Source organism: Hydrogenophaga sp. Root209 (assembly GCF_001428625.1).
In the GTDB taxonomy this organism is placed as follows: Bacteria; Pseudomonadota; Gammaproteobacteria; order Burkholderiales; family Burkholderiaceae_C; genus Hydrogenophaga.
Window position 1 is genome coordinate 252,106 of the sequence record NZ_LMIE01000022.1, and the last position, 163,819, is coordinate 415,924.

Here is a 163,819-nt window from a genome sequence, read left to right on the forward strand (position 1 = left end):
TTTGCGCTGCGGCGAGTCGCTGGGCCGGGTCTTCACTGGCGAGCAACACAGCCGCCTGCGCCAGTTCCAGGCTCTGGCGGGCCTGCGCGTCGAGCTCACCGGCCAGCGCCTTGTCGATCAACGCAAGCTGGCTGATGTCGGGTTCTTCAAACGCGCTGCGCTGCAGGGTGCGCGCGGCTTCGCGCTGGCGCTCTGGCCCTGCGCCCACCAGCTCCATGCCGGCCAGGGCGCTCTCCATGGCGCTGCGCAGGCGGTTGTTGATCATCACGTCGCCCGCGTCGTCGGGCAGGGGCAGCTTCTCGCCAGTCACAGCGTCCACGGCAGCGTCGTCCACCACGATGAACACGCGTTCGCCCTGCACGCGCACGGCTTCTGCTGCCATGGCCTTGATGAGAGCAGATGCCTTCTCGTCGGGTTCGGCGGCGAGCTTGTTCAGGGTGTCGATGCGCACATCGGTGTCACCGTCCACCAGGGCCAGGGCGTCGGCGGATGTGAGGGCGTGGGCTGCGCTTGCGCATGCCAAGGCCACAACGAGCAAACAACGAAGAGCGAGAAGACGGCCCATCAAGACACTTTCCATTTTTTCCAACCAGCCGCAGCAGCCCGGCCACTGTGCAGGCTCCCAGCTACCCTGACCGTTCGCCCTGAGCCTGTCGAAGGGCTCACCCACACGTGGGCATGGCTTCGGCAGGCTCAGCCCGAACGGGCGTTTGCTCAGCGCGCAAAGGCGCGTTGGGCGTGCTTCTTACTTCTTCATTTCGGGGACGTTCTTCTTGCCTTTGTTTTCTGCGATGTAGTCGCTCCACGGATCGGCGACCACGGGGCCAGGCGTCTTCCACACCACGTTGAACTGGCCGTCGGCCTTGATCTCGCCGATGAACACCGGCTTGTGCAGGTGGTGGTTTTCCTTGTCCATGGTGCTGGTGAAGCCACCCGGTGCCTTGAAGGTCTGGCCGGCCATGGCGGCGATCACCTTGTCGGTGTCGGTGGACTTGGCCTTGGTCACGGCCTGTGCCCACATGTTCACGCCGATGTAGGTGGCTTCCATCGGGTCGTTGGTCAGCGGCTTGTCCTTGTGGCCGGGGATGTTCTTGGCCTTGGCGTAGGCGGCCCACTTCTTGGTGAACTCGGTGTTGGCCGGGCTCTTCACGCTCATGAAGTAGTTCCAGGCGGCCAGGTGGCCCACCAGCGGCTTGGTGTCCACACCGCGCAGCTCTTCTTCGCCCACAGAGAAGGCCACCACAGGCACGTCCTTGGCGGACAGGCCGGCGTTGCCCAGTTCCTTGTAGAACGGCACGTTGGAGTCACCGTTGATGGTGGAAACCACGGCCGTCTTCTTGCCTTCAGACGAGAACTTCTTGATCTTGGCAATGATGGTCTGGTAGTCAGAGTGACCGAAGGGGGTGTACTCCTCCATGATGTCGGCATCGGCCACGCCCTTGGCCTTCAGGAAGGCGCGCAGGATCTTGTTGGTCGTGCGGGGGTACACGTAGTCGGTGCCCAGCAGCACCCAGCGCTTGGCCGAGCCGCCGTCCTTGCTCATCAGGTATTCCACCGCGGGGATGGCCTGCTGGTTGGGCGCGGCACCGGTGTAGAACACGTTCTTGCTCAGCTCTTCGCCTTCGTATTGCACGGGGTAGAACAGCAGGCCGTTGGCCTCTTCCACCACCGGCAGCACCGACTTGCGCGAGACCGAGGTCCAGCAGCCGAAGATCACGGCGGCCTTGTCCTGCGTGAGCAACTGCTTGGTTTTTTCGGCGAACAGCGGCCAGTTGGAGGCCGGGTCAACAACGACGGGCTCGAGCTTCTTGCCCAGCAGGCCGCCTTTGGCGTTGATCTCGTCAATGGCCATCAGCACCGTGTCCTTGAGCACGGTTTCCGAAATGGCCATGGTGCCCGAGAGGCTGTGCAGCACGCCGACCTTGATGGTCTCCTGGGCGTGGGCCGGCAGGGCCGAGAGGCCGCCGAGCGTGACGGCCACGGCAGCAGCCGAGAGGGTCTTGAGGGTGAAACGGCGTGAGTTGTGGTGATTGGACATGGCGCTTCTCCAGTGTTTCCGAGGTCCCGTGAGGGGTTGGTGTTGGCGCCGCCGGCTGCCCTCTTCGGGCGTGGCTCAGCGGACAACTGGATGCTAGGGAGGAGCGCCGGGAGCGTATGTACGCCGGGTGGCGTACGTCGAGTGCGGGTCGCGGCCTTCGCTATCATGACCAGCAACCACCCCCGCCATGAACAACAACAAACTCATCCGAAACAGCACCGCCGAATTTCTGATCTTCACCGGCCAAGCCGGCGAGCAGAGCATTGAAGCCCGCTACGAAGATGAAACCGTCTGGCTGACGCAAAAACTGATGGCTGAGCTGTTTGCGGTGTCAGTGCCAACTGTCAACGAACATCTGAAAAATATCTTTGCCAGCGGGGAGCTGCCGGAGGATTCAGTTATTCGGAAATTCCGAACAACTGCGGCCGACGGCAAGAGCTACGCCACCAACCACTACCACCTGGACGCGATCATCTCAGTGGGCTATCGGGTCAACTCGGTGCGGGCCACCCAGTTTCGCCAGTGGGCCACAGGCGTGCTGCGTGAATTCGCCATCAAGGGCTTTGTGCTCGACAAGAAGCGTCTGGAGAACGGTAGCTTTCTGAGTGTGGACTACTTTGAGCAATTGCTGGCCGAGATACGCGAGATCCGACTCTCGGAGCGAAAGTTTTACCAAAAGGTGACGGACATCTACGCCACGGCGGTGGACTACAACCGCGATGCGCCGACCACTCAGGCTTTTTTTGCCAAAGTTCAGAACAAGCTGCACTTTGCCATTCACGGCCGCACCGCGGCTGAACTGATCGTGCAGCGCGCCGATGCCGACAAGCCACACATGGGGCTGACCAGTTGGGAGAAGGCACCTGACGGCAAGATTGTCAGAACCGATGTGGTGGTGGCCAAGAACTACCTGGATCAGGACGAGCTGGCATCGCTGGGCCGTTTGGTCAACAGCTACCTGGACATCGCCGAAGACCGCGCTCTTCGCAAGATTCCGATGACGATGGAAGACTGGGCTCAGCGGTTGGATGCATTTCTGGAGTTGACCGATCGCGACATTTTGCGGGATGGGGGCAAGGTGTCGACGGACATGGCCAAGGCGCATGCGGAAACCGAGTTCGAACGCTATCGCATCGTTCAGGACCGGTTGTTCGAAAGCGACTTTGACCTGATGATCAAACAGATTGAGCGAGGCGACAAACCCGATCGAGGTTCAGAGGACTCGGGCAAGCCTCAATGACAAAGGCCAGCACGAAGCTGGCCTTTTCCATTGCGGCCTGCGCCTTTCAGCCCGCCGGCACCAGAAAGTCCTGGCTGATGCGCCCGCCCAGCTCGTTCACCCGGTCCAGGAACTGCGTGAGGAAGGCATGCAGACCGGTGGAGAGGATCTCGTCGATGCGGGCGTACTGCAGGTCGGCCTTGAGCTTGCCGGCGCGGCGCAGGGTTTCGGCCGACAGGTCGTTGGAGACCACGGTGAGGTTGTTGACCACTTCGTTGAGGCTGGCGGCCAGGCTGCGCGGCATGTCGGCGCGCAAGATCAGCAGCTCGGCCACGCGCTCGGGCGAGATCACGTCGCGGTAGACCTTGCGGTAGACCTCGAAACCGCTCACGCTGCGCAGGATGGCGCTCCAGTGGTAGAAGTCGTATTCCTGATCGAGCTCGCTGGCGTTGCCGAAGAAGTCGCTGTGCACGGCGTGGAACTTCACGTCGAGCAGGCGCGCGGTGTTGTCGGCGCGCTCCAGAAAGGTGCCCATGCGGTAGAAGTGAAACGCTTCGTCTTGCAGCATGGTGCCGATGGCCACGCCGCGCGAGAGGTGCGAGCGGAACTTGACCCATTCGAAGAATTCGCTGGGGTCGCGCTCGAAGTTCTTGCTCTTGAGCATGCGGCCGAGTTCCAGCCAGGTCTGGTTTTGTGTTTCCCACAGCTCGGTGGTGAGCGCGCCACGCACGGCGCGGGCGTTTTCACGCGCGGCCTTCAGGCAGGTGGCGATGCTCGACGGGTTGGACTCGTCGCGCACCATGAAGTCGAGCACGTTGCGCGGCGTGATTTCCTGGCCGTATTTTTTGTTGTAGGCGGGCATGAGCTCGCTGATGACCAGCAGGCCTTCCCAGCCCACCTGGGCCACGGCGGCGGACTGCGGCAGCAACGAGGTCTGGTAATTCACGTCGAGCATGCGGGCGGTGTTCTCCGCGCGCTCGGTGTAGCGGGACATCCAGAAGAGGTGGTCGGCGGTGCGTGACAGCATTTCAGTAACTCCAGCAAACACACTGCAAGAGCAGCGCAAGAAAGGGTCCAACCGAGTGGCACCGAGGAACCGGCTTTGCCGGGCCTCAGGTGCCGCCCTCTTGAGGGGGTGACGCGAAGCGGCGCGGGGGTGGGCTAATCCTCCAGGACCCAGGTGTCTTTGGTCCCGCCGCCTTGCGACGAGTTGACGACCAGAGAGCCGTCCTTCAGCGCCACCCGCGTGAGGCCACCAGGCACCATCTGCACCTCCTTGCCACTGAGCACAAAAGGGCGCAGGTCGATGTGGCGCGGCGCCACGCCGCTTTGCACATAGGTGGGGCAGGTGGACAGTGAGAGCGTGGGCTGGGCGATGTAGCCGCCGGGGTTGGCCGCCACGGCCTTGCGGAAGTCCTCGATCTCGGCCTTGGTGGAGGCCGGGCCAACGAGCATGCCGTAGCCGCCGGCGCCGTGCACCTCCTTGACCACCAGGTCCTTCATGTTGGCCATCATGTACTTGAGGTCTTCGGGTTCGCGGCCCATGAAGGTGGGCACGTTGCTCAGGATGGGCTTCTGCCCGAGGTAGAACTCGATCATCTTGGGCACATAGGGGTAGATCGACTTGTCGTCGGCCACACCGGTGCCCACCGCGTTGCAGATCGCCACGTTGCCGCTGCGGTACACGCCCAGCAGCCCTTCGCAGCCCAGGGTAGAGGTGGGGCGGAACACCGAGGGGTCGAGGAAGTCGTCGTCGACCCGGCGGTAGATCACGTCCACGCGCTTGGGGCCGCGCGTGGTGCGCATGTAGACGAAGTTGTCCTTCACGAAGAGGTCCTGCCCTTCCACCAGCTCGATGCCCATCTGCTGCGCGAGGAAAGCGTGTTCGAAGTAGGCGCTGTTGTACATGCCGGGTGTGAGCACCACCACCGTGGGTTCGGCCGTGGTGGCCGGGCTCACCGCGCGCAGGGTTTCCAGCAGCAGGTCGGGGTAATGGGCCACGGGGGCCACGCGGTTGGAGCCGAAAAGTTCGGGGAACAGCCGCATCATCATCTTGCGGTCTTCGAGCATGTAGCTCACACCGCTGGGCACGCGCAGGTTGTCCTCGAGCACGTAGTACTCGCCCACGCCGTCGGCGTTGGGGGCTCGCACGATGTCGACGCCCGAGATGTGCGAGTAGATGTTGTGGGGCACGTCCACGCCCATCATTTCGGGGCGGAATTGCGCGTTCTGGAAGATCTGCTCGGCCGGCACGATGCCCGCCTTGATGATTTCCTGATCGTGGTAAACGTCGTGGATGAAGCGGTTGAGCGCGGTCACGCGCTGCACCAGGCCTTCTTCCATGCTGTGCCATTCGTGCGCCGGAATGATGCGTGGAATCAGATCAAAGGGAATCAGCCGCTCGGTGCCGGAGCCGTCTTCGTCCTTGGCGCCGTACACCGCAAAGGTGATGCCGACGCGACGGAAGATCATTTCCGCCTCTTCGCGCCGCGCTGCCATGACGTCGTCGGGCTGCTGCGCCAGCCAGCGAGCGTAGTTCTCGTAATGGGCCCGGACCTCGCTGGGCGAGGCATTCATTTCGTCAAACATGGGTCTGCTCATGGGCTTTTTTCTCCTGACCACAGCATAGCAAGGAGTGGGCCAACAAATCGAAAATCAGGGTTCTTCGGCCGAAGACGGAAGAGGTGCAGGGTCCGCGTGGTGCCAGTAACGACGCGCGTATTCGCGATGGCAGTCGACCGTTTCGGGCTCGGCACTGCGCCAGGTGGCCGCGCCGCAGTCGGGCGAATTCACCCAGGAAATGTCGCGCTGCTGGTAGCGCTCCAGCACAGCCGGCGCGGGGTGGCCGAAGCGGTTGCGGTAGCCCGACTGCACCAGCACCCAGCGTGGCTGCAAGGTGTTGAGCAGCACCGGGCTGCTTGACGTGAGGCTGCCGTGGTGCGGCGCCAGCATCACGGTGGCGCGGTCATCGGGCCGCGCCAGCGCGAGTTGCACCTCGCGCGTGGCGTCGATGTCGCCACCGAGCCAGGCGCTGTGCTGCGCGCTGGCAATCCGCAGCACGCACGACATGGCGTTGCTGCTCAGCAGGCCCTGGCCATCGGCGGCAAAGTCTTGCGGCCATGGGCGCAGCACCTCGAAAGTCACTCCGTCCCAGGCCCAGCGTTGGCCCGCCATGCAGCGCTCTGGCGCGTCGGCGCTGAACGATGACAGCCACCGTGCCTGCGGGTGCGCCGCGCGCACCGCCTCGGCGCCACCGGCGTGGTCGCTGTCGCGGTGGCTCACCACCACCGCGTCCAGTTGTTCGCCCAGCGAGCGCAGCAGCGGCAGCACCACGCGCTCGCCGGCATCGCTCTCCGGGCCGAAGCGCGGACCGGTGTCGAACAGCAGGCTGTGGTCGGCGGTGCGCACCAGCACCGCGCTGCCCTGCCCCACGTCCAGTGCGATCAGCTCGAACTGTCCCGGTGCCGGGCGCGGCGGCGCGTACAGCAGCGCGGGCGCCAGCAACAGCAGCCCCGCCGAGCGCACCACCCACGGCAGACGCAACACCAGCAAGGCGCCACCGGCCACCGCCGCCAGCGCCATCGGCCAGGGGGCTGCGGGGCGGAACACCGCCGCCCAGGACCACTGGCCCAGCCACTGCAGTCCCACCGACATGCCATGCACCACCCAGGCTGCTGCATCCCACAGCGGCGGCAGCGCCACACCGAGCAGGGCCAGTGGCGTGATCAGCAACGTCACCAGCGGAATGGCCGCCAGGTTGGCCAGCAACCCCACCACCGAGAACTGCCCGAACAACAGCAGCGTGAGCGGCGCCAGGGCCAGCGTGACCACGCCCTGTTCGCGCAGCAGATGCTGCAGCGCCCGCCCCCCTCGCCGGTGCAGCGGCCCGCCGGGCGCCGCGCCCTGTGAGCGCCCGGGGTCGGTGGCAAACAGGATCCCCACCGCCACGAAACTGAGCCAGAAGCCCGGCTGCATCAGCGCCCAGGGATCGAGCAGCAACACCGCCGACATCGCCAGCAGCCACACCACCGGCCATGGCCAGTGCCGCACGCCCAGGCGCAGACCCACCACCACCGCCAGCATGATCACCGTGCGCTGCGCCGGCACGCCCCAGCCGGAAAACAAGGCGTACGCCGCCGCCAGCACCACGCCGCCCAGACCCGCCACCACTGGCGTGGGCACCGCCAGCAGCGCCTGCGGCCAGACCCGGGCCAGGCGCCGCCAGCCCCAGGCCAGCAGCGCGGTGGCCAGCCAGGCGAACATGGTCACGTGCAAGCCCGAGATGCTCATGAGGTGGGCCACACCGGTGGTGCGGAACAGCGTCCAGTCGGCCCGGTCGATGGCGGACTGGTCACCCACCACCAGGGCCGCCAACACACCCGCGTTGCGTGGATCGCTCACGCGCTCGTCGATGCGCTCGCTCACGCTCTGGCGCAGGGCGTCCAGCGGGTGCCGCCCGCTCGCGCCCAGCCGCTGTGGCGCCGGGTCGCGCGGCCCGCTCTTCACGTGGCCGGTGGCCTGGATGCCTTGCTCCCACAGCCAGCGTTCGCGGTCGAAGCCGTGCGGGTTGGACAGCCCGTGGGGACTGCGCAGGCGCACCGTGAAACGCCAGCGGTCGCCGGCGTGCACGGCCGGACCTTGGCGGGCGAGTTCCCACAGCGGCGCCTCTGCGGCGGGGGCAAAGCCGCTGTACCAGCCGAGCTGGATGCGCTCAGGCACGGACACCGGCTTGCCCGCGCGCATGGCCGCCTCCACGATGAATTCGAACCGCTCACCTTGCGCCATGCGCTGCGGCAACGAGGCCACACGCCCGGTCAGTTCGATGTCGGTCCCCTGCAGGGCCGGGTCCAGCGCGTGGCTGGCGAAATGCGTGGCGCGCGCACCGGTGAGGCCAAAGCCGATCAACGCACCCGCCAGCACGGCACCCGGCAGCGCGAAGCGCAGCCGCCGCGAGCCAGCGGCCCAGGCCACACCCGCGCACAGCAGCAGGGCATACACCTGCAGCGGCCACAGCACCGGCTGCTGCAACTGCAGCGCCACGCCCAGCACCCAGCCGGGCAACCCCGCCAACCAGCCCCACCGCATGATCAGTGAAGCGCGCGCAGCGCCCACACGAAAGCGGTGCCTGCGGTGGCGTCATCGTTCTTTGGCGCAAGTCTTGCTAGGATGAGTCCCAGCGCCCACGGCCCAGCATTTGCCTGACGATTCATTGTTTCCTCCCCGTTGAAAGCCCCACATGGCCATTCATGTCGCTCTGAGCCACATCACGCATTATCGATACGACCGGCTGGTCAAACTCGGCCCCCAGGTGGTCCGTCTTCGGCCCGCGCCGCACAGCCGCACCAAGGTGCTGTCGTACTCCCAGCGCATCGAACCCGAAGGGCATTTCATCAACTGGCAGCAGGATCCGTTTGCCAACTACCAGGCCCGCCTGGTCTTCCCCGAGCCCACCACCGAGTTCAAGGTCACGATCGACCTGGTGGTGGAAATGGCGGTCTACAACCCATTCGACTTTTTCCTGGAGCCGCGCGCCGAGAACTTCCCGTTCACCTACGACGAGGAACAGAAAAAGGAACTCGCGCCCTACCTGGTCACCGCGCCGGTGACACCGTTGCTCAAGGCGTATCTCGCCGCGGTGGACCGCACCGAGCGCCGCACGATCGACTTTCTGGTCGACGTGAACCAGAAGCTGCAGCACGCCATTGCCTACACCATCCGCATGGAGCCGGGTGTGCAGGCACCCGAGGAAACGCTCAAGCTGGGCAGCGGCTCCTGCCGCGACACCGGCTGGCTGCTGGTGCAGATCCTGCGCCACATGGGCCTGGCCGCGCGCTTTGTCTCGGGCTACCTGATCCAGCTCAAGTCCGACGTGAAATCGGTCGATGGTCCCAACGGCCCCGAACAGGATTTCACCGACCTGCACGCCTGGTGCGAGGTGTTCCTGCCCGGCGCGGGCTGGATCGGCCTGGACCCGACCTCGGGCCTGCTCGCCGGTGAGGGCCATATCCCGCTGGCCTGCACGCCACAGCCCTCGAGCGCCGCGCCGGTGGAAGGCGCCATGGACAAGTGCGAGGTGGAGTTCAGCCACCACATGGGTGTGACCCGGGTCTACGAATCCCCCCGCGTGACCCTGCCCTACACCGACGAGCAGTGGGCCGGCGTGGTGGCGCTGGGTGAGAAGGTCGACGTCGATCTGCAAAAACACGACGTGCGCCTGACCATGGGCGGCGAGCCCACTTTTGTGGCCACCAGCGACCGCGACGCGGCCGAATGGAACATCGACGCGCTCGGCCCCACCAAGCGCGGTTACGCCACCGAATTGCTGGACCGCCTTCGCGCGGAGTACGGCGCGGGCGGCTTCGTGCACATGGGCCAGGGCAAGTGGTACCCGGGCGAACAACTGCCGCGCTGGGCACTCTCCATGTTCTGGCGCGCCGACGGCGAAACCATCTGGAGCAACCCCGCCCTGCTGGCCGACGAGCGCGACGAGAAGCACTACACCAGCGACGACGCACGCCGCTTCACCCAGGCGCTGGCTCGCAAGCTCGGCCTGTCCACGCAGTACATCACCCCCGGCTTCGAGGACACCTGGTACTACCTCTGGCGCGAGCGCCGTCTGCCGGTCAACGTGGACCCGTTCGACGCCAAACTTGACGACGAGCTGGAGCGCGCGCGCCTGCGCCGCGTGTTCACCCAGGGCCTGGAGGCCACGGTGGGCTATGTGCTGCCGCTGCAGGCTTCGGGCCCCAACGGCGCGCTCTCCAACAACGGCAAGAGCAACTACGCGCGCATCTCGGGCACGGTGTGGTCCACCGGCCCCTGGTTCTTCCGCGACGAACGCATGTACCTCGTGCCGGGCGACTCGCCCATGGGCTACCGCCTGCCGCTGGACTCGCTCCCCTGGGTCTCGGCCGGCGACTACCCGTACCACATCGAACAGGACCCGCACACCGCGCGCGACCCGCTGCCGCGCGGCGGCGCGGTGAAGCACCAGGTCTCGCCGCACCTGGTGGGCGGCGGCTTTGCCGAAGGCGGCACGGTGTCGATGCAGGGCATGGACTTCGACCCCGACGCCGAAACCATGGAAGGCCTGCTCCCTGGCCAACCCGGCCCCGGTGCCGCACCGGCACAAGCCTTGTCGACTCGCTTTCCGCAGCGCGCCGAATCGGCCGCCTGGCTCACGCGCACCGCGCTGTGCGTGGAAGCCCGCGACCCGCACCGCGCCAGCGGCCCCAAGGCCGAGAAGGCCGGCGGCGGCAAGATCCAGCACCTGTATGTCTTCATGCCACCGATGGCGCACCTGGAGGACTACCTCGATCTGCTGGCCGCGGTGGAAGCCACGGCCGAGCGCCTGGGCGTGACCGTCGTGCTGGAAGGCTACCCGCCACCGCGCGACCCGCGCCTGAAGATGCTGCAGATCACACCCGACCCGGGTGTGGTGGAAGTCAACATCCACCCGGCCCACACCTGGGGCAAACTGGTGGAGCACACCGAGTTCCTGTACGAGGCCGCGCACCAGACCAAGATGTGCGCCGAGAAGTTCATGACCGATGGCCGCCACACCGGCACGGGTGGCGGCAACCACTTCGTGATGGGCGGCGCCACCCCGGCCGACTCCCCCTTCCTGCGCAAGCCCGAGCTGCTCGGCAGTCTCATTGCCTACTGGCACAACCACCCCTCGCTGTCGTATCTCTTCAGCGGCCTCTTCATCGGCCCGACCAGCCAGGCACCGCGCGTGGACGAAGCGCGCAACGACCAGCTGTACGAGCTGGAAATTGCGCTCGCGCAGATCGAGAAAAACCGCACCACCTACGGCGACCACATGCCGCCGTGGATGGTCGACCGCACGCTGCGCAACATCCTGATCGACGTGACCGGCAACACGCACCGCAGCGAGTTCTGCATCGACAAGCTCTACTCGCCCGACACGCCCACCGGCCGCCTGGGCCTGCTGGAGCTGCGCGCGTTTGAAATGCCGCCGCACGCGCGCATGAGCATCGCCCAGCAACTGCTGCTGCGCGCCCTCGTCTCGCGCTTCTGGCAGCAGCCCTGGCACGGCCGCCTCACCCGCTGGGGCACCGAGCTGCACGACCGCTACCTGCTGCCCACCTATGTGCGCATGGACTTCGAGGATGTGCTCACCGACCTGGCCGACTTTGGCTACCCGTTCGACATGGCGTGGTTCGACCCGCACTTCGAGTTCCGCTTCCCCATGGTGGGCCAGGTGGCAACGCGTGGCATCGAGCTCACGCTGCGCAGCGCCCTGGAACCCTGGCACGTGATGGGCGAAGAAGGCGCTCCGGGCGGCACCGTGCGCTACGTGGACTCGTCGCTGGAGCGCATCGAGGTGCGCGTGAGCGGCTGGAACGACAGCCGCCACGTGATCACCTGCAATGGCCGCGCCCTCCCGCTGCAGACCACCGGCACCGCTGGCGAGTACGTGGCCGGGGTGCGCTACAAGGCGTGGAGCCCACCGTCGGCCCTGCACCCGTCGATTCCGTCGCATGCGCCACTCACCTTCGACATCGTCGACACCTGGATGAAGCGCTCGATGGGCGGATGCCAGTACCACGTGGCACACCCGGGCGGTCGCAACTACGACACCTTCCCGATCAACGCCTACGAGGCCGAGAGCCGTCGCATGTCGCGCTTCTTCCAGATGGGGCACACCCCCGGCCACATGGACGTGAAACCGGCCAGCAGCAGCCGCGAATTCCCCACCACGCTGGACCTGCGCTACTGATCACCCGGCAGGTGGCCCGCCTTGTGCGACGGAAGCAACAAGGCGGGCACACCGGAAGGGCATGGCCTGCAGGCCAGCGGGCATACTCGGGTCCAGTGAACAACGACGCCTCCGACTCCCTGTTTGACGAGCTCAGTCCCGAGAACCCTGGCGACTGGGCTTTGTCGTTGTCGATCCCTGCCGATGCCGGCCACCGCGACGAATTGCGTGCGGACGGCAAGTCCACCGGCGACGCGCTGTCATCCAACTGGGGCAGCTTCTTCGAGCACATCGGCACCGACGGTTTCAAGGAACTGAACCGCCGAAGCGACAACCTGCAGCGCCAGATCCGCGACAACGGCGTCACCTACAACGTCTATGCCGACGCCTCGGCCGGTTTGCAGCGGCCCTGGGCGCTGGACCTCTTCCCCATGCTGGTCGGCCCGCAAGACTGGGCACAGATCGAAACCGGCGTCTTGCAGCGCGCCCGCCTGCTCAACGCCATCATGGGCGACCTGTACGGCGAGCGCGAACTGCTCAAGCGCGCGCTGCTGCCCGCCGCCCTCGTGCAGGGGCATCCGGGCTATCTGCGCTCCATGCAGGGCGTGAAACCCCTGGGCGACACCTGGCTGCACATCGTGGGTTTTGATCTGGCCCACGGCCCCGACGGACGCTGGTGGGTGGTGGGGCAACGCACGCAGGCGCCTTCGGGTCTGGGCTACCTGCTGGAAAACCGCATCGCCATCGCGCGCCAGTTCCCCAAAGCCTTCACCGGCATGAAGGTGCAGCGCCTGGCCGCGAGCTACCGCGCGCTCATGGACGGCATCAAGCGCGTGTGCCCCCAAGGCGAGAACGCGCGCATCGCGCTGCTCACGCCCGGCCCGTACAACGAAACCTATTTCGAGCACGCCTACCTCGCGCGCTACCTCGGCCTCACGCTGGTCGAGGGCAATGACCTCACCGTGCGCGACCAGCGCCTGTTCCTCAAGACGCTCAGCGGCCTGGAGCCGGTGCACGCGCTCATCAAGCGGCTGGACGACGAATGGCTCGACCCGCTGGAACTGCGTTCCGACTCGCGCCTGGGCGTGCCCGGTCTGCTGCAGGTGCTGCGCGCGGGCAACCTGCTGCTGGCCAACGCGCCCGGCTCGGCGCCACTCGAATCCAGTGCGATGCTGGGTTTCCTGCCCGCCATCAGCCGTCACCTGCTCGGTGAAGAACTGGCCCTGCCCTCACTGGCCACCTGGTGGTGCGGTGAAGACGCCGCGCTGCGCGAGGTGCTGCCACTGCTCAAGGGCAGCGTGATCAAACCCACCTACCCGCGCTCGGGCCTGGACACGGCCATGGGCCAGAGCCTGAGCGAGCGCGAACTCAACGAGTGGTCCGGCCGCATGGCCCGCCACCCCGATCACTACACCGTGCAGTCGTGGCTTCCCCTCTCCCAGACGCCCACCTGGTCGGGCGAGCGGCTCATGCCGCGTTCGGCCATGCTGCGCGTGTTTGCGCTGGCCGACGGCGCCGGCTCCTGGCGCGTGTTGCCCGGCGGCCTGGTGCGCCTGGCACCTCGCGGCGAGCTCATTGCCGCCATGCAGCGTGGTGGCAGCAGCGCCGACTGCTGGGTGCTCACCGAAGGCCCGGTTGACCACACCAGCCTGCTGCAGACGGCGCCCAGCACACTGGCGCTGGCGCAACAGAAGCGCCCTGTGACCAGCCGCGCCGCGGAAAACCTGTTCTGGCTGGGCCGCTACACCGAACGCGCCGAAAACAGCGTGCGCCTCGCGCAGATCGTGCTCAACCACCTCGGCGGCGAAGAACCCAACTCACGCCCGCTGATGGCCTGGCTCACGGCCACCGCTTCCGAAAACTCGCTGGTGCTCGCCGGCGCCCCGGCCGCCACCGCTTCCCCGCGCGTGTTCGCGCGCAGCCTCATTGCCGCTCTCTCGCCCAAGGCCTCCGACCAGATGGCCGCGAAGTCGCACAGCGTGGGCTTCAACCTGCGTGCGCTCAAGGCCGCCGCCTCGCAGGTGCGCGAACGCCTGTCGCAAGAACACTGGCACCTGATCGAGCGCACCGAAACCGGCTTTGCGCGCGACTGCGCGGCCCTCTCGGCCGAGGCCGAGTACACGACCGCCGAAGCCATGACGGCATTGCAGAACGCCAGCGAGCTGCTGGCCGCCATCACCGGCTCACAAACCGACCGCATGGTGCACGACGACGGATGGCGCCTGCTCTCCATGGGCCGGCACATCGAACGCCTCGTCACACTCTCGCGTGCGCTCTCGCTGGCGCTCGAACACGGCTGCGTACACGACCAGGCCGGCTTCGAGGCCGTGATCGCGCTGTTCGACAGCACCATCACCTTTCACGCGCAGTACCAGCAACGGCGCGACATGGTCGCCTTGATCGATCTTCTCGTGATGGACCGCGACAACCCGCGCTCGCTGACCTGGGTGGTGCAAACGCTGCGCTCGCGCCTGGCCAAGCTGGCCGGCAGCGCCACCCCACAAGATGCCGTGCTCGCCCAGGGACTGCCCAACCCGGACAGCTGGGTGCTGCAAGACCTGAGCAACTGGCAACGCAGCCCCGAAGGCCTGCGCACCTGGAGCGATCTCGCCGAGCTGCTGGATGCCTGCGAGATAGCGGCGGTCGAACTCTCCAACGAGCTCAGTCGTTTGCATTTCAGCCATGCCGACTTGAGCAATCAATCGCTCGGAGTCTGAAACATGAGCCTCCACGCTCCGCACTTCGTGTCGTCACTGCCCCCCGAGGGGGCGCTGGCCCTCCTTGGGACTGCCCGGCGGAGGTCCTGACGACATGAGCCCCCACGCTCCGCACTTCGTGTCGTCGCTGCCCCCCGAGGGGGCGCTGGCCCTCCTTGGGACGGCCCGGCGGAGGTCCTGACATGCTCTTACGCATCCTGCACCGCACGCGCTACCGCTACCACGGCTCGATCGACCTCGCGCAGCACATGGTGCACCTGTGCCCGCTGAGCACGCCGCATCAGCGTGTGCTCGAAAACGAGCTGCGCATCGACCCGATGCCGGCTGCGCGCAGCCAGACCACCGATGTGTTCGGCAACCAGCGCACCTTCTTTTCGCTGCAGGCAACACACAGCGTGCTCACGGTCGAGGCCGACAGCCTGGTCGAGACCAGCAAACACCAGCCCCTGCCCCAGGGCCCGCCGTGGCGCGGCATGACCTGGGAGCGCGTGCGCGAGCACTTCCGCTACCGCGCCAACGCACCGTTCGACCCGGCCAGTGAATTTCTGTTCGCTTCGCCCTACGTGCCGCGCGACGATGCCTTTGCCGCCTTCGCCCGTCCTGCATTCCAGCCCGGCCTGCCCGCTCTGGCCGCAGCGCAGGCGCTGATGGAGCGGATTCACACCGCGTTGATCTACGAGACGGCCAGCACCGAGGTGAACACACCCGCGCTCGAAGCGCTCGAACAAGGCAAGGGCGTGTGCCAGGACTTCGCCCACATCATGCTGGGTTGCCTGCGCACCCTGGGCTTGCCGGCGCGCTACGTGAGCGGCTACCTGCTCACACGCCCGGCACCGGGCAAGGTACGCCTGATCGGAGCCGATGCCTCACACGCCTGGGTGTCGGTCTACGTGCCAGTGGTGAGCGAGTCGGATGAAGAAACGCAACCCCAGGGCGCGTGGTTCGACTTCGACCCCACCAACAACCGCTGCGGCTGGGGCAGTCCAGGCGAAGACTATGTGACGCTGGCCACCGGCCGCGATTTTGGCGACGTCTCACCCATGCGCGGTGTGATCCAGAGCGGCGCCGATCACACGCTGCAAGTGGCCGTGACCGTCGCACCGCCCGACGAGCTCAAGGCGCTCGAAACCCTGACGAACGGCCCCAAGGCCTGAGGCTCGCGCAGCCCGTCCCGCAGCGGGGCGGTCATTAGAATGGGCCGCTCATTCTTCAGGAGCCATCCCATGAGCATTTACGACAAGCTGTCCGAACTGGGCATCGCCCTGCCCCCCGTCTCGGTGCCCGCCGCGGCATACGTTCCCTTCGTGCAGACCGGCAACCTCATCTTTCTGAGCGGCCACATCGCCAAGCGGGATGGCAAACCTTGGGTCGGCCAGCTCGGCCTGACCACGACGACCGACGAGGGCAAGGCAGCCGCACGCGCCGTGGCCATCGACCTGCTCGGCACCCTGGCTGCGGGCTGCCTGGCCGCCGGCAAAGATCTCAACAGCGTCAAGCGCATCGTCAAGGTCCTCAGCCTGGTCAACTCCACCGCCACCTACACCGAACAGCACCTGGTCACCAACGGCTGCAGCGAACTGATCGGCCAGGTCTTCGGACCGGTGGGCGCACATGCGCGCAGTGCGTTCGGCGTGGCGCAGTTGCCCATGGGCGCTTGCGTGGAAATCGAGTTGATCGCAGAGCTCGGTTGACCCCCGCGCGCCTCACGGCGCTCCCCCCTGGGAGAGGGGCGGCATCTGGGGCCGGCGGAGCCGGACCCTTGATGCCCCTGGTGGGGGCTGTCTCGCTCGAAGGGAATTACCGCTTCCTGCGTTCGCTCGCTCGCCGCACCTGGCGGCTCTGGGTGGTTTGTGCGGCCACCTGATCTTTGGCGGCGCGGCGCCTTGCGAAGTGGCGCACCGCAAAGCGGGTGATGCCGAACGCCAGCACGGCGAGCACCGCCGCAATCACCACCCCGGTCCATTCGCCGTTTTCCATGTTCACTCCCGTTGCGTCTTGCGCGCCAGCTTGTCGTGGTCTGGCGCGGTGTCCTGACCCAGAAAGACCTTGAACCGCGCCAGTTCCTCGTCCAGCGCACGTTGAAAGCCGACATCGCGGGGTCGCGCAGTTGCAAACCCCAGTTCATGCCGAAGCGTCCCGCGCTCCAGGCGCAGGTTGGCCCAGCCCACCGTCTGCTCGCCCCACAGCACGGGCAGCGCGTAATGGCCCATGGTGCGCTTCGGCGCAGGCACGTAAGCCTCGAACCTGTACGCCCAACCCCACAGCATCTCGAAACGGCGGCGGTCCCACACCACGGGATCGAAGGGCGCCAGCAGCCGCACATTCTGGTCTGGCTGGTGGCGGCGCGAGGCCGGGTTTTCGTCCACGGGCCAGAACCAGGTCGTGCCATCCACCACCGCGTGGCCGTAGCGCAATCGTGCGGCCTTGGCCACCGCGCGCGCCTCGACCGCCAGGTGGGGCGCGCCGTAGCGCAGCAGCGTGACGAGGTAGCCCAGGCTGGGCGCGGGCAGTGGCGCATACAGCGCCACGATGGCATCGACCAGGGCCTCGGCGCGCGCCCGGCGCGCCGGCGGGCTCTCGTCCTGCTCCACATGGGTCATCGGCGCGTACACCCGCGTGCCCGACTCACGGCGGCACACCCGCAACCAGCCGTGGTGGTGCATGTCGTCCAGCAGGCGGGTGCTCGCGTTGAGTTCCCCTCCCCAGTAGCCAGCCACACGGCCGTGGTGCGCAAAGGCCTCGCTCACCTCACGCGGGTGCACCACGCCCCGCTCCTGCACGAAGGCCAACACCTCGTGCGCCCGGCGGGTGGTGGCCGCGTCCCACGGCCGGCGCGGCGTGCGCGGGTGCAGCAGCGCCAGCATGTCGCGCGACACGAAGCCGTAGTTGACGAAGGCGTCTTCCTCGATGCCCAGCCGTTCGTAGCGGCGCTCCAGATCGCCCGCGCGGTAGTCGCGCACCCGCGTGCGCAGGATCAGGTCCTGGGCCCGCGCCGGTGCCCGCATCGGATCGGCCTGCACAAAGCCGAGCCGGCGGATCGCGGCCGGCAGCGTCAGCGGTTTGAACAGGCTGCGCGCGATCGCGTGGCGGCGCAGCTCGGCCAGCGTGGGCGAGCGCGCCATGGCCTTACTCCACCCTGGTAACGCGGCTGGGCTTGAAGCCCAGATCGGCCGCCTTGCCCTTGCGGGCCCGTGCCGCGCGTGCGTTGTTCAGGCTGCGGATCTCCAGCGTTTCCTCGCGTTCCTTGCCACCGCGACCGATGCCTTCGATCTTCACGCTGCGCGTGTAGGCCGCCGCGCCGGCCAGGGTGTCCTTGGGCTCGAGGTCGATCAACATCAGACCGCGACCACCTTTCTCCATCAGCTTGAGTTCGCCGATTTCAAAGGTCAGGATGCGCCCGCCGGTGGACGCGCAGCACACGTGCGTGGCTGCGTTCAGGGGCTGGCCGCCGGAGGTGAATGCCGCATGCGAGGGCGCGCAAGGCGTCTCGCCTTCGCCCAGGTTCAGGAAGGTCTTGCCGCCACGCTGGCGCGAGACCATGTTCTCCACCGTCGCGAGAAAACCGTAGCCCCCCGAACTGGAGAGCAGCAGCGCGGCGTTGGCCGGGCCGGCGAAGTAGTGCAGCGGCTGGGTGCCGCTTTCGAGTTCGATCAACGATGGTGTCCACCGTGCGGCATTCGAAGGTGCGGTACAAACCGTCGCCGGCCTTGAATGCGAAGCTGCCGGCCTCGTGGCCGTGGCCGGTGCGCGCACGCACCCAGCCCTTGCTGGACACCACCACCGTCACCGGCTCGTCCACCACCTTGATCTCGGCCACGGCTTTCTTCTCGGTCTGGATCAGCGTGCGGCGCGCATCGGCGAAGGTCTTCGCATCGGCCTCGATCTCTTTCACCATCAGACGCTTGAGGCTGCCGGTATTGCCCAGGATGTCTTCGAGCTTGCCCTGCTCTTCCTTCAGCGACTTGAGCTCCTGCTCGATCTTGATGGCCTCCAGGCGCGCGAGCTGGCGCAGGCGGATTTCAAGAATGTCCTCGGCCTGCCGGTCGCTTAAGCGGAAGCGCTCGATCAGCGCGGCCTTGGGCTCGTCGCTGTGGCGGATGATGCGGATCACTTCGTCGATGTTGAGCAGCACGAGCTGCCGGCCTTCGAGGATGTGGATGCGGTCCAGCACCTTGGTGAGGCGGTGCTGCGAGCGGCGCGTGATGGTGCTCTGGCGAAATTCGATCCATTCGTTGAGCATCTGCCGCAGCGACTTCTGCGTCGGCCGGCCATCAAGCCCGATCATGGTGAGGTTGATCGGTGTCGAGCTTTCCAGGCTGGTGTGCGCGAGCAGCGCCGTGATGAGCTCCTGTTGCCCGATGCGGCTGCTCTTGGGCTCGAACAAGAGGCGCACCGGTGCGTCCTTGCTCGATTCGTCGCGCACGCCGTCGAGCACCATCAGGATGCTGGCCTTGAGCTGCGTCTGCTCCTGCGTCAGCGCCTTCTTGCCGGCCTTCACCTTGGGGTTGGTGAGCTCCTCGATTTCTTCCAGCACACGCTGCGTGCTCACGCCGGGCGGCAGCTCGGTCACCACCAGTTGCCACTGGCCGCGCGCGAGCTCTTCAATCTTCCAGCGTGCGCGCACCTTGAGGCTGCCGCGGCCCGTGCGGTAGGCGTCGACGATGTCACTCGCCGGGCTGATGATCTGGCCGCCGCCCGGGTAATCCGGGCCAGGCAGGATGGCGAAGAGTTCGTCGTCGGTGAGCTTCGGGCTCTTGATCAGCGCCACACAGGCGTCGGCCACCTCGCGCAGGTTGTGGCTGGGGATCTCGGTGGCCAGGCCCACGGCGATGCCGGATGCGCCGTTGAGCAGGTTGAACGGCAGGCGTGCGGGCAGTTGCTTGGGCTCCACGGTGGAGCCGTCGTAGTTGGGCACGAAGTCCACCGTGCCCTCGTCGATCTCGTCGAGCAGCAGCGTGGTGATCTTGGCCAGCCGAGCCTCGGTGTAGCGCATGGCCGCGGCGCCGTCGCCGTCGCGCGAACCGAAGTTGCCCTGGCCGTCGATCAGCGGGTAGCGCTGCGCGAAGTCCTGCGCCATGCGCACCAGCGCGTCGTAGGCGGCCTGGTCACCGTGCGGGTGGAAGCGGCCCAGCACATCGCCCACCACACGCGCGCTTTTCACCGGGCGCGCGGCCGTGTTGTTGTTGGGTCCGCTGAAGCCCAGACCCATGCGGTCCATGCTGTAGAGGATGCGCCGCTGCACCGGTTTCTGGCCGTCGCAGACGTCGGGCAGCGCGCGGCCTTTCACGACGGAGAGCGCGTACTCGAGGTAGGCGCGCTGCGCGTAGTTCGCGAGGTTCAGGCCGTCGTCCGGTTCGGACAAGGGCAATTCTGGATTCAGGATGTCGGACATGTGTCAGTGCAAAAGTGAGAGGGCGATCAGATGTCGATCTCGACCGAGTCGCCGTGCAACTCCATGAGCTCGCGGCGCGAGGCGGCTTCGCCCTTGCCCATGAGCTTGGTGATGAGGGCTTCGGTGTCCGCGAAGTTGATCGCACCGAGCACCACCGGCATGAGGCGGCGCGTGTCGGGGTTGAGGGTGGTGTCCCACAGCTGTTCGGCGTTCATCTCGCCCAGGCCCTTGAAGCGGCTGATCTGGCACTTCTCGGGCGGCACGCCGTCCTTGGCGCATTTGTCGAGGATGGCGTGCAGTTCACCGTCGTCCAGCGCGTACTGCTTGGCCGCGGGCTTCTTGCCGCGCGCGGGGATGTCCACGCGAAACAGCGGCGGACGTGCCACGAACACGTGGCCGGCGTCGATGAGCTTGGGGAAATGGCGGAAGAACAGCGTGAGCAGCAGCACCTGGATGTGCGAGCCGTCGACGTCGGCGTCGGACAGGATGCAGACCTTGCCGTAGCGCAGGCCGCTGAGGTCGGGTGTGTCGTTCGGGCCGTGCGGATCGACACCGATGGCCACGGCGATGTCGTGGATCTCGTTGTTGGCGAACAGCCGGTCGCGCTCGACTTCCCAGGTGTTGAGCACCTTGCCGCGCAGCGGCAGGACGGCCTGGCATTCCTTGTCGCGGCCCATCTTGGCGCTGCCGCCGGCCGAATCGCCCTCGACCAGAAACACCTCGTTGTGCGCCAGGTCCTTGCTTTCGCAATCGGTGAGTTTGCCGGGCAACACGGCCACGCCCGAGCCCTTGCGCTTCTCGACCTTCTGCCCCGCCTTCTGGCGAAACTGAGCGGCCTTGATGGCGAGTTCGGCCAGCTTCTTGCCGTAGTCCACGTGCTGGTTGAGCCAGAGTTCGAGCGCAGGGCGCACGAAGCTGCCGACCAAGCGCACGGCGTCGCGCGAGTTCAGGCGCTCCTTGATCTGGCCCTGGAACTGCGGGTCGAGCACCTTGGCGCTGAGCACATACGAAGCGCGTGCAAACACGTCTTCGGGCAGCAGCTTCACACCCTTGGGCAACAGTGCGTGCAGTTCGATGAAGCCTTTGACCGCCTGGAACAAGCCGTCGCGCAAACCGCTCTCGTGCGTGCCCCCCGCGCTGGTGGGGATCAGGTTCACATAGCTCTCGCGCACTGGCTGGCCGTCTTCGGTGAAGGCCACGCACCAGGCGGCGCCCTCACCTTCGGCAAAGCTGTCGTGCCCGCTGTCGGCAAAACCTTCGCCCTCGAACAACGGGATCACCGGGTCGCCGTTGAGCGTCTGCTGCAGGTAGTCGCGCAGGCCGCCCTTGTAGAGCCAGGTCTGGACGTCCTTGGTCTTTTCATTCACCAGCGTGACCGTCACGCCCGGCATCAGCACCGCCTTGCTGCGCAGCAGGTGGGTGAGCTCGGCCATGGGCAGCGCGGCGGATTCGAAATACTTCGGGTCCGGCCAGGCACGCACCGTGGTGCCCTGCTTGCGGTCGCCCTCGCCCTTGGAGCTCAGCACCAGCGGCTCGATCACGTCACCGGCGGAAAATGCCAGCTTCGCCACCTGGCCTTCGCGGTAGCTGATGACCTCCAACCGGGTCGAGAGGGCGTTGGTGACGCTCACGCCCACGCCGTGCAGGCCGCCCGAGAAGCTGTAGGCGCCGCCCTTGCCCTTGTCGAACTTGCCACCGGCGTGCAGCCGGGTGAACACGAGTTCGACCACGGGGGCTTTTTCTTCGGGGTGCAGGCCGAACGGGATGCCGCGGCCGTCGTCTTCCACGCTCACCGAGCTGTCGGTGTGCAGCGTGACCTTGATCTTCTTGCCGTGCCCCGCCAGGGCCTCGTCGGCGGCGTTGTCGAGCACCTCTTGAATGATGTGCAGTGGGTTGTCGGTCCGGGTGTACATGCCCGGCCGCTGTTTGACCGGCTCCAGGCCCTTGAGGACGCGGATGGAGCCTTCGGAATATGCGGGGGGGGTTTGGGTTGCCATGGGGGCGGATTGTAAGCACGGCAGCCCGGAAAGACTGTACAAAAATACAGATACCCGTTGCCGGTATGGCCAGCGATGCCCAACCGGCATCAATCGGGCGGACCAATATCAAGAGCGAGCGCCGCGGATGACAGGCGAACCGGGAGCTTCTTCGCTACAGTCGCCGGATGTCCTCTGCCACCGCATCCCCCACCCGCGTCCCACTCTCGACTTTCCAGGTCCTGGCGTGTGGCGCCCTGATCGTCACCCTGTCCATGGGCATCCGCCACGGCTTCGGTCTGTGGCTGCAGCCCATCACCCAGGCACAAGACTGGACGCGGGAGAACTTTGCCTTCGCGCTGGCCATTCAAAACCTCTCCTGGGGCCTGTTCGGTATCTTCGCCGGCATGGCGGCCGACCGCTTCGGCGCGTTTCGAGTGCTGATCGGCGGGGCAGTGCTCTATGGCCTGGGTCTCACCGGCATGGCCCTGACCACCACGCCCATGACGTTTGCCCTGACCGCCGGTGTGCTGATCGGCGCCGCGCAAGCCGGTACCACCTATGCGGTGATCTACGGCGTGATCGGGCGGCAGATCTCGGCCGAGAAGCGCTCCTGGGCCATGGGCGTGGCCGCGGCGGCCGGCTCGTTCGGTCAGTTCCTCATGGTGCCGGTGGAGGGCTGGCTCATCAGCAGCTTCGGCTGGCAGGAAGCGCTGCTGTTCCTGAGCGCCGCGGTGCTGCTGATCGTGCCGCTGGCCTGGGGGCTGCGCGAGCCCGGCTTTGCCGGCGGCAGCGCGCCAGCGCGCGAGCAGACCATCCTGCAGGCGCTGCGCGAGGCTTTCCGCTACCGCAGCTTTCAGTTGCTCATGGCGGGCTATTTCGTGTGTGGCTTCCAGGTCGTTTTCATCGGCGTGCACATGCCGAGCTATTTGAAAGACAACGGCCTCTCGCCTCAAGTGGCGAGCTACGCGCTGGCGCTCATCGGGCTGTTCAATGTGTTCGGCACGTATGCGGCCGGCGCGCTCGGCCAGCGCATGGCCAAGCGGCACATCCTGTCGTTCATCTATTTCGCGCGGGCTGTGGTCATTGCCATCTTCCTCATCGTGCCGCTCTCGCCCATGAGCGTGTACGTGTTCGCCAGTGTCATGGGCCTGCTGTGGCTCTCCACCATCCCACCCACCAACGCGGTGGTGGCGCAGATCTTCGGCGTGGCACACATGTCCATGCTCGGCGGCTTCGTGTTCTTCAGCCACCAGATCGGCAGCTTCATGGGCGTGTGGCTGGGCGGTGTGCTCTACGACCGCACCGGCAGCTACGACATCGTCTGGTACATCTCGATCGCGCTGGGTGTCTTCGCCGGTCTGATCAACCTGCCGGTGCGCGAAACCCCCATCGCGCGCGCACCGCAGCCCCAGGGAGCGCTGGCGTGAAACCGCTGGCTGTTCGCGCCCTGGTATGGACCGGCGTCATTGCCGTCCTGCTCGGAACGCTCGCGCTCTACAACCAGCCCGGCTTTCTGGTGAACCTGGCCGATCAGCTCTGGAGCTGTTTCTGATGCACGGCACGGAAGCACCATCCGCATGGGTGCAGCGCTGGGCACACCTGGTTGCCTCTCAGGGCACGGTGCTTGATGTGGCCTGCGGCCACGGCCGCCATCTGAAGTGGTTCGCGCAGCGCGGTCACACCGTCACCGGGGTCGACCGATCGGCCGAGGCGATCGAGGCGGTGAAACCCCTTGGGCGCGCCGTGTTGGCCGATATCGAGAACGGGCCCTGGCCGCTGGAGGGCGAAACCTTCGACGCGGTGGTGGTGACCAATTACCTCTGGCGAGCGTTGCTGCCCGTGATCACGCGCAGCGTGGCGCCGGGCGGCGTGCTGATCTATGAGACCTTTGCCGCGGGCAACGAGACTGTGGGCAAGCCCTCGCGACCCGACTTCCTGCTGCAACCCGGCGAACTGCTGAGGGCGTGCGAGGGTCTTCATGTGGTGGCATTTGAAGACGGCTTCTGCGACCGTCCCGAGCGCTTCGTGCAGCGCATCGCGGCGGTGCGAAAACACCCGGGAACACCCGACTCGCCGCCCCGGTATCCGCTGGATGCCACTGGGTAGAATGCACGATTCGCGCGAGAGGCCGCGCCCCACCGGGCGGCTCCCAAAACGCGCCCCCATTTGAGCCTGCAGCAATGAACACCATCACCGGCAGCATCGTGGCCCTGGCCACCCCCCTGCATGAAGACGGCAGCGTGGACTACCCCACACTGCGCAAACTCATCGATTGGCACATCACCGAAGGCACCGACTGCATCGGCGTGGTCGGCACCACGGGCGAGTCGCCCACCGTCACGGTCGAGGAGCACTGCGAGATCATCCGCGTCTCGGTCGAACAGGCCAAGACGCACGGCGACAAGCGCGTGCCCATCATGGCCGGCTGCGGCGCCAACTCCACCCGCGAGGCCATCGAGCTCGCGCGCTTCGCGCAGAGCGTGGGTGCCGACTGCCAGCTGCAGGTCGTGCCCTACTACAACAAGCCCACGCAAGAAGGCCAGTACCAGCACTTCAAAGCAATTGCCGAAGCCGTGGGTGACCTGCCCACCGTGCTCTACAACGTGCCCGGCCGCAGCGTGGCCGACATGCACCATGAGACCGTGTTGCGCCTGGCCCAGGTGCCCGGCATCGTCGGTATCAAGGAAGCCACCGGCAACATCGAGCGCGCGCAATGGCTGATCCGCGAAGCGCCCAAGGGTTTTGCCATCTACTCGGGCGACGACCCGACCGCCGTCGCCCTCATGCTGTGCGGCGGCCAGGGCAACGTGAGCGTGACGGCCAATATCGCGCCGCGCCTGATGCATGAACTCTGCGTGGCGGCCATCGCGGGCGACGTGAAACGCGCCATGGACATCCAGTTCCGCCTGATGCCGGTGCACAAGCAACTGTTCTGCGAAGCCAACCCGATTCCGCTGAAATGGGCCATGGCCCGCATGGGTCTGTGCCGTGAGACCATGCGCCTGCCGCTCACCCCCATGTCGCGCCACCTGGTGCCGTTGGTTGAAGGCGCGCTGCAACAAAGCGGCCTGATCTGACTCCAATCCCCTCTTCTGTCCATCCCACACTCCCGGTTCCCACCGCGCTGCCCATGTCCACTCCCACTCTGAATCAGACCTCCCGCCTCAAGACCTGGGCCGGTGCTGCCGCGTGGTCCCGCCTGGGCCTGGTGGCCGCGGCCGCCCTCATCGCCTCGGGCTGCACCATGCTCCAGGAAGACAAGATCGACTACAAGAGCGCCCAGCGCGGCAGCACGCTGGACGTGCCACCCGATCTGACCCAGCTCAACCGCGATTCGCGCTACAACGTGCCGGGCACCACCGTGACGGCCAGCGGCTACCAGGCCGCCCTGCCGGCCCAGGCCACCGCAGCCACCACCGCCATGGCCAAGGTGGGAGACGTGCGTATCGAGCGCGCAGGCAATCAGCGCTGGCTGGTGGTGGACCGCCCGGCCGACAAGCTCTGGAGCCCCGTGCGCGACTTCTGGCAGGAGAACGGCTTCCTGCTCGACATCGACCAGGAAACACTGGGCATCATGGAAACCGACTGGGCCGAGAACCGGGCCAAGCTGCCGCAGGACTTCATCCGCTCCACCATCGGCAAGGTATTCGAGAGCCTGTACTCCACCGGTGAGCGCGACCGATTCCGCACCCGCCTGGAGCGCACGGCCAACGGCGGCACCGAGATCTACATCAGCCATCGCGGCATGGTCGAGGTGTACTCCACCACGGAAAAGGACCAGACCGTCTGGCAGCCCCGGCCGGCCGACGTGGAACTTGAAACTGAATTCCTGCGACGCCTCATGGTCAAGCTCGGCGTGACCGAGGCACAGGCTCAGGCCGTCACGGCCTCTGCGCCGGTGCAAGCCGCGGCCAAGGTGGTCATGGTGAACAACTCGCCCGTGGTCCAGTTCGAAGACAACTTCGACCGCGCCTGGCGCCGCGTCGGCCTCTCGCTGGACCGCACCGGTTTCACAGTGGAAGACCGCGACCGTTCCAAAGGCATCTACTTCGTGCGCTATGTGGAGCCGGTGACCAACGCCAAGGAACCCGGTTTCTTCAGCAAGCTGTTCGGCGGCTCCAAGAAAGAGGCGGCCACCGAGCGTTACCAGGTCGTGGTGCGCAGCGCCGGCACGGCCACCACCGTCTCGGTGCTTGGCGCCCAAGGCCAGCCAGACGGCTCGGCCAATGCCCAGCGCATCACGCAGTTGCTGGCCAACGACCTGAAGTAAAGGTCCACCGCGCCATCAGAAAAGGCCGCCCGAGGGCGGCTTTTTCTTTGATCGCGAAGATGGCTATAGCCCCAGTTGGCTGGCGGGAAAAGCCGGCACGCTCTTGAGCCAGCACTCGTTCACGCGCTCCCGCAGCGCCACACGCCGCTCGGCGTCCCTGCTTGCCACCAGCGTGTTGCGCAATGTGTCGAGCCTCTCCAGTGTCCAGACCGGGGAACCCATGGCGCTGGGCAGCTCGGTGCCCGACGCACCGGGGCAGGCGTGCGCCTCGATCAGGTGGGACCAGGTGACACGCCACTGCACGAAACGCGGATGCAGCAAGCGCAACTGATCGTAGTTGTGGGCCAGCATCTTCAGCGTGCGCCCTCGGTGCGCCCAGCGGTTGAGCGCATCCACCACGGCGCGTTCTCCCAGGGGCCAATCGGCGAAGTCGGGGTCGCTCAGGGTGATGTGGTTCCAGCCTTGTTCGGCCGCCACCTCGAACGCCTGGCGCACCGTATCCACAAAGACCTGGCGGCCCTGCAAGCGCCCCGTGGGCAAGAAAGGCAACGGCAAGGTGTCTGAGGCTTGGGGATCGGGCATGACGAGCTCCTGGGTGAGTGATCAGCAAGAACCCGGTGGCTTCACACGCGGTGCAGCCAGCCGGCCGCGAACCAGTCCTGCAGCAGCGACTGTGCCCCATCGCTGGCGCGTCGCACCTGCCGCTCGTCCAGGCCGCGTTGATCGGCCAGCCGCTGCATCAGGCGTGCATCGGCACCCCCGGCCCGAAAGCTCTCGCCGTTGATGAAGACATGGTGCGGGTCGTACATCATGCGGGTGCGGCGGTCCAGCCGCACAGCGCCCGCCACCCAATCATCTCGCGCTTCTTCGAACCAGATGCGCGGCTTGGGCTCGGTCATGACCTCGCCCAGCGCGCAGGCCAGGGACTGCCGCTCGGCCAGCAACCGCTGCAGCGCGTCCGCTGCAAAAGCCTCCAGCCCCGCGGGCATGGCACCCGGGTGAGCCGTGGCCACTTGCCCGGGGTCACGGTAGAGCGTCTCGTCGTCGAGTTCGTCGGCCATGCGCTGCAGCAGTTCACCCGCCAGACCACCCCGCTGAGGCGCGCGAAAGCCGATCGAGTACGTCATGCAGTCCTCGCCCATCGCATCGCCGTCGTGTGCCCAGCGCGGCGGCAGGTACAGCATGTCGCCCGCATTGAGCACGTGCTCCTCCTCGGGTTCGAAGTTCTGCAGGATCTTCAGCGGTACGTCGGGCTGCAATGTCAGGTCTTTCTGGCGACCGATGCGCCAGCGCCGTTGGCCGCTGGCCTGCAGCAGAAACACGTCGTAGCTGTCGAAGTGCGGGCCCACGCCACCGCCCTCACTGGCCCAGGAAATCATCAGGTCGTCCAGGCGCGCATCGGGCACGAAACGAAAACGTTGCAAGAGTTCGTGCACGGCATCGTCGTGTTGATCCACACCTTGCACCAGCAGGGTCCAGCCGGGCTGCTTCAGCGGCGGCAGACCGCTGCGCTTGAACGGACCTTGCCTGAGCGTCCAGCCTTGAGGCTTGCGCACGATCAGGCGCGACTCGACGGCTTCCTGGCTGGCCAGATCAAACAGTTGCGCGCGGCTCAGAAGCGGTTCGAAGGCAGGGATGGCCTGGCGGATCAGCAAGGGTTTTTTCTGCCAGTGGCGGCGCATGAACTGCGCCGGCGACAAACCGCCCAACAGGCTCACAGGGATTTGCGTGACGGCGGCCGTGGTCTGCGGCCCAGTGGTTTCGGTTTTGAACATGGGACAATTGTCGGATGAAAATCACCCAACAATGCGTCGTGGCGCTGACCTGGACCCTGAAGGACACGCTGGGCGAAGCGCTTGATGTGCTCGAAGAACCCGTGGAGTTTCTCGTGGGCGGCAGCGACCTGCTGGCCAAGATCGAAGAAGGCCTGCTCAACCACTCGGTGGGCGACACGATCGAGCTGCACCTGGAGCCGGTGGACGGCTTCGGCGACTACGACGACACACTGCTCTTTCTGGAGCCGCGCCACCTGTTTCCCGCCGAACTCGAGGAGGGCATGGGCTTCGAAGGCCTGCCACCGGGCTGCAACCCGGCCGCCCCCCGCGACCGCCTGTACTTCGTGAGCGACATCTACCCCGAGCACGTGGTGCTCGATGGCAACCATCCGCTGGCGGGCATTGCGCTGCGCATCTCGATGAAGGTGCATGCGGTGCGAGAAGCGACCGAGGCCGAAGTGGGCAAAGGTTCGCTGGGCACGGGCTTTTTCCGCATGCAGGTGGACGAGCCCGACGAGCTGCAGGGACCGGGCATCACGCCACCCGGCCCCCGGACTCTTCACTAGCACCCCCGCCGCGGTTCGCGCGACCCACTCAAAGGGGCGGTGCCTGCGGCCCGGCAGAGCCGGTTCCGCGGCACCTCTGGGTTGAGGCATCTCGCTCGTTGCGTAGCGAGCTCAGGAGGTTCAACCCCGCCCGGTGGAACCGTAGCCGCCAGCGCCTCGCTCGCTCGCGGCTGCGAAGTCTTCGACCACGTTGAAACGCGCCTGCACCACCGGCACGATCACCATCTGGGCAATGCGCTCCATGGGCTCGATGGTGAATGGCACGCCGCTGCGGTTCCAGGCGCTCACCATGAGCTGGCCCTGGTAGTCGCTGTCGATCAGGCCCACCAGGTTGCCGAGCACGATGCCGTGCTTGTGGCCCAGCCCCGAGCGCGGCAGGATCATGGCGGCGAAGCCAGGGTCGGCCAGGTGGATGGCCAGGCCTGTGGGCACCAGTTGCCAGGCGTTGGGAGCCAGCGTCAAGGGTGCATCAAGGCAGGCCCGCAGATCCAGCCCTGCGCTGCCCTCAGTGGCGTAAGCGGGCAGTTGATCCGCCATGCGCGGATCCAGCACTTTCACATCGATGCGCATTCAGCAGGCTCCGGACGGGCTTCTCATTTGGGTTTTTTCAGCGCTTCTTCCATCGCCTTCATGGGGTCAGGGTCCGCCTCCTCGGCAGCAGGCTCCGGCTTCATGTCGCCTTCGGGGGCCGGCTCTGCATCCGGCTCTTCGGCGACTTCAGGCTCTTCCTCCATGCCCGGCATGTTGCGCAGCATGTCGGTGACCGCGGCGTCATCGACTTCGACCTTCGCTCCCAGGCTGCCCGTGACCAGTGTGGGGTAGGCAATGACCACCGCCACCATGATCAACTGCAGGATGATGAAGGCGATCGAGCCCTTGTAGATCTGGGCCGTGGTCACGGCCGGGATGCGCTGCTTGGTGACGTGGTCGGTGTAATCACTGCGCGCGGCCACGCTGCGCAGGTAGAACAGCGCAAAGCCGAACGGTGGCGTGAGAAACGAGGTCTGCAGGTTCATGGCCAGGATGACGCCGAACCAGATCAGGTCGATGCCCAGCTTGTCGGCCACCGGCGCGAGCAACGGGATCACGATGAACGCGATCTCGAAGAAGTCGATGAACATGCCCAGCACGAACACCAGCAGGTTCACAACCAGCAGGAAACCCATCTGGCCGCCCGGCATCTTGTCGAACAGGTGCTCGACCCAGATGTGACCGTCGGCTGCGTTGAAGGTGAAGCTGAAGACGGTGGAACCGATCAGGATGAACATCACGAAGATGGCAAGCTTGGTGGTGCTCTCCAGCGCCTGTTTCATCAGGTCAAACGTCAGACTGCGGCGCGCACCGGCCATGATCATGGCGCCCAGAGCGCCCATCGCACCGCCTTCGGTGGGCGTTGCGATGCCCAGGAAGATGGTGCCCAGCACGAGGAAGATCAGCACAAGCGGCGGGATCAACACGAAGGTGACCTGTTCGGCCAGGCGGGACAGCAGGCCCAGGCGGAACAGGCGGTTGAGCAGCGCCAAGGCCAGCGCCAGCACCGAACCGACCGTGATGGACAGGATGACCACTTCGTCGCCTGCCGGGCTGATCTCGCGTTCGATCAACGGGTTGATCACCGATTCGTGCACCTGGGACCACGCCACGCTGACCGCCGCGCACAGCACCATCAGCACCAACAGGGAGCGGTGACCGCTTGAGCCGTTTGGCTCGTTGTAGATGCGCGCCTCGGCGGGCAGCGCCGGGACCCAGTCGGGCTTGAAGATAGCCACCGCTGCGACAAACGCCAGGTACACACCCACCAGCATCAGGCCAGGCACCAGCGCGCCGGCATACATGTCACCCACCGAACGACCCAGCTGGTCGGCCAGCACGATCAGCACCAGCGACGGCGGGATGGCCTGCGCCAGCGTGCCCGACGCGGTGATGGTGCCGGTGGCGATGGTCCGGTTGTAGCCGTAGCGCAGCATGATGGGCAGCGAGATCAGACCCATGGAAATCACGGCGGCTGCGACCACGCCGGTGGTGGCCGCCAGCAGGGCACCCACCAGAATCACCGCGACGGCCAGACCACCTCGCACCGGGCCAAACACCTGCGCCACGGTGGACAACAGGTCTTCGGCCATGCGGCTTCGCTCCAGGATGATGCCCATGAGCGTGAAGAAGGGGATGGCCAGCAGCGTATCGTTCTGCATGATGCCGAACACCCGCAGCGGCAAGGCCTGGAACAGGTTGGAGGGGAACAGGCCGGCTTCCATGCCGACGAAGCCGAAGAACAGGCCGGTGGCGGCGAGCGCGAAGGCCACCGGGAAACCCGACAGCAGGAAGACCAGCAGCCCGCCGAACATCAGCGGGACAAAATTGGCGGCAATGAATTCGATCATGATCAGTTGGCTCCCTTGAGGCGCTGCTCGGCCTCTTCTTTGAGGCGCTGCTCGGCTTCTTCGAGCAGTTGCTGTGCCAGCAGCTCCTCATCGCTGGGGCCTTCATGCGCCAGGACATCGGGCCCGTTGCCGGTGAGAAAGGCAATGCGCTTGATGAGTTCACTCACGCCTTGCAGGAACAGGATGGCAAAGCCCAGGGGAATCAGGCCGTACACCGGCCAGCGGATGAGCCCACCCGAGTTGGACGACATTTCGCCGGTGGTCCAGGCGCGCTCAAACAGGGGCCAGCCGAGCGTGGCCATCATGTAGCACAGCGGAAACAGGAAGACGAGGATACCCACCACGTCGACCCAGTTGCGGCCGCGTGCGCTGAACTTCGAAGAAATGAAATCGATGCGCACATGAGCGTTGCGCAGGAAAGCGAAACCGCTGCCCAGCATGAAGACGGCGGCAAACAGGTACCACTGGATTTCCAACAACGCGTTGGAGCTGGTGTCGAAGAGCTTGCGAACGATGGCGTTGCCCGCGCTGATGAGCGTGGTGGCCAGGATGAACCACATCACGAGCTTGCCGATCAGATCGCTCATGGCGTCGATCAGGCGAGAGATTTTCAACAGAATTGACATGAGATTTCCCCTTGGGGGAGTGAACGCAAAAAACAACAGCAGAGTCTACAGAACCGTCATCGACGACATCCGGGCGCGGCGGACATGGCGTCGGCGAACCCGGTGGGCATTGAGCGATCCGTGCAAAAAACCCCGCCGAGGCGGGGCTTCTTGCCGGATCGCAAGACCGATTACAGCTTGGCCGCCTGCATGTAGCGGTCGAACTGCGCTTCGGTGAAGCGGAACCAAAGGTTCTGGTCCTTGCGGAAGGCCGAATAGTCCGTGTAGATCTTCTTCCACTTCGGGTTCTTGGCGCTGATGTCGGCGTAGAGCGCCATGGAGTTCTTGAACGCAGCGTCCATCACAGCCTTGGGGAAAGGCAGAACCTTGGTGCCCGCGGCCACCAGTTGCTTGAGTGCAGCCGGGTTCAGCGCGTCGTACTTGGCCTGCATGGTCGTGTGGGCAATGGCCGCGGCGCATTCCACGATGGCCTTGTTCTCGGACGACAGCGCGGCAAAGGCCTTGTTGTTGACGTACAGCGAGAGCTGTGGACCACCTTCCCACCAGCCGGGGTAGTAGTAGTACGGCGCCACCTTGTTGAAGCCGAGCTTCTGGTCATCGTACGGGCCGACCCATTCGGTCGCGTCGATGGTGCCCTTTTCCAGCGCCTGGTAGATCTCGCCGCCAGGGATGTTCTGCGGTACGCCACCCATGGTGGTCAGCACTTTGCCGGCGAAGCCGCCAATGCGCATCTTCATACCCTTGATGTCGTTGAGGGTCTTGATCTCCTTGCGGTACCAGCCTCCCATTTGTGCACCGGTGTTGCCCATGGGGAAGTTGACGATGTTGTAGCCCTCGTAGAACTCGCGGAACAACTTCATGCCGTTGCCTTCGTACATCCACGCGGTCATCTGGCGGCTGTTGAGGCCAAAGGGAATGGCGCAGTCCAGGGCGAAGGTGTCGTCCTTGCCGAAGAAGTAGTAGGGCGCGGTGTGTGCGCACTCCACGGTGCCTTCCTGCACGCCATCGACCACGCCGAACGCGGGCATGAGTTCACCGCCCGGGTGCGTCGTGATCGAGAACTTGCCCCCTGACATTTCGCCCACTTTCTTGGCGAAGACTTCGGCTGCGCCGTAGATGGTGTCGAGCGCCTTGGGGAAGCTGGAGGCCAGACGCCAGCGTATGGCGGCCTGCGCATGCACAGCGGGCGCGGCGCCTGCGGCCAGAACGCCGGCGATGCCTGCGTTCTTGATGAGTGAACGACGATCCATATCGATTGACTCCGTGGTTGCTATGGGTAGACCCTGCCAGGCAAGCCGGGCTGGAGACTTGTAAATTAAGTCAGTCGCGATTGTAGGAACGCCCCCCTTGTGGGGCTCAGGGGTTTTCCCTCGAAATACGAGGTTTTGCAAAAAGTGCTAGGCCTCATGCAAGTTTCGTCACGCGTGACGACAAGCATCTCGTATGACGGAGCAGGACCAGCTCAGCCCACCACCTTCAGGCCGGGCGCTGCGTGCAGCAGCGATTCAAACCGGGCACGGATGGACGCCTCGATGCCGGCAGCATCCAGGCCCAGCGCGCTGAGCAGTTTGGCGTGATCGCCATGCTCGGAAAATTCGTCGGGCAGGCCGAGTGAGAGCACCGGCAGGTTGAAGCCTTCGGTCTGCAAGGCCTCAAGCACCGCGCTGCCGGCGCCACCGGGCAGGCAGCCCTCTTCCACCGTGACCAACGCCTCGTGCGTGCCGGCCAGCTCGCGCAACAGCTCGACATCGAGGGGCTTGGCCCAGCGCATGTTGGCCACACTGGCGCCCAGCTTTTCGCCAGCGGCCAGCGCGGGGTGGAGCAGCGTGCCGAAGGCGAGGATCGCGATGCCCTTGCCCTGGCGCCGAAGCTCACCCTTGCCGAACGGCAGCCCGTCCAGGCTGGCCGGGACGGCAGCACCCACACCCGCACCGCGCGGGTAGCGCACGGCCACCGGCTGGTTCTGGGCATGTGCCGTCGACAGGAGCTGGCGGCATTCGGCCTCGTCGGCCGGGCATGCTATGGCCATGTTGGGAATGCAGCGCAGGAAAGCGATGTCGTAGGCACCAGCATGGGTGGCGCCGTCGGCTCCCACCAGGCCCGCACGGTCGAGTGCGAACACCATGGGCAGGTTCTGCAGCGCCACATCGTGGATCAGCTGGTCGTAGCCGCGCTGCAGGAACGTGGAGTAGATCGCGACAACCGGCTTGAGGCCTTCGCAAGCCAGGCCCGCAGCGAAGGTCACTGCGTGCTGCTCTGCAATGCCGACATCGAAATAGCGCTTGGGAAAACGGCGCTCGAACTCGACCATGCCCGAGCCCTCACGCATGGCGGGCGTGATGCCCACCAGGCGTTCATCGGCCGCGGCCATGTCGCACAGCCACTGGCCAAACACCTGGGTGAAGGTGGTCTTGGGAGCCGAGGCGGACTTCACGATGCCGACGGCCGGGTCGAAGGTGCCCGGGCCGTGGTAGGCGATCGGGTCGTTTTCGGCCAGCTTGTAGCCCTGCCCCTTCTTCGTGACCACGTGCAGGAACTGCGGCCCGCTGTCGGTCTCGAGCAGATGGCGGATGTTCTCCAGCGTCGGGATCAGCGAGTTCAGATCGTGCCCGTCGATGGGGCCGATGTAGTTGAAGCCAAACTTCTCGAACAGCGTGGCCGGCACCACCATGCCCTTGGCCTGCTCCTCAAGACGCTTGGCGAGTTCGAACAGGGGTGGAGCCCCCTTGAGCACCTGCTTGCCCACGTTCTTCGCGGCGGCGTAGAACTGCCCGCTCATGAGCTGGGCCAGGTAGCGGTTGAGCGCGCCCACCGGCGGCGAGATCGACATATCGTTGTCGTTGAGCACCACGAGCAGGCGGCCTTCGGCCACACCAGCGTTGTTGAGCGCCTCAAAGGCCATGCCGGCAGTCATGGCGCCGTCGCCGATGATGGCCACGGCGTTGCGGTGTTCACCCTTGATCTTCGCGCCCATGGCCATGCCCAGCGCCGCTGAAATGCTGGTGGACGAGTGGGCCGTGCCGAATGTGTCGTACTCGCTCTCGGAGCGGCGCGGGAAACCGCTGATGCCACCCAACTGGCGCAGCGTGCTCATGCGGTCGCGCCGACCGGTCAGTATCTTGTGTGGGTAGGTCTGATGACCCACGTCCCAGACCAGGCGGTCTTCGGGCGTGTTGAACACGTAGTGCAGCGCCAGCGTGAGTTCAACAGTGCCGAGGTTGGAGCTCAGGTGACCACCGGTGCGCGCCACGCTTTGCAGCAGGTAGGAGCGCAACTCATCGGCCAGCGGCAGAAGCTGGGCGCGGGTGAGGCGACGCACATCGGCCGGAGACTCGATGGATGAGAGCAATGAACTCATGGGCAGGGTCGATCGGGTCATGAATGAATGGGCGGGGCCGGCGGCCCTCAGGAATCGCGGCGCCCGACCCAGTCGGCCAGGGCATGCAAGGTGTCGGGCCTTGCGATGCCGCTGCATCGCAAGGCCTCGTGGGCCTGATCAAGCACACGGTCCGCATAGGCTTGTGCGGAGGTCAATCCCATCAGGGAGACGAAAGTGGGCTTGTCCGCCGCAGCATCCTTGCCCGCTGTCTTGCCCAGGGTAGCCGAATCGGCGGTCACGTCAAGGATGTCGTCCACCACCTGGAACGCCAGGCCTACGCAGGCACCGTACTCGGCCAAGTGCGCTTCGGTGGCTGGAGACACCTGCGCGGTGGCCGCACCCATCATCACGCTGGCCTGCAGCAGGGCACCGGTCTTTTGCCGGTGCATGGCTTCCAGCGCAGGCTGGTCCAGGGCATGACCCACGCTGGCCAGATCGATCGCCTGACCACCGGCCATGCCGCCGGCTCCCGCCGCCAGCGCCAGCAGCCTGCACAGCCGGGCGGCCATGACGGGCTGCACGGTGCCGTCGTCGGGCACCAGCAGCTCGAAGGCAAGCGCCTGCAGCGCATCGCCTGCGAGCAGGGCCTGGGCCTCACCAAACTGCACATGCACCGTGGGCTTGCCACGGCGCAGCACGTCGTTGTCCATGCAGGGCATGTCGTCATGCACCAGCGAATAGGCGTGGATCAGCTCCACCGCACAGGCCGCGCGCATGGCCGCCAGCGGCTGACCGCCCAGGGTCTCGCTCGTGGCGAGCACCAGCAGCGGGCGCAACCGCTTGCCGCCGTCGAGCACGGCGTAACGCATGGCATCGCCCAGGCCGGCGGGCGCCTCGCTCGGCACCCCATCGCAGAGGGCTTGCTCGACGGCAGCTTGCCGCGCTTCGCGCCAGGCCATGAAGTCCGTGGACCGGAGGGTGGACAGCACGGCGCTCACGCGGCGTCCCAGGGTTTGAGCTCACCGCCTTCGAGCACCTTGATCTGGTTTTCCACCGCTTCCAGCCGGGCGCGGCAGAAGGCCAGCAACTCTGCGCCGCGCTGATAGCGGGTGAGCAACTGGTCCAGCGGCAACTGGCCCGCGTCGAGTTGGGACACGAGCTGTTCCAGCTCTTGCAGCGCCGCTTCGTAACTCGCGGCGATGGGAGGGGTGTCGGTCGGAGAAGCGGCCGATGCAGTCTTGGGGGAGCGGGGCACGGTGGGGATTGGGTCGTTCACGTGGTTCATTCTAAAGTGGGCACGCTTTGACATACCGGCGCTGGCCAGTGGGTACTGCCCTGGGGGGTAGAATTCGCCCCTTTTCATCACTGACGGGCCACAACAGCCCGGAGGGACGCACCACTCCACCCATCCCGCGCGAATTCGTCTCACGAGCACAGCGCTTACCCTGCCCCTTCATAGGGGGAGTCTCTAGGTCAGGACCACGATGTCTGATTTAAGTCTTCAACTGCAGCAGGCCGCAAGCCAACTTCAGGTTTCCAGTTACTTCGACGAAGCGCTGTTCCAGCGCGAAAAGGAAGTCCTCTTCCAGCGCGGGCCCCGGTATGTGGGGCACCAACTCGCCGTCCCCAACCCAGGGGACTACCACGCACTGCCGCAGGAAGCGGGCGGACGTGCTCTGGTGCGCACCGCCAGCGGCGTCGAGCTGGTCTCCAACGTCTGCCGCCACCGGCAGGCCATCATCCTCAAGGGACGGGGCAACCTGCTGGAGACCCGCAGCGGCAGCGCGGGTGGCAACATCGTGTGCCCCTTGCACCGTTGGACCTACAGCGGCATCCAGGGCGAACAGGCGGGCCAGTTGCTGGGCGCGCCCCACTTTGACAAAGACCCCTGCCTGAACCTCAACAACTACCCGCTGCGCGAGTGGAATGGTTTGCTGTTCGAGGACAACGGCCGCGACGTGCAGTCCGATCTGGCCCACATGGGACCGCGCGCCGCGCTCGATTTCGAGGGCATGGTGCTGGACCACGTGGAGCTGCATGAGTGCAACTACAACTGGAAGACCTTCATCGAGGTCTATCTGGAGGACTACCATGTGGCGCCCTTCCACCCGGGTTTGGGTGGCTTCGTCACCTGCGAAGACCTGCGCTGGGAATTCAAGCCCGAGTATTCGGTGCAGACGGTGGGGCCTGCCAACCTGCTGGGCAAGGCCGGCAGCCCGGTCTACCAACGCTGGCACGAACAGCTCATGCAGTACCGGCAGGGCCAGATGCCCGAGCACGGTGCGATCTGGTTGACCTACTACCCGCACATCATGGTGGAGTGGTACCCGCATGTGCTCACGGTCTCCACCCTGCACCCGGTGAGCGTGGACAAGACCATCAACATGGTCGAGTTCTATTACCCCGAAGAAATTGCCGCCTTCGAGCGCGAGTTCGTCGAAGCCCAGCGCGCCGCCTACATGGAGACGTGTCTGGAAGACGACGAGATCGCCGAGCGCATGGACGCCGGTCGCAAGGCGCTGCTGGCCCGTGGCGACGACGAGATCGGCCCCTACCAGAGCCCGATGGAAGACGGCATGCAGCACTTCCACGAGTGGTACCGCCGCCGGATGGCGGCGGCTCTCGCGGGCTGACGGGTGCACGCCATCCGCCCCCAAAACACCCCGGGAGCCTGATCCGTGCAGGCTCTCTGGATGCTGCTCGCCTCGCTGTTCTTCGCCACCATGGGCGTGTGCATCAAGTTCGCGGCTGCGCACTTCAACAGCTTCGAGATCGTCTTCTACCGCGGCCTCGTGGGCATGGCCTTCCTGGTCGGCATGACGCGCATCAACGGCGTCTCGCTGCGCACCAGCCTGCCGATGATGCATGTCTGGCGCAGCATCGTCGGCACGATCTCGCTCACCGCCTGGTTCTTCGCCATTGCCGCCCTGCCCCTGGCCACGGCCATGACGCTGAACTACATGAGCAGCGTGTGGATTGCCACCTTCCTGCTCGGCGGCGCACTGCTGATGCAGGGGCGCAATGCGCCGATCCGCCAGCAGGGGCCGCTGTTCCTCACTGTGCTCGCAGGCTTTGCCGGCGTGGCCATGATGCTGCGCCCCACGCTCGCCGACAACCAGGTCATGGGCGCGCTGGTGGGTTTGCTCTCGGGCATCTTCGCGGCCTTCGCCTACCTGCAGGTGGCCGCGCTCTCGCGAGCCGGCGAGCCCGAGAGCCGCACCGTGTTCTATTTCTCCGTCGGCGCCGTGCTCGCGGGCGCGCTGGGCATGCTGTTCGTGGGGGTGAGCCCTTTGCACTGGCCCAGCGCCCTCTGGCTGCTGCCCATTGGCCTGCTGGCCCTGTTCGGACAACTCTGCATGACGCGCGCCTACTCGCGCGGCGCGACCATGGTGGTGGCCAACCTGCAGTACTCGGGCATCGTGATCGCGGGCATCTACGGCGTGGTCATCTTCGGCGACCAGCTTTCCCTGATCGGATGGCTGGGCATGGGCCTGATCATCGTCAGCGGCATCATCGCCACGGTGCTGCGCACACGGGCCGTGCCAAACGCGCCCGCCGAGGATCACTGACGTCCCTGGGACCTGAAGCACAATGCGCGCATGTTCACCACGCTGATCTCTGCCCGCGAACTGCAGCAACTCATGTCCTCCGGCGCGCCCCTGCGCGTGTTTGACTGCAGCTTCGAACTCACGAAACCCGACGCAGGCGCCGCGCAGTTCGCCGAGGAGCACATCCCCGGCTCGTTGTACGTGCACCTGGACCACCACCTCAGCGACAAGACGGGCGCCGACCGCACCAGCGGCGGGCGCCATCCCCTGCCATCGCGCGAGACGTTTGCCAAGCGCATGGCGGCACTGGGACTGTCGGACGACATGCAGGTGGTGGTGCTCGATCGCCAGGGTGCCAACTACTGCGGGCGCCTGTGGTGGATGCTCAAGTGGTGCGGACATGAGCCCGTGGCCGTGCTGGATGGTGGGCTGGCGGCCTGGAAAGCGGCTGGTGGCGCACTTGGCAGCGGGCCATCACCTCAGGTCGGGCCCGGGCACTTCACCCTCAAGCCGACCGCAGCAGCCACCGCCTCCACCAGCGCCATCCTGCAATCGCTCGGCCGCCCCGCACAGACGCTGATCGATGCAAGGGCTGCTGCGCGCTTTCGCGGCGAGGTCGAACCGCTGGACCCGGTGGCCGGACACATTCCGGGCGCATTGAACCGGCCTTTCGCCGAGAACATCGGACCGGATGGTCGCTTCAAACCGGCAGCGCAGTTGCGCGCCGAGTTTGAACACCTGCTGGCCGGACGCGACCCTGCCAGCGTGGTTCATCACTGTGGCAGCGGTGTGAGCGCCGTTCCCAACCTGCTGGCCATGGAAATTGCTGGCCTGGGCCGCACTGCGCTCTATCCCGGCAGCTGGAGCGAATGGTGCAACACGCCCGATGCGCCTTGCGCCGCAGGCTGACGGCGACCGCGACCCTGCGCCCATGTCCTTCACGTCCTCCATGCAGTCCTACGACGACGCCGCACTGAACATTCTCGGAGACCAGGACCGCACTTCCGCGCTGGCCTTGATGTCGCTCGTGATCGGGATCGCTGGCCTGCTGGTGCTCACGCTGGAGCTGGTGCTCGCGGCGCCGGGCAAGCACGAAGGCTGGGTGGCTGGCGGGCTCACGGTCGTGGCCTGGTTCTGCTACGGCCTCACGCGCACCGGCCGCACGCGCTATGTGGCACACCTCATCGTGGCCGCCGTGCTGGCCTCCGCCATCTTCTCCGCCCTCACCTACGGATCGGTGCGCACTGCCGTGGGTTTCCTGTTCATGGGCGCGGTCCTGGGCGCCGGCATATTCCTCGGGCGCACGGCGCTCATCATCACCACGGCTGCCAGCATCGGCTCGCTGGGCGCCCTGACCTGGGCCGAAGCCAACGGTCTGATGACGGCCACACCAGATTTCAACGTCAGTCTGCGGGTGTGGATCACGCACTCGGCCACCATCCTGGTGTCCGCGCTGATGGTGCACCACAGTCGGGTGAGGACCAACCGGGCGATCCGGCTGAAGACCCAGGAATTCGAGCGGCGCAAAGCCACCGAACAGGAGCGTGACCGCAGCCTGGAGCGTTTTGCCCGCATCTTCCGCACCAGCCCGAGCCCCATGGTGGCCCAGTCGGCGCGCACCGGCTCCATCCTCGATGTGAACCCGGCGTTCGAGCGCAGCTACGGCTACGCCCGCGACCAGGTGCTCGGCCGCCAGGAAAGCTTCCTCTGGAACGACCCGGCCCAGCGCGACACCTACTTGCAACAGCTCTATGCCGAGCGCCACATGGACCAGTTCCCCTGCCTGGGCCGGCGTGCCGATGGCACCGTCTTCCAGGCGCTCATCTCCAGCGAGATGGGCACCGACCGTGAAGACAAGCTCATCATCACCACCATCACCGATGTGAGTGCGCAGGCCGAAGCCATGGACCGGCTCAGGCGCTCTGAAGAGCGGTTTGCCAAGGCCTTCAACTTCAGTCCGCTGAACCTCACCATCACCCGGCTTTCCGACGGAAGCTTCGTGGAAATCAATGAAGCCACCGACTCCGTGCAGGGATTGCGGCTTGAGGAACAGCTGGGCAAGACATCGGTCGATACCGGCGTCTGGCTCACGCCAGCTGACCGGGAGCGCTTCGTGGCCCAGCTCCTGCGCGACGGCCGCATCGACAACTACGACACCCGGATGCGCCACAAGGACGGCAGCCTGATCGATACCCGGCTGTGGGCAGAACTCATCGAGATCGACGGGGAGGCCTGCATCCTGTCCTGCACGATCAACACCACCGCCGAAAAGAGGCGGGAGTCCTTGTTGCTCAATGTGGCCAAGGGCGTTGCGGCGGAAACCGGAGAGGCGTTCTTCGGCGCGCTGACACGGCACCTCTGTGAAGCCATCAGATGCGACATGGTGGTGATCGGCGAATGCAGGGATCCGCAACAAGTGCATATCCTCTCCATCTGGAAGGATGCATTGCCCATGCCCACCTTCAGCTTCGACACAGTCAACACACCGTGCGCTGAAACCCTCCAGCAAAAAGACGTGTTCGTGTGCGCCCAAGGCCTGCCGCTGGAATTTCCGCAGGCCAGAGGCATCAACCGCGAAGGTTTCCAGGCCTACCTCGGACAGGCCTTGCGCGATGCCGACGGAACGCCCATCGGCATCCTGTTTGCGATGTGGCGCAAGCCATTGACCCTGCGCGAAGACCTTCAGGCGCTGGTCTCCATTTTTGCCAGCCGCGCCAACGCCGAGCTGGTGCGCTTGCACCGCGACCGCGAGATCCAGCGCCTGACCGAGACGCTGGAGCAGCGGGTGCGCGAGCGCACCGCCGATCTGCAAAAGCTCAACGCGGAACTCGACTCCTTCGCCTACACGGTCTCACACGACCTGAAGTCACCCCTGCGCGCCATCGACGGCTTCACCCGTCTGCTCGACGAACAGCTCGGTGAGCGCATGAGTGCCGACGAGCGCGAGATGTTCGACCGGGTGCTGTCGTCCACCGCACGCATGGGCTCGCTCATCTCCGCGCTGCTGGCGCTGGCCCGCGTGAGTCAGGCACCGCTGGAGCGCCAGAGCGTCGACTTGAGCGAGCTGGTGCGCAGCATCCTGGCCGAACAGCTGGACAAACACCCGCAGCGCCAGGTGCGGTGCCACATCGCGCAAGGGCTGGCGGCGGGGTGCGACCCGCAGCTCGCGCGCATCGCGCTGGAAAACCTGCTGGGCAACGCCTTGAAATACAGCCGCGACCAGCCACAGACGGTGATCGAGTTCGGGCGTTCCGAGCACGAGGGTGACAGTGCGCCCCGGTATTTCGTGCGGGACAACGGCGTGGGCTTCAACATGGCCTACGCCGCCAAACTGTTCAAACCATTTCAGCGTCTGCACATGGCCAACGAGTTTGAAGGCACGGGCATCGGCCTGGCCACCGTGCGCCGCATCATCGAGCGCCACGGCGGTGACATCACGGCCATCAGTGCGCCCGGCGAAGGCGCCACGTTCAGCTTTTCGCTCGGCGACGCACCCGCCGCTTGATGGGGGTCAGTGGGCCAGGCTGCTCACCAGAGTCACGAGAGCGATGCCCGCCAGCAACCAGGCCACCTGCGCCACCGTGTCCCGAAAGCCCAGTTGTTTCTGCAGTTGCGGAATGAGATCGGCCAGCGCCACATAGACAAAGCTGCTGGACGCGGCCACCAGGAAGAACGGCAGGTAGTCCTGCAACTGCGTCACGAGGAAATAGCCCACCACCCCACCCAGGGCGGTGACCGTGCCCGCCATGGAGACCTTGACCAGCGCAGCGCGCGAGGTGCCCGAGGTGAGGCGCAGCACCACCAGGTCGCCGATGTGGTGCGGCACTTCGTGGGCCAGCACCGCCAGCGAGGTGATCACGCCCAGGCGCATGTCGGCCAGGAAAGCCGAAGCGATCAGGATGCCATCGCCAAACGCATGCACGCTGTCGCCGGCCAGCACGGCCCAGCCGCCCGAACGTGGACCGTGGTTGTGGTGCGCATGGTCGTGGTGATGGTGGGCGTGATCCCCATGAGCTTCTTCCTGCGCCGGCCCGTGGTTGTGCTCGTGCCCGTGGTGCCACAGCTCGGCCTTGTCGAGCAGGAAGAAAAACACCAGCCCGCCCAGCAACATGGCAAACAACTCGTGCGCGCCGGCCTCGCTCTCGAACGCCTCGGGCAGCAGGTGCATGAAGGCTGTGGCCATGAGTGCACCGGCGGCCAGGCTGAGCATGTGTTGTGTGTAGCGCGCCAGCATCGCAAGCGCCATCAGCGCTGCCAGCCAGACGCTGCCCACACCGGCCGCCACGGTACCCACCAAGATCGCCAGCAAGGTCATGTTGTTTTGTTCAGTTTGTCCATGAAAAAGGCCGCTTTTCAGCGGCCTCGGGTCCCCGGCGCAACGCGGCTCAGGCCATGCCGTGCTGCTTGAACCAGGCCAGTGCACGGTTCCAGCCATCTTCGGCCGGCTCCTTGCGGAAACTCGGGCGGTAGTCGGCATGGAAAGCGTGGGGTGCTTCGGGGTAGACCACAAAAGTCGATGCTTTGGCGGCCCGACTGCCCACCGCCAGAGCAGCCTTCATCTTATCAACCGTGTCAAGGGGGATGCCGGAGTCGGCGCCGCCATAAAGACCCAGCACGGGGCCCTTGAGCTGGGCGGCCACGTCCACCGGGTGCTTGGGATTGAGGGGCGTCGCATCGCCCACCAGACGGCCGTACCAGGCCACGCCGGCCTTCACCGCCGGGTTGTGGGCCGCGTACAGCCACACGTGGCGTCCGCCCCAGCAAAAGCCGGTGACGCCCACCTTGGAAACATCGCCGCCGTTGGCACCGGCCCACTTCACCGAGGCATCCAGGTCGGCCATCACCTGCGCATCCGGCACCTTGGACACCACCTCGGCGATCAGCTTGGCCAACTCGCCATAGCTCTGCGCATCGCCTTGGCGCACGAACAGCTCGGGTGCAATGGCCAGATAACCGGCCTTGGCGAATCGGCGCGCGGTGTCGGCAATGTACTCGTGCACGCCGAAGATCTCGGAGAGCACCAGCACCACCGGCAGGCCGGTCTTGCCGGCCGGCGCGGCGCGGTAGGCCGGCATCCTGTAACCATTGACGTCGATCATGACCTCGCCCACGGTGAGGCCGTCGGACGGCGTCCTGATCGCCGTCTGCGCCATCAGGGGCAAGACCGACGCGGCGTAACCCACGCCCAGCGCCGCCTTCAGTGCGGTGCGGCGGGTGGTGCCATGTTCATTCGACTGGCCCGGCAGCAGGGCACCGAGGTCCTGGGCATGTTGGTCGTGTGAGTCCTTGAGCATGTGGAAGTCTCCTGATCTGGGTTGGGACGGGCCAGTCTGCCACGACCATCAAACCCGCGTGGCGGCGTCAAACATGTCCTGCAGCTCCGGCTCCCAAAGACCCTGCTGGTCGACCGCCGTCTGCACGAGCACGGTGCGCGTGGGCATGTCGATCAACACGCGCTGGCCGTGGTGGCCGTGCATGGCGGGTCGCGACCCGTCGGCGCGCCCATGCCAGAACAAGGCCTTGTAACCCAGCGCCAACCGGGCCCGGCCGTGGCGCACCGGGGCATCACGCTCGCTCCATGAAGTGCACTCCTTGATCCACGCCTCGCTGACGATGGCCTGGCCCTCAGGGCCGCGGCCGCGTTGGGCGACCAGTTGGCCCAGCCGCGCCCAGTCGCGCAGCCGCGCGGCGAAACCGATGCTGTTGAACTCGGCCCCGCGCGCATCGGTGAACCAGGTGGCCGGCGCCTCGGCGCCCATGGGCTGCCACAGCACCTGTTCGGCAAAGGCCGACAGCGAGCCCCCGGTGACGCGGCGCATCACCATGCCCAGCGTCAGCGGACACAGCTCGTTGTAGTTGAAGCGCGTACCGGCGGGATCGCTGCGCCGGTTCCAGTCCTTCACGGTGCGCGCGATGTCGGGGTCCCGGCCCAGCAACGCACCGGGGTAAAGAACTGCGTTGTCGCGCGCGTGCACCACATCGGCGCCGCTGCACATGTTGGCCAGGTGGCGCAACGTGGTCTCACCGTGCAGGGTACCGTCGAGTTCGGGCACGTATCGGGCGGCCGGCTCGTCCAGCGAGGCAATGAGCCCGCGGTCCAGGCAGATGCCCAGCAACAGCGAGGTGATGCTCTTGGCCATGGACCAGCTCTGCAAGCGCATGGACGGTTGGCGCGCGAAGCCGTAGCGCTCGACCAGGATGTTGCCGTCGCGCGCGATCAGCAGGCCCGTGACGGGCCACTGCGCCAGGTATTCGTCGGGCGTCTTGCGCAACCCTGCCCACCGGTAGTGGAAATCGTTCACTGGCGCCTCGTTCCAGGCAGCCATTCTGCCGCCGGCCCGGATCACGTGGTGGCGGATCGAACGCTCGTGGCCCCCCGAATAATTGCCCACGCGGAACTCTGGAACGCGCTCGAAGCTGGAGCGACTCTGCGGGTACCCGCGCTGCGCGCCCCACTTGTCGTCGGTCTGCGCCCACGCCGGCCAGCCCGCCACAGACAGGCCGGCGCACAGAAACGCGCGGCGATTCTGCATGTCAGTGTCCGGGCCGCGTGTCCCACCCGGGGGCGCCGCGGAACCGGCTCCGCCGGGCCGCAGGCGCCGCCCCCTGGAGGGGGTCGCACGAAGTGCGGCGGGGGTGTTTCATGTCAATGGGCTTTGTCCCAGTTGGGTCCCACGCCCACTTCCGCGAGCAGCGGCACCTTGAGCTCAGCCACGCCCGCCATCAGGCGCGGAATCTCGGTCTTGAGCCAGTCCACCTCGCCCTCGGGCACCTCGAACACCAGTTCGTCGTGCACCTGCATGATCATCTTCGTGCCGCGCTGTTGCTCGTCCAGCGCCTTCTGCACCGCCACCATGCTGAGCTTGATGAGGTCGGCCGCCGTGCCCTGCATGGGTGCGTTGATGGCGGCGCGCTCAGCGCCACTGCGCCTCGGCCCGTTGGGGCTGTTGATCTCGGGGAGGTACAGGCGGCGACCGAACACGGTTTCCACATAACCCCGGGCTTTGGCACTCTGGCGCGTGTCGTCCATGTAGCGCTTCACGCCCTCGAAGCGTTCGAAGTAGCGCTGGATGTAATTTTTGGCCGCGGTGTTGTCGATGGCCAGGGCCTTGGCCAGGCCAAAGGCACTCATGCCGTAGATCAGGCCGAAGTTGATCACCTTGGCGTAGCGCCGCTGCTCGCTGCTCACCTGCGCCGCCTCCACGCCGAACACCTCGGCTGCGGTGGCGCGGTGCACGTCGATGCCTTCGTGAAAGGCGCGCAGCAGAGCCTCGTCGCCGCTGATGTGGGCCATGATGCGCAGTTCGATCTGCGAGTAATCGGCGCTGGCGATCACATGACCGGCCGGCGCCACGAAGGCCTCGCGCACGCGCCGGCCTTCCGGCGTGCGGATGGGGATGTTCTGCAGGTTGGGGTCGTTGCTGGACAGCCGCCCCGTCACCGCCACGGCCTGCGCGTAGTGCGTGTGCACCCGCCCCGTGCGCGGCAGCGCGAGCTGGGCGAGCTTGTCGGTGTAGGTGCCCTTGAGCTTGGACAGACCCCGGTGCTCCAGGATCTTGGCGGGCAGTGGGTAGTCTTCGGCGAGTTTTTCCAGCACCTCCTCGTCGGTGCTGCGCGCGCCGGTCGCGGTTTTTTTGATCACCGGCAGGCCCAGCTTGTCGAAGAAGATTTCGCCGAGCTGCTTGGGGCTGCTGAGGTTGAACGGCTGTCCCGCGATCTCGTAAGCCTCCTGCTCCAGCGCGTGGATGCGCGACCCCAGTTCGTGGCTCTGCCTGGCGAGTGTGGGCGCGTCGATCAGCACGCCGTTGCGCTCGATGCGGTAAAGCGCTTCGCTGCTGGCGATCTCAAGCTCGTAGACAAAGCGCAAGTTCACGTTCGCCTGCAGTTGCGGCCACAGCGCCAGGTGCACGTCCAGCGTCTGGTCACTGTCCTCGCACGAATATTCGGCCGCCTTGGCCACGTCGACCTGTGCAAACGGAATCTGGTGGGCACCCTTGCCGCACAGGTCTTCGTAGTTGATGCCCTGGCGGCCCAGGTGGCGCTCGGCCAGGCTGGCCAGACCGTGCGGCTTGTGCACTTCCAGCACATAGCTCTGCAGCATGGTGTCGTGCACGTAGCCCTGCACCTCGATGCCGTGGTTGGCGAACACGTGGCGGTCGTACTTCACGTGCTGGCCGAGCTTGGCGTGCTTCGGGTCTTCCAGCCAGGGCTTGAGCTTGGCCAGCACCTCGTCGAACGGCAACTGCTCGGGCGCGTCGGGTCCACTGTGGCGCAGCGGGATGTAGGCCGCCGCGCCGGGCGTCACACTGAAGCTGATGCCCACGATCTCGGCGCGCATCTCGTCGAGCGAGGTGGTTTCGGTGTCCACCGCCACCAGGTCGGCCGCGAGCACGCGCTGCAGCCAGGTGTCGAACAGATCCCAGGACAGGATGGTGTCGTAGGCCAGGTTGGTGGCGCGCTCGGCGCTGCCGCTCAGGTCGGGCTCGTCGAACAGGCCTGGCGAGCCATCGCCGGCCTTGCCCTTGGTCTTGGCCTTGTGTTCCTCGAGCATTTCCGGTGGCACGTCGTGCTGCGCCAGCGTGCGCACCAGGCCCTTGAAGCCGTACTTTTCGCTGAACGCCATGAGCGCCTCGGAATCCTGCCCGCCGATCGTGATGGCCTCCAGCGAGGGCAAGCCTTCGATGTGGTCCTTGAGATCGCAGTCGGTCTTGATGGTGAGCAACTCGCGCCCCTTGGGCAGCCAATCGAGCGCGTTGCGCAGGTTCTCGCCCGCCACACCCTTGATTTCGCCCGCGCGCGCCACCAGCGCTTCCAGCGAGCCGTATTCGAGCAGCCATTTCACGGCGGTCTTGGGACCGACCTTGGGCACACCCGGCACGTTGTCCACCTGATCACCCACCAGGGTCTGGTAGTCCAGCATCAGACTGGGCGGCACGCCGAATTCGGCCGTCACGCCGGCGATGTCGCGCCGTCGGTCGTTCATCGTGTCGATCACCGTGATGTGCTCGTTGACCAACTGGCTCAGGTCCTTGTCACCGCTGGAGATGATGCAGGTGATGCCCTGCTGCGCCGCCACGTGCGCGAGCGTGCCGATCACGTCGTCGGCCTCCACGCCGGGCACATCCAGCACCTTCCAGCCCAGCAGCTTCACCACCTCGTGGATGGGGCCGATCTGCGCGCGCAGGTCGTCGGGCATGGGTGAGCGGTTGGCCTTGTACTCGGGGTAGAGCGCATCGCGGAAGGTCGGCCCCTTGGCGTCGAACACGCAGGCGGCGAAGTCGGCTCGCACGTCCTTGCGCAGCTTCTGCATCATGTTGATCATGCCGCGGATGGCCCCCGTGGCCGGGCTGGCCGGGTCGCCTGGCACGGCTCGCAGGTCCGGCATGGCGTGGAAGGCGCGGTAGAGGTAGCTGGAGCCGTCGACCAGCAACAGGGTGGGGGCGGGGGATGTAAGGTCGGACATGCGAGCATTGTCGGGGAGATCGAGCCCGCTTCGCAGGCCGGGCGCTTGGCCCTTCACGTGCGCCGCAGGCCCCCGCCTGCCTACAATGAGGCATGAACGCCCACACCCCACGCCTGCTCTCCGCCCTCGCCCTGGTGGCGGGCATCACCCTGGCCTCGGCCGCCCAGGCCCAGACGGCCCCGGTGGAGCAGCCGCCCCAGCCCGCCTCGCCGCGCGATCGCATCGAACGCATCACCAACGAAGACGCGCTCACCCGCATCGACGAGGTGCGTGTGGGCGGCGAGACAAAGAGCATCGACGTGCAACCCAAGAACGGCGCACCGGCCTACCAGATCAACCCCGACACGAACGGATCAGGCACCGGCGAAGTCGGCGGCAAGCGCACCGGCAATGCCGGTCGAAGCAGTTGGCGCATCCTGAACTTCTGATTGCGCGTTTCATGGCCGTTTACACCGAAGTCGCGTTCGCGGAAGCCGCTGCCCTGCTGCACACCCTGGATCTGGGAGACCTCACCGAATTGCGGGGCATCCAGGGCGGCATTGAAAACACCAACTACTTCGTGACCAGCGAGCGCGATGGCGCCACGCTGGAGCATGTGCTCACCGTGTTCGAACGACTGGGCTTCGAGCAACTGCCGTTCTACCTGCACCTCATGAAGTTTCTGGCGGGCAAAGGCATCCCGGTGCCCGACCCGGCCGCCACCGCGAAAGGCGAGATCCTGCACACCGTGCAAGGCAAACCCGCCGCCGTGGTGGACAAGCTGCGCGGCAGGAGCGAACTGGCCCCCGGTGTGGCGCACTGCGAAGCGGTGGGCGGCATGCTGGCGCGCATGCACCTGGCCGGACGTGATTTCCCCCTGAACCAGCCCAACCTGCGCGGTCTGGCGTGGTGGAACGAGACCGTGCCGGTGGTGCTGCCCTTTCTGAGCGCACCGCAGGCCGACCTGATCCGCACCGAGCTGGCTTACCAGAACCACGTGGCCGCCAGCCCGGCCTACACCGCCCTGCCCCGCGGCCCGATCCACGCCGACCTGTTCCGCGACAACGTGATGTTCGAAGCCGGCGAGCTCACCGGCTTCTTTGATTTCTATTTCGCCGGCTGCGACACCTTCCTGTTCGACATTGCGGTCTGCCTCAACGACTGGTGCGTGCACCACAGCCAGGACGCCACCGACGGCAGCTTTGATGCCGCACGCTCCCGGGCCCTGCTGGCGGCCTACCAGGCAGTGCGCCCGCTGAGCACGGCCGAACGAAGCCTGCTGCCGGCCATGCTGCGCGCCGGCGCCCTGCGCTTCTGGATTTCCCGCCTGTGGGACCTGCACCTGCCGCGCGAAGCCGCCATGCTGCAGGCCCACGACCCCACCCATTTCGAACGCGTGCTGCGCGAGCGCGCCACCCACGCGCGCGACCTGTCGGTGCAGCTGCTCGATACCGCTGCTCCCGCGACAGCGCCCCAACCCGTGACCGCATGAAACTCCACCTCGTTCCCGCCCGCACCGGCCTGCAGTGGGTCAAGCTGGGCATGAAGACCTTCTTCCGCCAGCCGCTGGCCATGTCTGGCCTGTTCTTCATGTTCATGGCCACCGTTTCGGTGCTCTCGCTCATCCCGCTGCTGGGCACGGTGATCTCGCTGGCACTGGTGCCGGCGGCCACGCTGGGCCTGATGGCGGCCACGCGCGAAGCCGTGCAGGGCCGCTTTCCCATGCCCTCCACGCTGGTCTCGGGCCTGCGGGGAACACCGGTGCAGACCCGCAACATGCTCGTCCTCGGTGCGCTGTATGCCGCCGGCCTGCTGCTGGTGCTGGGCGTGGCCACGCTGTTTGCAGGCGAGGCCATACCACCACCAGACGCGAACGCCGAAGTCACGGCCGAAGTGGTGCGCGCCTCGCTGGCCAACCAGGGCCTGCTCGCCGGTCTGGTGGTCTACCTGCCGGTGCTGATGGCCTTCTGGCATGCACCGGCCCTGGTGCACTGGCACGGCGTGAGCCCGGGCAAGAGCCTGTTCTTCAGCTTCATGGCCTGCTGGGGCAACAAGGGCGCGATGCTCATGTACTCGCTGGGCTGGATCGGCGTGTTCATGCTGGTTGGCCTGTTCATGAGCCTGCTGGGCGCCTTTCTGGGCGGCGCGGCCGCGCTCAACATCGTCTTGTACCCGGCTGTCCTGTTCATGGCCTCGATGTTTCACACCTCGATATATTTCACTTTTGTTGACAGTTTCGAGTCGACCGAGCAACCCGTGCCCACAACCACCGGAGAAGATGCATGAGCCAACACACCCTGCAGGGCCGCGTCGAGAGCGAAGTGACCTGGTTCCAGCGCCGCGACACCCTCAAGGCGGCCGCCGCCTGGGTGGCCATGGGTGGGCTGCCTGCGGCCATGGCGCAGCAGCGCAGCAATGTGGTGGAGCTGTTGGGCGACGTGCTCCTCAACGGGCGGCGCATGCTGCCCCAGCAAACCGTCCAGACCGGTGACGAGATCGCCACCGGCCCGGCCTCGCGGCTGATCTTCGTGCTGGGCAATGCGTCCTTCAACGTGCGGCAAAACTCGCGCATGACGGTGGAGCGTGGTGCCACCCTGCACACCGTGAGCCTGCTGCGCCTGCTCAGCGGTGCGGTGGTCAGCGCCTTCGGCAGCGGCCCCAGCCGATCCATCGTCACCCCCACGCTGACCGCCGGCATCCGGGGCACCGGCGTGTACACCGAGGTGTTTGCCGACCAGGCCAACCGCAGCTATTTCTGCAACTGCTACGGCACGGTGGAGATGCAGGCCGGGGGCAACCGGGCGCTGTCGGTGTCGAGCTACCACCAGTCGTTCTGGGGCGAGGTCGAACCCAAGGCCGGGCGTTTCCTCACCCCCGCCCCGGCCTTGAACCACACCGACGAAGAGCTGGAGTTCCTGGCCCGCCTGATCGACCAGCGCACCGCCTGGCAGATCGCCGGGCGCACCGGTGTGAAAGACGGACGCGGCTACATGGAGCAGCGCCCCGCCGATGCGCACCCGGCCGCGACGCGTTGAGGCACCCCCCCAAAGACAAAACCCGGCTGAGCCGGGTTTTGTCTTTGGGGAGCAGGTGACTCAGAGACCGATCACACCACCATCGTTGCGGGTGATGACGATCGTCGCCGAGCGCGGGCGGCTCCCGGCGCCGTAGCCTTTGTTGCTGGGCCACTGGCTCTGGAAGCTGAACGGGCCACCAGGCGCCGACGCTGGCCATGCACCAACGAGATGGCCACGCCGTCCTCATCCAAGTCGTGCAGTGGCAGCCAGGTCACGCGGCCGCTGGGCAACAAACGCTGCTGCATCACGCGGTCGTAGTAGGCGCAGATCTCGGCGCCACTGGCCAGCTCGTTAAGGCCCGCATTCAGGCCCACCTCGTCGATGCGGCCACTGCCCAGCGGCATCGAATTGACGCCGTAGGTGACCGAGGGGCCATGCAGGCGCACGAAGGGGTAGGCTTCGTTCCAATGGCCGCCGGGCTTGGCGCGGCGGTCCACGATGACCACCTTGGCCGTCGTCTCCGCCGTCAGCGTGTCGGCCATGGCCATGCCCACGGCGCCCGCACCGACGATCACGTAGTCGGCTTCCAGGATGTGTTCGCTCATGTTGGTCTCCTGGATGTGAATCATTGTTCCGCCGCTACGCTGCGCTGCAGTGCCCATTCGCCGATGCGCTGACCCATGGCCATGCCCACCTCGGTGGATTTGCGGTAGTGAACGCCGCCGTAGATGCGGGCCTGCGCCACCTCGTGCATGAAGTCGTCGGGGCTGTTCCAGCGGCGCACGACGCCAGGCAGCGTGGCGCTGGTGGTGCTGAGCACGGGCAGCGGCCCCTTGCGCCCTTCGGCGTTCAGCACCGTGGCCACGGTGCCCGCCAGGATGCAGTGCGCGCAGGGGTACTCCGGATGCATCGGTGTGTCGATCAGCGGTGCCCAGCTGGCGTCACGTTCGGTGCCGTCGTGGCCGTCGAGATCGCCGTTGCGGATCGCCGTGACCGGGCGCCAGAAGTTGTGGTGGTACTTGGCGTCCATTACCGCGATCAGGGCGTCGTCCATGGACTGCGCGACCACCGCGAAGAGCCGTGCGTTGGCCAGCACATCGCGGCCAGGCTGCAGCGCCACCGAGCGCACCACGCCGTGGTAGATCGCCGGCAGCGAGTGGTCCCAGAAGCGCCCGACGTCTGTCTGTTCCGCGCTGCGCTGCTTGCTGTCGCGGCCACCCACGGATTTCATCTCGTTGTAGTCGGCGGCCCAGCGCGCGCTGTTCAGCGCAGGCGGCGGGCCGGGGCGGAACTGGTCGGCGCGCTGCAGCAGCCACGGCCTGCGCTGCGGCCACTGGAGCGCAGCCAGCGTCGTGGTCGGCACATACGCGCCCGGGGTGGTGTGCGGGCGGTAGGTATCGGCACCGCCCGGCATCTCGCCGGTGCGCGAGGCCAGCACACGCTGCGCGGCGCGCTCGCCGGCCGCCAGGTGTTCCGCCCTCGGTGCGTCGTCCGGCATGGCCGCCAGGGCGGCCTGCACGGCGGCGTCGATGGCCGCGCGCTGCGCCGGGAGCAGTTGCGTCAGCGCGGCGCGGTGGGCGCCCGCCACCGCCGCGTCCACCGCATGGGGTGGTGCCGACGGGGCGCGCCGGGCTTCACGCGCCGCCTCGTAGGCGGCGGTCTGCACCAGCGCCATCACGCGCACAGCGGGCGGCGTACCGATGCGCGCCTCGCCGACGATCTGCGCGGAGCGCTGGTTCCAGTCGGTGATGACATCGGCCCGCACGTGCGAGGCCAGGGTGGTGAACAAGGCGCTGGTGAGTGGCACCGCCAAGTGGGCTATCAAGCTGCGGGTCTTCATGGTGATCTCCTTCAAATGGGTGGAGCGCTTCAGTGTTTGGTGATCACGATCTCGAGGTATTCGCCGGGCACCACCAGCGAGTCGGTACCGGCCACGTTCAACTCGTCGAGCAGTGCGGTGATGGCGCGCTCGAGCGACTGCGCACCGGCGGCGTCGAGCGCGGCGAAGGCCTTGTGGGTGGGGCCGTAGAACTCGCGAAACACCGCCACGAAGTGCGCCGCCGAGTGGTAGCGGAAGTTGAAGTGCCGGCGCTGGCATTTGATCTGCGCGGCCTGGGCGCCAAACAACTCGACGATGTGCGGCTCGGTGCCCCACAGCGCGGGCGACTGCACACCCGCTGGCGGGGGCACATGGGCGCCGATCACCTTGAACAGGCGACCGATGAAGCCAGCGGGCGTCCAGTTCGCCAGGGCGATGCGGCCACCCGGGCGCAGCACGCGCAGCATCTCGCTGGCGGCGCGGTGGTGGTCGGGCGTGAACATGACGCCGAAGGTGGACAGCACGGTGTCGAAGCTGGCGTTGCCAAAGGGCAAGGCTTCGGCATCGGCGAGCTGAAACTGCACCGGCAGGTGTTCGGCCTCTGCACGGGCGCGCCCCTTGTCCAGCAGTGCCTGCACGTAGTCGGTGGATGTGACCTTCGCGTAGCGGCGCGCGGCAGCCAGCGAGGCGTTGCCGTTGCCGGCGGCCACGTCGAGCACGGCCTGGCCGGCACGCACGTCGGCGGCTTCGACCAGCGTCTCGCCGACGATCTGCAAGGTGGTGCCGATGGCGGCGTAGTCGCCACTGGCCCAGGTGGCCTGCTGGCGCTGCTTGATGGCGGTGAAATCCGGGGCGGGTTTGTCGATGACGGTGTTCATGGTGTCTCCTGAGGATGGGTGTTCGAGGTGCATCGACGCAGGTGGCGCCGACGAATCCATTCTCAAAAACGGTGGCCGTTGACGCTTCACCTTCCGTTGGGCATATTTGCTCGTGCGTCCGCCGTTGAGGGTGCGCAACTTCGCGCCTCCACCGTGTGTCCGCGCGACTTGATCCAGACTCCACACGGCCGGGAACTTGCGATGAGCCACGATCCCTTGTCCGATGTGTTGCGCAGCGTGCGCTTGCGGGGCGCCATCTTTTATTACGTGAGCTTCGACGGCGAGTGGGCGGCCGAGACACCACCGTCACCGATGCTGGCCGGGGCTCTCATGCCGGGCGCCGACCACGTGCTGGCCTACCACCTGGTGGTCAAAGGAGATGGTTGGGCTGCCTCGGACGGCCAGGCTCCGGTGCGTCTGGCCGCCGGCGACATCATCATGTTTCCACGCGGTGACGGCCACGTGATTTCGAGCGCCCCCGGCCTGCATGCGTCGGAGGATCAGAGCAACTGGCGCTACGAGACACGCAACGACCCCAAGCCGATCGCCGTGGCCTACCACCGGGGCGTGCTGCGGCCCGGCCTGCCCGGCCCCGCTGACGATGCGCGCACGGTGGTGGTGTGCGGATTCGTGGCCTGCGACATGAAGCCGTTCAACCCGCTGATCAACGCCCTGCCACCGCAGCTGCACCTGCGCGCCGGGGCCTTGGGGGCATGGACGACGCAACTGCTGGACCAGGCAGTGGCGGAATCGCGCGAGCGCCGCGCCGGCAGCGCCGCCATCCTGGAGCGCGCCAGCGAGTTCGTGTTTGTCGATGCCGCGCGGCGCTACCTCGAATCGCTGCCGCCGGGTTCAGCGGGATGGCTGGGCGCCCTGCGCGACCGGCATGTGGGGCAGGCCATTGCCCTGATGCACGAACGTCCGTCAGAACCCTGGAGCGTGGAGGAACTGGGCCGTCAGGTCGGGCTGTCGCGCTCGGCCCTGCACGAGCGCTTTGTTGACCTGACCGGGCAGGCGCCGATGCAATACCTGACGAACTGGCGCATGCAGCTGGGCGCGGGGCTGCTGCGCCAGGGGCATGCCAAGGTGGCCGCTGTGGCGCTGGAGGTGGGCTACGACTCAGAAGCCGCCTTCGCGCGCGCCTTCAAACGCCTGGTCGGTCTGCCGCCGGCGGCGTGGCGGCGTGCGCAGACCAGGTGACTTCCTGTCACCAGACTTTCACATGACTTGCACATGATCCGCGGTGATTCATTCACCCAAGGCCATCAGCATGTCCCACGACAACATCCGCCCAAGCACCCAATTCAACGACGAAGACTCCAACCGCAGCGGCAACCCCGCTTTTGACGAAGTGCTCGCCACCCGCCTGAGCCGCCGCGGCCTGCTGCGTGGCGGCATGGGGATGGCGGGCGCTGCGGCCCTCGGCGGAGCGGCCACGCTGGCCGGCTGCGCCACGGCCTCCCAGGCGCCCTTGCCGGCGGCTGTCAACACCCTGGGCTTCACGCCCGTGGCCAAGAGCCTTGCCGATGTGGTGATGATCCCCCCGGGCTACTCCGCCCAAGTGATCTACGCGCTGGGCGATCCGCTCACCGCCGCCACGCCGGCTTACAAGAATGACGGCACCGACGCCGACTTCGGCAACCGCGCAGGCGATCACCACGACGGCATGGAATGGTTCGGCCTGGACGCGCAGGGCAAGCCATCCGACAGCGCCACCGCGCGCGGCCTGCTGGCCATGAACCACGAGGCCACCACCGACGAGAAGCTCAGCTCCTTCTTCATCCATCCCACGGGCGGCGCGTCCACCCTGCCGCGCCCCGCGGCCGAGATCGACAAGGAACTCATGATCCACGGCCTCGCGGTGGTCGAGGTCGAGGGCCGTGGCAAGCAATGGGGCTACAAGCAGACCTCGCCGTTCAACCGGCGCGTCACCACCATGACCGAGGCCGCCCTCCACGGCCCGGCGCGCGGCAGCGAGCATCTGGTGACGAAGTACAGCGCAGACGCCACGAAATGCCGTGGCACGCTGAACAACTGCGGCACCGGCAAGACGCCGTGGGGCACCTTCGTGTCGGGCGAAGAAAACTGGTACGGCTACTTCTTCCGCGACGCCAAGGACGACGATGCGCGCAAGAAGGACAAGCAGGTGCAGGCGCTCAACCGCTACGGCCGCAAGGCTGGCGCGGCCAGCCGCCACGGCTGGGAAACCGGCGGCACTGCCGACATGTACGCGCGCTGGAACAACGGCGCCACCGCCGCCAGCGCCCGGGACGACTACCGCAACGAGATGAACACCTTCGGTTATGTGGTCGAGCTCGATCCTTACGATGCGCGTTCGGTCCTGCGCAAGCGCACCGGCCTGGGCCGCTTCGCGCACGAGAGCGTGTCGTTCGCGAAGCCGGTGGCGGGCCAGCCCGTCGTGGCCTACATGGGCGACGACGCGCGCGGCGAGTACATGTACAAGTTCGTCTCGGCCGCGAAGTGGGACCCGGCCGATGCCAAGCCCGCGAACCGTCTGGCCGCCGGCGACAAGTACCTCGACAAGGGCACGCTGTACGCCGCGCGCTTCAAGGGCGACGGCAGCGGCGAGTGGCTGGAGCTCTCGGTGAACAACCCGGTGATCGCCAACAGCTCGTACTTCGAGTTCAAGAGCGACGCCGACGTGGCCATCTTCACCCGACTGGCCGCCGACGCCGTGGGCGCCACGCGCATGGACCGCCCCGAGTGGGGCGGCATCAACCCCCGCACCGGCGAGATCTACATGACGCTGACCAACAACAGCGCACGCACCTCAAGTGCTGCCGACGCGGTCAACCCGCGCGTGTACACCGACATGAAGGGCAGCAAGGAGCAAAAGGGCAACGTGCACGGCCACATCGTGCGTCTGGCCGATGCCTCGCCCGCGGGCAGTTCGTTCAAGTGGGACATCTACCTGTTCGGCGCCGAGGCGGATGCCGACAAGTCCTCGATCAACCTCTCCAGCCTGACCGACGAGAACGACATGTCGGCCCCCGACGGTCTGGTGTTCAGCCCCACCACCGGCATCTGCTGGATCCAGACCGACGACGGTGCCTACACCGACAAGACCAACTGCATGATGCTGGCCGCCGTGCCCGGCCGCGTCGGCGACGGAGGCCCCAAGGCCGTGATGCACAAGATGGCCGACGGCAGCAGCAAGACAGTGGAGACCCGCATGGGCAAGGCGCCCACGCCCGCCACGCTCAAGCGCTTCCTGGTCGGCCCCAAGGGCTGCGAGATCACCGGTTGGTGCGAAACCCCCGACGGCAAGACCATCTTCGTGAACATCCAGCACCCGGGCGAAGGCACCCGCATGGCCGACGTCATGGACCCGTCGAAGTTTGAAAGCCAGTGGCCGACCAACGTCGGCTACGGCGCCGGCAAGCGCCCGCGCTCGGCCACCATCGTGATCACGAAAAATGACGGTGGCGTCATAGGGACTTGATGTTCAAGTGATCGGGGTTAGCTTCGCGACACTGAGCGCAAGCCACTTCGTTCCATGGCGGCTGAAGTTCACCTGCGCGCGGGCGTCATCGCCCGCGCCTTCGATGGACAAGACCTTGCCCTCGCCGAACTTGTTGTGGAACACGGCCATGCCGGCCTTGATGTCGGTGCCGCGGTCGGGTTCGGGCGCGTTCTGGCCCAGACCTTTGGGGTCGCCTTTGTCGTTGAAGCCGGGTGACCACGATGGTTGCAGCGCGGGCGCTGCGCCAAAGCGCCGCCCGTTCTGCCACTGGCCACCGCCGCCGCCCGCGCCACCCGGTGCGCCCCAGGCCGGCTGCTGTGGCGTGAGCCATTTCAGGCAGGCTTCGGGCAGCTCGTCGAAGAAGCGGCTCTTCATGTTGTAGCGCGTCTGGCCGTGCAGCATGCGCGTCTGAGAGTGGCTGAGATACAGCCGCTTCCTCGCGCGTGTGATCGCCACGTACATCAGACGGCGCTCTTCTTCCAGCCCATCGCGGTCGCTCATCGAATTCTCGTGCGGGAACAGGCCCTCTTCCATGCCGGTGATGAACACCACATCGAACTCCAGTCCCTTGGCAGCGTGCACCGTCATGAGCTGCACCGCGTCCTGCCCGGCCTGCGCCTGGTTGTCGCCCGATTCGAGTGCGGCGTGGGTGAGGAAGGCCGCGAGCGGGCTCATGGTCTCGCCGGTTTCCGGCTCGACAACATCCGTTCGGTCTGAGCTTGTCGAAGACCCCGCGAGCCCTTCGACAGGCTCAGGGCGAACGGACATCTCGGGATCCAGCCCCTGGCTGGCCGGGCTCTGCGTCAGCGCCGGCCCGTCCACCGTGCGTGCCACCGCATCCCGGCCGAAACCCTCGATACCGACAAAGCTCTTGGCAGCACTCACCAGTTCTTCCAGGTTCTCCACCCGGTCCTGCCCTTCGCGTTCGGCGCGGTAGTGCTCCACCAGGCCGCTGTGCTCGAGCACCAACTCGATGATCTCGGACAGCGTCATGCCTTCGGAGCGTTCGCGCAGCACATCGAGCTTGGCCACGAAGGCGCCGATGGCCACGCCGGCGCGGCCAGTCACCGCGCTCACCGCGTCGTGCAGCGAGCAGCCCGAGCTGCGCGCCACGTCCTGCAGTTGTTCGATGCTGCGCGCACCGATGCCGCGCGGCGGGAAGTTCACCACGCGCAGGAAGCTGGTGTCGTCGTTGGCGTTTTCCAGCAAACGCAGATAGGCCAGCGCGTGCTTGATCTCGGCGCGCTCGAAAAACCGCAGGCCGCCGTACACGCGGTAGGGCATGGCGGCGTTGAACAGCGCCGTCTCCACCACGCGGCTTTGCGCATTGCTGCGGTAGAGCACGGCCATCTCCACCTTGGGCACGTCTTCGCGCGCGAGCTGCTTCATCTCGTCGACCATCCACTGCGCTTCGGCGAAGTCGCTCGTGGCTTCATGCACGCGCACCGGCTCGCCGGCCCCGGCGTCGGTGCGCAGGTTCTTGCCCAGGCGGTTCGTGTTGTGGCTGATGAGTTCGTTGGCGGAGTCGAGGATGTTGCTGCAACTGCGGTAGTTCTGCTCCAGCTTGATCTGGTGGCGCACGTTGAATTCGCGCACGAAGTCGGCCATGTTGCCCACGCGCGCACCGCGAAAGGCGTAGATGCTCTGGTCGTCGTCGCCCACCGCGAACACCGCGTTGCCCGAACCCGGCAGGCCTTCGAGTGGCGGCGCGCTGAACATCTTGATCCACGCGTACTGCAGGCGGTTGGTGTCCTGGAACTCGTCGATCAGGATGTGGCGGAAGCGCCGCTGGTAGTGCTCGCGCACCGGGTCGTTGTCGCGCAGCACCTCGTAGGAGCGCAGCATGAGTTCGCCGAAGTCCACCACGCCCTCGCGCTGGCACTGCTCTTCGTAGAGCCCGTAAAGCTCGACCTTCTTGCGCGTCTCCTCGTCGCGCGCCACCACGTCGCGCGGGCGCTGGCCATCTTCCTTGCAGCCGCTGATGAAGTACTGGATCTGCTTCGGGGGATAACGCTCGTCGTCCACGTTGAACTGTTTGCACAGGCGCTTGATGGCCGAGAGCTGGTCCTGTGTATCCAGGATCTGGAACGTGGCCGGGAGGTTGGCCAGCTTGTGGTGCGCACGCAAGAAGCGGTTGCACAGGCCGTGGAAGGTGCCGATCCACATGCCCCGCACGTTCACAGGCAGCATGCTGGACAGCCGCGTCATCATTTCCTTGGCGGCCTTGTTGGTGAAAGTGACCGCGAGCACACCGCCGGGCGTGACCTGCCCGGTCTGCAAGAGCCAGGCGATGCGGGTGGTGAGCACGCGCGTCTTGCCCGAGCCCGCCCCGGCCAGGATGAGCGAATGCTCGGCCGGGAGCATGACGGCGGCGGCCTGTTCGGCGTTGAGACCCGCGAGCAGCGGGGACGGGGCGACGGATTCTTCAAACAACATGGTCTGATTGTAGGAAGCGCCCTGCACCGCGGGCGGTATACGGTCATGCGTATGCAGGCCATATGGGATCGGGGGCATGCAAAGTCGCCCGCGAGCAGCTCAAGGCGCCTAGAATCAGTCACCGGGCCCAAGATTCTTGCGCCCGGTTTCTTTTTGGGTCATCCAGAAAGACCGGCCAAGCCAAGCGCTCTCCCTGTTCAACAACAGTTTTCTGGAGCCTGGTTTTCTCATGGAAATTTTTGACTACGACAACATCCTGCTGCTGCCGCGCAAGTGCCGCGTGGAGAGCCGGTCAGAATGCGACGCCGGCGTGGAGCTGGGTGGTCGCAAGTTCCGACTGCCGGTGGTGCCGGCCAACATGAAGACGGTGGTGGACGAGTCCATCTGCGTCTGGCTGGCCAAGCACGGTTACTTCTACGTGATGCACCGCTTCGACCTGGACAACCTCCAGTTCGTGCGCGACATGCGCGCCCACAATGTGTACGCCTCGATCTCGCTGGGCGTGAAAGCGCCCGACTACGCCACGGTGGACCAGCTGGTGGCCGAGGGCCTGGCGCCCGAATACATCACGATCGACATCGCGCACGGCCACGCCGACAGCGTGAAGAACATGATCGCTTACCTCAAGGAGAAGCTGCCGTCGTCGTTCGTGATCGCGGGCAACGTGGCCACACCGGAGGCGGTGATCGACCTGGAGACCTGGGGCGCGGACGCAACCAAGGTGGGCGTGGGTCCGGGCAAGGTCTGCATCACCAAGCTCAAGACCGGGTTTGGCACCGGCGGCTGGCAGCTCAGTGCGCTGAAATGGTGTGCACGCGTGGCGACCAAACCCATCATTGCCGACGGCGGCATTCGCAGCCATGGCGACATCGCCAAGAGCGTGCGATTCGGTGCCTCGATGGTGATGATCGGCTCGCTGTTCGCGGGCCACGAAGAGTCACCGGGCCAGACGGTGGAGGTGGATGGTGTGCTCTACAAGGAGTACTACGGCTCGGCCAGCGACTTCAACAAGGGCGAGTACAAGCACGTGGAAGGCAAACGCATTCTGGAACCCATCAAGGGCAAGCTGGCCGACACGCTTGTGGAGATGGAGCAGGACGTGCAAAGCTCCATCAGCTATTCGGGTGGGACGAAGCTGATGGACGTGCGCAAGGTGAACTACGTGATCCTGGGTGGGGACAATGCGGGAGAGCATTTGTTGATGTGACGGGGTTGGGAGACCTTTCGCTCAACCACCTCGCGTGGCTCGCGGACGCATGGCGCTCTGCTCCGCGAATGTCCTCCGGACCGGCTGCGCCGGTCCTCCCCCTTGATTTCGCTGCGCAGAACGCCATGCGCCCGCGAGCCTGAAGTGATGCTTGCGCGCCCATGTGACGAGCGCCAACGAGGTCATCGGCGGCCATGGGGCACGGCGCAGCGGCATCAAGGAGGAGACCCGGCAACCGTCAAACCGCCAGCAGCTCCCGAGCCAACAGATGCAGCCGATGCCCGGGCTGAGCCAAGGCCTCGACAATGCTGAAGTGGTTGAGCCCCGGCAGGGCCTCGCACACCGGCACAACCTCCGATCCCCAGGCCTGCTGGATGAGGCGGTTGTGGCGCAGGAACTCGCTGCTCTCATCGCCGCCAGCGGCCGCGTACAGCTGACCCCGGCCTTCGCGCAGCAATGGCGCAGGCAACAGCGCCGGGCTGGCCTTCTTCACCTGCGCAGGCGTCAACTTCAAGGACGACTGCACGAACGGTGTGAGCCGCACCGGCTCCAGGTCGTACAAGCCCGAGATCGAGAGCGCGTTCTTCACCAGCGCCTCGGGCAGATCGTCACCCACGCGCTGCCATTCGCAGGCCAGCATCATGGCGGCGAGATGCCCGCCCGCCGAGTGGCCCGCCACCGAGATGCGGTGCGGATCACCACCGTGCGCGGCGATGTGGCGGAACGTCCAGGCCAGGGCATGCACCATCTGCATCACGATGTCCGGAATGGTGACCGCGGGGCACAGCGCGTAGTTGGGCACCACCACACAGGCTCCGTGCTTCGTGAACGCGGGCGCGATGAAAGAGTGGTCGGACTTGTCCAGGCTGCGCCAGTAGCCGCCGTGGATGAACAGCATCACCGGCGCCAACGGCGCTCCCGCCTTGCGCGGTGCGGGAAAGATGTCCAGTGTCTCTCCGGGGCCGTGGCCATAGCTCACATCCAGCAGTGGGCGGCTGCTCTGTCGGGTTTGTGCCGAGCTTTCAGCCCAACGCTTGAAATACTCGGCGTGCTCGGGCACCAGCGCCCGGTTGTTGTACTCACTGTCCAGCCAGACGGGGTCGGTCGAAGGTGTTTTTTCCATGGTCGCGCATTGTGTCATGGGGGGTCGTTGTCAGCATGTCCTGACGGGCTCAGCAAACACCATTATTCTGTACACGGAATCCCCCTCAATGCTTCTCCAGGCGCTCAGTGAACACCACCTCTTCCACCCCACCTTCCCCCGCCTTGCAAGTGGCCGTGCTCGGCATCGGCCTGATGGGCTTTCCCATGGCCCGTCGCCTGTGTGAAGCCGGCTGCACCGTCAGCGCGTGGAACCGCTCGCGCGGCAAGGCCGAGCGCCTGGAAACCTTTGGTGCCCGCGTGACCGACACACCCGCTGAGGCCGTGGCCCAGGCCGACATCGTCATCACCCTGCTTGAAAACGGCGACATCGTGGAAGACGTGCTGTTCACCCAGGGCACCGTGGACGGCTTGCGTCGGGGCAGTGTGGTGGTCGACATGTCGTCCATCCTGCCGCGCCAGGCGCGTGACCACGCCGCGCGCCTCGAGGCTGCCGGCATGCACCACCTGGACGCACCCGTCTCGGGCGGCACGGTGGGCGCCGAGGCCGGCACGCTGGCCATTATGGTGGGCGGTGAGCCTGCCGTGTTCGAGCGCTTGCGTCACTTGTTCGATCTGCTGGGCCGCCCGGTGCATGTGGGTCCGCACGGCGCCGGCCAACTGGCCAAGCTCGCCAACCAGATGATCGTGGGCATCACCATTGGCGCGGTGGCCGAGGCACTGCTGCTGTGCGAGAAGGGCGGCGCCGACATGGGCAAGGTCAAGCAGGCCATCACCGGCGGCTTTGCCGACAGCCGCATCCTGCAGGTGCACGGCCAGCGCATGGTTGAACGCGATTTCACCAAACGCGCCGCGGTGGCCGTGCAACTGAAAGACATGCGCAACGCGCTGACCACGGCCAGCGAAATCGGGTTCGATGCGCCCATCACCAACCTGTTCGAACAGCTCTACGCCCAGTCGGTCGACCACGGCCTGGCCGATCTGGACCACTCGGCCCTGTTTGTCGAACTCGCCAGCCGCAACGGCATGGCCTGAATCCAGGGTGGGGTGTTCAACCCGGCACGCGTCCCTCGACACCTTTCACGTAAAAGTTCATTTGGCGCAGGAAGGCGTCGTCGGCAACCTGGCCCCGGGGCAGAACTTCCTTGCCACTGTTGTCCATCAACGCACCGCGCCAGATCGCGAAGCTGCCGTCGCTCAGGCCGCCGCGCACGGCGGCCACCCGGGCATTGACCGCAGTGGGCACGTCGGCGGGTACGCCCACGAGATCGACCGCCCCCTCCTTCATGCCCCACCAGGCATGGCCCGTGACCCAACGGTCATCGAGCGCCTCGCCCACGGCCCTGATGCAATACGGTGCCCAGTTGTTGACGATGGAGCCGAGGTGCGCCTTCGGCGCAAAGCGGCCCATGTCGCTGGACAGGCCAAAGCCATGCCGGCCCAGTCGCTCGGCCGTCTGCAGGGCTGCCGGGGAATCCGTGGTCAGCATCAGCACATCGGCCCCCTGGTTCAACAAACTCAGCGCGGCCTCGGTCTCGCGAGGCGGGTCATACCACGCGTTGACCCAAACGACGCGCACGCGCGTCGCGACGTCCATCGCCTGCGCACCCAGGGTGAAGGCGTTGATCCCGTTCAGAACCGCCGGCGCGGGCAGCGCACCCACCACGCCGAGCAGGCCGCTGCGTGTCGTGCCTCCAGCGATCAGACCGGCCAGATACGCAGGCTCGTAGGAGCGCGTGTCGTAGGTGCGCACGTTCGCTGCGTTCCTGAAGCCGGTGGCGTGCTCGAACTTCACGTCCGGATGGTCGGCGGCCACCCGGAGCACGGCCTCCATGTAGCCGAACGATGTGGCGAAGATCAATCCATGGCCCAGCGCCACCAGATCGCGCAGCACGCGTTCGGCATCGGCGCCTTCGCGCACGGCCGGCACCACCGTCACGACAACCTGCGGACCGAAGCGGTCCTCGACCGCCCGGCGAGCAGCGTCGTGCGCGAAGGTCCACCCCGCATCTCCCACTGGCCCGGGGTAGATGAAGCCCACCTTCAGCGGGCGCAACGCCGCCGACAAGGGGGCGCACACGCTGCTGCCCAGTGCGGCCAGCAGGAGGCGGCGGGTGATGGCGGTGGGTGGTGCGTTCATGGCGCCTCCTCGGCCACCGTGTACTCCAAAATGCCCCCATCCGCAAGCATGCGGGGCTGCGCGATCCGATGCGCCGACTACCATGTGCCCTCGTCCGTTCAACCTCCCACACAAGGCACACCCCATGGCATCTGCTCCCTCTCCCCGTGTTGCGCTGGTCACCGGCGCCGGCAGCGGCATCGGCCGCGCCGTGGCGCTCGGTTTGCTCAAGGACGGTTTTCACGTGGTGCTCACCGGGCGCCGGCCCGAGCCGCTGGCCGCCGTGGCCGAAGCGGCCCAGGCCGCCGGCCAGCATGCATGGGCCATACCGGCCGACGTGCGCGACGAACACAGCGTGCAGGCCCTGTTCGACCAGATCGAGAAACGCCATGGCCGCCTGGACGTGCTGTTCAACAACGCGGGCGTCAACGCCCCGGCCGTGCCGATCGACGAGCTGCCCCTGGAGCGCTGGAAGGACGTGATCGACACCAACATCACGGGCGTGTTCCTGTGCGCGCGCGCCGCCTTCGGTCTGATGCGCCGACAGACGCCGCAGGGCGGGCGCATCATCAACAACGGCTCCATCTCGGCCCACGCGCCGCGCCCTTTCAGCAGCCCCTACACCGCGAGCAAACACGCGGTGCTGGGCCTGACCAAGACCATCGCCCTGGACGGGCGCGACTTCAACATCGTGTGCAGCCAGATCGACATCGGCAACGCGCTGACCGAACTCTCGGCGCGCATGACCCAGGGCGTGCGCCAGGCCAACGGCACGATGGCCACCGAGCCCATGATGGACGTGCAGCACGTGGCCGAGGCCGTGCGCTACATGGCGGGCCTGCCGCTGTCCACCAACGTGCTGAACATGACCGTGATGGCCAGTCAGATGCCTTTCGTGGGCAGGGGCTGAGCGGCCGCAGTGCGCGGCCGCGCCGCGGCTTCGCTCCATGCGTAGGCCGGCAGAGCCAGCACCAGCGGCAGCAGATAGTAGGCGGCGCGGTAGGCCAGCACCGTGGCCAGCACCTCGGTGGCGGGCAGGCGGCCGCCCAGCGTGGCGACGAACACCGCCTCCAGCACACCCAGGCCGGCCGGCACGTGCGTGAGCACGCCGGCCACCGCTGCCAGCAGGAGCGCGCCAAGCACGGCGGGGTAGTCGATGCGCCCACCGAACAGGCTCCAGACGATGGCGCCGATCAGCAGCCAGCTGGCGCCCCCCAGCAACGCCTGCAGCGCGGCCAGGCGGGCGCCGGGCAAGGCCAGGGTGTGCCCGCGCCAGCTCAGTTCGCGCTGGCGCGACCAGGTGCTCAGCGCCAGGTAGCCCAGCGCCAGCGCCAACATCGCCGCGCCCATGGCGCGCAAGCCCAGATCGCCCGGCACCCACGACTCGGGGAGTCGCGGCGGGGCGAACAACAGCACGGCACCACCCACCCACAGATAACCCAGCCAGTTCGTCACCATGCTGTGCGCAATGACCTTGGCCACCGTCGGCGCCGACAGGCCACCGCGCATGTAGAGCCGCAGGCGCAGACCGAAGCCGCCGACCAGGGCGCCGAAGTTGAGGTTGAACGCATAACTGATGGCGGCGGTGGCGAGCGTGCGCGGGATCGAGAGCGTGTGGCCGGTGAGGCGGCGCCCGATCAGGTCGAAGCTGGCATACAGGCCGTAGCTCAACAGCGCCAGGCCCGCTGCCGTGAACCCCTGGGCCAGCGTGAGCGCCTGCAGCGCCCGCCACACCTCGGGCCACGCCACCGTGCGAGCCTGCCGCACCACCAGCGCCAGCACCAGCGCGGCCAGTGCCCACGGCGCGATGCGCTTGAACCATCGCCAGGCCCGCTGCGCCGCCGGACTCATGGCGCGTCGACGTGCATCGGCACGACCTTCGGTTCGCGCACCGACCATTTCGATGCCCATACGGGAAAACGCCGCAGCACATGAAACACCACCATGCTGCGCACGGCGATCCAGGCCGAGCGCAAGCGCCCCGTGGCAGGCCGCTGCACGCTGTCGCAACTCTGCGTCATCAGGTGGTCGATGCGCTCGCGCAGGTGCCGGGAGAAGACTGCGTCGCGCACCACCACGTTGGCCTCCAGATTCAAGCTCAGGCTGGTCGGGTCGAGGTTGCTGGAGCCCACGGTGGCCCAGATGTCGTCCACCACCGCCACCTTGCCGTGCAGCGGCCGCTCGTTGTACTCGTACACGCGAACGCCAGCGCGCAGCAGGTGCCGGTAGAGCAGCTCGGTGGCGCGTTTCACCCAGGGCTGGTCCGGGTGGCCCTGCAGCACCAGGTCGACCTGCACACCCCGCCGCGCCGCCTGTCGCAGGTCGCGCAGCAGGCGGTAGCCGGGGAAGAAATAGGCGTTGGCAATCAGGATGCGCTGGCGCGCGCTGCGCACCGCGACGCGGTAGTGGCGCTCGATGTCGGTGCGGTGCTCGTTGTTGTCACGCGTGACGAACGCGGCCACCGCGCCGTCTTCATGAACGTCAGCAACACCGCCGCGCGCCAGGCCGGCACGCCAGCGTTGGAGCCACTGCCTGCGTGCCGGCTGCGGCGCGTCCACGTTGGCGCGGCAGAAGGCCTGAATCTGCCCCACCAGCGGACCCTCGATCTCGACCGCGTAATCCTGCTTGGCCTGAGGCCCGAATTCATGGAGGTGGTCGATCGAATAGTTGATGCCTCCCACGAATGCGCTCAGGCCATCGACCACCACCAGCTTGTGGTGCATGCGCCGCAGCAGGTTGATGCGCGCACCGAACAGGCGCTGCGCCGGCTCGAAACTGCGCAGACGCACGCCGGCATCGAGCAAGGGCTGCGTGAACGAGGCCGGGAGGTCGGGCGATCCCCAGCCGTCGATCAGCACGTGCACTTGGGCGCCACGCCGGGCCGCGGCCATCAAGGCCTGCTGAAGTTCGCGCCCGACCTTGTCGTCAAACAGGATGAAGGTCTCCAGCAGCACTTCTTGCTCGGCTGCGGCGATGACCTCGAACACGCGCGGATAGTAGCCTTCGCCGTTCTCCAGGAGGGTGATGCGGTTGCCCGGTACCCAGCGCGAGTTCATGGTGCCTCCGACACTTCGATCTCGGCCGCCACCGGCGCATGGTCGGACAGCTGCGCCCAGGGCCGCCGAGGCATGGGCAGTGGCTGGGCGGCGGCGACACCTCGCACATAGATGCGGTCCAGCCGCAGCAGCGGCCAGCGTGCGGGGAAGCTGCGCACGTGATGACCATGTGCCTCCCTGAACACCTCGCGCAGGCCGCTGGGCGCGAGCAGCGCATCGGCGCGCGAGCGCCAGTCGTTGAAATCGCCGGCCACCACCAGCGGTGCATCGGCGGGCACCTCTGCCTGCACGGTCTCGCACAGCCGCGCGAGCTGGTGGCGCCGGTGCGATTCGCGCAGCCCCAGGTGCACGCACATCACGTGCAGCGCGGGCAGGCCATCGGGCAGGGTCACTTCGCAGTGCAGCAAGCCGCGCGGCTCCACCCCCGGCAGCGACATGTCGTGGTTGTGGCTGCGCACCACGGGAAAGTGCGACAGCACCGCGTTGCCGTGGTCCAGGCCCTCGGCCACCGCGTTGCGCCCATAGGCGTGATCGGGCCAGATCTCGTCGGCCAGGAACTCGTATTGCGCGCCCACCGAGGTCGCGCTGCGCCCCTCGGTGCCGCCCTGCACCTCCTGCAGGAACACCAGGTCGCTCTGCACGGCGCGCACGGCTTCGCGCAATTCGTGCAGCACGAAGCGGCTGTTGAAGACGTCGTAGCCTTTGTGGATGTTGACGGTGAGCACGCGCAACGACCTTGAAAGCGGAAGCGCGCTCATGCCCTGGAATGGCGCGCACGCGCTGGGAACAGCATAAGCATCCCTCCATCCTGCATCGGGATCGCGCAGTTGTCCGTGTGATGGCGCACAGACCAGGTGCGCCGCGGCGCGAGCACCCACTCCCATCCTGCAGGATGACGCGGCGCTTGTCGACCCGCAACCAGCCTTTTCGGGACCAGCTCAGTGTTGCGGATCGAGCGTGAGCTCGGCCACCGTGCCCACACCGCGCTGACGGCGCGCACCGCCTGCCACGCCCCGGTCGGCGGCGCGCAGCAGGAAGCCGCGGTTGACAGGGCTGTGCGGCCGCAACGCCAGGCGTTCGTTGGCCAGCGCCTCGGCCAGACCGATGCGGCGCCCGCGCAGCGCGGCCTCGGTCAGGGTCCAGTCGATCACGTCGCGCTGTGCGTGGCTGCCGCCAAAGCTGTTGGCAATGAAGCGTGCGCGGTGGAGGTGTTGCACAGCCGAGTCGTGGTCGCCCTGCCAGAAGGCGGCGAAGCCGGCCACCAGATCGGCCCCCGTGTCGGCCGCCCAGCGCGAGGCTTCCCGATCACGAGGGGCGCCACGCAGCGCCGCTTGCAGACGCTCCACGTCGCACGTGCGGCCCGCGCCCAGCCAGGCCATCGCCGCGTGCCAGTCGTTGAACGGGTAGAGCGCGCCATCGGCGTGCGCGTCCCAGGCGGTGGCGAGCTCTTTCCAGCGATCGCCCACGTCCACGCCGCTCATCGTCAGGCGCCAGAGCAGGGCGGAGGCGTCGACCATGTCCACCGCCACCGCGCTGCGCCCACTGCGGATCGGGCCGTCGTACAGTGCGAGCGCCTGATCGGCCTGGCCGAGTTCCAGGTGGCACAGCGCGCGGTGCCACCAGTTGTGCACCTGGAAGAAGTTGTCGTCACCCGACCAGTGCGGCTCGCGCGCGATCATCCAGCCGATGCCGTCCTGGTGGCGCGCCTGCATCTCCATCACGTGGGCCACGGCGTGGTGGGCCCAACAGTCCAGCGGCTGCGCATCGAGCGCGCTGCGCCCCACGTCTTCGGCCTGCGCGTACTGACCCGACTCTTCCAGGCCAAAGGCATGCATGCCGAGCAGGATGGAGTGGCCCGGCATCTCGGCGCTCCAGTGCGGCAGGGTGCGCGCGATGCGGTCGCGCAGGCTGCGCGCGTTGGCGCGGAAGAAGTCGCACAGGTGGCCCACCTGCAGCGCCACGATGTCGAACGGGTGGCTTGTGTGGTGGTGGTCCAGCGCGATGGCCGCAGCCGACCACTCGCCCTGCAGGATCAACTCGATGGCGACGCGGTGCGAACGCTCGCGCTCGTTCATGGGCAGATCGGCTGTGGCCTGCAGCAGCTCGCGCGCGCCGGCAGCGGCAGCGGGCTCCGTGGCGATGGCCATCAGGTGGGCCTTGAGCAGGTAGGCCATGACAAAACCGGGCGCGGCTTCGGTGGCGCGCTCCAGCGCGGCCATCGGGTCGCCGCGGTACAGGTTGAAGGCGGTGACGGCCTGTTCAAAGTGGGTGGCGGCCTCTGCGGTGGCGCCGGTGAGGGTGTGACCCTGTGCGTCGGTGATCATTGAAAAATACTCCTTGGTTGCGTGGCCGGTGCTCGGTAATGGACGGAGGGCATTGCCTCGCTGGCACCGGTGGGATTAATCTATGCCCCTCTGCCCGCCGGGGCCATGCCCGCGGCGCCGGCTTTTCTTGCCGAAACGCCTGCCATGACCGCCCCTTACCCCATCGATGCATTGACCGACGTGCTGCACGCGCTGCGCCTGCGCGGCGGCGTCTTCGTCGAGGCCGAGATCGGCGCACCCTGGAGCGTGTTCTCCAAAGTCGGGCCGGAGGACTGCGTGGAATTCAACCCCGCACCGCGCGAGGTGATCGCCTACCACTACGTGTGCGAGGGCGAAATGACCCTGCGCGTGGAGGGCGAGGCGGGCGCCGTGCGGGTGCGCGCGGGCGAGCTGGTGATCCTGCCGCGCAACGACCGCCATCTGGTGGGCAGCGACCTGGCCGTGCCACCCATGGCGGTGGAACAACTGGAACACCAGCCGGGCGACAGCGGACTGCTGCGCCTCACACACAGGGGCCAGGGACCGATCACACGGTTCTTCTGCGGCTACCTGGGGCACGACAACGTCAACGATCCGCTCATCAACGCCCTGCCCCGGGTGTTGCACCTGAGCCTGCGCGACCCGGCCGCCGCCCAGTGGTTCGAGAGCTCGTTGCGATTCGCCTCACAGCCCATGGGCGTGGTGCACGGCGTCTCGCCCAACCTGCTCGGTCGGCTGGCCGAGCTGCTGTTCGCCGAAGCCGTGCGCCAGTACCTCGCGCAACAACCCGAGGGCAGCACCGGCTGGCTGGCGGGCCTGGGCGACGCCAAGGTGGGCCGCGCCCTGGCCCTGCTGCATGGAGACCGACAGCGCGGCTGGACCACCGAAGAGCTGGCGCGCGAGGTGGGTTTGTCGCGTTCGGCCTTCGCCGAGCGCTTCAATGCCCTGATGGACGAACCCCCCATGCGCTACCTGGCACGCCAGCGCATGCGGTATGCCGCACAGCGGCTGCTGGAGAGCAACGAGCCGATCGCGCGCATCGCCGAAGCCACAGGCTACGAGTCGGAGCCGGCCTTTCACCGGGCGTTCAAGCGCGCGCACCAGATGGCGCCCGCGGCCTGGCGCAAGCAGCACGCGTCAAGGCCGCCTGACCCCAGGCTTTGAGCGCAGGGGGCCCGGCCGATCAGACCACCGGGTCGAGCGTGAACTCGGCGACCGTGCCCACGCCGGGCTGGCTGCGCACGCGCACCTCACCACCGTGGTGGCGCACGATGCGCTGCACCATGCTCAGGCCGATGCCGCTGCCTTCGAACTGCGATGTCGAGTGCATGCGCCGAAACGGCTGGAACAGGTGGCGGGCGTGCGCCATGTCGAAACCGGCACCGTTGTCGGTCACGCGGTACCAGGTGCGACCATCTTCCTGAAAGCTGTCGACCCGAATGCGCGCCACCGGCACGCGTGCGGTGTACTTCCAGGCGTTGTGCAGCAGGTTCTGCCAGACCTGCGCCACCAGATCCGAGCTGCCCTGTGCGTGCGGCAGCGAATCGAACCGGATCTCGATGGCCCGATCGGTCTCGCCACCGCGCACCAGAGCCCAGGTGTCCCCGGCCAGGGTGCGCATGTCGATGTCCTGACGCCGCAAGACCTCCTCGTCAATTTGCGCCAGCTTGCACAGCGCATCGATCATCGAGTTCATGCGCCGCGTGGCCTTGTCCACCTGCTCGCTGTATTCCAGCGCCTCGTCGGTGTGCCCTTGCTCCATGCGTTCGCGCATCAGACCCATGAAGCCCTGGATGGCCAGCAACGGCGCCCGCAGGTCGTGCGCCACGGCCCGGGTGAACTCGCGCACGCGATCCTCGCCGGGGTCCAACGGCGGCAGCGTGTCTGGCGCGTCGAGGCTGGCCTGCTCGCTCATCGCCTGCAAGGCTTGGTAACCCTGGCGAAACACCGCGTCCTGTGCCATGCGCTCGGTCACGTCGCGCACGATGCACAACACGATGGTGAGCGCGCCAACGCGCATCTTGTCGGCGCTGATCAGGCAGGCGCGCTGCTGGCCATCGCGGCGGGTCACGGTCACGGGCAGCGCGTCCAGCAGGCCGCCCAGATCGATCGCGCGCGCCATGCTTTTCAGGTTGTCCATGCCGATGTGGTGTGCCAGGGCACGCAACGGCTGCCCCACCACCTCGCCTTCGGGCAAACCCAGCAGGGTCGCCACCGCCGGGTTGGCATCCTGCACAACGCCGCTGTCATGGTCGACCACCAGCATCGGCTCGGGATTGCGCTGGAAGGTGCGATCCAGCAGTTCTTCGGATCGTCGCAACGAACGCTCGGCCTCGCTGCGCCGTGCACGCTCGGTGGCCACCGAGCGCCCACGCTGGCGCAACAGGTACGCAGCCAGCAACAGCAGCAGCGTCCCACCCACGGCGACCAGCCAGGTCCAGCGGCGCTGCTGCGCCATGTCCCGCTCCATCGCCTGTCTCTCGGCGTTCGCGGGCTTGTCGTTGAGCCAGCGCTCGCGCAGCGCGGGCAAGCTGCCGTTGGCCTCCAGCCGATCCATCACCTCTTGCAGGCGCTGGCGCAACTCGTCGTTGCCCCGCACCACCGCCAACGAATACGTTTGCAAGCTCAGGTTGCTCAAACCAGCGACCAGGCCCGGCACCTCACCCGAGGCCATCACCGGATCGGCGTAGGCGCGGGGCAGCAAAGCCATGTCGGCGAACCCGAGCTTCACCGCCCGCAAGGCCGACTGCGCGTCGGTCGCGCGCACGTAAGTGGCGTCGATACCGGAGAGCCACTTGCTCAGGCTCTCGCGCATGGGTTCGTGGTCCAGCACGGCAATGCGCAACCCCTGCAGATCCTGCAGGGCACGCGGCGCTGGCAACCCCACCGGCAGGTACACCGCAAAGGCCGGCGCCGCGTGGCCTTTGAGAAAGTGCGCGTAGGCGCGTCGCTCGGTGGTCTCCACCATCGCGATCACGTCCACCCGCCCCGCCTTGAACGCCTCCACCGTGGCCGGCCAGGCTTGCAGACTGGTGGACACCTCCACACCCAGTTCGCGGCCGACGGCCTGCATCAGGTCGATCTGAAAGCCTTCGGCTTGACCCTGGGCATTGAGGGACTCGAAAGGCGGGAACGCGGCGTCACCGCCATAGCGCAAAGTGGTCTGCGCCTGCACCACAGGACAGACGGCCGCCCATGCCAGGACCACGGCACACAGCCAACGCCCGGCGAGGCCCCCAAGCCATGCGTCATCTCCCGTCTGATTTCGTTTCGCGTGTGTGGATCGCGGCATGCTGGATGGCACAAGGTGGGTGCCCCGTCCCCCACGGACGGCACCTTTGCCGACAGTGCCACAAATCCGCGCCTGGCAGGTGTCAGGAGCGCAGCAATTCACCCGATTTGTCGGATACCCCCCACACCAGTGCAGCGCGTGCGGGGAATCAGCCCTTCAGCGCAAAGCCCGCGATCTGCTTGTAGTTGTCCGAGATGGCGCGCAGCTCGTCCTGGCTGATCAGATCGTCGATGTTGTCGAAGGGCCGTCCGCCGCTCAATTCGTCGGCTTTCATGATGATGAAGTCCGGTGGCAGGGTGCGGTTGGTTTCCACCACGCGGGCGGTGGCCAGCAGGCGGGCGTCCTGGTAGCGCTGCAGGGCGGCGCGCAGATCGCCCCCCGCGGCCTGTTCGTTGGCGATTTCGTCGGCCAGCGTGCGGGCATCGATCAGCGCCTGCGCCGATCCGTTGGAGCCGCGCGGGTACATGGGGTGGGCGGCGTCGCCCATCAGGGTGACGCGCTCGAAGCTCCAGCGCGCCAGCGCGTCCTTGTCGACCATGGGGTACTCGAACACGTGTTCGGCTGCGGTGATGAGCGCGGGCACGTCGAGCCAGTCGAACGTCCAGTCGGCGAAGGTGGGCAGGAAGTCCTCGGCCCGGCCCGGGCGGTTCCAGTCGTTCATGCGGGCTTCGCTGTCGCGAATCTCGGCCACCCAGTTGATGAGCTGATTGCCCCGCCCGTCCACGTTGTCGACGATGGGGTAGATCACCATCTTGCCGGTGTCGATGGAGCCGACGCGGATGTAGCTCTTTCCGCCCAGGATGGGCTTGTGCACCGTGGTGCCGCGCCAGGTGTTGATGCCGGCGTAGCAGATCTGGTCGTCCGGGTAGAAGTGCTTGCGGATGGCCGAGTTCACACCGTCGCAGGCCACCACCCACTGCGCGCGCACCGGCGCCACCGGGCCCTGGGCGTTGTCGGAAAACGAGAGCGTGACGCCCTCACTGTCCTGCGCCAGGCTGGTGCAGCGGTAACCCGTGTGCAAATGCTCCGCGCCCAGGCGTTTGAGCGCCGCGTCAAACAAGATGCGGTGCAGCTTGCCGCGGTGGATGCCGAGCTCGGGCAGTTCGTAGCCCGCATGCCGCCCGCGCGCCTCGCCGTATACGCGCTGGCCGAACCGGTTGAAGAACACGCTCTCGCGGTTTTCGATGCCCGCAGCTTCCAGCGGCGACAGCAAGCCCAGCGCGGTGAGCTCCTCCATGGCGTGCGGCAGCAGCGTGATGCCCACGCCCAGCTCCTTGACCTCGGCCACACCCTCGTACACATCGCAGGCAATGCCGCGCTGGTGCAGCGCCAGGGCAAACGCCAGCCCGGCGATGCCGCCGCCCACCACCGCGATCGCGGTCTGCTCTGCCATCGTCATTCAGCCTTGATGTTCTGGGCCTTGATGAGAGCCGCCCAACGCTCCGCGTCTTTCTGGACCAGCTCGCCAAACGCCTCGGGCGTGCTGGTGCTCGGGTCCATGCCCTGGGATGAAAACGCCTTCTTCACCTCCTCGCTGGCCAGAATGCCGTTGATCTCGCGGTTGAGCGTGGCCACCATGGCCGGGGCCATGCCTTTGGGCGCAAACACGCCGTACCACATGTCCACATTCACGTCGGCGGTGCGCGACTCGGTGAGCGTGGGCACGTCGGGCAGCAAGGCGTGACGCTTGTCGCTGCCGATGGCCAGAGCCACCAGGCGACCACTGCGGATCTGCGGCAGCGCCACATGGATCGGCAGGAACATCGCGTCCACCTGGCCACCCAGCAGGTCGGTGAGCGCCGGGCCGGTGCCGCGGTAGGGGATGTGGGTGATGAAGCTCTTGCTGGTGTTCTTGAACAGCTCCATCGACAAGTGGTGCGGCGTGCCCACGCCGGGCGAGGCGTAGTTGAGCTTGCCGGGCGCCCGGCGGGCGGCTTCCACCAGGTCACTGGCGGTCTTGAAACCGGTCTTGGGGTGGGTCACCAGCATCAACTGGCCCCAGCTGGTCAGACTCACCGGCGTGAGGTCGCGCAGCGGGTCGAACGGCGCTGCGGGGTAGAGGCTGCGGTTCATCACCAGAGTGTTCACGCTGACCAACAAGGTGTTGCCATCGGGCGCGGCGCGCACCACGGCCTCGGTGCCGATGTTGCCGGAGGCCCCGGCCCGGTTGTCCACCACCACCGGACGCTTCAGGCGCTCGGACAACCGGGGTCCGATGGTGCGGGCGATGAGATCGATGCCAGTGCCGGGGGTGAACGGGACGATCAGGCGCAGCGGCGCATCGGTCGTCTGGGCGTGGGCCAGACCCGTGCTGGCGAGCACCGCCAACGCCAGCAGGCCGCGGCGGGCGCAAGATGCCAGGGGCTGCCATGAAACAGCAGCAAGGGTTTTCGAGCCTGTCATTTGATGTCTCCTATCGTTAGCATGCGAACCATTATGAAAGTCAACGCCGGTTGACCGCCATTCGTAGAATCCCGAGTTTTCACTTCATGACCCTGAAAGACCTGTACCAGCGCCCGGGCTTCCTGCTGCGCCGCACCCACCAGATTTCGGCGGCGGTGTTCGAAACCGCCTGTGCCAGCGTGGGCCTCACCCCGGCCCAGTACGGCGTGCTCACCGTGCTGGCCAACGAACCGGGCCTGGACCAGACCCGGTTGGCGCGTGCGCTGGCGTTCGACAAGGTCACCGTGATGCGGGTGTGCAAGGGGCTGGAGGAGCGCGGCATGATCGAGCGGCGCATGTCCGAACACAGCAAGCGCCAGATGGCGGTGGTGCTCACGCCGGCCGGCAAGAAGCTGCTGCAGCGGGCGCGCGACCCGGCCGAGCAGGCCTACCAGCGTCTGCTCTCGCCCTTGACGCTCACGCAGCGACAGCAACTGATCGAGATTCTGGAAACCCTCACCCGAGGCCTGGCCGCCGATGCGCGCGCACCCTTCGTGCCCCTGCTGCCGCCGGATCTGGTCGAGACCCCGGGCGAAACAGCGAGCGAGCCCCAGGTCCGGGCTGCGCGCAAGCCCCGCACCAACACGGGGCGCAGTGCGCCGGCCAAGCGCGGCTGAGACGCCCGCTGCCATCTGCTTTTGGTGCAAAACCGGCGCCCGCGCGGCGCAAAAACGCGCTTGCCTTCGGCAAACGGCTGGCACGCTTTCTGCTGATACCACGCTTGCAAGAAGAGCCATCTGGGGTCCGCCCCCGAGACAGCTCGGCACTCAGGTGCACTAGGGTTCCGACCGCTTCCGCGGTGTCTGGTCCGAGAGTGTGCCGGCCTCATCGCAGGCTCCACGGAGGGACAAAAGCCCGGGAGAACGATCACAGATCGGTTCTTCCTGCGCGTCCTTTCAACCCATGGAGCCTCAATGATGAAATCCTCTGCCCCCACCCACTCGAGTCGGCGCAACCACTTCCTCAAGCCGGCCCTGGGCCTGGCGCTGTCGCTGGCAACGCTCACCTCGTTCGCCCAGACCCCCGCCTCCATGAAGATCGCCACCGTGGTGTGGATCGGTTATGGCCCGTTCTACGTGGCTGAGGCGCTGGACCTCTACAAGAAATACAACCTCAAGGTCTCGCTGCAGGTCTTCAACGACCCCGCACTGATTCCCGCGGCCATCGCCTCCGGCGCGGTCGACGGCGGCATGTTGACCTACGACCAGGTGGTGGGCCAGGTGGCGGCGGGACGCAACATGAAGGTGGTCATGCCCATCGATTACTCCAACGGTGGCGACGCGATCGTGGCCGACGGCGGCATCATCAAGGTGGCCGATTTCAAGGGCAAGAAGATCGGCTACAACCCGCTCTCGCCGAGCGACTTCCTGCTGTCTTACGCGCTCAAGACGGTGAACCTGACCGAGAAGGACATCACCCCGGTGAGCATGACACCCGAGGCCGTGCCGGCCGCCATGGCTTCCGGCCAGTTGCCAATCGGCGTGACCTACGAGCCCAGCCTGTCGCAGATCCTCGGCCAGGGCGGCGGCAAGAAATTCAAGGTGGTGTTCTCCTCGAAGAACGCACCCGGCCTGATCGCCGACGTGCTGGTGTTCGACGACAAGGTGATCAAGGCCAAGCCCGCCGAGATCACCAACATCATGAAGGCCTACCTCGACGGCATGGCCTACATGAAGGCCAAGCCCGCCGAGGCGCACAAGATCATCGGCAAGTTCATGGGCGTGTCGGCCGCCGAGGTGAAGGAACAGCTCACCGGTGTCTACAACATCCCGCTGGCCGAGATGCCCAAGGCCTTCGCGCCCGCGAAGGAAACCACCTCGTACTACGCCAGCGGTGAAATCATCGGCCAGCTGCTCAAGGCCAAGGGCCAGATCACCGCCGTCCCCGCCACCGAAGCCACCTTCGACGCCAGTCTCGTGAAGGCGCTGAAGTAACTCCCGGGGCACCTGCACCAGTGCCCGCCAGGGCATCGGTGCGGTGACGACTGCGATCTCCACCGAAGGCATTTCCATGAAACCGGTTTTCCGATACGAGGACGGCGTGTGGCCGAACGTTTCCGCCATGGGCTTCACCGTGCTGGGCTGGCCCGCGGGCATCGCGCTGCTGGGACAAACGAGCTGGCTGCTGAACGCACTGGGCGTGCTGCTGGTGGCGCAGACGCTCATCTGGTCGGCCTACTTCATCCACGAGTTCGCGCACAACGCCATCTTTCGCACGCCACAGGCCAACGAACGCTGGGGCACGCTCATGAGCTGGATCAACGGCAGCTGCTACGCCAGCTTCGCCGACATGCGCCGCAAGCACATGCGCCACCACGTGGAGCGCGCCGACGTCATCACCTTCGATTCGCAGGCCTTCCTGCGCGCCCACCCGCTGGTGCGCCGTGTGGTGCTGGCGTTGGAATGGGCCTGGATCCCGGCGGTGGAGTTCGTCATGCGCGGCTTCGTGATCGCCATGCCCTTCATGGGCGACAAGAAGAAGGAAGCGCGCGGCCGCGTCATCGGCGTGGTCGTGGTGCGACTTGTCGCGCTGGCGCTGCTGGGCTGGTGGTCGCTCAAGGCGCTGCTGCTGTACGCGTTCGCCTTCCTCATCTTCGTGACCGTGCTGCGTTTCGCCGACTGCTTCCAGCACACCTACGACGCCTACCCCATCCTGGACGACACGCCGATCCCGGCCGACAAGCTGCGCGACCGTGCCTATGAACAGGCCAACACGTACAGCGACGTGGTGAGCCTGGACGCGAAATGGCTCAACCTGGTCTGGCTCAACTTCGGCTTTCACAACGCGCACCACGAGCGCCCCACCGCGCCCTGGTACCGCCTGCCCGCGTTCCACCGCGAGCTCTACCCCGACAGCTACCCGCAGGTGATCACCGTGGGTGAATTGCTGAAGAGCTTCCACATCAACCGCGTCAAGCGTGTGCTGGCGAGCAACTACGGCGCCGTGCAGCCGCCCGGCACGTCGGGCCGTGCCGATGGCTTCCTGGGCGCGGTCGGGGTGTCCTTTTTGACCGCAGTCTGACATGGCCGTCGACCACGGCCTGCAGGGCAAGAGCGTGCTCATCACCGGCGCGGCCGGCGGCATCGGCCAGGCGCTGGCGCGGGCCTTTGCGGCGCAGGGTGTGCGGTTGATGCTGCTGGACCGGGTCGATTCAACGCTCACCCTGGATCTGATCCGGCAAGACCAAGCCAGCTCCGTTCGTGCTGAGCCCACCTCCGTTCGAGCTGAGCCCACCTCCGTTCAGGCTGAGCTTGTCGAAACCCCGTCCACAGGGTTGGTGAGCCCTTCCACAGGCTCAGGGCGAACGGAAGTGTTTGACGCTCGGGCTGAGCCCACCCCCGTTCGGGCTGAGCTTGTCGAAGCCCTCTGCATCATGTGCGACCTCGGCGACGCCCAACAAGTGGCCGCCGTTGCAGACCAGGTGCGTGAACGCTGGGGAACCCTGGACGTGCTGGTGAACAACGCCGGCACCGAGTACCCCACACCCATAGACGACCCGGCGCCCGACTCCATGAACCGCTGGGCCGGCCTGCTCGACAACAACGTCACCTCCATGGTGCGGCTCACGCAGGCGCTGCTGCCCTTGCTGCCGCGCGGCGCCAGCGTCATCAACCAAAGCTCCATCTGGGGCCGCATCGGCGTGGCCGGCTTCTCGGCCTACGCGGCGAGCAAACACGCAGTGGTCGGCCTCACTCGCTCGCTGGCGCTCGAACTGGGTGCCCGCGGCATCCGCGTGAACGCGGTCTGCCCCGGCTGGATTCGCACCGAGGCCGCGATGCGCTCGCTCACCGCCATGGCGCAAGAGCAAGGCCGCAGCGAGGCCGAGGTGGAGCGCGAGATCCTGGCGCGCCAGGCGGTACCCGAGATGCTGACGCCAGCCGACATCACCGGCGTGTTCCTGTTTCTCGCCAGCGGCGAATCCCGTTCGCTCACCGGCCAATGCCTGGTGGCAAGCCACGGCGAGGTGATGGCATGAGCGCGCAGGGTAGTCCAATGAGCGTCTCGCTTTCGCTCGCCGGCCGGACCGCGCTGATCACGGGCGCGGCCACCGGCATCGGCCGCGCGATCGCCATCCTGTTTGCTCAGGCCGGTGCGCGCGTGGTGGTCAACCACCTGAACCGGCCCCAGGAGGCCTCCATGGTGGTGAAGATCATCAAGACCGCGGGTGGGCAGGCCTTTGCGATCAGTGCCGACGTGAGCGACGGCACAGCCGTGCAGCGTCTCGTGGGCGAGGTGCTGCACACCGTGGGCGATCTCCACATCCTCGTCAACAACGCCGGCATCATTCAGGAAAAGCCCTTCCTCGACACCAGCGAAGACGACTGGGACCGCATGCTCGGCGTCGATCTGAAGTCGGTGTTTCTGATGTCACGCGCCGTGCTGCCCGGCATGGTGGCGAGCGGCAGCGGCGTCATCGTCAACCTCGCGTCCGACCTCGGCATCCTGGGCCGCGAGAACTGCGCGCCCTACTGCGCGGCCAAGGCCGGCGTGATCGGTCTGACCAAGTCGCTGGCGCGCGAATTCGCGCCGCACGGCATCCGCGTCAACGCCATCGCGCCCGGCCCGGTGAACACGGCCATGGTCTCGCTGGAGCACATGGGCCCCGAGTGGATGGAGAAGGAACTCGCGATCCCGCAGCACCGCGTGGCCGAGCCCGAGGAAATCGCAGCCACCGCGCTGTTTCTCGCGTCCGACCTGTCGCGCTTCTACTGCGGCCAGGTGCTGGGGCCCAACGGCGGTTCGACCATGCCCTGAGTGCTTTCGATGTCCGTGCTCACCCACCCGTCCAACCGCGTCGCCACCGGCGTGCTGCTGTTTTCTGCCTCGCTGTGGGGCCTGTCGTGGATGCCACTGAAGTGGTTCATCGCGCAGGGGCTCACCGGTCCCATGGTGTCGCTGCTGTCCTACGGCCTGGTGGGTCTGGCCAGCGGCATCTTCATCTGGCGCCAGCGCGCCGCCTGGCGCCCCCAGTGGGGCCTGCTGCTGGCGCTGGCCGTGGTCGGTGGCTGGGCCAACACCGCGTTCGTCAACGCGCTGATGCTGGGCGATGTGGTGCGGGTGATGTTCCTGTTCTACCTCTCGCCGGTGTGGTCGGTGCTGGGCGGCTGGCTGTTCCTGAAAGAGCGCATTCCGCCGCTGCGTTGGGCGGCCGTGGTGGTGGCGCTGGTGGGGCTGTGGCTGTTCCTGGGCGGCCCGGGCGGGATCGACCTGGCCTTCACCTTCGTGGACTTCCTCGCGCTCTCGGCCGGCTTCTGCTTCACGGCCAACAACGTGATCGCGCGCGCCGCGCAGCAGGTGCCCATGGTGAGCAAGACCTTCGCGGTGTTCGCTGGCTGCGGTGTGATCTCGCTGATGGCCACCAGCGCGCTGGGCCACAGCGCGCCCACGAACATGGGCCTGGGTGTGTGGCTGGCCGTGCTGGCCTACGGCTTCGTCTGGCTGCTGCTGGCCACCGCCACCTGGCAGTTCGGCGTGACCCACATCGAGAGCAGCAAGGCCGGCGTGATCCTGCTGGCCGAGCTGGTGGTGGCGGTGATGAGCGCGCTGTGGTTCGGCAACGAGTCCATGACCGGCCTGGAGTGGGCCGGGGGCGCGCTGATCGCCTTGGCCGCGCTGGCCGAGGCCACCGACACCTCACCTGTTCCCAAAACCCAACCCCAAGGAACCTGAATGAACCCCACCGTGTGGATGAACGAACTCTCCTGGGTCGACTACCAGTCGCGCGTGCAGCGCGACCAGCCGCCCGTGCTGCTGCCCGTGGGCGCGCTCGAACAGCACGGCCCGCACCTGCCGCTGGGCACCGACGGCCTGCTCGCCAGCGCCGTGTCGGCCGACTCCGCCGCCTTGGTGGGCGGGCTGGTCGCGCCCACGCTGTCGTACGGCTACAAGTCGCAGCCCAAGTGCGGCGGCGGTCAGCACTTCTGCGGCACCACCAGCGTGGACGCGGCCACGCTGGTGGGCCAGGTGCGCGACGCGGTGCGCGAGTTCGCGCGGCACGGTTTGACCCAGCTCGTGATCGTCAACGGCCACTACGAGAACCAGTGGTTCCTGATCGAGGGCATCGACCTCGGCCTGCGCGACGCCAGAGCCGCCGACCCGGCGAACCCGTTGCAGGTCATGCGCCTGGAGTACTGGGATTTCATGACACCCGAAACCCTGGGTGATGTGTTCCCCGATGGTTTCCCCGGCTTCGCGCTGGAGCATGCGGCCGTGCTGGAGACGTCCATGATGTTGCACTACCACCCCCACCTCGTGCGCATGGACCTGCTGCCCGACGACGGCCCGGCCGACTTTCCGCCCTACGACATGTACCCACCGCGCACCGACTGGGTGCCGGCCTCGGGCGTGCTCTCGTCCGCGAAAGGGTCTGATGCCGCCAAGGGCCGGTTGCTGGCCACCGAGGTGGCACGCCGCATGGCCGAGGCCATCACCACCGGCTTCACCCGGCCCGCCGGCGTCTGAACATGGACACCGCACTCGACCCCAACCGCACCGCGCTGGTCGTGATCGACCTGCAGCGCGATTTCTGCAGCCCCGGCGGCTACGCCGACAAAGCCGGCATCGACATCGGCCCCCTGCAGGCGGTGGTGGCCAACGCCGTGCGGCTCTTGCAGGCCGCGCGCGCCGCCGACCTGCTGGTGGTGCACACGCGCGAAGGCCACCTGAGCGACCTGAGCGACTGCCCCGCCTCCAAGCTGCACCGCAGCGTGGACGCGGGCGCACCCATTGGCAGCCAGGGGCCGCTGGGTCGCCTGCTGGTGCGCGGTGAACAAGGCCATGACTTCGTGGACGCCGTACGACCGGTGGCGGGCGAAGAAGTGATCGACAAACCCGGCTACGGCGCCTTCCACCACACGCGGCTGGCGCAGTTGCTGGCCGCGCGCGACATCGAGCGGCTCATCGTCTGCGGCGTGACCACCGAGGTGTGTGTGCACTCCACGCTGCGCGAAGCGGTGGACCGGGGTTTCCTCTGCACGACCGTGGGTGACGCCACGGCCGCCAGCAACCCAGCGCTGCAGGCGAGCGCGCTGGCCATGATCGGGGTGGAGGGCGGCATCTTCGGGCGCGTGTGCAGCACCGACGAGGTGGTGGCTTCGTTGCAGGGTCTGACCAACACCGCACCCGACGAACTGAACGCCCGCGTGAGCACCTGGGCACAAGCCTTCACCGGACCCTGACGCAAACTCCGTTCGAGCGGAGCCCATATCCGTTCGGGCGGAGCCCATATCCGTTCGGGCTGAGCCCATATCCGTTCGGGCTGAGCTTGTCGAAGCCCTCACCCACACCCATGAACGCTAACGATCTCATCCCCGACCGCTACCACGGCGTGTGGCAACGCACCTTGCTGCAAACCCCCGCCACACACGACACCACCACCTGGGTGCGCTGGCTGCAAACCGGCCTGTGGCACGGGGACCTGCGTGTGCCGCCCGAAGCCGACCGCACCACCCCCGCCGGCCGCGCCGAACAGCAGGGCTTCGGTGGCACCACGCTGATCACCCACCCCGATGCCGGCCAGCCCGAGGTCTGCACCTGGCAACGCCAGATCGACCTGCAGCCCCCGCGCAGCACACCCGACGCCGGCCACATGGTGTTCGAGGCACCCGACTGCGTGCACGAGACCGGCATCCACGGGCAGTACTTCGAAGTGTGGGAACGCCTGCCCGGCTCGCTGGGCACGCGCATCGCGCTGGCCGCGCTCGACGCCACCGGCGCACCCACGGCCGAGCGGCTGCTGGTGGCCGGGCGCTACCTCATGCACCTGCGCCCGCGCAGCGCCGCCTGGCCCGCCGGCACGGCGCCCGACGACTCGCTGGCCGAGGTGGTGGCGCGCCATCCGCAGCGGGCCGAGGACCTGCTGGACTTTGACATCAGCTTCGGCACGCTGGAACACGGTGTGTGGACCATCGAGCGCGCCTCCGTGCCAGCGCTCGAAGGGCGGGTCGACAGCGTCACCGTGCAGCGCAAGGATCAGCACACCGCCTGGGTCGGCAGCGCGCGCCTCCCTCAGCGCTGGCAAGTGCTGGAGTGGCACGCGGTGGACGCACCGGACTGAAGCGGTCGCACCGCACCGCCGAAGTGCGAGCGATGTCCCATGCACCGGGCTTGCGGCCGGTGGCGCCGCCGTGTCCCGCACCCGCCACTTTCACGGCGTTTTTCAAGCGCTTCACCGGGCACGCTCCTTGCGCTTTGCAAGCAGCGTTCTTCACCTGTCTTCCCACCTCTTCACGAAACCAACCATGCCCAAGAACCTTGCTCCCTCCACCCGCCGCGGCGTGCTCGCCGCCCTGCTGCTGGCCCCCGCTCTGTGGGGTGCTGCGGGTACCGCACACGCCGCCAACCTCGACGAGATCAAGAAGCGCGGCTACATGACCGTCGTCACCGAAGACGACTTCCGGCCGTTTGAGTTTGTGAAAGACGGCAAGCCCACTGGCTTCAACAACGAGATGGTCGATGCCCTGCGCAAGTACGCACCGTTCGAGATCCGCCAGGAGATCCTGCCCTGGCCCGGCATCCTCGCGGGCGTGGCAACCGGCAAATACGACATCGCCATCACCGCCGTGCTCATGACCAAGGAGCGCACGCAGTCGCTGGACTTCACCAGCCCGATTGCCGACGCCACGCACTACTACGTCAAGCGCAAGGAAGACACCAGCATCAAGAGCATCAAGGACCTGAACGGCAAGACCGTGGGTGTGCAGACCGGAAGCGCGTTCCTGAGCCGCCTGCCCGAGCTGCAGGCCATGTTGGCCAAGGAAGGCGGCAAGCTGGGCAAGGTCGTGGAGTACGCGTCGTACCCCGAGGCCTACCAGGACCTCGCGCTCAAGCGCACCGACTTCGTGATCAACACCGTGATCAACCTCAAGGCGCTGGTGGCCGAGAAGCCCGCGGTGTTCGAACTCGGCCAACCGGTCTCGGGCAACTCGTACCCGGCCTGGGCGGTGAAAAAGGGGAACACCGAGCTGCAGAAGTTCATGAACGACTTCATCGCCGCACAAAAGGCCAACGGCGTGATGCCGGCACTGCAGAAGAAGTGGTTCGGCGAATCCTTCAACCTGCCGGTGAGCTACACGCCCGAGCAGTGACGCACACATGAGCCCTGCCGATGTCCTGTCGATCTTCAGTGGCGCGCTGACCACGCTGCTGCTCTCGGCTGCCGGCATCGCGCTGGGCCTGCCGCTGGGCTTGGGTCTGGCGCTGACGCGCTGGGCCCGGGTGCCCTTGCTCAACCCCGTGGTGACGATCTACGTGAGCCTGCTGCGCGCCACGCCGCTCATCACGCTGGTGCTGCTGATCTTCTTTGCCCTGCCCACGGCGGGCGTGTCGGTGGGCCCGGTCACCGCCGGGCTGATCGCGCTGGTGCTCAACACCGCCGCGTTCAACTGCGAGGTCTGGCGCGCCGCCCTGCTCGATCTGCCGAAAGACCAGATCGAAGCCGCGCAATCGGTGGGCATGGGGCAGACCCTGCGCTTTCGCCGCATCGTGCTGCCACAGGTCTGGCGCACCGCCCTGCCCGGCCTCATCAACGAGATGTCGCAACTCGTCAAGCTCACACCGGTGCTCGCGGTGGTGGGCGTGGTCGACATCACGCGCGCTGCCGTGCGCATCGGCGCGCAGACCTACGAGCCGCTGCCGCCTTTCCTGGTGGCGCTGGCCATCTACATCCCCATCGTCTATGCGCTGGTGAGCGTGCAGCGCTGGGTGGAGCGGCGCGCGCTGCTGCGCGGGGCCGCCGCATGATGCGCGACTTCGCCACCGTGTGGTCGGAGCGCGGCTTGCTGCTCTCGGGCCTGGGCAACACCGTGCTGCTGTCGGTGCTGGCGGGTCTGGTCGCGCTGCTGCTCGGCGCCCTGCTGTCCATGCTGCTGATGTCACCGAAGCGATCGCGGTCGCTGCCGGCCAAGGCGCTCGTGGACCTGGCTCGCTGCACGCCCTTTCTGCTGTTCGCCTACATCGTCTACTACGGCCTGCCGTCGCTGGGCCTGCAGTTCGATGCGTGGAGCGCGGGCCTCTTTGCGCTCACCGCCTACCACGCGGCCTACATGGCCGAAATCCTGCGCGCGGCCTGGGTCAGCCAGCCGCGCGCACCCATCGAAGCCGGCGTGGCGTTCGGCTACAGCGGCCTGGGCCTGTTCCGGCGCATCGTGCTGCCGCCGCTGGCGCTGTCCAGCGCGCCGGTGCTGGGCAACCAGCTGATCCAGATCATCAAGGACAGTGCCTTCCTCACCATCATCACGCTGCCCGAGCTCACCCATGCGGTGAGCTCCATCCAGTCGCGCCACTTCATCCCGTTCGCCGCCTTCCTCACCGCCGTGCTGCTCTATTGGGCGCTGTGCCTGGTGGTGGAGGCCGGCGTGGCCGCCGTGGGCCGCATGGCCGAGGCGCGGCGCTGAGTTCGCTTCACACACCACAGCGCACCACCATGCCCACGCTCATCCCCCTCCTCAGTGTCCAGTCGCTCAGCAAGAGCTACGGCAGCCTGCGCGTGCTCGACAACATGTCGTTCACCGTGGCGCCGGGCGAAACCGTCTGCCTGCTCGGCCCCTCGGGGTCGGGCAAGTCCACCCTGCTGCGCTGCATCAACTGGCTGGAGCGCCCCGACAGCGGGCGCATCCTCATCGACAGCCAGCCCATCGGCATCACCTCGGGTGGCGTGGTGATGAACGACCGACAGCTTGCGCAGGTGCGCACGCGCATCGGCATGGTGTTCCAGCAGTTCGCGCTGTGGCCGCACCTCACGGTGCTGCAGAACGTGATGGAGGCGCCCGTGCATGTGCAGCGCCGGCCGAAAGACGAAGTGCGTGCCGAGGCCGAGGTGCTGCTCAAGCGCGTGGGCCTGTTCGACAAACGCGACGTGTTCCCGGCGCGCCTGTCCGGCGGGCAGAAACAGCGCGTGGGCATTGCACGCGCGCTGGCCATGAAGCCCGCACTGATGTTGTTCGACGAGCCCACCAGCGCACTCGACCCCGAACTGGTCGGTGAGGTGCTGGCGGTGATGCGCGATCTGGCTGCCGAGGGCATGACCATGCTGGTGGTGACGCACGAGATGGCGTTTGCCCGCGAGGCGGCTCACCGCGTGGTCTTCATGGACCGCGGCGTGGTGGTGGAGACCGGCCATCCCGAGGCGTTTTTTGCGGAGCCCAGCACAGAGCGCGGGCGCCAGTTCCTGCAGCGCTTTTCGCAAGGGCGGACGGCGCCCGTGGGGTGAAGGCCGGCGGCGGGCGGCAATTGACCGCGCATTGACGTGGATCAAGCCCTTGGCCTTGCAGGGGTCTAAGGTGCAACCTTGCACTTGACCGAGGGCGTCGCATGGATCTTCTCGACTGGGCTAGAGGCCCCCTGTTGGTGGCGTCCCTCGCCATCTGTGGTGCGGGCATCGGGTGGCGCCTTCTGTGGTTGTGGCGCATGCCGGCAGGTGGCCGTGGAGGCGCCCCTGCGCGGGTGGACTACGGCAAGGCAGCGGCGTTTCGCGCGGCCCTCACCCGGACCTTGCCGCCGGGCGGCTTCCATCCGAGCGCCACCCTCGTCACCGCCAACCCCTATGTGTTTCACATCGGCCTGCTGGTGGTTTTCCTGGGCTATGCGCCGCACATCGCCTTCATCCACCGGTGGACAGGGCTCACGTGGCCGGCATTGCCCGATCTGGTGATGTACATCGCGGCCGCCGGCACCATCGTCTCGCTGTTGATGGCTTTGCTTTTCCGGATCACAGATCCGGTGCTCAAGCAGATCTCCAATGCCGACGACTGGATCACCTGGACCGTCACCTTCCTGCCGGTCCTCACCGGCATGGCCCTCATCGGCGACCCGTCGGACACCATCCTGTCGCGCGACCATGTGATCTACCGCGCGCCCCTGGCCGTTCACCTCCTGAGTCTCGAACTGCTCCTGATCTGGTTTCCGTTCGGCAAGCTCATGCACGCCTTCCTGGTGTGGCCAGGGCGCATGCAGCTGGCCACGTTCTTCGGTCGTCGCGGGGTGCGGTCATGATCAACATGGATGTCTTTCACGGCTTCCTGCAGGCCATCAGTCACTTGCCGGAGATGGCCCAGCCAGACGCGCTCACCGACGGGCAACGCGTCTCGCGTGCCAAAGCCGTGATGAAGGCCAAGACCGACCGCGGCCTGGCCCTGGATCTGGAGTCTTGCGTGAACTGCGGCTACTGCTCGGAGGCCTGCCATTTTTTCCAGAGCACCCAGGATCCGCAGTACAGCCCCAGCCGCAAGCTCGACCTGCTGCGCCGTGTGCACGCGCGGGAGACCTCGGCCTTTGCGCCGATCCGGCGGCTGTTCACGCCCGACATCACGGCGGACGACCTGCGGGCGTGGCAGCCATTGGTGTACGACAGCTGCACCGAATGTGGCCGTTGCAGCCTGGTCTGCCCCATGGGCATCAACACGGCGCGCGGCGTCAATGTGATGCGTGAAGCCTTGTTCGAGGCCGGCCTGGCGCCGCTGGAGTTGACGGCGGTGGCGCAGGAACAGGCGGGCCGGGGCACGGTCTTTGGCGTGGGACCGGCCGAGTTGCTGAACACGGTTGAGCTGCTGCGTGCGCAGGGCATTGTGGTACCGCTGGACGAGCCACGAGCTGACGTGATGCTGGTGTCCACCGTGATCGACGTGCTGCTTTATCAAGACGCTCTGGCGGCCACCGCGCGCATCCTCAACCACCTGGGTGTGAGCTGGACCTTGCGAAGCGCCGGGTTCGAGGCGGCCAACTTCGGACTCCTGGCGGGCGACGAAAAACTGCAGCGCGCGGCCACCGCCAAGCTGGTGGACGAAGCCCTGGCGATCCAGGCGAAGGTGGTCATCCTGCCCGAGTGTGGTCACGCCTATCCGGCGCTGCGTTGGGAAGGCCGCATGCCCGATGGCAGCCCGCTGCCGTTCGAGGCGCTGGCGGTGTCCGAGTATGTGGGGCGGGAAATCCAGGCCGGACGCCTGAAGCTGTTGCCCGGCGACGCGAGCCGCACCGTCACCTACCACGACGCCTGCAAGCTGGCCCGACACGGCGGCGTGATCGATGAGCCCCGCGCGGCGCTCAATGCCCTGGGTGTCACCGTCATCGAGACCGTGCCCACGGCGGAACAGAACTGGTGTTGCGGCGGTGGCGCGGGCGCCTTCCTCATCAACCGGGCGTCGGAACTGCGCCACAAGGCCTGGGGCATCAAGCGCGAACAGATCGACGCCACGGGCGCGCACACGGTGGCGGTGTCGTGTGCGAGTTGCCGGCTCAACTTCATGGCGGGCGCCGAGCAAGATGCCTGGCCCACCCAAATCGCCAGCGTGGTCGAACTGGTGGCCGCGCAGCTGCCTGATCAACCCGCCTGAAAGTCCAGCGGCCTCCACCGCCCAGGGCTGGGCTGCCTCGCCGACCTCCTCGCTTCGCAACGTCGGTACCATCGGCCTGTCCCACCGACCTGGAGCCCCCATGGCCTCACCGCAGCCCCACACCCGCGAAGCCGGCGCCGGCCCTGCCGTTGTGTGCCTGCACTCCAACGCGAGCCATGGCGGCCAGTGGCGTGCCTTGATGGCCCGGCTGGCCAACAGCCACCATGTGCTCGCGCCCGACTCCTACGGATCGGGGTCGAGCCCGGACTGGCCGTCGGACCGCACGATCACCCTGTCCGACGAGGCGGCCTTCCTGGAACCGGTGTTCGCCCGGGCCGGTGATGGCTTCAGCCTCGTGGGCCATTCGTTCGGTGCTGCCGTGGCGCTGATCACCGCACTGCAGCAGCCGCAGCGCGTGCGCGCCCTCGTGCTGTACGAGCCCACGCTGTTCTCGTTGATCGAAGCCGACGGGCCCGCGCCCAACGAAGCTGACGGCATCCGCAACGCAGTGACCGCCGCGGCCGAGGCGCTGGACGCGGGAAACAAGTCCCTGGCCGCGAAGTGCTTCATCGACTACTGGATGGGCAGCGGCAGCTGGGACGCCACGCCGCCTGAGCGCCAGACGGCGATCGCCAACGCCACGGTCAATGTGCGCCGCTGGGCCCACGCGCTCATGACCGAGCCCACGCCGCTGGCCCGCTTCGCCAGCCTGAACATCCCCGTGCTGTGCATGACGGGCGGCCGCTCCACCGCCTCGGCCCACGGCGTGACCCGGCGTTTGCTGAGTGCGTTGCCCAGGGCCGAACACCAGGTGTTCGAGCAGCTCGGCCACATGGGGCCGATCACACACCCGGAGCCGGTGAACGAAGCGATCGAAGCGTTCCTGCAACGGCACCCCTGAGCACGCCGCGCAAGGCGGCATACCCCCAGCCCCCGCGCTCCGGGGCTCGGCCATACTTCGGCACCTCCGGCCAGCCCCCTCCCATTTCCCATGCCCCTCTTCGCCACCACGGTCTTCCTCTCCGCCTTCCTGCTGTTCCAGATCCAGCCCATCGTGGCCAAGATGATCCTGCCGTGGTTCGGCGGCTCGTCCTCGGTGTGGACGCTGTGCATGGTGTTCTTCCAGGTGGAGCTGCTGCTGGGCTATGCCTACGTGCATGTGATGCACGAAAAGATCAGCGCCCGGCGCCAGCCCTGGGTGCACGGCGCGCTGCTGCTGCTCAGCCTGACCACCCTGCCGGTGGTGGCCGACCCCTCGTGGAAGCTCGACGCCCAGGCCTACCCCACCTGGAGCGTGCTCGGCGTGCTGGCCACCACCGTGGGTGTGCCCTACCTGCTGCTCTCCACCACCGGCCCGCTGATGCAGGCCTGGTACGCGCGCACCTTCGTGAGCCAGGGCGTGCAGCCCTACCGCCTGTACGCCCTGTCCAACCTGGCGTCCATGCTGGCGCTGCTGTCTTACCCGGTGCTGGTCGAGCCGCTGCTGGCGGTGAAGCCGCAGGCCTGGGTCTGGTCGGCCGGATACGCGCTGTTCGTGCTGGTGTGTGTGGCCACCGCGGCCTACACCGTGCGCCGTCACATCGGTTCATCGGCCGCCCACGCCCCTCAGCTGGAAGACGCGCCCCGCCCTGGCTGGCGCGAATGCCTGATGTGGGTGGGCCTGGCGGCCACCGCGTCCATGCTGCTGCTGGCCATCACGCGCCACCTCACGCAGGACGTGGCGCCTGTGCCCTTTCTCTGGGTGCTGCCGCTGGCGCTGTACCTGCTGAGCTTCATCCTGTGTTTCGACGCACCACGCTACTACGTGCGCCCGTTCTTCCTGATGGTGGCCTTGCCGCTGGCCTTCGTGGCGCTGGACTTCGCGATGAACGAGGGCCTGGACGTGCCGGTGCTGGTGGGTCTGCTGTGCGCGGCGGTGTTCGTGTTCTGCATGGTCTGCCACGGCGAGCTGGTGCGCCAGCGCCCGCCGCTGCGCCACCTCACGCTGTTCTATCTCATGCTCTCGGTGGGCGGTGCGCTGGGCGGCCTGTTCGTGGGGCTGGTGGCGCCGGTGGTGTTCAACGCGTACTTCGAGCTGCCGCTGGGCCTGTTTCTCTGCGCGCTGCTGATGGTGCTGGTGCTCTGGCCCGAGCTGCGCGGCAGATGGTTGCGCGGCGCCCTGCTGCTGGCGCTGCTGCTCTACGGCGTGCGCCTGTCCAGCATTTCACTGGACTACGTGCAAGGCTACACCGAGGTGGTGCGCAACTTCTACAGCCAGACCCGCATTGAAGAGAGCGTGGACGAAGACGGCCTGGGCCCCGTGCGCAGCATGGTGCACGGCAGCATCACCCACGGCGAGCAGTACCTGAACCACCCCAAGCGCGCCACCGCCTACTACTGCGAGCGCACCGGCATCGGCCGCGCGCTGCAGAGCCTGCCCACCGACCGTGCGCGCAAGCTCGGCGTGGTGGGCCTGGGCGCGGGCACGCTCGCGGTGTACGGGCGCGCGGGCGACGAGATGCGCATGTACGAGATCAACGACCAAGTGCTCGACCTGGCGCGCAAGCACTTCAGCTACCTGGCCGCCAGCGCGGCGAGCATCGTGCCGGTGCTGGGCGACGGCCGCCTGATGCTGGAGCGCGAATCACCGCAGGCCTTTGATCTGCTGGCCATGGACGCGTTCTCGGGCGACTCCATTCCCACCCACCTGCTCACGCTGGAAGCGTTCGACGCCTACATGCGCCACATGCGCCCTGATGGTCTGCTGGCAGTGCACATCACCAACACCTACCTGGATTTGCGCCCGGTCATGGCCTCGGCCGCGCAGCACGTGGGCAAGGTGGCGCTGCTGCTGGAATTGCCGGGCGGCCACGGTGACCCGTTCTGCCGGCGATCCACCTGGGTGGTGTTCGTGAGCGCCGCCCAGGCCGCCGCGCTGCCGCCCCAGCTGCAGGGTGCTCAGGTGCTGGAGCCACGGCCCGGGTTCCGGCCCTGGACGGACACGTTCTCGAATTTGTTCGACATCCTGATCTGAGCGAGGCAGCTTTCAAGATCTTTTATCTGCCAAAAGTTGTTTCTCTGGTTTATCGTTTTTGGCCTATATTGCGTATTTATAGCTTGCGAGCTATATTTCACAAACACAACACATAGGCTATGAACTCACCATGGCGGCCACATCCTCTCCGCTGCACATCGCAGACCAGCTCAAGCCGATGCTTCGCTCACTGCGCAAGAAGCGTGGTCTGACCCAAGCCCAGTTGGGGCAGCTGCTGGGCGTGAGCCAGGCGAGGGTGGCTGAGATCGAGGCCAATCCGGGTGTGGTCGGCATTGCCGCCATGCTCAAGGTGCTCTCCACCTTGGGCGCAGGTCTGCAACTGCAGGTGCACGACTCCTTTGGCTCCGGCTTGATGGCCCCGATGCGCGGGCAGGCGCCGACGCAGAACGATCCCAAGCCAGGCACCACGCTCGCGCGCAAACCCAAGCGCGGGACTTGGTGATGAAGACGCTGTGCGTGTGGATGAACGGCCAGCGCGTGGGCACCTGGCACACGCGTGACGCCTCGCACTGGCTGACCTACGACGACAGCTGGATCGCATCCGACCGCGCACGCTCGCTCTCGCTCTCCCTGCCCTTGGGAGCAACGGAGATCAAGGGCGAGGCCGTGCGCAACTACTTCGACAACCTGTTGCCCGACAGCGAGCAGATCAGGCAGCGCCTTCGCCGGCGCTACAAAACCGCCTCGACCGATGTGGTGGACCTGCTGGAGGCGATCGGGCGCGATTGCGTGGGCGCTGTGCAGTTGTTGCCAGAAGGGGTGACACCGCAGGGATGGGACTCCATTGCATGCCGGCCGCTGTCGGATCACGACGTCGCGCAAATCCTCGAAGGTGTGACCTCGGACGACTCACCCGATCAGAAGGATGCAGCTGGTTTTGACCATCGCCCGTTTCGCATTTCCATTGCCGGCGCGCAAGAGAAGACAGCGCTGCTGCAGCGCGATGGGAATTGGTTTCTGCCTTTGGGGGCCACACCCACGACCCACATCTTCAAGCTACCACTGGGGCTCATCGGCGGCTCCCGGCGCGTGGATGCCAGCGACTCGGTACAAAACGAGTGGCTGTGCTCTCGCATCCTGAACGCATTGGGCCTGCCCGTGGCCACCACCACCATGGCCGAGTTCGAGGGGCAGAGGGTGTTGGTGGTCGAGCGCTTTGACCGCCAATGGGATGCGTCGCGGCAGTGGATTGCGCGCATCCCCCAAGAGGACTTCTGCCAGGCTCTGGGTCTGCCACCGGACAAGAAATACGAGCAGGACGGCGGGCCCGGCATCGAGCGCTGCCTGAGCGTGTTACGCCAGAGTCGCACCCCGGAGGACGTGGGCATCTTCCTGCTCGCCCAGCTTGCCTTCTACTTGTTGGCCGCAACCGACGGGCATGCGAAGAACTTCTCCATTTTCCTGGACGCTGGTGACTCCTACGAGATGACCCCGCTGTACGACGTGATATCGATGTGGCCGTACTACGGCGATGGCCATGGCCGCCTGCGGTACCGCGATGCCGTCCTTGCAATGGCGCTGCGTTCGAAGAACGCGCACTACCACCTCTACACCATCCAGGCGCGGCACTGGAGGACGCTGGCCCTGAGCAACGGCGGCGCACAAATGTGGGAGGCGATGCAGGCGTTTGTTGAATCGGTGGAGGCGGCTCTGCACAGGGTGCAAGCCGAATTGACGCCCGATTTCCCCCAGCGCACGTGGGAACACGTCACCGACGGCATGCGGCAGCACGCCTCCCTCTTCAGCCGGCAAGCTGCTCTACTCAAGCCGTAAGGCAACGCTGCAATGGCACAGCTCTGTCGAAGGGCTGCTGAGCGGCACAGGTCGATTCCGCCCACATCGGACCGCATACACTCACTGCTGCTCCGGGGTGCACCGATCTGAAAAGGTTGGGCGCTGAGACGGCCTAACCGCCGAACCCGTGAACTTGATCCGGTTAGTACCGGCGAAAGAAGAGCGCATGCCCCACGCGGCATGTGGGTGTGGCCCTCCCTCCGTTGTCACGGCGGCGATGCCTCACCCGCCGTCGCGGTCCATGGGGCGGTCCTCCGGAGCATTCACTGCCCATCCACCGGAACCGGAGACCGCCACCATGAATGCACCCGACCAACTCCCCGTCCAGTCCCCCGCTGCCTCGCTGGCCCTCAGCCGCGAGCCCTTCCCCGCTTCCCGCAAGCTCTACGTGCCAGGCCAGCAGCCCGGCGTGCACGTGCCCATGCGCGAGATCGCGCTCACCAATGGCGAACGTGTCGTGGTGTACGACACCTCGGGCCCGTACTCGGAGCCCTCGACCACGATCGACGTGACGCGCGGCCTGCCCGATGTGCGCGGCGCGTGGATCGAAGCGCGCGGGGACACCGAGACCTACGCCGGCCGCGCCCGCCAGGTGTTGGACGACGGCGTGAAGAACGAGGCCCGCCAGAACGACACCACCATCGAACGCATCGAGGCGCTGCGTGCCCAGGCCGCAGGCCTGCAGCGCACGCCGCGCCGCGCCAGGAGCGGCATGAACGTGACGCAGATGCACTACGCGCGCCGCGGCATCGTGACACCCGAAATGGAATACGTGGCCGTGCGCGAGAACGGCCAACGCGAATGGATGGCCGAGTACCTGGGCGACGCCGCCCGCGAGTCGCGCCTGCGCGGCAACCCCATGGGCGCGCGCATCCCGGACATCATCACGCCCGAGTTCGTGCGCGACGAGGTGGCGCGCGGCCGCGCCATCATCCCGGCCAACATCAACCACCCCGAGGTGGAACCGATGGCCATTGGCCGCAACTTCCTCGTCAAGGTCAATGCCAACATCGGCAACTCGGCCGTCACCTCGAGCATCGAGGAAGAGGTGGACAAACTGGTCTGGGCGATCCGCTGGGGCGCGGACAACGTGATGGACCTCTCCACCGGCCGCAACATCCACACCACGCGCGACTGGATCGTGCGCAACTCGCCGGTGCCCATCGGCACGGTGCCGATCTACCAGGCGCTGGAGAAGGTGGGCGGCGTGGCCGAGGACCTGACCTGGGCGATCTTCCGCGACACGCTGATCGAGCAGGCCGAACAAGGCGTGGACTACTTCACCATCCACGCCGGCGTGCGACTGCCCTTCATCCACCTCACGGCGAACCGGCGCACGGGCATCGTCTCGCGCGGTGGTTCCATCATGGCCAAATGGTGCATCACGCACCACCGCGAGAGTTTTCTCTACGAGAACTTCGACGAGATCTGCGAGATCATGAAGGCCTACGACGTGAGCTTCTCGCTCGGCGACGGCTTGCGTCCAGGCAGCGCGGCGGACGCGAACGACGAGGCGCAGTTCGCCGAACTCAAGACGCTCGGCGAGCTGACGCAGACCGCGTGGAAGCACGACGTGCAAACGATGATCGAAGGGCCGGGCCACGTGCCCATGCACCTGATCCAGGCCAACATGGACGAGCAGTTGAAGCACTGCCACGAGGCGCCCTTCTACACACTGGGCCCGCTCACCATCGACATCGCGCCCGGCTACGACCACATTGCCTCGGCCATCGGCGCGGCCATGATCGGCTGGATGGGCACGGCCATGCTCTGCTACGTGACGCCCAAGGAACACCTGGGCCTGCCCGACCGCGACGACGTGAAGCAGGGCCTGATCGCCTACAAGATCGCCGCGCACGCGGCCGACATCGCCAAGGGCCACCCGGGCGCCCGCTCGCGCGACGATGCCATGAGCAAGGCGCGTTTCGAGTTCCGCTGGCACGACCAGTTCAACCTCGGTCTGGACCCGGACACCGCGCGCGAATTCCACGACGAAACGCTGCCCAAGGACAGCAGCAAGGAGGCGCACTTCTGCAGCATGTGCGGGCCGAAGTTCTGCTCGATGAAGATCACGCAGGACGTGCGGGACTACGCGGCAAAACAGGGCTTGAGCGAGACCGACGCGCTCGCTCGGGGCATGGCCGCGAAGTCGGCCGAGTTCAAGGCCGCGGGCGGCGAGTTCTATGTGCCGGTGGACACCTTGACCCGCAAGGTCTGAGGCCTTGTGGTCAGGGCGCTTCGGGCGCCACCCGTGCCAGTGCCTCGCGCTTGCCCAGGGCCAGCAGCTCCAGGATCTTGGGCACACGGGAGGCGCGCGGCACGGCGCCGCCCGACTCCCATTTCCAGATCGAGAGCGAGGAGACGCCCAGCAGCCTGGCCATCTGTTCCTGCGTGAGGCCCAACCGGGCGCGCTGGGTTTTCAGGCGCTCCGCCGTGAACACCACCTTGCGCCCGGGCTTGCCCCGAGTAGCCGCCACGCTCGCAGCGCTGGCGGTGGTGGGCGCTGCCCGTGCAGGCTCGGTCCTCATCTTGCCCAGGCGGTTCAGTTCGGACTGCATGGCCTTGACCTGCTTCTTCAAGGCCGCGATCTCGGAGCGTTGAACCAAGGAAGCTTTGCGCACTGCGCCAATCTCCTCGCGCAGCTCCTTGCGTGCCACGCGAGCGATCTCTCTCTTAAGGGAATCGGCAAAAGTAGTCATACCGCCCATGGTACGGCATCGGACATACCACAAACCAAGGCTCGCTGATCGCTTCCTCCAGTAGCATCCCTCACATGCCCACCCCCTCCGACCTTGAACGCCTGACCCCCGAAGCAGTGACCGCCATCGCGCAGGCGCACACCGCACCCGCCCCCTGCCCCACCTGTCGGCCCTACGCCAGCCCGGGCTGGGAATCGTTCCCCGCCTCGCAGGACGGCGCCGCGCTGCATCCGCTCGGTGCGCTGTGGTTGCCGGGCGACGACGAACCCACGCTGGAAGAGCACCGCCCCACCGGCGTGGACGTGTGGTCGGTCGACGCACCTATTTCGCTGGCCCACCACCCGTACAACCGCTGCGAAGTCTGGGCCTGCAAGGCCTGCGGCTTCCCATTCCTGCGCTACACCGAGTACGGTGGTTACTACATCGACCAACGCATCCGCGAGCTGCGGGCCGGGCTGATCGTGCAGTCCTGAGCGCCTGAATCCCACTAGGGTTATCGATCTGACGATGCCATCGTGTGCATGCTTACCATCGGGTTCATGACCAACCGACGGAGACAAGCATGTTGAAAAATCTGGTGGTGGGCGCCCTGGTGTCCACGGTGATGGCGACCTCGGCCTCGGTGGCCTTTGCACAGGAATGGCCCGCGGCCAAACCGATCCGCGTGATTGCGGTCTTTCCACCGGGCGGCTCGGTCGATCAGGTCTCGCGCATCCTGGCCGAGGCCCTGCGCGTGCAGCTCAACCAGTCGGTGATCGTGGAGAACATCGGCGGCGCCTCGGGCGTGATCGGCACCGCGGCGGTGGCCAAGGCCGCTCCCGACGGCTACACCATCGGCGTGGTGTTCGACACCCACGCGGTGAACCCGGCGCTCAAGCCCGGCATGGCCTTCGACACCATGAAGGACCTGGAGCACATCACCCTGATCGGCACTGCGCCCATGGTGCTGGCCGCCACCAAGGGTTCGCCCATCACCAGCTTTGCCCAGCTGGTGACCGAAGCCAAGGCGAAAAAATCCACCAGCTACGGCACCATCGGCACCGGCAGCCTGGGGCATCTGGCGATTGCGCAGATGGCGAAGAACGCCGGCTTCGACTGGACCCACGTGCCCTACAAGGGCGGCGGCCCGCTGATGAACGATGCGATCGCCGGCCACGTGCCGCTGGCCGTGGGTTCGCTGTTCCTGGTCAAGCCGCATGCCGACTCGGGCAACGTGAAGCCGCTGGCGGTGAGCACGAGCAAGCGCTCCAAGGACATGCCCAACGTGCCGACCATCGCCGAGAGCGGCTTCCCGGGTTTTGACGCGCCTGCCTGGTGGGGTGTGATCGGCCCGGCCAGGATGCCGCCGGCCATCACCAGCCGCATCCACGCCGCCGTGGCCGCCGCGCTGAAGAACCCCGACGTGGCCAAGAAGCTCGAAGCCCAGGGCATCGAGCTGGTGGGCGGTGGCCCCGAGGTGTTCAAGCCGTTTGTGGAAAAGCAGATGACGACCTGGTCGGCCTTCATCAAGGCGAACAACATCACGGAATGAGTTGGGGAACGGCGGGCGATGGGAGGGAACGGAGGGCTTGGTTCAGGCCGTCCCGCACTTGGTAGTGGTACGGCCCCCACCAACTTGGGCGCCCCCTCTCGACCCAGTGCAGTTGGTCGTACTGGAGCAGTGGAGGACAGCAGTGCGTGCCCGTCTTGTCTCTGCAGAATACCGTGGTGGCGCCCAGCGTCTCGATGACATTGATGCGCCGGGTGGCGACCCAACGGGAACGAACCGCATTCTTGTTGCGCAGCATCAATGTGTCGGCGATTGGAACGGCCAGAATGGCTTGCGGCATAACCGCGATCGCCTGGCCCCGGCTGACGTGATGTGTGGTGAAGGAGTTTCTTGGTGTGCATGTCATGTAACTCGCGGGTGACAACCTTGCTCGTCGCTGTGGCACTGGCAGCCCCTGCTGCTGCCCAGAGTCGCGGTGAGTTGCTGTACACCACTCATTGCAGCGCCTGCCATTCGGAACAGATCCACTGGCGCTCCGCGAAGGCCGTTACGGACTGGACAAGTCTCAAGGCCGAGGTCCTCAAGTGGCAAGGCATGGCAAGGCTGGCGTGGAGCGAAGACGATGTGACCGACGTTGCACGCTTCCTGAACGAGCGCATCTACCGTTTCGAGACACCCCTCGCAGCGGCGTCGAAAGTTCCTCCGAGCCTGCGGGCGCCTCTTGCGGGTGATTCAATCCGTCACACCGATCACCCGGATCTCAGGTGACCTGCCCACGAATCGACCGCTCGGAGAGCTCACACCATGCCCAAACGCCGAACCCTCACCCCGTCCCAGGCCAACCGTGCGCCGAAGGCAAGCACCAATGTCCTGCCAGACACTTCGGCCAGGGAGAACCCGGTCGAGCAGCGCGAGGCGTTCAGCGACATCGAGCGCGCGGTGCAACACGCGTCCACCTCGGTCGAAACCGGCGCCCACGGCACCCGCGGCGAGCCGGACGCTGCGGGTTTTCTTGAACCCCGTGCGCGCGGTGCAGGTGCTCCGTAGCCATCAGGTTGCACTTTCCATGGTTCTCACAACCCGCCCAACGGCGACCGATCGGACATGAGCATGAGATCCCTGCGCAGCCACACCGAACGTCACCGAACGGACCGCATCGGCTGGTTGCGCGCTTCGGTGCTGGGTGCCAACGATGGCATCGTGTCCACCGCGAGCCTCGTGGTCGGCGTGGCCGCTGCGGGATCGAGTCACAGCAATGTTCTGCTCACCGGTGTGGCGGGGCTGGTGGCGGGGGCGATGTCGATGGCCGCAGGCGAATACGTGTCGGTTCATTCACAGGCGGACACCGAGGCCGCCGACCTGCTGCGCGAGAAAGGGGAACTGGAGGCGGACCCGGCTGCGGAGCAACGCGAGTTGACGGCGATCTACGTGGGCCGGGGGCTGGGACCCGACCTGGCGCGGCAGGTGGCCGCACAGCTGATGACGCATGACGCGATAGGCGCCCATGGGCGCGACGAACTCGGCATCTTCGACTCCCACCTGGCCCGACCGATTCAAGCGGCTCTGGCCTCTGCCGCGAGCTTCGCGCTGGGCGCCCTGCTTCCGTTGGCCGTGACCGCCCTGGCCCCCGAGCGGGGAGTGATTGCCTGGGTCACCGGGCTTTCGCTCGCCTTCCTGGCCCTGCTGGGTGCTGTTGCCGCCCAGGTGGGCGGTGCCCGGGTCCTTGCCGGTGCCTGGCGCGTGTTTTTCTGGGGCGCCCTGGCCATGGGCATCACCGCAGCAGTGGGGTCCATGTTTGGTACGGTCGTGTGATCGGCACGCCCCGAAATTTCGCCATCGGCTGACGCGTTGGCCGGGTGTGGGGCAGCAGTCGGTCGAACTCGTTCCGCACCACCCCATAGCACTCGCAAACCTGCTTCTCGAGGCCTGCGCGGTCGAGCACCTCAATGTGCCTGCGCCAATAGCTGATCAGGCCCTGTGACTGCGAACGCAACGCTTCCTCATGGACCGGCGCCGGCCATCTCGTCTTGCAGCAGCCCTGCCGGCAGACGCAGCGCCCCGCCGGGGCTCACCACCGAGGCCCGGTTGGGCATGGAGCCACCCCCCAGCCGCAGCTCGATACCCACCATGCCTTCATTGCCGATGTCCGCGAGTTCTCCAGTCGCTCCGGGAGCCGGACCTCCTCCAGATGCGCTGCCCGGCGCCGTCGCACATTGGGCGGCGGGCTGTCGATGACAAGGTTTGATGGTGGTGAACATGAGATGCACATGCCGCGCACCCTCACCTGTCTTCGCGTTTCGCGAAGAGCGACTCGGTCGGCGTTTCACCCCTTCGTGAACCAGGAGTCGGTCGCCTTGCGCTCCCAGGCGGCCAGTTGCTTTTCGGCGTCTTCCTTGGCAATGCCATAGCGCTCCTGGATCTTGCCGGCGAGTTGGTCGCGGTGCCCGGCAACGACGTCCAGATCGTCATCGGTCAGCTTGCCCCACTCCGCCTTGACCTTGCCAGTGACCTGTTTCCAGTTGCCCTTGATGCGATCCCAGTTCATGTCGGTTCTCCTTCAGTGGTTGGAAAAAGAGCGGCGGCAGGTGCGATGCACCCGCTCAAGGCCGCACAGCAATTTCGTTGCGGACAGCCTTCACGCCGTTGACCTGCCGGGCGAGGGATTCGGCAGTGGTCTTTTCGGCGACGCTTTTTGCGAAACCCGACAACATGACGGTCCCGTTGAGGGTTTCGACACGGATGCTGGTCGCGTCAACCGTCTTGTTTTCGGCAAAGCTGCTCTTCACCCGGGTGGTGATGACCGTGTCGTCGACATAGGCGCCCACGGATTCCTGGCCGCGCGTCACGGCACAGCCGGACGCGGAGAGCAACAGCAGGGCAGAAAAACCAGCGGCAAGCGCGTGACGGGTGTTCATGGCGGGACTCCTGTGGTGGTGTTCAAACGATGGATGGAGGATCAACTCCAGCGCATTCCATCTTGAGCGGGCAGACGGACCCGGCGTTGATTCAACTCAACGCCAGCGCAAGCAAACTCTCGCGTTACCCAAGGCATTGACACAGATCAAGGCTCAGGAGGTATACCGGTGGCGCAGCTGGTCGACGGGACCTGCATCGGCGTGGAAGCCGTGATCGACAAGGACCAGTCCAGCGGCCTGCTGGCGCCAGGCCATTGGACTGGATGAAGTCCAACAGACCTGAGACACTCGGCGGTTCATCTGATCAGGCGCGGCGCACGCCGCAGTGATCCATCGTTGCAAGCGGTGACTGGACCTCCCAGTCCACCGAACGTGGTGGAACGACTGGTATGGGGGGACCTGCGGCCGTTCGGGCTCTGGTTGTTGCAATAAACGGAAGGCACCTTCGATGCTGGCTCGAATGTCCGCCCTGAAGAGGAAAGTCACTTCAGTCGACGAACAGAGGCACGCGGCTTGCGTTCCAACAAACAATCGACGAATGCTTCCAGTGCGGGCGATGGGTGGCGCCTGTTCGAGTAGTACAGAAACAGCCCTGGCCGTGCAATCGACCAATCATCGAGGACCTGCACCAGACGTCCCCTGGCGAGATGTTCGTCGACGTGCTCGCGATCGAACGCATAGGCAACACCAAGACCTTGCACAGCGGCGGCAACGCCGATGTCCGAGTGGTTGGTGATCAGCGGACCCTCCGCTGCGATCTCCAGTCGCGTTCCCTTTTTCTCGAACGTCCAATGCCACGCCCGGCCGTCTTCCTGCAGTCGCCAGTTGATGCAGGCGTGGGTGTGCAGATCCGTGGGTACATGCGGGGTGCCCCGATCCTCCAGGTATTTCGGGGAAGCCACGGCGATCATTTTCAGATCGGGTGTCAAGCGCACGGCGATCATGTCTTTCTCCAGCCGCGCGCCCACGCGAATGCCAGCATCAAAGCGGCCGGCGACGATGTCGGTGAGCCTGTCGTCCACCACGATGTCCAGTACCACGTCGGGGTGCGCACGGTGAAACTGGCCCAGCCGTGGCGCGATGACTTGCCGCGCCGCCATGCCCAGTGTGTTGATGCGAAGCGTTCCACTCGTCTGGCCTGCCGCCGCGCTGGCCCCGGCCACGGCGTCGGCCATGTCCCGGAACAAGGGCGCGATGCGCGAGTACAGCTGCTCTCCTGTGGTGGTTGGCGCCACGCTGCGCGTGGTGCGGTTGAGCAGCCGCGCGCCAAGCCGATCCTCCAGCTGCCGAATGGTCTGACTGAGTGCTGAGGGCGAAAGACCCAGGTGCTCTGCGGCGCGCGCAAAGCTCGACCTCTCAACCACAGCGACAAAGGCCTTCAGTTCAGCAAACTCCGAGCCACGCATTCTGCATCCGTTTCTAAACAAGCCATTCAAATTCTAGGCCATTCACTTATCCTGCGCGCAGCCGCATCCTTTGGTCTCCACCACCCAGGAGTACCGACCATGACCCACTTGACGCTCCCCGAACCGATTGCCGCCTACTTTGAAGCCGACAAACGAAACTCCGAAGCGCTGGCGCGATGCTTCACCCCACAAGCCACCGTGAAAGACGAAGGCCGAACGCACCAAGGGCTCGACGCCATCAAGGCGTGGAAGGCAGCGGCATCCAGGCAGTACACGTACACCACCGAGCCATTCGCCCTGCAGCAGCAGAACGGACTTCACATTGTCTGCAGCCACGTGGCGGGCAACTTTCCCGGCAGCCCGGTCGATCTTCAGTACCGCTTTCGCCTGGAACGCGGGCTGATCTCCAGTCTGGAGATTTCCGCATGAGCTTCGACCTCCAACTCCACGGACGGCGGGCACTCGTCACGGGCGGCACCAAAGGCGTGGGCGCCTCCGTCGTTCAAGGTCTGCGCGATGCCGGTGTGCAGGTGATGGCCACGGCGCGCTCCGTGCCCCCACATTCTCCCGAAGGCGTGTTCCACATCGCCGCAGACCTCTCGACAGCCGAGGGTGCCGCCGCCGTGGCGCACCTGGTGCTCGAGCGTTGGGGCGGCGTTGACATCCTGGTCAACGTGCTGGGCGGCTCCAGCGCGCCGGGCGGTGGCTTCGCGGCGCTGGATGATGCGCAGTGGTTTGCCGAACTGAACCAGAACCTCATGCCCGCTGTGCGTCTGGACCGCGCACTGCTGCCGGCCATGCTGGCACAGGGCTCGGGCGTCATCGTCCACGTCAGCTCCATCCAGCGCCTGCTGCCGCTGCCGGAGTCGACGACCGCCTACGCGGCGGCCAAGGCCGCCTTGTCCACCTACAGCAAAGCCTTGTCAAAAGAGGTGACGCCCCAGGGCGTTCGCGTGCTGAGCGTGGCGCCCGGCTGGGTGGAAACAGACGCTGCTAAGGCGCTGATCGAGCGCGTGGCCGCCCAGGCCGGCACAGACCACGAGGGCGGCCAGCAGATCATCATGCAGTCGCTGGGTGGCATTCCGCTGGGACGGCCGGCGAAGCCGCAGGAAGTGGCCGATCTCATCGTTTTTCTGGTGTCACCCAGGGCGAGTTCGATCACGGGCACGGAGTACGTGATCGACGGGGGCACCGTCCCCACCGTCTAGAGGCACTCCGCTGCAGCCGGCAAGCACGGCAGCCTTACCCCCCATGCTGCGGCTGCAGCAGCGGCACGCGGTTGATGGCCATCGCGGCAGCGGCCGTGCGCGTTTCCACCCCGAGCTTGGCGTAGATGCGCTCCAGGTGTTTCTTCACCGTGGCGGGGCTGGCGCCCAGGATGTCGCCGATGTCTCGGTTGATCTTGCCCTTGACCACCCAGTACAAGACCTCGGCCTCGCGCGCGGTGAGGCCAAACGCGCCGGCCACGCTGGAGAGCACGCTGGCGTCCGACGTTTCCTGCATCACGATGAGCCAGTCGCCACCGGCGTCGGCCTCGCCGTCTTCGTCACCCACCCGCTGGTGCAGCCGGAAGGTGAGGCGGCGCGGGCCGTTCTCCAGCGTGAGGCGCGGCGGCTCGCGCTGCTCGCTGGCCTCACCGAGGTGGCGGCGCAGCCACTGCAGCACGGCCGGTGGTGTGGTGGGCGATTCGCTGCCGCAGTAGTTGCGCAACAGGTCGCGCGCCAGCGGCGTCTGCCACATCAGGCGGCCGTCGCTCTCGCGCACGGTGATGGTGGCGTAGCCAAATGCGTCCAGCGCGTTGCGCGCCTGGCTGCGCTCCACCGCGCCTTGGCGCACATGGCGCGCAGTGCGCAGGTGCACACCCATGCGCGCCATCACCTCGCGCGGCTTGATGGGCTTGGTCACGTAGTCGGCGCCGCCCGCGTCCAGCGCGGCCACCAGGTGTTCGGTCTCGGTCAGGCCGGTCATGAAGATGATGGGGATGTGCGCGGTGGCCGCCTGCGCCTTGAGCCGGCGCGCCACCTCGAAGCCGTCGATGCCCGGCATCACCGCGTCCAGCAACACCACGTCGGGCAGGGCCTGGGTGGCGCGGCGAATGGCGCTCTCGCCGTCGAGCGCCACCAGCACGGTGTAGCCCGCATCGTCCAGCGCGTCGTGCAGCGGCGCCACGTTGTCGGGCACATCGTCCACGATCAGCACGATGAGCTGGTCGGTCTGTTGCAACATGAACTCAGACATGGCGCTGCAGCAGTTGCTGTTCGATGGCGTCAAAGCGGAATTCGCGCGCGAGCGTGCGCAGCTGCTGCGCAAACGCCGCCTGCTCGGGGTGGTCCTGCACCCACTCGTCGAGCCACTGCACGATGCCCTTGTAGTAGCCCAGGCGCACGAGTTCCAGCAAGGGTTCAAATTCGCGGCCACTGGTGACCTCGTGACCCGGCCGCGCGTGCGGCAACGGTGCTGAGAGCGCGGCGATTTCCGCCGGGGGCAGTTCGATCCACGCGAGCTGCAGCCGCTGGCCCAGCCAGCCGAGCAGGTCGTCGCGGCGCACCGGCTTCACGAAGAAGTCCTGCGGACGGTGGCCCAGGTCGTTGTCCAATCCTTTGTCGAATGCATTGGCCGACACAATGGCCAGTGGCACTGCGCTCCAACCACGGGCGCGCAGCCGGCGCATGGTCTCCCAGCCGTCGATGCCGGGCATGGCCAGGTCCATGAACACGGCATCGGGCGCGCCGGCTTCTCCGGGCTGCAAACCCTCCAGCAGCGCCAGCGCATCCAGGCCGCTGGTGGCCAGCATCACCTCGAAGCCCAGCGGCTCCAGCCAGCGCTGGATCAGCTCGCGGTCGGCCTCTTCGTTGTCCACCACCAGCACGCGCCGACGCGCGCCCTCGAAGCCGATGTGGTTGGGCAGCGCCAGCGGACGCGGCAGCACCGCGCCGTGCACTTCGGGCAGGAACAGCCGCACGGTGAACACCGAGCCCTCGCCCGGCGCGCTGCGCACGGTCATTTCGCCGCCCATGAGGTCGGTGAGCATCTTGGCAATCGTCAGGCCCAGACCGGTGCCGGTGGACGGTCCGGGTGCGGCAGCCTCGTTCTGCCCGCGCGCAAACGGCTCGAACACGCGTTCGAGGTCTTGCGCGCGCATGCCGGGGCCGGTGTCGTGCACCTCGAACTGCGCCATTTCGCGCGCATGGGTCACGCGCAGCCGAACCTGCCCGGTGTGGGTGAACTTCACCGCATTGCCCAGCAGGTTGATGAGGATCTGGCGCAGGCGCTTCTCGTCCGCGCGCACCGTGTCGGGCAGGCGGCTGCCAGTCTCGAACACGAAGTGCAGGCCCTTGGCGCTGGCCTGCAGCTCGAACATGCCGGCCACCTCGTGCATGGCACCGGCAAAGGCCATGGGCCGAACGTCGAGCGCGAGCTTGCCGGACTCGATGCGCGCGATGTCCAGCGTGCCCTCGATCAGCGAGAGCAGGTGTTCGCCGCCGCGGTTGATCACGCGGATGGCCTGCGCGCGGTGCGGCGCCATGCCGGTGTCTTCCTGCAGCAGTTGCGCATAGCCCAGGATGCTGTTGAGCGGTGTGCGCAGCTCGTGGCTGATGGTGCTGATGTAGCGTGTCTTGGCCTGGTTGGCCTGCTCGGCGGCCAGGCGCGCCTGCTGCAGGGCCTCGTCGGTGAGGCGGTGCGACTCGATCTCCTGCATGAGCAGGCGGGTCTGCCGGTTCGACTCTTCCTGCGCCACCTCGCGGCTCTTGTGCGCCAGCACCAGCCACCAGGCCACCGTGGCCGTGATCAGCAGCAGCACGGCGTAGACCCGCACAAAGCCCGAGCGCAGCGCCGCGTCAAGCAGGCCGGCGTTGGCCGACAAGCCCATGCGCAGCGCGAGGGCCTGCACTTCCTGCCGGTAGAGCAGGCCGAGCACCGCGGCCAGCACCGGCGCCATCACCAGCATGAGCAACAGGTAATGGGCAAGTCCGGCCTCCAGGTACGGCCAGATGGAGCGCGGCAACACACGCCGCAATGCGCCCATCCACTGCTCGGACAATTTGGCGTGCGGTTTGCAGAGATCACCACAGCGCGCATCGAGCGTGCAGCAGAGTGAACAAATGTGGCCTTGGTACGCGGGACAGTGCGACATGTCCGGCGCTTCGTATTCACGCTCACAGATGACACATTTGTGGACACCCCCCGCGCCGCCTGCGGCGTCACCCCCCTGAAGGGGGGCAACACCAGCGGCCTGTCCTGAGCCTGTCGAAGGGCAGTTCCGCGGTGTTTCTGGGACGGGACCTCCTTGCACGCCACCACTCCTGGCTATGTAGTAGCGGCCCTTTGTGGCCCAGGCAATCAGCGGCGCTGTGACCAGCGCAGTGACCATCGCGATCACCGCCGAGAACGCCTGCGCACCGGGCCCCATGAGCCCCATGTGGGCCCCGATGGACAAGGCCGAAGCCAGGCCCATGGCGCCCACGCCCACGGGGTTGATGTCGTACAGATACGCCCGCTTGAACTCGATGCCCTTGGGGCTCCAGCCCAGCGGCTTGTTGATCACCAGATCGGCCACCACCGCCATGATCCAGGCGATGGCGATGTTGCTGTAGACGCCGAGCACCTGACCCAGCGCCTGGAACACGTTCATCTCCATCAGCATGAAGGCGATGAAGGTGTTGAACACCACCCACACCACGCGCCCGGGGTGGCTGTGGGTGATGCGCGAGAAGAAGTTGCTCCAGGCCAGCGACCCGGCGTAGGCGTTGGTCACGTTGATCTTGAGCTGCGAGACCACCACGAACAGCGCCGTGGCGGCCACCGCCCAGCCGTAGTCGGAGAACACGTACTCGTAGGCCGCGAGGTACATCTGGTTGGGGTCCACCGCACGGTCGGGCGACACCATGTGGCTGATGGCCAGGTACGCCAGCAAGGCACCACCAAGCATCTTCACCACCCCCAGCAAGACCCAGCCCGGGCCTCCGGCCAGCACCCCGGCCCACCAGCGCAAACCCTTGCCCGGCTCCTTGGCGGGCATGAAGCGCAGGTAGTCGGCCTGCTCGCCCATCTGGGTGATGAGCGCGATGCCCACGGTGAGCGCCGCACCAAACAGGTGCCAGTCAAACTGCGAACCCGCACCGGTTTCGCCCCCATACCGCACCACGTTGGTGAATGTTTCCGGTGCCATGACAGCCACCGCCCCAAAAGGGACCACCATCATCACCAGCCACAGCGGCTGGGTCCAGACCTGAAAGCGGCTGATCACGGAGACCCCGTGCGTGACCAACGGGATGACCACCACCGCGCAGATCAGGTAGCCCCAGGCGGGCGGGATGTCGAGCGCGAGCTCCAGCGCATAGGCCATCACGGCGGCTTCGAGCGCGAAGAAGATGAAGGTGAAGGTGGCGTAGATCAGCGAGGTGATGGTCGAGCCGATGTACCCAAAGCCCGCGCCCCGCGTGAGCAGGTCCATGTCGACGCCGTAGCGCGCGGCGTACACGCTGATGGGCAGACCCGCGAGAAAGATGATCAGACCGGTGCACAGGATGGCCAGCGCGGCGTTCACGAAGCCGTACTGCACCAGCAGCGTGGCGCCCACGGCCTCCAGGATCAGGAAGGAAGCCGCGCCGAACGCGGTGTTGGCCACGCGCCATTCGCTCCACTTGCGAAAGCGCTGCGGGGTGTAGCGCAGCGCGTAGTCCTCCATGGTCTCGCTGCCCACCCAGTTGTTGTAGTCGCGGCGCACGCGGGTGATGCGCTGGGGCGCGTCCTGCCCGGGCCCCGGCACTGCGGTGGGTGCGGGAGCGCTGCGGATGGGAACAATGGGTATGGTCGTCACACCGCATTTGTGCAGCTTTCGTGCCACATGGGAGAGCCGGTTCCTTCGGGGCACGGGAATTGCTGACCAGATCACCCAAGCACCACCGAAAACGCACGCACCACCATGGAACTCACGCCCAGAGAAAAAGACAAGCTGCTGATCTTCACCGCCGCCATGCTGGCCGAGCGGCGCCAGGCGCGTGGACTCAAGCTCAACTACCCCGAAGCCGTGGCACTGATCAGCGCGGCCGTGATGGAGGGCGCGCGCGACGGCAAGACCGTGGCCCAGCTCATGAGCGAGGGGCGCAACGTGCTCACCCGCGCCGACGTGATGGAGGGCATCGCCGAGATGATCCCGGACATCCAGGTCGAAGCCACCTTCCCCGACGGCACCAAGCTCGTGACCGTGCACCAACCCATTCCCTGATCCCTTCACCGAAAGCTCCCATGCGCCTCGCCACCGCCCTCCTCGCTGCCGCCGCCTTCTGCGCGCCCGCCCTCGCCCACGAAGGCCACGGCCTGTTCGGCTCCCACTGGCATTCCACCGACACGCTGGGTTTTGTCGGCGTGGTGGTGGCCATTGCCGTGGCGCTGTGGTGGTCCAGCGGCAAGCACTGAAAGGTAAGCCCATGATTCCCGGCGAACTCTTCACCGACGAGGGCGAGCACGCCCTCAACCCCGGCCGGCGCACGCTCACCCTGGTGGTGAAGAACGGCGCCGACCGGCCGATCCAGGTCGGATCGCACTACCACTTCGCGGAAGTCAATGGCGCGCTCGACCTTGACCGCACGGCTGCGCGCGGCATGCGGCTGAACATCGCGTCGGGTACGGCCGTGCGTTTCGAGCCCGGCCAGCAGCGCACGGTGGAGCTGGTGGACTACGCGGGCGAGCGCATCGTGTTCGGCTTTCGTGGCCTTGTTCAAGGAAAGCTCGAATGAGCACGATTTCAAGAAGCGCCTACGCCAACATGTTCGGCCCAACCGTGGGCGACCGCCTGCGTCTGGCCGACACCGGGCTGATGATCGAGATCGAAAAGGACTTCACCCTGGCCGCTGGTGGCTACGGCGAAGAGGTCAAGTTCGGCGGCGGCAAGACCATCCGCGACGGCATGGCGCAATCGCAAAGAACGCGCGCTGAAGGCGCCGTGGACACCGTGATGACCAACGCGGTGATCGTCGACCACTGGGGCATCGTCAAGGCCGACATCGGCCTGAAGGACGGTCGCATCGTGGCCATCGGCAAGGCCGGCAACCCCGACACCATGCCCGGCGTGGACATCGTCATCGGCCCGGGCACCGAAGTGATCAGCTGCGAAGGCAACATCGTCACAGCCGGTGGCATCGACAGCCACATCCACTTCATCTGCCCGCAGCAGGTGGACGAGGCCCTCAGCTCCGGCATCACCACCATGCTGGGTGGCGGCACCGGCCCGGCCACCGGCACCTTCGCCACCACCTGCACGCCCGGCCCCTGGCACATCGAACGCATGTTGCAGGCCGCGGACGGCCTGCCGATGAACCTGGGCTTTCTGGGCAAGGGCAACGCCAGCCTGCCCGCCGCGCTGCACGAGCAGGTGAACGCCGGTGTGATCGGCCTGAAGCTGCACGAAGACTGGGGCACCACGCCGAGCGCCATCAGCAACTGCCTTGACGTCGCCGAAGAAGCCGACGTGCAGGTCGCCATCCACAGCGACACGCTCAATGAATCGGGCTTCGTGGAGAACACCATCGCGGCCACCAAGGGCCGCAGCCTCTGCGCGTTCCATACCGAGGGTGCCGGAGGCGGTCACGCGCCCGACATCCTGCGCGTGGTGGGCGAGGCCAACTTCCTGCCCTCGTCCACCAACCCGACCATGCCCTACACGGTCAACACGCTCGACGAACACGTGGACATGCTGATGGTGTGCCACCACCTGGACGCCGGCATCCCCGAAGACCTGGCCTTCGCAGAAAGCCGCATCCGCCGCGAGACCATCGCGGCCGAAGACATCCTGCACGACATGGGCGCCATCAGCATGATGAGCAGCGACAGCCAGGCCATGGGCCGCGTGGGCGAGGTGATCATCCGCACCTGGCAGGCGGCCGACAAGATGAAGTCTCAACGAGGCTGGCTCGCACCTGAACCGTTCGCCCTGAGCCTGTCGAAGGGTCGGGCTGAGCCTGTCGAAGCCCTCACGCGCAACGACAACGTCCGCGTCAAACGCTACATCGCGAAGTACACGATCAACCCGGCCATCGCGCACGGCATCTCGCACATCGTCGGTTCGCTCGAAGTCGGCAAGTGGGCCGACCTGGTGGTGTGGAAACCGGCCTTCTTCGGCGTGAAGCCCGCGCTCATCCTCAAGGGCGGCAGCATCGCGCTGGCCGCCATGGGCGACCCGAACGCCTCCATCCCCACACCCCAACCCGTGCACTACCGCCCCATGTTCGGCAGCTTCGGCGGCGCCATGGCCAAAAGCAGCCTCACCTTCGTCTCGCAGGCCGCGCTGGCTGCCGGCGTGGGCGAACGCTACGGCCTGCGCAAGACGCTGGACGCCGTGCGCGGCTGCCGCGGCGTGACCAAGGCCAGCATGGTGCACAACAGCCTGCTGCCGAAGATGGAGATCGACCCGCAGACCTATGCCGTGCGCGCCGACGGCGTGTTGCTCACCTGCGAGCCCGCCACCCGCCTGCCGATGGCGCAGCGCTACTTCCTGTTCTGACGCCCGATCCCATGCTGCAAGTCTCCAAACTCATTCCACAAGGCCAGGGCCTGGCCGCCTCACTGGTGCAGCGCGCCGCGCACCTGGAGCTGGACTGGGACATCCGCCAGAAGAGCCGCTTCGACACCGTGGCTTCCGACGAGCGCCACGTGGGCGTGTTCCTGCCGCGCGGCACGGTTGTGCGCGGTGGCGACGTGCTGCTCACCCAGGACGGCTCGCTGTTGCGCGTGGTGGCCGCAGCCCAGCCGGTGCTGCGCATCACCGCCTGCCCCGACCACCCGGCCCACGAGCAGGCCTTCGACCTCATGCGCGCGGCCTACCACCTGGGCAACCGGCACGTGCCGATCGAACTGCAGCCGGACCACCTGAAGATCGAGCCCGACCACGTGCTGGCCGAGATGCTGCGTGCCATGCACCTCACGGTGATGGAGGCGCGCGAGCCCTTTGAGCCCGAGGCCGGCGCGTATGGGGCCCACCACGCCGCCACCCCGGGCCACGGGCACGCCCACCACCATGACCACGGCTGACGTGGTGGAGGCGCCGCCGCGCTCGGCTGCCAGCCTGCTGCAGATCCTCTGGCTCGCCTCACCGGCGCTGCCGGTGGGCGGCTTCTCGTATTCCGAAGGGCTTGAATCAGCGGTGGACGCGGGACTGGTGCACGACGAAACGAGCGCTGCCGCCTGGCTCACCGACCAGTTGCACCTGGGTCTTGCGCGCAGCGATCTGGCCGTGGTGGCGCAGGCCATTCCCGCCTGGCGCGCCAACGACCTGGCGCGCATCAACACACTCAACCACTGGGTGCTGCAGACCCGCGAGACGTTCGAATTCCGCCTGCAAAGCGAGCAGATGGGCCGCTCCCTGCTGGAGTGGGCGCGCCAGCTCGGCAAGCTGGGCACGGGCGTGTTCGAGCAGTTGCACAGCGCACGCCTGGAGCCGCCCACCTACCCGGTGGCCTGCGCCTGCGCGGCGGCCAGCACCGGCGCCAGCGTTCACGACAGTCTGGTCGGCTACGCCTTCGGCTGGTGCGAAAACATGGTGCAGGCGTCCATCAAGTCGGTGCCGCTGGGCCAGAGCGCCGGCCAGCGCATGCTCGCGCGCCTGGCGCAGCAGATACCGGCCGCGGTGGACCACGCCATCGCCCTGCACGACAATGACCGCCAGGCCTTCACGCCCTTGCTGGCCATCCACTCCGCCCGCCACGAAACCCAGTACTCACGCCTGTTCCGCTCATGACCCCGCTGCACCACATCCCCCGCCGCACCAAGCACCTGCCCCCGCTGCGCGTGGGCATCGGCGGCCCGGTTGGTTCGGGCAAGACCACGCTGCTGGAGATGCTCTGCAAGGCCATGCGCGATCGCTACGACCTGATCGCCATCACCAACGACATCTACACCAAGGAAGACCAGCGCATCCTCACCGTGAGCGGCGCGCTGCCGGCCGAACGCATCATGGGCGTGGAGACCGGCGGCTGCCCGCACACCGCGATCCGCGAAGACGCCTCGATCAACCTGGAAGCCATCGACCGCATGCTCGGTGAGTTCCCCGACGCCGACGTGGTGTTCATCGAGAGCGGCGGCGACAACCTCGCCGCCACCTTCAGCCCCGAGCTCAGCGACCTCACCATCTATGTGATCGACGTGGCTGCGGGCGAGAAAATCCCGCGCAAAGGCGGTCCGGGCATCACCAAGAGCGACCTCTTCGTCATCAACAAGACCGACCTGGCCCCCCACGTGGGCGCCGACCTGGAGGTGATGAAAGCCGACACCGCGCGCATGCGCCCCGACAGCGTGCGCAGGCCCTGGGTGATGACCAACCTCAAGACGCTGGCCGGTGTGGACGAGGTGGTGCGCTTCATCGAGACGCGCGGCATGCTGCCCCAGCTGCAAGCCGAGCCAGCCGTCGTCGCAGGCTAAAATCGCCGCATTGCCGACGCATCCGGAGACTTGGGTGAGCGGTTTAAACCAGCAGTCTTGAAAACTGCCGACCCGCAAGGGTCCGTGAGTTCGAATCTCACAGTCTCCGCCAACGAATTCAAGGGTCTTGAGAAATCAAGGCCCTTTTTTTCTGGCCTCAGCGCAGACGGATCTGGTTGGGCAACGGCATCGACAGGCGCAGCACGTCTTCGGCCAGCCAGAGCGCCGAGCGCCTGGCGCGTTCAGCCACGAAGGGCAAGGGCAGCTGCAGGAAGTCGTCGTTGAACACCTCGAAGCTGTAGTCACCGCTGTAGCCCAGGCGTTCCAGCGACAGCACCAGCGCGGCCAGTTGTTCGGTGTGCACCCCCTCGCCCGGGAACACCCGGAAGGTGCGCGCGGTGGTCATGCGTTCTTCGAAGGTCGGGGTCTCCTGCCACATGAAGTCGGCGAGCTGGACCAGGAAGATGCGCTGCGGATCGAGCAGGTCGATCTCCTCCAGCGAGGTGTTGCTGGCGAAGAGGTGAAAGGCGTCCAACCCCAGGCCGAGGTTGGGACAGTTGGCCCGGGTGATCACGTCCCAGGCCACTGGAAACTCGTTGATGGTGCGGCCCCAGGACAGCGCCTCGAAGGCGATCTTGATGCCGTGCGGGATCGCCAGCATCGCCAGCTTGCGCAGGTCGCGCGCGATCTGGTCGAGGTCGGTGCCGGCGTGGCGCGAGGTGGACGAGCACGCCAGCAGCACGTCGCAACCCAGCTCGGCACACATCTCCAGCATCTGTTGGGCAATCTCGACCTTGTAGTCGTGCAGATGGCCGCTCAGGCCTTCAAAATCGCGCAGCACCTGAAAGCCCGTCCCGCGCAGCCCGCTGCGGTGCACCGCTTTGACGGCGGCCCTCCAGCCGTCGGGGTGGCCCACCAGATCGTTGGCCTTGAGCATGACCTGGGAGAAGCCGGCGTCCTGCATGGCTTCGAGCTTGGCCTCCAGCGGCCCGGCCAGGGTGATGGTGTCCATGCCGAAGGCCTGGATCGACGGGTTGTGTTGGGCTGTCATGCGCTCACCCGACATGGCTGCCCGGCGCCCCGTGCACCAGTTCGAAGGCCACCGAACCGAGGTAGGTGCGCGAGATCGCGCCCCGCCCTTCGCTGTGGGCCTGTTCGGTTTCGACGAAGTCCAGGCCGAGCGCGCGCAAGGCTCGCACGGCGGCCAGCACATCGGGCACGCCCAGGCCGATGCGCTGGATTTTTTCCGAGCTGTCGCGCACGTTGAGGTCGGGCTCCACCAACTGCAGCATGAAACGGTTGGCCGGGTGCAGGGCGGGCGCCATCAGCAGCTTGCCCTTGGGCAGGATCCCGTAGCGTTCTTCGTCGGGGATGAGCGTCATGCCGAAAAGCTCGCCGTAGAACTCGATCCAGTCCACCGCCCGGTCGGCACCGATGTACTGAACGATGCCGAAAAATTCAATGCCGGCGGTGGCCGGCGGGCGCTGCTCCACCGACGGGATGGGGACGAAGTCGACGTCGTAGATCGAGAACTCGCGGTAGCGGTCCACGAAATAGATGCGGCTGCCACCCACGCCGTGGATGGCCGGAATGTTGAGTTCCATCACTTCCGGGTGGGTGTGCACCGGCCAGGCACCGCGCGACAGCACGGTCTGGTAGGCCGCCCGGGCATCGCGCACACGCAGGGCCACGGCGGAAATGGCGGGCACATCGGCGCCGTGGCTGGCGGCCTTGGAGTCCAGCGGCGACGAGTTGACCACGATGTTGATGCCGCCCTGGCGGTACAGCAGCACCTCGCGCGAGCGGTGGCGCGCCACGGGGCGAAAGCCCATCATCTCCAGCACCTGGCCCAGCGCCTGGGGTTTGTCGGTCGCGTATTCGATGAACTCCACACCATCGAGACCCACCGGGTTGTCCGGGTCGCCGAACGAGGGCTGCAGGGGTTCGCGGCTCGGGTCGCGTGTGGTCAGGAAGTCGCTCATGGTCGGTGGCCTCCGGTGGGTGGGATGGAGAAAGCCGTGTCAGTAGCTCAGCCGTGCGACGCTGCGCAGCGTCTCGGCGGTGGCGGTGGGCAGGTCGAAGAATTCCAGGTAGGCCGGTATCTGCTCGAACAGCATGTCGGTGCCGATCTGCACCGGGCAGCCCCGCGCCTGGGCAGCGCGCAGGAAGGCGGTCATTTCGGATTTCATGACCACCTCACCCACAAAGGTCTCGGGTGACAGGCGCGACACGTCCATGGGCAGCGGGTCCCCGTCGTTCATGCCCATGGGCGTGGCGTTGACGACGAGGTCGTGAGCGGCCGGGTCGTTGCTGCCGGTGATCACCTCGATGTCGGGGTATTCGCTCTTGAGGCGTTGGGCCAGGGCATCGCAGACCGTGGCCTGGGCATCGAACAGCGTGACGCGGGCCACGCCCATGGCGGCCAGCGACGCGGCGATGGCGCAACCCACACCGCCGTTGCCCACCACCAGCACCCGCGCGCCCTGCAGCTTCAGCCCCTTGCGCTGCACGCCGCGCACGAAGCCGGAGCCGTCGAACATGTCGCCCATCAGGCGTCCGTCGGGCAGTCGCTTCACGGCATTGCAGGCGCCCGCCACCTTCACGGTGGGCGTGACCACGTCCACCAGGTCGACCGTCACCACCTTGTGGGGCATGGTGATGAGCGCGCCCCGGATGTTGGTGAGCTTGAATGCGGCCCGCAGGAACGCGGGGTAGTCCGGCGTCTTGCAACCCATGGGCACCACCACCGCGTTGATGCCCTCCCGCTCGAAGAACGGGTTGTAGATCATCGGCGACTTGAAGGTGTGCGTCGGGTAGCCGATGTGGGCAATGATTTCAGTGAGGCCGTTGATCATGGGAGACACCAGGGAAAGTCAGGTCGCGGCGGCCTGGCGCGCGTGGCGGCGCACCAGGCCTTCGAGCGCGATCACGTAACCATCCACACCAAATCCCACGACGATGCCGGCGGCCGCGGGTGAGATGAAGGAGTGGTGGCGAAAGGCCTCGCGGGCGTGCACGTTGGAGATGTGCAGCTCGATCACGGGCAGGCCGTCCACGCCCTTGATCGCGTCATGCAGTGCCACCGAGGTGTGGGTGTAGGCACCGGGGTTGAAGACACACCCCAGCACCGTGCCGTCCTTGTACCCACGGCCCGCCTCGTGGATGCGGTCGATCAGGGCGCCTTCCGAGTTGCTCTGGAAGCACTCGATCTCCACACCGAGCTTCTGGCCGGCGTCGCGGCACAGGGCCTCGACATCCGGCAAGGTGGTGTGCCCGTACAGCGCGGGCTCGCGCAGCCCGAGCAGGTTGAGGTTGGGGCCGTTGAGCACCAGGACTTTTTTCATGCCGTCGTGCTCATTTGCGCAGCTTGTCCAGCTCACCCATCATCGCGCTCACGGTGGCTTCGCCCACACTGGCGGAGTGTTTGGCCACCACCGGCTTCATCTTCTCGCGCAACTTCGCCACCTCGGCGGGTGGCAGCTCGGTCACCTGCATGCCGCTCTTCTTCAGGCTCTCCAGCGTGCTGGCCTGTGCGCTGCGGGACTGTTCACGCTGGTATTTGGCTGATTCGGCGGCGGCGTCCTGCAACAGCTTTTTGTCATCGGCCGACAGCGTGTCCCAGAACTTCTTGCTCACCACCACGGACTGCGGGTTGTACTGGTGGTTGGTGATCGCCAGATGCTTCTGCACCTCGAACAGCTTGGCGCCCTGGATGGTGGCCAGCGGGTTCTCCTGCCCGTCCACCGCCTTCTGCTCCAGAGCGGCGTACAGCTCCGGGAAGGGCAGCGGTGTGGGGTTGGCGCCGAGTGCGCTGACCCAGTCGACGTTGATCGGGTTGGGGATCACGCGCAGTTTCAGACCGGCGATGTCTTCCACCTTGTTGATTGGGCGCTTGCCGTTGGTGATGTTGCGAAAGCCCAGTTCGTAATACGCCAGGCCCACCAGGCCCTTCTCCTGCAACTTGTCGTGCAGGCCTTTGCCGAAGGGGCCGTCGACCACGGCATCGGCTTCGCGTGCGTTGGCGAAGAGGAAGGGAAAGTCGTAGATGGCGAAGTCCTTCACCAGGCTGGCGAAGATGCCCGAGTTCATCGACGCCATCTCCAGCGTGCCGCCCTGCATGGCCGACAGGTTGGCCTGGTCGCTGCCGAGCGCACCGCCCGGGAAGATGTTGACCTTGAAGCGTCCGCCCGACTTGGCCTCGACGATCTCGCCGAACTTCTCCATGCCCATCACGATGGGATGGCCCTTGGCGTTCTGGTTGACGAACTTGATGGTGCGGGTCTGCGCCTGGGCCAACCCCACGTTGGCCAGGGTGGCCAGCGCGGCGGCGGCGAGCACGGTCTTGAGGAAAAAGCGTTTCATGGTTGTGTCTCCTGGGGTGGCGAAATCGGGACGCTCGAAGTGAAGGGGGCGGATGTTGGCGTGCCCATGCAGCACCCGCCCCGAGGAGTCAGCCGTAGAGCCAGCGCGCAGGCACCAGCACCAGGTCGGGGAAGATGATGAGCAGGAACATCACGGCGAACTGGGCCAGCATGAAGGGCCACACGCCTCGCGTGACCTGGTCCATGCTCATCTTGCCGACGCCGGCGACCGTGCTGAGCACCGTGCCCACCGGGGGCGTGATCAGGCCAATGGCGTTGTTGATCATGAACAGCACGCCGAAGTACACGGGGTCGATGCCGGCTGCCTTCACCAGCGGCATGAAAACCGGCGTGAGGATCAGGATGGTGGGCGTCATGTCCATGGCCGTGCCCACGATCATGGTCAACACCATCATGGCGACCAGCAGCATCGTGGGGTTGTCCAGAATCGGCTCGAGCACCGAGACCAGTTCACCAGGCAGGTTGGCCACCGTGATCAGCCAGGCCGAGACCATGGCCGCGGCCACCAGAAACATGATCACCGAGGTGGTCTTGGCCGCGGCCAGGAACAGGCCGTACAACTGGTTCAGGCGCAGCTCCCGGTAGACCACGGTGGAGATGAACAGTGCGTACACCGCGGCGACCACCGCCGCCTCGGTGGGCGTGAACACGCCGAACTTCAGGCCGACGACCACGATCAGCGGCAGGACCAGCGCGAAGGTCGCATCTTTCAGGGAAGACAGGACCTCGTGGCGGCTGGCGCGCCTGGCTGGCGCAATGTTGTCTTTGCGCATGAGCACCCACCAGGTGACCCAGAGGGACGCCGCCAGCAGGATGCCCGGAAAGATGCCGGCCATGAAGAGCCTGGAAATCGACACGTTGGCCGCCACACCAAACACCACGAAGCCAATGCTGGGCGGAATGATGGGCGCGATGATGCTGGCCGAGGCCAGCAGGCCGGCCGAGCGTGCCTTGTCGTAACCGGCCTTGTTCATCATCGGCAGCAGCAGGGCCGCCAGCGCGGCGGCGTCGGCCACCGCCGAGCCCGAGAGCGCCGCCAACATCACCGCGGCGATGATGCCCACGTAGCCCAGCCCGCCCCGCACGTGACCGACCAGGGTCATCGCGAAATGCACGATGCGCCGCGAGAGGCCACCGGCATTCATGATTTCGCCGGCGAGCATGAAGAACGGCACCGCCAGCAGCGGAAAACTGTTCGCGCCTTCAATCGCGTTCTGCGCGAGGATCTGCGCGTCGAAGATGTCCAGGTGCCACATCAGGGCGGCACCGCACAACAGCAGGGAAAAGGCAATCGGCACGCCCAGCGCCATGGCACCCAGCAAGGCGCCGAGGAAGACAGCGATGGTCATGGCTTGTCTCCAGCCGGTGGGATTTCAGGGTGCCCGGTGGGCATGTCGTCGGACTCGCGCACGCCGATGAGTTCTGCCTCGCTCAGTTGTCCGCTCAGCAGCTTGTAGAGGTCGTTGAGAACCACCAGCCCCGCCATCACGGCGAACACCACACCACTCACATAAAAGCCGGCCATGGACACCTCCATGACCGCGCTCGTGGTGCCCAGGTTCACCACCGTCTGCGCCCAGGCGCCGGTGAACATCTGCCAGCAGATGAACAGCATCAGCAACTGGGCGAGGACCATGCACAGCTTCTTGCCGCCCAGCGGCAGGCGCGAGATCAGCGCGTCGGTGCCGAGGTGGGCGCGGTCGCGCATGGCCACCAGTGCGCCCATGAACGTCATCCAGACGAAAAGCCAGCGCGACAGCTCTTCCGACACCGCGATCCCGCTGTTGAAGCCGTAGCGCAGGACCACATTGCCGAACACCAGGACGACCATCAGGCCGAGACAACCGACCATGGCCACCGACAGCAGCCGGCAGTAGTGATCGATGAGTTTTTGCACCATGAGTTTGTTTCCTCTTGGGGCAATTTTGTACGAACTGGTTAGTTTGCTATTTGGGAAAAACCCTTAATTCCGCCACCGCACGACAGCCGGCATCTCCATCGTCCAGCTCGTCATGCACACGGCATTCTTCATGCGCGCAGGTAGCGCACGACCATGTCGATCACATTGGAACGGCGTTGCGCCAGCACCTGAGGGTCTTGCACCTGGTGCTTGAAGATCTGGCTGAAGGTGTACTGGTTGGACACGTTGAAGAAGGTCAACGCGGAGATGCTGGCGTGGATGTCGATGGGGTCCACGCCCGGGCGAAACACGCCCTCGGCCACGCCACGGTCGTAGAGGTTGCGGATGGCCTGGATGGCGGGAACATTCAGCGCCTGAATGCTCTTGCTCTGGGCGATGTACTGACCGCGCAGCATGTTCTCCGACATCACCAGCCGCACATAGTCCTGGTTGCCGTTGTGGTGGTCAAAGGTGAACCCCACCAAGGTGCGCAAGGCCTCTTCAGGCGGCAGATTTTCCAGATTCAACTCACCCTCGATGCTCCGGACCCGGCGGTAGGACTCTTCCAGCACCGCGATATACAAACCTTCTTTGCTACCAAAATAGTAGTAAATCATGCGCTTGCTGGTGCGCGTGGCCGCTGCGATCTCGTCGATGCGCGCACCGGCCAGGCCCTTGTCCGCAAACTCGTGGGTGGCCACCTTCAGGATCTCGGCCATGGTCCGCGCCGGATCGTTGGTGCGCCCGGTGACGCCCGCGCTCTTGGGCAAAGGCGCTGCAGATTTGGCGGCGAGGGAATGTACTGCATCGTTCATTCCTGAAGTATAGGAGCGCCCATGCGCGTCGCGGCGCAAGTTCTGGGCGCACTTTGGCGGCACGAAACACCCGCTTGCAAAACATTCCGTTCGGCCACTTCAAATGCGATCTATTCTCATTTAATATGCACCTGCAAGCCATCCCAGGTCCCTCGTCACCTTCGAATCCGGACCGGCAGCCAGCACCGCTCGCGCCCTGTCGCGATGTCAAAACCCTGTCTGGAGACCGCCGTGAACACCGATACCGAACTGCCTGAGGACGAAGAACATGTGCTGCCCTGCACCGAGGCCATGCTGGCCGGCACGCTGGCGCTGATGACGGGACATGCCCAGAGCGCTTGCGCCACCCAGCGCGATCTCATGGGCAGGAAGATTCGCTCCAACCTGTTTTTTCTGGGCCAACACCCGGCACTCACGCCGAGCTTTCGCACCGTGCTTCAGCGCATGCACCAGCACTGGGACACGCTCCTGAAGAGCAGCGACGGGTCGGCAGCGCAGTCCTCGCTGCGCAATGACGATCTTTTGCCAGAGCGGCGCCTCTGGCACACCTTGGCGTCCACCGTGCAATGAGCAATCAACCAACGGGTGTGACGCAAGAGCACGCCATCCTCACCCGGCACCTGGGCAGCGTGCAGGACCGCGTGTCCCGACTTCTGTGTGACAAGGAGAGCGAGTTGCAGACCCTGTCCAGCGAGGTCGTGCGGCTGCGTGGGCTGCTGGTGCTGTCACGCACTTCAATGCTGTGGGGTCTGTCTGCACCACTGATGCGTGTCGGGCGCCGCCCCGCGATGCTGCCATCTCTTGAGCAGCCAACCGCGGCTCGGCAGGAAGACCTGGAAGCCTCGCGCAAGGCCATCTGCCAGACCGGGTGCACGGGACACGCCCACCACTGGCTGTCGGACGAAGGGCAATGCCGATGGAGTGGTCGGCCCTGCGATGCGGGCTGTGGCTGAAGCCTCCCGCCGCGCGGGTCAACCGCATCACTGCTGATTCAGTTGGCCGACGGTCATGTCACCGGCAGCGCGCAGGCCTGCCTGGCGGATCTGCTCGGCTTGCTCGGGCGTGGTCACGATGGGGTACCCGTTGTCGGAGAAGTTCACCAGACCCAGGCGCCGGGCTTCGTCGAGTTCGGCCCGCACTTGAGCGCGAGTCTTGCCGGTTTGACCTGGCTTGGCTGGGTAGTTGGAAGGATTGATTTCGTTCAGTTTCAAGCCGGTTTCACTGTCGGCCAGCACGTTGCCCGTGCGGATGGCCTCTGCCAGTTCTGCCTTCACCTGAGCGCGGGTCAGCGGAGCGTTCTGGGCGAAGGCGGTGCCAGCGGTGGCAGCGAGGATCAGGGGCAGGAGGATGGTGGTCGAGAGTTTCATGATGAGTCCTTGTGAGAGCGTTGGGGAGGAGACTGGTGTGCCGCTTTGTGTTTGGCACAGGAAGAACTTTAAAAACCGAGGTTGTCGTTTCCCGAACGCCAGAATGACAAATTCGTAATACAGAAAAAAGGCCGTTTCCATGACAATTCGGGCTCCTCCCCAGGGGTGTCACGCCCCTGCCCTGCCACCCCGATGGACTCCTGCAATGCGAGTGCTGGTCATTGAAGACGAAGCCAAGATCGCTGACTACGTCAAGCGCGGCCTGTCCGAGGCCGGCTACACGGTGGACGTGGCGCGCGATGGCATCGCAGGCCGCTACCTCGCGCTGGAAGGCGACTACCAGCTCGTGGTGCTCGACATCATGTTGCCGGGCATCGATGGTTTCGGGGTGCTGGCGGCGTTGCGCGAGAAGCGCGGCACGCCGGTGCTCATGCTCACCGCACGCGACCGCGTGGAGGACCGCGTGCAAGGCCTGCAGGCCGGTGCCGATGACTACCTCGTCAAGCCGTTTGCCTTCTCCGAACTGCTCGCTCGCGTGGGCGCCCTGTTGCGCCGGGGCCCGGCAGCCACCGAAGCTGCCAACACCCGCATGGCGGTGAGCGATCTGGAGATGGACTTGCTCAGCCGCAAGGCCTGGCGTTCGGGGCAGCGGCTTGATCTCACCGCCAAGGAGTTCTCGTTGCTCGCGCTGCTGGCGCGGCGCAAGGGGCAGATCCTGTCGCGCACGACCATTGCCGAGCAGGTGTGGGACATGAACTTCGACTCGGACACCAACGTGGTGGAGGTGGCCGTGCGCCGACTGCGCTCCAAGATGGACGATCCTTTCAAACCCAAGCTGTTGCACAACGTGCGTGGCATGGGCTACGTGCTGGAGGAGCGGGCATGAGCGCAGCGCCGGGCCGTTCCCAAGCAAGCTCGCACCGCAGCCCGCAGGGCGAAGGTACTCCATTGAGTTCGCAGGCCATTTCATCCACCGAGCCGTGCGCCTATTCGATCGGCCGGCGCCTGTCGCTGCTGCTGGCGATCCAGACCGTGATCGGCCTGGGCGTGTTGCTGGCGTTCATCTACGGCGCCACCACCATGCTGTTCACCGCCAAGCACGAGGAAGAACTGCGCAGCTACTCGGCTGTGCTGGTCGACGTGGTGCGGGACGCCAACGCCAAGGGTGGCGAGGCCGAGATCCAGGCCAAGCTCGCGTGGCTGGCCGAACGCCGCCCAGGCACCTTCGTGCAAGTGAACCGCGCCGATGGCAGCGAGCTTTACCGCGACAAGGCCCCCACCTTCGACGTGGCCACGTCGGTCTCGCGAGCCATGCCGTTCTCGGTCGATCTGAACAGATCTTCCCCCCTGCAAGGCACGCTGATTCTGGACTGCACCCAAGACGCCAAGACAGCCAAACGCATGGCCTTGTTGCTGATCGCGGCCGTGCTGGCCGGTGCGGCGCTCGTGGGCTGGGGCACCTTCTGGCGCGTGCGCTGCAGCCTGCGACCCCTGATCGACCTGGCGGGACAGACCAAAGCCATCGACGCGCGACGCCTGGGTCAACGGCTCACCCTGGCCGAACCGGTCGAGGAACTGCAACCGTTGATCGACCAGTTCAACGGCCTGATGAACCGGGTTGAACGAACCTACGAGCAGCTCGAAGGCTTCAACGCCGATGTGGCCCACGAACTGCGCACGCCCTTGACCAACCTGATCGGCCAGACCGAGGTGGCGCTCAGCCGCGAGCGCAGTGTCGGCGAACTCGAAGACACGCTGCACTCGAACCTGGAGGAACTGCACCGCATGGCGGCCATCGTCAACGACATGCTGTTTCTCGCGCAGGCCGATCGCGGCGTGAAGGCACGGCGTGGCGCCTCGGTGAGCCTGGCGCAACTGGTGCAACAGGTGGTCGAGTTCCATGAAGCACCGATGGAGGAGCGTGGACTGACGGTGAGCATCGAGGGCGACACCCGGTTGTCCATCGACGAGCCGCTGGTCAAGCGCGCCTTGTCCAACCTGCTGGGCAACGCGATCCGCTACGCCGACACCGGCACGAATCTGTGTGTGCGCATCGCACGCGAATCGGGCGACAGCGTGCGGCTGTGGGTGGAGAACACGGGGCCCTGCATTGAGCCCGAGCACCTGCCGCGCCTGTTCGACCGCTTCTTCCGCGCCGACGCATCGCGTTGCGAGCTCGAAAAGCCGCACCACGGCCTGGGCCTGTCCATCGTGGCCGCCATCGCCCGCATGCACGACGGCTTCCCCGCCGCCGAATCCAGCGGTGGCACCACCCGCGTGGGATTCAGCCTGCACGCGGCCTGAGCGACTTCAGTCCGCCAGAAACAGGGCCTGCAGGTCGCTGAGGAAATCGAAACCGCGCTCGGTGGGCCACACCCGCGCCGCATCGCGCGCAATCAAGCCTTTTTGTACCGCCTGTGCCAGGCCCGGCTCGATGCTGGAAAGCGGCAGGCCGGTGCGCTCCATGAACTGCTGCAGGGCAAAGCCTTCCTTGAGCCGCATGGCATTGAGCATGAATTCGAACGGCAGCTCGGCGCGCGAAACTTCGTCGGCGCTCACCACGGCGTTGCCCTCAAGCGCTCGCTCCATGTACAGCCGAGGCTCGCGCACGCGCACCGGGCGCGCCACGCGGTGGGCAAAGCTCAGCTTGCTGTGCGCGCCCGCGCCAATGCCCAGGTAGTCGCCGAACTGCCAGTAGTTGGTGTTGTGCCAGCAGCGGTGCCCCGCACGCGCATAGGCTGACACCTCGTAGCGTTGCAGGCCCGCCTCGCCGGTGAGTTCGGTGATGCGGTCGAGCATGTCCCACGCCTCGTCTTCGGGCGGCAGGGTCGGCGGGTACTTGGCGAAGTAGGTGTTGGGCTCCAGCGTGAGGTGGTAGATGGAAATGTGTGGCGGCGAGAAGGAGAGTGCCGTGCGCACGTCTGTCTCGCAGTCGGCCAGCGTCTGCCCGGGCAGCGCGTACATGAGGTCGAGGTTGAAGGTATCGAAGGCCTGCGCGGCCTCCTCCACCGCGGCCATGGCCTGGTCGCGATCGTGCACGCGCCCCAGCGCCTTGAGGTGCGCGTCGTTGAAGCTCTGCACGCCGACAGAAAGGCGCGTCACGCCCGCTTCGCGAAACGCGCGGAAACGGTCTTTCTCAAACGTGCCCGGATTGGCTTCGAGCGTGATCTCGGCGTCGGCGTCGAGTCGCAGCAAGGCACGCACGTCGCCCAGCAATCGGTCGATGGCCGCAGGAGAAAACAGGCTCGGTGTACCACCGCCAATGAACACGCTGTGTACTGTGCGCCCCCAGATCAGTGGTAGCGAGGCTTCAAGATCGGCGCGCAAGGCGTCCAGATAACGCGATTCGGGCAGCGGTTGGTCAGGCTCGGATGTGGCGCTCCATTCGTGCGAGTTGAAATCGCAGTACGGGCACTTCTTCAGGCACCACGGCAGGTGAATGTAGAGCGAGAGCGGGGGCAGGCTTTGCAGTTGCAGCGTGCCCGGGCGCATCCAGTGGCGCACATCGTTCCAGGGCACCTCGGGCTTGGCTCCCCGCTGACTGGGCAGACCACCCGGCCAGGACACAGGCTTGTCGGTGCTCATGGCACAGAGCCCGGCGCAGGCGCGAACCAGCGTTCGCGCATCAACTCCAGCATGTGGCGGGCGGCACGCCCACGGTGACTGTTGGCGTTCTTCACTTCGGTGGGCAGTTCAGCAAAGGTCTTGCCGAAGGCCGGCAGATACATCACCGGGTCGAAGCCGAAGCCGTTCTCGCCGATGGGCTGCCGCGTGATGAGGCCGGGAGCGCGGCCCGTGGCCACCAATGGCTCAGGGTCATCAGCGCTGCGCAAAGCCACCAGCGTGCTGACCAGTGCGGCGCGGCGGTCGTTCACACCCTGCATCTGTTCGAGCAACGCTCGCACGTTGTTGTCGTCGCTCTTTGCGTAACCAAACTGCGTGGCGTAGTAAGCCGTGTCGACGCCGGGCAGGCCGTTGAAAGCCTCCACACACAGGCCGGCATCGTCGGCCAGCGCCGGCAGGCCGCTGACCTGCGCGGCGTGGCGCGCCTTGGCCAGGGCGTTCTCCACAAAGGTGCGGTGCGGCTCGGGTGCTTCGGGAATGTTCAGGTCGGCCTGGCGCACCAGCTCGATGCCCAGCGGCGCAAAGAGCGCCTGCAATTCTACAAGCTTGCCCTTGTTGTTCGACGCCAGGACCAGCTTCATGCCGTCAAGATGCCCAGAGCTTGCTTCTGCAGGCTCACGAGTTCGCCGATGCCCTTTTCGGCCAGGGCCAGCAGCGCATCCATCTCGCGGCGCGTGAAGGCCACGCCCTCGGCCGTGCCTTGCACTTCCACGAAATGCCCGGCACCGGTCATCACCACGTTCATGTCGGTATCGCTAGCGGCATCTTCCACGTACTCCAGATCCAGCAATGGCACGCCATCCAGGATGCCCACAGAGATCGCAGCCACGTGGTCCTTGATCGGCGACTGTGCAATCTTGCCGTCGGCAATCAACTTCGACACCGCATCGTGCGCGGCCACGAAAGCGCCGGTGATGCTCGCGGTGCGGGTCCCGCCGTCGGCCTGGATCACGTCGCAGTCAAGCGAGATGGTGCGCTCGCCCAGCGCCTTGAGATCGAACACAGCGCGCAGCGACCGGCCGATCAGGCGCTGGATTTCCTGCGTGCGACCGCTCTGCTTGCCCTTGGCGGCTTCCCGGTCGCTGCGGGTGTGCGTGGCGCGCGGCAACATGCCGTACTCGGCAGTCACCCAGCCTTCACCGCTGCCGCGTTTGTGCGGCGGCACCTTCTCTTCCACCGAGGCGGTGCACAGCACCTTGGTGTGGCCGAATTCGATCAGCACCGAGCCCTCGGCGTGCATGGTGTAGCTGCGGGTGATGCGCACAGGGCGCAGGGCATCGACGGCCCGTTGGCCGGGTCGGGAAATTTCACTCATGGGGAAAACCTCAGGTGTTGCGTTCGGCCGTGCGGCGAATCGCTTCGTTGATCTCGGCGATCGATTGTTCGATCGCCGCGTCGTCCAGATCTTCCATGGTCGAGTCGGGCGTGCCCGACTGAATCGTGGAGGCGAACACGCCGTCCTCGATGTCCTCGGTGGACACGCGGGTGCTCTGGAACTCGTCGGCCGTTTCCCATTCCATGGCGAGCACGGTCACGTTGTCACAGCGCGGGCCGCCCCGCTTGAGAGCGAGCTCGACCAGTTCGGGCACCGCCTGCTCCAGCGGGCGCTTGGACAACTCGGAGGTGATCTCCTCGTCGGTCACCGTGCCCCACAAGCCGTCGGAGCACAGCAGCACGCGGTCACCTTGGAGCAGCTGCACCGGCCCCGACAGATCGAACACCGGCTTGGCGGGTGAGCCCAGGCAGGTGAACAGGATGTTGCGGTTGATGTGCTCGGTGGCCCGACCCAGATGGGCCTGCTGCTCCATGTAAGAGTGGTCACGCGTGCGCGTGAGCATTTCGCCATTGCGCACAACATACAGCCGCGAATCGCCGCAGTGCACCCAGTACACGTGGCCCCGCTCCATGACCGAGGCCACCAGCGTCGTGCGGGGTGTGTCGAGCATGCCCTTTTCAGCGGCGTAGCGAATGATCTGATGGTGCGCGGCCATCAGCGCACTGGAGAGGAACTCGGGGACTTCCCTCACCGTGGGATTGGCCGCCTTCTGAAAGTAGGCCGAGAAGGTCTGCAGGGCCAACTGAGCGGCCATGGCGCCTTCTGGATGGCCGCCCATGCCGTCGGCCAGAACGAAGAGGCCTGATTCGCGGGTATAGGCATAGCCCATGCGGTCTTCATTGCGCTCCCGCCCACCTTGGCGGCTGATCTGATAGACCGAAAATTTCATCGAAACTTGGTGCCGGCGTTGGTGGATTTGCGCATGACTTTCTTGTTGTCCGACACGATGTTGTCAAACTGCAGGCGCATCTTTTCGGCCACCGTGAGCTTGGTGTAACTGCGTTCAGTTTCGCGGCTGAGTTCTTTCTGCAGCGCAAACACCGATTGCGGACGCGACAAGGGATCCAGCGACATGCACCATTCGACCACTTCAATCAAGTTGTCGGAGTAGACGCCGCGCAGGCGGGACAACGCCAACGACAGGCGGTCCTTTTCGAGCCGTTGCGGCGCATCGTTGGGTGGATAGCCTTGCATGCTGGCGTAGATGCAGGCGCCAATTGCGTAAATGTCGGTCCATGGGCCCATGCTGGAATCGCGCCGGTACATCTCAGGCGCGGCAAAGCCGGGCGTGTACATCGGGCGAATGAAGTTGCCCTCTTTGCTCAGCACCTCGCGCGCAGCGCCAAAATCGATAAGCACCGAGCGGTTGTCATCGGTCACGAAGATGTTGGCCGGCTTGATGTCCAGATGTAGCATCTTGTGCTGGTGCACGATGCGCAGACCACGCAAGACCTCGTCGTACAGTGAACGGATGGTCGATTCGCGAAAGACCTTCTGCTTTTTCTGTTCGCGCGCCGTGATGATGAATTCCTGTAGCGACGCGCCTTCCAGGAAGTTCATGACCATGTACACGGTCTCGTTCTCGCGGAAAAAATTGAGCACGCTGACGACCGAGGCGTGAGAAATCTGGGCCAGCGCACGGCCTTCTTCAAAGAAACTTTTGAGACCCAGGCGGTAGAGCGAGAGCTTCTCGGGCTGCACCTGTGGCAGCAGTTCGCCGGGGCCGCGCGAGGCCAGTGACGAAGGGAGGTATTCCTTGACCGCGACCTGTTGGCCTTCGGTGTCGACAGCGAGGTAAACGACGCCAAAGCCACCCGCTGCCAGTTTGCGAACAATGCGGTAACCACCAATCACGGTGTCCGGCGGGAGCGGTGCGGGTTTGACCTTTGACATAATTCGGATGGTTTCCGGAACGCCTCGTTTTGGACCACTCAACCTGACGGGCAAAGTGCAATGGCAGTTTACAGCATGACCGGCTATGCAACGGCCCACCTGGGCGGGCCCGCAACGGCCGCGAACGCGGAGCCAGCGCGCGATCCCAAACCGGGTCTGGGCTTGGAGATCCGCTCGGTCAACAGTCGCTTTCTCGACCTCACCTTCAAGCTCCCCGACGACCTTCGCGGATCGGAACCCGCACTGCGCGAGCTGCTGACCTCACGCCTGAAACGTGGCAAGGTCGAGGTTCGCGCCTGGATCGAAGGCCGCAGCGATGCCATGCCTCGCTCGCCCAGCGCCCTTGAACTCCAGAAGCTGGTTGGCCTGCAAGACAACGTGCGCGCCTGGCTGCCCACCGCCGGCCCCCTGTCGGTGGCCGAGGTGCTGCAGCTCACTTCTCGCCAGCAAGGCAACCCGGGCGAGCTCAACGAAGGCCTGCAGTCGTTGGCCGACACCGCCATCAACAACCTCATGGAAGCGCGCGAGCGCGAGGGCAAACGTCTGGCGGCCATGTTGCTGGACCGCCTGGGTCAATTGAGACAGTTGGCCAAGGATGCGCAACCCCTCATTCCCCAACTGGTGGCGCAGCAGCGCCAGCGCTTCATTGATCGCTGGAACGAGGCGCTGGCCGCCGGCGGACCATCGGCAACGGGCAATACGGTCACGTCCGACACGGCCAACGACCGCGCCCTGACCGAAGCCACTGCATTCGCCATCCGCATTGATGTGGCAGAAGAACTTACCCGGCTTGACTCGCACCTGACCGAGATTGAGCGGTTGATCAAAAAAGGTGCCGAGGTCGGCAAACGGCTGGATTTTCTGATTCAGGAGTTGCACCGCGAGGCCAACACCATGGGTTCGAAGTCGTCCAACCTCGAACTCACCCGGATTTCGGTGGACATGAAGGTGCTCATCGAACAGATGCGCGAGCAGGTCCAAAACATAGAGTGAGCATGGAATATCCTGGAAACCTGTTCGTCGTTGCAGCCCCCAGCGGGGCTGGAAAATCCAGCTTGGTGAAGGCCTTGATGGAACTCGACTCGCGCGTCGTGCCTTCCGTTTCGCACACCACCCGCGCACCACGCGGCCAGGAGCTGCACGGTCGCGAGTACTACTTTGTGAGCAAGGAAACCTTTGACCATATGGTCATCCAGGGTGCTTTCCTGGAATGGGCCATGGTCCACGGCAACCGCTACGGCACTTCCAAGACCGCCATCGAACAACGCATGGCGCAAGGCGCCGATGTGGTGCTGGAGATCGACTTTCAGGGCGCGATCCAGGTCAAGCGCATCTTCCCCAACGCGGTGTTGGTCTTCATCCTGCCGCCCAGTTGGGAGGAACTGCGCTCCCGCCTTGAGCGCCGGGCGGAAGACTCTGCCGAGGTGATCGAGTTGCGGTTGCAGAACGCTGCCACCGAAATGACCCATGCCCGAGAGTTCGACTTCGTTATAATTAATGAGTTGTTCGAGCGGGCCCTGTTTGATCTCAAGGCCATCGTCCATGCACAGCGGCTCAAGTTCGCCGCCCAGCGTATCGCCCGCGGCGATACCTTCAAAGCGCTCAACATCCTCTGACCCCAAGCCCGTTTACTGGAGCCCGCCCATGGCACGCATCACCGTCGAAGATTGTCTGGAAAAGATCCCCAACCGCTTTCAGCTCGTGCTGGCCGCAACCTACCGCGCCCGCATGTTGAGCCAGGGTCATGCTCCCAAGATCGAAAGCAAGAACAAGCCCGGCGTGACCGCGCTGCGCGAAATTGCCGAAGGCAAGATCGGTCTGGAAATGCTCAAGAAGGTGCCGCTCTGACCTGAGGCCCCGTCTCCTCAAAAAAACGCCGCATTGCGGTGTTTTTTTTCGCCTGAACACCGTTCCGTCATCACGCTATCACTGCCATTGGTGAGGCAGAGATCAGTCCCTCTGCAGTGGACGTCATCTCACGCTAAAGTACCGGGATGATCACCACGGCCGACAGCGGCTCATTCTTCTCTGCGGACGACCAGGCGCACCCAGCAGCAAGCGCGGCCGCAGCCAGCTTCGCCGGTTTGCTCGCGAAACTGGATTATCTGAGCCCTGGCGACATCGAGAGCATCCGGCAAGCCTACCGTTTTGCAGACGAGGCGCACCTTGGGCAGTTGCGCAAGAACGGCGATCCCTACATCACCCACCCGATTGCGGTGGCGGCCCAATGCGCCGAATGGAAGCTTGACGCACAGGCGCTCATGTCGGCCTTGATGCACGACGCCATCGAAGACTGCGGCGTGACCAAGGAAGAACTGGTAGAGCGCTTTGGAGCACCGGTAGCCGATCTGGTGGACGGGCTCACCAAGCTGGAGAAGCTGGAGTTCGACACCCGCGAACAAAATCAGGCCGAGTCGTTTCGCAAGATGCTTCTGGCCATGGCCAAGGACGTGCGTGTCATCCTGATCAAGTTGGCCGACCGCACACACAACATGCGCACCATGGGCGACATGCCCCGAAGCAAGTGGCAGCGCATCAGCAGCGAGACGTTGGAGATATACGCCCCGATCGCGCATCGGTTGGGCCTGAACTTCACCTACCGCGAACTGCAGGATCTGGCATTTCGCTTCCTGCACCCCTGGCGTTACGAGGTGCTGTCCAAGGCGCTCAACAAATCGCGCAACCGCCGCCGCGACCTGATCTCTCGCGTGCAGAAAGAGGTGGAAAACGTGTTTGCCCGACAGGGCATGAGCGTGCGCATCATGGGCCGTGAGAAAACACTCTACTCGGTCTATCGCAAGATGGACAACAAGCACCTGTCGTTCTCACAGGTGACCGACGTTTATGGTTTCCGCATCGTCGTACCGGAGTTGACCGACTGCTACACCGGGCTCGGTGTGCTGCATCAGCTCTACAAGCCGCTGCCGGGCAAGTTCCGCGACTATGTGGCGATTCCAAAGGTCAATGGTTATCAGTCTCTGCACACGACGCTGATCGGCCCTTTTGGCACCAACATCGAATTTCAGCTGCGCACGCACGCCATGGACGTGGTGGCCGAATCCGGCGTGGCCGCGCACTGGTTGTACAAGGCCAGTGAACCGGGCAGCGACATGTCGCAACGCCTGGGCACGCAGTGGCTGCAGTCGCTGCTGGACATCCAGCAGGAAACCCACGACGCGGGCGAGTTCTGGGACCACATCAAGATCGACCTGTTTCCGGACGCAGTCTATGTGTTCACGCCCAAGAGCAAGATCATGGCGTTGCCCCGTGGCGCCACGGTGATGGACTTTGCCTACGCGATCCACAGCGACGTGGGCAACCACACCGTGTCGGCGCGCATCAATGGCGAGCAGCGCCCGCTGCGTACCGAGCTGGCTAACGGTGATGTGGTCGAGGTCATCACCGCGGAGAGCGCCGAACCCAATCCGACTTGGCTGTCTTTCGTGAAAACCGGACGGGCGCGCTCCAAGATCCGCCACCACCTCAAGACCGTGGCCCAGGAGAAATCGCACGAACTGGGGGAGCGCATGCTGAGCCAGGCGTTGAGATCAGAGGGCATTGCGGCCCTGCCGGCTGAAGACGGCGAGTACCAAAGCACCTGGGAAAAACTGCTCCGGTTCACCGGCAACAAGACGCGCAACGAATTGCTCTCCGACATCGGCATGGGCAAACGCATCGCCAGCATGGTGGGCAAGAAGCTCGCGGTGCTGTTGTCCGAAATGGGGCTCAAGCCCGATGCATTGCTGATCAGCACCGAGCGCTACGCCAGTGGCCGCGACGAATCGGCTTCCCAGGGTGTTGTGACGCTCGACGGCAGCGAAGGCCTGTCGGTGCAATATGCCCCCTGTTGCAAACCCATCCCGGGCGATCGCATTGTGGGCTACCTGGGTCGCGGTGAGGGCTTGGTGGTGCATGCGGAGGAATGCCCAACCGGCAAGCGTCTTCTGTTGCGCGACAGCGAGCGTTTCCTGGAAGTGGAATGGGCCGATGAGCCCGTTCGCTCGTTCGAGACCACGGTGGTGGTGACCGTCATGAACGGCAAGGGCGTTCTGGCACGCGTGGCATCCAGCATCGCGGCGGCCGAAGCCGACATCACCCACGTGGACATGGGCGACGAACCCGCTCAGACCGCGACCGACATCCGCTTCTCGGTCTCGGTGCGTGACCGTCAACACCTGGCCGATGTGTTGCGCAGCCTCAAGCGCACGACGTCGGTGATCAAGGCGCAGCGCTTCAAGCCCGTCAAGGCTTGATCAGCCGCCGTTGGCGGGCGCTGGGTAACTCACGGCCAGGACTTCGAGTTCTTGAGTGCCACCGGGCACCACCAGGCGCACCACATCGCCAACTTTCGCCTTGAGCAGCGCGCGTGCCACTGGCGACACCCAGCTGATCTGTCCTTGTGCGCTGTCAGCCTCATCCACACCGAGTATGGTGACGGTGGTCTCTATACCCGTGTCGTCGGCGTAGGTCACTGTGACTCCAAAGAAGACCTGGTCGCCGCCGTGATGCAGCGATGCATCGACTACCTCGGCTATTTCGAGCCGGCGCGTTAAAAACCGGATGCGCCGATCGATCTCGCGCAGGCGCTTCTTGCCGTACAGGTAATCACCGTTTTCCGATCGGTCGCCGTTGCTGGCGGCCCAGTGAACAATCTCGACGATCTTGGGACGCTCGTCGTCGATCAGCGCAAACAACTCGCTGCGCAGGCGGTCGTAGCCCGCCCGGGTGATGTAGTTCTTGCCACCGGGCACCGGTGCCGCTGGCGGAAGATCGTCATCCTCGTCCTGGTCGGACTCCTTGGTAAAAGCCTTGCTCATGGTGACCCTTCGCCGCCGGCATGCGTTCTCAGCGGCAGAAATGAAAAAACCCGCAGCTTGTGGCTGCGGGTTTTTTGTTTGGTGCGGCTGGCAGGAATTGAACCCACGACCCCTTGGTTCGTAGCTACCAGTTCATCTGTAAGTTGTTGATCTATATAGGATATTTGATCACTCATTGTACCAAAACTACCCTGTTTAGACATGTATTTCACAGCCCAGTCCCGCAAAAGTCCCGCAGAGAAATTTCCCGCGAGATCACATTGATCAGTGTCTGCATCCGTGGCGCAAACGTTTTCTCGAGCGTGGGCACGCGCCCGGCGGGTGATGTGAAGCGACAAATATTCGCTCACTCCTTCGGACCTGTCAGGGAAATTGGTCACGATAACTATCTTCTTATCGGCACTAATTTATATCAGAGAGCAGGGCGATGCCAACGAAAAGTACGAGAGTCTCCCGGGGCGTCCAAGTCGATGACGTTTGGGCCGCGGCCGACGGCGTGCTTGCCCAACGCAAGCGGCCCACGATCGAGCGCGTGCGCACGCACCTCGGTCGCGGATCCGCGCCGGCGCCGCCACCTTGAAGACTTCACCATTCACGTGCCGCAAGGTCGGTCAGAGCCCCTTTCTGCGCGAGTTGATCATTCCCTTTGGACGATCTGGATACGTCGTGTTGAGTTCCACTGATCTCTGCCGCTCTACGGGGGTCAGTTTTCAACGGAAGCCAACAGGCGGGCTCTACAACTGCAGTGCAAACGTCCTTCGTGCCACTTCAAGTTCTGGCATCAACTTGTTCACGACATCGTCGCGTGACATGCGCGAAGTGGCCACGGAAAGACTCATAGCCCCCAGCAACTCACCCTTTCCATTGCGCACCGGCACGGCAATGGAACGCAAGCCAATTTCCAGCTCTTCGTCACTCATCGAATAACCGCACTCGCGCGCAGCCTGCACCTCCTTCATCAGTGCCGCCACGTCAGTCTTTGTTTTCGGCGTAATCGCCTGGCGACTCATTCGCTGAAGGCGGAATTCAACCTCCTCGTCTGACATACCCGCGAGAAGCACTCGCCCGGTTGCAGAACAATAGGCGGGCAATCGCGCGCCGATACCGAGTCCGAAAGACAAGCTGCGCCGCTGAGTTGAGCGTGCAACGAAAACGACAAACTGCGAGTCCAGCACCGCCAGCGACGCGGACTCGCGCGTGCGCTCACTAGTGATCTCCAGGATGGGCTGCGCCACCTTGGTCAGGGGCGTAGAGTTCACGTAGGCGTGCACCAGCCGCAAGGTGCGCGGCTCGAGAAAAAAATGCCGCCCCGATGCTCGCGCGTAGCCTAGCTTGACGAGGGTAAGCAGGGCGCGGCGAGTCGAGGCCTTGCTGTGGCCTGTGATATCGGCCGCTTCGGTCAGCGTCAGAGGCGAATTGCTGACGCCGAAGGCCTCGATCAGGAGTAGGCCCTTCTCCAGACCCATGACGTATTCCTTGTCAACTGCACGCGCTTCATCGTCCATTTGCGGCCCCACTCGAAGTTGAATAAGTTCGGTATTCGAACATTTTGCCGGATTTTGTTGACCTTCATCAACTCAAAAAATACAGTCGCGGTTCACCAAACGGTCAAAAGTTCGGTATCCGAATTCTTCCAAGGCAAGAACCCCACTGCATCATGAGCGTCACCGCCCCTGCGAATAGCGCACCCCTAACCTTCTGGCCACCTGGGAACCTCACCCGCGTGCCATACCACCTGTACCAGGAACCGGCCGTGCTCGACGCCGAGCAACAGCGCATCTTCGAAGGCGCGACCTGGAACTACCTGTGTCTCGAAGCCGAGTTGCCACAACCCGGCGGCTACCGCACGACGTTCCTCGGCCGCATGCCGGTGGTGGTGGCGCGCGACAGCGACGGCGAGGTGTACGCGTTCGAGAACCGCTGCTCGCACCGCGGCGCACTGATCGTCCTGGACGACGGCGGCACCGCGCGTGACTTCCAGTGCGTGTACCACGCATGGCGTTATGACCGCCAGGGCAACCTCAAGGGCATCGCGTTCCAGAACGGCGTAAACGGAGAAGGCGGCATGGACCCTGCTTTCTGCATGAAGAGTCATGGTCCGCGCAAATTGAGAACGAGTGTGTTTTGTGGCCTGGTATTTGGCAGCCTGAGCGACGACGTGCCCGACCTGGAGGACTACCTCGGCCCGGAAATCGCGCGCGGCATCTCGCGCGTGCTGCACAAGCCGGTGCAGATCCTCGGCCGCTTCAAGCAGACGCTGCCCAACAACTGGAAGCTCTACGTGGAGAACGTGCGCGACACGTACCACGCGAGCCTGCTGCACGTGTTCTTCACCACGTTCCGGCTCAACCGCCTTTCGCAGAAGGGCGGCGTGGTGGTGAGCGAATGTGGCGGCAACCACATCAGCTTCTCCGCCATCGACCCCATCGCCGAAAATAGCGAGGACTACAAGACCGAGGAACTGCGTTCGGAGAAGGACGACTTCAAGCTCGAGGACGCTACGCTGTTGAAAGGAATAGACGAGTTCGGCGATGGCGTGACGCTGCAGATCCTCTCGGTATTTCCGGGCTTCGTGCTGGCGCAGATACAGAACACCATCGCGGTACGCCAGGTGCTGCCCGAAGGCCTGGAGACCACCGCCCTGAATTGGGTGTACCTCGGCTTCCAGGACGACACACCCGAGCTGCGCACCATGCGTCACAAGCAGTCCAACCTGATCGGGCCGGCCGGCTTCGTATCGATGGAGGACGGCGCTGTGGGCGGCTTTGTGCAACGCGGCATTGCCTCCGCTGGCGCGCAGGAAGCCATCGTCGAGATGGGCGGCGACAGCGTGCGCTCGCAGAGCAGCCGCACCACGGAAGCGTCCGTGCGCGGCTTCTGGAAAGCCTACCGCCTGCACATGGGAGCGGATGCATGAACGCGGTGATCGACACCGCGAGCGCGTTGGCGCTCAACGCGCATTGCGCGCGCTGCATCGACAACGACGAGCTCGAAGCCTGGACGCAGTTCTTCACCGAACACTGCCTCTACCGCGTGACCACCGCCGACAACCATGCGCAAGGCATGGAAGCCAGCCTGATCTACGCCGACTCGCGCGCCATGCTCAACGACCGCGTGCTCTCACTGCGCACCGCCAACGTCTACGAGAAACAACGTTACCGCCACCTGGTGGGCCTGCCCTCCCTGCTGGAGGACACGCCGCGCGGGCGCCGCAGCGAAACCCCGTTTGTGGTGGTGCGCATCATGCGTGGCGGCGAGACCAGCCTCTTCGCCACCGGGCGCTACCTCGACGAGCTGGTGATCGATGGAGGCGATACCCTGCGCCTGGCCAGCCGTGTGGTGGTCTGCGACAGCCACAACATCGACACGCTGCTGGCCATTCCCCTGTGAGCAAGCCGTGAGCACCCCGCACCTCATACGCATCGCCGGGATGGCCACCGCCATCCCCTGCGCCGCTGGTCAGACAGTGCTCGACGCAGTGCGACAGGCCGGCTACGAGATGCCGTTCTCGTGCAACTCGGGCGTGTGCGCGAGCTGCAAGGGCCGCGTCGTCTCGGGCCGGGTGAACCCCGGCGCGGCGGGTGAGCATACGCTCACGGCGGACGAGATCGCGCACGGACAGGTGCTGTTCTGCCAGGCGCGCCCGCTCACCGACATCGAGATCGAACCGCGCCAGATCGAGAAAACCGATCCGAACGCGCGCCGCCAGCTCGCCGCCAGGGTCATGCGCATCGACTTTCTGGCCAGCGACGTGGCGCGCCTCAAGCTGCGTTTTCCGGCGGGCGAGAAGGTGAAGTTCAAGGCCGGCCAGTACCTGCAGGTGCTGCTGCCCGACGGCCAGCGCCGCAGCTTCTCCATGGCCAACCCGCCGCACCAGAACGATGGCGCCGAGCTGCATATCCGCATGCTGGAAGGCGGCGCGTTCTCGCATTGGCTCGCGCACGACCTCAAGGTGGGTGACCACCTCCGGGTCGAACTGCCGCATGGCGACTTTCACCTGCGCGAGGGCAGCACCGCGCCCATCGTGATGCTCGCCAGCGGCACCGGCTTCGCACCCATCAAGTCGATGGTCGAGGACGGCCTGCGCCGGGGCCAGGCACGCGAGATCGCACTCTACTGGGGCGCGCGCACCGAGAAGGACCTGTACCTGCTCGACCTGGCGCGCGGCTGGGGAGAGCAGGCCGGCCTGCGCTTCGTGCCCGTGCTCTCCGAACCCGAGGCCGGCTGGAGCGGTCGCACCGGCTTCGTGCACCAGGCCGTGCTGCAAGACCACGACAGTCTTGCCGGCCACCAGGTCTACGCCTGCGGCGCGCCTGCCATGGTGAGCGCGGCGCGCAGCGATTTCGTCGAAACCCGCGGCCTGCCGCGCGATGCGTTCTTCTGCGACGCGTTCGTGGTGGCCCAGCCCCGCACCTCCGCGCTGACCGACTGAAGCACACCCGAAGAAGAGCCATTCCATGACCCATCCCAACCCCTACGACAACGTTCCCACCAGCGACTTCGACCCGTACGCCACCGAGGTGCTGGCCAACCCCTATCCCCACTACGAGCAGCTGCGCGAACTCGGCCCCTGGGCCTGGCTGGAGCGCTACGGCGTGCTTGCGGTCGCACGCCACGACGAAGTGCAGCGCATCCTGTCTCAGCCCGACATCTTCTGTTCCAGCGCGGGCGTGGGCCTTGCCAACTTCCACACCGAGACGCCCTGGCGCAAGCCCAGCATCATTCTCGAAGCAGACCCGCCCCACCACAGCCGCACCCGCAAGGTGGTGGCGCGCGTGCTCTCGCCCGCATCGATCGGACGCCTGCGCGCCACTTTCGAGGACGTGGCCGCGCGCATGGTCGACGAGCTCGTGGAACGCGGCTCGTTCGACGCCGCCAAAGAACTGTGCGAGGCCTTTCCCATTAAGGCCTTCGGCGACGCGGTGGGCCTGCCCGCCGAGGGGCGCGAGCACCTGCTGCCCTACGGTGACATGGTGTTCAATGGCTTCGGCCCGATCAACGAGCGTTTCCAAGACCGAATGAACAGCTCGGGCGAAGCGGTGAACTGGATCGCCAAGGTCTGCCAGCGCGACGCGCTCACGCCCGACGGCCTGGGCGCCCAGCTGTTCGCCGCCGCCGACGCGGGCGAGATAGGCCACGACGAGGCCGGCATGCTGGTTCGCACCCTGCTCTCCGCCGGGCTGGACACCACCGTGTTCACCCTGTGCAACGCCTTCACCAGCTTCGCGCGCAACCCCGGTCAATGGGCCCTGCTGCGCGACGACCCCTCGCTGGCGCGCCAGGCACTCGAAGAGGTACTGCGCTACGACAGCACCTTCCACTCTTTCTACCGCACCAGCACCCAGGACGTGGAACTCGGCGGCATCACCGTGAAGCAGGGCCAGAAGATCGTGGTGTTCATCGCCTCGGCCAACCGCGACCCGCGCCGCTGGCCCGAAGCCGACCGCTTCGACATCACCCGCCGCGCCACCGGCCACATGGCCTTCGGCACGGGCATTCATGGCTGCGCCGGCCAGATGATGGCGCGCCTCGAAGGCGAGATCGTGCTCACCGCACTGGCCCGCCGCGTGGCCTCGATCCGCCTCGACGGCGAACCGGTCCAGCACTTCAACAACACGGTGCGCGGGCTCAAGAGCATGCCCGTGACGGTCGAGCCGCTGCTGGCCGCCGTGCACTGACATCCCGCCCCATTCGAACTAGAAGAGAGAAACCCACGATGCCCCAGATCGTCTACGTACAACCCGACGGCTCCCGAGAAGCCGTGCCCGCCAGTCCCGGCGCTACCGTCATGATGACCGCTGTCGGCCACGGCATTCCCGGCATCGTCGCCGAGTGCGGCGGCTCCGCCATGTGCGCCACCTGCCACGTGTACGTGGACCCGGCCTCGATCGGCTTCCTGCCGCCCATCAGCGACGTCGAGGACGAAATGCTGGCCAGCGCCGCGGGCGAGCGCCGCGAACACAGCCGGTTGGGCTGCCAGCTCGCGCTGGCGCCCGGCGTGGACCAGCTGATCGTGCACATCCCGGAGCGGCAGGTCTGATGGCCCACGGCACCGTCATCGTCGGCACCGGGCAGGGCGGCTTCCAGCTCGCGGCCTCGCTGCGCGATTCGGGTTATGCCGATCCCATCACCCTGGTCGGCGACGAGCCCGGCCTGCCTTACCAGCGCCCCCCGCTGTCCAAGGCCTTCCTTCAAGGCAAGGTGGACGACACCGGCCTGCTGCTGCGCCCGCCCCCGTTCTACCAGCGCATCGATGCCCGCGTGCTCGGCGGCACGCGCGTGGCGCGCATCGACCGCGCGGCGCGTGGCGTGCACCTCTCCAGCGGCCAGACCCTGCCCTACGACCACCTGGTGCTGGCCACCGGCGCGACCGCGCGCACCCTGTGCGTGCCCGGAGCGGGGTTGTCCGGCGTGCACGTGCTGCGCGGTCTGGAGGACGCGCGGCGCATCCGAGAGCAACTGGCCCGCGCGCGCTCGGTGGCCGTGGTCGGCGCCGGCTTCATTGGCTTGGAACTCGCGGCCGTGGCGCGCGGCCAGGGCCTGCCGATGCACGTGATCGAGGCCACGGCACGGCCCCTGCTGCGCGCCCTCTCCGAGCCCATGGCGCGACACCTGCAAGCCTTCCACGAAGCCCAGGGCACGCAATTCCACCTGAACACGCAGCTCGACGCCATCGAAGGCGAGGACGGCCGCGCCACCGGCCTGCGCCTGCACGGCGGTGGCCGCATCGTCGCCGACCTCATCGTGATCGCGGTAGGCGTCACGCCCAACGACCAGCTGGCGCGCGACGCCGGGCTGGCGGTGGGCAATGGCATCGAGGTCGACGAGCTGCTGCTCACCAGCGACGCCGCCATCTCCGCGCTCGGCGACTGCGCGAACTTTCCGTTCGCGGCCGATGGCGGCTCCCGCGTGCGCATCGAGTCGGTACAGAACGCCGTTGACCAGGCGCGCTGCATCGCCGCGCGCCTGTGCGGTCAACCCCTGCCGTACGCCAAGGTGCCCTGGTTCTGGAGCGAGCAAGGCCCTTGCCGGCTGCAGATGGCCGGCCTGGCCGCGCCGGGCGACCGCAGCGACATCGAGGGCGATCCGGCCAGCGGCCGCTTTTCGGTGCTGCGCTACCGCGGCGATCAACTCAGCGCCGTCGAATCCCTCAACGACCCTGCCGCCCACATGCGCGCGCGCACGGCCCTCGCGCCGGTGCTAGCACCGACCTGAGCTCCCTCAGTCCCATTCGACATCCACACCTTCCCACAGAAAGAGACAACACATGACAGCAGCATCCCGGGTCATCGCGGTCACTGGCGGCGCCAGCGGCATCGGTTTCGCCTTCTCCGAAGCCCTCGCGCGCGCGGGCCACCAGGTCGTCATCGCCGACCTGCGCGGTGCCGTCGAAGCGGCCGAACGCCTCAGTGCCCAGGGCCTGAAGGCCATCGGCACGCAGACCGATGTGGTCAAGCCCGCCGACGTGGCGGGCATGGTCGAACAGGCCGTGAAGGCGTTCGGCCGGCTCGACGTGCTGGTGAACAACGCCGGCCTGTTCACCACGCTCACGCTCAAACCGTTCGACCAGATCAGCGACGCCGAGTGGATGCGGGTGATGGAGGTCAACACCCTGGGGCCTTTCGTGTGCGCCAAAGCGGTCGTGCCCGAAATGCGCAAGAACGGGTTCGGCCGCATCGTGAACATCGCGTCCACCACGCCGATCAAGGGCACGCCCAACATGCTGCACTACGTGGCCAGCAAGGGCGCGGTGATCGCGTTCACGCGCTCGCTAGCCCGCGAACTCGGCAAGGACGACATCACCGTCAACGCCATTGCCCCGGGCTTCACGCTGAGCGACGGTGTGCTCGACAACGACCTGCACAGCAAGATGGGCGACGTGGTGCGCAAGACCAGCCGCTCGCTGCAGCGCGACCAGGTGCCTGAAGACCTGGTGGGCGCCCTGCTCTTCCTAGCCAGCGACGGCGCGGGCTTCATCACCGGCCAGACCATCGCCGTCGACGGTGGCTCGGTATTCATCTGATCGGTTGACTCACCATGACCGACACCGCATACGGCAAGCCTTTCCTCTACATCGATGGCGAATTCATCGAAGGCGGCGACCGCCAACACCAGGACATCATCAACCCCGCCAACGGCGAGGTGATCGGCTCGTTGCCGCACGCGCGCCGCGACGACCTTGACCGCGCACTGAACGCGGCGCAACGCGCCTTCGAGAGCTGGCGCAAGAGTTCGCCGCTCGAGCGCTCGAAGGTGCTGCGCCGCGTGGCCGAGCTCACGCGCGAACGCGCACCGCAGGTCGCCCGCCAGATCACTCTCGACCAGGGCAAGCCGCTGAGCGAGGCGCTGCTGGAGGTGACCACCTGTGCCGAACACGCAGAGTGGCACGCCGAAGAATGCCGCCGCATCTATGGCCGCGTGATCCCCGCACGCCTGCCCCACGTGCGCCAGCTGGTGCTGCGCGAGCCCGTGGGCGTGTGCGTGGCCTTCACGCCCTGGAACTTTCCGTTTAACCAGGCCATCCGCAAGATGGTGGCGGCGATCGGCGCGGGTTGCACGCTTGTGCTGAAGGGGCCAGAGGATTCGCCGGGCGCGGTGATCGCGCTCGCGCGCATGTTCCACGACGCGGGTCTGCCCCCGGGCGTGCTCAACGTGGTGTGGGGTGTGCCGGCCGAGGTGTCGGACCACCTGATCCGCTCGCCGATCTCGCGCAAGGTATCGTTCACCGGCTCGGTGCCGGTGGGCAAGCAGCTGGCGTCGCTCGCCGGCCTGCACATGAAGCGCATCAGCATGGAGCTGGGCGGGCACTCGCCGGTGGTGGTGTTCGACGACGCCGACGTGGACGACGCGGCCCATCTGCTGGCGCGTTTCAAGGCGCGCAACGCGGGGCAGCTGTGCATTGCACCCAGCCGCTTCTTCGTGCAGGAGAAGGTGTACGACCGCTTTCTCGACACCTTCACGAAAGCCTACGGTGGCTTGAAGGTGGGCGACGGCATGGACAAGGACACGCAGATGGGCCCCCTGGCGCACCTGCGCAGGGTCGATGCCATGGAAGGCTTGGTGGCCGATGCGCTGGAGCGTGGCGCGAAGCTGGCCAGCGGCGGCACGCGGCTCGCTGGCCCTGGCTACTTCTACCCGCCCACCATCCTCACCGACATTCCCGACGACGCGCGCCTGATGGTCGAAGAACCCTTCGGTCCGGTCGCGCCGATCACGCGCTTCAAGGACACCGACGAGGTATTGAAGCGCGCCAACGCCCTGCCCTTCGGCCTCACCGGTTTCGTTTTCACCGGCTCCATCAAGACCTCGGAGCGCATGGTCAACGGCCTCGAGGTGGGCATGGTCAACGTGAACCATTTCGGCATCACGCTGGCCGAGACGCCGTTCGGTGGCGTGAAGGACAGCGGCATCGGCAGCGAAGGCGGCAGCGAAACCTTCGACGGCTACCTCGTCACTAAATTCGTTTCGCAGGCAAGCCCTGCTTGATCACCAGTACTACAAGAAGCCAGCACCGCCCAGGGGGCCGGACCCGCCTTTCCCTTCAATCCAGGAGACAACCTCATGATGCAACGCAGAACCCTCATCAAATCGGCGGCGGCAGCCGCTTCCCTTGGAGCCCCCACCCTTGGCGTCTTCGCCCAGCAAGTGGTAACCCTGAAGTTCCATACCTTCATGGCGCCGACCTCGAATGTCTATCTCAATGCACACAAGGCATGGATGTCGAAAGTGGAGAACGACTCGGGCGGACGTATCCGCTTCGAGGGCTTTCCTGCCATGCAGCTGGGGGGCTCACCAAGTCAACTTTTCGACCAGGCACGGGATGGTGTTGTCGATATCGTATGGACTTTGGCTGGACTTACCCCCGGTCGATTCCCTCGGACCGAAGTGTTCGAACTGCCGTTCATGACCATGGACGGCATCGGAGCGTCGCGTGCCGCCTGGGAGTACCTCGAAACCCACGCCAGCGATGAGTTCAAGGACGTCCAACCACTCGCTTTTCATACCCATGGTCCAGGAGTGCTGCACTCGAAAAGCAAGGCCATCAACAGCGCTTCCGACCTGCGCGGCCTGAAGATGCGAGGGCCGACCCGCCAAGCGACTAAGTTGCTCGCAGCAGCAGGAGCATCCGCGGTAGGCATGCCGCTGCCACAGATTCCAGACGCGCTGTCCAAAGGCGTCATTGACGGCGCAGCCTTGCCTTGGGAAGTGATTCCTTCGGTCAAGGTGCATGAGCTTGTTCAGCACCACAGCGAGTTCGCGCCCGGCAAGCCAGCTCTTTACAACACGGCGTTTGTGATGGTGATGAACAAAAGAAAATATACATCGTTGCCTCCGGATATCAAAAAGGTGATCGACGACAACTCGGGCCTGGAAACCTCGGCTTGGTTCGGCAAGGTGCAACAAGATCATGACCCCATCAGTCGCAAGATGGCGACCGATCGAGGCAACAAGGTACACGTGTTCAGCGAATCGGAAACCAGCGAGTTTGTCAAACTGACTGGCACCATCGCCAGCGAATGGGTCCAGGAGATGGACAAGCGCGGGCAGGACGGTGCCAAGCTCTTGGCTGGCGCAAAGGCGCTCATTGCCAAACATAAACCAAAGGCTGCATGAGCGGCCTTGCGCGCCTGGCCATCTCGATCGGCGATCCGAACGGCATCGGACCGGAGATCACGCTAAAGGCACTTGCCACTCTGACAGAGTCTGAGCGCGACCGTATTACGCTGTTCGGCCCGAATTCGGTGCTGCGCCGCTGCGCCGAGCAATTGAACCTTAGCGGGATGCTAGATGGTGTTCGTTGCAACGAGGTAGGCGCCCTCGATCCGGCTGCAGCTGTACCTGGTCGCATCGACGCGGCCGCTGGCGCCTCGTCGGTGGCCAGCGCTACGGCGGCCATTCAGGCTGCGCAGGCTGGCGAGTTCGACGCCGTGATCGCCTGTCCTCACCACGAGACAGCGATCACGCAGGCAGGTATAGCGTTCAGCGGGTACCCCTCTCTTGTGGCGCGTGTGTGCGGCCAATCTGCCGACTCCGTTTTCTTGATGCTGGTGGGGGCGGGCTTACGCATCGTGCACGTCACGCTCCACGAGAGCGTTCAAACAGCACTTGATCGTCTGAGCACCGACCTGATCGTGCGCGCCACTCAGGCAGGCATCGTCGCGTGTCAGCGGCTGGGCGTGGAAACGCCTCGCATCGGCATGTTCGGTATCAATCCACACGCATCCGAAGGTGAGCTTTTCGGACCGGAGGACGCTCGCTTGATGGTGCCTGCGGTGGCGCAGCTGCGCTCAGCAGGCCACCATGTCAGTGGGCCCACAGGTGCAGACACGCTGTTGGCAAACAGGCAGCACGATCTCTATGTGGCCGTCTTCCACGACCAGGGTCACATTCCAATCAAGTTGCTGGCGCCCCACGCCGCAAGTGCCCTCAGCGTGGGAGGCAACGTCGTGCTGTCCAGTGTCGGGCATGGAAGTGCCATGGACATCGCCGGCAAGGGAATTGCCAGTCCCGAGGCCTTGCTTCGCACGATTTACCTGCTGAACTCCACGCTGAGCGAGTGACTTCCTAAATTTGACAGTCTCCTCCTATGGTCAACCCAAACTGCGCTAACAAAGTCGTTCGAATTCCGACTGTTCGGGTGCGATCGCGATTCGTGAGGCGGACTGCTTCAGACGGTAGCTCTTGCCTTCGAACCCCAGCGTCGAGCAGCGGTGTATCAGTCGATCAAGGATGGTGGTGGCCATGGTGACGTCGGCCAGGTACTTGCTCAGGTCCTGCACCAAAAGATTTGAGGTGATGACGATGGCGCGGCGCAGGTTGTAGCGCTGGTGAACGATGGCATAGAGGAGTTCGTCGCTGATGTCGGCGATGCGCCGGGCCAGAGACTGGTCATCTAGCACGAGCAGGTCCGAGGACTCCACACATCCCACGGCCTGCACGCTGGTGCTTGGCTGTGGCGAACATGAGGACTCGGTCCTTGCGGTTCTCGTCGTGATCTTGTGGATTTGGCGATAGCGCCGGATGTTTCGTGCCGACCCAGCCTAACAACATCGAAGGTCATTTAGGTAACCGCTCACGACGCCCCCAGTGTTTACCCTGATTTCGTGGAGTGAACATAACCGTAGAATGAACAACATAATCACCAGACGGACAATCCGGATTGCGAACTGGATCAAGTCTCACTTCCTAGGTACTCACGCCTTCTCCTCAATTCACCAAATGATCAACCGCAGAACCATCGTTCAGTTGGCAGTAGGGATGGCCTTGGGCGCTCCCTCGCTGACAGGCTTTGCTCAGCAGTCGATCACTTTGCGATTTCACACTTTCATGTCTCCCATGTCCAACGTATGGGTCAGCATGAACAAGGTATGGATGGAAAAGGTGCAACGGGAATCAGATGGGCGCATCCGGTTTGAGGCGTACCCCGCGATGCAGCTTGATGGCGCGCCTGTGCAGCCATACGACCAGGCACGGGATGGCGTGGCTGACATCGTTTGGACACTGACCGGCTATTCACCTGGAGGCTTTCCTTGCAGCGAGGTGTTTGTCCTGCCGTTCATGACGACCAACGCCGAGGCTACTTCCAAGGCTTTCTGGGAGTTCATCAAGACAAAAGCGTCCAACGAACACAAGGAAGTGCATCCCATTGCAGTGCAGGTTCATAGGCCGGGGATGCTCCACACCCGCGACCGCCTCTTTGAGGCTCCGTACGACTTGCGCGGCCTGAAAATGCGCGGTCCAACCAGACAAACTACGAAGATGCTGGGATACCTCGGCGCCAATGCTGTGGGCATGCCGCTGCCCAAGATTCCCGACGCACTGCAAAAGGGGCCTCTCGACGGTTGCGTGATCCCTTGGGATGTCGTTCCCTCCGTAAAGGTGCACGAATTAACGAAGTTTCACAGTCAGTTCGATCCAGCCAGTGGCGCGCTCTACACCACGACATTCGTGACGGCAACAAACAAACGGAAGTACGAGTCCCTGCCGCCAGATGTCCGGAAGGTGCTGGACCCCAACTCGGGCATAACCGCTTCTGCGTCCTTGGGGCGCGCCCACCAATGTGGCGACGACCCTGCCCGCAAGTTGGTGGAGGCACGCGGCAACGTGACCCATAACTTCGGGCAGGTCGAAGCCCAAGAGTTCAGGCGCGCAGCAAGCCAGGTAGAGGTCGAATGGGTCAAGGACATGGAGAGCCGCGGCTTCGATGGTCGCGATCTTTTGTCAACAGCCCGGGCCTTGATCGAAAAACACACAAAAACTACCAAGACATAAAGACACTCCATGAATCAACTGCCCAAAGAAAACACCCCACGGCTGGCCAACCGGGTTGCGATCGTGACCGGCGCGGCGCAAGGTATCGGAGAGACATACGCTCGTGCATTGGCTCAAGAAGGTGCCTCCGTGGTCTGTGCCGATGTGCTGGACGCCACCGGGGTGGTCAACCAGATCATTGAGAAGGGTGGCCGGGCGGTGTTTGTCCACACAGACGTGACGTCCCGCGAATCGGTGGAGAAGATGGTTGGGTCCGCACTTCAGGCGTTCGGCCGCATTGACGTGCTGGTCAACAACGCCGCAATTTTCGGCAACCTTGCCCTCAAGCCGTTCGAGCAGATCGAGTCGACCGAGTGGGACAAGGTGATGTCCGTCAACGTGCGCGGCTCCTTCGAGTGCGCCAGAGCGGTCAGCCCCGTGATGCGTCAGCAGCGCTACGGCAAGATCATCAACATCGCCTCCGGCACGGTTTTCAAGGGCACGCCGCTCTTCCTGCACTACGTCACCTCCAAGGGCGCCGTGGTGGCGATGGCGCGCTGTCTGGCGCGTGAATTGGGTAACGACAATATCTGCGTCAATACACTGGCGCCGGGCCTGACCCTGAGCGCCAATGTCAGCGCAAATCCCGACTGGCAAGGCTCAATCGCTTCAGGCATCGTTTCGTCCCGCTGCATCAAGCGTGATCAGGTACCCGACGACCTGACCGGCACCTTGATCTACCTCGCCAGCGCCGACAGTGACTTTGTCACCGGTCAGGTGATTGTGGTTGATGGCGGATCGGTCACACATTGAGCACTCCTATGCACGCCACAGCAGAACTCTTGATCGATGGCCGGTGGATGCCCGCCAGCCAGGGCCTCGAAGTGCCCAGCCTGGACCCGGCCAACGGCAGCCAGATCGGTTGCTTCAGCGCTGCCACCCGGGCAGACGCAGAGGCGGCCATTTCGGCTGCACGCAGAGCCTTTGAAAAGCCCACGTGGGCCCAGTCGCCGCGGCTGCGGCAGAACGTGATGAACGAATGGGCAAGCCGGCTAGAGCACAAGGCTGAAGCACTGGCCCAACTGCTAACGCAAGAGAATGGCAAGGTGATCGCGCAATCGCGGGGTGAGCTGATGGGAGCCATCTCGGAGATCCGTTACTACGCGGGTCTGGCCCGGCACATACCAGGCCACGTGCTCGAGGTGGAACCCGGCGTATTTTCCACGATGCTGAAAGAGCCGGCCGGCGTCGCCGGCATCATCGTCCCTTGGAACGCTCCCGTGATCCTGCTTATCCGGTCGATCACCCCCGCGTTGGCCGCTGGCTGTACTTGCGTGGTCAAGCCTGCACCGCAGTCCGCACTCATCACCGCTGCGGTGATCAGGGAACTGGCCGACGTGACTGGACTGCCGCCCGGTGTGGTGAACCTGGTGAGTGAGCAAGGCCACGACGTGGCGCAGTTGCTCACCTCCTCGCCAGAGGTGGATGTGGTCAGCTTCACGGGCTCCAACCTGACGGGGCAGCGCATCATGGCCGCCGCTGCTCCCACTATGAAGAAACTGTCGCTCGAACTGGGTGGCAAGTCATGCTGCCTGGTTTTTGAAGATGCCGATATCGACCACATCGCGCCTCAACTGGCTGCCGCTGCGACGGTCATCTCTGGTCAGCAATGCACGGCGGCGCGCCGGGTGTTGGTTCACGCGTCACGCTATGAGGCGATGAAAAAAGCGCTGGCCAATGCACTGGCGGCAATCAAAGTGGCGCCCGGAAATACCCCGGGCGCCCAGATGGGTCCCTTGATCGATCTCTCTACCACTGAGTTGGTGCAACGTCGCATCGAGCAGGCGATGGACGACGCAGACGAAGTGATCCTGCGCGGTCAGCGTCTCGGCGGAAACCTGCGGCTTGGCGGGTTTGTCTCGCCCACCTTGGTCGCGCACCGGGATGCCAGTGCATCTTTTGTCCAAGAGGAGATTTTCGGCCCCTTGGTCGTGCTGGAAAAGTTTGAAACCGAAACCGAAGCGGTGGCGCGGGCCAATCACACCGAGTTCGGGTTGTCCGCGAGTGTCTGGACCGAGCAGGGCGCGCGCGCCTGGCGTATCGCTCGAGCGCTACGCAACGGCACCGTTTGGATCAACGACCACAACAAGCTGTGCGCTGAAGCGGAGACCGGCGGCTATCGCCGCAGTGGCTTGGGCCGTCTCCACGGCTTTGACGCGTTGATCGATTTCACCGAGATCAAACACATCTATCAGAACGTAGGTGTGCTTGATCCACCCAAGGGCTGACTCCACAAGCCTGCCCGAATCCTTAGTACTTATAGGAGAGAACGAATCATGTTTCCCAAAAACACGTGGTATGTAGGCGCTACGCCCAGCGAACTCGATGGAAAGCCCCTTGGCCGCAAGATTTGCGGCGAGTCCATCGTGTTTTTCCGTGGCCCCGACAACAAGGTGGCCGCTGTCGAAGACTTTTGCCCCCACCGCGGTGCTCCGTTGTCGCTGGGCAAGGTTGAAAACGGCAAACTGGTTTGTGGCTACCACGGTCTGGAAATGGGTTGCGATGGCAAGACGGTTGCCATGCCATGCCAACGCGTGGGCGGCTTCCCCGCCGTGCGGACGTATCCCGTAGTGGAGCGCTACGGGTTCATCTGGGTCTGGCCTGGCGATGCGCAAGAGGCCGACCCCTCCAAGATCCACCATCTGGCCTGGGCCGATGACCCCGAGTGGGCCTACAGCGGTGGGCTGTACCACGTAAAATGCGATTACCGGCTCATGATCGACAACCTCATGGACCTGACTCACGAGACTTACTTGCACCCGAACTCAATTGGTCAAAAGGAAATCGATGAGTCGCCGCCCAAGACGCGGATGGATGGAGACTGCGCCATCACCGAGCGTTACATGGAGGGCATCATGGCGCCGCCATTCTGGCGTGCGGGCTTGCGCGGAAACAACCTGGCCGACGATGTTCCAGTGGACCGGTGGCAAATCTGCCGCTTCTATCCGCCAAGCCATGTGCTGATCGATGTGGGTGTGGCGCACGCGGGCAAGGGCGGCTTCAATGCAGACCCCAAGGTCAAAGCCTCCAGCACAGTCATCGACTTCATCACACCTGAAACCGAGTCCTCGACCTGGTACTTTTGGGGCATGGCCAGGAACTTCAATGCGCAGGACCAGGCGTTGAGCGAGCAGATCCGCACCAGCCTGAGCAAAGTTTTCTCCGAGGACCTCCAGATGCTGGAGATGCAGCAGCAGAACCTGGAGCGCAACGCCGGGCGCAAGCTACTGAGCCTGAACATCGATGGCGGTGGCGTGCAAGCCCGCCGCATCATCGATCGGTTGCTGGTTGCGGAAAAATCCGCTGCCTGATGTTTTCCCGATCCCACCACAACAGGAGACACAGATGAACTCACGGCGCTTTGTTTTGACACGAGGAGCCGCGCTGATCGGCGCGGCCTCCAGCGGCATTTTGTTGCCCCGGTGGGCGCAGGCGCAAACCAGCAATCTGCGGGTTGGCCTGATGCTGCCGTTCACAGGTACCTTTGCCCAGCCCGGTATCGCCGTCGAAAACGGCTTCCGGCTGGCGCTGGCGCAAAACGGCGGCAAGCTCGGTGGCCGCGAGGTGGAGTTCTTCAAGGTCGATGACGAATCCAATCCGGCCAAGGGCATCGAGAACGCGACCCGCCTGGTAATGCGTGACAAGGTCGACGTGCTGGTGGGTTCGGTGCACTCGGGCGTGCAGATGGGCATTCACAAGGTCGCACGCGATACAGGAGTTCTCAACATCATTCCCAATGCCGGCGTGCACGTGGCCACCCGGGCCCAGTGTGCGCCCAATGTGTTTCGAACCAGCTTCACCAACGCCCAGCCTACCCTGGCTTTGGGCAAGGCCATGGTCGACCGAGGCCACAAGAAGGCGGTGTGGATCACCTGGAACTACGCCGCAGGCGACGAGGCCTTTGAGGGTTTCGAAAAGAGCTACACCGAAGCCGGTGGCACCATCATCAAGAAGCTCGGCCTGCCCTTTCCCAACGTGGAGTTTCAGTCGCTGTTGACCGAGATTGCGTCTTACAAGCCCGACGCCGTGGCTTGCTTCTTCGCCGGTGGCGGTGCAGCCAAGTTCCTGCGCGACTACGCTGCGGCCGGCCTGAACAAGACGATCCCACTGTACGGCTCGGGCTTCCTGACCGAGGGCGTGCTCGATGCAGCAGGCGAAGCTGCCGAGGGCGTTCTCACCACGCTGCACTACAGCGACTCGCTGGATATCCCGCGCAACAAGCAGTTCCGCCTCGACTATGTAAAGGCGTTCAAGGCGCAGCCCGATGTGTATGCCGTTCAGGGATACGACGCGGGCTTGCTGCTCGTCAAGGGTGCCAACGCAGTCAAAGGCGACTTGTCGAACAAACCGGCACTGTACGCAGCGCTGGAAGGCGCCACCATCGACAGTCCGCGCGGGAAATGGACCATGAGCAAGGCCCACAACCCGATCCAGGACATCTACCTGCGCCAGGTGGTCAACAAGGACAACAAGGTGATCGGCATTGCTCAGAAGGCTGTGGCCGATCCCGCCACGGGTTGCCGCATGGGTTGAGTCTTTCGCGCCCCGGTTGTCCTCCAGCGGCGGAGTTCGTCCAAAAGATGTTCCGCCGCTTTTCTTCGTCCTTTTGTTCCTTAACTCATGGATTTCGCCAACTTCCTCATCCAGTTGCTCAACAGCCTGCAGTACGGCCTGTTGCTGTTCATGCTGGCCGCGGGCCTCACGTTGATTTTCGGGATCATGGGTGTGGTCAACCTGGCGCACGGCAGCTTCTACATGCTGGGTGCCTACCTCGCGTGGTTTTTGGTCGGCCAACTGGACAGCCTGGTGCTCGCGATCGTGCTGGGCACGGTGATTGCCGTGGGGCTGGGCTGGCTGCTGGAGTGGACCTTGTTCCGGCACTTCTACCACCGCGACCACCTCGATCAGGTGTTGCTCACCTTCGGCCTCATCTACATCTTTGAAGAGGTGCGCTCCATCCTCTGGGGCGACGACGTGCACGCGGTGCAGGTGCCCGAGGTGCTGAACTGGTCGATCCCGCTGACCGAGAACCTCTCGTACCCGGTGTACCGGCTCGTGATGTCGGGCGTGTGCATCGCGCTGGCGCTCGGCCTGTACCTGCTGATCTCCAAAACGCGCCTGGGCATGAAGATCCGCGCCGGGGCGTTCAACCGAGAGATGACCGAGTCGCTGGGCATCAACATCCGCCTGATCCACGGCGTGGTGTTTGCCTTGGGCGTGGCGCTGGCCGCCATCGCCGGCATGATCGCCTCGCCCATCGCGAGCGTGTACCCCGGCATGGGCAGCTCGGTGCTGATCATGTGCTTCGTGGTGGTGGTCATCGGCGGTATCGGTTCGGTGCGTGGTGCGCTCGTGGCCGCGTTGCTCGTGGGTCTGGTCGACACCTTCGGCAAGGTGCTGGTGCCGCAGATTGCCGGCATGGCCGTCTACATGCTCATGGCCGCCGTGCTGCTCTACAAGCCCGAAGGGCTCTTCAAACAATGAGCTCCCCCAAAGCCCAACTCGAAAAGCTGCCGCGCAGCATCCAGGCCATCCTGGTGCTGGGAGCCATCGCGCTCGCCGCGTTTCCACTCATCCCCGTCACCGGTAGCGACTTCTACCTGCAGATGCTCTCGCAGATGATGATCCTGGCGATCTTCGCCATGAGCCTGGATCTGCTGCAGGGCGTTACCGGTCTTGTGTCGCTCGGACACGCGGCTTACTTTGGTCTTGCCGGCTACGCGCTGGCTTTCCTCACCCCGGCGGACACTCCCATCAGCCTGTGGTGGTCCCTGCCCGCCTCGGCGCTGGGCGCGGGACTGGCCGCGCTCGTCATCGGCTTCTTCTTGGTTCGCACCCACGGTATTTACTTCATCATGGTCACCATGGCGTTCGCCCAAATGGTGTTCTTCCTGTTCTTCGACAACAAGGCGCTCGGGGGGTCGGACGGCGTGTACGTGAACTTCCGCCCCACCGCCTCGGTGTTCGGCTGGAGCGGCATCGACCTCGAGAACAAGACAACCTTCTTCTACTTCACGCTCCTGCTGCTCGTGCTGGTCTATGCCTTCCTGCGCCGCCTGTTGTTCTCTCCTTTTGGCCGGGTGCTCGCGGGCATTCGCGTGAACGAGCACCGCATGCGCGCGGTGGGCTTTGGGACCTTCGGCTACAAACTCACGGCCTTCACGCTAGCAGGGGCGCTGGCCGGCGTGGCGGGCTTCCTGTGGGCCGCGCAGACCGGTTATGTGAACCCCGAGTTGATGGGTTTCCACATGAGTGCACACGCCATCATGATGGTCATCCTCGGGGGCATGGGCAATTTCGCTGGCGCCATCGTGGGGGCCTTCGCGTTCGAGTACGTGATGCACTTCTTCAAGGACCTCACCAAACACTGGCAGCTGCTCATGGGCACGTTCATCGTGCTGGTGGTGGTGCTGGCGCCGCGCGGCTTGCTGGGTCTGGTGCAGCGCTTCGCCAGCCCGAAGGAGCGCCCATGAACGAACTGCTGCTCTCCGCCCGCAACCTGACCAAGCGCTTCGGGGGTCTGGCCGCCGTCAATGATGTGTCGGTGGACCTGCACCGCGACCGCATCCACGCCGTCATCGGCCCCAACGGCGCAGGCAAGTCGACACTGACCAACCTGCTCTCGGGCGACCTGCCTCCCACCTCGGGCCGCATCACGCTCAACGGGGTCGAGACGGCGGGCAAAAGCCCCGAAAAGATCTCGCGCCTGGGTCTGGGCCGCAGCTACCAGAAGACCAACATCTTCCTGCCCTTCACCGTGTGGGACAACGTGCGACTGGCGGCCCAATCGCGCGAACGGCATGTGCCGTGGAACCCGCTGCGCTGGGTGTCCTCGGCCAGCGCCATGGGCGCGGTCAACGAGCGCTGCGAGCGCGCGGTCGAACTCGCCGGTCTGTCAAATCGCGCCAGCGTGGTGGCCGGCACCACCAGCCACGGCGAGCAGCGCCAGTTGGAGATCGCCATGACGCTGGCGACCGAGCCCACCGTGCTGCTGCTCGACGAACCCCTGGCCGGCATGGGCCAGGCCGAGGCCGAGAGCATGGTGGCGCTGCTGCTGCGCTTGAAAAAGGACCACGCCATCATGCTGGTCGAACACGACATGGACGCGGTCTTCACCCTGGCCGACCAGCTCACCGTGATGGTGAACGGCCAGGTGATCGCCAGCGGGACGCCGGCCGACGTGCGCGGCGATGCCGGCGTGCAGGCAGCCTACCTGGGTGAGGAGCATTGATGAGCGCATTGACGAACGCCTTGGTTGAGGCCAAGGGTCTCAACACCCACTACGGCGCCAGCCACATCCTGCGCGGCATTGACTTCACCGTCGGCCAGGGCCAGACCATTGGTCTGATGGGCCGCAACGGCATGGGCAAGTCGACGCTGCTCAAATCCATCATGGGCATCGTCAAGCCCAGCGGCGGCAAAGTGCATGTGAAGGGCCGCGACATGACGGGCGCAGCCACCTTCGAGATCGCGCGACAAGGCCTGGCTTATGTGCCCGAAGGCCGCGGCATTTTCGGCAACCTCAGCGTGAAGGAAAACCTGGTGATGTCGGCCCGCGCCGGCACGAAGGGTCAGCGCGACTGGACCTACGACCGCGTGCTGGAGACCTTCCCGCGCCTGGCCGAGCGCCTGAACCACGGCGGGCAGCAGCTCAGCGGCGGCGAGCAGCAGATGCTCACCATCGGCCGTGCGCTCATGACCAACCCCGACCTGCTCATCCTCGACGAAGCCACGGAAGGCCTGGCGCCTCTGATTGCGCGCGAGATCTGGCGCATTTGCGGCCTGATCCGCGAGAGCGGCATCAGCAGCATCATCGTGGACAAGAACTGGAAACACGTCACCCAGATCACCGACCGCAACGTGATCCTGGTCAAGGGCGAGGTGGTTTTTGAAGGCAGTTCCGAAGAGCTCCTGTCGAAGCCCGAACTGCTGGAGCAGCACTTGGGTGTATGAGAATCAGTGTCGCCCCGGCCGGCCCCTTGAAGCTAGCTAGCGCTGCCCAAGTGCTTGCGAGAGTTTCCGTGCTTCTTCCTTGAGGAGCGTAACAAATACGCTGACACGCGCTTGGTCCACGCGCACACCAGGACCGAAAACGGCCAAAGACCCCATGACTTTGTCGTTCCCCAGAAAAAACGGCACAGCAACCGCCACCGCGCCCTGGATCAATTCGTCCCGGCTTATCGCATACCCCTGTTCCCGGATCTGCTGCAGCCTGTCGAGATAGGCCGATACATTGACGGCTTCTCCGCTCTTGTTCAGATAGCTTTCGGGTGTGGGAACATGGGCAAGGATGGCACGCCCGCTAGCGCCCAACGTCACGTCTTCCCGATAGCCCAAGCCGCGTTTGAAACTGAGCGGCTGTGCGCTGGGCAATTCGGCCACACAGATTCGACTGTTGCCCTGGTGAACAAGCAAGGCAACAGTCTCGCCCGTCTGGTCCCACAAGCGGCGCAGCATCGGTTGCGCCAGGGTCGCTATGTCAAGACTGGAGCTCCACACGTGTGCAAGGTGCGCCACCGAGGGACCTAATTCGAAGCGCTGAGGATCACCGGACGACACGATGAACCCGCTGTGTTCCAGCGTGCGCAACAGCCTGTACAGGGTTGGACGGCTCAGGTCCACCCGCTTGAGCAGCTCACCCGCTGTCAGTTGGTGGTCGGTTGCCGTGAACGCCATGAGGATTTCCAGCGCTCTGTCCACGGCCCGGACACTCTCGCCCGGTTTTTCAGTTGGTCCCATAACTCCACCCAAGGTTGCACTTCTATCATGGTACCCGCCAACCAGTCCACTTGATGGACTGACTATTCAAAACTTGACAGAGCTCAATCGGTCCGTAAAATGGACTGTAATGTCATGCAGTGGACATGCCGATCAATTTTGGAGACCTGTCTATGAACAAGGAAATGTCTGAAGCGCTCACCCGCGTCGGTCCCGGCACGCGCATGGGCAACCTGATGCGCCGCTACTGGGTGCCGGCACTGGCATCGAGCGAAATCCCCGAAGCCGACGGGCCGCAGGTGCGCGTGCAACTGCTGGGCGAGAAGCTGCTCGCCTTTCGCAATAGCGATGGCAAGGCTTGCCTGATCGGCGAATTCTGCTCGCACCGAGGCGTGTCGCTGTACTTCGGCCGCAACGAGCACAACGGCATCCGCTGCGCCTACCACGGCGTGAAGTTCGACGGCATGGGGCAATGTGTGGACGTGCCGTCCGCGCCTCAGGCTTGCGCGCGCATGCACATAAAGGGCTACCCTTGCGTGGAGCGCGGTGGCATCGTGTGGACCTATATGGGCCCGGCCGATCAGCAGCCCGCACCGCCCGAGCTGGAGTGGTGCACGCTGCCGCCCGAACATGTGTATGTCTCCAAGCGCCTGCAGTACAGCAACTGGCTGCAGGCCATGGAAGGCGGCATCGACACCGCACACGTCTCTTACGTGCACCGCTACGAGGTGGATACCGACCCGATGCACCAGGGAGTGAAGGCGCTGGACTACATCAAGGCCGACGGCAACGTGAAGTTCGAGATCGAGCAGACGCCCTTCGGCCTGAGTCTGTTCGGCCGCCGCAACGGCGAACCCGATTCGTATTACTGGCGCATCACGCAGTGGCTGTTCCCCTGGTTCACGCTGATCGCGCCGTTTGGCGAGCATGCGCTGGGCGGGCATGTGTGGGTGCCGATCGACGACCATAGCTGCTGGGCTTGGAGCATCAACTGGCAGCCTGCCCATCCCCTCACCGACGAAGAACGCACCGCGATGGAAGAAGGTAAGGGCATTCATGTCGAATACGAAGCGCCCGGCAGCTTCATCCCCAAGCAAAACCGCGACAACGACTACTGCATGGACCGCGTGGCGCAACGCGAAGACCGCTCTTACAGCGGCGTGTTCGGCTTCTCCGCGCAGGACTATTCGCTGCAGGAAAGCATGGGCACGATCCAGAATCACGAGGCCGAAAAGCTACTGCCCACTGACAAGGCTATCGTGATGGCGCGCCGCATGTTGCATGAGGCCGCGCTCGGCTTGGCAGATGGCCAGACCCCGCCCGCGCTGGACCCAAGCGCACAGCACGTGCGCCCCGCCGGAGTGCTGCTGCCCAAGGAACAGGACCCCGTTGCGTGGGCACGCGAGCAGCTCGCCGACGCGACGAAAAAACCGGTCTTCAGCCTTTGAGCGACTTCACTTTTCCACCCCACGACAGACAGCACCGGAGACACCTATGAAAACCCACCTGAAACTCGCGGCGGCTGTCGCGCTCGCGGCCTGCGCGGCCACTGCCGCCTGGGCGCAAGGCGCGTCCGACTGGAAGCCCAGCAAGCCGGTGCGCATCATCGTGCCCATCGTCGGCAGCACCAACGACGTGCTCGCTCGCCTGATCGGGCCGAAGCTGCAGGAGGCGCTCGGCCAGCCATTTGTGGTCGAGAACAAACCTGGTGCGGGGGGCAACATCGGTGCATACGAGGTGAGCCGCGCCGCGCCGGACGGCCACACCCTGCTGATCGGCTACAACGGGCCGCTGGCGATCAACGTCACCCTGTTCGACAAGATGCCGTACGACCCTACCAAGGATCTCGCGCCCATCACGCTGGCGGTGAAGTCGCCGCAATACCTGGTGGTGAACCCGGCCACCGGCATCACCGATGTGAAGGACTTCATCGCCAAGGCCAGGGCCAACCCGACCAAGTATGCCTACGGCTCGGTGGCCATGGGCAGCGCCTCGCACCTCACCATGGAAATGATGAAGTCGGGGGCGAACTTCCGCATGACGCACATTCCCTACCGCGGCGCCGGGCCAGCCGTGGCCGATCTGATCGCGGGCAACATCCAGGCCGGCTTCTTCGTGCCCGGCAACGTGCAGGGCTTCGTGAAGGAGGGGCGTCTCAAGCTGCTGGCCTCCACCGGCCCGAAACGTTTTCCGAGTACACCGGACATCCCGACTCTCAGCGAGTCGGGGCTGAAGGACTTCGAGGCCACCTCGTGGATCGGTCTGCTCGCGCCGGCCGGCACGCCGCCGGACATCATCAACCGCTACCACGAGGAGATGGTGCGCATTCTCAACTCGCCCGACATCCAGAAGCGCCTGCACGAGATGGAGTTCGAAATCGTCGCGAGCTCGCCCAAGCAGTTCAGCGACTGGATCGGCACCGAGATCGTGCGCTGGGGCAAGGTCATCAAGGACACCGGCGCCAAGGCAGAGTGAGCCGACATGAGCGCACCCCGACTCGCTGAGAAGACCGCGCTGATCACGGGCGGCGGTGCCGGCATTGGCGCCGCGGCGGCCACGCTGTTCTGTCGCGAAGGCGCGGCCGTGCTGCTGGTGGATGCCGACGCCCAGGCGCTGGAGCGCACCCGCCAAGCCATCGTGCAGGCCCTGCCCGGCGCGCGCGTGCTGTGCGTGGCGGCCAACGTGGCCGACGAGGTCGCCGCGCGCGCCGCCGTGCAGCAATGCAACGCGCAGCTCGGTGGCCTGGACATCCTGGTAAACAACGCCGCCATGCGCAACTACTCGGCCGCCGCCGACGCCACGCCCGCCGAGTGGCAGGCCATGGTGGGCGTGAACCTGGTGGGCATGTCCAACTACTGCGCCGCGGCCTTGCCGGCGCTGCGGCAATCGGGCGCGGGCAGCATCGTCAACGTCTCGTCGTGTTACGCGGTCACCGGCCGCAAGGGCATGGCGCTGTACGACGCGACCAAGGCCGCGCAACTGGCCTACACGCGCAGCCTCGCGTTCGAGGAGTCGTCGCACGGCGTGCGCGCCAACGCGGTGTGCCCCGGTTCCACGCTGACGGATTTTCACGTCGGCCGCGCGCAGGGCTCGGGCAAGAGCGTCGAGCAGCTCAGGACCGAGCGCAAGGATACTTCGCTGATCGGGCGCTGGGCCTCGCCGGAAGAGATTGCCTGGCCCATCGTGTGGCTAGCGTCCAGCGAGGCCTCCTTCATCACCGGGACCACGCTGATGGTCGACGGTGGCTTGCACATCATGTAGCTATTGGGGACATGTTCCCCAAGGTTCTTGTCTAGAACTCCGCAATGTCAACATCCAAGCTTTCTGCACTTGTCTACAACATGAGGCTTGAAGCCCCCGGCGTTGTTAGTGTCGAATTTAGGCCAGCCACACCAGACACTGTCTTCCCACCTCATGCCGCTGGCTCACATATCGACCTTCATCTGGGAAACGGCTTGGTTCGCAGCTACTCGCTGATGAACCCGATCACCGATAAGCAACGCTACGTGGTGGGCGTTCTCAAGGATCGTCAGAGCCGTGGGGGGTCGAAGTATGTCCACGAGAAGGTTCGCGTGGGCGATGTTCTGGACATCTCGGTGCCTCGCGACAATTTTCCGCTGGAAGAACGTGCTCAGCACTCCGTGCTGGTTGCAGGTGGCATCGGCATCACACCTATGCTGTGCATGCTCAATCGACTGGCTTCGCTGGGTCGATCTGCCGAGCTGCTCTATTTCGCTCGTTCCCGCCGGGATGCTGCGTTCTTGCAAGTGCTGGAATCGATGGAGTCAGGCCAGCTCAAAGTGCGGTACCACTTCGATGACGAAGTCGGTGCGTCTCCCGACCTGCCAACACTGCTGGCAGCGTATCCGGCCGATACCCATTTCTATGGCTGCGGCCCCGGCCCCATGCTGGACGCGTTCCAGAAGGCTTGCGACGGTCTGGGATACACCCACGTGCATCTGGAACGGTTCGCCGCCGTGGAACCTGTGGGGACGCCGCCCTTCAACGCCAATGGCTGCACCGTAGAACTGCGCCGGAGTCAGAGGATCATTCAAGTGCCGGCTGGTTCGACCATTCTCGACGCCATGATGGATGCGGGCATCATTCCTAGCTACAGCTGCAAGGAGGGGATCTGCGGTGCCTGCGAAACCAAAGTTCTGGCTGGCGAGGTGGATCACCGGGACAGCATCCTGACACAGCAAGAGCGAGCAGCCAACAAGTCGATGATGATCTGTGTGTCGGGTTGTCGTTCCAATTTGTTGGTACTGGATCTCTAAGACCGGTGTTGTTTGGATAGGTTGCGCGCTTGGCCGGTTTGAACACACCGCCGAGCAGGTCACGAAATCGGGTCAACTCCAACTCCAACTCCAACTCCAAGGTGCCAGTTGTAGTGGTGATTCCAATGGTCCGACGCAGCAGTGTGCTCGCTGGAGTTCTGGTAAGCGAAGCCATAGACCCATTGGCTCAGATCCGACTGGATGAAGCGCTCGACCTTGCCGCTGGTTTGGGACCGCCACGAGCTGGTATTCGGTCACAAATACCCAAATCTTGGCAGGCCTGTGCGAAGTCTCTTAAGCGGAAGGCCGCTCCGTTGTCGATGAGCGGGAGCTAGATGCGCACACCCAGACTGGCGTAGTAGGCGTGGGCGTTGCGCGAGAACTGCACCGCGTTGAGCGCCTTCTGGTCGGGGTGGATGTCGATGAACGCGATACGGGCAGGGTCATCAATGGTCAAAAAAGCATCTTCCAGCCCGCTTCATCAACGCTATCCTTGCATTTGCCCATCCACGGAATTGGGGCCCAACGCGCTGACCAGTCGAGTCGCGTTTGATGCCGGAAGCCTCATTCTGACACCTCCGCATCGGCGAGGAGTGGAACCGCTGCGCCACCAACCAGCAAGGACGCCAGCGCAACTGCATCAAAGCCGCATTCGCGCAGCACCGATTCGGTGTGCTCCCCCAATCGCGGCGCGGGCGCCAGCTTGCTGACGTCGTAACCCACCCAGCGCGCTGGCGCGCCAAAGGTACGCATCGCTCCTTCGCTCGGGTGCTCGACCTGACGGAAGAAGCCCACCGCCGCCAAGTGTGGGTCATCCAACAGTGATTCGACGGTGTTCAGAGGCACCGCCGGCACGTCGATGTCTTCGAACAGCTCCAACCAGTGCGCGGTGCTTTGCACGCATAGCGTCTGGCCCAGAAAGCCGTACACCTCGTCAATGTGGCGGGTGCGGCTGGCCAAGTCGGCGAAGCGCGGATCGACCCGCAAATCGTCGCGCTCGATGGCATGCAGAAAACGCTGCCAGTGGCCGTCGTTGTATACCAGCGCGCAGATGTAGCCGTCGCTGGTTTCGTATGGCCGGCGCCCGGGCGACAACAGCCGCACGTAGCCAGCGTCACCACTGGGCGGCTCGAAGGTGCGCCCATATAGGTGGTCCGAAAGCACCACGCTGGCCATGGTTTCGAACATCGGCACATCGATGCGGCAGCCGCGTCCGTTGCGCTCGCGCCCGTACAGCGCCATGGCCACGCTGTGCGCTGCATGCAGGCCGACCATGCGGTCGGCAATCGTCAGCGGCACGTAGCGCGGCTCGCTCGCCCCGCTTTGCTGCTGTAAGGCGGCGATGCCGACCGCGCCCTGGATCAGGTCGTCATAGGCCGGGCGGCCGGCGTAGGGACCGTCCTCGCCGTAACCGTACACGCCGCACCAGATGATGCGTGGATTGATCATCGAGACGCTCTCGTAGTCCAGCCCGAGCCGGGCGATGGAGGCCGGGCGGAGGTTGTGCACGAAGACATCGGCGCCTTCGATCAGGCGCCGCATCGCAGCCGCGCCCTCCGGCGATTTGAGGTCAAGCGCCACGCTGCGCTTGTTGCGGTTCAGGTGCAGGAACAGCGGACCCATGCCGGGATGGCGTCCGGGGCCGATCCAGCGTGTCGAGTCGCCCTCAGGGGATTCAATCTTGATCACGTCCGCGCCATGGTCGCCAAAGATCTGGGTGGCGTAGGGCCCCATCAGCACCGCGCTGAGGTCGATCACCCGCACGCCCTCGAGTGGCCCGGCGGGTGCTGCCTGCTTGTGTTGGCTTGTCATCTGTGTCTCCTCTGATTTCTCGATGCCAGGCTGCCTCAGCGCCGAGTGCTGAGGAAAAACCGGATTGACGGCCGTCCATCCTAACGATATTCTGATTACCAAACAAATGTTCCCATATCAGAACACAAGGAGGCTTCGATTCTATGAACATGCCCACGGCCAGCTTGCGCGAATGCACAGGCATCAATACCCGCGCGGAGGCTTCTCCCATGGCCGTGACCCGCGTGCTGCGGCTGCTGCGGATACTGGCCGACCGCCCTGCTGGCTTGGCCCTGACCCCGTTGTGCTTGGCGTTGAATGCACCAAAAACCAGCGTACTCTCGCTGTTGCGCGGCCTCACGGCGCATGGCTACCTGCAGCGCAGCAATGACCTGTATGAACTGGGCCCCGAGGCGTTCTCACTAGGGGCATCTCTGGTGTCGGCCCGCTCGCTCGACGTTGTGGCCCTGCCCTTCCTGCGGGAGGCAGTGGCGCGATCCGGCGAGACCGCCCTGATCGCCAGAATCGACCGCACCGCAGATCGGCTCGTCTACAACCCGATCTTCGAGAGCACCCGGACGATTCGATACGCCGTGCCAGTCGGCACGACACGGCCGCTGTTTGCCTCGTCCGCCGGGCGCGTGCTGCTCGCGTTCCAGGAAGAGGCATGGCGGCGTGACTACCTGCGCCGGGCCGATCTGCGGGCCATGACCGAGCACTCGGTCACCGACCCGGCGCAACTGGCGCGGATCATCGAGGAAGCCCGGGTGAGAGGGGTGGCGGTCACATTCGGAGAAGTGACACCTGACGTTGCCGGCTTTTCGGCCCCGATCTTCGAACCTGACGGGCGCGTGAACGCAGCGCTGATCATCGCCGCGCCGATCGAGCGCGGTCGCGCCGTCGCCGATGCGCTGCAGCACCTGGTGATGGAACTCGCCGCAAGCATCTCGGGGGCACTCGGCTACCGTGCGGGACCGGAATCGCGTGAGGTGGCAACGAATCAAGCCAGACCAATGCCCCAGACCCGCCGCTCGCGGTAACAGGCACAAACTTCAAAAGGAGACACCCCCATGAACAATGAACTGCTTTACGAAGTGAACGACGGCATTGCCGTCATCACCATCAACCGGCCCGAGCGCCGCAATGCGCTGAATCGCGCCGTGCGCGAAGGCTTTTTTGAGGTCTGGCGCCGCTTCGAAGCTGACGGGCAGGCGCAGGTGGCCATCCTCACCGGCGCCGGTGACAATTTCTGCGCCGGCATGGACCTGGTGGAAGCCGCAGACACTCAACTGCGCATCCCGCCAGCGGGCTTCATCGCCGTGCTCGGCGACAACATCGAGGTCACCAAGCCCGTCATCGCTGCCGTGCAGGGCTATGCCTATGCAGGCGGTTGGCTGCTCTCGCAGATGTGCGACCTGTGCGTGGCCGACGAAACCGCCAAATTCGCCATCACGGAGGCCAAGGTCGGGCGCGGCATGCCGTGGGCCTCGCCGGTCATCCACATGCTGCCGCAGCGCATTCTGATGGAAGTCGCGATGACCGGCGACCCGCTGACAGCGCAGCGCGCCTACGAACTCGGCTACATCAACCGCCTGATGCCCAAGGGGCAAGCATTGCAAGGGGCCAAAGAGCTGGCGACCCGGCTCATGGCCAATGCGCCACTGACGGTGCGCGCGGCCAAAGAAATGGTGCGCCTGTCCACCGAGATGGGCCGCACCGCCGCGCTGCGCGCCTCCAACCGAGCGTTTGATGCCGTCTACCTCAGTGAAGATGCCCTGGAAGGCCCGCAATCTTTCCGGGAAAAGCGCAAACCGGTCTGGAAGGGGCACTGAAATGAGCATGACCACAACCAGAAAACCCGCACCGTCGTCCGCTATCCAAATCGCTGACATCACGCGGGAACTGGCCGCGCGCTGCGCTGACCTGTGCTACACCGATCTCCCGGAGGACGTGCGCCTGCGGGTCCGGCAATGCCTGCTCGACTGGATCGGGGTGACGCTGGCTGGCGCGTGCGAGCCACTGGTTCACATGCTGGCCGAAGAAGCCCGTGAACAGGGTGGGTATGCCCAGGCCACCGTCGTCGGGCACGCCATGACGACCTCCAGCCGGCAGGCGGCATTGATCAATGGCTCGGCCTCGCACGCACTCGACTATGACGACGTCAACATGGCCTGCACCGGCCACCCCTCGGTGGTCCTGATCCCGGCCTTGCTCGCCCTGGCCGAATCGCGCGGCGCCAGCGGACGCGACTTCATGACGGCCTTCGCCGCCGGCTACGAAACCATGTGCCAGTTGGGGTTGGTGTGCGGCGACGCACAGTATTCCAACGGCTTCCACACCACAGCCACGCTAGGCACGCTCGGTGCGGCCGCCGCCTGCGCACGCTTGCTGCAACTCGATGCCGACGACACCGCGACCGCGCTGGGCATCGCCAGCACCATGGCGGCTGGGCTGAAATCGATGTTCGGCACCATGTGCAAACCCTTGCATGCCGGGCGGGCCAGTGCCGACGGCCTGCAGGCGGCCCAGTTGGCCGCACGCGGCTTCACCAGCCGTGCCGATGCGATTGAATGTCCGCAAGGCCTCATCGCCACGCACGGTGGTACCGCGTCGCTGGGAGCTGCNTGCAGGCGGCCCAGTTGGCCGCACGCGGCTTCACCAGCCGTGCCGATGCGATTGAATGTCCGCAAGGCCTCATCGCCACGCACGGTGGTACCGCGTCGCTGGGAGCTGCGGTGGCCACGCCGAACGGCGGCTGGCATCTGCGCCACAACCTGTTCAAGTTCCACGCCGCCTGTTATGGCACACATGCCGCCATTGAGGCCGCGAGCCACTTGCGCCTGCAACACGCACTGCGGGTTGATGACGTGTGCCGCGTGACGGTGCGTGCCAGTTCCGCCTGCGAGGGTGTATGCAACATCGCGGAGCCGCGCACCGGGCTGGAGGCCAAGTTCAGTCTCCGTCACACGGTAGCGATGGCGCTGGCCGGGGTCGACACCGCCGGATTGGACGCGTTCAGTGACGAAGCCGTATACGCGCCCGAGGTGGTGGCGCTGCGTGATCGGGTGCAGGTTTTGCTCGCACCTCAATGCCCGGACCTCACCCTCAGCGAGGTGGTGATCGAGACTCAGAGCGGCACAGTGCTGCGCCAACGCTACGACAGTGGGCGCCCAGCCAGCGACCTGCTGGAGCAGCAGCAGCGCCTGGAGGAAAAGTTTCGCCTGCTGGTCAAGTCTGTGCTCATACCTGACGAGTGCGACGAGCTGATAGACCTGGTGGCACGGCTCGACGAACTGACCGACCTCTCGCCGCTGGCAGGCATGCTGGCTCGCCAAGCGTGCGCTGATCGACACTAACAG

156 protein-coding genes, 1 tRNA gene, 3 pseudogenes and 2 riboswitches (1 of these 162 cut by a window edge) are annotated in these 163,819 nt (G+C 65.7%); of the genes and pseudogenes, 96 read left to right on the top strand and 64 right to left on the bottom strand.

Translation table 11 applies throughout. From position 1 onward, the window contains the following. Nucleotides 1-580: the 5' portion of an urea ABC transporter permease subunit UrtB gene (gene urtB, locus ASE11_RS12705; protein WP_056271713.1), read on the bottom strand. 1,028 nt of this gene lie to the left of the window's left edge; only the first 580 of its 1,608 coding nucleotides appear in the window; it begins with the start codon at nt 578-580; the stop codon falls past the left edge of the window. A gap of 165 nt (nt 581-745) precedes the next feature. Further along, nucleotides 746-2,038, bottom strand: a complete 1,293-nt coding sequence (gene urtA, locus ASE11_RS12710) for an urea ABC transporter substrate-binding protein (protein WP_056271715.1) — start codon at nt 2,036-2,038, stop codon at nt 746-748. Between the two features lie 187 nt (nt 2,039-2,225). Between urtA and ASE11_RS12715 the strand changes: the two genes are divergently transcribed. Further along, nucleotides 2,226-3,278, top strand: coding sequence for a virulence RhuM family protein (locus ASE11_RS12715; RefSeq protein WP_056271718.1), 1,053 nt, complete (start codon nt 2,226-2,228; stop codon nt 3,276-3,278). A gap of 46 nt (nt 3,279-3,324) precedes the next feature. On the opposite strand, the gene ASE11_RS12720 is transcribed toward ASE11_RS12715, so the two are convergent. The 3 genes from ASE11_RS12720 to ASE11_RS12730 all read right to left on the bottom strand — a co-directional run bounded on the left by ASE11_RS12720 (nt 3,325) and on the right by ASE11_RS12730 (nt 8,342). Beyond that, a complete protein-coding gene (locus ASE11_RS12720) occupies nt 3,325-4,284 on the bottom strand; it encodes an alpha-E domain-containing protein (protein ID WP_056271723.1) in 960 nt (319 codons plus the stop codon). Nucleotides 4,285-4,418: 134 nt separating this feature from the next. After that, nucleotides 4,419-5,858: a circularly permuted type 2 ATP-grasp protein gene (locus tag ASE11_RS12725; RefSeq protein WP_056271725.1), complete on the bottom strand. Its 1,440-nt coding sequence runs from the start codon at nt 5,856-5,858 to the stop codon at nt 4,419-4,421. 54 nt (nt 5,859-5,912) lie between these two features. Further along, nucleotides 5,913-8,342, bottom strand: coding sequence for a DNA internalization-related competence protein ComEC/Rec2 (locus ASE11_RS12730; RefSeq protein WP_056272223.1), 2,430 nt, complete (start codon nt 8,340-8,342; stop codon nt 5,913-5,915). 151 nt (nt 8,343-8,493) lie between these two features. Here ASE11_RS12730 and ASE11_RS12735 point away from each other — a divergent pair, with 151 nt between their 5' ends. From ASE11_RS12735 to ASE11_RS12750, 4 genes are all read left to right on the top strand, one after another. Then, the gene (locus tag ASE11_RS12735) at nt 8,494-12,000 is read left to right on the top strand and encodes a DUF2126 domain-containing protein (RefSeq protein WP_056271729.1); all 3,507 of its coding nucleotides are present in this window, start codon (nt 8,494-8,496) and stop codon (nt 11,998-12,000) included. 95 nt (nt 12,001-12,095) lie between these two features. After that, nucleotides 12,096-14,696: a circularly permuted type 2 ATP-grasp protein gene (locus tag ASE11_RS12740; RefSeq protein ID WP_056271732.1), complete on the top strand. Its 2,601-nt coding sequence runs from the start codon at nt 12,096-12,098 to the stop codon at nt 14,694-14,696. A 182-nt stretch (nt 14,697-14,878) separates the two neighbouring features. Beyond that, complete coding sequence (locus ASE11_RS12745; protein ID WP_056271734.1) at nt 14,879-15,850, top strand: transglutaminase family protein; 972 nt, start codon at nt 14,879-14,881, stop codon at nt 15,848-15,850. A 69-nt stretch (nt 15,851-15,919) separates the two neighbouring features. Continuing rightward, nucleotides 15,920-16,387 carry a RidA family protein gene (locus ASE11_RS12750; protein WP_056271739.1) on the top strand — a complete coding sequence of 156 codons (468 nt, stop codon included), beginning with the start codon at nt 15,920-15,922 and terminating at the stop codon, nt 16,385-16,387. A gap of 106 nt (nt 16,388-16,493) precedes the next feature. Here the strand turns inward: ASE11_RS12750 and ASE11_RS12755 are convergent, their stop codons facing one another. The 4 genes and pseudogenes from ASE11_RS12755 to ASE11_RS12770 all read right to left on the bottom strand — a co-directional run bounded on the left by ASE11_RS12755 (nt 16,494) and on the right by ASE11_RS12770 (nt 22,085). Continuing rightward, complete coding sequence (locus tag ASE11_RS12755) at nt 16,494-16,673, bottom strand: hypothetical protein (protein ID WP_056271742.1); 180 nt, start codon at nt 16,671-16,673, stop codon at nt 16,494-16,496. 2 nt (nt 16,674-16,675) lie between these two features. Further along, a complete protein-coding gene (locus tag ASE11_RS12760; RefSeq protein ID WP_056271745.1) occupies nt 16,676-17,818 on the bottom strand; it encodes a DNA glycosylase AlkZ-like family protein in 1,143 nt (380 codons plus the stop codon). 4 nt (nt 17,819-17,822) lie between these two features. Next, a pseudogene (gene parC / locus ASE11_RS12765) lies at nt 17,823-20,088 on the bottom strand (DNA topoisomerase IV subunit A). Between the two features lie 26 nt (nt 20,089-20,114). Then, the gene (locus tag ASE11_RS12770; protein ID WP_056271747.1) at nt 20,115-22,085 is read right to left on the bottom strand and encodes a DNA topoisomerase IV subunit B; all 1,971 of its coding nucleotides are present in this window, start codon (nt 22,083-22,085) and stop codon (nt 20,115-20,117) included. Between the two features lie 167 nt (nt 22,086-22,252). On the opposite strand from ASE11_RS12770, the gene ASE11_RS12775 reads away from it, so the two are divergent. From ASE11_RS12775 to bamC, 5 genes are all read left to right on the top strand, one after another. Next, entirely contained in the window at nt 22,253-23,494 is a 1,242-nt protein-coding gene (locus ASE11_RS12775) for an MFS transporter (RefSeq protein ID WP_056271750.1), read from the top strand. Next, on the top strand, nt 23,491-23,619 hold the full coding sequence (locus tag ASE11_RS26895; RefSeq protein WP_268766298.1) for a hypothetical protein: 129 nt from the start codon (nt 23,491-23,493) through the stop codon (nt 23,617-23,619). Before ASE11_RS12775 ends, ASE11_RS26895 begins: the two co-directional genes overlap by 4 nt. Next, nucleotides 23,619-24,173 (top strand): class I SAM-dependent methyltransferase, encoded by a 555-nt coding sequence (locus ASE11_RS12780; RefSeq protein ID WP_056271753.1) that lies wholly within the window; start codon nt 23,619-23,621, stop codon nt 24,171-24,173. The genes ASE11_RS26895 and ASE11_RS12780 overlap by 1 nt, the downstream gene beginning before the upstream one ends. 74 nt (nt 24,174-24,247) lie before the next feature. Continuing rightward, nucleotides 24,248-25,144, top strand: a complete 897-nt coding sequence (dapA, locus tag ASE11_RS12785) for a 4-hydroxy-tetrahydrodipicolinate synthase (RefSeq protein WP_056271756.1) — start codon at nt 24,248-24,250, stop codon at nt 25,142-25,144. Between the two features lie 53 nt (nt 25,145-25,197). Beyond that, entirely contained in the window at nt 25,198-26,337 is a 1,140-nt protein-coding gene (gene bamC / locus ASE11_RS12790; RefSeq protein ID WP_056271760.1) for an outer membrane protein assembly factor BamC, read from the top strand. Between the two features lie 63 nt (nt 26,338-26,400). Here the strand turns inward: bamC and ASE11_RS12795 are convergent, their stop codons facing one another. Next, on the bottom strand, nt 26,401-26,919 hold the full coding sequence (locus ASE11_RS12795) for a hypothetical protein (RefSeq protein ID WP_056271763.1): 519 nt from the start codon (nt 26,917-26,919) through the stop codon (nt 26,401-26,403). A gap of 41 nt (nt 26,920-26,960) precedes the next feature. Continuing rightward, a complete protein-coding gene (locus tag ASE11_RS12800) occupies nt 26,961-28,112 on the bottom strand; it encodes a JmjC domain-containing protein (RefSeq protein ID WP_056271766.1) in 1,152 nt (383 codons plus the stop codon). A 14-nt stretch (nt 28,113-28,126) separates the two neighbouring features. Between ASE11_RS12800 and ASE11_RS12805 the strand changes: the two genes are divergently transcribed. Continuing rightward, nucleotides 28,127-28,678: an FKBP-type peptidyl-prolyl cis-trans isomerase gene (locus ASE11_RS12805; RefSeq protein ID WP_056271769.1), complete on the top strand. Its 552-nt coding sequence runs from the start codon at nt 28,127-28,129 to the stop codon at nt 28,676-28,678. A gap of 120 nt (nt 28,679-28,798) precedes the next feature. On the opposite strand, the gene dut is transcribed toward ASE11_RS12805, so the two are convergent. The 7 genes from dut to xseB form a co-directional block, all read right to left on the bottom strand. Next, nucleotides 28,799-29,248: a dUTP diphosphatase gene (gene dut, locus ASE11_RS12810; RefSeq protein ID WP_056271774.1), complete on the bottom strand. Its 450-nt coding sequence runs from the start codon at nt 29,246-29,248 to the stop codon at nt 28,799-28,801. A gap of 23 nt (nt 29,249-29,271) precedes the next feature. Then, complete coding sequence (locus tag ASE11_RS12815) at nt 29,272-31,059, bottom strand: TRAP transporter large permease (RefSeq protein WP_056271777.1); 1,788 nt, start codon at nt 31,057-31,059, stop codon at nt 29,272-29,274. Nucleotides 31,060-31,061: 2 nt separating this feature from the next. Then, nucleotides 31,062-31,685, bottom strand: a complete 624-nt coding sequence (locus tag ASE11_RS12820; protein ID WP_056271780.1) for a TRAP transporter small permease subunit — start codon at nt 31,683-31,685, stop codon at nt 31,062-31,064. Between the two features lie 170 nt (nt 31,686-31,855). Beyond that, nucleotides 31,856-32,935, bottom strand: coding sequence for a TRAP transporter substrate-binding protein (locus tag ASE11_RS12825; protein ID WP_056271783.1), 1,080 nt, complete (start codon nt 32,933-32,935; stop codon nt 31,856-31,858). 212 nt (nt 32,936-33,147) lie between these two features. After that, nucleotides 33,148-35,043: a 1-deoxy-D-xylulose-5-phosphate synthase gene (gene dxs, locus ASE11_RS12830; protein ID WP_082585710.1), complete on the bottom strand. Its 1,896-nt coding sequence runs from the start codon at nt 35,041-35,043 to the stop codon at nt 33,148-33,150. Nucleotides 35,044-35,090: 47 nt separating this feature from the next. Further along, a complete protein-coding gene (locus ASE11_RS12835) occupies nt 35,091-35,963 on the bottom strand; it encodes a polyprenyl synthetase family protein (protein WP_056272227.1) in 873 nt (290 codons plus the stop codon). Between the two features lie 35 nt (nt 35,964-35,998). Then, the gene (gene xseB, locus ASE11_RS12840; protein WP_056272229.1) at nt 35,999-36,268 is read right to left on the bottom strand and encodes an exodeoxyribonuclease VII small subunit; all 270 of its coding nucleotides are present in this window, start codon (nt 36,266-36,268) and stop codon (nt 35,999-36,001) included. Between the two features lie 220 nt (nt 36,269-36,488). Between xseB and ASE11_RS12845 the strand changes: the two genes are divergently transcribed. The 4 genes from ASE11_RS12845 to ASE11_RS12860 are packed head-to-tail and all read left to right on the top strand — an operon-like array spanning nt 36,489 to nt 42,057. Then, nucleotides 36,489-37,637 carry an aromatic ring-hydroxylating oxygenase subunit alpha gene (locus ASE11_RS12845; RefSeq protein ID WP_056271788.1) on the top strand — a complete coding sequence of 383 codons (1,149 nt, stop codon included), beginning with the start codon at nt 36,489-36,491 and terminating at the stop codon, nt 37,635-37,637. 45 nt (nt 37,638-37,682) lie between these two features. Beyond that, nucleotides 37,683-38,573 (top strand): DMT family transporter, encoded by an 891-nt coding sequence (locus ASE11_RS12850; RefSeq protein WP_056271791.1) that lies wholly within the window; start codon nt 37,683-37,685, stop codon nt 38,571-38,573. Nucleotides 38,574-38,603: 30 nt separating this feature from the next. Beyond that, a complete protein-coding gene (locus tag ASE11_RS12855) occupies nt 38,604-39,461 on the top strand; it encodes a sulfurtransferase (protein ID WP_056271793.1) in 858 nt (285 codons plus the stop codon). 22 nt (nt 39,462-39,483) lie between these two features. Further along, entirely contained in the window at nt 39,484-42,057 is a 2,574-nt protein-coding gene (locus ASE11_RS12860; RefSeq protein ID WP_162258042.1) for a PAS domain S-box protein, read from the top strand. A 6-nt stretch (nt 42,058-42,063) separates the two neighbouring features. Here the strand turns inward: ASE11_RS12860 and ASE11_RS12865 are convergent, their stop codons facing one another. From ASE11_RS12865 to polA, 4 genes are all read right to left on the bottom strand, one after another. Further along, nucleotides 42,064-42,867: a ZIP family metal transporter gene (locus tag ASE11_RS12865; protein WP_056271798.1), complete on the bottom strand. Its 804-nt coding sequence runs from the start codon at nt 42,865-42,867 to the stop codon at nt 42,064-42,066. A gap of 70 nt (nt 42,868-42,937) precedes the next feature. Continuing rightward, complete coding sequence (locus ASE11_RS12870) at nt 42,938-43,846, bottom strand: dienelactone hydrolase family protein (RefSeq protein WP_056271801.1); 909 nt, start codon at nt 43,844-43,846, stop codon at nt 42,938-42,940. A gap of 48 nt (nt 43,847-43,894) precedes the next feature. Next, entirely contained in the window at nt 43,895-45,085 is a 1,191-nt protein-coding gene (locus ASE11_RS12875) for a serine hydrolase domain-containing protein (protein WP_056271804.1), read from the bottom strand. Between the two features lie 113 nt (nt 45,086-45,198). Continuing rightward, a complete protein-coding gene (polA, locus tag ASE11_RS12880) occupies nt 45,199-48,015 on the bottom strand; it encodes a DNA polymerase I (protein WP_056271807.1) in 2,817 nt (938 codons plus the stop codon). 92 nt (nt 48,016-48,107) lie between these two features. Here polA and ASE11_RS12885 point away from each other — a divergent pair, with 92 nt between their 5' ends. Genes ASE11_RS12885 through ASE11_RS12900 form a run of 4 tightly spaced genes read left to right on the top strand, consistent with a single transcriptional unit; the run spans nt 48,108 to nt 51,029 of the window. Further along, nucleotides 48,108-48,443 carry a hypothetical protein gene (locus ASE11_RS12885; protein ID WP_056271809.1) on the top strand — a complete coding sequence of 112 codons (336 nt, stop codon included), beginning with the start codon at nt 48,108-48,110 and terminating at the stop codon, nt 48,441-48,443. Between the two features lie 11 nt (nt 48,444-48,454). Beyond that, nucleotides 48,455-49,486 carry a homoserine kinase gene (locus ASE11_RS12890; RefSeq protein WP_082585711.1) on the top strand — a complete coding sequence of 344 codons (1,032 nt, stop codon included), beginning with the start codon at nt 48,455-48,457 and terminating at the stop codon, nt 49,484-49,486. After that, nucleotides 49,483-50,280: a BPSS1780 family membrane protein gene (locus ASE11_RS12895; protein ID WP_056271811.1), complete on the top strand. Its 798-nt coding sequence runs from the start codon at nt 49,483-49,485 to the stop codon at nt 50,278-50,280. The genes ASE11_RS12890 and ASE11_RS12895 overlap by 4 nt, the downstream gene beginning before the upstream one ends. Next, a complete protein-coding gene (locus ASE11_RS12900; RefSeq protein ID WP_056271814.1) occupies nt 50,277-51,029 on the top strand; it encodes a hypothetical protein in 753 nt (250 codons plus the stop codon). Before ASE11_RS12895 ends, ASE11_RS12900 begins: the two co-directional genes overlap by 4 nt. A gap of 395 nt (nt 51,030-51,424) precedes the next feature. On the opposite strand, the pseudogene ASE11_RS27100 reads toward ASE11_RS12900, so the two are convergent. From ASE11_RS27100 to ASE11_RS12915, 3 genes and pseudogenes are all read right to left on the bottom strand, one after another. Continuing rightward, nucleotides 51,425-51,673, bottom strand: a pseudogene (locus tag ASE11_RS27100) (NAD(P)-binding protein); the annotation flags it as partial. Further along, nucleotides 51,637-52,851 carry a vanadium-dependent haloperoxidase gene (locus ASE11_RS12910; RefSeq protein ID WP_056271819.1) on the bottom strand — a complete coding sequence of 405 codons (1,215 nt, stop codon included), beginning with the start codon at nt 52,849-52,851 and terminating at the stop codon, nt 51,637-51,639. The gene ASE11_RS12910 and the pseudogene ASE11_RS27100, both read right to left, overlap by 37 nt. A 29-nt stretch (nt 52,852-52,880) precedes the next feature. After that, nucleotides 52,881-53,708 (bottom strand): class I SAM-dependent methyltransferase, encoded by an 828-nt coding sequence (locus tag ASE11_RS12915; RefSeq protein ID WP_056271827.1) that lies wholly within the window; start codon nt 53,706-53,708, stop codon nt 52,881-52,883. A gap of 201 nt (nt 53,709-53,909) precedes the next feature. On the opposite strand from ASE11_RS12915, the gene ASE11_RS12920 reads away from it, so the two are divergent. Together ASE11_RS12920 and ASE11_RS12925 are read left to right on the top strand one after the other, a co-directional pair. After that, nucleotides 53,910-54,908, top strand: coding sequence for an AraC family transcriptional regulator (locus tag ASE11_RS12920; protein WP_056271831.1), 999 nt, complete (start codon nt 53,910-53,912; stop codon nt 54,906-54,908). 70 nt (nt 54,909-54,978) lie between these two features. After that, nucleotides 54,979-57,171 carry a PhoX family protein gene (locus ASE11_RS12925; protein ID WP_056272231.1) on the top strand — a complete coding sequence of 731 codons (2,193 nt, stop codon included), beginning with the start codon at nt 54,979-54,981 and terminating at the stop codon, nt 57,169-57,171. Nucleotides 57,172-57,174: 3 nt separating this feature from the next. Here the strand turns inward: ASE11_RS12925 and ASE11_RS12930 are convergent, their stop codons facing one another. Then, on the bottom strand, nt 57,175-59,628 hold the full coding sequence (locus ASE11_RS12930) for a UvrD-helicase domain-containing protein (RefSeq protein WP_056271833.1): 2,454 nt from the start codon (nt 59,626-59,628) through the stop codon (nt 57,175-57,177). A gap of 229 nt (nt 59,629-59,857) precedes the next feature. Here ASE11_RS12930 and ASE11_RS12935 point away from each other — a divergent pair, with 229 nt between their 5' ends. After that, nucleotides 59,858-60,835 carry a GMP reductase gene (locus ASE11_RS12935; protein WP_056271838.1) on the top strand — a complete coding sequence of 326 codons (978 nt, stop codon included), beginning with the start codon at nt 59,858-59,860 and terminating at the stop codon, nt 60,833-60,835. A 238-nt stretch (nt 60,836-61,073) separates the two neighbouring features. Here ASE11_RS12935 and ASE11_RS12940 read toward each other — a convergent pair whose 3' ends face one another. Beyond that, the gene (locus ASE11_RS12940) at nt 61,074-61,958 is read right to left on the bottom strand and encodes an alpha/beta hydrolase (RefSeq protein ID WP_235501282.1); all 885 of its coding nucleotides are present in this window, start codon (nt 61,956-61,958) and stop codon (nt 61,074-61,076) included. 107 nt (nt 61,959-62,065) lie between these two features. Here ASE11_RS12940 and ASE11_RS12945 point away from each other — a divergent pair, with 107 nt between their 5' ends. Beyond that, the gene (locus ASE11_RS12945) at nt 62,066-62,971 is read left to right on the top strand and encodes an NAD(P)-dependent oxidoreductase (RefSeq protein WP_268766292.1); all 906 of its coding nucleotides are present in this window, start codon (nt 62,066-62,068) and stop codon (nt 62,969-62,971) included. Between the two features lie 16 nt (nt 62,972-62,987). Here the strand turns inward: ASE11_RS12945 and ASE11_RS12950 are convergent, their stop codons facing one another. After that, the gene (locus tag ASE11_RS12950; protein ID WP_056271844.1) at nt 62,988-64,076 is read right to left on the bottom strand and encodes a BMP family ABC transporter substrate-binding protein; all 1,089 of its coding nucleotides are present in this window, start codon (nt 64,074-64,076) and stop codon (nt 62,988-62,990) included. Between the two features lie 124 nt (nt 64,077-64,200). Between ASE11_RS12950 and ASE11_RS12955 the strand changes: the two genes are divergently transcribed. Further along, nucleotides 64,201-64,965 carry an SDR family oxidoreductase gene (locus tag ASE11_RS12955; protein WP_056271845.1) on the top strand — a complete coding sequence of 255 codons (765 nt, stop codon included), beginning with the start codon at nt 64,201-64,203 and terminating at the stop codon, nt 64,963-64,965. Here the strand turns inward: ASE11_RS12955 and ASE11_RS12960 are convergent. From ASE11_RS12960 to ASE11_RS12975, 4 genes are all read right to left on the bottom strand, one after another. Next, on the bottom strand, nt 64,938-65,906 hold the full coding sequence (locus tag ASE11_RS12960; protein WP_056271850.1) for a lysylphosphatidylglycerol synthase domain-containing protein: 969 nt from the start codon (nt 65,904-65,906) through the stop codon (nt 64,938-64,940). The genes ASE11_RS12955 and ASE11_RS12960 overlap by 28 nt on opposite strands. Further along, nucleotides 65,903-67,111 (bottom strand): cardiolipin synthase ClsB, encoded by a 1,209-nt coding sequence (gene clsB / locus ASE11_RS12965; RefSeq protein WP_056271854.1) that lies wholly within the window; start codon nt 67,109-67,111, stop codon nt 65,903-65,905. Before clsB ends, ASE11_RS12960 begins: the two co-directional genes overlap by 4 nt. Then, entirely contained in the window at nt 67,108-67,869 is a 762-nt protein-coding gene (locus ASE11_RS12970) for an endonuclease/exonuclease/phosphatase family protein (protein ID WP_056271857.1), read from the bottom strand. Before ASE11_RS12970 ends, clsB begins: the two co-directional genes overlap by 4 nt. A gap of 180 nt (nt 67,870-68,049) precedes the next feature. Next, nucleotides 68,050-69,435 (bottom strand): tetratricopeptide repeat protein, encoded by a 1,386-nt coding sequence (locus tag ASE11_RS12975; protein WP_082585713.1) that lies wholly within the window; start codon nt 69,433-69,435, stop codon nt 68,050-68,052. A gap of 144 nt (nt 69,436-69,579) precedes the next feature. Between ASE11_RS12975 and ASE11_RS12980 the strand changes: the two genes are divergently transcribed. Then, nucleotides 69,580-70,578: an AraC family transcriptional regulator gene (locus ASE11_RS12980; protein WP_200959351.1), complete on the top strand. Its 999-nt coding sequence runs from the start codon at nt 69,580-69,582 to the stop codon at nt 70,576-70,578. Nucleotides 70,579-70,597: 19 nt separating this feature from the next. Here ASE11_RS12980 and ASE11_RS12985 read toward each other — a convergent pair whose 3' ends face one another. From ASE11_RS12985 to ASE11_RS12995, 3 genes are all read right to left on the bottom strand, one after another. After that, nucleotides 70,598-72,622: an ATP-binding protein gene (locus ASE11_RS12985; protein ID WP_162258043.1), complete on the bottom strand. Its 2,025-nt coding sequence runs from the start codon at nt 72,620-72,622 to the stop codon at nt 70,598-70,600. 232 nt (nt 72,623-72,854) lie between these two features. Then, nucleotides 72,855-74,099, bottom strand: a complete 1,245-nt coding sequence (locus ASE11_RS12990; RefSeq protein ID WP_200959357.1) for a flavin-dependent oxidoreductase — start codon at nt 74,097-74,099, stop codon at nt 72,855-72,857. 2 nt (nt 74,100-74,101) lie between these two features. Further along, nucleotides 74,102-75,109 carry a tripartite tricarboxylate transporter substrate binding protein gene (locus ASE11_RS12995; protein ID WP_056271867.1) on the bottom strand — a complete coding sequence of 336 codons (1,008 nt, stop codon included), beginning with the start codon at nt 75,107-75,109 and terminating at the stop codon, nt 74,102-74,104. Between the two features lie 86 nt (nt 75,110-75,195). Here ASE11_RS12995 and ASE11_RS13000 point away from each other — a divergent pair, with 86 nt between their 5' ends. The 20 genes from ASE11_RS13000 (at nt 75,196) to thiC (ending at nt 95,522) form a co-directional block, all read left to right on the top strand. Next, nucleotides 75,196-75,765 (top strand): MarR family winged helix-turn-helix transcriptional regulator, encoded by a 570-nt coding sequence (locus ASE11_RS13000; protein ID WP_082585715.1) that lies wholly within the window; start codon nt 75,196-75,198, stop codon nt 75,763-75,765. A gap of 148 nt (nt 75,766-75,913) precedes the next feature. Beyond that, a riboswitch (guanidine-I (ykkC/yxkD leader) is annotated at nt 75,914-76,012 on the top strand. A 53-nt stretch (nt 76,013-76,065) separates the two neighbouring features. Further along, nucleotides 76,066-77,082, top strand: coding sequence for an ABC transporter substrate-binding protein (locus tag ASE11_RS13005; protein WP_082585732.1), 1,017 nt, complete (start codon nt 76,066-76,068; stop codon nt 77,080-77,082). A 76-nt stretch (nt 77,083-77,158) separates the two neighbouring features. After that, nucleotides 77,159-78,169 carry a fatty acid desaturase family protein gene (locus ASE11_RS13010; RefSeq protein WP_200959352.1) on the top strand — a complete coding sequence of 337 codons (1,011 nt, stop codon included), beginning with the start codon at nt 77,159-77,161 and terminating at the stop codon, nt 78,167-78,169. A gap of 1 nt (nt 78,170) precedes the next feature. Then, on the top strand, nt 78,171-79,124 hold the full coding sequence (locus ASE11_RS13015; RefSeq protein WP_056271869.1) for an SDR family NAD(P)-dependent oxidoreductase: 954 nt from the start codon (nt 78,171-78,173) through the stop codon (nt 79,122-79,124). 17 nt (nt 79,125-79,141) lie between these two features. After that, complete coding sequence (locus tag ASE11_RS13020; RefSeq protein ID WP_056271874.1) at nt 79,142-79,903, top strand: SDR family NAD(P)-dependent oxidoreductase; 762 nt, start codon at nt 79,142-79,144, stop codon at nt 79,901-79,903. Nucleotides 79,904-79,912: 9 nt separating this feature from the next. Further along, on the top strand, nt 79,913-80,818 hold the full coding sequence (locus ASE11_RS13025) for a DMT family transporter (protein ID WP_056271877.1): 906 nt from the start codon (nt 79,913-79,915) through the stop codon (nt 80,816-80,818). Then, nucleotides 80,819-81,610 carry a creatininase gene (locus tag ASE11_RS13030; protein ID WP_056271881.1) on the top strand — a complete coding sequence of 264 codons (792 nt, stop codon included), beginning with the start codon at nt 80,819-80,821 and terminating at the stop codon, nt 81,608-81,610. Nucleotides 81,611-81,612: 2 nt separating this feature from the next. Further along, nucleotides 81,613-82,326, top strand: coding sequence for a cysteine hydrolase family protein (locus ASE11_RS13035; RefSeq protein WP_082585716.1), 714 nt, complete (start codon nt 81,613-81,615; stop codon nt 82,324-82,326). Nucleotides 82,327-82,436: 110 nt separating this feature from the next. Next, nucleotides 82,437-83,204 (top strand): hypothetical protein, encoded by a 768-nt coding sequence (locus ASE11_RS13040; RefSeq protein WP_056271890.1) that lies wholly within the window; start codon nt 82,437-82,439, stop codon nt 83,202-83,204. Between the two features lie 184 nt (nt 83,205-83,388). Next, nucleotides 83,389-84,234, top strand: coding sequence for a transporter substrate-binding domain-containing protein (locus tag ASE11_RS13045; RefSeq protein ID WP_056271894.1), 846 nt, complete (start codon nt 83,389-83,391; stop codon nt 84,232-84,234). A 7-nt stretch (nt 84,235-84,241) separates the two neighbouring features. Further along, the gene (locus ASE11_RS13050) at nt 84,242-84,889 is read left to right on the top strand and encodes an amino acid ABC transporter permease (protein ID WP_056271897.1); all 648 of its coding nucleotides are present in this window, start codon (nt 84,242-84,244) and stop codon (nt 84,887-84,889) included. Then, entirely contained in the window at nt 84,886-85,542 is a 657-nt protein-coding gene (locus ASE11_RS13055; RefSeq protein ID WP_056271902.1) for an amino acid ABC transporter permease, read from the top strand. The genes ASE11_RS13050 and ASE11_RS13055 overlap by 4 nt, the downstream gene beginning before the upstream one ends. A 29-nt stretch (nt 85,543-85,571) precedes the next feature. Beyond that, the gene (locus ASE11_RS13060; RefSeq protein ID WP_056271906.1) at nt 85,572-86,357 is read left to right on the top strand and encodes an amino acid ABC transporter ATP-binding protein; all 786 of its coding nucleotides are present in this window, start codon (nt 85,572-85,574) and stop codon (nt 86,355-86,357) included. Nucleotides 86,358-86,494: 137 nt separating this feature from the next. After that, nucleotides 86,495-87,139 carry a hypothetical protein gene (locus ASE11_RS13065; RefSeq protein WP_235501290.1) on the top strand — a complete coding sequence of 215 codons (645 nt, stop codon included), beginning with the start codon at nt 86,495-86,497 and terminating at the stop codon, nt 87,137-87,139. Then, nucleotides 87,136-88,476: a (Fe-S)-binding protein gene (locus ASE11_RS13070; RefSeq protein ID WP_056271911.1), complete on the top strand. Its 1,341-nt coding sequence runs from the start codon at nt 87,136-87,138 to the stop codon at nt 88,474-88,476. The genes ASE11_RS13065 and ASE11_RS13070 overlap by 4 nt, the downstream gene beginning before the upstream one ends. A 100-nt stretch (nt 88,477-88,576) precedes the next feature. Beyond that, on the top strand, nt 88,577-89,377 hold the full coding sequence (locus tag ASE11_RS13075; protein ID WP_056271914.1) for an alpha/beta fold hydrolase: 801 nt from the start codon (nt 88,577-88,579) through the stop codon (nt 89,375-89,377). Nucleotides 89,378-89,467: 90 nt separating this feature from the next. Then, nucleotides 89,468-91,489, top strand: coding sequence for a spermidine synthase (locus tag ASE11_RS13080; protein ID WP_056271916.1), 2,022 nt, complete (start codon nt 89,468-89,470; stop codon nt 91,487-91,489). Nucleotides 91,490-91,619: 130 nt separating this feature from the next. Then, entirely contained in the window at nt 91,620-91,952 is a 333-nt protein-coding gene (locus ASE11_RS25380; RefSeq protein ID WP_082585718.1) for a helix-turn-helix domain-containing protein, read from the top strand. Next, complete coding sequence (locus tag ASE11_RS13090; protein WP_056271921.1) at nt 91,952-93,283, top strand: type II toxin-antitoxin system HipA family toxin; 1,332 nt, start codon at nt 91,952-91,954, stop codon at nt 93,281-93,283. The genes ASE11_RS25380 and ASE11_RS13090 overlap by 1 nt, the downstream gene beginning before the upstream one ends. Nucleotides 93,284-93,366: 83 nt before the next feature. After that, nucleotides 93,367-93,481, top strand: a riboswitch (TPP riboswitch). Between the two features lie 121 nt (nt 93,482-93,602). Further along, nucleotides 93,603-95,522: a phosphomethylpyrimidine synthase ThiC gene (gene thiC, locus ASE11_RS13095; RefSeq protein WP_056271924.1), complete on the top strand. Its 1,920-nt coding sequence runs from the start codon at nt 93,603-93,605 to the stop codon at nt 95,520-95,522. 10 nt (nt 95,523-95,532) lie between these two features. On the opposite strand, the gene ASE11_RS13100 is transcribed toward thiC, so the two are convergent. Further along, complete coding sequence (locus tag ASE11_RS13100) at nt 95,533-96,003, bottom strand: helix-turn-helix domain-containing protein (RefSeq protein WP_082585733.1); 471 nt, start codon at nt 96,001-96,003, stop codon at nt 95,533-95,535. Nucleotides 96,004-96,077: 74 nt separating this feature from the next. On the opposite strand from ASE11_RS13100, the gene ASE11_RS13105 reads away from it, so the two are divergent. Beyond that, the gene (locus ASE11_RS13105; RefSeq protein WP_056271932.1) at nt 96,078-96,476 is read left to right on the top strand and encodes a hypothetical protein; all 399 of its coding nucleotides are present in this window, start codon (nt 96,078-96,080) and stop codon (nt 96,474-96,476) included. Between the two features lie 89 nt (nt 96,477-96,565). After that, on the top strand, nt 96,566-97,534 hold the full coding sequence (locus ASE11_RS13110) for a tripartite tricarboxylate transporter substrate binding protein (protein ID WP_056271936.1): 969 nt from the start codon (nt 96,566-96,568) through the stop codon (nt 97,532-97,534). Here ASE11_RS13110 and ASE11_RS13115 read toward each other — a convergent pair. Beyond that, nucleotides 97,524-97,832 (bottom strand): hypothetical protein, encoded by a 309-nt coding sequence (locus ASE11_RS13115; RefSeq protein ID WP_056271939.1) that lies wholly within the window; start codon nt 97,830-97,832, stop codon nt 97,524-97,526. The genes ASE11_RS13110 and ASE11_RS13115 overlap by 11 nt on opposite strands. 77 nt (nt 97,833-97,909) lie before the next feature. Between ASE11_RS13115 and ASE11_RS13120 the strand changes: the two genes are divergently transcribed. The 3 genes from ASE11_RS13120 to ASE11_RS13130 are packed head-to-tail and all read left to right on the top strand — an operon-like array spanning nt 97,910 to nt 99,304. Next, complete coding sequence (locus tag ASE11_RS13120) at nt 97,910-98,260, top strand: cytochrome c (RefSeq protein WP_235501283.1); 351 nt, start codon at nt 97,910-97,912, stop codon at nt 98,258-98,260. Nucleotides 98,261-98,296: 36 nt separating this feature from the next. Beyond that, nucleotides 98,297-98,539: a hypothetical protein gene (locus ASE11_RS13125; RefSeq protein WP_056271943.1), complete on the top strand. Its 243-nt coding sequence runs from the start codon at nt 98,297-98,299 to the stop codon at nt 98,537-98,539. Between the two features lie 57 nt (nt 98,540-98,596). After that, complete coding sequence (locus ASE11_RS13130; RefSeq protein ID WP_200959354.1) at nt 98,597-99,304, top strand: VIT family protein; 708 nt, start codon at nt 98,597-98,599, stop codon at nt 99,302-99,304. A 188-nt stretch (nt 99,305-99,492) separates the two neighbouring features. On the opposite strand, the gene ASE11_RS27005 is transcribed toward ASE11_RS13130, so the two are convergent. The 4 genes from ASE11_RS27005 to ASE11_RS13145 all read right to left on the bottom strand — a co-directional run bounded on the left by ASE11_RS27005 (nt 99,493) and on the right by ASE11_RS13145 (nt 101,813). Next, nucleotides 99,493-99,750, bottom strand: coding sequence for a hypothetical protein (locus ASE11_RS27005; RefSeq protein ID WP_156406339.1), 258 nt, complete (start codon nt 99,748-99,750; stop codon nt 99,493-99,495). A gap of 65 nt (nt 99,751-99,815) precedes the next feature. Further along, the gene (locus tag ASE11_RS13135) at nt 99,816-100,037 is read right to left on the bottom strand and encodes a CsbD family protein (RefSeq protein ID WP_056271950.1); all 222 of its coding nucleotides are present in this window, start codon (nt 100,035-100,037) and stop codon (nt 99,816-99,818) included. 55 nt (nt 100,038-100,092) lie between these two features. After that, nucleotides 100,093-100,407: a BON domain-containing protein gene (locus ASE11_RS13140; RefSeq protein WP_056271953.1), complete on the bottom strand. Its 315-nt coding sequence runs from the start codon at nt 100,405-100,407 to the stop codon at nt 100,093-100,095. Nucleotides 100,408-100,889: 482 nt separating this feature from the next. Then, nucleotides 100,890-101,813, bottom strand: a complete 924-nt coding sequence (locus ASE11_RS13145) for a LysR family transcriptional regulator (RefSeq protein WP_056271957.1) — start codon at nt 101,811-101,813, stop codon at nt 100,890-100,892. Nucleotides 101,814-101,912: 99 nt separating this feature from the next. Here ASE11_RS13145 and ASE11_RS13150 point away from each other — a divergent pair, with 99 nt between their 5' ends. Continuing rightward, nucleotides 101,913-102,242, top strand: coding sequence for a nuclear transport factor 2 family protein (locus tag ASE11_RS13150; protein WP_056271960.1), 330 nt, complete (start codon nt 101,913-101,915; stop codon nt 102,240-102,242). After that, nucleotides 102,239-103,021, top strand: coding sequence for an SDR family oxidoreductase (locus ASE11_RS13155; RefSeq protein ID WP_056271963.1), 783 nt, complete (start codon nt 102,239-102,241; stop codon nt 103,019-103,021). Before ASE11_RS13150 ends, ASE11_RS13155 begins: the two co-directional genes overlap by 4 nt. A 34-nt stretch (nt 103,022-103,055) precedes the next feature. Here the strand turns inward: ASE11_RS13155 and ASE11_RS13160 are convergent, their stop codons facing one another. Continuing rightward, nucleotides 103,056-104,051 carry a response regulator transcription factor gene (locus ASE11_RS13160; protein WP_056271966.1) on the bottom strand — a complete coding sequence of 332 codons (996 nt, stop codon included), beginning with the start codon at nt 104,049-104,051 and terminating at the stop codon, nt 103,056-103,058. Then, nucleotides 104,044-107,502: an ATP-binding protein gene (locus ASE11_RS13165; protein WP_235501291.1), complete on the bottom strand. Its 3,459-nt coding sequence runs from the start codon at nt 107,500-107,502 to the stop codon at nt 104,044-104,046. Before ASE11_RS13165 ends, ASE11_RS13160 begins: the two co-directional genes overlap by 8 nt. 237 nt (nt 107,503-107,739) lie before the next feature. Here ASE11_RS13165 and ASE11_RS13170 point away from each other — a divergent pair, with 237 nt between their 5' ends. The 8 genes from ASE11_RS13170 (at nt 107,740) to ASE11_RS13200 (ending at nt 112,341) form a co-directional block, all read left to right on the top strand. Beyond that, nucleotides 107,740-108,042, top strand: coding sequence for an urease subunit gamma (locus tag ASE11_RS13170; protein ID WP_056271971.1), 303 nt, complete (start codon nt 107,740-107,742; stop codon nt 108,040-108,042). A gap of 20 nt (nt 108,043-108,062) precedes the next feature. Further along, nucleotides 108,063-108,233 (top strand): hypothetical protein, encoded by a 171-nt coding sequence (locus tag ASE11_RS25885; protein WP_156406340.1) that lies wholly within the window; start codon nt 108,063-108,065, stop codon nt 108,231-108,233. Nucleotides 108,234-108,244: 11 nt separating this feature from the next. Next, complete coding sequence (locus ASE11_RS13175) at nt 108,245-108,553, top strand: urease subunit beta (RefSeq protein ID WP_056271974.1); 309 nt, start codon at nt 108,245-108,247, stop codon at nt 108,551-108,553. Then, nucleotides 108,550-110,316, top strand: coding sequence for an urease subunit alpha (gene ureC, locus ASE11_RS13180; protein ID WP_056271977.1), 1,767 nt, complete (start codon nt 108,550-108,552; stop codon nt 110,314-110,316). The genes ASE11_RS13175 and ureC overlap by 4 nt, the downstream gene beginning before the upstream one ends. Before the next feature lie 11 nt (nt 110,317-110,327). After that, a complete protein-coding gene (ureE, locus tag ASE11_RS13185; RefSeq protein WP_056271982.1) occupies nt 110,328-110,843 on the top strand; it encodes an urease accessory protein UreE in 516 nt (171 codons plus the stop codon). Further along, a complete protein-coding gene (locus tag ASE11_RS13190) occupies nt 110,830-111,549 on the top strand; it encodes an urease accessory protein UreF (RefSeq protein ID WP_056272245.1) in 720 nt (239 codons plus the stop codon). Before ureE ends, ASE11_RS13190 begins: the two co-directional genes overlap by 14 nt. Further along, the gene (ureG, locus tag ASE11_RS13195; protein ID WP_056271986.1) at nt 111,546-112,229 is read left to right on the top strand and encodes an urease accessory protein UreG; all 684 of its coding nucleotides are present in this window, start codon (nt 111,546-111,548) and stop codon (nt 112,227-112,229) included. The genes ASE11_RS13190 and ureG overlap by 4 nt, the downstream gene beginning before the upstream one ends. A gap of 24 nt (nt 112,230-112,253) precedes the next feature. Beyond that, nucleotides 112,254-112,341: transfer RNA gene (locus tag ASE11_RS13200), tRNA-Ser, on the top strand. 45 nt (nt 112,342-112,386) lie between these two features. Here ASE11_RS13200 and ASE11_RS13205 read toward each other — a convergent pair. The 8 genes from ASE11_RS13205 to ASE11_RS13240 all read right to left on the bottom strand — a co-directional run bounded on the left by ASE11_RS13205 (nt 112,387) and on the right by ASE11_RS13240 (nt 119,326). Next, the gene (locus ASE11_RS13205; protein WP_056272247.1) at nt 112,387-113,280 is read right to left on the bottom strand and encodes a sugar phosphate isomerase/epimerase family protein; all 894 of its coding nucleotides are present in this window, start codon (nt 113,278-113,280) and stop codon (nt 112,387-112,389) included. Nucleotides 113,281-113,284: 4 nt separating this feature from the next. Then, a complete protein-coding gene (locus tag ASE11_RS13210; protein ID WP_056271991.1) occupies nt 113,285-114,211 on the bottom strand; it encodes a VOC family protein in 927 nt (308 codons plus the stop codon). 39 nt (nt 114,212-114,250) lie between these two features. Next, complete coding sequence (locus tag ASE11_RS13215; RefSeq protein ID WP_056271994.1) at nt 114,251-115,084, bottom strand: shikimate dehydrogenase family protein; 834 nt, start codon at nt 115,082-115,084, stop codon at nt 114,251-114,253. A gap of 18 nt (nt 115,085-115,102) precedes the next feature. Beyond that, nucleotides 115,103-115,573, bottom strand: coding sequence for a type II 3-dehydroquinate dehydratase (gene aroQ / locus ASE11_RS13220; protein ID WP_056271998.1), 471 nt, complete (start codon nt 115,571-115,573; stop codon nt 115,103-115,105). A 10-nt stretch (nt 115,574-115,583) separates the two neighbouring features. Continuing rightward, nucleotides 115,584-116,591: a TRAP transporter substrate-binding protein gene (locus ASE11_RS13225; protein WP_056272001.1), complete on the bottom strand. Its 1,008-nt coding sequence runs from the start codon at nt 116,589-116,591 to the stop codon at nt 115,584-115,586. 88 nt (nt 116,592-116,679) lie between these two features. Next, nucleotides 116,680-117,960: a TRAP transporter large permease subunit gene (locus ASE11_RS13230; protein ID WP_056272004.1), complete on the bottom strand. Its 1,281-nt coding sequence runs from the start codon at nt 117,958-117,960 to the stop codon at nt 116,680-116,682. Next, nucleotides 117,957-118,511: a TRAP transporter small permease gene (locus ASE11_RS13235; protein WP_056272008.1), complete on the bottom strand. Its 555-nt coding sequence runs from the start codon at nt 118,509-118,511 to the stop codon at nt 117,957-117,959. The genes ASE11_RS13230 and ASE11_RS13235 overlap by 4 nt, the downstream gene beginning before the upstream one ends. A 128-nt stretch (nt 118,512-118,639) precedes the next feature. Then, nucleotides 118,640-119,326, bottom strand: coding sequence for a TetR/AcrR family transcriptional regulator (locus tag ASE11_RS13240; protein WP_056272013.1), 687 nt, complete (start codon nt 119,324-119,326; stop codon nt 118,640-118,642). Between the two features lie 231 nt (nt 119,327-119,557). On the opposite strand from ASE11_RS13240, the gene ASE11_RS13245 reads away from it, so the two are divergent. Both ASE11_RS13245 and ASE11_RS13250 read left to right on the top strand, forming a co-directional pair. After that, a complete protein-coding gene (locus ASE11_RS13245) occupies nt 119,558-119,896 on the top strand; it encodes a hypothetical protein (RefSeq protein WP_056272017.1) in 339 nt (112 codons plus the stop codon). Beyond that, nucleotides 119,893-120,279: a hypothetical protein gene (locus ASE11_RS13250; RefSeq protein WP_156406341.1), complete on the top strand. Its 387-nt coding sequence runs from the start codon at nt 119,893-119,895 to the stop codon at nt 120,277-120,279. Before ASE11_RS13245 ends, ASE11_RS13250 begins: the two co-directional genes overlap by 4 nt. A gap of 27 nt (nt 120,280-120,306) precedes the next feature. Here the strand turns inward: ASE11_RS13250 and ASE11_RS13255 are convergent, their stop codons facing one another. After that, nucleotides 120,307-120,834, bottom strand: coding sequence for a DUF4148 domain-containing protein (locus tag ASE11_RS13255; RefSeq protein ID WP_156406342.1), 528 nt, complete (start codon nt 120,832-120,834; stop codon nt 120,307-120,309). A gap of 64 nt (nt 120,835-120,898) precedes the next feature. Between ASE11_RS13255 and ASE11_RS13260 the strand changes: the two genes are divergently transcribed. Together ASE11_RS13260 and ASE11_RS13265 are read left to right on the top strand one after the other, a co-directional pair. Then, nucleotides 120,899-121,579, top strand: a complete 681-nt coding sequence (locus tag ASE11_RS13260; protein WP_056272029.1) for a heavy metal response regulator transcription factor — start codon at nt 120,899-120,901, stop codon at nt 121,577-121,579. After that, the gene (locus tag ASE11_RS13265; protein ID WP_082585721.1) at nt 121,576-122,997 is read left to right on the top strand and encodes a heavy metal sensor histidine kinase; all 1,422 of its coding nucleotides are present in this window, start codon (nt 121,576-121,578) and stop codon (nt 122,995-122,997) included. The genes ASE11_RS13260 and ASE11_RS13265 overlap by 4 nt, the downstream gene beginning before the upstream one ends. Nucleotides 122,998-123,003: 6 nt before the next feature. Here ASE11_RS13265 and hemW read toward each other — a convergent pair whose 3' ends face one another. The 5 genes from hemW to ASE11_RS13290 are packed head-to-tail and all read right to left on the bottom strand — an operon-like array spanning nt 123,004 to nt 127,546. Then, nucleotides 123,004-124,278: a radical SAM family heme chaperone HemW gene (gene hemW, locus ASE11_RS13270; RefSeq protein WP_082585722.1), complete on the bottom strand. Its 1,275-nt coding sequence runs from the start codon at nt 124,276-124,278 to the stop codon at nt 123,004-123,006. Continuing rightward, complete coding sequence (rdgB, locus tag ASE11_RS13275) at nt 124,275-124,898, bottom strand: RdgB/HAM1 family non-canonical purine NTP pyrophosphatase (RefSeq protein WP_056272032.1); 624 nt, start codon at nt 124,896-124,898, stop codon at nt 124,275-124,277. The genes hemW and rdgB overlap by 4 nt, the downstream gene beginning before the upstream one ends. After that, the gene (gene rph, locus ASE11_RS13280) at nt 124,895-125,632 is read right to left on the bottom strand and encodes a ribonuclease PH (protein ID WP_056272035.1); all 738 of its coding nucleotides are present in this window, start codon (nt 125,630-125,632) and stop codon (nt 124,895-124,897) included. Before rph ends, rdgB begins: the two co-directional genes overlap by 4 nt. Nucleotides 125,633-125,642: 10 nt before the next feature. Beyond that, on the bottom strand, nt 125,643-126,542 hold the full coding sequence (locus ASE11_RS13285; protein WP_056272039.1) for a PP2C family protein-serine/threonine phosphatase: 900 nt from the start codon (nt 126,540-126,542) through the stop codon (nt 125,643-125,645). Next, entirely contained in the window at nt 126,539-127,546 is a 1,008-nt protein-coding gene (locus ASE11_RS13290) for a serine/threonine protein kinase (protein WP_056272041.1), read from the bottom strand. The genes ASE11_RS13285 and ASE11_RS13290 overlap by 4 nt, the downstream gene beginning before the upstream one ends. A 60-nt stretch (nt 127,547-127,606) precedes the next feature. On the opposite strand from ASE11_RS13290, the gene ASE11_RS13295 reads away from it, so the two are divergent. The 4 genes from ASE11_RS13295 (at nt 127,607) to ASE11_RS13310 (ending at nt 131,799) form a co-directional block, all read left to right on the top strand. Continuing rightward, the gene (locus tag ASE11_RS13295; RefSeq protein WP_056272044.1) at nt 127,607-128,539 is read left to right on the top strand and encodes a YicC/YloC family endoribonuclease; all 933 of its coding nucleotides are present in this window, start codon (nt 127,607-127,609) and stop codon (nt 128,537-128,539) included. A 2-nt stretch (nt 128,540-128,541) separates the two neighbouring features. Beyond that, the gene (gmk, locus tag ASE11_RS13300) at nt 128,542-129,162 is read left to right on the top strand and encodes a guanylate kinase (RefSeq protein WP_056272047.1); all 621 of its coding nucleotides are present in this window, start codon (nt 128,542-128,544) and stop codon (nt 129,160-129,162) included. A gap of 28 nt (nt 129,163-129,190) precedes the next feature. Next, entirely contained in the window at nt 129,191-129,394 is a 204-nt protein-coding gene (gene rpoZ, locus ASE11_RS13305) for a DNA-directed RNA polymerase subunit omega (RefSeq protein WP_056272051.1), read from the top strand. Nucleotides 129,395-129,540: 146 nt separating this feature from the next. Next, a complete protein-coding gene (locus ASE11_RS13310) occupies nt 129,541-131,799 on the top strand; it encodes a RelA/SpoT family protein (RefSeq protein WP_056272055.1) in 2,259 nt (752 codons plus the stop codon). Here the strand turns inward: ASE11_RS13310 and greB are convergent, their stop codons facing one another. Together greB and ASE11_RS25890 are read right to left on the bottom strand one after the other, a co-directional pair. Continuing rightward, complete coding sequence (greB, locus tag ASE11_RS13315; RefSeq protein WP_056272058.1) at nt 131,800-132,363, bottom strand: transcription elongation factor GreB; 564 nt, start codon at nt 132,361-132,363, stop codon at nt 131,800-131,802. After that, on the bottom strand, nt 132,360-132,743 hold the full coding sequence (locus tag ASE11_RS25890; RefSeq protein ID WP_156406343.1) for a hypothetical protein: 384 nt from the start codon (nt 132,741-132,743) through the stop codon (nt 132,360-132,362). Before ASE11_RS25890 ends, greB begins: the two co-directional genes overlap by 4 nt. A 47-nt stretch (nt 132,744-132,790) precedes the next feature. Here ASE11_RS25890 and ASE11_RS25390 point away from each other — a divergent pair, with 47 nt between their 5' ends. After that, a complete protein-coding gene (locus tag ASE11_RS25390) occupies nt 132,791-132,943 on the top strand; it encodes a DNA-binding protein (RefSeq protein WP_082585723.1) in 153 nt (50 codons plus the stop codon). A gap of 154 nt (nt 132,944-133,097) precedes the next feature. Here the strand turns inward: ASE11_RS25390 and ASE11_RS13320 are convergent, their stop codons facing one another. Next, the gene (locus ASE11_RS13320) at nt 133,098-133,868 is read right to left on the bottom strand and encodes an IclR family transcriptional regulator domain-containing protein (protein ID WP_056272060.1); all 771 of its coding nucleotides are present in this window, start codon (nt 133,866-133,868) and stop codon (nt 133,098-133,100) included. A gap of 152 nt (nt 133,869-134,020) precedes the next feature. Here ASE11_RS13320 and ASE11_RS13325 point away from each other — a divergent pair, with 152 nt between their 5' ends. From ASE11_RS13325 to ASE11_RS13370, 10 genes are all read left to right on the top strand, one after another. After that, nucleotides 134,021-135,280 (top strand): aromatic ring-hydroxylating oxygenase subunit alpha, encoded by a 1,260-nt coding sequence (locus ASE11_RS13325; RefSeq protein WP_056272063.1) that lies wholly within the window; start codon nt 134,021-134,023, stop codon nt 135,278-135,280. 5 nt (nt 135,281-135,285) lie between these two features. After that, nucleotides 135,286-135,753, top strand: coding sequence for an aromatic-ring-hydroxylating dioxygenase subunit beta (locus ASE11_RS13330; RefSeq protein WP_373271092.1), 468 nt, complete (start codon nt 135,286-135,288; stop codon nt 135,751-135,753). A 7-nt stretch (nt 135,754-135,760) separates the two neighbouring features. Beyond that, nucleotides 135,761-136,795, top strand: a complete 1,035-nt coding sequence (locus tag ASE11_RS13335; protein WP_235501284.1) for a 2Fe-2S iron-sulfur cluster-binding protein — start codon at nt 135,761-135,763, stop codon at nt 136,793-136,795. Nucleotides 136,796-136,820: 25 nt separating this feature from the next. Then, on the top strand, nt 136,821-138,041 hold the full coding sequence (locus tag ASE11_RS13340; RefSeq protein ID WP_056272071.1) for a cytochrome P450: 1,221 nt from the start codon (nt 136,821-136,823) through the stop codon (nt 138,039-138,041). 38 nt (nt 138,042-138,079) lie between these two features. Then, nucleotides 138,080-138,403 (top strand): 2Fe-2S iron-sulfur cluster-binding protein, encoded by a 324-nt coding sequence (locus ASE11_RS13345; RefSeq protein WP_056272074.1) that lies wholly within the window; start codon nt 138,080-138,082, stop codon nt 138,401-138,403. Further along, entirely contained in the window at nt 138,403-139,578 is a 1,176-nt protein-coding gene (locus tag ASE11_RS13350; RefSeq protein ID WP_056272078.1) for an NAD(P)/FAD-dependent oxidoreductase, read from the top strand. Before ASE11_RS13345 ends, ASE11_RS13350 begins: the two co-directional genes overlap by 1 nt. 52 nt (nt 139,579-139,630) lie before the next feature. Continuing rightward, the gene (locus ASE11_RS13355; protein ID WP_056272082.1) at nt 139,631-140,386 is read left to right on the top strand and encodes an SDR family NAD(P)-dependent oxidoreductase; all 756 of its coding nucleotides are present in this window, start codon (nt 139,631-139,633) and stop codon (nt 140,384-140,386) included. A gap of 14 nt (nt 140,387-140,400) precedes the next feature. Beyond that, the gene (locus ASE11_RS13360) at nt 140,401-141,849 is read left to right on the top strand and encodes an NAD-dependent succinate-semialdehyde dehydrogenase (RefSeq protein WP_056272085.1); all 1,449 of its coding nucleotides are present in this window, start codon (nt 140,401-140,403) and stop codon (nt 141,847-141,849) included. A 75-nt stretch (nt 141,850-141,924) separates the two neighbouring features. Then, entirely contained in the window at nt 141,925-142,977 is a 1,053-nt protein-coding gene (locus tag ASE11_RS13365; RefSeq protein WP_056272088.1) for a TRAP transporter substrate-binding protein, read from the top strand. Then, the gene (locus ASE11_RS13370; protein WP_056272090.1) at nt 142,974-143,924 is read left to right on the top strand and encodes a PdxA family protein; all 951 of its coding nucleotides are present in this window, start codon (nt 142,974-142,976) and stop codon (nt 143,922-143,924) included. Before ASE11_RS13365 ends, ASE11_RS13370 begins: the two co-directional genes overlap by 4 nt. Nucleotides 143,925-143,969: 45 nt before the next feature. On the opposite strand, the pseudogene ASE11_RS13375 reads toward ASE11_RS13370, so the two are convergent. Beyond that, nucleotides 143,970-144,272 (bottom strand): annotated as a pseudogene (locus tag ASE11_RS13375) (ATP-binding protein); the annotation flags it as partial. 217 nt (nt 144,273-144,489) lie between these two features. Here ASE11_RS13375 and ASE11_RS13380 point away from each other — a divergent pair. From ASE11_RS13380 to ASE11_RS13420, 9 genes are all read left to right on the top strand, one after another. Beyond that, nucleotides 144,490-145,635, top strand: coding sequence for a TRAP transporter substrate-binding protein (locus ASE11_RS13380; protein ID WP_235501285.1), 1,146 nt, complete (start codon nt 144,490-144,492; stop codon nt 145,633-145,635). Between the two features lie 9 nt (nt 145,636-145,644). Next, a complete protein-coding gene (locus tag ASE11_RS13385) occupies nt 145,645-146,427 on the top strand; it encodes an SDR family NAD(P)-dependent oxidoreductase (RefSeq protein ID WP_056272093.1) in 783 nt (260 codons plus the stop codon). Between the two features lie 8 nt (nt 146,428-146,435). Next, a complete protein-coding gene (locus tag ASE11_RS13390; protein WP_056272096.1) occupies nt 146,436-147,902 on the top strand; it encodes an aldehyde dehydrogenase family protein in 1,467 nt (488 codons plus the stop codon). Nucleotides 147,903-147,950: 48 nt separating this feature from the next. Further along, nucleotides 147,951-148,985 carry an aromatic ring-hydroxylating oxygenase subunit alpha gene (locus tag ASE11_RS13395; protein ID WP_056272099.1) on the top strand — a complete coding sequence of 345 codons (1,035 nt, stop codon included), beginning with the start codon at nt 147,951-147,953 and terminating at the stop codon, nt 148,983-148,985. Nucleotides 148,986-149,019: 34 nt separating this feature from the next. Continuing rightward, nucleotides 149,020-150,207: an ABC transporter substrate-binding protein gene (locus ASE11_RS13400; RefSeq protein WP_056272102.1), complete on the top strand. Its 1,188-nt coding sequence runs from the start codon at nt 149,020-149,022 to the stop codon at nt 150,205-150,207. 87 nt (nt 150,208-150,294) lie between these two features. Continuing rightward, nucleotides 150,295-151,158: a branched-chain amino acid ABC transporter permease gene (locus ASE11_RS13405; RefSeq protein ID WP_056272106.1), complete on the top strand. Its 864-nt coding sequence runs from the start codon at nt 150,295-150,297 to the stop codon at nt 151,156-151,158. After that, a complete protein-coding gene (locus ASE11_RS13410) occupies nt 151,155-152,147 on the top strand; it encodes a branched-chain amino acid ABC transporter permease (RefSeq protein WP_056272109.1) in 993 nt (330 codons plus the stop codon). The genes ASE11_RS13405 and ASE11_RS13410 overlap by 4 nt, the downstream gene beginning before the upstream one ends. Next, a complete protein-coding gene (locus tag ASE11_RS13415; protein WP_056272113.1) occupies nt 152,144-152,905 on the top strand; it encodes an ABC transporter ATP-binding protein in 762 nt (253 codons plus the stop codon). Before ASE11_RS13410 ends, ASE11_RS13415 begins: the two co-directional genes overlap by 4 nt. Further along, nucleotides 152,905-153,627, top strand: a complete 723-nt coding sequence (locus ASE11_RS13420) for an ABC transporter ATP-binding protein (protein ID WP_382155684.1) — start codon at nt 152,905-152,907, stop codon at nt 153,625-153,627. Before ASE11_RS13415 ends, ASE11_RS13420 begins: the two co-directional genes overlap by 1 nt. 36 nt (nt 153,628-153,663) lie before the next feature. On the opposite strand, the gene ASE11_RS13425 is transcribed toward ASE11_RS13420, so the two are convergent. Beyond that, entirely contained in the window at nt 153,664-154,413 is a 750-nt protein-coding gene (locus ASE11_RS13425; protein ID WP_056272116.1) for an IclR family transcriptional regulator, read from the bottom strand. A gap of 152 nt (nt 154,414-154,565) precedes the next feature. On the opposite strand from ASE11_RS13425, the gene ASE11_RS13430 reads away from it, so the two are divergent. Genes ASE11_RS13430 through ASE11_RS13445 form a run of 4 tightly spaced genes read left to right on the top strand, consistent with a single transcriptional unit; the run spans nt 154,566 to nt 158,669 of the window. After that, nucleotides 154,566-155,840, top strand: a complete 1,275-nt coding sequence (locus tag ASE11_RS13430; RefSeq protein WP_056272119.1) for an aromatic ring-hydroxylating dioxygenase subunit alpha — start codon at nt 154,566-154,568, stop codon at nt 155,838-155,840. Between the two features lie 46 nt (nt 155,841-155,886). After that, nucleotides 155,887-156,867, top strand: coding sequence for a Bug family tripartite tricarboxylate transporter substrate binding protein (locus tag ASE11_RS13435; RefSeq protein ID WP_056272122.1), 981 nt, complete (start codon nt 155,887-155,889; stop codon nt 156,865-156,867). Between the two features lie 6 nt (nt 156,868-156,873). Next, nucleotides 156,874-157,653, top strand: coding sequence for an SDR family NAD(P)-dependent oxidoreductase (locus ASE11_RS13440; protein WP_056272130.1), 780 nt, complete (start codon nt 156,874-156,876; stop codon nt 157,651-157,653). Between the two features lie 44 nt (nt 157,654-157,697). Beyond that, on the top strand, nt 157,698-158,669 hold the full coding sequence (locus tag ASE11_RS13445) for a PDR/VanB family oxidoreductase (RefSeq protein ID WP_056272133.1): 972 nt from the start codon (nt 157,698-157,700) through the stop codon (nt 158,667-158,669). A gap of 331 nt (nt 158,670-159,000) precedes the next feature. Here ASE11_RS13445 and ASE11_RS26900 read toward each other — a convergent pair whose 3' ends face one another. Together ASE11_RS26900 and ASE11_RS13450 are read right to left on the bottom strand one after the other, a co-directional pair. Beyond that, the gene (locus ASE11_RS26900; protein ID WP_268766295.1) at nt 159,001-159,126 is read right to left on the bottom strand and encodes a hypothetical protein; all 126 of its coding nucleotides are present in this window, start codon (nt 159,124-159,126) and stop codon (nt 159,001-159,003) included. Nucleotides 159,127-159,233: 107 nt separating this feature from the next. After that, nucleotides 159,234-160,481 carry a CaiB/BaiF CoA transferase family protein gene (locus tag ASE11_RS13450; RefSeq protein ID WP_056272136.1) on the bottom strand — a complete coding sequence of 416 codons (1,248 nt, stop codon included), beginning with the start codon at nt 160,479-160,481 and terminating at the stop codon, nt 159,234-159,236. 143 nt (nt 160,482-160,624) lie between these two features. Between ASE11_RS13450 and ASE11_RS13455 the strand changes: the two genes are divergently transcribed. The 4 genes from ASE11_RS13455 (at nt 160,625) to ASE11_RS27110 (ending at nt 163,816) form a co-directional block, all read left to right on the top strand. Then, nucleotides 160,625-161,500 (top strand): IclR family transcriptional regulator, encoded by an 876-nt coding sequence (locus ASE11_RS13455; protein WP_235501286.1) that lies wholly within the window; start codon nt 160,625-160,627, stop codon nt 161,498-161,500. Nucleotides 161,501-161,530: 30 nt separating this feature from the next. Beyond that, nucleotides 161,531-162,292 (top strand): enoyl-CoA hydratase-related protein, encoded by a 762-nt coding sequence (locus tag ASE11_RS13460; RefSeq protein ID WP_056272141.1) that lies wholly within the window; start codon nt 161,531-161,533, stop codon nt 162,290-162,292. 7 nt (nt 162,293-162,299) lie between these two features. After that, nucleotides 162,300-163,084: MmgE/PrpD family protein (locus ASE11_RS27105; protein ID WP_414842452.1), on the top strand; the 785-nt coding region annotated here is incomplete at its 3' end. A gap of 111 nt (nt 163,085-163,195) precedes the next feature. Further along, nucleotides 163,196-163,816, top strand: coding sequence for a hypothetical protein (locus tag ASE11_RS27110; protein WP_414842455.1), 621 nt, complete (start codon nt 163,196-163,198; stop codon nt 163,814-163,816). Nucleotides 163,817-163,819 lie beyond the last annotated feature (3 nt).

Bases quoted from the DNA above. Each gene is read 5' to 3' on its own strand.
- ASE11_RS13105 (WP_056271932.1), top strand. From the start codon at position 96,078: ATGCCCACCCCCTCCGACCTTGAACGCCTGACCCCCGAAGCAGTGACC.
- ASE11_RS13265 (WP_082585721.1), top strand. From the start codon at position 121,576: ATGAGCGCAGCGCCGGGCCGTTCCCAAGCAAGCTCGCACCGCAGCCCG.
- ASE11_RS13460 (WP_056272141.1), top strand. From the start codon at position 161,531: ATGAACAATGAACTGCTTTACGAAGTGAACGACGGCATTGCCGTCATC.
- ASE11_RS12865 (WP_056271798.1), bottom strand. From the start codon at position 42,867: ATGACCTTGCTGGCGATCTTGGTGGGTACCGTGGCGGCCGGTGTGGGC.
- ASE11_RS12920 (WP_056271831.1), top strand. From the start codon at position 53,910: ATGAGCCACGATCCCTTGTCCGATGTGTTGCGCAGCGTGCGCTTGCGG.
- ASE11_RS13320 (WP_056272060.1), bottom strand. From the start codon at position 133,868: ATGGACGATGAAGCGCGTGCAGTTGACAAGGAATACGTCATGGGTCTG.
- rdgB (WP_056272032.1), bottom strand. From the start codon at position 124,898: ATGAAGCTGGTCCTGGCGTCGAACAACAAGGGCAAGCTTGTAGAATTG.
- ASE11_RS13290 (WP_056272041.1), bottom strand. From the start codon at position 127,546: ATGTCAAAGGTCAAACCCGCACCGCTCCCGCCGGACACCGTGATTGGT.
- ASE11_RS13090 (WP_056271921.1), top strand. From the start codon at position 91,952: ATGAAGACGCTGTGCGTGTGGATGAACGGCCAGCGCGTGGGCACCTGG.
- ASE11_RS12950 (WP_056271844.1), bottom strand. From the start codon at position 64,076: ATGAACGCACCACCCACCGCCATCACCCGCCGCCTCCTGCTGGCCGCA.
- ASE11_RS13130 (WP_200959354.1), top strand. From the start codon at position 98,597: ATGAGCATGAGATCCCTGCGCAGCCACACCGAACGTCACCGAACGGAC.
- ASE11_RS13100 (WP_082585733.1), bottom strand. From the start codon at position 96,003: ATGACTACTTTTGCCGATTCCCTTAAGAGAGAGATCGCTCGCGTGGCA.
- ASE11_RS12890 (WP_082585711.1), top strand. From the start codon at position 48,455: ATGGCCGTTTACACCGAAGTCGCGTTCGCGGAAGCCGCTGCCCTGCTG.
- ASE11_RS13125 (WP_056271943.1), top strand. From the start codon at position 98,297: ATGCCCAAACGCCGAACCCTCACCCCGTCCCAGGCCAACCGTGCGCCG.
- dxs (WP_082585710.1), bottom strand. From the start codon at position 35,043: ATGAGTTCATTGCTCTCATCCATCGAGTCTCCGGCCGATGTGCGTCGC.
- ASE11_RS13440 (WP_056272130.1), top strand. From the start codon at position 156,874: ATGAGCGCACCCCGACTCGCTGAGAAGACCGCGCTGATCACGGGCGGC.
- ASE11_RS13010 (WP_200959352.1), top strand. From the start codon at position 77,159: ATGAAACCGGTTTTCCGATACGAGGACGGCGTGTGGCCGAACGTTTCC.
- ASE11_RS25380 (WP_082585718.1), top strand. From the start codon at position 91,620: ATGGCGGCCACATCCTCTCCGCTGCACATCGCAGACCAGCTCAAGCCG.
- dapA (WP_056271756.1), top strand. From the start codon at position 24,248: ATGAACACCATCACCGGCAGCATCGTGGCCCTGGCCACCCCCCTGCAT.
- ASE11_RS13365 (WP_056272088.1), top strand. From the start codon at position 141,925: ATGATGCAACGCAGAACCCTCATCAAATCGGCGGCGGCAGCCGCTTCC.
- ASE11_RS13060 (WP_056271906.1), top strand. From the start codon at position 85,572: ATGCCCACGCTCATCCCCCTCCTCAGTGTCCAGTCGCTCAGCAAGAGC.
- ASE11_RS13410 (WP_056272109.1), top strand. From the start codon at position 151,155: ATGAGCTCCCCCAAAGCCCAACTCGAAAAGCTGCCGCGCAGCATCCAG.
- ASE11_RS12940 (WP_235501282.1), bottom strand. From the start codon at position 61,958: ATGGAAAAAACACCTTCGACCGACCCCGTCTGGCTGGACAGTGAGTAC.
- ASE11_RS12760 (WP_056271745.1), bottom strand. From the start codon at position 17,818: ATGGCGCGCTCGCCCACGCTGGCCGAGCTGCGCCGCCACGCGATCGCG.
- thiC (WP_056271924.1), top strand. From the start codon at position 93,603: ATGAATGCACCCGACCAACTCCCCGTCCAGTCCCCCGCTGCCTCGCTG.
- ASE11_RS13230 (WP_056272004.1), bottom strand. From the start codon at position 117,960: ATGACCATCGCTGTCTTCCTCGGCGCCTTGCTGGGTGCCATGGCGCTG.
- polA (WP_056271807.1), bottom strand. From the start codon at position 48,015: ATGTCCGACCTTACATCCCCCGCCCCCACCCTGTTGCTGGTCGACGGC.
- hemW (WP_082585722.1), bottom strand. From the start codon at position 124,278: ATGAGCACCGACAAGCCTGTGTCCTGGCCGGGTGGTCTGCCCAGTCAG.
- ASE11_RS12925 (WP_056272231.1), top strand. From the start codon at position 54,979: ATGTCCCACGACAACATCCGCCCAAGCACCCAATTCAACGACGAAGAC.
- ASE11_RS13190 (WP_056272245.1), top strand. From the start codon at position 110,830: ATGACCACGGCTGACGTGGTGGAGGCGCCGCCGCGCTCGGCTGCCAGC.
- ASE11_RS12730 (WP_056272223.1), bottom strand. From the start codon at position 8,342: ATGCGGTGGGGCTGGTTGGCGGGGTTGCCCGGCTGGGTGCTGGGCGTG.
- ASE11_RS13445 (WP_056272133.1), top strand. From the start codon at position 157,698: ATGTCAACATCCAAGCTTTCTGCACTTGTCTACAACATGAGGCTTGAA.
- ASE11_RS13260 (WP_056272029.1), top strand. From the start codon at position 120,899: ATGCGAGTGCTGGTCATTGAAGACGAAGCCAAGATCGCTGACTACGTC.
- ASE11_RS13430 (WP_056272119.1), top strand. From the start codon at position 154,566: ATGAACAAGGAAATGTCTGAAGCGCTCACCCGCGTCGGTCCCGGCACG.
- ASE11_RS12935 (WP_056271838.1), top strand. From the start codon at position 59,858: ATGGAAATTTTTGACTACGACAACATCCTGCTGCTGCCGCGCAAGTGC.
- ASE11_RS12795 (WP_056271763.1), bottom strand. From the start codon at position 26,919: ATGCCCGATCCCCAAGCCTCAGACACCTTGCCGTTGCCTTTCTTGCCC.
- ASE11_RS13205 (WP_056272247.1), bottom strand. From the start codon at position 113,280: ATGACAGCCCAACACAACCCGTCGATCCAGGCCTTCGGCATGGACACC.
- ASE11_RS12780 (WP_056271753.1), top strand. From the start codon at position 23,619: ATGCACGGCACGGAAGCACCATCCGCATGGGTGCAGCGCTGGGCACAC.
- ASE11_RS13170 (WP_056271971.1), top strand. From the start codon at position 107,740: ATGGAACTCACGCCCAGAGAAAAAGACAAGCTGCTGATCTTCACCGCC.
- ASE11_RS13175 (WP_056271974.1), top strand. From the start codon at position 108,245: ATGATTCCCGGCGAACTCTTCACCGACGAGGGCGAGCACGCCCTCAAC.
- ASE11_RS12975 (WP_082585713.1), bottom strand. From the start codon at position 69,435: ATGATCACCGACGCACAGGGTCACACCCTCACCGGCGCCACCGCAGAG.
- ASE11_RS13355 (WP_056272082.1), top strand. From the start codon at position 139,631: ATGACAGCAGCATCCCGGGTCATCGCGGTCACTGGCGGCGCCAGCGGC.
- ASE11_RS12815 (WP_056271777.1), bottom strand. From the start codon at position 31,059: ATGATCGAATTCATTGCCGCCAATTTTGTCCCGCTGATGTTCGGCGGG.
- ASE11_RS13295 (WP_056272044.1), top strand. From the start codon at position 127,607: ATGGCAGTTTACAGCATGACCGGCTATGCAACGGCCCACCTGGGCGGG.
- ASE11_RS12745 (WP_056271734.1), top strand. From the start codon at position 14,879: ATGCTCTTACGCATCCTGCACCGCACGCGCTACCGCTACCACGGCTCG.
- ureG (WP_056271986.1), top strand. From the start codon at position 111,546: ATGACCCCGCTGCACCACATCCCCCGCCGCACCAAGCACCTGCCCCCG.
- ASE11_RS13325 (WP_056272063.1), top strand. From the start codon at position 134,021: ATGAGCGTCACCGCCCCTGCGAATAGCGCACCCCTAACCTTCTGGCCA.
- ASE11_RS13360 (WP_056272085.1), top strand. From the start codon at position 140,401: ATGACCGACACCGCATACGGCAAGCCTTTCCTCTACATCGATGGCGAA.
- ASE11_RS12775 (WP_056271750.1), top strand. From the start codon at position 22,253: ATGTCCTCTGCCACCGCATCCCCCACCCGCGTCCCACTCTCGACTTTC.
- ASE11_RS13385 (WP_056272093.1), top strand. From the start codon at position 145,645: ATGAATCAACTGCCCAAAGAAAACACCCCACGGCTGGCCAACCGGGTT.
- ASE11_RS12970 (WP_056271857.1), bottom strand. From the start codon at position 67,869: ATGAGCGCGCTTCCGCTTTCAAGGTCGTTGCGCGTGCTCACCGTCAAC.
- ASE11_RS12930 (WP_056271833.1), bottom strand. From the start codon at position 59,628: ATGTTGTTTGAAGAATCCGTCGCCCCGTCCCCGCTGCTCGCGGGTCTC.
- ASE11_RS13160 (WP_056271966.1), bottom strand. From the start codon at position 104,051: ATGTCTGAGTTCATGTTGCAACAGACCGACCAGCTCATCGTGCTGATC.
- ureC (WP_056271977.1), top strand. From the start codon at position 108,550: ATGAGCACGATTTCAAGAAGCGCCTACGCCAACATGTTCGGCCCAACC.
- ASE11_RS13000 (WP_082585715.1), top strand. From the start codon at position 75,196: ATGACCCTGAAAGACCTGTACCAGCGCCCGGGCTTCCTGCTGCGCCGC.
- ASE11_RS12980 (WP_200959351.1), top strand. From the start codon at position 69,580: ATGACCGCCCCTTACCCCATCGATGCATTGACCGACGTGCTGCACGCG.
- ASE11_RS27005 (WP_156406339.1), bottom strand. From the start codon at position 99,750: ATGTTCACCACCATCAAACCTTGTCATCGACAGCCCGCCGCCCAATGT.
- ASE11_RS13015 (WP_056271869.1), top strand. From the start codon at position 78,171: ATGGCCGTCGACCACGGCCTGCAGGGCAAGAGCGTGCTCATCACCGGC.
- ASE11_RS13080 (WP_056271916.1), top strand. From the start codon at position 89,468: ATGCCCCTCTTCGCCACCACGGTCTTCCTCTCCGCCTTCCTGCTGTTC.
- clsB (WP_056271854.1), bottom strand. From the start codon at position 67,111: ATGAACTCGCGCTGGGTACCGGGCAACCGCATCACCCTCCTGGAGAAC.
- ASE11_RS13345 (WP_056272074.1), top strand. From the start codon at position 138,080: ATGCCCCAGATCGTCTACGTACAACCCGACGGCTCCCGAGAAGCCGTG.
- ASE11_RS12820 (WP_056271780.1), bottom strand. From the start codon at position 31,685: ATGTCAATTCTGTTGAAAATCTCTCGCCTGATCGACGCCATGAGCGAT.
- ASE11_RS13005 (WP_082585732.1), top strand. From the start codon at position 76,066: ATGAAATCCTCTGCCCCCACCCACTCGAGTCGGCGCAACCACTTCCTC.
- ASE11_RS13050 (WP_056271897.1), top strand. From the start codon at position 84,242: ATGAGCCCTGCCGATGTCCTGTCGATCTTCAGTGGCGCGCTGACCACG.
- ASE11_RS13075 (WP_056271914.1), top strand. From the start codon at position 88,577: ATGGCCTCACCGCAGCCCCACACCCGCGAAGCCGGCGCCGGCCCTGCC.
- ASE11_RS13045 (WP_056271894.1), top strand. From the start codon at position 83,389: ATGCCCAAGAACCTTGCTCCCTCCACCCGCCGCGGCGTGCTCGCCGCC.
- ASE11_RS13020 (WP_056271874.1), top strand. From the start codon at position 79,142: ATGAGCGTCTCGCTTTCGCTCGCCGGCCGGACCGCGCTGATCACGGGC.
- ASE11_RS13070 (WP_056271911.1), top strand. From the start codon at position 87,136: ATGATCAACATGGATGTCTTTCACGGCTTCCTGCAGGCCATCAGTCAC.
- ASE11_RS12825 (WP_056271783.1), bottom strand. From the start codon at position 32,935: ATGGATCGTCGTTCACTCATCAAGAACGCAGGCATCGCCGGCGTTCTG.
- ASE11_RS12770 (WP_056271747.1), bottom strand. From the start codon at position 22,085: ATGGCAACCCAAACCCCCCCCGCATATTCCGAAGGCTCCATCCGCGTC.
- ASE11_RS13350 (WP_056272078.1), top strand. From the start codon at position 138,403: ATGGCCCACGGCACCGTCATCGTCGGCACCGGGCAGGGCGGCTTCCAG.
- ASE11_RS13055 (WP_056271902.1), top strand. From the start codon at position 84,886: ATGATGCGCGACTTCGCCACCGTGTGGTCGGAGCGCGGCTTGCTGCTC.
- ASE11_RS12860 (WP_162258042.1), top strand. From the start codon at position 39,484: ATGTCCTTCACGTCCTCCATGCAGTCCTACGACGACGCCGCACTGAAC.
- ASE11_RS12750 (WP_056271739.1), top strand. From the start codon at position 15,920: ATGAGCATTTACGACAAGCTGTCCGAACTGGGCATCGCCCTGCCCCCC.
- ASE11_RS12855 (WP_056271793.1), top strand. From the start codon at position 38,604: ATGTTCACCACGCTGATCTCTGCCCGCGAACTGCAGCAACTCATGTCC.
- ASE11_RS13235 (WP_056272008.1), bottom strand. From the start codon at position 118,511: ATGGTGCAAAAACTCATCGATCACTACTGCCGGCTGCTGTCGGTGGCC.
- ASE11_RS13210 (WP_056271991.1), bottom strand. From the start codon at position 114,211: ATGAGCGACTTCCTGACCACACGCGACCCGAGCCGCGAACCCCTGCAG.
- ASE11_RS13370 (WP_056272090.1), top strand. From the start codon at position 142,974: ATGAGCGGCCTTGCGCGCCTGGCCATCTCGATCGGCGATCCGAACGGC.
- ASE11_RS12885 (WP_056271809.1), top strand. From the start codon at position 48,108: ATGAACGCCCACACCCCACGCCTGCTCTCCGCCCTCGCCCTGGTGGCG.
- aroQ (WP_056271998.1), bottom strand. From the start codon at position 115,573: ATGAAAAAAGTCCTGGTGCTCAACGGCCCCAACCTCAACCTGCTCGGG.
- ASE11_RS25390 (WP_082585723.1), top strand. From the start codon at position 132,791: ATGCCAACGAAAAGTACGAGAGTCTCCCGGGGCGTCCAAGTCGATGAC.
- ASE11_RS13155 (WP_056271963.1), top strand. From the start codon at position 102,239: ATGAGCTTCGACCTCCAACTCCACGGACGGCGGGCACTCGTCACGGGC.
- ASE11_RS13390 (WP_056272096.1), top strand. From the start codon at position 146,436: ATGCACGCCACAGCAGAACTCTTGATCGATGGCCGGTGGATGCCCGCC.
- bamC (WP_056271760.1), top strand. From the start codon at position 25,198: ATGTCCACTCCCACTCTGAATCAGACCTCCCGCCTCAAGACCTGGGCC.
- ASE11_RS25885 (WP_156406340.1), top strand. From the start codon at position 108,063: ATGCGCCTCGCCACCGCCCTCCTCGCTGCCGCCGCCTTCTGCGCGCCC.
- gmk (WP_056272047.1), top strand. From the start codon at position 128,542: ATGGAATATCCTGGAAACCTGTTCGTCGTTGCAGCCCCCAGCGGGGCT.
- ASE11_RS13250 (WP_156406341.1), top strand. From the start codon at position 119,893: ATGAGCAATCAACCAACGGGTGTGACGCAAGAGCACGCCATCCTCACC.
- ASE11_RS13255 (WP_156406342.1), bottom strand. From the start codon at position 120,834: ATGGAAACGGCCTTTTTTCTGTATTACGAATTTGTCATTCTGGCGTTC.
- ASE11_RS13425 (WP_056272116.1), bottom strand. From the start codon at position 154,413: ATGGGACCAACTGAAAAACCGGGCGAGAGTGTCCGGGCCGTGGACAGA.
- ASE11_RS12755 (WP_056271742.1), bottom strand. From the start codon at position 16,673: ATGGAAAACGGCGAATGGACCGGGGTGGTGATTGCGGCGGTGCTCGCC.
- ASE11_RS12800 (WP_056271766.1), bottom strand. From the start codon at position 28,112: ATGTTCAAAACCGAAACCACTGGGCCGCAGACCACGGCCGCCGTCACG.
- ASE11_RS13415 (WP_056272113.1), top strand. From the start codon at position 152,144: ATGAACGAACTGCTGCTCTCCGCCCGCAACCTGACCAAGCGCTTCGGG.
- ASE11_RS12735 (WP_056271729.1), top strand. From the start codon at position 8,494: ATGGCCATTCATGTCGCTCTGAGCCACATCACGCATTATCGATACGAC.
- ASE11_RS13285 (WP_056272039.1), bottom strand. From the start codon at position 126,542: ATGAAATTTTCGGTCTATCAGATCAGCCGCCAAGGTGGGCGGGAGCGC.
- urtA (WP_056271715.1), bottom strand. From the start codon at position 2,038: ATGTCCAATCACCACAACTCACGCCGTTTCACCCTCAAGACCCTCTCG.
- ASE11_RS13025 (WP_056271877.1), top strand. From the start codon at position 79,913: ATGTCCGTGCTCACCCACCCGTCCAACCGCGTCGCCACCGGCGTGCTG.
- ASE11_RS13140 (WP_056271953.1), bottom strand. From the start codon at position 100,407: ATGAACACCCGTCACGCGCTTGCCGCTGGTTTTTCTGCCCTGCTGTTG.
- ASE11_RS12910 (WP_056271819.1), bottom strand. From the start codon at position 52,851: ATGAAGACCCGCAGCTTGATAGCCCACTTGGCGGTGCCACTCACCAGC.
- ASE11_RS12725 (WP_056271725.1), bottom strand. From the start codon at position 5,858: ATGAGCAGACCCATGTTTGACGAAATGAATGCCTCGCCCAGCGAGGTC.
- ureE (WP_056271982.1), top strand. From the start codon at position 110,328: ATGCTGCAAGTCTCCAAACTCATTCCACAAGGCCAGGGCCTGGCCGCC.
- ASE11_RS13455 (WP_235501286.1), top strand. From the start codon at position 160,625: ATGAACATGCCCACGGCCAGCTTGCGCGAATGCACAGGCATCAATACC.
- ASE11_RS12805 (WP_056271769.1), top strand. From the start codon at position 28,127: ATGAAAATCACCCAACAATGCGTCGTGGCGCTGACCTGGACCCTGAAG.
- rpoZ (WP_056272051.1), top strand. From the start codon at position 129,191: ATGGCACGCATCACCGTCGAAGATTGTCTGGAAAAGATCCCCAACCGC.
- ASE11_RS12955 (WP_056271845.1), top strand. From the start codon at position 64,201: ATGGCATCTGCTCCCTCTCCCCGTGTTGCGCTGGTCACCGGCGCCGGC.
- ASE11_RS13435 (WP_056272122.1), top strand. From the start codon at position 155,887: ATGAAAACCCACCTGAAACTCGCGGCGGCTGTCGCGCTCGCGGCCTGC.
- dut (WP_056271774.1), bottom strand. From the start codon at position 29,248: ATGCGCATCGATGTGAAAGTGCTGGATCCGCGCATGGCGGATCAACTG.
- ASE11_RS12960 (WP_056271850.1), bottom strand. From the start codon at position 65,906: ATGAGTCCGGCGGCGCAGCGGGCCTGGCGATGGTTCAAGCGCATCGCG.
- ASE11_RS13240 (WP_056272013.1), bottom strand. From the start codon at position 119,326: ATGAACGATGCAGTACATTCCCTCGCCGCCAAATCTGCAGCGCCTTTG.
- ASE11_RS12990 (WP_200959357.1), bottom strand. From the start codon at position 74,099: ATGGCAGAGCAGACCGCGATCGCGGTGGTGGGCGGCGGCATCGCCGGG.
- ASE11_RS13145 (WP_056271957.1), bottom strand. From the start codon at position 101,813: ATGCGTGGCTCGGAGTTTGCTGAACTGAAGGCCTTTGTCGCTGTGGTT.
- ASE11_RS12845 (WP_056271788.1), top strand. From the start codon at position 36,489: ATGTCTGATTTAAGTCTTCAACTGCAGCAGGCCGCAAGCCAACTTCAG.
- rph (WP_056272035.1), bottom strand. From the start codon at position 125,632: ATGAGTGAAATTTCCCGACCCGGCCAACGGGCCGTCGATGCCCTGCGC.
- ASE11_RS12720 (WP_056271723.1), bottom strand. From the start codon at position 4,284: ATGCTGTCACGCACCGCCGACCACCTCTTCTGGATGTCCCGCTACACC.
- ASE11_RS12995 (WP_056271867.1), bottom strand. From the start codon at position 75,109: ATGACAGGCTCGAAAACCCTTGCTGCTGTTTCATGGCAGCCCCTGGCA.
- ASE11_RS13215 (WP_056271994.1), bottom strand. From the start codon at position 115,084: ATGATCAACGGCCTCACTGAAATCATTGCCCACATCGGCTACCCGACG.
- ASE11_RS12900 (WP_056271814.1), top strand. From the start codon at position 50,277: ATGAGCCAACACACCCTGCAGGGCCGCGTCGAGAGCGAAGTGACCTGG.
- ASE11_RS13380 (WP_235501285.1), top strand. From the start codon at position 144,490: ATGAACAACATAATCACCAGACGGACAATCCGGATTGCGAACTGGATC.
- ASE11_RS13225 (WP_056272001.1), bottom strand. From the start codon at position 116,591: ATGAAACGCTTTTTCCTCAAGACCGTGCTCGCCGCCGCCGCGCTGGCC.
- ASE11_RS12715 (WP_056271718.1), top strand. From the start codon at position 2,226: ATGAACAACAACAAACTCATCCGAAACAGCACCGCCGAATTTCTGATC.
- ASE11_RS12895 (WP_056271811.1), top strand. From the start codon at position 49,483: ATGAAACTCCACCTCGTTCCCGCCCGCACCGGCCTGCAGTGGGTCAAG.
- ASE11_RS13115 (WP_056271939.1), bottom strand. From the start codon at position 97,832: ATGCCGCAAGCCATTCTGGCCGTTCCAATCGCCGACACATTGATGCTG.
- ASE11_RS13035 (WP_082585716.1), top strand. From the start codon at position 81,613: ATGGACACCGCACTCGACCCCAACCGCACCGCGCTGGTCGTGATCGAC.
- ASE11_RS12875 (WP_056271804.1), bottom strand. From the start codon at position 45,085: ATGCAGAATCGCCGCGCGTTTCTGTGCGCCGGCCTGTCTGTGGCGGGC.
- ASE11_RS13395 (WP_056272099.1), top strand. From the start codon at position 147,951: ATGTTTCCCAAAAACACGTGGTATGTAGGCGCTACGCCCAGCGAACTC.
- ASE11_RS13405 (WP_056272106.1), top strand. From the start codon at position 150,295: ATGGATTTCGCCAACTTCCTCATCCAGTTGCTCAACAGCCTGCAGTAC.
- ASE11_RS12915 (WP_056271827.1), bottom strand. From the start codon at position 53,708: ATGAACACCGTCATCGACAAACCCGCCCCGGATTTCACCGCCATCAAG.
- ASE11_RS13310 (WP_056272055.1), top strand. From the start codon at position 129,541: ATGATCACCACGGCCGACAGCGGCTCATTCTTCTCTGCGGACGACCAG.
- ASE11_RS13400 (WP_056272102.1), top strand. From the start codon at position 149,020: ATGAACTCACGGCGCTTTGTTTTGACACGAGGAGCCGCGCTGATCGGC.
- ASE11_RS13135 (WP_056271950.1), bottom strand. From the start codon at position 100,037: ATGAACTGGGATCGCATCAAGGGCAACTGGAAACAGGTCACTGGCAAG.
- ASE11_RS13450 (WP_056272136.1), bottom strand. From the start codon at position 160,481: ATGACAAGCCAACACAAGCAGGCAGCACCCGCCGGGCCACTCGAGGGC.
- ASE11_RS13110 (WP_056271936.1), top strand. From the start codon at position 96,566: ATGTTGAAAAATCTGGTGGTGGGCGCCCTGGTGTCCACGGTGATGGCG.
- greB (WP_056272058.1), bottom strand. From the start codon at position 132,363: ATGAGCAAGGCTTTTACCAAGGAGTCCGACCAGGACGAGGATGACGAT.
- ASE11_RS13165 (WP_235501291.1), bottom strand. From the start codon at position 107,502: ATGGAGGACTACGCGCTGCGCTACACCCCGCAGCGCTTTCGCAAGTGG.
- ASE11_RS13030 (WP_056271881.1), top strand. From the start codon at position 80,819: ATGAACCCCACCGTGTGGATGAACGAACTCTCCTGGGTCGACTACCAG.
- ASE11_RS13040 (WP_056271890.1), top strand. From the start codon at position 82,437: ATGAACGCTAACGATCTCATCCCCGACCGCTACCACGGCGTGTGGCAA.
- ASE11_RS13420 (WP_382155684.1), top strand. From the start codon at position 152,905: ATGAGCGCATTGACGAACGCCTTGGTTGAGGCCAAGGGTCTCAACACC.
- ASE11_RS12870 (WP_056271801.1), bottom strand. From the start codon at position 43,846: ATGCTCAAGGACTCACACGACCAACATGCCCAGGACCTCGGTGCCCTG.
- ASE11_RS12835 (WP_056272227.1), bottom strand. From the start codon at position 35,963: ATGGCCTGGCGCGAAGCGCGGCAAGCTGCCGTCGAGCAAGCCCTCTGC.
- ASE11_RS13340 (WP_056272071.1), top strand. From the start codon at position 136,821: ATGACCCATCCCAACCCCTACGACAACGTTCCCACCAGCGACTTCGAC.
- ASE11_RS13150 (WP_056271960.1), top strand. From the start codon at position 101,913: ATGACCCACTTGACGCTCCCCGAACCGATTGCCGCCTACTTTGAAGCC.